Raw genomic sequence first — 230686 nt, forward strand, 5'->3', positions numbered from 1 at the left:
TCTGGCGCGCCTACCTCCACGCCACCACCCTCTTCGACGACCATCTCGACCGCCGGCTCCAGCGGGACGCGGGGATGCCACACATCTATTACGGCCTGCTGGTGCAGCTCTCGCACGCCCCGGGCCGCAGCAAGCGGATGACCGAGCTGGCCATCGACGCCAAGATCACCCGCTCCCGTCTCTCGCACGCCGTCGCCCGGCTGGAGAAGAACGGCTGGGTGCGGCGCGAGGAGTGTCCGTCCGACAAGCGCGGACAGAACGCGATCCTGACGGACGCCGGTTTCGCGGTGCTGGAGAAGGCCGCGCCCGGACATGTGGAGACGGTGCGGCAGGCGATGTTCGACCGGCTCACCCCGGAGCAGGTGGCGCAGCTCGGCGAGATCATGCGCGTGCTCGCGGAGGGGCTCCAGCCGGAGGACTCCGGCGCGGATCTGCCCTGGCTGAGATGAGCCCCGTACCGGCGAGACCGAAGGGCCCGCCCCGACACGCACGCGGTGTCGGGGCGGGGCCCTTCGGGTTCTCCGATCCGGCCGTCAGTGCGCTCAGTGCGCTCAGTGCGCGACGACCGGGATCCTGATCTCGTCCTCGGCGCCGTCGGCGGAGCCCCCGGCCGGGCGGGTGTCCGGCCGGCCGCTGGTGATCAGCGCGAAGGCGATGCCCGCCGAGATCACCAGGATCCCGACCGCCCACCAGATGGCGGAGGTGAAGCCGTGCACCATGCCCTGGAGCTCAAGCAGCTTCGGGTCCGCCGCGCCGGCGGCGCGGGCGGAGATGTACGAGGTGGTCGCCGAGGCGGCGATCGTGTTCAGCAGCGCCGTGCCGATCGCGCCGCCCACCTGCTGGGAGGTGTTGACCATCGCGGAGGCGACACCGGAGTCGGCCGGGTCCACCCCGTAGGTGGCCAGCGACATCGCGGGCATGAACGCCGTGCCCATGCCGAGGCCCAGCAGCAGCTGCGCGGGCATGATCAGACCGGTGTACGAGCTGTTCAGATCCAGCTGGGTCAGCATCAGCATGCCCGCCGCGGCGGCCAGGAAGCCGGGGGCCATCAGCATCCGGGGCGGCACCCGAGTCATCAGCCTGGTGCCGATCTGGGTCGATCCCACGATCATGCCGACGATCATCGGCATAAAGGCGAAACCGGTCTTGACCGGCGAGTATCCCCGGACGATCTGAAGGTAGAAGGTCAGGAAGAGGAAGAGCCCGAACATCGCGATGACGGCGAGGCCCAGCGAGAGATAGACACCGCCGCGATTGCGCTCGGTGAGCACGCGCAGCGGCAGCAGCGGGGCCTTGACCTTCGCCTCGGTGATGACGAAGGCGGCCAGCAGCACGACGGAGGCGACGAACACGCCCACCGTCAGACCGTCCGTCCACCCCGAGTGCTCGGCGCGGGTGAAGCCGTAGACCAGCGCCACCAGACCCAGCGTGGACAGGACGACGCCCGGGATGTCGAGCGAGGAGCGGTTGCGGGCGCTCTCCGGCTCCCGGATGACGAGGTACGCGCCGACGGCCGCGACGATCGCGAAGGGGATGTTGACGTAGAAGGTCCAGCGCCAGTTCAGATACTCGGTGAGGAAACCGCCGAGGATCAGGCCGACCGCGCCGCCGCCTCCGGCGATCGCGCCGTAGATGCCGAACGCCTTGGCGCGCTCCTTGGCGTCGGTGAACATCACCGCGAGCAGGGAGAGCGCGGCGGGCGCGAGCAGCGCGCCGAACGCGCCCTGGAGGCCGCGCGCCCCCAGCATCATGGCCTCGCCGGTGGCCGCACCGCCGAGCGCGGAGGCGGCGGCGAAGCCGATCAGGCCGACGATGAAGGTGCGCCGGCGTCCCCAGAGGTCGGCGATGCGCCCGCCGAAGAGCAGCAGACCGCCGAAGGCCAGGGCGTAGGCGGTGATGACCCACTGCCGGTTTCCGTCGGATATCCCGAGGTCCTGCTGGGCGGTGGGGAGCGCGATGTTCACGATCGTCGCGTCCAGCACCACCATCAGCTGGGCGAGGGCGATGAAGACCAGCGCCTTCCACCGATTCGGATCGGCGGATCCTGAATCAGGGAGGGAGGTTCCGGATGTTTTTGGCATGGGAGTAGCCACCTCTTGGTGCGAATCGATCAAAAAGACGTGAAGGCGCGGCACTGCTCGCCGCGTCGCTCACCGGCCCGGTTCAGGTCCGGCTGAAGTCGTTCAGTTCGGGTTGAAGGCCCGGTTCGGGGTCCGGTTCGAGGTCCGGTTCAGGCCCTGCCCCGGTTCTCTGCCGCTCGGTGTCAGTGGGGCATGGGGGCTCGCAGATCTTCGATGGTGGCCGCCCGGCCGGTCAGCTGTGAGCGGGCGGGGGCCTGGAGACCGTCCAGGAAGATCTCCAGATGGCGGTGGATGAAATCCCCCATGTCCGGGCAGCCGGTGTGCGGCAGCGGCCGGGTGAGCTGGGCGATGGCGACCAGGACGTCCCCGACGGCGACGTCGTCGCGCATCCGGCCCGCCGCCTGGGCCCGCTCGATCAGCTCCCGCACGGTGCGCTCCATGCGGGCGCGCCCGGCGTCCAGCTCGGGGCGGCCCACGTCGAAGGCTCCGGAGAGCACCGGGCAGAGCGCGCCGATGCGCTCGGCGGACGCCGCGTGGACGAAGCGGCGCAGCGCGTCGAAGGGGTCGGCCTCCTCGGCCGCCGCCTCGTCCGCGCGGTCCGCGATGCGCGAGACCACGGAGAGCACGACCTCGTGGATCAGGGTGGGGCGGTCGGCGAAGTGCCGGTAGAGCGTGGCGTTGCCGATGCCGGCGCGCCGGGCGATCTCGTCCAGCGGGACGGCCGATCCGAACTCCACGAACATCTCGCGCGCGGCGGCCACGATCCGCTCCCGGTTCCGCAGGGCGTCCGCCCTGGGCCTCGGCACGGGGCGCGACGCGCCCGAGTCCTCGCATCCGGCGGCGCTCCGGGCGCACTCCCCGCTCTCTGCCCCGGTCTCGACGGGCCTCCTCGCTCCGTCCCCTCCCTCTCCACGGCTCTCCCGATCTTCAAACGGGGAGCAGTTCCCCGGTTCTCCATGACACGGGTGCAAACGGGGAGCACCTCCCCGGTTATTTCCCCTCCGCTCCGTGACCCGCATCACTCTCACTTGGGGCGCGCGCCCGGCCCCCGGTCCCTCGTACGGCCCACCCCGCGCGCGCCGCCCGGCCGCCCGTCACAGGCTGATCCACAGAGCGCAGTCAGGGCCGGCCTGCTGCCGAGGACCCGAGGCGGTTGTATGGCCCGCATACGCCACCGGATACGCCGGGCCCGCCGCGCGGACGGACCGGGCCGGGCGGACGGATCGGACCGGGCCCGCCGAATAGGCTTCGCCGCCGTTCTCACCGCGCTGGCGCTCGCGGCCCTGACCACCGCCGGCGGCGGCCCGCCCGCCCCCGCCCCCTCGGCCGGGCCGGTGGCCCTGGCCGACGCCACCGGACTGGGGCCCTGCCGCATCCCCGCCGCCCGGGACATCCAGATGTCGGAGGGCATACCGACCCCGCCCGGCTACACCCGCTCCACGGGCGAGGTCCGCGCCCTCAATCTGATGATCGACTTCTCGGACGCGGAGGGCGAGGGAAAGGCGCTGGACCGGCTGGCCGAGTTCTTCCCGCAGACCTCGGACTGGTTCAGGACCAGCTCGTACGGCCGTCTCGACTACCGCCCGCACGCACCGGTCACCGAGTGGCTGCGGATGCCGCTGTCGTTCGAGGAGTACGGCATAGAGCGCGGCTCACCCTATGAGCCCGGCTATCGCAAACTCGTCGAGGACCTGGTCACGGTCGCCGACTCGCAGGTGGACTTCAGCGCGTACGACCTGGTCAATGTGCTCGTCACCCCCAACGCCGGGCCCTCGGCCCTGGACACCGTGCTCTCCGTGACCTTCTCGGGCAACGCGGAGGCCCCGCTGGCCGACGGCGTCCCGCTCGCCAACACGTCCTTCGTCTACAGCCGCCAGGACGACGGCTCCGGCTCGTACGCCGAGACCGGGTTCCGGGTGCTGCCGCACGAGAACGGCCATGTCTTCGGACTGCCCGACCTCTACACCTCCGAAGGCGGGGGCGCGGTCGGCCACTGGGACATCATGTCCGAGGACTGGGGGGCCAACAACGATCTGCTGGGCTGGCACAAGTGGAAGCTCGGCTGGCTGGACTCGGCCCAGCTCGGCTGCGCGTCCGCGCCCGGCACCGCCGAGTACACCCTGACCCCGCTCGCCGCCCCGGGCGGCGCGAAGATGACGATCGTCCCGCTGACCCCGGACTCCGGATACGCCGTCGAGGTGCGCACCCGCGCGGGCAACGACGAGGCCATCTGCCGGCCGGGGGTGCTGATCTACCGGGTGCACGGCGACGTGGACACCGGGCAGGGCCCGGTCACGGTCGCCGACAGCGAGCGGGACAGCGGCGGCTGCACCCGCCGGCCCAATGTGCACGCGGAACTCTCGGACGCGCCATACCAGCCCGGTCAGTCCTTCACCGACAAGAAGAACGGAATCAAGATCTCGGTGCTGCGGAAGGAGCGCGGCGGCGGCTACACGGTCCGGGTCACCCGCCGCCCTTAGGCCGTGTCCTCAGAGTCCCGTGCTCCGCGAGGAACGCCTCCCGCAGCTCCCGCTTGAGCGCCTTCCCCGTCGGGCTCCTCGGCACCTCTCCCAGCGCCACCCGGGCGGGCACCTTGAAGGCGGCCAGCCGCAGCCCCGCGTACCGCCTGAGCGCCTCACCGGTGACGCCGGACGCCTCCGCCGCCCCGGGGCGCAGCCGCACCACGGCGACGACCTCCTCCCCCAGCACGGGATCCGGAACCCCGAACACGGCCGCGTCCTCGACCTCCGGGTGCTCGTGGAGGGCGGACTCGACCTCGGCGCAGTACACGTTCTCGCCGCCCCGGATCACCATGTCGGTGATCCGGTCGACGACGGTGATCCGCCCGCCGTCCCGCGCGAAGGCGAGATCGCCGGTCCGGAACCAGCCGTCCCGGAACGCCCCGGCGGTCGCCCGCTCGTCGCGCCAGTAGCCGCGCACGAGCGACTGCCCGCGCAGCCACAGCTCTCCGACCTCGCCCTCGGGCAGCTCCCGCCCGTCGGGCCCGGCGATCCTCGTCTCGACGGCGGGCGCGGGCCGGCCCACGGAGGCGGGCTCCTGGCGGCACTCGTCGCCGAAGCTCGCGAGGACGCCTCCGCCGGTCTCGGTGAGGCCGTAGCCGTTGCGGGGCTCCACCCGCCGCCCGTAACGGGCGGTGAGCCGCGCCACCAGGTCGCGGGGGGCCGGGGCCCCGCCGGTGGCGAGATGGGCGAGGGTGGTCAGCGGGGAGCCGTGGCGCTCGGCGGCGGCCAGCAGCCCGAGCGCGGTGGCGGGCACCCCCGCGTAGTGGGTGACGCCGTGTTCGTCGATGAGCGCGAGGGCGCGTTCGGCGTCCCACTTCCGCATCAGTACGAGGGTGCCGCCGACGGCCGCCGCCGAGCAGAGCGCGGTGAACGCGGCGACATGGAAGAAGGGGTACGTCATCAACGTCACGGGGGCGGGCCCCATGCCCGGGAGCGTGCCGCGCGCGAGGGCGGCGGCGGCGGCGTGGTAGCGCGGGTGGGTGGCGGCCCCGGCCATCGCCAGCTGGGTGGCGACGGCCCCCTTGGGCCGCCCGGTGGTGCCGGAGGTGTAGACGATGGTGGCGTCGTCCTCGGGCCGGATCTCGACGGCGGGCGGCGCGCCGCAGGGGTCGGGGGCCCCGAAGTCCTCGTACCACTCGACCCCGGCGCCCCGGCCGGCCCGGCCGTCCCGCTCGCCGTGGAAGACCACGGCCCGCGCCCCGTTCCCGCGCCGCCAGCCGTCGACCGCCGGGAGCCGTTCCCCGTCCACCAGCAGCACGGCGGGGGCGCAGTCGTCGAGGGCGTACGTCAATTCCGCCTCGGTCCACCAGGCGTTGAGGGGTACGGCGATCAGCCCGGCCAGCTGCGCTCCCCAGAAGGCGATCTGCCACTCGGGGTGATTCCGCATCACGATCGCGGCCCGGTCGCCCGGGCGCAGTCCGTACACCTCGGCGAACCGCCGGGCCAGCGCGCAGGCGGCGGCGAAGAACTCGCGGTAGGTGTAGGAGGCGCTCTCCCCGATCAGGAAGACCCGGTCCCCGAAGGCCCAGACGGGCTCCACGAACTCGACCAGTGTGCGGGGCCCGTCGGCGTACCGCAGACCGCCGTCCTCGCCCCGCACCACGGCGAAGGGCGCCCCGGGCCCCGTGAGCACTCCGTCCGTCCGCACCCCGGCCACCTCTCGTACCCGAACCCGATGCCCGCACCCGGTACCCGGGCCGCCCGGCTCGACCCGGCGACGCTATGCGGGGGCCCCGGACCCGTCAAGACCGGCCCCAGCACATTCACGGCTTCGGCGCATCACGGGATTACGTGATAAACAGCCGAATACATTTCGTGCATTCACGGTCGCACGAAGTCGCAATTCACGGTGCGCGCCATCCGCCGCGTCAACCACCACATCGAATACCGGCCATCAGGGGCTGAATCGAGATACGCAAGTAGAATATTGTTTCGAGATCGCCGCAACGTCGCATGCTCCTCTGAGAGATGACGCCCCACCTGGGCGGCAGACCGGGCGCCGCATTCCCCGGCACGCGCCCCGCCCGCCATCCCCCACCTGCTCGGCCGACTCATGGAGCCTCGTATGCCCCCGTCTCGCACACCGGGAAAAGAGAAACAGAGCACGGCGGACCGGGAGGACATCGGGTCGCTGAACCCGGCCTGGCTCCGCACCTTCATCGAGGTCTACCGGGCGGGTTCGTTCGGCAAGGCGGCCCATCGGCTGCACATCTCCCAGCCCGCCGTCACCCAGCAGATAAGAGGGCTGGAACAGCGGGCCGGGGTAAGGCTCTTCGTCCGTCATGCCACCGGCTCCGAACCCACGCCCGCCGCCGATCTGCTCGCGCGCGACGCCGAAGGACCGGTGAACGCCCTCGACTCCGTGCTGAAACGCCACTTCGGCGTCGGCGACCCGCGCCGCCCGCTGCGGCTGGGCGCGCCCAGCGACCTGATCAGCGACCGGATACTGCCGGCGCTCGCCGACATGCTCATGGACCGGATCCAGCTCCGCACCACCCTCGCCCTCTCCGACACGCTCCTGTCCCAACTGGTCTCCGGGGAACTGGACATCGCCGTCGTACGGACCCGTCCCCGGCTCAAGGGCGTCTCCGCCCGGCCGCTGCACGACGAGGAGTGCAGCCTCGTCGCCGCCCCCGGGATCGCGCGCGCCCTTGCCGAGGACCTCCTCGCCCACGAGGCCCCGCGGGCCCTGGACGGCCACCCGCTCGTCGCCTTCGCCGAGTCCCTCCCGCTCATCGACCACTACTGGTGGTCCGTCTTCCACACCTCTCCCTCCCGAACCCCCGAAGTGGTGCTGCCCGACCACCGGGCGGTGCTCGCGGCCGTCAGGGCCTCGGTCGGCATCACCGTCGTCCCCGCCCATCTGTGCGCCGACGACATCGCCCGGGGCGCCCTGGTGAACCTCCTCGAACCCGCCGTACCGCCGATCGTCACCACCTATCTCGCCGTCCGCGAGGGGGACATCGCCCACCCCGAGGTGTCCGAGGCCCACCGGAAGCTGCTCGACCACGGCCGCACCTGGAGCTGAGGCCACCGCGCCCGGACCGGGGCCGCCCAAGGGCTCACCCCGGCCAGCGCAGCGCCGCCTCCTGCTGCCGTATCAGCTCCTCCTCGCCCGTCAGCCGGAGCCGTTCGTCGCGCAGCGTGCACTCCCCGGGGTCCGACAGCTGCTCCAGCTCGCTGAGGGAGCGGGACGCGGCGACCATCCCCCGGGTGCGCTCGCGCCGTTCGTCCTCGTACGCCCGGAAGGCGGCGGCGGGATCCCCCGGCGCGGCGGCCAGCCCGCGGGCGAGGACCACCGCGTCCTCGACGGCCATCGCGGAGCCCTGTCCCAGGCTGGTCAGCATCGGGTGGGCGGCGTCGCCGAGCAGGGTCACCGGGCCCTCGCCCCAGCGCTCCAGGAAGGCGCGGTCCCGCGAGGGCACGGCGAGCACGGCCTCCGCCGGAGTGGCGCGGATGATCTCCGTGACCTCGTCCGCCCAGCCCGCGTAGACGCCGGCGATCTCGTCCTTGCCGCCGTCCCAGCCGTACGACCGGGCGGCCGGCATATTCTTCGTGCCCCACCAGTAGTAGCGGCCGTGCCCGACGTCGACGAGACCGAAGCGGCGGCCGGCCCCCCAGTAGTGCCCCACATATCCCGGGCGCAGCGCGGGGTGCTCGAACGGGACGACGGCGAGCCAGCAGATGTAGCCGCCGTCCCGGGACTCCTCCGGGCCCGCGAGCTGTCTGCGGACGGCCGAGTTGAAGCCGTCCGCCCCGATCACCGCGTCGGCCCTCGCCTCGCTCCCGTCCTCGAAGCGCAGGGTGACACCCGGCCCGCCCGGCCCGTGCGCCTCGCCTGCCTCGTAACCGGAGAGCGCCGCTCCGAGCGTCAGCGGCACATCGCCGATCCCCTCCAGCAGCGCCTCCTGGAGATCGGCGCGCGTGATGCACACGGAGGGCACGCCCAGCCGCTCGGTGACCGCCCGGATCGGGAGGTCGCGGATGAGTTCGCCCCGGGTGTCGCGGATCGAGAAGGTCTCGATGACCTGTCCGCGCTTCTCCAGGCCGAGATCGATGCCGAGCGACCGCAGCGCGCCGATCGCGTTGCCCATCACCGACAGCGCCGAGCCCGCCGCCCGCAGCTCCGTGGCGCGCTCGTAGATCCGTACGCCGACGCCGAGGCGGCGCAGCGCGACGGCGGCGGTCAGTCCGCCGATGCCCGCTCCCACGACGGCGACCTCTGTCCGCCGAACCGAATTCGCCATGCCGCTCGCTCCGTCACTGCTCGATATCGGGAAGGGGGCCGGGATCCCGCGGGCCGGAACCGCTCCGCAGCAGACCGGCCACGGTCCGCGCGGTGGTCGCGACATGGGGGTGCTCCATGAGCGAGAGATGGTCCCCGGGGACCGGGACGACCCGCACCCGGCCGGCGGTCATGGACCGCCACCCGTTGGCCGGGTCCTCGTGCCTGCTGCCGCCCGCCGTGTGCATCGTCACCAGCACCCGGGGCAGCGGCTCCTCGGCGCGGATCAGGACGAGGTCCTGGCGGGCCTCGTGCGGGCGGTAGTCGAGGGCGGCGTTCCAGTTCGCCTCGTACACGCGGAAGAGCCTGCGGACGACCGCGCCGGAGCTGCCCTCGGGGAGCACCCCGGTCTCGGCGGCGAACCGCGCGATGAAGTCGAACTTCTCGTCGAGTGTGGCCAGTTCCGCAGGGATCGTCTCCAGCGGGGACTCGCCGCCGCGTTTCAGCGACAGCAGCTCCCAGAAGAACCAGCCCAGCAGGGCGTCCTCCTCGTGGCGGAGGCGGTGGCCGGGTTCCAGCGCGGTGGTGTCGAGCAGCAGGAGATCCTCGACGGTCTCGCCCGCGCGGGTGAGCTGGAGGGCCATCTCGAAGGCCACGAACCCGCCGAAGGACCAGCCGGCGATCGAGTAGGGGCCCTTCGGCCGCACCCGGCGCACCGCGGCCAGATAGTAGGCGGCCAGCTCGGACACCGACCGCCGCGGCTCGGTCCCGGGGTCCGCGCCCGCCGCCTGGAGCGCGTACAGCGGCCGGCCGGGCGGCAGCTGCCGGGCGAGCGGTACGTAGCAGAGCACATTGCCGCCCATGGGGTGCACCAGGAAGACGGGTGCTCCCGAGCCCTCGCGGCGCAGCGGTACGAGGGGGTCGAAGGCGAGCGCGGCACCGGTGGAGCGGAGCCGCTCCGCGAGACCGGCGACGGTCGGCCGGGTGATGAACTCCGAGAGCGGGACGGTGATTCCGTACCGCTGCTCGATGATCACCACCAGCCGCATCGCCGTCAGGGAGGTGGCCCCGAGGTCGAAGACGTCGTCGTGGACGCCGACGGCCGAGGGCGGCAGCTCCAGGAGATCGGCGAGGGTCTCCACGAGGGAGGCCTCGTAGCCGTCCCGGAAGGTCCGGTCCTCGGCCTCGGCCCCGCCGGGCGCGGCCCCGGTCCCGGCCTCGGGGCGCAGCGGCAGGCGGCTCAGCTCCGCGTCGTCCCGTTTGCCGCTGGGCAGCAGCGGCAGGCGCGGCAGCCAGGCGAAATGGCCGGGGACCAGATGTGCGGGGAGCACCGAGCGCAGATGTTTGCGGAGGTCTTCCAGGGGGACCAGGTCCGGCGAGCCGACGAGGAAGGCGGCGAGCGCGGTGTCGCCGCCGGGGCCGCGCCGGGGCACCACGGCGACCTCCCTGATGCCCGGCCGCAGCTCGCCGAAGCCGATGACGGCGGCCTCGGCCTCGGCCGGTTCCACCCGGTGGCCGCGCACCTTGACCTGCGAGTCGGCGCGGCCGACGCAGACGATGTCGCCGTCCGGGAGGACGAGGCCGAGGTCGCCGGTGCGGTACAGCACCTCGTACGGACCGCCGTCCCCGTCCCCGCCCCCGAACGGGTGGGGGACGAAGCGCTCGGCGGTGAGGGCGGGCCGGTTCTCGTACCCCTGCGCCAGACAGACCCCGCCGATGTACAGCTCGCCGCGCACCCCGGGCGGCACGGGCCGCAGCCGCGCGTCCAGGACCTGGACCTCGGCCCCGCCGATCGGCCTGCCGATGGGCGGCAGGGACGGGAAGGCGGCCGGCGGGCCGGTCATGGTGAAGACGGCGACCACGTGCGACTCGGTCGGCCCGTACTGGTTCTCCAGGATCACGCCCGGGAGCGCGGCGGCGAAGCGGCGTATCTGCTCGGTGACGCGGAGCTGTTCGCCGGAGGAGATCAGCACCCGCAGCCGGCGCGGGGCGATGCCCAGCGCGTCGGCGGCCTCGGCGAGCTGCTGGAGCGCCACGTACGGCAGGAAGATCCGGACGACGCCCTCCTCGTCGATCAGCCGGAGCAGGGCGGCCATGTCGTGGCGGCGCTCGTCGCCGACGAGGACCAGGGTGCCGCCGCCGCAGAGGGTGGAGAAGATCTCCTGGAAGGAGACGTCGAAGCTGAGCGGCGCGAACTGGAGGGTCGGTTCGCCGACGGCCCCGGTGGACATCCGGTTCTGCCGGCCGACCAGATTGGCCAGCGAGCGGTGCGGCACGGCGACGCCCTTGGGGACGCCGGTGGAGCCGGAGGTGAAGAGGACGTACGCGGTGGAGGCGGGCGAGGGGACCCCGGCGTCCTCCCCGGGGGAGCCCGTGACCGGCTCCGTGAGGGTTTCGGCCGGGAGCAGCAGGGCAGGGTCGGGCACCAGGGCGGCGTGGCGGGCGGAGGCGATGACACGCGGCGGGCGCGCCTGCGCGATCATCGCCGCGAGCCGGGCCGCCGGATAGCCGGGGTCCAGCGGAAGGACCGCGGCCCCCGCGAGAAGGGTGCCGACGACCACGGCGACCGTCTCGGGCGAGCGGTCCATGGCGATGCCGACGCGGTCGCCGGGCCGGATCCCGGCCGCCGGCAGCCGCGCCGCCACCACCCGGGAGGCCTCGGCCAGCCGCCGGTAGCTCCAGCGCTCCCCGTCCATGGTGACGGCGACGGCGTCCGGGGTACGGGCGGCCTGTGCCAGGAAGCGCGCGGTGACCGGAAGATCCGCGTCCGGGGAGGCCCCGGCGCGTGCCGGAGCCGGGGCGAGGAAGCCGAACCCGACCTCCTCGTCCGGCCGTTCGCACATCCGGTCGAGCACCGCGGTCCAGGTGCGGGCCAGCAGATCGGCCTGGCCGGGGCTGAAGACGCGTCCGTCGAAGTCGAGGCGCAGCGCGATCCCGTCGCCGACGGGGTCGCTGACCGCGTTGACCAGCAGCGAGAAGTTCGTCCGCTCCCAGGTGCGGAAGTCCAGCAGCCGCACTCCGGGCAGCTCCAGCACCGGCCCGAGCTGGTGGAAGCGCACATAGTTGAAGGCGTGCTCGAAGACCGGGGCTCCGTGGTCCTCCTGGATCGCGCTGAGCGGGTGGCGCCGGTGGGGGTAGCCCTCGCGCTCCAGCCGGGACACCTCCCGGATCACCGCCGACCAGCTGGCCCCGGCGGTCCGCACCCGCAGCGGAACGGTGTTGAGGAAGAGGCCGACGGCGCGTTCGCCCCCGGCCCGCTCCGGCCTGCCGTGGGTGATCAGCCCGGTGACGAGGTCCTCCGTGCCGGTGAACATCGCCAGGGTGAGGCTGTGCGCGGCGAGCAGCACCGACTTCACCGGCACCGACTGCGCGGCGGCCGTCCGCCGGACCCGGGCCACGAGTTCGGCGGGCAGCTCGACCTCGCGGACGAACTGCTCCTCGTCGCCGGGGGCGGTGTGCCGGCGCATCCCCTCGACGGCGTCCGTCCCCGCTCCGCGCAGCACCTCCCGCCAGTACTCCCGGCTCCGGCCGGATTCGAGCGCGCGCCGTTCGGCGCGGACGTGGTGGGCGGCCGAGGGGGGCGGGGGCTCGGACACCGGCCCGATGTCCAGGCCGATGGCGTGGGCGTACTCCTGGAGCAGCTCGCGCAGCAGATTCGCCACACTGCCGCCGTCGAGCAGGGCGTGGTGGAAACTCAGCACCAGCTCGACGGTGTCCCGGTCCCGGTCCTGCTCCCGGAGATACACCCGCAGATGGTGCAGCGGCCCGCGCTCCATGTCGTACGGGTGGCGGCTCCGCTCCTCGGCGTGGCGCAGGATCTCGGCCTCGGCGTCGGCCCCGGCGAGCGGGCGCAGATCGACGATGTCGAGCGGTACGGCGGCGGCGGTGGCCGGGTGGACGATCTGGAGCGGTTCGGAGTGGCTGCCCAGGTCGAAGGTGGAGCGCAGGGCGGGGTGGCGGGCGGTCAGCCGCTCGGCGGCGACGCGGAAGGCGTCCTCGTCCCAGCGGATGGCGAGGGTGTAGCGGAACACGTCCTTGTACAGGGCGGAGTGGCGCTCCCCCCGGCTGTGGTAGATCAGTCCGAGCTGGAGCCGGGTGAGCGGAATAGCATCCTCCGCGCCTTCGAGCGCGGCCCGGTCGACCCGCGACACCAGCGCGAAGGGCGCGAGTTCGGCCTCCGCCCCGCCGCCGTCCGGGACCGGGACGGTGTGCCGGGCCAGCTCCGCGACGGTGGGGTGGCGCACCAGGTCCGCGAGTTCGAAGCGGAGCCCGCGCCGCTCGGCGCGGGCGCGGACGGTGAGCATGAGGATCGAGTCCCCGCCCAGCGCGTAGTAGTCGTCGTGCACGCCGACCCGGCCGACCCCGCCGGACCCGTCGGTTCCGTCGGTTCCGTCGGTTCCGTCGGTTCCGTCGACCTTGAGCACCTCGGCCCAGATCTCGGCGAGTGCCTTCTCCGTCTCCGTACGGGGTGCTTCCCCGGCGGCGGAGGCGGCGGCGCGCGGCGCGGTCTCCGGGGCGGGCAGCGCGCGGAGGTCGGTCTTGCCGCTGGGCGTCAGGGGGAGCCGGTCGATCCGCAGCAGCAGCGAGGGGACCATGTACTCCGGCAGCGCGTCCCGCAGGGCCGCCCGGATCTCCGCCTCGGGCGGGCCGTCGGCCTCGTCCGCCGCGTAATAGCCGATCAGACGGGTGCCGCCGGACGGCGACGGACCGCCGACGACGACCGCGTCCCGGACGCCGGGCAGGGCGCCGAGCGCGGCGGCGACCTCGCCGGTCTCGACCCGGTTGCCGCGCACCTTGACCTGTCCGTCGAGGCGTCCCAGGTACTCGATGTTCCCGTCGGCGAGCAGTCGGGCGAGATCCCCGGTGCGGTAGAGCCGGCCGCCCCGGGCGAAGGGATCGGGGACGAACCTCTCCTCGGTGAGTTCGGGCCGGCCGAGATAGCCGCGCGCCACCTGCACCCCGCCGATGTACAGCTCGCCGGGGAGGCCGGGCGGCTGCGGCTGTCCGTACTCGTCCAGGATGTACAGCGCCGTGTTGTCCACCGGCCGTCCGATGGGGACCCGGCGGACGGGCCGCCCGTCCGGTTCCGCGCGGCAGGTGTACGAGGTGACGTCGACGGCCGCCTCGGTCGGCCCGTACAGATTGACCAGCCGGGGCGGGGCCGGCACCCGGTGCGCGAAGACCCGGTGGAACTGGTCGACACGGTCGGGCGGGAGCGCCTCGCCGCTGCAGAAGACATACCGCAGGGACGCGGCGTCCCCGAGCCGTGCGGGGTCCCGCTCCAGCAGCTCCAGGAAGGGGCCGAGCATCGAGGGGACGAAGTGGAGGACGCTCACACGGTGGTCGCGGACCGTCCGCAGCAGTGTGCGCGGGTCCTTCTCGCCCCCGGGCTCCAGCAGGACCAGCGCCGCTCCGTCGGCGGCCCACCAGAACAGCTCCCACACCGACACGTCGAACGAGATCGGCGTCTTCTGGAGCAGGGTGTCCGCCGCGCCGATCGGATGGAGGCGCTGGGTCCACTCCAGCCGGTTGACCACCGAGCGGTGCTCGACCATGACGCCCTTGGGGCGGCCGGTGGAGCCGGAGGTGTAGATGACATAGGCGAGATGTCCGGGGGTGGCGACCGGCTCCGGGGGGTCCGTACGGGTCTCGGCGGCGAGCAGCCCGGCGAAGCCGTACGCGCGGGCCTCGCCCGCTTCATCCGTCCCATCCGTTTGATCGGCACCGTCGTGGACGACGACCCGGGCCCCGCTGTCCGCGAGCATGAACCGGATGCGCTCGGCCGGGTAGTCCGGGTCCACCGGAACGTACGCCGCGCCCGCCTTCAACACCCCGAACAGCGCCACCGGAAGATCGATCCCGCGCCGCATCACCACCGCGACCCGGTCCTCCTCCCCCACCCCCCGCGCCCGCAGCGCCCTCGCCAGGCGGTTCGCCCGCCGGTCCAGCTCGCCGTAGGTGAGCGAGCGGCCGGTGGCGGCGTCCGTCACCGCCGTCCGCTCCGCGTGCCGGGCGCAGCTCTCCTCGAAGAGCTCATGCACCGTCCGCCGCCCCTGCCCCGGCACGGTCCGCCCCCGCCCGAGCGCCAGCAGGGCCGCCCGCTCCTCCCCGCCCGTCAGGGGCGTCTCGGCGAGCGGCCGGTCCGGTGTCTCCACCCCCGCCGCCAGCAGCCTCTTGAGCTGCTCGGCGACGGCGGCGACCGGCAGGTCCTCGTCGAACACGTCCGTCGCGTGCACAAGGTCGACCCGCATGCCGGGCACATCACTGAAGTCCTCTATATACACATTGAGAACGCTCTGATCCCGCCCGGGAGCCGTGATGCCCGTCCTCCGCTCGACGCCGTCCAGCGGCCTCGGCCGCTCGTACCGCAGATAGGACACCGTCACATCGAAGAGTTCCCTGGTACGAGAGCCGTCCGCCGCGAGATCACGCAGCACGTCCCCGAACGAGGTCCGCTCGTGCCGCTGCAACTCCCGCACATCGGCGCGCACTTGTCGTACGGCCTCCTCCACCGGCCTTCCGCGGACCTCCCGCACCCGTAACGGCAGCGTATTGGCGAGCTGTCCGGGCGGCGCGCCCTCCCAGGACCGCCGGTTGAGCAGCGGGACGCCCAGCACCACCTCGTCCACCCGGTGCACCCTCGCGAGCCACCCCCCGAGCACCGTGGCCACATACGCGAAGGGCGAGTACCGGGCGGCGATACGGTCCACCAGCTCGGGCTCCACCGTGAAGCCGTACCTCACCATCCGCCGCTCGCCGCTGGCCGCCCGCCGGGCGAACAGCGCCGGGTCCACCCCCGCCAGCGCCTTACGGTGGTACTCCCGGTCCTCGGCCGCCTGCCGCCCCGACCGGTACTCGGCCTCCCGCTCCACCAGGGAGACACTGGACGGACTCCCGGCGGGCGGAAGCTGCGCACCGCCGGCGACAACACTCGCGTAGTCCTCGAAGATCCGCCGGCTGAGCCGGTTCAGCGTCCAGCCGTCCACCGCGATGTGATGCGCCTTGACGACCAGATGCACCACCGTGGCGCTCTCCACCACAAGGGCGGCCTCGGTGACCGGCCCCCGCCCGAGCACCACCGGCCGTGCCATCTCACGCTCCAGCCACCCGGCCACCGCCCCCGCCGGATCGCCCTCCCCCGAGAGATCCACCCTCCGCACCCTCAGCGGCTCCCCGTCGACCCACTGACGCGCCACCCCGTCCCGCTCCTCGAACCGCAGCCGGAACGTGTCGTACTCGCCGAGGGCCCGCTCGACGCGGCGGGCCAGCTCGTCCCGGTCGACCGCGCCCTCGAGCCGCTCGTGCAGCCGGCAGTTGAACTGCGGATCCCCCGGGAGCAGCACGGCCCCCGCCCAGATGTCCCGCTGATAGGCGGTGAGCGGGTGGAGGGCGGGGATTCCGGGCGGGATGGGCGCCGGGGCCTCCGGCTGGCTGCCGCTTCGCATGGTTCCTCCTGGGGGCGTCCGGCGGTCAGTTGGTTTAGATGATGGAATTTTGGACGGCCACATGGTTACGCTGGTGCGATGGTCTTATCGACTTCCCCGGCCCCTCCGGATCCTCCGGCGGCCCCGGGCTCCCCGGCCGGCTCCACCGCCTCCGCCACCTCCACCGGCTCGGATCTCGCCGATCTCATAGGCGTTCTGGCGATGCGTCACCACGAGGAGTACGAGAGCGCCGCCGCCCGCCATCAGCTGACCGGCATCCAGGCCCGGGTGCTCGCCCTGCTCGCGCGGCGGCCACTGCCCATGCGCAGACTCGCCGAGCGGCTCAAGTGCGAACCGTCCAACATCACCGGCCTGGTGGACCGCCTGGAGGCGCGCGGGATGGTCCGCCGCCGGGCCGACCCGGCCGACCGCCGCGTCAAACTCGTCGTCGTCACGGACGAGGGCCGGGACGCGGCCGAACAGGTCCGGAGCGCGGCGGACTTCACCCGCGCCCCGCTGGCCGGGCTGTCCGAGGAGGACCGGGCGGCGCTGCGGGAGCTGCTCCGCCGGGTGCTGGGCTGACCTCCGGCGACCGGTCCGGGGGCCTCAGGGCCGACGGGCGACGATCAGCCCGTACCCGATCTCCGGAAGCTCTCCGAACCGCTCGATGATGTCGGCCGCTTCGGAGAGTTCCGCGCTGAACGCGCCGTCGAACGCCGCCCGCGAACTCCGGATGGCCTCCGCCGCCAGCGTGTGGCTGCGCCGCACGTTCTCGCCGATGTCCAGCGTCTCCACGACCCTGAGACCGGCCTTGTCCATGTGGGCGACGTACTCGTCCACATCGCCGATCGGCGGGATCTGGAGAAGCCTGCGGTTGGCCGCGACGACCTCCGCCGCCCGAGCGCTCAGCTCGCCGCCCCGCTGATAGGGGTTGGCGGTCACCAGGAAGCCGCCGGGGCGCAGCACCCTGGCCGCCTCGGCGACGGCGGTGGCGCGGTCGGACATGTGCAGGAAGGACTCGATGGCGTACACCCGGTCGAACCGGGCGTCGGCGTGCGGCAGATCCATGGCGTCGGCCTCCTGGAAGGACGCCTGCCCGGCGTTCTCGCCGACTTCGGGCCGCGCGCCGGCGACCGCCGCCTGCTGGGCGCTGATGGTGACGCCGGTGACATGCACGTTCCACCGTCCGGCGATACGGACGGCGGGCTTTCCGCTGCCGCAGCCGATGTCGAGCACCCGCAGGCCCGGGGTGAGGGCGAGACGCTCGGCGACCATGTCGGTGAGGGTGTCCGTGGCCTCCTCCACCGAGGCGTCGTCGGCGTCGTTCCGCCAGTAGCCCAGGTGGATGTTCCCTCCCATCACTTCGGAGAGGAGATCGGTCGACCGGTCGTACATGTCCCCCACGTCCGCCGAGGTGGGTATGTGCTGGTCAGCCATTCCTGATACACCCTTCCCCATACCGCCGCCGGCACATCCGCACCGACGACCGGACGCTACAAACCCTTGCTCGAATTTGTCAACGCCGCATTTACAAATTCCGGTGACAACGTTTTCCCATAGGCCAGGTTATTAGCATCATGAATTGAGTTATTGGACACTCCAGCGACGTTCGGGTTCTACTGGCAGGGCATGATCGCATCAGGGCTCCGCAGGTGGCAGCGGACCACCCGGCAGGCCAGAACCGGAACAGCTCCGGGTCCGTTTCGGGTACAGCAATGCACCAAATCTTGAATCGACAAACCTCACTTGGTGTTCGCCAGCCGTCGGCCGTCGGGGAGTTTCATGAGTGCCACCCGGGCGTTCTCAAAAGAACGTGCCAGCTTGAACGACGATCCCATCGCCATAGTCGGAATGGCCTGTCGATTTCCCGGCGCCGCCAGTCCGGACGCCTATTGGGAGCTGTTGCGGAACGGCCGGGACGCGGTGGCGCAGGCATCGCCCGCGCGCCGGAGCGACGCAGCCGGGGAGGCCGGTTTCCTGGATCACGTCGACCGTTTCGACCCCGACTTCTTCGACATATCGCCGCGCGAGGCCGCCGCCATGGATCCGCAGCAGCGCCTGTCGCTCGAACTGGGCTGGGAGGCCTTCGAGGACGCCGGGATCGTCTCGGCCGACCTTCGGGGCCGCAGGACCGGCGTCTTCGTGGGGGCCATGTGGGACGACTACGCGGCGGTGCTGCACCGGCTCGGCGCGGGGGCGGCCACCCAGCACAGCATGACCGGCCTGCACCGCGGCGTGATCGCCAATCGGATCTCGTACGCCTTCGATCTGCGCGGGCCGAGTCTGGTGCTCGACACCGGGCAGTCGTCCTCGCTGGTGGCCGTGCACACGGCCGTCGAGAGCCTGCGGCGGGGCGAGTCGACGCTCGCCCTCGCGGGCGGGGTGAACCTCATGCTCGCTCCGGAGAGCACCCTCTACTCCGAGAAGTTCGGCGGGCTGTCGCCGGGCGGCCGGTGCTACACCTTCGACGCGCGCGCCGGCGGATACGTCCGGGGCGAGGGCGCGGGCTTTGTCGTGCTCAAGCCGCTCTCCCGGGCCCTCGCCGACGGCGATCGCGTCTACTGCCTCATCGAGAGCACCGCGATGAACAACGACGGCGCGAGCGAGGGGCTGACCGTGCCGGCGGCCCGGGCGCAGGAGGAGGTGCTGCGCGAGGCGTACGACCGGGCCGGGGTCGATCCGGCCGATGTGCAGTACGTGGAGCTGCACGGCACCGGGACGAGGGCGGGCGACCCGATCGAGTCCGCCGCGCTCGGCGCGGTGCTCGGCGCGGGCCGGACGGGCCGGACGCCGCTGCTGGTGGGCTCGGTCAAGACCAACATCGGCCATCTGGAGGCCGCCGCCGGGGTCGCGGGGCTCATCAAGACGGCCCTGAGCATCAGTCACCGGGAGATCCCGCCCAGCCTGAACTTCGCCACGCCCAACCCGGAGATCGACTTCGACGCGTGGAATCTCCGGGTGCAGACCGGGCGGAGCGCGTGGCCCGGCGAGAGCGGGCCACGGCTGGCCGGGGTCAGCTCGTTCGGCATGGGCGGCACCAACTGTCATGTGGTGCTCTCCGCCCCGCCGGCAGGGGCCGCGGGGCGCGACGGCGACAGCGGGGGCGACAGCGGGGCCGGAGCCCGCCCGGCGGCTCGGGGGCCGCTGCCCTGGGTGGTCTCGGGGCGGTCCCGCGCCGCGCTCCGCGCCCAGGCAAAGCGGCTGGGCGCGCATCTCGCGGCCCACCCGGGCCAGGACCCGGCGAGCGTGGGAATCTCGCTCGCCGAGCACCGCACCCCCTTCGAGGAACGCGCCGTGATCCTGGGGGACGACCGCGACTCCCTGCTCGCCGGCCTGGACGCGCTGGCGCACGACGCGCCCGCCCCGAACCTGGTGCGCGGCTCCGCCCGGGGCGCGGGCGGAACGGCGTTCCTCTTCACCGGCCAGGGCAGCCAGCGCCCGGGCATGGGCCGCGAGCTGTACGCGGCGGTCCCGGCGTTCGCCGACGCCCTGGACGAGGTGAGCGACCGGCTGGATCCCGTACTGCCCCGCCCGCTCAAGGACGTGCTCTTCGCGGAGCCCGGCACCCCCGGGGCGGCGCTGCTGGACCGGACGGGCTTCACCCAGGTCTCGCTGTTCGCGCTGGAGGTGGCACTCTTCCGGCTGCTGGAGCGGTGCGGGCCGCGCCCGGACTTCCTGCTCGGCCACTCCGTCGGCGAACTCGCCGCCGCGCACGCCGCCGGGGTGCTCTCGCTGGACGACGCCTGCACCCTGGTCGCGGCGCGCGGACGGCTGATGCAGCAGGCCCCCGAAGGCGGTGCCATGGTCGCCGTGCAGGCCGACGAGCGGGAGGCGCGCGCCGCGCTGGAGGGCCGGGCCGGCGCGGTCTCGATCGCCGCCGTCAACGGCCCCCGGGCCACCGTGTTCTCCGGCGACCCGGCGGCCGTCGCGCGGATCGCGGCGGAGTTCGAGGCCCTGGGCCGCAGGACCAAGCGGCTCACGGTCAGCCACGCCTTCCACTCGGCGCACATGGACGGTGTGCTGGACGAGTTCCGCGCCGTCGCGGCGGGGCTGACGTACCGGGCCCCCCGGATCCCGCTGATCTCCAATGTCACGGGACGCCCGGCCACGGCGGACGAACTCGGCTCGCCGGAGTACTGGAGCAGGCATCTGCGCGAGCCGGTGCGCTTCTTCGACGGTGTGCGCGTGCTGCGGTCCGCGGGCGTCACGGGCTTTCTCGAACTGGGCCCCGGCGGGCTGACCGCGATGGTCCGGGACGCGCTGGCCGCCGACGGCCCGCTGCCCGGCGCGGCCGTCGTGCCGCTGCTGCGGAAGGGGCGGCCGGAGGAGCGGACGGTCGCCGCCGCGCTCGCCGAGGCCTTCACGCGCGGCGCGCGGGTGGAGTGGAAGCCGCTCACCGGGTGGTCCGGCGAGCGCGTCGACCTCCCGACGTACGCCTTCCGGCGCCGGTCCTTCTGGCTCGGCGAACCGGCCGGTGGCGAGGCCGGGGCGGCCCGGGAAGGCAGCGCGGACGCCCCCGTCGGGGCGGTCCCGCACGGCACGGACGAGGACGGCTCCGGCCCCGCGACGCCGGAGCCGCCTGCCGGGACGGACGTGCGGGAGCTCGTGCGGGCCGGGGCGGCGGCGGTGCTGGGGCATCTCTCGTCCGACACCGTGGACACCGGCCGCACCTTCAAGGAGCTGGGGTTCGACTCCCTCACCGCGGTCGAGTTCCGCGACCGGCTGGCCGAGACCACCGGGCTGACGGAGCTGCCGCCGACGCTGATCTACAACTACCCGACGCCGGACGGACTGGTGCGGTTTCTGCGGGCCGAGCTGTCGGGCACCGCCCCGGCGGACGTCGAGCCGGCCCCCGGGACGGCGGCCGGCTCGGAGGAGCCGATCGCCCTCGTGGGCATGGGCTGCCGCTTCCCCGGGGGCGTACGGTCGCCGGAGGATCTGTGGCGGCTGGTCGCCGAGGGCGGGGACGCCGTCTCCGCGTTCCCCGCCGACCGGGGCTGGAGCACCGCCGAACTCGTCGATCCGGAGAATCCGGACGTCCACTACGCCCGGGAGGGCGGATTCCTCTACGACGCGGCCTCGTTCGACGCGGGCTTCTTCGGCATCAGCCCGCGCGAGGCGCTGGCGATGGACCCGCAGCAGCGGGTGGTCCTGGAGACCTGCTGGGAGGCGCTGGAGCGGGCGGGCATCGACCCGGGGTCGCTCCGCGGCCGTCAGGTCGGCGTCTTCGCGGGGGCGATCTCGCAGGACTACGGGCCCCGGCTGGGCGAGCCCGGTCAGGAGGCCCAGAGCCATCTGCTGACCGGCAACACGGCGAGCGTCGTCTCGGGCCGGGTGGCGTACACCCTCGGACTCCAGGGGCCCGCGATCACCGTGGACACCGCCTGTTCGTCCTCGCTCGCGGCGCTGCACCTGGCGAGCCGGTCCCTCCAGCGCGGCGAATGCGTGATGGCGCTGGCGGGCGGGGTCACCGTGATGGCGACCCCGGGCATGTTCGTCGATTTCGCCCGGCAGCGCGGTCTCGCGCCCGACGGCCGGTGCAAGCCGTTCGCCAAGTCCGCCGACGGCACCGGCTGGAGCGAGGGCGTGGGGATGGTGGTGCTGGAGCGTCTGTCGGACGCCCGGCGCAACGGCCACCGGGTACTGGCGGTCCTGCGCGGCTCGGCGGTCAACCAGGACGGTGCGAGCAACGGCCTGACCGCGCCGAACGGGCCGTCCCAGGAGCGGGTCGTCCGGCAGGCGCTGAGCGACGCCCGGCTCTCCCCCGAGGACGTCGACGTGGTGGAGGCGCACGGCACGGGCACCCGCCTCGGCGACCCGATCGAGGCGCAGGCGCTGGTGGCGACGTACGGCCGGGCCCGCTCCGGCGGCGCGCCGCTGTGGCTCGGCTCGGTGAAGTCGAACATCGGCCACACCCAGGCCGCGGCCGGGATCGCCGCGGTGATCAAGATGGTGATGGCGCTGCGCCACGGCCGGCTCCCCGCCAGCCTGCACATCGACGAGCCCACCCCCCATGTGGACTGGTCGTCGGGGTCGGTGGCGCTGCTGACCGAACCGGTGCCGTGGCCCCCGGGCGAGCGGGTGCGCAGGGCGGGCGTCTCCTCGTTCGGCATCAGCGGCACCAATGTGCACGCCATCCTCGAAGAGGCCCCCGCCGAACCCTCGCGGGAGGCGGAGCCCGGGGCGGGAACCGGCACCGCCGGGCCGGCCGGGCGGCCGGGCGGCGTCGTACCGTGGTTGTTGTCGGCGAAGACCCCCGAGGCCCTGCGGGCCCAGGCAGCCGCCCTGCGAGCCCATCTCGACGACCGCGCCGACCTCGGCCCGGCCGATGTGGGCCTCTCCCTGGCGACCACCAGAGCCGCCTTCGAGCACCGGGCCGCGCTGATCGGCGCGGACCGGGCACAGCTGCTGGCCGGTCTGGACGCGCTCGCGCGGAACGCGCCGTGGGAGAGCGCGGTCCACGGCGTCGCGGCGAGCGGCGCCGAGACCGTCTTCGTCTTCCCCGGCCAGGGCGCGCAGTGGGCCGGCATGGCGGTGGAACTGCTCGACTCCTCAGCGGTGTTCCGCGAACGGATGGCCGACTGCGACACGGCGCTCGGCGCGGTCGTGGACTGGTCGCTCCTCGACGTCCTGCGCGGCGCGCCCGGAGCACCGACCCTCGAACGGGTGGACGTCGTCCAGCCCGCGCTGTTCGCCGTGATGGTGTCGCTGGCCCGGCTCTGGGAGTCCTGCGGAGTACGGCCCGGCGCCGTCGTCGGGCACAGCCAGGGCGAGATAGCCGCGGCCTGCGTGGCCGGCGCGCTCTCCCTGGAGGACGCCGCCAGGATCGTCGCGCTGCGCAGCCGGGCGCTGACCGCGATCTCCGGCCTCGGCGGCATGGTGTCGGTGGCGCTGTCGGCCGAGCGGGTACGGGAACTGCCCTGCTGGGACGGGCGGCTCGACCTCGCGGTGGTCAACGGCCCCTCGTCGGTGGTGGTCTCCGGGGAGCAGCGGGCGCTGGACGACCTGCTGGCGGCCTGCGCCGCCGAAGGGGCGCGGGCCAAGCAGATACCGGTGAGCTACGCGGCCCACTCCGCGCAGGTCGAGGCCATCCGCGAACGGCTGCTGGCGGAGCTGGCCGGCATCGAGCCCCGCTCCGGCGGCGTTCCCTTCTACTCGACGGTGACCGGCGAACTCCTGGACACGGGCGCGCTCGACGCCGAGTACTGGTACCGCAATCTGCGGGAGCCGGTCCGGTTCGAGCACACCATGGGGACGGTGCTGAAGAGGGGGCACACCCTGCTGATCGAGGTCAGCCCGCATCCGGTGCTGGGCGTCGGGGCCCAGGAGGCGATCGAGAACAGCGGCGGGTCGGGCGCCGTGGTGGGCTCGCTGCGCCGGGACGACGGCGGCCCCGAACGATTCCTCACCTCGCTGGCGCAGGCGCACGCCCTGGGCGTCGCGGTGGAGTGGCCGGCCGTCTTCGCGGGTTCGGGCGCGGTGACCGCCGAGCTGCCGACCTACGCCTTCCAGCGCGGGCGGTACTGGCTGACGCCGCCCGGTCCCGGGGCCGCCCCCGTACGGGAGGACGGACCGGAGCGGTGGTTCTGGTCGGCGGTGGAGCGCGGCGACGCCGAGGAGCTGGCCGCGCGGGTCGGCTTCGAGCAGCCGGACGGAGTGCGGGCGCTGCTGCCGGCGCTCGCCGCGTGGCGGCGGCGGCAGGACGAGCGGGCGGCGGCCGACTCCTGGCGCTACCGGACCGGCTGGCAGCCGCTGCCGAAGGCGGCGGCGGGCGGGCTCTCCGGCCGCTGGCTCGTGGTCGTGCCCGAGGGCGGCGAGGACGAGCCGGCGACGGTCTCGGTGCTGAACGCGCTGAACCGGGCCGGTGCGCGGGCCCTTCCGCTGGCGGTGGGGCCGGAGACCGGGCGGCGGGAGCTGGCGGAGCGGCTGCGGGAGCTCCGCTCCGACGGGCCCGAACCGGCCGGTGTGCTGGCGCTGCCGGCTCCGGGCGGCGGCGCCGCGCTCCCCTCGGCGTACGGGCACTCGGCCCATGGTCTGACGCTGATTCAGGCGCTCGGGGACGCCGGAGTGGCCGCGCGGCTGTGGTGGCTGACCCGGGGAGCGGTGACGGTGGGCGCGGGCGATCCGGTGACCGCGCCCGAGCAGACCCTGCTCCGGGGGCTCGGCCGGGTCGTCGCGGTGGAGACGCCCCAGCGGTGGGGCGGTCTGGTGGACCTGCCCGCGGAACCGGACGCGCGGGCGCTCGGGGAGCTGCCCGGCGTGCTGTCCGGCGCGTACGGGGCGGCCGACGGCGAGAACGAGGTGGCGCTGCGCGCCTCGGGGGTGTTCGGGCGCAGACTGCTGCGCGCGCCGCGACGCGACGCCGCCGCGCGGCCGTGGCGGCCCCGGGGCACCGTGCTCGTCACCGGCGGCACCGGGGCGCTCGGCGGGCACGCCGCGCGCTGGCTGGCCGGGAACGGGGCCGAGCACATCGTGCTGGTCGGCCGTGCCGGACCCGGGGCCGCGCTGGAGGCCGAGCTGACCGGCCTCGGCGCCCGGGTCACCGTCCTCGCCTGCGACGTGTCCGACCGGGACGCGCTCGCCGCCCTGCTGGCCGCGCTCGACGCGGAGGGCGGCCCGATCACGGCGGTCGTCCACGCGGCCGGGACGATCGGGCACACGCCGCTCGACGCGCTGACCCCCCAAGGCTTCGCGGAGGCGGCGCGGGCGAAGGCCGACGCCGCCCGGCATCTGCACGAGCTGACCCTCGACCGGGAGCTGGACGCGTTCGTCCTGTTCTCCTCCGTCTCGGCGCTGTGGGGCAGCGCGGGCCACGCCGGGTACGCGGCGGCCAACGCCTTCCTGGACGGGCTGGCGGAGTACCGCAGGGGGCGGGGGCTGCCCGCCGTCTCGGTGGTCTGGGGCCCGTGGGACGGCGGCGGGATGACTTCGCGCGACGGCATGGACCGGGCGCTGAGCCGCCAGGGGCTGCGGTTGCTGGAGCCCCGGCGGGCGATCGAGGAGCTGGAGTGGTGCGCGGGCGGCGGGCCCGCGCCGGTCGTCGCCGACGTGGCGTGGGAGACGTTCCACGCGGCGTACTCCTCGACCGCGCCGAGCCGGCTCTTCGCCGAGGTGCCCGAGGTGCGGCGGGCCGCCGGGGCGGTGAGCCCGGACGCCGACGCCGGTGCGCCCGCCGACGGCGGTTCGGCGCTGCGGGAGTTGGCCGCGCTGAGTCCGGCCGGGCGCAGGGAGGCCCTCGCCGAGATCGCCCGGGGGCTGGTGGCGGCCGTGCTGGGGTACGCCGACGCCGACGATGTCGGCGACCGGTCCCCGTTCAAGGATCTCGGCGTCGACTCGGTGATCGCGGTGGAACTGCGCAACCGGCTCCAGAACCGCACCGGTCTGCCGCTGCCCGTCACCGTCGTCTTCGACCACCCCTCGATCGAGCGGCTCGCGGACTTCCTGACGGCCACGGCGTTCCCGGAGAACCGGAAGAACGAGAGCGGAAGCGAGAACGAGAGCGAGAGCGAGCATCCGGGCGGGGCAGGTGCGGAGGCCCGGGAACGGGAGGCCGCCGAGCGGGAGACCCGGATCGACGAGATGGACGCCGACGAACTGGTGCGGCTCATGCTCGGCGATTAGCAGCGGCACACCGGTAAGAGCACCGTTTCGCGCAATCTATCTGTGAGGGACCATGGCCACGTCGCCGGAGAAGATCGTCGATGCCCTGCGCGCGTCAATGAAGGAGACGGAGCGGCTGCGGCAGGAGAACCAGGAGCTGCTCCGGGCCGGGCACGAGCCGATCGCCGTCGTCGGCATGGGCTGCCATCTCCCGGGCGACGTGCGCGACCCCGAGGAACTGTGGCAGCTCCTCGCCTCGGGCGGCGACGCCGTGTCGGGCTTCCCGACCGACCGGGGCTGGGATCTGGAGGCGCTCTACGACCCGGACCCGGAGCGCCCGGGCGGCGTCTACACCCGGCACGGCGGATTCCTCGCCGACGCGGCGCGGTTCGACGCGGAGTTCTTCGGGATCAGCCCGCGCGAGGCGGTGGCGATGGACCCGCAGCAGCGGCTGCTGCTCCAGACCTCGTGGGAGACCCTGGAGCGGGCCGGGATCGATCCGACGACACTGCACGGAAGCCGTACCGGCGTCTATGTGGGGACGGCCTTCCAGGACTACGCGACCCGGGTCCCCCCGGCCGATCTGGGGGAGTACGAGGGGTACTTCCTGACCTCGTCGGCGGCGAGCGTGCTCTCCGGGCGGCTCGCCTACACCCTCGGCCTCGAAGGTCCCGCGGTCACCGTGGACACCGCCTGCTCGGCGTCGCTGGTCGCGATCCACGCGGCCTGTCAGGCGCTGCGCCGCGACGAGTGCACGCTCGCCCTGGCCGGGGGCGTCACCGTGATGACCACCCCCGCGCAGTTGCAGGGCTTCAGCAGACAGCGCGGGCTCTCGGCGGACGGGCGCTGCCGCTCCTTCGCCGCGGCGGCGGACGGCACCGGCCTCGCCGAGGGCGTCGGCATGGTGCTCCTGGAGCGGCTCTCCGACGCCCGGCGCAACGGCCACCGGGTGCTCGCCGTCGTCCGCGGGAGCGCGACCAACCAGGACGGTGCGAGCAACGGCCTGGCCGCGCCGAACGGGCCCTCGCAGCAGCGGGTGATCCGCCAGGCGCTCGCGGACGCCCGGCTCTCCCCCGCCGAGGTGGACGCGGTGGAGGCGCACGGCACCGCGACCGTCCTGGGCGACCCGATCGAGGCGCAGGCGCTGCTGGCCGCCTACGGGCAGGACCGCGACGAGCCCCTGTGGCTGGGCTCGGTCAAGTCCAACCTGGGGCACACCCAGGCGGCGGCCGGGGTCGTCGGCGTCATCAAGATGGTGCTGGCGATGGGGCACGGCGTGCTGCCGCGGACCCTGCACGTCGACGAGCCGACACCGCACGTGGACTGGGACGCCGGACGTCTGGAGCTGCTGACCCGCGCGATCGACTGGCCGGACACCGGGCGGCCCCGGCGCGCCGGGGTGTCGTCCTTCGGCATCAGCGGCACCAACGCCCATCTGATCCTGGAGCAGGCTCCCGAGGAGGTCCCCGACGAGGCGGGGGCCGACGACGGCCCGCCGCCCCCGGCGGCGTCCTGGACGCTCTCCGCGCGCGGCGAGGACGCCCTGCGCGACCAGGCCCGCAACCTGCTGGCCTGGCTGGCCGACCGGGGCCCGTTCGCTCCGGCGGAGGTCGGCCGGGCGCTCGCCACCACCCGGGCCGCCCTCCCGCACCGGGCGGCCGTCGTCGCGCACGACCTGCCGGAGCTGACCCGGGGGCTGGCCGCGCTCGCCGACGACCGGCCCGATCCCGGGGTGACCACCGGGATCGCGGTACGGGGCAGGCTCGGACTCCTCTTCACCGGCCAGGGCAGTCAGCGTCCGGGCATGGGCCGCGAGCTGTACGCGCGCTCTCCGGTGTTCGCCGAGGCCCTCGACGCGGTGTGCGCCGTGCTGGACCCGCTGCTGGACCGGCCGCTCCGCGAGGTGATGTTCGGAGCCGGGCACACCGGGCACACCGGGAACGCCGCGAGCGGCGGAGAGGCGGACACCGGCGCCGGTGGGCCGCTGGACCGGACCGAGTACACCCAGCCCGCGCTGTTCGCCCTGGAGGTCGCGCTCTTCCGGCTGTTCGCGCACTGGGGCGTCCGACCGGACTCCGTGGCGGGCCACTCGGTCGGCGAGGTGGCCGCCGCCCATGTCGCGGGCGTCCTGTCGCTGACCGACGCCGCCACGATGGTGGCCGCGCGCGGCCGGCTGATGCAGGCGCTGCCCCCGGGCGGCGCGATGACCTCCCTGCGGGCGAGCGAGGAGGAGGTGCTCCCGCTGGTGGCCGAGCGCGCGGACCGGGTCGGTCTGGCGGCGGTCAACGGGCCGGACTCGGTGGTGGTCGCCGGCGAGTCCGGGGCCGTGCGCGAGATCGGCGCGCACTTCGCCGCCCTGGGCCGCAGGACCAGGGACCTGGTGGTCAGCCACGCCTTCCACTCGCCGCTCGTCGACGCCATGCTGCCGGAGTTCCGCCGGGTCGTCGCCGGTCTGACGTTCCACACGCCCGACCTCCCGATCGTGTCCACCCTGACCGGCGAGGAGATCGACCCCGAGGAGATCCGGACACCGGAGTACTGGGTACGGCACGCCCGGGGCACCGTGCGGTTCGCGGACGCGGTGCGGGCCATGGCCGACGGCGGCGTCCGCACCTTCCTGGAGCTGGGCCCCGACGGAGTGCTGTCCGCCATGGCCCGCGACGTGCTCGGCACGGCGGACGCGGACGCCGGCCCCGCCCTGCGGCGGGACCGCGCCGAGGAGCTGACCGTCACCGCCGCGCTGGCCCGGCTGCACACCCGGGGCGTCGCCGTCGACTGGCGGGCCTTCCACGGGCCGTCCCGCACCCACCCGGTGGAGCTGCCCTGCTACCCCTTCCGCCGCGACCGCCACTGGCTGACCGCCCCGGCGGCCCCGGCCAGGCAGGCCCCCGGCGGTCACCCGATGGTCGGCGCGGTGGTCCCGCTGCCCGACGGCGAACTCCTGCTCACCGGACGGCTCTCGACCGCCTCCCACGGCTGGATCGCCGACCACCGCGTACTCGACCGGGTGCTGGTCCCCGGCACCGCGATGCTCGAACTGGCGCTGTACGCGGGTGAACGCGCGGGCCTGGACCGGGTGGCGGAACTGACCTTCCTCGCCCCGCTCGTCCTGCCCGAGCGGGGCACGGTCGCCGTCCAGGTGCGCGTGGGCGGCCCGGACGAGTCCGGGATGCGGACGCTGAGCCTGCACTCCCGGCCGGACGGCGGCGCGGACGACGAGCCGTGGACCGCGCACGCCACCGGAACGCTGACCCGGGCCGCCGGCGCCGGGGCGGCGGAGCTGTCCGTCTGGCCGCCGGACGGCGCGGAGCCGGTGGACGTGTCCGGTCTCTATCCGCTGCTCGCGGAGACCGGCCTGGAGTACGGGCCCCTGTTCCAGGGGCTGCGCGCCGCGTGGCGGCGCGACGGCGAGCTGTTCGTGGAGGCCTCGGTCGAGGACGAGGCCGGGGCCGGGGCCGGGGAGTTCGGGGTGCACCCCGCGCTGCTGGACTCGGCGCTGCACGGGGTGGCGCTGAACGTGGTGCTGCCCGGGTGGGACCGGGCCCTGCTGCCCTTCGCCTGGCGCGGCGTCACCCGGCACGCCGCCGGCGCGCCGGTGCTGCGCGTACGGCTGGCGGCGACGGGCGAGGACACCGTGTCCGTGCTGGCCGCGGACGAGACGGGCGAACCCGTGCTGTCGGCCGACGCGCTGGTGCTGCGCCCGGCGGCCCCCGGCACGGGCGACGCCGCCCGCGACCGGCTGTACCAGGTGGGCTGGGAGGCACCGGCCCCGGCGGCGGCGGGGGGCGAGGAGCCGTCCTGGGCCGTCGTGGGCCACGGCGCGCGCGAGCTGGCGGACCTCGTCGGCGCGCCCGGCGGCGTGCATCCCGATCTGGACTCGCTCGCCCGGGCGGGCGCGGCGGGCGGGCCGGTCCCCGAGACGGTGCTGGTGCCCTGCTGGTCCGGCCCGGACGCAGACCCGGACACGGACACCGGCCCGGACACGGACGCCGTGCGGGCGGGCGGCGACGGCGACGCCGTGCGGTCCGCCGCCCATCGGGCGCTCGCCCTCGTGCACTCCTGGCAGGCCGACGAACGGTTCGCCGGGCGGCGGCTGGTGCTGGTGACCCGGCGGGCCGTGGCCGTCGGCGCGGAGGACGTCCTCGACCTGGCGCACAGCGCGGTCTGGGGTCTGGTGCGCACCGCCCAGTCGGAGAACCCCGGCCGGTTCGCCCTCGTCGACCTGGACGGCCGGCGGACGTCGTACGAACGGCTCGCCGAGGCCGTCGCGTCGGACGAACCGCAGCTGGCGATCCGCGACGGCGAACCGGCGGTCCCCCGGCTGGCCCGGCCGCGCCCCGGCCGTACGCTGCCGGTCCCGGCGAAAGGCCCGTGGCGGCTGGGCGTGACGGACGGCGGCACCCTGGAGGGGCTCGCCCTGGTCGCCCACCCCGGGGCCGGCGAGCCGCTGGCGGCCGGTCAGGTGCGGCTGGCCGTGCGGGCGGCCGGACTGAACTTCCGGGATGTGCTGAACGCCCTGGGCATGTACCCCGGAGAGGCCGGGCCGCTCGGCGTGGAGGGCGCGGGCGTCGTCACCGAGGTGGGGCCCGGCGTCACCTCGGTGGTCCCCGGCGACCGGGTCCTCGGCATGGTGTTCGGCGGTATCGGCCCGGTGGCCGTGACCGACGAGCGGCTGATCGCCGCGATCCCGGACGGCTGGTCCTTCGCCCAGGCGGCGGCCGTGCCCGCCGTGTTCCTGACCGCCGCCTACGCGCTGACCGGCCTCACCGAGCTGCGGCCCGGTGAAACGGTGCTGGTGCACGCCGGGACCGGCGGCGTCGGCACGGCCGCCGTACAGCTGGCCCGGCATCTGGGGGCCGAGGTCTACGCGACCGCCCACCCGTCGAAGTGGGACGTGCTGCGGGCGATGGGACTGGACGACGCGCACATCGCCTCCTCCCGGACGCTGGAGTTCGAGGAGAAGTTCCGCCGGACCCTCGGCGGACGGGGCATGGACGTGGTCCTGGACTCCCTGGCGGGCGAGTTCGTCGACGCCTCGCTGCGGCTGCTGGCCCCGGGCGGTCGCTTCCTGGAGATGGGCAAGACCGACGTGCGCGATCCGCGCACCGTGGCGGCCGACCACGGCGGCGCGTCCTATCGGGCCTTCGATCTCGTCGACGCCGGAGCGGAGCGCATCGGGGCGATGCTGGCCGAAGTGCTCGGCCTGTTCGCCGAAGGCGTCCTGCGCCTGCCGCGGGTGACCGTCTGGGACGTACGCCACGCGGCCGACGCCTTCCGGTTCATCAGCCGGGCACGCCACATCGGCAAGGTGGTGCTCACCGTGCCGGCCCCGCTCGACCCGGAGGGCACCGTGCTGATCACCGGCGGCACCGGTGCGCTCGGCGGCACGGTCGCCCGCCATCTGGTGCGGCGGCACGGCGTACGGCGTCTGGTCCTGGCGGGCCGCCGGGGGACGGCGGCCCCCGGGGCGGAGGAGCTGGCCGCCGAACTCGCCGGGCACGGGGCCGAGGTGACCGTCGTGGCCTGCGACGTCAGCGACCGGGCCGCGCTGAGCGGGCTGCTCGACGCGGTGCCGGCGAAGCATCCGCTGACCGGTGTCGTGCACACGGCCGGGGTGCTGGACGACGGGGTGCTGTCCTCGCTCACCCCCGGGCGGCTGGACACCGTGCTCCGTCCCAAGGCGGACGCGGCGCTGCTCCTGGACGAGCTGACCCGCGACGCGGACCTCTCCCTGTTCGTCCTGTTCTCCTCCACGGCCGGGGTGCTCGGCGGCGCGGGGCAGGCGAACTACGCCGCGGCCAACACCGTTCTGGACGCGCTGGCGAGCCGCCGAGGAGCGGCCGGGCTCCCCGGGCTGTCCCTGGCCTGGGGACCGTGGGAGAACTCCGGCAGCATGCTCGGCGGACTGGGCGAGGTGGACCTGGCCCGGCTCGGCCGCACCGGTCTGACACCCCTGACCGACGAGGAGGGTCTGGCCCTCCTCGACGCCGCCCTCGCCACCGGGGAGGCGGCCGTCGTCCCCGCCAAGGTGAACGGCTCGGCGCTGCGCCGGACGCCTCCGGACCAGATTCCGTATCCGCTCCGGGGACTCGCCGGCGGGCCGGTGCGCCGGGCGGGCCGCGAGCGGGCCCGCCCGGCGGCGGCCCGGGCGCTGCGGAGCCGGCTGGCGGCAGCCGCCCCCGAGACCCGCGAGCAGACCCTTCTCGACCTGGTGCGCGGCCATGCGGCGGCGGTGCTGGGCCACGCCGACAGCGCGGCGATCGTCGCCGAACTCGCCTTCAAGGAGATGGGCTTCGACTCGCTGACCGCCGTGGAGCTGCGCAATCGGCTGAACGGCGCGGCCGGCGCGCAGCTGCCGTCCACTCTGCTCTTCGACCATCCGACCCCCGCCCTGCTGGCCCGGCGGCTGGGCGAGGAGCTGCTGGGCACGGAGCCGTCCCCGGCCCCCGCCCCGCCCGCCGCGCCGGGGGCCGGGGCCGGTGCCGACGACGACCCGATCGCCATCGTGTCGATGAGCTGCCGCTACCCCGGCTCCGTCGCGACCCCGGAGGACCTGTGGCGGCTCGTCGCCGACGAGCGGGACGTGGTCGACCCGTTCCCGTCCGACCGGGGGTGGGACGTCGAGGGCATGTACGACCCGGACCCGGAGCGGCCCGGGACGACCTATGTGAAGGTGGGCGGATTCCTCGACGACGCGGCCCGGTTCGACGCCGGGCTGTTCGGGATCAGCCCGCGCGAGGCGCTCGCCATGGACCCCCAGCAGCGGCTGCTGCTGGAGACCTCCTGGGAGGTGCTGGAGCGGGCCGGGATCGACCCGACCTCGATGAAGGGCAGCCCGGTCGGGGTGTTCGTCGGGGCCGCGTCCCAGGGATACCCCTCGGACCCCCGGCAGGCCCCCGACGAGCTGGGCGGCTATCTGCTGACCGGCAGCACGGCGAGCGTCATGTCCGGCCGCATCGCCTACGCCCTCGGCGTCGAGGGCCCCGCCGTGACCATCGACACCGCCTGCTCCTCGTCGCTGGTGGCACTGCACATGGCGGTGCAGGCCCTGCGGCGGGACGAGTGCGCGCTCGCCGTGGCAGGGGCCGCCGCCGTCATGGCCACCCCCGACATCTTCATCGAGTTCAGCCGGCAGCGCGGGCTCTCCCCGGACGGCCGCTGCAAGCCGTTCGCGGCCGCCGCCGACGGCACCGGCTGGGGCGAGGGCGTCGGCGTCCTGCTGCTGGAGCGGCTCTCCGACGCGCGCCGCAACGGCCATCCCGTGCTGGCGGTCGTCCGGGGCTCCGCGATCAACTCCGACGGGGCCAGCAACGGGCTGACCGCCCCCAACGGACCCTCGCAGCAACGGGTGATCCGCCAGGCGCTCGCCGACGCCCGGCTGTCGGCCGACGACATCGACGCCGTGGAGGCGCACGGCACCGGCACCCGGCTCGGCGACCCCATCGAGGCGCAGGCCCTGGCGGCGACATACGGCCGCGGGCGGGAGACGGACCGGCCGCTGCGGCTGGGCTCGGTGAAGTCGAACATCGGCCACACCCAGGCCGCGGCGGGGATGGCCGGCGTCATCAAGATGGTGGCGGCGATGCGCCACGGGGTGCTCCCCCGGACGCTCCACGTCGACCGTCCCACCCCGGAGGTCGAGTGGTCCTCCAGCGGCCTCTCGCTGCTGACCGAGACCGTGCCGTGGCCCGAGACCGGCCGGCCGCGCCGGGCCGCGGTCTCCTCCTTCGGCATCAGCGGCACCAACGCCCATGTGATCGTCGAACAGGCCCCGACCGCGCCGGAGAAGACACCGAGGACACCGGCGAAGACACCGGGGACGGAACCGGCGGGGGCACCGGAGTCCGCGCCCCCGGCGGCCGTGCCCTGGTCCCTGTCCGGGAAGACCGCCGAGGCGCTGCGCGCCCAGGCCGGCCGGCTCCTGACCCGCCTCGCCGACGACCCCGGTTTCGACCCGGGGGACGTCGGCCGCTCGCTGGCCACCGGCCGCGCGGCGCTCGACCACCGCGCCGTGGTGGTCGGCGAAGGGCGGCGGAGCCTGCTGGACGGAGTGGCCGCGCTGGCCCGGGGCGAGGAACTGGACTCGGTCGTCCGGGGCGAGGCGCGCGGCCGGGGCAGGACCGTGTTCGTCTTCTCCGGCCAGGGCTCGCAGTGGCCGGGGATGGCCGCCGGCCTGCTGGACGGGTCCGAGGTGTTCGCCGCGCGGATCCGGGAGTGCGAGGCCGCCCTCGCGCCCCATGTGGACTGGTCCCTGACGGAGCTGCTGCGGGGCGCGCCCGGCGCTCCGGCGCTGGAGCGGGTGGACGTCGTCCAGCCCGCGCTGTTCTCCGTCATGGTGTCCCTGGCCGCCCTCTGGCAGTCCTTCGGGGTCCGGCCGAGCGCGGTCATGGGCCACAGCCAGGGCGAGATCGCCGCCGCCTGTGTGGCCGGCGCGCTCACCCTCGACGACGCGGCCCGGGCGGTGGCGCTGCGCAGCAGGGCGCTCGCCGGGCTGAAGGGCGGGGGCGGCATGGTCTCCGTCGCGCTGGGCGAGGAGGCGGCGGCCGGGCTGGTGAGCGGCTGGGCGGGCCGGATCTCCGTCGCCTCGGTGAACGGCGCGTCCTCCACCGTCGTCTCCGGCGACCGGGAGGCGCTGGCGGAGCTGGTGGCGCGGTGCGAGGGCGACGGGGTGCGGACAAGGACGCTCCCGGTGGACTACGCCTCGCACTCACCGCAGGTCGAACAGGTCCGCGAGCGGCTGCTGCGGGAGCTGGCGTCCATCGCCCCCCGGGCGTCGAGGATCCCCTTCTACTCGACGGTCACCGGCACGGAGCTGGACACCACCGCTCTGGACGCCGGCTACTGGTACCGCAATCTGCGGGAGACCGTCCATCTGGAGCGCGTCACCCGGCTCCTCCTGGAGCAGGGCTTCGACGTCTTCGTCGAGGCCAGCCCGCACCCGGTGCTGACCATGGCGATCCAGCAGACCATGGACGCCGCGAACGTCCCCCACGGACTCACGGCGGGCTCGCTGCGCCGCGGGGACGGAGGGCTCGGACGTTTTCTGCTCTCGGCGGCGGAACTCCACACCGGCGGTGTGCCGGTCCGGTGGTCCTCGGCCCTCGGGGACGGCGACGGCGGGCCGGTCGAGCTGCCGACCTATCCCTTCGGGGGCGAGCGGTACTGGCTGGAGCGCTCCGGCGGCTCGGGCGACGCGACCTCCTTCGGCCTGGGCCGGGGGGGCCACCCGCTGCTCGGTGCGGTGGTGACCCTGCCCGGCACGGCCGGTGCCGTCCTCACGGGACGGCTGTCGACCCGCGCCCAGCCCTGGCTGGCCGACCACACCGTGCTGGACACGGTGCTCGTCCCCGGCACGGGGATCGCCGAACTGGCGCTGCGCGCGGCCCGGGAGACCGGCCGCGACACCCTTGAGGAACTCACCCTCCTGGAGCCGCTGGCAGTCGACGAGGACGGCGTCCAGCTGCGGGTGACGGTCGGGGAACCCGACGATGACGGCCGCCGCTCCGTGGAGGTGCACTCCCGCCGGGAGGACGCCCCCGGGGACCTGCCCTGGCTCCGGCACGCCGTCGGCGTGATCGACGCCGAGGCCGCCGCGCCGGGCGGGCCGATGGAGCCCTGGCCCCCGGCGGACGCCGAGCCGGTGGACCTGGAGCACGGGTACGCGGCGCTGGCCGCCGCCGGGCTCGGCTACGGGCCCGCGTTCCAGGGGCTGCGCACGGTCGCACGGCGCGGCCGGGACGTCTTCGCCGAGGTCTCCCTCCCCGACCCGGCGCAGGCCCGGCCGTACGGGGTGCATCCGGCGCTCTTCGACGCCGCGCTGCACGCGATCGTCCTGGGCGGGCTGGTGGCGGACCCCGCCGAACCGCTGCTACCGTACGCCTGGCGGGGCCTTTCCCTGCACACGGCAGGGGTCTCCGCGCTGCGGGTGCGGCTGTCGCCCGCGGGCCCGGACGCCGTGTCGATCCGGGCGACCGACGAGTCCGGCGCTCCGGTGCTCACGGTCGACTCGCTGCTGGTGCGGCCGGTTTCACCGGCCCGGATCGAGAACGCCCGGGGCGGACACGGCCGTTCCCTCTTCCGGGTCTCCGGCGAACGGGTCGCCCTTTCCCGGGCCGTCGTCCCCGGCGCGGCGGAGTGGGCCGTGCTGGGACCGGACCCGCTCGGTCTCGGGGCCGCGCTGACGGCGGCCGGCGCGCGCTTCGAGCGTCACGAGAGCCTTCGGGCGCTCGCCGACGCGGTCGGGGCCGGGGCTCCGCCGCCCGGCGCTGTGCTGGTGCCGTGCCCGGACGGACCGCCCGGGGACGCGGGGGACGCGGACGAGGCCGCTTCCGCGCGGACGGCGACGCACCGGGCGCTGGCGCTGGCCCGGAGCTGGCTCGCCGAGACGCGGTTCGCCGCGTCGAGGCTGGTCTTCGTCACCCGGCACGCCATGGCCCTCGACGAGGACGACGCCCCGCGCGATCTGGCGCACGCCGCGCTCTGGGGTCTGCTGCGGTCGGCGCAGTCGGAGCACCCCGGCCAGTTCGGTCTGCTGGACACCGACGACGACCCGGCATCGCACCGCGCGCTGCCCGCGGCGCTGGCGTCGGACGAGCCTCAACTCGTCCTCCGCCGGGGAGTGGTGACCGCGCCGAGGCTGGCCCGTGTGGCACCGGCCGCCGAAGCCCCCGAAGGACCGCCCCGGTTCGCACCGGACGGCACCGTGCTGATCACCGGCGGTACGAGTGGACTGGGCGCGCTGGTCGCCCGCCATCTGGTGGACCGGCACGGCGTGACCCGGCTGCTGCTCACCAGCCGGAGCGGCCGGGCGGCGGCGGGCGCCGACGAGCTGGCGGCCGAACTCGCCGGGCGGGGAGCGCAGGTCACCGTGGCCGCCTGCGACGTCGCCGACCGGGAGGCCCTGGCGGCGCTGCTCGCCTCCGTACCCCCGGCGCACCCGCTGACGGCGGTGGTGCACGCCGCCGGGGTGCTGGACGACAGCGTCCTCACCTCGCTGACCCCCGAGCGGATCGACGCGGTGCTGCGGCCCAAGGCGGACGGCGCGCTGCATCTGCACGAACTGACCCTCGGCGCACCGCTCTCGGCCTTCGTGCTCTTCTCCTCGGCCGCCGGGGTGCTGGGCACGGCGGGCCAGGGCGGATACGCGGCGGCGAACGCCTTCCTGGACGCGCTCGCCGGGCGCAGGCGGGCGGCGGGCCTGCCCGGCGTCTCCCTGGCCTGGGGCATGTGGGAGCGGCGCAGCGGGCTCACCGCCGGTCTGTCCGAGGCCGATCTGCGGCGGATGGCGCGGTCCGGAGTGGGGCGGCTGCCGACCGACGAGGGCCTGGCGCTCTTCGACACGGCCCTCGGGAGCCCGGACGCGCTGCTGGTGCCGGTGCGGCTGAACCCGGCGGCGCTGACGGCGGGTGACCCGGCCGAGCCGGTGCCTTCGGTGCTGCGGAACCTGGTCCGGGCCGCACGGCGGGGCCCGGACCGGGCGAAGGGCCCGGACCGGCCGTTCGCCGAGCAGGTGGCCGGGCTCTCCGCCGGGGAACGGGACAAGGCGGTCCTGGACCTCGTACGGCGGCAGGCGGCCTCGGTGCTGGGGCTCGCATCGGCGGACGCCGTCCAGGACACCCGGGGCTTCCTTCAGCTGGGGTTCGACTCCCTGACCGCCGTCCAACTGCGCGGCCGGCTGAGCGCGGCCACCGGGCTGCGGCTGCCCGCGACGCTCGTCTTCGACCGGCCCACCCCCGCCGAGGCCGCCCAGTACCTGCGGGAGCGGCTCTTCCCCCAGAGCCGCGAACTCTCCCCGGCCGAGGCCGAGGAGAAGGAGTTCCGCGCGGCCCTGGACGCGATCCCGATGGCCCGGTTCCGGCAGGCCGGACTCCTGGCGGACCTCCTCAGGCTCGCCGAGGGGGACGGCGGGGGCACGGAGCGGCCGGCCGGGGGCGGGGAGCCCGCCGTCGACGACATGAACGTCGACGACCTCGTACGGGCGGCCTTCGGCGCGGACGAGCAGTCCTGATCCCGGATTCGACGAAAGGAGGGGCCATGGCCACATCGTCCGACGCGGTGGTGGAAGCACTACGGGCTTCGTTGAAGGCGAACGAGCGGCTGCGGAGCGCACAGCGCGCCGCCGTCGAGCCGGTGGCGATCGTCGGGATGGGCTGCCGCTACCCGGCGGGCGTGGCCTCTCCCGAGCAGCTGTGGGAGCTGGTCCTGGACGGCCGCGACGCCGTGTCGGGGTTCCCGGACGACCGGGGCTGGGACCTGGCGTCGCTCTTCGACGACGATCCCGACCGGCCGGGGACCTCCTACGCCCGGGAGGGCGGCTTCCTCCACGACGCCGCGGAGTTCGACGCGGCCTTCTTCGGCGTCTCGCCGCGCGAGGCCCTCGCCATGGATCCGCAGCAGCGGCTGCTCCTGGAGACCTCCTGGGAGGCGGCCGAACGGGCCGGGATCGACCCGCTCTCCCTGAAGGGCAGCTCCACCGGTGTCTTCGCCGGGGTGATGTACCACGACTACGGGGCCCGGCCGGGCCTGGACACCGCCGAGGTGGAGGGATATCTCGGCACCGGCAGCGCGGGCAGCGTCGCCTCGGGGCGGATCTCCTACACGCTGGGTCTGGAAGGGCCCGCCGTGACCGTGGACACGGCGTGCTCGTCGTCGCTGGTGGCCCTGCATCTGGCCGTGCAGGCGCTGCGCCGGGGCGAGTGCTCGCTGGCCTTCGCCGCCGGGGTGACGGTGATGTCGACCCCGGCCACCTTCGTGGAGTTCAGCCGGCAGCGCGGGCTGGCCCCGGACGGCCGCTGCAAGTCGTTCGCCGACGGGGCCGACGGGGCCGGCTGGAGCGAGGGCGGCGGGGTGCTGCTGCTGGAGCGGCTCTCCGACGCGCGCCGCAACGGACGCCGGATCCTCGCCGTGGTGCGCGGCAGCGCGGTGAACCAGGACGGCGCGAGCAGCGGGCTCACCGCGCCCAACGGGCCCTCGCAGCAGCGGGTGATCCGCCGGGCGCTGGACGACGCGGCGCTGTCGCCCTCGGACGTCGACGCGGTCGAGGGACACGGCACCGGAACGCCGCTCGGCGACCCGATGGAGGCCCAGGCGCTCCTGGCGGCCTTCGGCGGCGAACGCGAACGCCCGCTCTGGCTCGGCTCGGTGAAGTCGAACATCGGCCACACCCAGGCGGCGGCCGGGATCGCCGGGGTCATCAAGATGGTGATGGCGATGCGCCACGGCGTGCTCCCCCGGACGCTCCACGTGGACAGACCGACCACCCAGGTGGACTGGTCGGCCGGCTCGGTGGAGCTGCTGACCGAGACCCGGCGGTGGCCGGACCCGGGGCGTCCGCGCCGCGCGGGGGTGTCGTCCTTCGGCATCAGCGGCACCAACGCCCATGTGATTCTGGAGGAGGCCCCGGCGGAGGCCGGCCCTTCGGCGGACGCCGCTCCGACGGCGGACGGCCCGCTGCCGTGGCTCCTGTCGGGCCGGGACGGGGGCGCGCTGCGCGACCAGGCGGAGCGGCTGCTGCGGCAGCTGGAGAGCGAGCGGGAACCGCGCCTCCCGGAGCTGGCGCACTCCCTCGCCACCACCCGGTCGGCCTTCGAGCACCGCGCGGTCGTCGTCGCGTCGGACCTCGCCGGGCTGACGGACGGTCTGCGCCGGCTCGCGGCGGGCGGGTCACCGGCCCGGGGCGCGCGCGGCGAGGCCTCCGGCGGCGGGCGGGCGTTCCTCTTCACCGGGCAGGGCGCGCAGCGGGCGGGCATGGGACGGGAGCTGTACGAGCGGTTCCCGGCCTTCGCCGGGGCCCTGGACGCGGTCTGCGCGGAGCTGGACCGCCATCTCGACCGGCCGGTCCGCGACGTGGTCTTCGGCGAGCCGGGCGCCGGCTCGCTCCTGGACCGGACGGCCTGGGCCCAGCCGGCGCTGTTCGCGCTGGAAGTGGCGCTGTACCGGCTGGTGGAGTCGTGGGGTCTGCGGCCGGACCATGTGTGCGGCCACTCCGTCGGCGAGCTGGCGGCGGCCCACGCGGCCGGGGTGCTGTCGCTGGCGGACGCGGCGCTGCTGGCCGTGGCCCGGGGCCGGCTGATGCAGGCGCTGCCGCCGGGCGGGGCGATGACGGCGGTGCGGGCCACGGAGGAGGAGGTCGCCCCGCTGCTGGCCGAGCGGGTCGGCCGCGCGGACCTCGCGGCGGTGAACGGCCCCTCGTCCGTGGTGATCGCCGGGGACGAGGACGCGGTGGCCGAGGTGGCGGCGCACTTCGCCGGGCTGGGGCGGGACACGAAGCGGCTGCGGGTCGGCCACGCCTTCCACTCCCCCCGCATGGACGCGATGGTGGAGGAGTTCGCGGGCGTGGTGCGGGGGGTGTCCCTGGCCGCGCCCCGGATTCCGCTGGTGTCCACGCTGACCGGGGCGCTGGTGACGGCCGATGAGGTGTGCGCGCCCGAGTACTGGGCCCGGCACGCGCGGGAGACGGTCAGATTCCTCGACGCGGTCCGGACGCTGGAGGCCGAGGGCGTCACCGAGTTCCTGGAGCTGGGGCCCGACGCCGTACTCGCGGCGATGGGCCAGGAGTGCGTCACCGGCGGCGAACGGGTCTTCGCCTCGGCCCTGCGCCGCGACGAGTCCGAGCGGCGGACGCTGCTGGAGGCGGTGGGCCGGATGTACGCGCGCGGCGCGGAGGTGCGGTGGGAGAGCGTGCTCACCGCCGGTACGGCCGGTGCCGGGGCCGGGGCGGACCCCGCGCCGCCCCGGTGGGTGCCGCTGCCGACGTACGCCTTCCAGCGCGAGCGGTACTGGCTCCGGTCGAAGGACCGGGCCGACGGCGACCGGGCCCGGGTGGACGACCACCGGTACCGGATCGACTGGGCGGCGCTGCCCGGGGCCCCCGCGCCCCCGCCGGGCGGCCGGTGGCTGATCGTGTCGTCCGCCGGTGCGCGGGGAGCGGCGGAACGGCTGGCGGAGGCGGCCCGGCTCGCCGGGGCCGGCGAAGCCGCCCACCTCGTCGTCGACGCCGCCACGGGGACCGACCGGGCCATGCTGGCCCGTCGTCTCGCCGGGGCGGCCGGGGCCGCCGCCGGGGAGAGGCCGCCGACCGCCGTGGTGTCGGTGCTGGCGGCGGACGAACGTCCCTCGCCCTTCCCCGGGCTCACCCGGGGCCTCGCGATGACGGTGACGCTGGGGCAGGCCCTGGGCGACGCCGGGATCGACGCCCCCCTGTGGTGCCTCACCGAGGGCGCGGTCGCCGTCGGCGACGACGACCCGGTCCGCTCCCCGGCGCAGGCGGCCGTGTGGGGGCTGGGCCGGGTGGCCGCGCTCGAATGGCCCCGGCGCTGGGGCGGCCTGGCCGATCTGCCGGAGTCGGCGGACGGGCCCGCGCTCGCCCGGCTGCTGGGCGTCCTCGCCGGCCCCGGCCGCGAGAGCCAGCTGGCGCTGCGCGCCGGCGGGGTCCTCGGCTGCCGTCTGGTGCGCTCCCCGCTGGCCGGGTCCCCCGTCCGGCGCTCCTGGCGGCCCACCGGCACCGCGCTGGTGACCGGAGGGACCGGCGGGCTCGGCGCGCACGTCGCCCGCTGGCTGGCCGGACAGGGCGTCGGCCGTCTGGTCCTGCTCGGCCGCCGGGGACCGAACGCCCCCGGCGCGGCCGAGCTGGCGGCCGAACTCACCGCTCTCGGCGGCGAGACGACCGTCGTCGCCTGCGACATCACCGACCGGGACGCCCTGCGCCGGGTCGTGGACTCGCTCCCCGCCGAACAGCCGGTCACCACCGTCGTCCACGCGGCGGGCGCGATCCACGGCGAGAAGCCGCTGGCGGAGTGCGATCTCGCCGAGATCGCCGGGGTGCTCGCCGCCAAGGCCGAGGGCGCCGCGAACCTGGACGCCGTCTTCGACGGCTCGTCCCCCGGCAGGTCCCCCGACGCGTTCGTGCTCTTCTCCTCCGGGGCCGGGCTGTGGGGCAACACCGGGCAGGCGGCGTACGCGGCGGGGAACGCGTATCTGGACGCTCTGGCGAGCGAGCGCCGGGCCCGCGGGCACGCCGCCACCTCGGTGGCGTGGGGCGCGTGGGACGGCGGCGGGATGGCCGGCGCGGACGGGGCGGGCGAGCTGCTGCGCGCGCGGGGCATCCCGCTGATGGCCCCGGAGACGGCCCTCGAAGGCCTGCGGGCGGCGCTGGAGAGGGAGGAGACCGCCACGGCCTTCGCCGCCGTCGACTGGGACCGGTTCGCCCCCGCGTTCAGCGTGTCCCGGTCGGGCGCGCTGCTGGACGACCTGCCCGACGCGCGGCGCGCGGCGCGCACCGGGGCCGGGCCCGCGCGGGCGGACGCGCTGCGGGAGCGGCTGGCGGGGCTGCCCGCCGACGAACAGTCGCGGATCCTGCTGGAGCTGGTGCGGACCCACGCGGCCGACGCCCTGGGACACCGCACCCCGGACGGCGTCCGCGCCACGACGGCGTTCAAGGATCTCGGCTTCGACTCGATGGCCTCGCTGACCCTGCGGAACCGGCTCAACGAGGCCACCGGTCTGACCCTGGCGACCACGGTGGTCTTCGACCACGCCACGGCGGCAGCGCTCGCCGGGCAGCTGCGCGCGGAACTCCTCCCCGACGGCGGGACGGCCGGCACGGCACTGGCCGACCTGGACCGGCTGGAGGCGGCGGTCGACTCGACGGCCCCCGGCGATCAGACCCGTACCCGGGTCGTGGCTCGGCTGCGGACCCTGCTGTGGAAGTGGGACCAGCCGGACGAGGCCCCGGGCGGGGACGCGCTGACGTCGGCGAGCGACGACGAGATATTCGACATCCTCAACAAGGAGCTTGGCATCTCGTGACCACGGCAGAGGACAAACTTCGCCAGTATCTGAAGCTCACCGCCACCGAGCTGCGCCAGACGCGGGCCCGTCTCGACCAGGCGGAGCGGCGGGAGCACGAACCGGTCGCGATCGTCGCCATGGGATGCCGCTTCCCCGGGGGCGTCGACTCCCCGGAAGAGCTGTGGCGGCTGGTCGCCGACGGGAGGGACGCCGTCTCCGGCTTCCCCGAGGACCGCCGGTGGGAGCTGGAGAGCCTGTACGACCCGGAGCCCGGCCGGCCGGGGAAGAGCTATGTGCGCACCGGGGCCTTCCTGGACGACGCGGCGGGTTTTGACGCGGAGTTCTTCGGGATCAACCCGCGCGAGGCCCTCGCCATGGACCCCCAGCAGCGGCTGTGGCTGGAGGTCTCCTGGGAGGCGCTGGAGCGCGCCGGCATCGACCCGAAGTCCCTGCGGGGCAGCCGGTCCGGGGTCTTCGTCGGGCTGACGCACCAGGGGTACGCGTTCCCCGCGCGGCCGAGCGCGGACGACGAGGCGGCCGGCTACCGGCTGACCGGCAGCACCGCGGCCGTGGCGGCGGGGCGCACCTCCTACGTACTGGGGCTGACCGGTCCCGCCGTGACCGTCGACACGGCCTGTTCGTCCTCGCTGGTGGCGCTGCACCAGGCGAGCAACGCGCTGCGCTCCGGCGAGTGCTCGCTGGCGCTGGCGGGCGGGGTGACGGTGATGTCGACGCCCGGCGCCTTCGTGGAGTTCAGCCGTCAGCGCGGCCTCGCGGCCGACGGCCGCTGCAAGCCTTTCGCGGCCGGGGCCGACGGCACCGGCTGGGGCGAGGGCGCGGGGGTCCTCGTGCTGGAGCGCCTCAGCGACGCCGAGCGCAACGGGCACCCGGTCCTCGCCCTCGTCCGGGGCTCCGCCGTCAACCACGGCGGCGCGGGCAACGGGCTGACCGCGCCCAACGGGCCCTCGCAGCGGCGGCTCATCGAAGAGGCGCTGGAGCGGTCGCGGCTGTCGCCGTCGGACATCGACGCGGTCGAGGCCCACGGCACCGGGACCACCCTGGGCGACCCGATCGAGGCGCGGGCCGTCCTGGCGGCCTACGGGCAGGGCCGCCCGGAGGACCGGCCGCTGTGGCTGGGCTCGGTGAAGTCGAACATCGGCCACACCCAGGCGGCTTCCGGGGTCGCGGGCGTCATCAAGATGGTGATGGCGATGCGCCACGGCGTACTCCCCCGGACGCTCCACGTGGACGAACCGACACCCCATGTGGACTGGACCGCCGGGCATGTACGCCTGCTCACCGAGGAACACCCCTGGCCCACCGCCGAGAACCGGCCACGCCGCGCGGGCGTCTCCTCCTTCGGCGTCAGCGGCACCAACGCCCACGTCATCGTCGAACAGGCCCCCGACACCGGGGACGACCCGGCCCCGGTCCCGGCCGTCCCGTCGGCGCTGCCGTGGGCGGTGTCCGGGGCGAGCCCCCGGGCGCTGCGCGCGCAGGCGGCGCGGCTGGCCGCGTACGCGAACGCCCACCCGGAGATCGGCGACGCGGACATCGGCCTCTCCCTCGCGACGACCCGGTCCGCCCTGGCGCACCGGGCGGTCGTGATCGGCTCCGGCAGGGACGAACTGGCCGGTGCGCTCACGGCCCTGGCCACCGGGGCGGAGTCCCCCGCGGTGGTCACCGGGCGGCCCGGCGGCGGGGCGGGCGGCGACGGCGCGGGCGAACGGGCGAAGACCGTGTTCGTCTTCCCCGGCCAGGGCTCGCAGTTCGCCGGGATGGCCGCCGGTCTGCTGGACTCCTCGCCGGTCTTCCGGAACGCCGTGGAGGAGTGCGCCAAGGCGCTCGAACCGCATGTGAACTGGTCGCTGACGGATGTGCTCCGGGGCGGGGACGACGGCTGGCTGGACCGGGTGGACATCGTCCAGCCCGCGCTGTTCGCGGTCATGGTGTCGCTGACCGCCCTGTGGCGGTCGGTGGGCGTGACGCCGGACGCGGTGGTCGGCCACTCCCAGGGCGAGATCGCCGCCGCGTGCGCGGCGGGCGTCCTGTCGCTGGAGGACGCGGCCCGGGTGGTGGCCGTGCGCGGCAAGGCGCTGCGGGCGCTGGCCGGTCGCGGCGGCATGGCGACCGTGGCGCTGAACGAGGTCCGGGCCGAGTCGCTCCTCTCCGCCTGGGACGGCCGGCTGTCGGTGGCGGCGGTCAACAGCCCTTCGTCGGTGGTGGTCTCCGGCGACGGGGAAGCCCTGGAGGCCCTGCTGACCCGGTGCGCCGAGGACGGCGTACGGGCCCGCCGCGTCCCGGTCGACTACGCCTCGCACTCCCCGCAGGTCGAGGAGGTCCGCGAGAGCCTGATCGACGGGCTGGCCGGCGTCTCGCCCGAACCGGCGCGGGTGGCGTTCCACTCCACGGTCACCGGCGGCCCGCTGGACGCCGGCGAGCTGCGGGCCGACTACTGGTACCGCAATCTCCGGCAGCCCGTGCGGCTGGAGGAGGTCGTCCGAGGGCTGGCGAAGGACGGGTACGGCGTCTTCCTGGAGATCAGCCCGCACCCGGTGCTGACGGTCCCGCTCCAGGAGACGATGGAGCACGCCGGGGCGGAGAGCGTACTTGTCACCGGCTCGCTGCGCCGGGACGACGGCGGCCCCGAGGGCTTTCTCCGCGCGGCGGGCACGCTGTACGCCGAGGGCGTCCCGGTCGACTGGGCCGGGGTGTTCGCGGACAGCGGGGCCCGGCGGACGGAGCTGCCGACGTACGCCTTCCAGCGGCAGGGGTACTGGCTGGACGACCGCGACACGGGCGCGGACCTCACGGCCGCCGGCCTCGCGCCGGGCGGCCACCCGCTGGCCGGCGCGGCGGCCCTGGCGGCGACCGGGGAGAGCCTGGTGCTCAGCGGGCGGATATCGGCCCGTACCCATCCCTGGCTCCTCGACCACGCCGTGCACGACACGGTCCTGCTGCCCGGGACGGCCTTCCTCGACCTGGCGCTGCACGCGGGCCGGGAGCTGGGGGCCGGCCGGGTGCGGGAGCTGGCTCTCCAGGCCCCGCTGATCCTGCCCGGGGACGGTGAGGTGACGCTTCAGACGGTGGCGGAGCGCCGGGCCGACGGATCGGGCTGGAACCTGAGCGTGCACTCCAGGACCGGGGACGACGAGCCCTGGACGCGGCACGCGACCGGCGTGCTCACCGAGGACGCGCCCGCGGAGGGCCCGGAGAGCACCCCGTGGCCGCCGCGGGACGCGGTCGCGGTCGATGTGGGCGACCACTACGCCCGGCTCGCCGACCGGGGGTACGCGTACGGCCCGGCGTTCCAGGGGCTGCGCGCCGCCTGGCGGCTGGGGGACAGCGTCTTCGCTGAGGTGCGGCTCGACGGGGAACAGCTCGCCGGGGCCGAGTCGTTCGGCGTGCATCCGGCGCTGCTGGACGCGGCCCTCCAGTCGGTCGCGCTGCTCGGCCGGGAGGGCGCGGCGGGGACGGCGGCGGAGGCCGGGGACGGGGACGGGGAGTCCACCACACGGCTGCCCTTCGCGTGGAGCGATGTCTCGCTCCACGCGGTCGGGGCGTCGGCGCTGCGGGTACGGCTGACGCGGACCGCGCCGGACACCGTCTCCCTCACGCTCTCCGATCCGTCCGGCGGCCCGGTCGCGTCCGTCGGCTCGCTGGCCCTGCGGCCGGTCGAGCTGCCCCGGCAGGGGCTCGCACCCCGGCAGGACGGTCTCTTCCGGCTCCGCTGGCCGGCGGCGGAGCCCGCCCGGAAGACCCCGCCGGTCGACTGGGCCCTGGTGGGCCCCGCCGCCGGGCGGTTCACGGACGCGGACGAGGGGGTGCGCCGCCATCCCGGTCTCGCCGCGCTGAGCGAGGAGATCCGGGCGGGCCGTCCCGCACCGGACGCGGTGGTGACGTTCCTCGCCCCCGGCTCCGAGGCCGGGGCGGGGACGGGCTCGGTGCACACGACGGCGGCACGGGCGCTCCGTCTGCTCCAGGAGTTCCTCGCCGACGAACGGTTCTCCCCGTCCCGGCTGGTCCTGGTGACCGCCGGCGCGGTGGCCGCGCGCCCGCGCGACGTCCCGGACCCCGGCCAGGCGGCGGTCTGGGGACTGGTGCGGACCGCCCAGACCGAGCACCCCGACCGCTTCGTCCTGGTCGACACCGAAACGGACCCCGGCACCGGTACCGGCGGGCTGTCGGCGGAGCTGCTGGGCACGGCCCTGGCCTGCGGCGAACCCCAGGTCGCCCTGCGCGACGGCGAAACGCTGACGCCCCGGCTGGCCAAGGCCGACGGACCGGACCGCCGCCCCGCCGACTCCCCTGCCGCGCGGTCCCCCTTCACCGGGGGAACCGTCCTGATCACCGGCGGCACCGGAATGCTCGGCGGTCTGATCGCGCGGCATCTGGCGGCCGGGCACGGAGCCACCCGGCTGCTGCTGCTGAGCCGTCGGGGCCCGGCGGCCCCGGGCGCGGCGGAGCTGCTGTCGGAACTGGCCGGGCTGGGCGCGGAGGCGGAGGCCGTCGCGTGCGACGCGGCCGACCGGGACGCGCTGGCGGCGGTGTTGGCCAAGGTCCCGGCGAGCGCTCCGCTGACCGCCGTGGTGCACACCTCCGGGGTGCTGGAAGACGGGGTGGTGACCGGCGTGACACCGGAACGGCTGGCGTCCGTCCTCCGGCCGAAGACGGACGCCGCCGAGCACCTGGACGCACTGACCCGGGAAGCGGGCCTCTCCGCGTTCGTGCTGTTCTCGTCGGCGTCCGGAGTCCTCGGCACGGCGGGGCAGGGGGCGTACGCCGCCGCGAACGCGGCCCTGGACGCGCTGGCCCAGCGCCGCCGGGCCGAGGGCCTGCCCGGCACCTCACTGGCCTGGGGCTTCTGGGAGCAGGCCGGCGGAATGACCGGCCATCTCGCCGGGACGGACCTGGCCAGGATCGCGCGTTCCGGGATGCGGCCCCTGACCTCGCGGGAGGGGGTGCTGCTCTTCGACCGGGCGCTGGACGCGGGAGACGCGGTGCTCGTCCCCATGCGGATCGACGCCTCGGCCCTGCGGGCACGGGCCGCCGCCGGAGCGGTCGCGCCGGTGCTCCGGGCGCTGGCGGCCCCCGGACCGCGCCGGGCGGCGGCCCCGCCCGGCGGCGGAAGTCCCGCCGGACCGGCCCTGATCGAAGGGCTCGACGCGCTGTCCGGGGAAGAGCGCTCCAGCGCCCTGCTGGAGCTGGTGCGCACGGCCGCCGCTGCCGTGCTCGGACACCGCTCCCCGGACGACGTGCCGGAGACCAGGGGCTTTCTGGAGCTGGGGTTCGACTCGCTGACGGCGGTCGAGCTGCGCAACCGGCTCGCGGCCGGCTGCGGGCTGCGGCTGCCGACCACCCTCGTCTTCGACCACCCCACCCCCCGGGCCGTCGCCGCGCACCTCGGCACGCTGCTGGCCCGGGACGGGGACGGGACCCCGGAAGCCGTCGAGACGGGTCTCGACCGGCTGGCGGACGGGCTGCGCGCCCTGCCGCCGGACGACCGGGCGCGGGAGAGAGCGGTGGCCCGGCTGTCGGAGCTGCTGGCCGAACTGGCCGGGCCCGGCCGGGCCGGCGGACCCGGCGGACCCGGCGGGCTCGACTCGGCCAGTGACGAAGAGCTGTTCGACCTGGTGGACAAGCACTTTCTGTGAGTGGGACGAGAGGCCGTCGGGCCGGCCGAGAGGGGTGGAGCGCAATGGCGGACGAGATCAGACTCCGTGAATATCTCAAACGGGCGATCTCGGAGGGGCAGCAGACACGGCTGCGCCTCGACGAGACGGAGGCGAAGGCGCGGGAGCCCATCGCCGTGATCGGCATGGCCTGCCGGTTCCCCGGCGGGGCCCACAGCCCCGAGGAGCTGTGGCGGCTGGTCTCCGACGGACACGACGCGCTCTCCCCGCTGCCGGCCGACCGGGGGTGGGACCTCGAACGGCTGCTGAACTCCGGCACGGACCGGCCGGGCAGCTCCCACTCCGGAGTGGGCGGCTTCCTGAAGGACTCGGCGGATTTCGACCCCGAGTTCTTCGGGATCAGCCCGCGCGAGGCCCTCGCCATGGACCCCCAGCAGCGGCTCCTCCTGGAACTCGCCTGGGAGGGCTTCGAGCGCGCCCGGCTCGGCCCCGACGCCCTGCGCTCCAGCCCGACCGGCGTCTTCATGGGCGTGATGTACAGCGATTACGGCAGCCGTCTCCAGCACGCGCCGGAGGCGCTGGAGGGCTACCTCGGCAACGGCAGCGCGGGCAGCGTCGCGTCCGGCCGGCTCTCGTACACCTTCGGCCTGACCGGCCCGGCGGTGACGGTGGACACCGCGTGCTCCTCCTCGCTGGTGGCACTGCATCTGGCGAGCAACGCGCTGCGCTCCGGCGAATGCTCGCTGGCGCTGGCGGGCGGGGTGACGGTGATGTCGACCCCCGGCGTGTTCGTCGAGTTCAGCCGTCAGCGCGGCCTCGCGGCCGACGGCCGCTGCAAGTCCTTCGCGGCCGGGGCCGACGGCACCGGCTGGGGCGAGGGCGCGGGGGTCCTCGTACTGGAGCGCCTCAGCGACGCCGAGCGCAACGGGCACCCGGTCCTCGCCCTCGTCCGGGGCTCCGCCGTCAACCAGGACGGTGCCAGCAGCGGACTGACCGCGCCCAACGGGCCCTCGCAGCAGAAGGTGATCCGCCAGGCGCTGGAGCGGTCCCGGCTGTCGCCGTCGGACATCGACGCGGTCGAGGCCCACGGCACCGGCACCAGGCTCGGCGACCCGATCGAGGCGCAGGCCGTCCTGGCGGCCTACGGGCAGGGCCGCCCGGAGGACCGGCCGCTGTGGCTGGGCTCGGTGAAGTCCAACATCGGCCACACCCAGGCCGCCGCCGGGGTCGCGGGCGTCATCAAGATGGTGATGGCGATGCGCCACGGCGTACTCCCCCGGACGCTCCACGTGGACGAACCGACACCCCACGTGGACTGGACCGCCGGACACGTGCGCCTGCTCACCGAGGAACACCCCTGGCCCACCGCCGAGAACCGGCCGCGCCGCGCGGGCGTCTCCTCCTTCGGCGTCAGCGGCACCAACGCCCACGTCATCGTCGAACAGGCCCCCGACACCGGCTCCCCCACCGGTTCCCCCACCGCGCGGGAACCCGGCGAGGACGGCCTCGTCCTGCCGTGGGTGCTCTCCGCCAAGAGCGACGAGGCGCTCCGGGCCCGGGCCCGCGATCTGCTGGCCCATCTCGACGAACGGCCCCGGGAACGGCTCGTCGACACCTCCTGGTCGCTCACCCGGCGCGCGGCGCTCGACCGGCGCGCGGTGGTGGTGGCCCGGGGCCGGGACGGCGCGCGGGCGGCGCTGAGCGCCCTGGCCGGCGGGCGGCCCGCGCCCGGCCTGGTCCACGGCACGGCCGGCCCCGCCGGCCCGGCGGGACTGGCGTTCCTCTTCACCGGCCAGGGCAGCCAGCGCCGGGAGATGGGCCAGGCCCTGTACGCCGCCTTCCCCGCGTTCGCCGACGCGCTGGACACCGTCGCCGGGCAGCTGGACGCCCATCTGGACCACCCGCTCAAGGAAGTGGTGTCCGGCGCGCCGGGAGAGAGCGGCCTGCTCGACCGCACCGCCTACGCCCAGCCGGCGCTGTTCGCCTTCGAGGTGGCGCTGTTCCGGCTGCTGGAAAGCTGGTCCGTACGGCCGGACTTCGTCGCGGGCCACTCCGTCGGCGAGCTGGCCGCGGCCCACGTGTCCGGCGTGCTGTCCCTGCCCGATGCCGCGCTGCTGGTCGCGGAGCGGGGACGGCTGATGCAGAGCATGCCGCCCGGCGGGGCGATGACCGCCCTCCGAGCGAGCGAGGACGAGGTGCTGCCGCTGCTGGCACGGGTGAACGGCGAGGCCGCCGTGGCGGCGGTCAACGGCCCCTCGTCGGTGGTCGTCAGCGGCGACGAGGACGCGGTCGAGGAGATCGCGCGCCACTTCGCCGCGCTCGGGCGCGAGAACCGACGGCTCCGGGTGAGCCACGCGTTCCACTCCCCCCGCATGGAAGGCATGCTCGACGCGTTCCACGCGGTGGCGCGGACGGTGGAGTTCCGGCCGCCGCGCATCCCCCTGGTGTCGACGCTGACCGGGAACCCGGCCACCGCCGAGGAACTGCGCGACCCCGGCTACTGGGTGCGGCACGCGCGCGGCACGGTGCGGTTCCTGGACGCCGTGCGCACCCTCGAGGCCCGGGGCGTCGGCAGGTTCCTGGAGCTGGGGCCGGACGCCGCGCTCACCCCGATGGCCGAGAGCTGTCTGCCGGACGGCGCGGTGGTGGCCGCCGCGGCGCGAGCCGGCCGCCCGGAGGAGGAGACGCTGCTCACGGCGGTGTCCCGGCTGCACGCCCACGGCGTGCCGATGGAGTGGGACGCCTTCTTCGAGGGCAGCGGGGCCCGCGAGGTCGACCTCCCCGTCTACCCGTTCCAGCGGCGGCGCTTCTGGCTCGACGCGGGCCCCGCCGCGACGGGCGGCCGGCCGGCCCCCGCCGGGCAGCGCGAGGTGCGGCACCCGGTGCTCACCGCCGCCGTCGACCTCCCCGAGGACCGGGGGATCCTCTTCACCGGCCTGCTGTCCCCCGCGGACCTGCCCTGGCTCGCCGACCACACCGTCCTCGGCGCGCCGGTGCTGCCGGGGGCCGCGCTGGTGGACCTGGCGCTGACGGCGGGCCGGGAGGCAGGGCTGCCGGACGCCGAGGAGTTGACCCTCCGGGCCCCGCTGGTCCTCTCCGGGGACGGAGCCGTACGGGTGCAGGTCCTCGCCGGCGCCCCGGACGCCGACGGCCGCCGCCCGGTGAGCATCCGCTCCCAGCCCGTGGGCGCGCCGGCCGGGGACCCGTGGACACAGCACGCCACCGGCCTCCTCGGTCCCGTGGGAGCCGGGGAACCGGCCTCCCTCGCGGTGTGGCCGCCCGAGGGCGCGGCCGAGGCCGACGTCACGGGTCTCTACGACGAGCTGACGGCCGCCGGTCTGGGGTACGGGCCGGCGTTCCGGGGGGTACGGGCCGCCTGGCGGCGCGGTGCGGAGGTCTTCGCCGAGGTGGCGCTGCCCGGGGAACTCGCCGCCGAGGCGGGCGGATACGGTCTGCATCCCGCGCTCCTCGACGCCGCGCTGCACGGGGTCGGCCTGGGCGGCCTCGTCGACGGCGGGGGCGGGGCCACGGTGCCGTTCTCCTGGAGCGGGGTGACGCTGCGGGCCGCCGGGGCCGCCGCCCTGCGCGTCGCACTGGCCCCGGCGGGGCCCGGCGCCGTCACGGTGACGGCGGCGGACCCGGCCGGCGCGCCCGTGGCCTCGATCCGGGCCCTCGCTCTGCGGCCCATGTCCCAGGAGCAGATCAGCGCCGCCCGGGACGTACGACGCGAGGCGCTCTTCCGCGTCGACTGGACGGAGCCGGCGGCGCGCGGGACCGCGCCGGTGCGGCACTGCGCGGTCCTGGGGCCGCACTTCGCCGACGTCTTCGACGCGCTGGAGTCCTCGGGCGTCCGCGTCGGCCGTTTCGCCGGTCTGGCGGGGCTGAGCGACGCCGTGGCCGCCGGGGAGCCCGTGCCGGACGCCGTCGTCCTGCCGATGTCCCGGCCCGTGCCCCCGGCCCCGGCCGGCGGGGGCGTCGCGGCGGCCGGACGGGCCGCCGTCCACGAGGCGCTGGCGGCGGCGCGGGCCTGGCAGGCCGACGCCCGGTTCGCCGGAGCCCGTCTCGTCTTCGTGACCGGGGGCGCGCTGGCCGCGATCCCCGGGGAGGACGTCCCCGCGCCGGAGCAGTCGCCGGTGTGGGGCCTGATCCGATCGGCGCAGACGGAGAGCCCGGACCGCTTCGCGCTGATCGACCTGGACGGTTCACGGGCGTCGTCGCGCGCCCTGGCCGCCGCCCTGAGCCTCGGCGAGCCCCAGGTGGCGATCCGCGCGGGCCGTCTCTCGGTCCCCCGGCTCGTCCGGGCACGGCTCTCCCAGGACCCGCCGCCCGCCGAGGCCGCGCCCGGCACCGGCACCGGCACCGGCACCGGCACCGGCACCGGCACCGGCGGCACGGTGCTGGTGACCGGTGGCACCGGCGGTCTGGGCCGGCAGGTCGCCCGGTGGCTGGCCGAACGGCACGGGGCCCGCCGTCTGCTGCTGGTGAGCCGCCGGGGTCCGGCGGCCGAGGGCACGGCGGAGCTGACCGCCGAACTGGCGGCGCTCGGCGCGCGGGCCGACGTCGTCGCCTGCGACGTGGGCGACCGGGCCGCGCTGGCCCGGCTCCTCGACGGCGTCCCCGCCGCCCATCCGCTGACCATGGTGGTCCACGCCGCGGGAGTGATCGACGACGGCGTGCTCGGCTCGCTGACCCCCGAGCGGATGGACACGGTGCTCCGGGCCAAGCTCGACGCCGCCGCCCATCTGCACGAGCTGACCCTGGACGCCCCCCTCACGGACTTCGTCCTGTTCTCCTCGGCGTCCGGTGTCCTGGGCGCGGCGGGCCAGGCCAACTACGCCGCCGCGAACGCCTTCCTCGACGCGCTGGCGCAGCACCGGACGGCCCGGGGGCTGCCCGGCGTCTCCCTGGCCTGGGGGCCGTGGGAGGAGAGCGGCGGCGGCATGACCCGGGCACTGGACGGCTCCCGGCTGACCCGTCTCGCGCGCACCGGGGTGGCCGCCCTCTCCGTCGGCGACGGCCTCGCCCTGTTCGACGCGGCCCGGTCCGCCGGTGAGCCCGCGCTCGTCCCGATGCGTCTCGACACCGCCGTACTGCGCGGCGCGGCGGGCCGCGCGCAGCCGCCCGTCGTACTGCGGGGGCTGCTGCCCCCGGCGGGCCCGGCCGGGGGCCCGGCCCCGCACGGGCGGCGGCCGGCCGAACCGGGTGCGCTGGGCGCACTCGGTGAACTCGGTGCACTCGGCGAACTCGGTGCGAAGGAGCGCGGCGAGGCGCTGCGGGAGCTGGTGCGGGAGCGTGCGGCGAGCGTGCTGGGCCACACCGGCTCCGAGGCGCTGGACGACTCCCGGCCGTTCCTGGAGTCGGGGTTCGACTCGCTGACCGCGGTGGAGCTGCGGAACGCCCTGAGCGAGGCGACCGGTCTGCGGCTGCCCGCCACGGTGGTCTTCGACAGCGCCACCCCCGCCGGGCTCGCCGAGCGGCTCGGCGCGCTGCTGAACGCCGCCCCGCCCGGGCCGGGCTCCGGTGCGCCGCAGCCGGCGGACACCATCGACGTCCTGTACCGGGAGGCCTGCGCGCGGAACCGGATCGGCGAGGCGAACGAGTTCCTGATGGCGGCCTCCAGGCTCCGGCCCGCGTTCGCCGCCGGGGACGAGTCCGGCGTACGGGAGCCGGTCCGGCTGTCGAACGGCCCCGCGCTCCCCGCCCTGATCTGCCTCCCCAGCGTGGGGGCTTCGTCCAGCCCGCTCCAGTACGCGCGGTTCGCCACGGGCCTCGACGGCGTGCGCGAGGTGTCGACGCTGCCGGTTCCGGGCTTCATCGAGGGCGAGCTGCCGCCCGCCGACTTCGACGCCATGGTGGAGGCGCAGGCCCTGGCGGTGTCCCGGTGCGCCGGGGACGCCCCGTACGCCCTGGTCGGCTACTCCTCCGGCGGCTGGCTGGCCAACGCGGTCGCGGGGCGTCTGGAGCGGCTCGGCGGCGGCCCGTCGGCGGTGGTGCTCCTGGACACGTACTTCCTCGACAGCACGCTGCCGCTGATCCAGCCGGCCCTGACCCGGGGCATGTTCGACCGGGAGGAGACCTTCGGCCGGATCGGCCATGTCCGGTGGACGGCGATGGGCACGTATCTGCGGCTGTTCGCCGATTTCGCGCCGACCGCCACCCGCGCGCCCACCCTTCTGATCAAGGCCGCCGATCCGCTGCCCGCCGTGGAGGGCTCGCCGGCGGTGCCGGCCGGGGCCTGGGAGCACGCGCTGCCGTTCCCGATGGCGGTCGAGGAGGTGCCCGGGGACCACTTCAGCATCGTGGAGGGCGACGCGGGGACGGCCGCGCGGGCGGTGCACGACTGGCTCGTCGCCCGGTCCCGGGAGGCCCTGTGACGGGGCGTACGGGACCGATGTCCGGCAACTCACCATCGAGAGGACCAGAATGAGCGACACATCCACGACACCGACAGCTGCATCGGCATCGGCACCGGCCGCCAGTGAGGATCTGCACTCCTACCCGATGCGGCGGGGCTGCCCGTACGATCCGCCGGCCGAGTACACCGGGATGAGCGAGAAGGCCCCGCTCTCCCGGGTCCGGCTCTACGACGGCCGGATCGCGTGGCTGGTGACCCAGCACAAGGAGACACGGGCGATGTTCGCCGACGCCAAGCTCTTCTCGTCGGACCACGACAACCCCGCCTTCCCGATCCTGGCCGAACGGGAGAAGAACTTCCCCGAGTTCACCCAGGAGCTCTTCGGCCTCGACGGCGAGCCCCACCGGTCGCGCCGGCGCATGCTGCTGCCGCGCTTCACCAACAAGCAGGTGGAACGTCTGCGGCCGATGATCCAGGCGGTGGCCGACGAACTCATCGACGAGCTGCTGAGCCACGAGACCCCCGTCGACATGGTCGCGGTGCTGGGAAGGCCGCTGCCGTCACGGGTGATCTGCCAGATGCTCGGCATCTCCTACGAGGAGCACGAGCTGTTCGAGGTGCACGCCCAGGGCATCATGCAGGCCCCGGACCTGGAACAGGCCGTCAGGGCCGGGCAGGAGCTGCTGGACTACCTGGTGCAGGTGGTGGACGCGAAGCAGCACGATCTCGGCGACGATCTGCTGAGCACCCTCATCACCGAGCAGCTGAACACCGGCGCACTCACCTCGATCGAGGTGTCGAAGCTCATGGTCGCCCTGCTGATCGGCGGCCAGGAGACCACCACGAGCATGATCGGCCTGGGCACCCTGACACTGCTGGAGCACCCGGACCAGCTGGCGCTGATACGCGAGGACCCGAGCCTGCTGCCCGGAGCGGTGGAGGAGTTGATGCGCTTCCTGTCCATCGCCGACCTGACGACCCTGCGGGTCGCCACCGCCGATGTGGAGGTGGCCGGGCAGACCATCAAGAAGGGGGACGGCGTCATCCTCTCCACCGCCGCGGCCAACCGCGACGCCAGGGCCTTCGAGGCCCCCGACTCCTTCGACATCCGCCGCTCCTCCCAGGGCCATCTGGCCTTCGGCCACGGCCCGCACCGCTGCCTCGGGGAGAACCTGGCCAGGGCCGAGCTGGAGATCCTCTTCGGCACCCTCTTCGAGCGGATCCCCACCCTGCGGCTGGCGGTCCCGATGGACGAGGTCTCCATGAAGGTGGACATGACACTGGAGGGCCTCCACGACCTTCCCGTCACCTGGTGAATCCCCGCCCCCTCCCCTCCTCGATCCGGTGAAGGAACCACGTATGAACGACCGTCAGGCGATCATCGAGACCTGCGATCGCACGGGCTGGCACAGCGACCGCCGCGAATGGGACCGGGCCACCGCCCTGTTCACCCCCAAGGTCCTCCTGGACTACACCAGCCTCCTCGGCGGGACGCCGACCACGGTGACCCCGAAGGAGATCGTCGACTCCTGGGCCTCGGTGCTGGGCGGCTACGACAGCTCCCACCATCTGATGACCAACCACCTGGTCACCACCGACGAGGGGGGCGACGGGGCGGAGTGCACCGCCTCCTTCCAGGCGACCCACCGGCTGGACAACCCCATGGGGTCCCCGCTGTGGCGCATCGGCGGAACCTACCGATTCCACCTCGTGCGCCACGGCGGCGGATGGAAGATCGACCGGATGGCGATGACCATCCTCTGGACCGAGGGGAACAGGAACATCCTGGACCTCGCGGCCGAGCGGCAGGCGGCGACGGGAGAAGAGCACCATGGTTCATGACAACAGCGCACCGGCGGTCGCGGGCAAGCGCGCGCTCGTGACGGGCGGCACCCGGGGCATCGGCCTGGCCGTCGTGCGGCGGCTGGTCGCCGAGGGGGCGACCGTGGTGACCTCGGCACGCAAGGAGGCGCCGGGACTCCCCGACTCCGTACGGCTCGTGACCGCCGACGTGAGCACCACCGAGGGCGTCCGGCAGCTGGCCGACACCGCCCTGGAGATACTCGGCGGAGTCGACATCCTCGTCAACAACGCGGGCGGGGCCAGCAGCGGCGGCATGCCGCGCCTCGGCGGATACGCGACGATCTCCGACGAGGACTACGTCGAGGCACTCCAGACCAACTATCTCGCCGCGGTCCGGCTGGACCGGGCCATACTGCCGTCGATGATCGAGCAGGGCGGCGGGGTGATCATCGAGATGGCCTCGACCACCGCGTACCGGCCCGTCGGCGCCCTGCTGCACTACGGCGCGGCGAAGGCGGCCCTGGTCCATTACGCGAAGGGACTGGCGACCGAGGTCGCCCCGCACGGGATCCGGGTCAACAGCGTGATTCCCGGTCTGGTCAGGACGCCCGCCCTGGACCTGGTCGCGGACGACATCAGGGGATCCACCGGGCAGGACGGCGACGCCGTCGTCAACATGATCATCCAGATGGAGGGCGCTCCACTGAAGGGCGTCAGCGAGCCCGAGGACATCGCCGACCTGGTGTCCTTCCTCGTCTCGGACCGCGCCTCCCGCATCACCGGCGCCGGCTACGTGATCGACGGCGGCGCCCTCCCCCAACTCTGAAACCGGCCGGCCCCCACCCCCCGCACCCCCCTCCGAACCGGGCCCGGCCACCCACCGCCACCCACCTCCCGACCGATCACCGCGACCCTGGTCTCACCGGCTACACTGACGGCGGTACGCCAGTCCGCTGGCGAGCGCCTTCGTAGCTCAGGGGATAGAGCACCGCTCTCCTAAAGCGGGTGTCGCAGGTTCGAATCCTGCCGGGGGCACGCTAAAGCAGCAGGTCAGAGGCCCTGCCGTCCGTAAGGGCGGCAGGGCTTCCGGCTACCGGCACGGATTCAGCACACATGACGTGTGTGCGCCGAGGGTGGGGAGCTGTACCGCGATGCCCGCGAAGGACGAACTGGCCAAGCGCCGCCACGACAATCTGGTCGATCGCCTGGAGAGCCTGATGGCGGCCTCTCTGAAGCCCCGCTACCAGGGCTACCACGGTCAGCTGACCCTGAGCATCGGTGATCTCGAAGAGATGGGCGATCTCAAGGACGTGCGGCGTGCCGCCCGCGAGGCGGGCCGCCGCCTCGGCTGGCATCCGAAGACCCACCTCGTGGACGGCCGACTGTTCGTCTACGACGACCGTGAGGTCCCCCAGGAGATCAGCCGGTTGGCGATGCGCGACTCCGCCGAGGCGATGGAAGCCTTCATGCGCCCGTACCGGAACCAGAGCCCGCGAAGCAGCTGAGCGATGCGCTGACGCCGGGTGCCAGTCCGCCGGTCCGGTGGGCAGCACCCGGCACTCGTCCGCACGGATCAAGCACACATCACGCGACGACGCCCTCCAGAGAGGCCACCGTCTCGGCCGCCTCACGCGCCCTCGCCTCCGCCTTCTCCAGCCTGGCCTTCGCCTTGGCCAACTGCTTGGCCCGGCGCTTGTGCATCTTCTTCGACACCTCGTCCAGTCGGTCCGGGAAGAGGTGGCCGTAGGTGTCCAGGGTCAGCGTCGCCGACTTGTGGCCGAGCATGGTCTGGACGACATTGACGTCCGCGCCGCTGGCGATGGCGAGGGAAGCCGCCGTGTGGCGGAGCTTGTGCGGCGTGAGCTTGAGGTGGCCGAGGCCCGCCTTGGCGACGGCCGGGGCGAAGAATCGCTGCCGGAAGTTCCGGGCCCGTAGCGGTCCACGCTGCGGGGCGGTGAACAGCAACTCGGCATCGCCCCGCTTCTCGACGTAGGGCTTCAGCTCCTCGGCGAGGAATCGGGGGATCGGTACGGAACGGCGCTCGTGGTTCTTGGGCGTGTCGAGGTACAGCTTGCCGTTGTCCTCGACGTACGCCTCGACGATGTGCGCCCGGCAGGCGTCGAGGTCGACCCGCCCCACCTTCAGCGCCGACGCCTCGCCCCACCGCAGACCGGTATAGGCCAGCAGCAGGATGAACACCCGGTACTCGCCGGCCGCGTCCGCCAACGACTCGGTCTGCATGTCGTCGAGATAGACGTGATCAGCTGGCGCGGGCTTGGGCAGGGGCACCCCGACCGCCGGGTTGAACGCCAGACGGCGGGACTTCACCGCGAAGCCGAGGACCTGGCTGAGGATGACGTACGCCTTGCGCACCGAGCGAGCGCTGAGCTTCCTGCCGCCGGTCGCCTCGCCCGACAGCATGGCCGACAGCCATTCGGCCACGTCCTCGAAGCGGACGCGGTCGAGCGGTGTGGTCCCCCACCGAGGGATCACATGCACATCCAGAACGCCTCTGTATCGGTTCCGGGTTGACCGCTTGAGATGGATCTGGGCCGCCAGCCAGGAGTCCGCCACCTCAGCGAACTTCACCCGCGCGGCGGCGGGGTCGCGATACGAGCCGTCCGAGAGGCGGGCTTCCACCTTCGTCCGCTCGTTCTCGGCGTCGACCTTCCGGGCCAGCGTCTTCATCTTCGGTTTGCCGTCGGGGTCGTACCAGCGCACGCGGTAGCGGCCAGGAGGGGTCCGGCCGGCCTGCTTGGCCCGCGCGACCGCATGGGTGTACGCGGCGTGCCCGATGCGGTCCTCGATCCAGACGCGGGCCATCAGCCCTCGCTCCGGCAGATGGAGGACACACCCACCGCGCGACCTGTCGTCGTGGGCGGAGTTCGAATCCGGGCCCCTTCAGGAAGAACAGAATGGATCGCTTTCAATGGATCCTCAGATGAGTTGGTAGCCATGACAGATAGCTGTAACTCGAACTGGCCACCCAGCGCAAGGTTTAGCTCTAGAAACTGTTAATGGCTTCTGCCACTGCCCTTGCGCTCCGCATAGCCGCAGACATTCGGATCGCCAGGGGTCTTCGCTTCTCAGCCGCGATCAACCAGGGCCCTCGGGAGGAACCCTAGAGCACACCCGGACCAGCCCCAACCGCTCGGATGACCACGTGTCTCGGCCTGCTCAAACAGCCTGTAGCCCACGGGCGGGGCGTCCACTGCGGCCGTCCACGGGGTGGCCCCTCCCTCTCGACCGGGCCAACTATTTCGCCAACCGGGGATCCGCACTTACTGTTATTGAACTCCACCCGCCCAGCCTCACCGGGAGGGTGCGAGAACTCCGCACAACGGCATGCCCATGGCGCCATTGCGTCGAATATCCCTGCCTCGAAACCGAAAAGGAAACCCCTCTGTCCAAGAACTCGTCCCACCGGCATTTTCCCGTCAAACGTGACCGCCTCGCGACACCCGCGGATATCGCGGCCTATCTGGGGGTTCCGGTCAAGACGCTGTACCAGTGGAAGTACCGGGGCATGGGCCCGAAGGTCCACAAGGTGGGCCGTCACCTGCGATACCGCTGGGCAGAGGTGGACGAGTGGCTCGCCGCCCAGTCCGCCTTCGGCCTGACGGCCTGACGCTCGGAAGCGTTGCCGACCTCGTGCCCTGAAACCAGGGCCATGAGCACCCTTCGGCTGACCGTCTCCACCTGAATGAACGAGTCGGTGAAGGAACAGAGCCCTCTGCCCCGCTCTACCCCTTCACCTGAGAGGAACGCCTATGGCCGACCCGTCCCCCGACACTACAAGCACACCACCCAAGGTTGTCTGGCCCGTAGCTGCGATCCCCGGACAGGGCCTCCCCAGCCACCGCGCGGACCGGACCAGCGCACGGCCCACCGACGCGCGGACCGCGGACCAAGCGCACGACTCCCTTGGTCCGCACAAGAGCAGGCGTGCGGACCAACCCGACGGCGAGGAGCGGACCGCACGACCGACTGCAGACCAGACATCCGAAAGACCAGAGAACCCACAGGTCAACGGCGTGCGGACCGGACCACAGCCAGCGGACCAGACGGGGACCGGCGGACCGTCTCCTGCGGACCAGAACGCCAGCCCTGGTCCGCAGGTCCGCAACGTGCGGACCAATCCCGGGGACCGTGGTCCCCGCCCCTCCTCCGAGATAGGCGGTCCCTTGGCCGGGACCACTCAGTCCGGGACCGTGGTCCCGGACCAGTCGGGAAGCGCGGACCACGGCAGTGGTCCCCTCGAAGCCGCTGGCGACGGGGCCGCTCTACTCGACGAGCTGCGGGCGGCGATAGGCCAGTACGTGGTGCTGCCGAGCCAAGAAGCATTGACGGCAGTCACCCTCTGGGTGGCGGCCTCGCATATCCAGCCCGCCCTTCAGCACGCGCCCCGGCTGGCCGTGGTCGGGCCGACCAAGGGGTGCGGCAAGTCGCGCCTCCTGGACGTGCTTCACGAGACGGTGCACCAGCCGATGATGACCGTGAACACCTCGCCGGCGGTGGTGTTCCGTGTGATCGGCAAGAACCCTCCCACGCTGCTGGTGGACGAGGCCGACACCATCTTCGGCCCGAAGGCAGGTGAGAAGGAGGATCTGCGCGGCCTGCTGAACGCCGGCCACCAGCGCAACCGTCCCGCCTGGCGGATCTCCGGGCCGGAGCACAAGCCGACGGCCTTTCCCACGTTCGCCATGGCAGCCCTGGCCGGGATCGGCGACCTGCCGGACACGATCATGGACCGGGCGGTCGTGATCCGTATGCAGAAGCGGAAGCCGGGTGAGCGCATCGTCCCGTTCCGGTCGCGGTACTCGGTACCCGAGCTGAACGCGCTGCGTGACCGACTGGCCGCGTGGCTGATTCCCCTGCGAGGCACCGCTGCGGGCTTGGTGCCCATGATGCCAGTGGAGGACCGTGCCGCGGACACCTGGGAGCCGCTGGTCATCGTGGCGGATCTGGCCGGCGGCCACTGGCCCGCCAGTGCCCGTGCGGCGTGTTCGGCGATGGCCCGCAACGAGGTGGCCCAGGACGAGCAGACGACCTTGAAGACGCGTCTTCTGCGTGACATCCGAAGCGTGTTCGCCCAGGCGGGCGATCCGGAGACCTTGCGGACCCACGACCTGCTCGCCGCGCTCCTCCAGGACGCCGAGGCCCCGTGGGCCGAGTACGGAACCAAGGGGCTGAACGCCTACCATCTGGCCAACTTGCTGAGGGACTTCGCCATCAGCCCCGCCAACCACCGTTTCGAGGAAGCCAAGCAGGCCAAGGCGTACGTCCGTAACCAGTTCCTCGACGCCTGGGCCCGCTACTGCCCCGACTCCACCCCGGCGACTCACCCTCCTCGGTACGAGGACGCACCGGCGCGCGTGGTCCGGGGCAGGCCGCCCGCTCCTCCGTCCGGAACGCTGCCGGTAGCCCCGCCCGGCGGTGCCACCGGTCTCCCACGGGCACGCTGACCGACCCACCCTGAGTCCGTCGCAGTCCGTCGCATCCGTCCCGGCGCAGGTCAGCGCCGGGACGGATGCCCACGCCGATACGGATCCGTCCGTACCCGCACCCGCGTCCGTACCTGCTCCGACCAGCCATGGGACGGATGCGACGGACGTGACGAACCCTCCACCCAAGAACCCCATGGAGCACCACCATGCCCGACCGACCCGCCGACCACGCCTCGTCCCGCCGCCGCACGAATCCGCTCGGGCCGGGCCCACGAACAGCAGCAAGCTGGAGCGAACGAGCCTCTGACGAGGCTTCGTCCGCGCTTGCCCCCGCCCCAGGGGTGGCGGAGGAAGGGGCCGTGCGCCAGCGGGCGCCCGAGCTGGGGGAGGTCGGAGATGACGTCGGTTCCGCTTCCGTCGAAGATCCGTCGCGCCCTGAGCAGCCTTCCTGGCGTGAGTCCGGCACCCCCGTGCTGCCCGCTCTGATGAACCGGAGACGCACCGTCGAGACCCGCGACCAGGTCAGGAACATCCGTTTCACACCGACCGCAGTACGGATCATCAGTGCTGAGGCCGAACGGCGCGGTCAGCGCTTCGCCGGCTTCGTCGGTGATGCCGCACTGGCAACAGCCCTCGGACGGAAGCACATGCTCGGCAGTCCTGAGGACGATCCCGTACGCCCGTTGGTGGCGGCCGTCGAGAAGCAGATCACGGCACTGAACAAGATCGGCAACAACCTCAACCAGATCACCGGAGCCATCCACCGGGGAACCGTCCCCGAGCGCACTCATGCCGTACTGGACGGAGTGGACCGGGCAGTCCAGCGGAGCTACCGGCTGCTGGACGAATTCGTGGCCAAGGGCGTCGCCGATGGTGCCTGATGTCTCCACCGGCTCCAGCACCCTCGGCCTGATCAGGTACCTCTTCGGCAGAGGGCGCCGCGACGAGCACACCGACCCGCACATCGTCGCCGCCTGGGACATGGCCGGCGCCCCCGACCCGGGCCGTGACCCCGAGGCCACCTATGCCCAGCTCGCCACACGGCTCGACCACCATGTCGATCTGCGCACCCGCGAGCTGGGCGGAGCGACACCGCCACAACACGTATGGCACTGCCCGGTCCGCACCGCGCCCGGTGATCGCTACCTCACCGACGACGAGTGGGCCGAAGTCGCCCGCCGGGTCGTCGCCGCCACGGGTATCGCCCCTCAGGAAGACGCGAGGGCATGCCGATGGATTGCGGTGCGCCACGCGGACGACCACATCCACATCATGGCCACCACGGTCCGTGCGGATGGCCGCCGCCCCCGCACCCATCGGGACGGCTGGCGGGCCCAGCAGGAGTGTCGCAAGATCGAAGCCGAGTTCGGGCTACGCCGCCTGAAGCCGGGCGACCTCACCGCACCGCGGACACCGACCGGTGCTGAGCGGGCGAAGGCCGAGCGCCAGGGCCGGACGGTCACCTCGCGGGAGTGGCTGCGCGCGCGGGCGTATCTGGTCGCGGCCGGCGTCCGGAGCGTGGACGAGTACTTCACCGTCCTACGATCGATCGGCATTCAGGTCAGGCCCCGTATCGGCCCGGAGACCGGCGAAGTGACCGGCTACAGCCTGGCCGCCCCCGGCGATACGAACAGCCAGAGCGAGCCCGTCTGGTACGGAGGCTCCAAGCTTGCGCCCGATCTTTCCCTCAGCCGCCTACGCGAACGGCTCGCCGACCAGAAGATCGATGATCGGCCGCACCACCTCGCGGACCCGACCGAACCGTGGCGTCGCGTCGAAAGCGCACTCCGCCACGCCCGTACAAGCGTCGAATCCGGTGACGACGCCGTGGCCCAAGCCCACCTCGACGCGTTCGGCGACACCTTGCACAACCTGGCCCTCGTGAGCCACGGTCCGCACCGAGCCGAGCTGTACGAGGCAGCGAAGGCGTTCAATCGCGCCCGACGCTCCGCTGTCCGTGCCGACCATCAGGCCGCCGCCTCACTGCGCGAGGCGGCCAGAGAGTTGGCCTATGCCTCACACGCGCCGGGCGGGATCGCCGTAGCCCTCCTCTTCGCCGCCCTGCATCTGGCTCTCGCCGCCGTCAAATGGCACAAGCATCGGGGCCACCAGCAACAGGCTGCCGCAGCCCAGCAAGCCCTCAGTCATCTGCGGGCGGGTTACCGGCAAGCAAGCGAGCCGGTACTGGCAGACCTCTCTCGCCGAGCCCCACGTTCGCGGACCATCACCCGGTTCGAGGCCATCGTGCGTCGTGTCCTTCCCAACGAGGCGGAAAGGGTTCTGGCGGATCCGGCCTGGTCCGCTCTCACCACCGCGCTCGCCCGTGCCGAGACCGCTGGCCACAAGGCCGGTCACCTCCTGAGCGAAGCCGCCGCCGAGCGCGAACTCTGCAGTGCGGATTCACCGGCTCAAGTGCTGGTGTGGCGTATCGCTTCCCTGCCGAACAAGCGGGCGACCGCAGCTCGCCTCCGAAGCACCCATGGCAGCGAGCCCAGCCTCTCCGTGCCCCAGCCTCTGGTGACGCCACACCATGTGACGCGTGGGGCGAGCAGAGGCACTCAGCGCTGAGTGTGCCGAGCTGCGGCCAGCACTGCCAGGAGTGCGTTCTGGTCTCCGGTGTGGACGATGACTTCCTCGTCCTCGGCCGGGGTGTCGAAGCGGGCGAAGAAGTCGTCAAGGGCTTCGGGGGTGACGGTGAGGGCGTTGGCGTCCTCTCGCTGGTTGCGTTCGGCCAAGCGCCGCAGCAGTTCGTCGCGGCCGACGGGGAGGTAGACGACCACAGGATGGCCGCCTCCTTCACGGGCGGCCTTCCGCCAGGTGTCCCGGTCCGTGCGGCGCCACAGTCCGTGGTCGAGGACGACGTCGTTCCCGGCCTGGAGTTCCTTGGTGAACCGTTCCCGGATGGTCTCGACAGCGGGTCGCTCGCGCTCGAAGTAGGTGTGCTCGGGGTAGTCCACGCCGTAGCGGCCGTGGAGGCGGTGGACCTCCTCGTCCACGGACAGCCGGACGTAGCCGTGGCGGGTGAGGGTCTGGGCGACGGTGGTCTTGCCGGAGCCGGTGAGGCCGACCAGGAGAACGGCGAGGGGCACGGGGTCATCCCTTCCGCGACGGGCGTGCGCGAGCGCGGTCATTCTCCCCGATCCCGGGCGGAGCTGGCGGACGGCCGCCAGGCGGTGACGATGTCGCGGGCCTCGGCGGCCCAGCCGTCCGGCATCCGGTCCAGGCTCACCCGCCGGAACGCGAACTGCGGATCGCCGATGTCGATCGAGCCGCTGTGCTGGCGAACGTGTGACAGGAGACGAGCGGCTTCGTCGCGTACGGCCGGGGTCTGTTCCTGCCAGGTGCCCGTCGAGAAGTGCTGGACCCTGCGGCGGAGGTCGTCCAGGACGCCGGAGCGCCACTTGAAGTGGTGAACGGCGCAGAGGCGGTCCGGGTCCGGTCTGTGTCCGGGGGATCGGTGGTTGCCGGAGGAGATAGGGATGTCGTGGCGGGCCAGTGCGATCTTGCGGGGGTCCCCGTGCAGGAGCCGGTGGGTGAGATGGCCGCCGAGGGGATACGCGTGATCCAGCCCGTCTTCGGGGTGCCAGCCGGTCAGATGCCCGGTCGCGGTGACGCGGTCGAGCATCAGGCCGCCCACGACCCGGTGTCCGGAGCGTTCGGCCTGGTCGATCACTTCGGGGAGCGGCGTGTCGTACTGCTGGAATTCGTCGGCGTCGGCGAGCAGGTGCCAGCCGCGTCCGGCGTGGGTCCGCAGGGTGTCGCGGAGCTGTGTGTTCGTGTGCTCGTGCCAAGGGCCGGTCGAGGTACCGGTGGGAACGATGCCCAGCGCCCGGCAGGCCGCCTGGAGCTGGTGCTGCTGGGCGTGGGGAACATGCTCGGGGAAATGGAAAGCGATCAAGAATCGCTCGATGCCGAGCTTCCGGTAGTGGTGGACCCATGCTTCGAACAGAGAGGGCTCGACGGGCCCGACGACGGCGATCAGAGCCGGGGGTGTGCTCAGCATCGGGACTCCGTGGTCATGAGGGAGGCGAACATCCGAGTGAGGAAGTCGGCCTGGTCTGTAGCGGTCGGCATTCCCAGAAGGCCGGGAGCCTCAGGGCCGGGTCGCTCAGGCGGTTGGCGGATGACGCTGTGCAGAGCGTGGACGAGGCCATCCGGGTCGCCTGGGGCGAACATCAGGGCCCACGGCCGGCCCTGGAGATGGCTGGTGAGCGTGGGATCGTGATCGGAGACGATCAGTGGGACGCCGAGCCGGGCGGTGTCCATCACCAGGCCGGACTCCTTGCCGACCCCGGGGAGCCGGGCGACGAGGGCGGCGTCGGCCGCGCCGTAGGCCAGTCGTAGCACGCACTCCGCGACAGGTCCGGGAATCACGTGCAGGTGGAGGAAGGGCAGGTTCCGCCAGCGTGCGAGTACCGACTCGTCCAGCGGATCGCCCGTGACCACGAGGTGCAGCGGTTCCTCCAGCCGGGCCAGGCCGGCGTCGATGACATCGAGGTCCTTGTACGGCCACCAGCCGCCGACGAGACAGACCACAGCGTCGGTGACCGGGATCCCAAAGGCCGACCGGCCACTTTCACGTTCGGAGTCGGTCAGACGGAGACCATCGTCGACCGCGAAGGCTCGGACCACGGCCGACAGGTCGGGGAAGTCCTCGGCGAACTGGGCGCCGACCGACTCGGTCGGGTACACGGCGATCACTCGGCGCTCGCCCCGGCGGGCCAGCCGGCCGATGAGCCGTACGAAGGAGTCTTCGGTCGTGACGGCCTCGTGGACGAACCGGAGATGCGGTTGACCGCCCAGAAGGGCTGCTGCCCCGTGCAGCGCATCGCTGGCGGTGAGGATCACGACCGCGTTGGCGATGGGCTGAAGCCGACGGGCGGTCCGCAGCGCTGAGGCTTCGGCCAGGCAGCGGGCGATGAGGGTGATCTGGTGTGGCAGCCGCCGCAGCCGGTCCGGCCAGCGACGAGAGCGAAAGACCCGCCGGACGACCGTCGAAACACCAGCGAGGAGGCGTGATGCGGCGAAGAATCCGGCGGAGACACGCCCCACGGGCGCGGTCGCCGTTCGCGCTTCCGTCTCCCGGAGCGCGGCCACCGCATCGGGTGCAATTCCGTTCAGGGCGACGACTAGGCTGCCGGGTCGTGCCTGGGCGAGCGCCACCAGAGTGCGCTGATGGTGCCCACCCAACCGGTCGGCGTACAGCTCGATCAGGACGAGGGGCCTGGTCACCCGGAGACCGCCTGATCCCCGTGGACCTCAGTGAACCTTTGCCGCAGCCACGCCGGATCGTTCAGCCGCTCGTACTGGTCCGGTTGACAGGCGGCCTCGTTCGCAAAGGCGACACCCTCCCGGGCCCCTGCTGCGGCGAAGGCGGCGAACTCCCCGTCGCTGCTGCGCTGCCAGGCGTCCATCCGCCAGCGGGCGTCGCCGTCGGCCATGCCGTACTCGCTGCCGCGGGTGAGCATCGCGCACTCCCGAAAGCCCGCCTTCCAGGAGTGGAAGGGGCTCTGGTTGAAGCGGGTAACGCCGGCGGCCTGTTCGGCGAACTCGACGCGTCCGGGCAGTGCGGCGAGGACATCCACCGCCTCGCCCATCTCCCGCAGAGCACTGCGGCGGATGAGCTTGAGCCCCCCGTAGCCGTAGGTCAGGCCGTTGACGGGGTTGACCGCGCGCCACACGCGCATGGAGACATCCTCGTCCAGGGGCTCCACAGCGGCCGGGGCGAAGTCGGTGTCGATGGCGAAGTCGCCGTCCGCGAGGAAGAACTGCTCACGGTCGACGGCCTCAGCGCACAGCCGGTAGGCCCGGCGCATCCCGTGCACGCCGTGCAGGCGCTTCACAGCGCCCCCGAGGGTCCGCTGAAGGCGGGAGTGGAGGGAGTCGGCCATCGGTTCGTCGTACGAGAGGAAGACGGCGTCGAACCCGGTCACGAGATCGCCTCCAGGTAGCGGGCGGCGACCAGCTCGGGGGTGAAGTCGGCCGTGGAGGCATGGGCGCGCTTGGCATGCAGGGCGTGGAACGTGTCGTCGGAGGCCAGCCGCTCGGCCAAGGCGACCGCCTCGGACGTGGTGGTGAAGCACAGTTCGGGGTCAATGTGCTCGGCGAGCCAGCCCAGTCGCGGCGAGATCACAGGCAGGCCCATGCCCTGGCAGTCGATCACGCTCATCGACCACGGGCAGCCGGGCCGGAACGGGGCGATACCGAAGCGCGCCCCGGCCAGCAGATCCCGATAGCGGACGCGGTCACCCCGGTCCGAGACGATCTGCACATGAGGCAGCTCGGCAAGTTTCTCCCGCATCCGCTCGGGACTGTCGTTCAGCCCAGTCCGAGCGGCACTGCGCTGCCCGAACAGGTCCATCACCCGAAGCCGCACGGATCCGGAAGACACGAGGTCACGGGCCAGGTCCACGAACTGTTGGGTGCCGTAGTGCGCGTACAGCCTGTGGTTGTAGACCCCGATCGGCTCGGCTCCGTCACCGCTCGGGGTGGTGACGGGCGCGCGGACCAAACGTTCGTCGCGTGGGGCCGGAACCACCCGCAGCCTGTCGCCCAGATCCACGGTCATCCGTTCAGCCGCGGCCGAGACCCAGGAGGCGGCCGTGGAAGAGTGCACCATCACCCGGTCGCAGACAGCCAGGCCGGCGGCGAACGCCAGCAGCACCGGCTGCCCGAGCCCGCCATCGTCGAGGGATGGGTCGACCAGAAGCCGCCCGCCGTCGTCGAAGGAGTACGGCAGATAGTGGCAGTACCCGGCCAGGAGCGCGCCGGAGCCCGCTTCCAGCAAGGCCGTACGGATCGCGGGGGCCTCCTCGACCTGGTTGGCCACCACCACGTCCGGCTTCTCAGTCTGGATGAGTGCCACCAACTCGTCGATGTCCGCCGAGAAGCGGGCTCGGTACTTCGTTCCGGGCAGCTTCGTCTGCCGGAAGCCGCACCGGTCGTCCCCGGCCGGTGCCGGCGCGGCGACGGTCACCTCGGCTCCGGCGTCCGCCAGCGCCGGGGCAAGGAGGTCGGCGAAGATCCAGCCGGAGTCCGAGGACAGCCGGTCGGGGTTGGAGATGTTCAGCAGGTACAGCACGCGCATGATGTGTCGCCTCCGTCATCCGCCCGGGGATCGATCCGGGCCGTTGAGGGAAGGAAAGCCGCGACGCGGGCGGTGACGGGATGATGAACTGAGATCACTCACGGTTCATTCATGCTCACCAAAAATGACACGGGGCGAGGATTCGATGGACACCCAGGGCGAGGAGATCACCGCCGAACAGGCAGCCGAGGACTTCGCAGCCGAGGTGGCCCGCTGGCGTGAGGTACGGGGTCTGTCCAAGCGCGCTTTAGCGCAGGCCATGGGCTTCGACCCCTCGTACGTCAGCCACGTGGAGTCGGGCCGCCACAAGCCCAGTGCGGAGTTCGCCCGGCTCGCAGACGAGGTCATGAACTCAGGGAAGGCGATCTGGCGCCGCTGGCTCGACTACGAACAGGCGAAGTCCAGAGGGACCCGGGCACGGCGCCTGCCAGCAGTCCCGCCGGCCCAGCGCAGGCCCGAGCAACCGTACGCCGCCGGCTCTGCCCTCGTCGTCGAACACGACGCCGCGCACCTTCGCTACGACGGCCGCTCGTACCGACTCACGATGCGGCGGCGTCTCCGGAACACCGGCACCGAACCGATCACCCGCTATCTGATCCGCATCTCGGTCGACCGCTACCCCGGCGACCCGGAGCAGTCCAACGCCCACTACCGGACCCACCCGCTGACGTGGGACGAACTCGACCTCACCGCCACCTGCCGGGGCGAAGCAATGCGCTGGCAGGCCAAGCACGACCGTGACGCCTTCAAGGAAGTCTGGCTGCTGTTCGACAACGAACACGGCCGCTTCCCGCTCTACCCCGGCGAATCCGTCTGGATCGAGTACGCCTACACCGTGGGCGACGACAAGTGGGGCAACTGGTTCCAGCGTGCTGTCCGCCTGCCCACCGAACAGCTCGAAGTCCAGCTCGCTTTCCCCGCCGCTCTCGACCCGGTGGTCTGGGGCACCGAGACCTCCATGACCGCCGAAGCCTCCCCGCTCCGTACCCCACCCGTCCGCTGGGACGACGGCGAACAGCGGGCTTTCACGTGGATCACGACCACACCCACATTGCACGCTCGGTACCGTTTGGAGTGGCGGTTCCGGGCACGACCCGAACACAATACGGAACAGGGAGAGTTCAGTTGACGAGCGTTCGGCCCAGCCAGCAGATGCGAGACCTCGGCGTCGTCCAGGAGGGCGCCGCCATCCTCACCACCGCGGCCCGCCCCTTCGACCTGCCCACCGAGCAGTACGAGGCCGAGCGCATCGTGGACGAACTGTTCGCCGCCCTCAACCGCATCAGCCAGGTCCACCCCTTCGCCAAGGGCATGGGCATCGCGGCCCCCCAGATCGGCATCGGCCGCTCCGTCGCCGTCGTCCAGCCACCCGGCGACGCTCCCGCGATCATCCTGCTCAACCCACGGATCACAGCCCGCGCGGAGGCGAGCGACGAGCAGTACGAGGGCTGCCTGAGCTTCTTCGACGTCCGTGGCCTTGTTCCCCGGCCTCTGAAGATCACGGTGGAGACCACGGCCCTGAGCGGCGAGACAGCAGCCACCGTCTACGAACATGGTCTCGCCCGCCTCATCCACCACGAGATCGACCACCTCGACGGCCTGCTGTACACCGCCCAGATGAAGGCTGGAGTCGGACCAATCCCTGTCGAGGAATACCGTCAAACTGGACGGTCCTGGGTATACGACAGCGCTTGATCGCAAGGTCCACATCTGCTGTGGCCGCCTCATCAGGTCCAGTTGCTTGAGCGGCGTCGTGGGAAGGCGTCTCCGGTCGGCCAGTGCTCGGGCAGACCTAAGACCCGTCGAGTTCGTTTCGGCTCAAGGACTCGGCCAGGAACTCCCACGGGACGCAGAGCCGAGCGGGCAGCCAGACCTCACTCCCATCGGCGGGACGGAGTCCGGAGCACCGACCCCGCGATAGTCTCTCGACGTGGGCATGCCCGACGGAGGGGGACCGTGTCAGTGAGTATCAGCAGCAACGAAGCGGATGTCTGTACCACCAGCGGCACTCCACTGAGCGCCGACCGGATCAAGCACCTGGAGTTCATCCAGGCCGTCGTCACCAGGCTGGGCAACAACTCGTTCCTGCTGAAGGGTTGGGCCATAGCGCTCACCGCCGCCATCTTGGCACTCTCAGCCGGGCGGCTCAGCTGGCAGATCGCACTGAGCGGAATCATCCCTCTGCTGGGCTTCTGGTTCCTCGACTCGTACTTCCTGCGCCAAGAACGACTCTTCCGGACCCTGTACGAAGACGCCCGGACGCCCAACAGCGGCGTGGAAATGCTGTCGATGAACATCGGACCGTACCTGCCAAGGGTGACCCTGGCAAAGGTCGCCTTCTCCCAGACACTGGTGCTGTTCTACGGTGCCCTGCTGATCGCCCATTTCGTAGTCCTCCTCCTGACCCGCTGAATCACGCCCTCGGAAGCGCGGGCGGGCACAGCAGGGCGGCCATCTCATCGGCCAATAAATCGAGCACGGCTGCATCCCGAACGCCCGCCCCATCTCCCGGCCACAGCGGGCCCATGGCATCATCTCGCCACCGCGGAACGAGATGGACATGGGCGTGGAACACCGTCTGGGAAGCCGCAGAGCCAGCGGAATGGATGACATTCATGCCCTCAGGGGCGAGGTGGTCGCGTAAGACGTCTCCAATGCGGAGCGTGGTCGCAAGCAGATGCGCTGCCTCCGTCGGCGACATAGCCCAGAGGTCCGGCGCATGGATCCGGGGCACCACAAGCGTGTGGCCGAGGGTCGCTGGCACCAGCGGGAAGAACACCACAGTGTGGTCGTCCTCGAAGATCATCCGAGCCGGGCCGCAGCCGACAGCGATGGAACAGAACGGGCACGGGGGCATGGATATCCTCGCCTTCGTGATTCGGAGTTCTTCGACGCAATCCTCGGCCACCACCCTGGCAGAAGGAACGAACAAGGAGGGGTAACACCTCCATGGGAGGCGTCTTCATCAACTACCGCAGGAGTCCGCGTGCCACGGATGCGGTGCACCGGCTGCGTGAGCGACTCAGCCGTCACTTCGGCGACACGCAGGTCTTCCTCGACACGTCGTCAATGCTGCCGGGTAACCGCTACCCAGATGACCTCAGAGACCGAGTACATGACTGCGAGGTTCTGCTCGTCACCATTCCGGAGGGCTGGCTGGAAGCGCGGAACCAGTCGGGCGAGAGATGCCTCGACCGAGCGGGCGACTGGGTGCGGCACGAGATCGAGCTGGCGCTCGCCGCCGGGAAGACAGTAATCCCCCTGCTCCTTGACGCCGCGGAGCCGCCGTCGCCCGAGCTGCTTCCCGCGTCGATCCGTGACCTCTCCCTGCGGCAGGCGCATCGCGTTACCGCAGATGGCTGGGACGCGGCTGTCGAGGAGCTGATCGCTACGCTGGAGACCCTGGTGGCACCGGAGTGGGAGCCGATCCCCTCCGAAGACCAGCCACCACGACGGCCCGGCCAGCTGCTCGGCTGGGCCACCGGCCTCCTCGCCACAGCGCTCTGCGTCCTCGTGCCATGGGTTGCGACGGCCGGAGGGCCGCCCCCGGAACCGGGCGGCGCTTCGGTCGCCCTGCTGCTGGCCCTGGCCTCCCTTGGGCTGATGGGCATCGTCCTGGTCGCCGTGCTGGTGTCTGGCGGCCTGATGCGCCGCCCCATTCAAGCGTGGGAACGTGACCTACAGGACGCGACGCAGCAGAACTACTTGCGGGCGACCTTCCCTGTGCCAGTCTTCCTCCTACTGTTCGCGACGCTCCTGGTGATCCAGGCGTGGGGGCGGAGCCCCGGCTTCGCCGTCGTGCTGATGCTGGGCATGTGTCTCGCCGTCGGCCCGATGGCAGCCCACTTCGTGCGCTCCTTCAAGAAAGATCGGGAACGGTGGGTGCAGTGGCCAGAGGTTATACCCACGACAGCTCTGATGGCGGTGGTACGGCGAGAGATCGCTCGCCTCGACATGCGTACGCAAGAGTGGAGCGGACCGATCCGGCGAGAGCAGCGGGACCGGGCACGCTTCGCACTCGGAGAGCTGACGGGGGCGGTGGCGGCTCACGGGCGGGCAGCGGAACGCGGGCGGTTGCCATGGCTGCGTGAGGCGCAGCCATGGGCTTTCAGCGGGTACGTCCTGTGGTTGGCACTCACCGTCGCCCTCACGCTCGCCTGGACTTTACCCCTCGGCGTCCAAGGCGAGGGCGGGACGAGGCTTCACGCGGCGCCCGCGGTCGCTGGGGTTGTGGGCTTCTGGCTAGCCTGGACGACCATGGAGTGCGCCTACCGCTACCAGCGGTGGCAGCGCCGGATGTTTCATACAGAGGCGGTGCGACGGCTCACTCTGATAGAGGTGCGGATCGACACGCTGAGTTTGCCGTCCCGCACGCGGCTGGCGACCACGTGAACGTCCAGGCCAGGGCGCTCGCCGTGCAGTCGGCTCACCAGCGTGGCGGTCAGCAAGCCGACCCCAGCCCTGGGTCCAGGAAGCACACGGTATCGCTCAGTGCCTCTGGGCCAGCTTCTCTAGGCGATCAAGGCCAGCGGCTGGCCCAACTACCTCGGGCGGCCTGGCCCGATAGGCGAGCACGCGGAGCGCCCCCACCCACCGCGCCTCGGTGTTCTCGATCTCCCTCAGCCGCTAACGTCGCCTTAACCAGGGCGGATGGCCTCGGCGACTTCCCTCCCCTTAGTTCGCCACGCGCTGGTCGTCCTGAACGGCCACCAGCTCTGCGATCTTGATGGCAACTACTGCCATCGAATCCTCAGCCGTGTCCAACCCGTTTCGGGATGCAAGTAGGGGGCTGACGTTCCGGAGTTCGCCGTAGGTCGTCTCGTGTATGACAGGGAGCAGCAGGTCACGTGCAAGGAGCTCCGAGAGCTCCTTGTCAGAGACGCCACCGCGCTTGAGGCGTGTCAGTAGCGCAGGGGTGACTAGAACGAGACCTGTACGGGACCTCGCCAACCCCTTGTCGATTTCCCGCATGAACGGTAGGCCGAGCGCGATGTTCTTCTCGCTGAACCAGACCGACACGCCCTCTGCTTCCAGCAGGTCATACAACTCAGTGGCAGCACCGCGCCGGTCATCCCACGCGTGGCAGAGGAAGACATCGCAAAGGTCGGGTTGTTGGCTCGCGCGCAACACGGCGGCGTCGCGAACAGGAGCCAGCCCCTTCACCTCACCGGGCGTGTAGATCACGGAGGATGTGCTCGGCGACCAAGGCGCCCGCATTTTGCCGCTACTGGTCGCACTTCCCCCGCCACTGCTCTGCGGCGTATAGACCGGCGGCGGGTAGTAGGGCCGGGGCGATGAGTACCCGTAGCCTCTGCTGCTGCACGCGGGGCACGCCGCACGTCCGCTGGCGGTCCGATGACCCTGAACTGGAGCTGTACAACGACTCATAACTACATGGTATTCGTGTGGCTGCTGTTAGGTCGCATTTATCACAAGAAAAGACAGCCGAGTACAGTTCAGCCCGTTGGGGTCGCCAACGTCACTGATCCCTGTAGCTAATGCTGGAGGGCTTCGGGCCTTCAGCCGGGCCGTCCGAGAACGGCCAACGGCTGCAGTTGCCAACAGCTCGCTCCCTGTTCAGAGCCCGTGCATCAGGTTCCACCGAAGGCGAATCCGAAGCAATGCGTGAGCGGACTGCCCGTTACAGGGTGACAAGAACCGGATCAAGTGACTCGCTGCACCGTGCTGACCAGCTGGAAGAAGCAGCCCACCTCGTGGCCAGCCCAGAACGGATTCGGCACACATGAAGCCGGGAAACCCTGAGAACAGGCAGGAACCTCCGAGACGCGTTTCGCCGGGCCAAGCACAGGCATGGTGGCGTTTTCGCAGGTCAGGACCCTGCCCCGAGAAATCTCCTAAAGCGGGTGTCGCAGGTTCGAATCCTGCCGGGGGCACCACCTGCGCCGCAGGTAAGGGAGTTCCAGGCCCCTCGTTCGATTCGGACGGGGGGCCTTCCTCATGTCTGGAGTCCACGAAGAGTCCACATCCCCGTGCACGCGCCGGAAGAGCTGGTGGAATCGATCAAGGCGCGCGTCGACACGCGCGGAGTATCCGGCTACATCGCAGCCGCCGCCGCTCTTCAGGACGCCATGAACCGACTGCGCGAGTTGGCCGAACGTCTCGTGGAAGAGCACGGCGACGTGACGGACGAGGAGCAGCAAGCGGCGCTGGACCGTATCGCCGCCATCGACGGCCGGCATGACGAGCAGCGAGCGAGTCCGGACGTGGGCGCGTGAGTTCCACCGCCCGAGCGAAGCTGCACCGGCCGCGACAGCGCGTCTTCGCATTCGGCTCCGAGGCTCTCTCCCAGGCAGTTCAAGGCGACCGGGAGATGACCGCGCTGATCAAGGCGGCTCCCCGGCTGGACATCCCGATCGTCACCTCGGCGCTCACGATTCTGGAAGCATGGGACCCTCGCGAAAAGTCGAGGCAGGCACTGTGGAACTGGACCCTGTCCCGGATCCGCGTCGTGCACACCGACGACCAAGTGATCGCCATGGCGCGCGAACGGCCGGCCCGCAGGGGCACAAGTACGCCATCGACGCCATTCTGGCGGCTGTGGCCGGACGGGAAGCGGCGCAGGGAGCTCAGGCAACCGTCTTCACCTCCGATACGGACGACATGAATCAGCTCCTTGAGGGACACTCCGTGCGAATTGAGAAGGTCTGACGAGACGCCGCCCACGCCTCACGCCGATCGTCCACCCGAGCAACGCCTTGGCGTCGCCGGACAGCATCCGCCGACACGCATTCCGCACACACGGGAACGGGAAGAACCGTGAAGACGTGAGGACTACAGAGGGGTGCCTTCCCGGGCCTGACACGCCGCGGCCAACGTTTCCGCAGTTCACAGCCTCATCCTGAGGAATCTCCTCAAGCGGGTGTCGCAGGTTCGGATCCTGTCGGGACACATGCGAGAAGGCCCCCAGCCGATCATGGCTGGGGGCCTTCGACATCCGCAGCTGACATCAATGGCCATGATCAACAGCACCCATCCGACAGGCCGCACACGGGCAGCCGGGGGAAGTCAGCCCTGACCACGCCCGACTGCGGCGAGCGCTGCCAGGAGTGCGTCATGGTCTCCGGTGTGGACGATGACCTCCTCGTCCTCGGCCGGGACATCGAAGCGGGCGAAGAAGTCGTCGAGGGCTTCGGGGGTGACGGTGAGGGCGTTGGCGTCCTCGCGCCGGTTGCGTTCGGCCAGGCGCCGTAGCAGTTCGTCGCGGCCTGCGGGGAGGTGGACGACGACGGGATGGCCGCCCGCTTCACGGGCGGCCTGTCGCCAGGCGTCCCGATCGGTGCGCCGCCACAGTCCGTGATCGAGGACGACGTCAACGCCGGCCCGGAGTTCCTTCACGAAGCGCTCCCGGATCGCCTCGACGGCGGGTCGCTCACGCTCGAAGTAGGTGTGCTCGGGGTAGTCCACGCCGTACCGGCCGTGGCGGCGGTGCACCTCCTCGTCCACGGACAACCGGACGAAACCGTGGCCGGCGAGGAACTGGGCGACGGTGGTCTTGCCGGAGCCGGTGAGGCCGACCAGGAGAACGGCGAGAGGCATGGAGGCATCCCTTCCGCGACGGGAGTGTGCGCGGGCGCGGTCATCTACTCCGATCCTGGCCGGTGGGCGCGTGCGGCTGCCAGGCGGTGTGCGGTGGAGTGCGCATTCGCTGCCACCGGCAGTGGCCGGACTCCGAGTGTTGACGCAGGCGCGACCGACCGGCTCGGTGCGTCGAGGCCGATGACCGCCTCCCGGCAGGGCTCCGAGCCCTGCCGACGGAGCGACCCGGAAGCGGGGTAGCCGCCTCCCGAGCCCCGAAACCCCCGAAGCCCCGCCCGAGGCGGCTATACACACCATGTATACGCGGTGTGTATAGTCCTCGGCATGTCCATGGGTCACACACTGCTCGGGCTCCTGGAGTCCGGGCCGCGCCACGGCTATGACCTCAAGCGCGCCTTCGACGAGAAGTTCGGCCATGACCGGCCGGTCCACTACGGGCAGATCTACGCGACGATGTCGCGGCTGCTCAAGAGTGGGCTGGTGGCGATCGATGGTGTGGAGTCGGGTGGTGGCGGGCCGGAGCGGAAGCGGTACGCGATCACTGAGGCTGGGATCAGTGATGTCGGGCAGTGGCTGGGGCGGCCGGAGAAGCCGCAGCCGTATCTGCAGTCGACGCTTTATACGAAGGTCGTGCTCGCCCTGGTCACGGGGCGGAGTGCGGCAGGCCTGCTGGATACGCAGCGGGCCGAACATCTGCGGATGATGCGCATACTGACCGACCGCAAACGCGGCGGCGATTTCGCTGATCAGCTCATCTGCGACCACGCCCTGTTTCATATGGAAGCCGATCTGCGCTGGCTGGAGCTGACAGCCGCGCGTCTCGACCGGCTCGCTAAGGAGGTCGGCGCGTGAGCGCGTACCCCGGTTCTCTTCTCTGGGCCCAGGATCTGCGGAAGGTCTACGGCCCCACACCCGCCCTCGACGGGGCGTCCTTCTCCGTTCGCGCGGGTGAGGTCGTCGCCGTGATGGGGCCGTCGGGGTCGGGGAAGTCGACGCTGTTGCACTGCCTGGCCGGGATCATCTCCCCGGACTCGGGGTCGATCGGCTACGGCGGTCAGGATTTGGCAACGATGTCGGACGCGCGTCGCAGTGCGCTGCGGCGGTCGGAGTTCGGTTTTGTGTTCCAGTTCGGGCAGCTGGTGCCGGAGCTGACGTGTACGGAGAATGTGGCGCTGCCGCTGCGGCTGGCGGGGATCGGGCGGAAGGAGGCGCAGCGGGCCGCGCTGGAGTGGATGGAGCGGCTGGAGGTGGCCGAGGTGGGGGACAAGCGGCCGGGGGAGGTCTCGGGCGGGCAGGGGCAGCGGGTCGCGGTGGCGCGGGCGCTGGTGACGTCGCCGAGGGTGATTTTCGCGGATGAGCCGACGGGGGCGCTGGACTCGCTCAATGGGGAACGGGTGATGCAGCTGCTGACGGACGCGTCGCGGGAGACCGACGCGGCGGTCGTCCTGGTGACGCACGAGGCCAGGGTGGCCGCATACTCGGACAGGGAAATCGTTGTGCGTGACGGCAAGGTTCGAGACATGGCAGGCACGGTATGAGTCAGCTCACGAAACCCCCTGTCGTCATGGTCACCGAGACCGATACCGACGGCGCGGGCGGGATCCGGGGCTGGGCCAGGGAGCTGGCGCTGGGTCTGCGGTTCGCCGTCACCGGCGGCCGGCGTGGCTGGATACGCACGGCTCTGACCGCCTTCGGCGTGGGGCTGGGCGTGGCGATGCTGTTGGTCGCCTCGTCGATCCCGCAGATGCTGGAGAACCGTGACGGGCGCGGGGACGCCCGTCAGATCGCGAAGTACGACTCCGAGAAGGCGTCGGACCGCTCGTTCCTCTACTTCCCCAACAACACGGTCTACCGCGACACGACGGTGACCGGCATGCTCCTTCAGGCGGAGGGCAAGGGCGACATCGCGGCCCCGCCCGGTCTGACGGAGCTGCCGAAGCCGGGCGAGATGGCGGTCTCCCCCGCTCTCGCCGAGCTGCTGTCCGCTCCCGAGGGGGCGCTGCTGAAGGACCGGCTGCCGTACAAGGTCACGGCCACGATCGGGGACACCGGTCTGACCGGGCCGAACGAGCTGGCCTATTACGCGGGCACTTCCTCTCTCACGGAGGCCGGCGCGGGCGGGCGCTCCGAGGGCTTCGGCGGCGGGCCCCGCTTCAGCGAGCCGCTCAACGGGATACTGCTGCTGATCGTCCTGATCGCCTTCATCGCCCTGCTGCTGCCGGTCGCGGTCTTCATCTCCACCGCCGTGCGCTTCGGCGGCGAGCAGCGCGACCGCCGGCTGGCGGCGCTGCGGCTGGTCGGCGCGGACCGGTCGATGGCGAACAGGATCGCCGCGGGCGAGTCGCTGTGCGGGGCGCTGCTCGGTCTGCTGGTGGGCGGTGGGCTGTTCGCGCTCGCCCGCCACTGGGCGAGCGCGGTGACGGTCTGGGACATCGCGGCGTTCCCCTCCGATCTCTCTCCGGCCCCGGCGCTGATCACGCTGATCGCCGTCGCCGTGCCGGCCGCCGCGATCCTGGTCACGCTCTTCACCCTGCGTTCGGTGTCGATCGAGCCGCTCGGTGTCGTACGGAACAGCACGCCGCGCACCCGCAAGGTGTGGTGGCGGGTGCTGATGCCGGTGCTCGGCCTGGTGCTGCTGCTGACGCAGACGGGCTCGATCTCGATGGGCGGCACCTCGATCAACTCGCTGCTGATCGGCGCGGGCGCGCTGATGGTGCTGGTGGGGATCACCGCGCTGCTGCCCTGGCTGGTCGAGGCCGTGGTGAAACGGCTGGACGGCGGGCCGGTCGCCTGGCAGCTGGCGACGCGCCGGCTCCAGCTCAGCAGCGGTACGGCGGCCCGCGCGATCAGCGGCATCGTGGTCGCGGCGGCCGGGGCCATCGCGCTTCAGACGCTCTTCAGCTCGGTGGAGGGCAACTTCATCACGCCGACCGGGGCGGACACCGAGCAGGCCCATCTCCATGTGTCCTCGCAGGTCCGGGACGGGGCCGAGGCACGCGCCAAGCTCGGGCAGTACGCGGACTCCAGGGGCGTCGCCGGGCTGGTCGGGATCGTGGAGTCGACGGCCAACCAGACGGGGCCGAAGCCGGCGGGCGAGGAGGAGTTCCTCTTCACGGCTCTCACGGTCGGCGACTGCGCGTCGCTGCGGCAGCTGGCGAAGCTGCCGTCCTGCGAGGACGGCGATGTCTTCACCGTCGACAAGGTCGACAAATACGACCAGTACACGTACTACCCGCGTGCCGGGCAGAAGCTCTCGCTGGGCGGCAACCGGAACCACGGCGATGCCGGTGAGCAGCTGGCGTGGCAGATCCCCGCCGACGCCAAGAGGGTGAAGGCTCTCATCGACCCGTCCGGCGAGCGGACGGGCGGAGTGCTGGCCACCCCCTCCGCCGTGGAGCTGGCAAAGCTGTCGAAGCCCTGGGCCACGGCCATGCTCCGGCTCGACTTCACGACGCCGAACGCCATGGAGCACGCGAGGAACGCGGTGGCCGAGCTGGCCCCGCCGCCCCAGCGGACCATCGTGCGGGAGATCGAGCTGAACGAGGTGAACGCCAAGTTCGCCGGCATCAAGACCGGTCTCCTCGTCGGTGCGACGGCGACGATGGCGCTGATCGCGGTCTCCCTGCTGGTCACCACATTGGAACAGCTCCGGGACCGCAAGCGGCTGCTGGCGGTGCTGATGGCCTTCGGCGCCCGGCGCTCCACGCTCTGCTGGTCGGTGCTGTGGCAGACGGCCGTGCCGATCGGTCTCGGGCTGGTGCTCGCGACGGTCGGAGGGATGCTTCTCGGCCAGGTGCTGCTGCTGATGGTGGGAACGATCGCGACGGACTGGCTGGTGTTCCTGCCGATCATCGGGGTCGGGGCCGGGCTGATCCTGCTGATCACGCTGCTGAGCCTGCCGCCGCTGTGGCGGATGATGCGCCCGGACGGTCTCCGCTCGGAGTAGCGGAGTAGCGGAGCAGCGGAGTGGCGGTACGGAGGGGTACGGGGAAAGCTCCCCGTACCCCCTCCGTGCTGCTACGGGACCTCGGACCGCGCCGCGTCCTGGATGACCCGCGTCACCAGATCGGGGTGGGACATCATCGACACGTGCGAGGACTCGATCTCGACGGTGCGCGAGCCGGCCCGTTCGGCCTCGAAGCGCTCCAGGTCGGGGGCGATGGCCTTGTCGTTCTTCGACACGACGAACCAGGACGGGATGGTCTTCCAGGCCGCCGCCGTCGCCTCCTCGGCGAATCCGGCCGCCGCGACCGGCCGCTGTTCGGCCGCCATCACCCGGGTCTGCTCCTCGGGGAGGTCGGCGGCGAAGACGGCGTGGAACTTGTCCGTCTTGATGTAGAGGTCGGTGCCGCTGCCGTTGGCATCGGTGTACGGGACGGGGTTCAGGGCCGGTGCCAGCTCGCTGCCCGGGAACTTGGACGACAGCCCCTCGGGGGACTCGCCCACGTCCGGCATGAAGGCCGAGACGTACACCAGCGCCTTGACGTTGGGGTTCCCGGCCGCCGCCTGGCTGATGACCGCGCCGCCGTAGGAGTGCCCGGCGAGCACGATCGGGCCCTCGATCGACTTCAGGACCGAGGCCACGTACGTCGAGTCGTTGCTGACGCCGCGCAGCGGGTTCGGCGGGGCCACCACCTTGTAGCCGCGGTGCTGGAGCCGCTCCACCACGTCGTTCCAGCCGGAGGCGTCGGCGAACGCGCCGTGCACCAGGACCACCGTCGGCCGGACCCGCTCGCCGGTGCCTTCGGGGGTTTCCTGGTCCTCGGGGCCGGCGACGGCGGGGCCGGCCGCGAACAGGGCGGCGGTCGCGACGAGGGCGAGCGCGCCCGTACGGGAGAGTCCGCGGCGGCGCGGCCCCGGGGAGCCGGAACCTGGGCCGGGGCCGGGGCCGGAGGCGGAGGAGGAGGGCAGGGAGGACACAGCCATGGCTGGCTCGTTTCTGCTGGGGGAAGGCTGTCGGTCCTCAGCGTTGGCGAGTGCCGGCGGCCCCGCGCGCCCCACGGAGCGGGAGAGTGAAACGGGCCCCGCGTCCGGGTGACACCACCGCCCCCGGGGAGCACGGCGGCCTCAGGGGCCGCGCAGCTCCTCGGGGCAGGGGGTCCCGCGCGAGATGCCGTACGGGGCCGCCAGCCGGTACTCCCCGGCCCTGGGCGCGACCAGTTCGGTCCACTCGTCGCCCTGCGCGTCCTCCTCGGCCTTGAGGAGGCAGCCGTCCAGGTTCACGAAGGATCTCGGCTCGCTCTCCTCGCGGAGCCTGGACTCCTCCGTCTCCTCCGGTACGCGCACCTTCTCGCCGTCCGCGTCCACCAGGCCCAGCCAGGGCGAGTACGGCACACGGATCATGACCTTGCCCGGCTTGTCCACCTTGATCCGCACCTGATCGGCGGCGGCCCGCTGGACGACGGCGGGCGGATCGGCCATCGGCTGGGGGTCGCGGACCGCGAAGAGCTGCCAGTTCTCGTCGGACCAGATCCGTTCCAGATACGGCAGCCCCTGGCTCACCAGCGCCGCCTCCTCGCGCCCGCCCGTGTCCGGCGGACCCTCCGGCAGGACGACGTAGTGCACCGCCCACCGGTCCAGCCAGACCCGGTAGTCGGCGGAGTTCAGCGGGGTCTCCTTGTCGTAGAAGATCGGGTTCCGCTCCATGTCGGCCTGGCGGTTCCAGCCACGGGCCAGATGGAAGTACGGCGAAAGCGCGGACGCCTCCCGATGGCTGCTCGCGGGGACCACCTCGACCCGGCCGCGCTCGGCCTTGACGTCCTGGAGCTTGTCGACCAGCGGGGCCAGCTCGAACGTCCAGGACGCCGTGGGGGCCGTCCGCACGATGTCGTCCACGGCCTTGAAGCCGATCCAGAAGTTGAGCCCCGCGAAGGCGAGGACGAGCGCGTACCACTTCCGGGAGCGGCGCACGGTGTACGGCAGGGCGGCCAGCAGCGCCACCCCGGCGAAGAGCATCGGCATCCGCGAGATGTTCGAGCCGATCTGGGAGTCGATGACCCAGGTCAGCAGGGTCGCGACGGAGTAGAAGGCGGCCCCGACCCGGACCGTGCGCCACTCCTTCGGCACCAGCAGGAGGACCGCGATGCCGAAGACGAGGGGCAGCGAGGTCGACCCGAAGGACATCGGCTGGGTCCCGGAGAAGGGGAACAGCCAGGAGGAGAGCGCCACGACCGCGACCGGGGGCAGGCCCAGGACGTACGCCCCCGGCCTGCGCCCGGTGAGGAAGAGCGCGGCGGCCACCACGCCGACGAAGAGTCCGGCGACCGGGCTGGAGGCCGTGGCGAGCGCCGCGAGGACGGCGGCCACCGCGGCCTTGGCCCAGCGCTTGTGGAGCCAGAGAGCGGGCCAGCAGAAGAAGGCCGCGACCGCGCCCACCGCGAACATCATGCCGAGGCCGAAGGTGACCCGGCCGGAGAGCGCGTTGCAGAGGAAGGCGAAGACCCCGGCGAGCGAGCAGGCGAGCGGATTCCGCACGGCCCGTATCCGGACCAGGATCAGCGCGGTCAGGGCGGCCGAGGCCGTGCCCGCGAGCATCATGGTCGGCCGGACGCCGATCACGGACATCAGATACGGCGAGACGACGCTGTACGAGACGGGGTGCATCCCGCCGTACCAGGCGAGGTTGTACGCCGAGTCGGGATGGCGGCCGACGAACTCGGTCCAGGCGTCCTGGGCCGCGAGATCGCCCCCGCTGTTGGCGACGAAGAGGAACCAGAGCACATGGGTGAGCGCCGCTGCCACCGTCGTGACCAGCACGGGACGGCGGGTGGCCCGGTCCCGGAGGTCGGCGGCGACCTCGCGCGCACGGCCGCGTCCCCCGTCCCCGGGGTCCGAGCCGGCGGAGGACGGGCCGGGGCGCGGGCCCGTACGGGTGCTGTGGCCGTCCGTCCGGACCGGCTCAGCGGTGCTCACTGCGACTCTCTCCCCGTCTTCCCGTCCAGGTGCTGGTCATGCCGCCGGGCGGGTGTCGGTGATGGGTGTGGGTGTGGGTTCGATCGGTGCCGTGCGCCGCCGCCCTCTAGGACGTGTTGGGGCACTCTTCAGTTGCCCGGACGCTAACACGAGGGCGTCCCGGGGATCCGGGACGCCCTCGTGCCCGGCCGGAACCGGGCCGGTGTCACCGCTCGGAGGAGCGGGCCGGGTCAGCCTCGTCAGCCGACCCGGGTCAGCTTCTCGGTGAAGCCGGGCTCCGCCATGTCCCGCTGGAGCGCGACCGGCGCGGAGACCAGACCGGGGCCGGTGCCGACGGAGACACGGCCGACCTCGTCCCCGGCCGCTCCGCTGCCCGGGACCGTCTCGCCGCCGCCGTCGATGGTCAGCCTGACCTCGTGACCGGCCCAGCCGACGGCCTTCAGATCCTTGGTGGCGACGACCGGGGTGACCCCGCCGAGACCGTTGTCGATCCGGCCGACGACATCGCCCTTCCTGACCACGGTGGTGGAGGTCAGACCGTCCTGGGCCTTCTCGATGACCCGAATGCTGTGGGTGACCGCCAGCTCCACCTTGGCCGTCAGGTTCGGGGCGTCCTGGATGCCCAGGGTGACCCCCAGGATGCGGCGGTCCTTGCCATCGACCGGCACCTGGGCCGCCCAGAGGAGATTGCCGCCGGCCGGGGTGGAGGAGCCGGTCTTGATGCCGCCGATGCCGGCCTTCAGCAGCGCCCGGCCATTGCCGTTGTAGATCGTCTTGCCGAGGGTGGGGATCTCGACGTGCGGGGTGTCGACTATCGAGCGGAAGACGTCGTTCTTCATCGCGGCCTTGGCCAGTTTGAGCTGGTCCTGCGGGGTGGAGACGGTGGTCTTCGACAGACCGCTCGGGTCGGTGTAGACCGTGTCCTTCATTCCGAGCTCCTTGGCGGCGGCGTTCATCTTCGCCACGAACGCCTTCTCGGACCCCGCGTCCCAGCGGGCGAGCAGCCGCGCCACATTGTTCGCGGAGGAGATCATCAGCATCTCCAGCATCTCCCGCTGGGTGTACTCCTGACCCTCCTCGACGGGCTCGACGGACTCTATGTCCTCGCCCTTCTCGTACTCCTCGTCCGCGCGCCGGTCGATGGTGATCTTCTCCCCGACCTGCTTGCCGGTGAGGGGATGGTTCTTGAGGATCAGATACGCCGTCATCGTCTTGGTGACGCTCGCGATCGGCGCGGGCTTCTGCGCGCCGTACGTGGCGACCATGCCGACGCCCTCGACCTCCACCGCGCCCTGGCCCTCGCCCGGGAACGGCAGACCGAGCTTGCCGCCCTCGAAGGTGAAGGACGGGTCCACGGAGAGCGTCATCCGGGGCTCGGGCAGCGGGCGCATCACCTGCACGACCGCGAAGGCGACCAGCACGAGCAGCACCAGCGGCGTCCAGATCTTGACCCGGCGCAGCGCCGAGCGGACCGGGGTGTCCGGAGTGTTCGTCAGCTGGGCGAGCAGATCCAGCGGGGGCTGCGGCGGCAGCGGCTGCTGGCTGGTCCGCTCGGCCTCCGCGAGGCCGGTGAGTCCCGCGGGACCGGCGGGGCTCGCAGGGCTCGCGGGGCCCTGGGTCCGGTCCTCGGAGGGGGCGGCGGCCGGGGTCTCCTTGCGGCCCCAGGACGCCGTCCGCACCTCGTCGTCACCGCGCAGCGGTACGAAGGTGCTGGGCCGCCCCGCCGGGGTCTTCCGGGCCGGGGCGGACTCGGTGCGCGGGGCCGGCGGGATCTTCAGCGCCCGGGTGGGGCTGTCGTCGGCGGGCTCGGACTTGGGCCTGGGCTTGGTGATCGCTTTGAAGGCCGTGGTGGGGTGGTCGACCTCGTCGTCGGCCTTGTCGTCAGCCTTGTCGTCGGCCTTGTCGTCGGCCTTGTCGGCGTCGGCGTCTTTGTCCGCCTTGTCCGCGTCCTTGGCCGGGGTTTCGACCGCGGCCTTGACGGGAGCCTTGGCCGGCTCCTTGACCGGCTCCTTCTTCGGGGCCGGGGCCGGGGCCTCGCCGGACGCCTTGTCCGCGTCGGGGGCATCGTCGGCGTCCGCGTCCGCATCGGCGTCGGCCTTCACGGCGGCGACAGCGACGGTCTCACCGTCCTCGGCGTCGGCGTCGGCGTCCTCGGCGTCCTCTTCGGCATCCGCGTCGGCGGGCTTCGCCTGAGCCCCCACCTTCACCTCGGGCAGCAGCGCCGTCTCCTCGGCCGCCGTCTCGGGCAGTGCGGCGGTCTCGTCGGCGGGGTCCGAGCCCTCACCGTCGCCGCCCGGCTCCTCGTCGGCCGAGGCGACCCACGCCGCGACCGCGGACCGGAGCTGCTTGTCCTTCTCCACCGACCCGGTCTCGGTGCCCGGTTCGGGCCGCCCTCCCCCGGAGGACGCCGCCGGCTGATCCACACCCGATGACCCCGCCCGGCCCAGCACGGCGACACGCGGTTCGTGTTCGCCTGAAGCCGTCTCCCCCGACGACTTCCGCTGCTCCGACCTGTCGGGGGACTCGCCCGCCACCGTGCCTCCTCCATGAGTCATGCGCCGTTGCCATACGACGCACTGCGGGACGCCGGATATCGGCGGCCCGTGTTGTCCGAACCATCTATCAGTGTCCTGTGTGAGAGCACGGCCCCTGTGTGTAGACGAGAACGACATACCCATCGGTTCCCACACAAAGCCCACAGGCGCTCTCGACAGACCAATGTGAGAGGGGTCACCCTGTCATTCATCCACGCGGGGAGGCATGGATGGGCAGGAGCCGCAGAACAATTCCGGAGGAGCTTCTGCTGCTCGCTCTGGACCCGGCCACGGGTACCACAGCGCAGCCGCAGTCGCTCGACCTCGGCCTGGCCGGAGCCCAGCTAGTAGAGCTGGCTCTGGCAGGACGGATAGCCCCAGACGGGGATCGTATCGCCGTGGTGATGCCACGGCCGACAGGAGATCCGACACTGGACTCCGCACTGGAGCTGTTGCGCAGACGCGGCAGCCCGGTCCGGGCCGTCCACTGGATCGGCGGGCCCCGGCTGGGGCTGCGTCAGATCTATCTCGCGCACCTGGAGCGGTGCGGCATGGTTCATGCCGTGGCGGGCCAGATGTGCGGGGTGCTGCCTACGACGCGCTATCAGGCGACGGAGACGGCGATCAGCAGGGACATCAGAGCCCGGCTGGACAACGCGATCCGCACCGGCGTACCGCCGGACCCGCGGACCGCGGCGCTCGCCGCGCTGGCCCACGCGGTCGGACTCGGCAAGCACCTGTACCCGGGCAACGAGGGTCGTTCCTCGCGGTCCAGGCTGCGGGATCTGATCAGGCACGACCCCATGGGCGGACTCGTGGCGCACGCCGTGATGGATGTCCAGAACGGGGTGGCGGCGCAGCCGCGCCGCAGCCCCTCCGCGTCCGCCGGCGGCCGTCAGGCAGCCGTGTCGATGCAGCCGCGCCGCGGAAGCATGGCCCGCGTCGCCGCGCACTGAGCACAGCCGTACCACCCAGAACAACAGAGCAATATCGAGCAGTACCGAGCAACACCGCGCGGAAACCGGCATCCCAAAACCCTCTGCCGGAACACCGCACCCCCCGGCCGTGCCAACGGCCTTTTCACTCGCCGTACATGACGCGCGGGACGGCCATAGGCTGTCCCGCGCGTTCCCATGTAACGCGCGAACGTGCGACCTCACCCACAGCGACGGCGGACGCGTCCGCCGCGAATGCGACTCGTGTTGTGATTTTGCAGCGCGCATGTGCCGTTTGGTGGCAGTCTGCTGAGCAGTAGATACGCTCAGCTACGCAGTCGGAGGTGCAGTTTCCGTGGCGTCCAACGTCAATCCCACCGTCAGGCGACGCCGATTGGGCCTGGAGCTGCGCCGGCTCCGGGAACTCAAAGGCATGACGGCCGAAGAGGTGGCGGAGCGTCTCCTGGTCTCCCAGTCGAAGATCAGCCGCCTGGAGAACGGCCGCCGTTCCATCAGCCAGCGCGATGTACGCGATCTCTGCGGAGTGTACGAGGTCGAGGACCACCGCATCGTGGACTCGCTGATGCAGATGGCGAAGGACTCCCGCCAGCAGGGCTGGTGGCACGCGTTCGGCGACATCCCGTACAGCGTCTACATCGGTCTGGAGACCGACGCGGCGAGCCTTCGGGTGTACGAACCCCAGGTGGTGCCGGGTCTGTTGCAGACGCGTTCCTACGCGGAGGCGCTGATCGCGGGCGCGCTGCCGGAGAGCGGCGTCCCCGACATCGACAAGCGGGTCAGCGTGCGGATCCGCCGCCAGGACCGGGTCAAGGCGGGCGAGCAGCCGCTGCGGCTGTGGGCGGTGATCGACGAGGCGGCGCTGCACCGGGTGGTCGGCGGCAAGGAGCTGATGCGCGAGCAGCTGGAGTATCTGATCGAGCTGTCCCAGCTGCCGCATGTCACCGTGCAGGTGCTGCCGTTCGAGATGGGAGCGCATCCAGGGATCAACGGTCAGTACGCGATCCTGGAGTTCCCGGACGCGACGGATTCCAGCGTCGTCTATATCGAGGGCGTCACCAGTGATCTGTATCTGGAGAAGGCCAATGATGTGCACAAGTACAGCGTGATGTACGAACATCTGCGCGCCCAGGCGCTGAATGTCGAGCAGACGCGGGCGTTCATCGAGAACATCGCCAAGCGGTACACCAAGCCGTGAGAATCGCCCGGCGGCCGTGGCGGAGGGGGGAGGTGCAAGGTACACCTCCGCCATGGCACGGCGGGGTGTCCATTGGAATATGCCATCCGACCGAGTGAACGCGGGCCTCATGGGTCGGTTGTGGCGAGTAGCGTCCTTCGAGTCAACAAAAACGTTGGCGCAGTTCAGAACCACTCGCCCGAAGCGGAGCAAAAATGGCCATCATTCAGGGAGCCACGGAGACCTGGACCAAGTCCTCGTACTCCGGAGGCAACGGTGCGTGCGTCGAGGTGAAGTCGCCGGTCCGCCAGGCGATTTCGGTCCGTGACTCCAAGGTCCCGGCAGGCCCGAGCATCACCTTCGTCCCCGGCTCGTGGAATGTGTTTGTGAGCCAGATGGACGCGTTCGACCTCGGCTGAGTGCCGCGCCGAACCACCCGGATCCTGTGCGCGGCAGAGCCGGCGCGTCAGCGGATCCGGCGCACCACCTGACAGAGCCCTCTCGACCGGTCCGCCGTCCTGGCCGAGGGGGCTCGGCCATGCCCAGGGTCAGTCCCCTTCCGGGCCCCGCCTCGGTTTCGTGTATCGCTCCGGAACGATCTCGACATTGATCCCCGGTGGGATCCCCATCTCGAACATCTGCGTTCTGGGGAGGGTGAGGGTCCGCAGCCGGGGGAAGGCACGGAGCCACTCAGCGGGGCCGACGATGGTGACCCCACGGATCCAGAGATGGGTCAGCCGGTCGGTGTCGATGCTGTGGATCAGGTGCTGGAGGGTATCCGCCCCGACGGTCTGAATCCGCTCCCGTCCGCCCATGGCCTGCAAGGCGTCCAGATGGTCGGGGTTGTGGGCGGCGAAGTAGAGGTCCGTCTCGTCGAGGTGAGCGATGATCTCGTCCGCGTACTCCTGGGTGTCGAAGCGGTTCCAGGCCCAGGAGAGCTGTCGGCGCACATCGAGCGACGGATGGTCGCGGAAGCGGACAAGGAAGGGGAGCGCCCCCTCGGCGCTGACGCGGGAGGCGGTGATGACGACGTTCTTGGCCTGCTCGTCCGTCACTTCCCCGGGGCCGGGGAGCAGCCCGAGGACCAAGGGCCCGCCCATCTCGGCGAGGGCTCGGGCCCATGATCCCTGTGGCGGCGGGATCATCTGCGAGGTGAGGTTCACGACCCGGCGGCGGGTGTCCGGGGAGACCTCGGTGGCGTGCTCCAGGCAGCTCGCGGCCAGCAGGATCCCCCGGATGGACAGCACCGAGTGCCCGTCGGCCTCGGCGTCGAAGTCCTTTTCGGCCTGCCCGATCAGCCCCTGAAGGATCCGCTCCCGTTCCATCGGCCGCCCCAGCGCGACCGCCATCCGCACCACGTCCTCCCACTGATCCCGCTCCGCGTTCTTCAGCAGCAGCGGGAAGTCCCCCTCCTCGATCAGGGCCTTCGCGCCCAGATAGTCCTGGAAGGTGCGGTGGACGAAGTCGATGCGCCCGGCGGCCGGTTCGCGCAGCAGCCCCGAGCGTTCGAGGAGATGGCGCAGGACGCGCTCGGGCGGGGACTGGATGTGGGACATGTGGAGGAGGGCGCGTTCCAGCTGGGCGAGGGCGTCGGAGCGGTCCATCTCGGCGCTGTCGTTGCGGATCATCCAGTGGGCGAGTTTCTGGAGAAGCAGGATCTGGGTCTCGGAGGAGAGCCTCAGATCGTCGTCGGCGAGGACTCCGCGCTCGGTGTCGCGGCGCTCCAGCAGCATGCGGAGCGCCGCGTCGTAGAGGTCCTTGCGGCTGTGCGGGAGGAAGCCGTGGCGTTCGCGGTGGAGGGCGCAGAGCAGCCCGCACATCAGGGGGTTGACCGCGAGGCGGCCGAGGTCGGGGTTGGTGCGTACGGAGGTGAGGAGCCGGTCGGCGAGTTCGGCGTCCGCTGCGGCGGCGGTGTGCCAGCGGCGGACGAAGCGGGTGACGTGGTCGCGGGTCATGGGGGAGAGCGTCAGCTCGGTGAAGCCGAGGTCGGCGAGCCACTCCTCGCCGACGGCGGAGGGGCGGGCGGTGACGACCCAGAGGTTTCCGGGGAAGTCGCCCATGAGGTCGCGCAGCCAGCGGCGGGCCTCCTCGCGTTCGCGCTGCGGGATCTCGTCGATGCCGTCGACGAGGACGAGGGCGCGGCCCGCGCTCAGTACCCGGTCGGCCCAGCCGTCGGGCTCCGCGCCCGCGACGGTGCTGCGGACGGCGCGCAGGAAGTCGCCGGGGGTGGGCGGCAGTCCGTCGCGTACGACGCGGCGCAGCGGCAGGACGAACGGGACACGGCCGACGAGTTGGGTGAGGTGTTCGCCGAACTCCTCGTACCGCTGGCGGGCGGTGGTGACGGCGAGCCACTGCACGAGGGTGGTCTTGCCGGAGCCCGCGCCGCCGCGCAGCAGTACGCGGTCCCGGCCGGCGAGGACGGCTTCGGCGGGCAGCGGGAGGGGTTCGGCGTCGTGGGTGCCGACGGCTTCGAGGGAGACGTAGGCGGTGTCGAGCCGCCATTCGCGGGCCTGGTTGAGGTCGAGGCCGTAGATGGTCAGCTCGCCGTGTTTGCGTGCGATGTGCTCGGCGTACCGCTGCTCGAAGCGGGTGTCCTCGGCGAGCCGGGAGGGGAGGCGTTCGAGGAGTACGTCGAGGTGGGTGACGAGCCGGTCGAGGGTGCGGGTCTGCTCGGCCAGGGTGCGGGCGACGAAGGTGGAGCGCCGGGTGAAGAAGGTGAGGATGTGGAGCGAGGCGGTGTGGAGGAGGGGGCCGTAGTAGGGCTCGGCGGCGGCAGACAGGCCGGTGGGGCGGGCGAGCCGGGCGGCGAATTCCTCCGGGCCGAGGCGGACGGCCTGGACGTCGTCCATGTCGACGTCGCCGAGGCTGTGCAGGGCGAGGGCGAGGGCGTCGGTGAGTTCCTCGCGGACCTCGGCGGGCGGGGCCTCGTGGGGTCCGTACGCCTGTGCGGCGCGGGTGACCAGTTCGGCGGCGAGGGTGCGGAGGTCCTTCTCGCCGAGGGTGCGCAGCTCGCCCCGGAAGGAGACCAGGGCGGATATCCGTACCGGTCTGTCGACCAGTCCCGCGCCGGCGGGCTCCTGCCGGAAGAGCTTCTTGACCAGCGGGCCCATGACGCTGGACGCGAGCCGGGCGGCGAGGGCGGCGGTGGGGTCCATGGCCGTTGATGCTAAACGAACGGGGCGGTTCTTTCGGGTGGTTGCCCGGCGGAGAAGGACGGTCAGCCCCGGGGGTAGCGGGCGAGCCAGCCGGGGGCGGCGGCGGTGGGGCTGTGCAGCGCCGGGCCCTGGGTCATCTCCATCGCGAAGTCGTCGGCCAGCTCCAGCAGGGTGGAGCGGCCCTCCAGTTCGGCGAGCCAGGCGGGCGGCAGGGCCGTCTCGCCGTGGAGCGCGCCGAGGAGGGTGCCGGTGGCGGCGCCGGTGAGCTGCGAGGGCCCGTCGTGGTTGACGGCGAGGCGCAGGCCGTGCCGGATGTCCTCGCTGACGAGGGCGGAGTAGACGGCGACGGCGAGCGCGTTCTCGGAGTGCCCCTCGCCGCCGAGCCGGGCGACGCGGTCGGCGTCGGGGACTCCCTGCCGTACGGCGTCGAGCGCGTCGGTCAGCGCGTCGGTGACCGGCTGGTGGCCGGGGCGCGCGCCGATGAGGGCGAGGGCGCGGCGGGCGGAGTCCTCCAGGGTTCCGCCCCGGGCGAGGCCGTGGACGATGACGGCGAACGCGCCGGCCGAGAGGAAGGCGGTGGGGTGGCCGTGGGTCTGGGCGGCGCACTCCAGGGCGAGCTGGCAGACCAGCTGTGGTTCCCAGCCGACGAGGAGTCCGAACGGCGCGGAGCGCGCGAGCGCCCCGGCGTCGCGCGCTTCGGGGTTCTTGGGGCTCTCCAGGGTGCCCATGCGTTCGTCGCCGAGGCCGAGCAGGCTGGCGCGCGGCGGGTCGCGGCGGGTGTAGAGCCACTCCTCGCGGGCGAGCCAGCCGTTGTCGGCGCGGCGCTCGTCGGGGCCCCAGTGGTGCTGGGTGGCGGCCCAGCGCAGATAGGCGCGGTGGATGTCGGTGGGCGGGTGCCAGGCCCCGGTGTCCCGGCGCACCTGGGCGCGGATCAGTCCGTCGACGGTGAACAGGGTCAGCTGGGTGGCGGCGGTGACGGCTCCCCGGCGGCCGTGGGCGGGGACCAGGTCCACGACGCCCTCGGGGCCGTGCGCATCGCGTATCCGCTCCAGGCTGAGGGCCGCGACGCCCGCCCCGAAGGCGTCGCCGACGGCTCCGCCGAGCAGTGCGCCGCGCACCCGGGACCGGAAGTCCTGCTGCTCGACCCGTCCCCAGACGACGGTGGCCGCTGTGCTCACGCTCGCCCTCCCTGGACGTGGAACCTGGTCCGTGACTCTGTTCCGTACCTCTGGTCCGTACCTCTGCCGGGGCAGCACTGTAATCGAACGGGGGACGCCCGGCCCGGCCGGTGTTCCACGGCCGGGCGAGCGGTGTGGAGCGGGTGGAGAGAGAGTGCGGGGGCGGTGGATTCGGTGGATGCGCGGTGGATCAGCGGACGACGACGATGTCGCTGCCCTTCACGGTGAAGTCCCAGATCTTCTGGCCGTCCTCGGTGCCCACCCGTATCGCGCCGGTCTGCTTTCCGGGGATCGGCTTGGGGGACGAGCCGTCGATCGCCGCCGAGAAGGCGATGTTGACGTTGCCCAGGGCGGAGAAGAAGACGACGTTCTCCACCGACACCCCGTCGGTGCCGGTGGCGGTGGCCGTCCGGGTGGTGACCTTGTGGATGCCGAGGGCGGGTTCCACATTGCCGGGCCAGACGGTGAAGGTGCGGAGTGCCTTCTCGGTGTGGTCGACCAGCCAGACGCGGTCCTGGCCCAGCGAGTACACGACCCGCTTCCCCTGCCCCGACTCGGCGGGCACGGCCGGCGGCTTCGGCGCGGTCTTGGGCTTCTGCGGCGACAGGGTCGGCCCGGGGCTCCCCACCGGCTTACCGGCGGCGGCGGGGTTCAGCGGGGCCGACTCGCCCGCCTGCACCGCGAGCAGCAGTACGCCCATGAGCGCCGCCGAGGTGAGCCCTGTCACCAACGCCCCGGAAGATATCTGACGGGCCATCGGGCAATTGTCTCCTCAGCGCGCTCCCAGCCCCCCTCGGAGGGCGATGACGCCGAGCAGCTTATCGGCTGATACCCGGGGAGCGGGGGCGCGGGAGCCCCGGCGGGTGCGCGGGCGAGGCCCTCCCGCGCGTACGGCGGCCGGACCGGCGGGACGGCACACCGGGTGCGACGCCCCGGCATACCCCCGTTGATCTCGTGCCCCACCGGTCCGGAGCCGTTGCTTCCATCATGCGGGGCGACGGGGGCCGGGCGCGTCATACGAGGGTCGCGTCCGGGAGCGACTTTCGTCTTGTGTTCGCCCTCGCTCCCGGACCGGCCGCTCGGCCGAGCAGGAGTTACTCGGTGACGATCGGGAGCAGCTGGGGAAGGTGGCCGTCGGAGCCGTGCGCGGCGCGCATGCGTTCCTCGGAGACTTCCCCGTAGAGGGTGGTGCGGGCCTTGGCGGGGCGGCCCGCGAGGTCGGCGATGGCGATGAGGTCCTTGATGGAGCGGTAGGAGCCGTAGCGCGAGCCGGCCATCCGGGAGATGGTCTCCTCCATCAGCGTGCCGCCGACGTCATTGGCCCCGGAGCGGAGCATCTCGGCCGCGCCCTCCGCGCCCAGCTTCACCCAGCTGGTCTGGATATTGGTGATGTGCGGGTGGAGCAGGATCCGGGCCATCGCGGTGACCGCGCGATTGTCCCGGACGGTCGGGCCGGGGCGCGCGATGCCCGCGAGATAGACGGGGGCGTTGGTATGGATGAAGGGGAGGGTGACGAACTCGGTGAAGCCGCCCGTCTCCTGCTGGATGCGGGCCAGGGTGCGGAGATGGCCGAGCCAGTGCCGGGGCTGGTCGACATGCCCGTACATCATCGTGGAGGAGGAGCGGATGCCCAGCCGGTGCGCGGTGGTGATGACCTCGATCCAGGTGGCGGTGGGGAGCTTGCCCTTGGTGAGGATCCAGCGGACCTCGTCGTCGAGGATCTCGGCGGCGGTGCCGGGCATCGAGTCGAGACCGGCCTCCTTCGCCGCCGTCAGCCACTCCTCGATGGACAGACCGGTGCGCGAGGCCCCGTTGACCACCTCCATCGGCGAGAAGGCGTGCACATGCATGCCTGGTACGCGCGCCTTCACGGCCCGCGCGATGTCGAAGTACGCCGTGCCCGGAAGGTCGGGGTGGATGCCGCCCTGCATGCACACCTCCACCGCGCCGACGTCCCACGCCTGCTCGGCCCGGTCGGCGACCTGGTCGAGGGAGAGGGTGTAGGCATCGGCATCGGTGCGCCGCTGGGCGAAGGCGCAGAAGCGGCAGCCGGTGTAGCAGACATTGGTGAAGTTGATGTTCCGGGTGACGACATAGGTGACGTCGTCGCCGACGACCGACCGGCGCAGCTCGTCCGCGATCCGCGTCAGCGCGTCGAGGGCGGGGCCGTCCGCGTGGAGCAGCGCGAGGGCCTCGTCGTCACTGAGCCGGGTCGGGTCGTCGGCGGCCTGGCTCAGCGCCTGCCGGACATCGGTGTCGATGCGCTGCGGCACCATCCCCGGCACGGCGGCCTCCCGCAGCGCCTCCCAGTCCCCGTACACCGCGTCGAAGTCGTCCCTGCGGTCGTGCGTGCGGCCCTCGGTGTCGATGGTGCGGTGCAGATCGGTGCGCCCGCTCGCGGTGAAGCTCTCGTCAGGCTCCTGCCAGGGCAGCCCCACCGGCATCGCGCCCGCGCGGGCAAGACCCGTCTCCGGGTCCGCGAGCGCCCGCACATGCGGGAGCAGCCTCGGGTCAAGCCACGGCTCGCCCCGCTGGACGAACTCCGGATAGACGCACAGCCGCTCCTCCAGCCGGAACCCGGCGGCGGCCGAGTGCTCCGCCAGCTCGTCGATCCGGGGCCAGGGGCGCTCGGGGTTCACATGGTCCGGGGTGAGCGGCGAGACCCCGCCCCAGTCGTCGATCCCCGCGCCGATCAGCCGCGCGTACTCCGCGTCCACCAGATTCGGCGGGGCCTGGAGACAGGCCGACGGCCCCATGATGTGCCGCGCCACGGCCACGGTCGCCACCAGCTCGTCCAGCTCCGCGTCCGGCATACCGCGCATCGCCGTGTCCGGCTTCGCCCGGAAGTTCTGAAGGATCAGCTCCTGCACACCGTGGTACGAACGCGAGACCCGCCGCAGCGCGAACAGCGAGTCCGCCCGCTCCTCATACGTCTCCCCGATCCCGATCAACAGCCCACTGGTGAACGGCACCGAGCTGCGCCCCGCGTCCTCCAGCACCCTCAGCCGCACGGCCGGCTCCTTGTCGGGCGAGCCGTAGTGCGGGCCGCCGGGCTCGCTCCACAGCCGGGTCGCCGTGGTCTCCAGCATCATCCCCATCGACGGCGCGACCGGCTTCAGCCGCTGGAAGTCCGTCCAGCTCATGACCCCCGGGTTCAGATGCGGCAGCAGCCCCGTCTCCTCCAGGATCCGGATCGACATCGCCCGCACATACGCGATCGTGTCGTCGTACCCCTCCGCCTCCAGCCACTCCCTGGCCTCGGGCCATCTGTCCTCCGGCTTGTCCCCCAGCGTGATGAGCGCCTCCTTGCACCCCATCTCCGCCCCGCGCCGCGCGACCTCGATCACCTCGTCCGGCGACATGAACATCCCGTGCCCGGCCCGGCGCAGCTTCCCCGGCACCGTCGCGAACGTGCAGTAGTGGCACTTGTCCCGGCACAGCTTCGTCAGCGGAATGAACACACTCTTCGAGTACGTGATCACCCCCGCCCGCCCGGCCGCCTCCAGCCCCGCGTCCCGCACCCGCCCCGCCGACCGACACAGATCCTCCAGATCACTCCCCCGCGCCTGCAACAGCACAGCGGCCTCGGTGACATCGAGCGCCACCCCGTCCCTCGCTCGCTTGAGGGCACGGCGCATCGCGTTCTCGGTGGGGCGCACGGGCATCTGATCCGTCATGAATCGAGCATACGAGCTGCCTCCGACACCCGACGGTCCCCCACCCGGCGAGACGGGGCACGGACGGCGGGAACCGGCCGGTGGGCCGTGCGCCGCTCCACACCATCCACACAATGGGGAGATGACCGCCCCCTCACCGGCAGAGCCCGGCCACGCGCTCCCCGACGGACCCGGCACACTCCAGATCCATGAGGTGGAGCGGCAGACCCCCTCCGGTGCGATCTGCGTCGTCCGCTGTGTCGGCGGCCTCGTCCTGCTCGGCCAGCTCTTCACCACCGACACCCCTTCCCGGCCCGCCGACACCCCTCTCCGGCTCGAACTCGCCCGGATCGAGCGCTACCCCGGCGTACTCGCCGAATCCCTCGACCCGCCCCACGCCGCCCGGGTCCACCTCACCGGCGAGCACGCCGAGCGGCTGCTTCTGGGCCGTGGGGACCTGCTGAGATCGGCTCCCATGATCTGAGAGCAGCGCCTCCCTCCACGCACGTTCGGACTCCGTCCCTACGCCCCGGCGGGCGGCGGAGTGGCGAGGCGCTCGGTGGGGCCCGCGAAGGTCAGGAAGGTGGAGCGGGTGTGGAGGAGCCAGAGGCCGTCGGTCTTGTGGAAGGTGTCTTCGTAGTGGCCGACCTGGACGGGGATCCGGGGTGGCTGGATGCCGTCGGTGTGGCCGTCGATGCGGTAGGTCGTGAAGTAGGAGGTCGAGGTGGCGGTGGCGGGGGAGGTGAGGGTGACGAGGATGTTGGTGAGGACGCGGCGGGAGAGGCGGTCGGCGGGGCGGGAGCCGAAGTAGGCGCGGAGGGCGTCGCGGCCCTGGATGCGGCGGTCGCCGGCGGTCCATTCCCAGACGCCGTCGGGGGTGAACAGGTCGGCGACGGAGCCCGGTTCGCCGAGGTCGAGTTCGCGGCCGAACTCGATGATCAGGCGCTCGCAGGCGCGCTCGGCGAGGAGTCGGTCCAGAGGGTCGAGCGGTTCGGTCACCATCCCCATGTCCTATCAGCGGGCTGACGGTGCCGCGACTGGTTATCGCACTGCCGTCCCTCGCGACTCAGGCGACGCTCGCCCGCCGCTGCCTGCTCTCCGCCACCACCTTGACCACGGAGGAGACGGCGACCGTCGCGGCGATGCTCCCCGCAAGGATCATCGCCACGCCGATCGCGAAGAGCCCGCTGCTGTCGTCCGCCCGCCAGTCGTAGTAGGACGCGACGGTCAGACCGATCGGGATGCCGACCACCGCGCCGATGTTGTAACGCCGGGTCGCCGCCCAGCAGGCCGGCAGGAGCAGGGTCAGTACGAGGCCGATCACCTGCCATGCCTCGTACGGGCCGGTCGACGAGCCGTCGAGGGCTTCGTCGCGGACCTGGTCCCAGCCGAGCCAGGCGGCCCAGGCGGCTGCCGTGGTCGCGATGACCGCCAGGGTGATCAGCAGGTGGAAACCGGAAGTCGTCAGTCGCTGTCGCATGGCTCAAGCGTCACGGTTCGCCGGACGGTCGAACAGAGTGCGCATACTCAGTTCTGCCCGAGTACCTGGGCCAGGCCGATGTCCGCCCAGACCGTCTTCCCCACGACTCTCTCCTTGGTGCCCCAGGAGGACGCCAGCGCCTCGATCAGAAACAGCCCCCGCCCCGACTCGGCGTCGGCGCTCGGATCCCGGGGCACCGGGGCACACTCGGCGCGCGCGTCCGAGACCTCGATGCGCAGGGTGTCGGCGGTACGGGACAGCCGCAGTTCGAACTCCCGCCCCGGGACCTTCGCGTGCGTCACCGCGTTCGCGGCGAGTTCCGCGACGATCTGCGCCGCCGCGTCGGACGGCCCGGTGCCGACGGCGATGCCCCAGCCGTCGAGGGCGTGCACGGCGAGCAGTCGCGCCAGCTGGGCGCATTTGCGGGTGGCGGGGAAGCGCTGGGTGAATTCAACCGTGTGAGTGGGGGTTTGGGGATTCATGTCACAGAGCGTGGCCCCATCCGCATACTGCTGAACAGCAGTGACGCACGACGCTGGGTAGCGGTACGGGTGCGTGCGGTGCGCTGTACGGGATCCCGGCCGTGCCCATCGGGCACGCACACGAAGGCGGTACGGACATGGCAGACGCAGAGCACGAGCGGCGGCCCGAACTCCCGATCGAGCTGGACGGTACGGCTCTCCTCTTCAACACTCTGCGCCTACAGGTGCGGATCCTCCGCACCCTCGCCGGCATGAGCCAGAAGGACCTGGGCAAGGCGCTCAACTACAGCGAGGACCTCGTCTCCTCCGTCGAGCGGGGTGTACGGCCCACCCAGGCGGAGTTCCTCAACCGGGCCGATGTGGTCCTCAACGCGGGCGGGCTGCTCAAGGCGGCGGTGGACGACGTGGAGAAGGCGCTGGCGCAGGCCAGGAAGAGGCATCCCGACTGGTTCCGGGACTTCGCCGACGCGGAGGCGCAGGCGGTTGCGCTGCATGACTACAGCGTGCAGGCGATTCCAGGACTGCTCCAGACAGAGGAGTATGCGCGGTCCGTCTTCAAGCACTGGCGCCCCTTGCTGAGCGAGCAGGCCATGGAAAAGCGAGTCGCCGACCGAATGGCCCGACAGGTGATCCTGGAGAAGTGGCCCGCCCCCACCTTCACCTTCCTGATGGAAGAGGCCCTGCTGCGACGGCCCATCGGCGGGAGCGCTGTTCACAAGAATCAGCTGCGGAAACTCCTGGACGTCGGCCAGAAGCGCAATGTCGAGATTCAGGTGATGCCCAACGACTGCGGAGAGCATCCCTCCTTGGGAGGCACTTTCACACTGCTGACTCCCAAAGGGCGAAAGCAGGTGGCCTACATCGAAGCCCAGGGGTACCCCAAGCTGATCACCGACCAGGAAGAGGTGCGCGTCATCAGTGAGCGCTATGGGATTATGCGATCGCGGGCCCTCCGCACCGATGAATCCCTGTCCCTCATCGAGAAGTTGCTGGGAGCACAATGAACAGCGAGCACCTCCACTGGGTCAAGAGCAGTTACAGCGACGGCTCCGGCGGTAACTGCCTCGAAGTCGCTCTCACCTGGGAGAAGTCCAGTTACAGCGGCGGCGAAGGCGGCAACTGCGTCGAGGTCGCCACCTGCCCCACCCTCATCCACGTACGCGACTCCAAGCAGCCCACCGAGGGCCACCTCACCCTCCCCTCCCCCACCTGGTCCGCCTTCCTCACGTACGCGCGCACCCACTCCGTCTGACCCGTCCCACCCACCGCCACCCCACCACCGAGCCCCGGGGTGGCGGATCAAATCCCTTTGCCTGCCGGGACGGCCGCGCGCGATCCTCTGACATGGATCTTCCTCAGCAGGTCATCGAGCTGGATGACCTGACACTGCGCCCCTTCCGCCCCGAGACGGACCTCCCGGAGCTCTTCCAGGTCATCGAAGAGTCTCTGGAACACCTGCGCCCCTGGATGCCCTGGGTCGCCGAACACAGCCTGGCCAAGACCACCGACTTCCTGGCGGGCCGCGCGGCGCTCTGGGCGAGCGGCGAAGAGTTCACCTACGCGATCGTGCTGGACGGGGCCATCGTCGGCGTCTGCGCACTGCTCCGGCGCGAGGACACCCCGGCCGAGGTCCGGGAGATCGGCTACTGGCTCCACCCCGCCGCCACCGGGCGCGGCCTTGCCACCCGTGCCGCCCGCGCCCTGGCCGAGCAGGCCTTCCGTCTCCCCGGTGTCGACTGCGTGGAGATCGTCCACGACCCGGCCAACCTCCCCAGCGGGGCCGTCCCCGCCCGCCTCGGCTTCACCGAGCACCTCCGCCGCCCCTCCGAGCGCCTCGCCCCGGCGGAGACCGGCGAGGAGCAGGTCTGGCGGCTGTCGCGCAGGGCGGCGGAGTCCCTGGGGGGCGTGGCCCATGTCTGACACCACCGGTCGCAGGCCCGTCGCGGTTGTTCTCGGAGCCTCGGCCGCAGGCCTCTTAGCGGCGACCGCCCTCACGGAGTTCGCCGACGTCACCATTGTCGAGCGGGACGTCCTGCCGGCGGGGGCGGGGCCCCGGCGCGGTGTCCCCCAGGCCCGGCACGCGCATATCGTCTGGTCAGGCGGTGTGAACGCCTTCACCGAGCTGCTCCCCGGGGTCGTGGACGACATCGTTGCCCAGGGCGGGAACCTCTTCCGCATCATGGGCGACATGGTGAGCCGCGCCCCCAACGAGGTGTGGTTCCGCCGGTTCACACGAACCCACCACCGCAACCTCGTGTGCTCCCGGGACCTCCTCGACGCCTCCCTGAGGAAGCACGTACTCGGCGACGGGCGGATCACGCTCCTGGACGACACCGCCGCCCGAGGGCTGGCGGGGACCGCCGCCCGCGTCACCGGTGTCCGAATATCCACCGGCGGCCAGGAGCGCGTCCTCGCCGCCGACCTCGTCATCGACGCCACCGGCCGTGGATCCCGCGCCCCGCAATGGCTCGCCGAACTCGGCCTGCCGCCCGTCGCCGAACGGGAGGTCGACGCCGGTTTCGCCTACTCCACCCGCCTCTACCGGGCACCGGGCACCACCGCCACGACCGGCTTCCCCATCGTCAACGTCCAGGCGAACCCCGCCAAGGCACCGGGTCAGGGCGGCATCATCCTGCCCATCGAGGGCGACCGCTGGATCGTCACCCTCTCCGGCACCCGGGGCGGCGAGCCCCCGGGCGACGGCGAGGGCTTCCTCAACTTCGCCCGCGGGCTCGGCGACCCCGTCATCGGCGACCTCCTCGAACACGCCGAACCGCTCGGCGACGTCACCACCACCCGCAGCACCTCCAACCAGCGCCACTACTACGAGAAGGCGAAGTCCTGGCCCGACGGCTTCACCGTCCTCGGCGACGCCATCGCCCGCTACAACCCCGTCTACGGACACGGCCTCACCGCCGCCGCCCAGTGCGCCCTCGCCGTCCGCGACACCCTGCGCTCCCACGCCCTCACCGCGCCCGGTACCGCCCGCCGCCTCCAGAAGGCCGCGGCCCGGCCCGTATCAGCCGCCTGGAACCTCGCCGTCGGCCAAGACGCCCTCTACCCCGGGGCCACAGCCACCCCGCCCCAACCGGCCGAGCTGCTCCTCGCCCGCTACGTCGACCGCTGTGTCGTCACCGGCGCCGGAAACCCCCGGGCACTCGGTGCCCTGCTGGACGTCATGAGCCTGGAGAAACCTCCGTCCCGGCTCTTCTCCCCGGCCGACATGCTGCTGCCGATGCTCCTCGGCCCGAGGAAGCCGCCTCTCACCGGCCCGCCCCTCAGCAACTCCGAGCGGAAGGCCGCCGCGCCCTGAGCGAGATCGTTCTTGCCCCGTGGGGCAAGAACTCCACCTGCGTACACTGCCGGGCATGGCATGCCGCATCAGTGAACTGGTCATCGACTGTGCCGATCCCGACCTGCTCGCCGCGTTCTGGAGCGAGGTTCTCGGCTACGCCGAGCTGGGCCGGGACGAGGACGGAAGCATCGAGATCGGGCCGCCCGGGGTGGGGTTCGGCGGTCCGCTGCCCACGCTTGTGCTGAGTCCCAGCAGCGACCCCAGGCCCGGGAAGCTCCGGCTGCACATCGATGTCAGCGCGACCGACCGGGATCAGGACGCGGAGCTGGAGCGGCTGCTCGCGCTCGGTGCCAGGGCCGCCGACATCGGGCAGACGGGGGCGGAGAGCTGGCATGTTCTGCTGGACCCCGAGGGAAATGAATTCTGTCTTCTGCGCAACCGGATCGAGGCGGTCTGACCCATGGACATCGTGATACCGCTCTTCAACCGGTTCGAGCCGCTCGACGCGATCGGACCGTACGAGATTCTCGGGTATGTGCCCGGTGCCACCGTGCGGTTCGTGACGGCCGAACCCGGTTTGGTGCAGGACGTGTTGGGATCCCTGCCGGTGCATGTGGCGACGCGGTACTCCGAGGTGGAGCGCTGTGACGTGCTGCTGATCCCGGGCGGGGGCAGCTTCCTGACCATGATGGACGATCCCGATTTCCTCGACTGGGTGCGCCGGATGCACGCGGGGAGCCGGTTCACCACCTCGGTCTGCACCGGTTCGCTGGTGCTCGGGGCGGCCGGGCTGCTGGAGGGGCTGACCGCCACGACTCACTGGGACGCGGCCAAGGATCTGGAGTCGTACGGGGCGGTCTACACGTCCGAGCGGGTGGTCCGGCAGGACCGGGTGATCACCTCGGCCGGGGTCTCCTCCGGGATCGACATGGCGATTCAGCTGACGGCCCTGCTCACGGACGAGGCGACGGCCCAGGCGATCCAGCTCTACACGGAGTACGACCCGGAGCCGCCCTTCGACACCGGATCGGTGGCGAAGGCCCCGGCCGAGGTTGTCGAACTGGCCCTGGCTCTGGGCCGGGCCGCCACCGCCTGATCTCGCGGACGGTCCGCGCGACGGCGTGTTCCCTTACCGGGCCGTGGTCGTCACCAGGCACAATGTCCGTCATACGTACGAGCGCGGGTTCCGGCACAAGCACAGTGCGGTGCATGCCACTTGCGCCGGACCGGCGCACCCTCTGCGGGGGCGGACAGCAGGGAGAGCCCGGACATGACCCGTCCGATACCTGGGGAGTTCGGACAGCGCCTGCGTGCCCTGCGCGCCGGTGCCGGGCTGAGCCAGGAGCGGCTCGCCCATAGCGCGGGACTGAGCGTACGGGCGCTGGCGAACCTGGAGCGCGGACGCACCACAGGGCCGCAGCGCCACACCGTCCAGGCCCTGTCCCGGGCGCTGGGGCTGAGCGCCGACGAGACCAGGTCGCTGGAGGCGGCGGCCGTCCCCGGGCGGGCACGGCACCGACAGGCGAAGGCCGCCGGACCGACCCCGCCGGGGATCCTCGCGCTGCCCCGGGACGCGGGTGACTTCACCGCCCGAGGTGCCGCGCTCACCGCCCTGGAGCACCTGGCCGACGGCGCGGAGCCCGACTGCCCGTCCGTGGCCGTGGTCGCGGGCGCGCCCGGCCTCGGGAAGACGGCGTTCGCCGTGCACGCGGCCCACCGGCTCGCCGCCCGCTTCCCCGACGGACAGCTCTGTCTCGACCTGCGCGCCATGGACCCCGAGCCCGTCCGGCCGGGCGACGCGCTGGCCCGGCTGCTGGCCGCCCTCGGCGTCGCGGCCCAGACCGTGCCCCGGGCGACGGAGGACCGGGCCGGACTCCTCCGCTCCCTCACCGCGACCCGCCGTCTGCTGCTGATCCTCGACAACGCGGCCGACGAGGAGCAGATACGCCCCCTCCTCCCCGGCTCCGGCACCTGCCTCACCATCGTCACCAGCCGGAACTGCCTCAGCGGGCTCGACGCCGTCCACCGCGTCGAACTGCCGCTGCTGCGCCGCGAGGAGGCCGTCGAACTGCTCACGCGGATCGTCGGCACGGAGCGGATCGCCCGGGAGACCCAGGCCGCCCGCGATCTGGCGGACTCGTGCGGCCGGCTGCCGCTGGCCCTGCGGATCGCCGGACAGCGCCTCGCCGCCCGGCCGGGGGAATCCCTCGCCAAACTCGCGGCCCTCCTCGACCGCGAGCATCGCCGGCTCGACCTGCTCCAGACCGGCGACCGCCAGGTACGGTCCGCCTTCGCGCTCTCCTACCGGCAGCTCGACGACGTCTCCCGACTCCTCTGGCGGCGCTGCGCGCTCGCCGCGGGCCAGGACCTGAGCCCCGAGACCGCCGCCCTCCTCGCCGGAATCCCGCTCCGCGACGCCCAACTCCGCCTGGACCGGCTCTGCGACCGCGGGCTGCTCCACACCGACCCCGCTGCCGAGCGCTACCGCTTCCACGACCTGCTGAGACTCTTCGCCGCCGAACAAGCGGCCACCGAGGACGACCCGCCGAGCCGGGACGCGGCCCTGGACCGCACCGCCCGCTGGATGCTCGCCCGCGCCACCGCGGCGGCCCTCCACTTCGACGCCGAACCCCACAACGGCCCCTCCGGCGACCCCGACCCCGCCACCGCCCCCACCGGCCGCGACCCGGCCCGCGCCTGGCTCGAAGCCGAACGCGCGCAGTGGCTCGCCGCCCTCCACCATGCCCGTACCACCGGCCGGCACCGACAGGCCGTCGACGCCGCCCGGGCCATGTACTGGTTCTCCGACCTCACCCAGCACTGGCCCCAGTGGGTCGACGTCTTCCGGTGCGCCGCCGACGCCGCCCGCGCCCTCGGCAGCCCGCGCGAAGAGGCGGCCCACCTCAACAACCTCGCCTGGGCCCACAACCGGTGCGCCCACGATCCCCGCGCCGCCCTCGAATCCGCCGACGCCGCCCTCGCCGTCGCCCGCGCCTGCGAGGACCCGCTCCAGACCGGCTGGGCCCTGGGGCACGGCGCCGGCGCGCTGCGCCGTCTCGGGCGGATGGACGAGGCGATCGCCCGGCTCCGCGCATCAGCCGCCTGTCACCACGACAACCCCACCCCCCAAGGCAGGCTCGCCGAACTGACCGCCCTCAACACCCTCGGCGAAGCCCTCCTCCAGCACGGCCACCCCGATCGGGCTCTTGAAGCCCATCTCCACAGCCTGGAGATCTATGACCGGGGAATCCCCGGCCAGACGCCTCATCTCCTCGCCATCTACCACGGCGTCATCCTGCAACACCTCGGCAACGACTACGCGGCCCTCGAACGATGGCAGGAAGCCGAAGCCGCCCTGCGTACGTCCTGGGACATCCTCGAAGAGCTGGACATACCGGCGTGGCTCGGCCCCACCCAGCTCGAACTCGGACGCGTCCTGCGCCATCTCGACCGCACCGACGAGGCCCGTACGGCGCTGACCGCCGCCCTGCACACCCTCACCGCCCACCACCACCCCCGCCAGGCCGAGGCCGCCGCCGAACTCCGTACGCTCGACAGCGCCCGCCACTGAGCCGGCGGGGGTGGCCCGCGGGCCTGAGCCTCCGGGGCTCAGGCCCTGTCGCCTCAGGTCAGTCCCAGGGAACTGGCCTGGTCGTTCATGGCATGGCCGACGTAGGGAGTACTGGAGGTGTAGAGCTGGCTCGCACCCTGGAAGTAGGGGTCCGAGAACAGGTCGATGTAGCAGTCGTTCGCGGGGATCAGAGAGCTGATGGTGTTGCCCCAACCGCCGAGTGTCTCCAGCCAGCCGTCCCACTGCCCGTCGTTCTTGCACCATCTGGGGCCGTAGAGCGTCCAGGAGTTCCCTTCGTAGTGGGCGTGCTCGTACAGCACGCCGCGCACGACACTCTTCGCCGCACGGGAGTTGACGCCGGCGGCGCCCGCGCGGGCCCGCTCCCGGGAAGGCGCGTTCAGCTTCGCCAGGAACCGCTTGTCCTTGGCGGCCTTCTCCGGCGCGGGCGCGTCCGTGATCCGGCCGCCGGTGGCAGCGGCGACACTCTCGCGGAAAGTGTCGTAGCAGGTGACGCCGCCGGTTTCGACATTCATGGCGCAGTGGGAATCCGGCTTGGTCTCCGGCGCCTGGGCCGCAACGGCGGGGGACGGCATCAGCAGGACGCTCGCGCACGCGGCGGCCACCAGCCCGGTCACACCTTTTCCGACTCTCACGTTCTTCCTCATCTCCAGCAGAGGGCGGGCGCTCAACCAGCCGCACCGGTAACCCCGTTCATCCCCCATCGGGGGGCTTCACCGCCCATCCCAACAGCCGGGTCACAGTCGTCACCAGGCACAATGACCGGCACAAATACGGTGTGCGGTACTTGTGCCGGACCAGCGCGCCCCGCCTCCTCCGCGTGCGGCCGGCGGCGGCTCCCAGCACTCCTCATGGCTGATAAGTGGCCCCTTAGTTGCCCCTGCTGCCCCCTGAGTCACTTCTTGCACATAGTCACCTTCCGGAACACGTCGTTACGTTTGCTCCGGCAATCGCCCCTCACGAAATGGAGCCGACTGATGCGACGTCGTCTGCTTTCCCTCGCGGTGCTCGGATCCGCTCTCACCATGGGCTTCGCCGGAACCGCCTCGGCCGCCGCCCCCGCCACCGCAGCTGTTCCCGCCATTCGCTACGTCAGCCCCCAGGGCTGCATCGACGGAGGCGGCAAGATCACCTTCCACTACATCTTCCTGGGGTGCAGTGGCGGCACGTACGACGGCTACCGCATCGGTGGCTGATCGACAGCGGTGAGCCGCACGGCCGGGGAGCGCTCTTATTGGGGTAGGTCGCTCCCCGGCCAGGCGGTCCGCAGCCCCATCACGCGAATCACGCCGATCACGCCGGTCAACTCGCTTGATCCGTACAACCGTTGATCAGCTTCGCGGGTCTCCTCCTCAGCTTCCATCCTCATCAGGAGATCTGCATGATCATGCGCAAGAACCTGGGCCTCGCCGTCGCGACGGCCACCGCCGCCGCCCTGACCGGCGGGCTGCTCGGCCTCTCGGCGGGGACGGCCGCCGCAGCGCCCGCCAAGCACGTGGACGACTTCAACGGGGACGGGTTCCGGGACTATGTGACCGCGGAGAGGTATGCCTCGGTCACGGTGACCTACGGGACCGCGACCGGGCTCGGCAAGAAGAACACCTTCGACCAGAACAGCCCCGGCATACCCGGCGCGACGGCCGGTGATGACCTCTTCGGAGAGGTGACGGCGACCGCCGACTTCAACAGTGACGGATACGCGGACCTCGCCGTGAGCGACCCGATCGAGAAGGTCGGGAAGCACAAGGCCCGGGGCCTCGTCGTGATCGTGTGGGGGTCGAAGGCCGGACTCGGCTCCAAGGCCACCACCCTCGCCGTGAAGTCGCCCTCCGAACAGCAGGCGTTCGGCCGGTCGCTCGCGGCCGGGGACTTCGACGGGAACGGCAAGCCCGATCTGGCCGTGGCCGACGGCAGGTCCGTCCACATCTACCGGGGCGGGTTCTCCTCCAAGAACGGCGGCACCGGCAAGGTCACCCACCACAAGCCGAACAGTGACGCGCTGCTGGAGGCCCACGAGCTGGTCGCCGGGAAGGTCACCAAGGACAGGGCCACTGATCTGTACGTCCTCGGCTCGGGGTATCTGGACAGCGAGGTCGCGAGTACGTGGTTCCTGCGCGGCGGGTCGACGATCAAGGCCGGCAAGCCCACGACGTACAACACCGCGAACCCGAACTACCACGCCACCGGTGTCGTCGCCGACTTCGACAAGGACGGTCACGGCGATCTGGCCGTCGGCGAGCCCTCGTACAAGAACTACGCGGGCGCCGTGCTCATGGTGCGCGGCTCGGCGAGCGGGCCCGGCTCCTCGTACCGGCTCACCCAGGACACCGCCGGGGTCGCCACCAAGATGACCAAGGATGACGCCTTCGGCTACACGGTCTCGGCGGGCGACACCAACCGCGACGGCTACCCGGATCTGGCGGTCGGCACCATGGAGAAGATCGGCTCCGCCGAGGGGGCGGGCGGCGCGCACATCCTGCGCGGCGGCAAGAAGGGCCTCACCGGGACCGGATCGCAGTGGTTCACCCGCGCGACCCCGGGCGTCCCCGGCGACCCGCGCGCCATCGAGACGTTCGGGGCCGAGCTCCGGCTCCGCGACCTCGACCGGGACGGCGACGCCGACCTGCTGCTGTCCACCGGCTACCACGAGAAGAGCCTGCTGCTGAAGGGCGGCCCGACCGGCATCGTCACCAAGGGGTTCACCGAGCCGAACCTGCGGCCGAACTTCCCGCAGTAGGCGACCTCGCGCCGTGGCCCGCGCCTCCCACGGGCCACGGCCGCACGGCCGTATGGAGCGGATCGCCCGGATCTCCCGTACAACCGTTGATCATCTTCGGGAGTCTCTTCTGTGGACCAGTGCGTCCCGGCAACCGGCCGTGCGCGCACCCAAGCAGAAGAACGGCACGCTCATGCGCAAGAACCTCCGTCTCGGCCTCGCGACGGCCACCGCCGCCGCCCTGACCGGCGGACTGCTCGGCCTCTCCACGGGAACGGCCACCGCCGCCGCGCCCGCCAAGCCCGCGCAGACCAAGCCCGCCAAGCCCGCCAAGTACACCGACGACTTCAACGGCGACGGCTACCGCGACTACGCGACCACCGAGGACGACGACACGGTCAGGGTCACCTATGGGGCCAAGAGCGGGATCGGGACCAGGACGAAGACGTTCCACCAGAACAGCCCCGGCATCCCCGGCACACGGGATGGCGAGGAGGACATGTTCGGCGAGGCGATGGCGACGGCCGACTTCAACGGGGACGGGTACGCCGACCTCGCCGTCAGCGACCCGACCGAGACGGTGGCCAGCCGGGGCCTGGCGGGACTGGTGACGATCGTGTGGGGGTCGAAGTCCGGTCTCGGCTCCAAGGCCACCGCGCTCCCCCTCGCGAAGCCCTACCACGACCAGTGGTTCGGCAGCCACCTCGCCGCCGGGGACTTCAACGGTGACGGCAAGCCCGACCTGGCCGTCGCCGATTCCACCTCCGTCCACATCTACCGGGGCGGCTTCTCCTCCAAGAACGGCGGCACCGGCAAGGTCACCCACCACAAGCCGAAGGGCCATGTGGTGAACGAGCCCACCGCGCTGATCGCCGGGAAGGTCACCAAGGACAAGGCCACCGACCTGTACGTCCTGGGCGCGGGTGAGCCGAGCAGGGACCGCAGCACCTCGGGGAGCTGGTTCCTGCGCGGCGGCTCCACGATCAAGGCCGGCAAGCCCACGACCTACAACTCGCGCGAGGCGAACTTCGCGGCCTCCGGAGTGGTGGCGGACTTCGACAAGGACGGCTACGGCGACCTGGCCGTCGGCGATGTCCCGTACAAGGCCGGAGCCGGGTCCGTGATCGTGACGCGCGGCACGGCGAACGGCCCCGGCAGCTCCTACCGGCTCACCCAGGACACCCCCGGGATCGCCACCAAGATGAGCAAGCGGGACCTCTTCGGGATCTCCCTCTCGGCCGGCGACACCAACCGGGACGGCTACCCGGACCTCGCGGTCGGCACCCTGGAGAACATCGGCTCCACCGAGTGGGCGGGCGGCGTCCACATCCTGCGCGGCGGCAAGAAGGGCCTCACCGGCACCGGATCCCAGTGGATCACCCGCGACACCAAGGGCATCCCCGGCAAGCCCTTCGAGGTCGAGATGTTCGCCTCCGACGTACGGCTCCGCGACGACGACCGGGACGGTGACGCCGACCTGTTCGTCTCCACCGACTACCACGCGAAGAAGAGCCTGCTGCTGAAGGCCGGCCCGGCCGGCATCACCACGGGATCGCCGCGCGGGCTGAGGATTCGTACGGACTTCCCACAGTAACGATTCTTCCGCTGTGGCCCACGGGCCTCCCCGTACGCACACCAAAGCAGGAGAACTCCATGCCCATGCGCAAGAACCTCCGTCTCGGCCTCGCGACGGCCACCGCCGCCGCCCTGACCGGCGGACTGCTCGGCCTCTCGACAGGGACGGCCACCGCCGCGCCCGCCAAGCCCGCGTCGCAGACCAAGCCCGCCAAGCCCGCCAAGCCCGCGGACGACTTCAACGGCGACGGCTACCGCGACTACGCGGTCCCCGAGCCCGACGGGACGGTCCACATCACCTACGGGACCGCTCGCGGGATCGGGGTCAGGATGAAGATGTTCCACCAGAACAGCCCCGGCATCCCCGGCACACGGGATGGCGAGGAGGACATGTTCGGCGAGGCGATGGCGACGGCCGACTTCAACGGGGACGGGTACGGCGACCTCGCGGTGAGCGACCCGACCGAGCGGGTGGGGAAGCGGAACCAGGTCGGCATGGTCATGATCGTGTGGGGGTCGAAGTCCGGCATCGGCTCCAAGGCCACCGCACTCACCCTCGCGAAGCCCTACACCCGTCAGTGGTTCGGCAGCCACCTCGCCACCGGGGACTTCGACGGCGACGGCAAGCCCGACCTCGCGGTCGCCGATTCCACCTCCGTCCACATCCACCGGGGCGGCTTCTCCGCCAAGAGCGGCGGCACCGGCAAGGTCACCCACCACAAGCCGAGCCGCGACACGTTGACCGAGCCCACCGCGCTGGTCGCCGGGCAGGTCACCCAGGACAAGGCCACCGATCTGTACGTCCTGGGCGTGAACGACGCGTTCGGGAACGCCTCGGTGAGCTGGTTCCTGCGCGGCGGCTCCACGGTCAAGGCCGGCAAGCCCCAGCCGTTCAACACCTCCGATTCGTACTACCAGCCCGCCGGCGTCATCGCGGACTTCGACAAGGACGGCTACGGCGACCTCGCCATCGGCGATTCCGGGTACAAGGACTTCGCCGGATCCGTGCTCGTCCGGCGCGGCACGGCGAACGGCCCCGGCTCCTCGTACCGGCTCACCCAGGACACCCCGGGGATCGCCACCGGGATGACCACGGAGGACAACTTCGGGAACTCGCTCTCGGCCGGCGACACCAACCGCGACGGCTACCCCGACCTCGCCGTCGGCACCATGGAGGACATCGGCTCCACCGAGTGGGCGGGCGGCGTCCACATCCTGCGCGGCGGCAAGAAGGGCCTCACCGGCACCGGATCCCAGTGGATCACCCGCGACACCAAGGGCATCCCCGGCAAGCCCTCCGAGATGGAGTCGTTCGGCTCCGACGTACGTCTCCGCGACGCCGACCGGGACGGTGACCTCGACCTGTTCGTCTCCACCGACCCCTTCGGGATCGAGACCGGGAACAGGAGCCTGCTGCTCAAGGGCGGCCCGACCGGCATCACCACGGGATCGCCGCGCAAGCTGAGCCTGCGCACGGCGTTCCCGCAGTAACGATTCCGCCTTCTGTGGCCCGCGCCACCGGGTGGGCCACAGAAGGCGCGTTCGACATCGCGCGTATCACCCGGATATTTCGTACAACTGTTGATCAGGTTCCGGGGTCTCCCTTGTACTCACACCGGCGCGGCCGTGGAAACGTCCGCACTCAGCAGGGGAACGGCATGCTCACGCGCACACACCTCCGTCTCGGCCTCGCGACGGCCACCGCCGCCGCCCTCACCGGCGGACTGCTCGGCCTCTCGACAGGGACGGCCACCGCCGCCACGCCCGCAAAGCCCGCGCCCGCCAAGTACGCCGACGACTTCAACGGCGACGGGTTCCGGGACTTCGCGTCCGTAGAGTCCTCGGACACGGTGACCGTCACCTACGGGACCGTCACCGGTCCGGGCAGCAGGACGACGTCGTTCACCCAGGACAGCCCCGGCATCCCCGGCGACCGGACGGGCTCCGACGGCTTCACCCGTGCCATGGCCACCGCCGACTTCAACAGCGACGGATACGCGGACCTCGCCGTCAGCGACGCGCACGAGAAGGTCGGGAAGCACAAGGCCCGGGGCCTCGTCGTGATCGTCTGGGGCTCGAAGTCGGGACTCGGCCCCAAGGCCACCACCCTCGCGGTCACGTCGCCCTATGCCGATCAGAACTTCGGCATGTCGCTCGCCGCCGGGGACTTCGACGGCAACGGCAAGCCGGACCTGGCCGTCATGGACAGCGAATCCGTCCACATCTACCGGGGCGGCTTCTCCTCCAAGGACGGCGGCACCCGCCAGGTCACCCGGCACAAGCCGGGCAGCGACATCTGGCTCAACCCCATGGGGCTGGTCGCCGGGCAGATCACCAAGGACAGGGCCACCGATCTGTACGTCCTCGGCCAGGGCTCCAAGGAGGACAGCGACCAGGCGTGGGCCTGGTTCCTGCGCGGCGGCTCCACCATGAAGTCCGGCAAGCGCACGACGTACAACTCCGCCATCCAGGGCCACTCGGGTCCCAGCAGCGTCATCGCGGACTTCGACAAGGACGGCTACGGCGACCTCGCCCTCGGCGACTACCAGCACAAGGACTTCGCCGGATCCGTGTTCGTGCTGCGCGGCGCGGCGAACGGCCCCGGCTCCTCGTACCGGCTCACCCAGGGCACCCCCGGAATCGCCACCGGCACGCGCACCATGGACGTCTTCGGGATCTCGCTCTCCGCCGGCGACACCAACCGCGACGGCTACCCCGACCTCGCCGTCGGCACCGCCGAGACGATCGGCTCCGCCGAGGGGGCGGGCGGCGTCCACGTCCTGCACGGCTCCAAGAAGGGCCTCACCGGAGCCGGATCCCAGTGGATCACCCGCGCCACCCCGGGCATCCCCGGCGACCCGGAGACCGCCGAGGGCTTCGGCAGCGACATCCGGCTCCGCGACGTCAACCGGGACGACACCGCCGATCTGCTGATCTCCAGCAGCGGCAGCTACAAGAGCCTTCTGATCGAGGGTGGCTCGACCGTCCTCGCCACGGGCCGGTACACCGAGCCTTTCCTGCGCGCGAACTTCCCGCAGTAGGACTCCTCGCGACGGGCTACAGCTCCGCCAGGAACTCCGCGAGCAGCGGGCCGATCGCCGCGCCCAGGTCCTCCGCCGTGCGCAGTTCGGCCGAGATCGCGACCGGGGCGAGTCTGCCGTACGGAAGGGTCCTCGCCACCTCCTCGGCCAGCGCCGTGGGGTGGCGGGCGTCCGTGCCGGGGACGATCAGGGCGGGGGCGGTGATCGCGCGCACCTCGGCGACCTCGCGGAAGGCACGGTCCTCGCCGAGGGCGCAGAAGGCGGCGACGCTCGCCGGGTCGGCGCGGGGGATCGCCTCGCGGACCAGTTCGCCGATGAGCGGGGCGAGGGTGGGCAGGACCGGGGCCCAGGCGGCGGCCAGGCCCTCCGTGCGGACGCGGGCGGCGAAGTGCTCGAAGAAGAGGCGCTCGGCCTCCTTCGCCTCGTCGTCCTCGATGTCCTCGACGCTGATCACGGCGATCGCGCGGACGCGTCCGGGGTGTTCCAGCGCCGTGCGGAGCGCGATCGTGCCGCCGAGTCCGGTGCCGGCGAGGACGGCCCGCTCATGGCCGAGGGCGTCGAGGAGCGCGGTGACGTCGTCGGCGTACCGGGACCAGGTGTGGCGGGCCGGGTCGGCGCAGACGGAGCGGCCCCAGCCCCGGATGTCGGGCAGGATCGCGGTGTGGCCGGGCGGCAGCCGGGCGGCCAGCGGCAGCAGACTCCGGTGGTCCGGCCCGCCGCCGTGGAGCAGGATCACGGGGGCCGGGCCGGTGCCCGTCACCTCCGCGTACAGAGGGCATCCGTCACTGCCCCGATAGGTCAACTCACGCACTGGCACTCCTCGTTCGGGTGATTCATCCAGTGTCCGCGACGCGCCGTCCCACCGGCCGGGGGCGGGGAGGCGGGAACCCCGACTTGACTTGGTGCACCCCTACTGGGGGTCCATTTCCCGTACCAATCATTTAGTGTGGACTGAATGGTGCGAGTGGGGCGTGCTCAAGGCGGCGCTGTCGAGATCGAATTCACGGCCGAGGACATGGCGCGTACGCGATTCGCCGTCTCCCCCCTGTGGGAGGTGGTCGCGAGTGTACGGGTCCTCATGGGGACCGACGATCAGGGAATGCACCGTCAGTGGTGCGAACAGGTAAGGCCCTTGCTCGCGGCGGCGAAGCTCGACCTCACCCCGCTGGCCCGGCTGATCACCACTCCGGCGGAGAGCATCCCGTCCTTCCTGGTGCCCCCGCCGACCACCCCGCAGCCCTCCCTCGAAGTGGAGCTGGCGACGCTGCGCGCGACCCCGCCGGAGCTGCTGCGCACCTCGTGCCCGGGGGCGCAGGAGTACGCCGCCGAGCTGCGGTCCGACCCGGTGCGGGAGCTGGGGCGGCTGACGGAGCTGATCGCCGCGTACTGGGAGATCGCGATCGCGCCGTACTGGCCCCGGATGCTCGCCCTCTTCGAGGGGGACATCCTGCATCGCGCCATCCACTTCGCCGAGGGCGGGGCGCGCCGTCTCTTCGACGACTTCGGACCCCAGCTGAGCTGGGACTCCGGCACCCTCCGACGGGTGCGCCGCGCCGGCCGCGCGACCCAGCGGCTCGGCGGGCGGGGGCTGCTGCTGGTGCCGTCCGCCTTCGCCTGGCCGCAGATCTTCTCCAACCTCGGCCGCGAGGACTGGCAGCCGACGCTGCGCTATCCCCCGCGCGGCATCGGCGCGCTCTGGAAGCTGAGCCCCCAGCCCTGCTCCGACGCCCTGGCCGGAGTGCTCGGCCGCACCCGCGCCCGCCTTCTCGCGGAGCTGACCGCACCCGCCTCGACGACCGACCTCGCCCGGCGGATCAGCCTCTCGGCCGGGGGCGTCTCCCAGCATCTGACCGCCCTGCGCGCGGCCGGTCTGGTGAGCGCGCACCGCACCGGGCGGGTGGTGCTCTACGCCCGGACGAGCGTGGGCGAGGCGCTGGTGCGGTGAGGCCCGAAGGCCTACAGGTACTGGGCGTACTCGTCCAGACCGCGCAGGATCTCCGGCTCGGGCGCGGACGGGAGCCGGAGGACGACCTCCTCGATGCCGAGGTCCGTGAAGCGGGCGAGCTTCTCGGCGTCGGGGGTGACGGCGAACGGGACGATGCGGAGGGCTTTCGGGTCGCGGCCCGCCGCCTCCCAGGCCGTGCGCAGCGGGGGGAGGGTCTCGGTGAGGTCGGTGTCGCCGAGGGGGAACCAGCCGTCGGCGTGGGCGGCGATCGCGGCGAAGAGCTTGGGGCCCGCGCCGCCGCCGAGGAGGACGGGCGGGGCGCCGCCGGCGGGCTTGGGGTGGGCCTGGGAGGCCCGGACGGAGCCGTACTCCCCCTCGTACGCGGTGGGTTCGGCGGCCCACAGGGCGCGCATCAGCGCGAGGTGGTCGTGGACGCGGGCGCGGCGGGTGGTCCACTCGACGCCGTGGTCGGCGGCCTCCTCGCGGTTCCAGCCGTAGCCCGCGCCGAAGGTGAAACGGCCGCCGGAGAGATGGTCCAGGGTCGCGACCTGCTTGGCGAGGTCGATCGGGTCGTGCTGGGCGACGAGCGTGACGCCGGTGCCGAGGGTGATGCGGGTGGTGACGGCGGCGGCCTGGGCGAGGGCGACGAAGGGGTCGAGGGTGCGGCCGAACTCCTCGGCGAGATCGCCGTCGGGCGGGAACGGGGAGACCGGCTCCACCGGGATGTGGGTGTGCTCCGGGATGTAGAGCCCGGCGAAGCCGCGCTCCTCCAGCGCACGGGCGAGGCGTACCGGTGTGATGGTCCGGTCGGTCAGGAAAATCGTGGTGGCCAGGCGCACAGGGGCCCTCTCGTCGACGGTGGGTGTCCTTCTCCCGGTTTACCCTCCCCGGGGCGGTTCGCTCCCGGTCTTGCGCACCTGTTCATCGGTCGGTAACAGAGTCTCAGTGCACGCACCGCTTCCGCTGAGTGGAGACCCTTCATGTGCGATTCCCCGGGAAGACGCGGACTGCTGATGACGGGCGCGGTCTCGGCCCTTACGTTGGGACATGTGAGCTTCGCCCGTGCCGCGCCCCGCGAGGGCGAGGAGACCAGAGTCGTACGCGGTGTGCTGCCGCCCGGCGCGCCCGACCATGTCCACCTCCCGGTGGAGGTCCCCCCGGGGGTGCGCGAGCTGGCCGTCTCGTACGCCTACGAACGGCCCGCCGTGCCGGCCGGGACGGCGGGCAACGCGCTCGACATCGGCGTCTTCGACGAGCGCGGGACCGGCCTCGGCGGGGAGGGCTTCCGGGGGTGGTCGGGCGGGGCGCGCTCCTCCTTCTTCCTCCGCGCCGACGAGGCCACGCCCGGCTATGTGGCCGGGCCGGTACGGGCGGGGACCTGGCACATCGTCCTCGGGCCGTACACGGTCGCGCCCGGCGGACTGCCGTACGAGGTGACGATCACCCTCCGGTACGGCGAGCCCGGCCGCACGCCCGAACGGGTCTATCCGCCCGAGCGGGCCAGGGGGCGGGGGCGGGCCTGGTACCGGGGCGACTGCCATCTCCACTCGTGGCACTCGGACGGGCGGCGCACCCCGGCGGAGATCGCGGCGCTGGCGCGGGCCGCCGGGCTCGACTTCATCCAGGCCTCCGAGCACAACACGCACGCCGGGCAGCCCTTCTGGGCCGACCACGCGGGGGACGACCTCCTGATCCTCACCGGCGAGGAGGTCACCACGCGCAACGGGCACGTCCTCGCCCTGGGGACGGACCCCGGGACCTTCGTCGACTGGCGGTACCGGGCGCGGGAGAACCGCTTCGGACGGTTCGCCCGGGAGATCCGGCGGGCCGGGGGCCTGGTGGTGCCCGCGCACCCGCACGCGAACTGCGTCGGGTGCGCCTGGAAGTTCGGGATGGGCGAGGCGGACGCGGTGGAGGTGTGGAACGGCGCGTACACCGCCGACGACGAGGTGTCCCTCCAGGCCTGGGACGCGGCCCTGGCCCGGGGCCGCTGGGTGCCCGCGATGGGCAACAGCGACGCCCACCGCGACCCGGATCCGGTCGGCAGCCCGCAGACAGTGGTGCTCGCCGACGATCTCACGCGTACGGCGGTGCTGGAGGGGCTGCGGCGGGGGCACAGCTATGTCGTCCAGTCCTCGGCGGTGACGCTCTCACTGTCGGCGGCGGCAGCGGCGGACGGGAGGGGCCGACTGCGTGCGGGCATCGGCGAACGGCTGCGGGTGGGGGCCGAGGAGCCGGTGGTGGTGCGGTTCTCGGCGGCGGGGATGGGGGCGGGGTGCTCGCTGCGACTGGTGACGGACCAGGGAGTGCTGAGGACGGAGCAGGTGCCGGGGGAGGGGCCGGGGAGCGGGGAGATCGAGTGGGGGACGACGGCGGGGTACGCGGGGTATGTGCGGGGGGAGGTGAGAGGGGCGGCCGGGGGGCTGGTGGGGTTCACGAACCCGGTGTTCCTGGGGTCGGGGTGACCCCCGGCCCAGCCCCCTTCAGCACCTCGGTCAGCGCCGCGATGCTGTGTTCGCCGTGACCCGCGTGCGCGGCGCGTTTCAGCAGGTCGTTGAGGGGGGCGAGCCAGTCGGTGTCGACTCCGGTCTCCTTCCGGAGCTCGTCGTCGTGAGCCGCGCCCGCGAGGAACAGGTTCACGGAGGAGGCGGCGTCGGTGTAGTCGCCGCTGTCGATCTCCCTGGCGTAGAGAGGCAGCAGGGACTTGATCATGTCCAGCCACTTCTCGGCGAACCGGACCATGGTGCCCGCCTCCAGCCCGCGCGAGCGGAGGGCGGCGGCCCCCTGGAAGAAGCCGGTGAGGGCGGGGAGCAGCATCGCGCCGACCGACATCTCGTAGAGGGCGGCGAGGTCGGCCTCGTCCCCGAGGTGGACGGTGTCGCCGCCCAGTACCCGCAGAGCTGTCCCGTACTCGTCGAAGACGGTCCGGTCGCCGCTGTAATACAGGAGAGTGTCCCGCCGTCCCACCGCCGAGGGCACATTCTTCACCGCCCCCGCGAGGAACCGCGCGCCGTGCGCGGCGGCCCAGGCCGCCGTCTCGCGGGCACCGGCCGGTGAGCCGCTGTTCAAGGTCACCAGCGCCCGCCCCGGCAGCGCCCCGGCGGCGGGCTCCAGGGCCCGCACGGTGTCCTCGAAGGTCGTCAGGCAGGTGACGACCAGCCGGCTCGCCGCGACCGCGTCCGCCATCTCTCCCGCGTGCACCGCTCCCTTGGCCGCCAGGGGGGCGGCCCTGCCGGGGGTGCGGTTCCACACCGTGGTGGGGTGCCCGGCGTCGAGGAAGGCCCCGGCCAGGGCCCGGCCCATCGAGCCCAGCCCTGTGACGGTCACGGGGGTGCGGTCTTCCTTGGTCATGGGCATGCCTCGCTCCAGTACTCGCGCGTCTGCTCGCGCATCACGAATGAGCACGTCAGCGCCGGTCCTGATGGTCTCGGCGGGACGCTCACCCCATGCTGGGCGGTCACCTGCGTTCCCTCAAGTACCCACCTTTTGGTAAGGGGGAGGAGGGTGCTGCCCTACTCGGGGACGATCAGCGACGGGGTGTCGCGGGTGAGGGTCTCGCCCCGGAAGAAGGCGGGGCTGCGGCGGGAGAGGACGGTCATGAGGGCGAGGCCGAGGAGTAGCAGGCCGACGCCGATGACGAAGACGGAGCCGAGGCCGAGGACGGCGGAGCCGCTGCCGTAGGCGGGGTCGCGCATGTCGTAGAGGGTTTTGGCGAAGACGGCGGCGAGGAGGGCGCCGCCGGTGAGGGGAAAGAGGCCCTTGAAGAGGAGGTCGCGCGGGGAGCGGGTGAGGTCGTGGCGGAAGTACCAGGCGCAGGCGAAGGCGGTGAGGGAGTAGTAGAAGCAGATCATCAGGCCGAGGGCGTAGATGGTGTCGATCAGTACGTTCTCGCTGACGAGGGTCATCACGGTGTAGAACGCGCCGGTGGCGACGCCGGCCACCACGGTGGCGCGGCCCGGGGTCTTGAAGCGGGTGTTGACCTTGGCGTAGGAGGGGGGCAGCGCCGCGTAGGTGGACATGGCGAGGACGGTGCGGGCGACGGGGATGAAGGTGGTCTGAAGGCTGGCGGCGGCCGAGGCGAGGACGGCGACGAAGAGCAGGATGCCGAGGCCGGGGCCCATCAGCGGGCCGGCGAGGGCGGCGAAGACGTTGTCGGAGGTGTCGGGGTTGGCGAGGCCGAGGCCGCTCTCGCCGGAGCCGACGGCCATCTGGGCGGCGATGCCGGTGGCGAGGTAGGCGCCGACCAGGACGACCATGGCGATGAGGGCGGCGCGGCCGGGGGTGCGGTCGCTGGCGGCCGTCTCCTCGTTGGCGGCGAGGGAGGCGTCCCAGCCCCAGTACATGAAGATCGACAGGGAGAGGCCCGCGGTGAAGGCCGCGAAGGACTCCACGGCGAACGGGTTCAGCCACTCCATGGAGAAGGAGACCGAGGTCTCGAAGGAGTCCGCCTTGCCGAACGCCATCGCGGTGAAGAGGGCGAGTACGAGGAGTTGCAGGCCCACCAGGGCGTACTGGAGGCCCTTGGTCGCGGTCATGCCCCGGTAGCTGATCGCCGTGGCGATCGCGATGAGCACCAGCACGGTGAGGATGTGCACGGCCTTGTTGTCGTCCAGCGCCGCGACCGAGTCGCTGCCGGTGATCTCACCCGCGAGCAGCCAGAAGAAGGAGGTGGCGACGCCCGCGAGATTGGAGAGCACGATGATCGAGGCGATCACCAGACCCCAGCCGCACATCCAGCCGACGCGCGGGCCGAACGCCTTCACCGTCCAGGTGAAGGAGGTCCCGCAGTCCGGCATGACCCGGTTCAGCTCGCGGTAGGCGAAGGCCACCAGCAGCATCGGCAGAAAGCCGGCCAGGAACACGGCCGGCATCTGGAGTCCGACCTCGCCGGCCGTGGAGCCGAGGGTGGAGGTCAGACAGTAGACCGGGGCGACGGTGGAGATGCCGATGACCGCGCTGCCGGTCAGACCCACGGAGTTTCCGCCGAGACCCTTGGCGCGCACGCCTCCTCCGCGTACGCGCGGGGCTCCCCCGGCGCTGTCTCCGGCCGACGGCCGCGCATCCAACTGAGTCATGAACAGGACGTTAAATGCTGCGGTTTCCACATATGGAGGGGAGACATCTCGACGGTGAACCTTTGATTCAGCGGGAGGGATTCACCTGGTGCCTACACTTGAAAGACCGAAGGGTGGTGCCATGCACCCCTTACAAGGAAAATCCCGCACTTCCCTGAGTGCGATAACCGCATCAGGGCCCGTTATGCACCGATTTGAATTTTCCCGCCCCGCCCCCGCCCCACCCCCACCCCGCCCCCGCTCACCCCGGCCAGGTCAGCGACTGGAGTTCCGCGTAGGCGTGCAGGGCGAAGGAGCCGCAGTCGCGGCCGAGGCCGCTGCGCTTGAAGCCGCCGAAGGGGGCTTCGAGGTTGCGGGCGACGGTGTTGACGCCGACGCCGCCGGTGCGGAGTCGGGAGGCGAGACGGAAGGCGCGGGGGACGTCGGCGGAGAAGATGTAGTCGATCAGGCCGTAGTCGGTGTCGTTGGCGAGGGCGACGGCCTCGTCCTCGGTGTCGAAGGGGAGGACGGCGATCACCGGTCCGAAGATCTCCTCGCGGACGATCCGCATCCCGCCGTCGCAGTCGGCGAAGAGGGCGGGCGCGACATAAAAACCCCGGGGCGCGTCGGGGCGGACCCCGCCCGTGACGAGGCGGGCTCCCTCCTTGAGGCCGAGGGCGATGAAGGATTCGACGCGGTCGCGGTGGGCGGCGGAGATCAGCGGGCCGACGACCGTGCCGGGGTCGGCGGGGTGGCCGACCTTCAGCCGGGAGGCGTGGGCGGCGAGCCGGGCGATCAGCTCCGCGTACACCCCGCGCTGCGCGATCACCCGGGTGGGCGCGGTGCAGATCTGGCCGCTGGCGAAGGAGAAGGTCGTCCCGATGCCCAGGGTGGCCGCGCCGAGGTCGGCGTCGTCGAAGACGAGCGCCGCGCCCTTGCCGCCCAGCTCCATCAGCGGGCGCTTCATGTCCCGGCCGCAGACCTCGGCGATGCGCCGGCCGACGGCCGTGGAGCCGGTGAAACTGACCATGTCGACGTCCGGGGAGCCGACGACGGCCTCCCCCACGGCGGGCGGGGAACCGCTCACCACATTGACCACCCCGGGCGGAACGCCCGCCTCCGCCAGCGCCTCGGCCATCCGGTAGACGGAGAGCGGATCCTGCGGCGCGGGCTTCACGACGACCGTGTTGCCCATGGCGAGCGCCGGGGCCACCTTGCCCGCCGCGTTGGCCCAGGGGTTGTTGTACGAGGTGACACAGGCGACCACCCCCACCGGCCGGCGCACGGCGAGCGCCCCGACCACGCCCGCCCGGCCCAGCGGGCCCGCCGGGGTGAGCTGCGGCGGCAGCGGCTGTTCCACGGGCTCCAGCGCGCCCTTGGCGTACCGCCGGAAACGGGCGGCGGCCACCCCGACGTGCAGGGCGCGGGCGGTGGCGGCGGTCGCGCCGCTCTCGGCGCGGGCGAGGTCCGCGTACGGGCCCGCGTTCTCCGCGATGACCCCGGCGGCGGCGCGCAGGATCCGGGCGCGCTCCTCCGGCTCGGTCCGCGACCAGCCGTCGAAGGCGGTACGGGCGGCCCGGGCCGCCTCCAGGGCCTGGGCGCGGCTCGCCTCGGGCGCGAGGCCGACCGGCTCCTCGGTGGCCGGGTCGACCACCTCGTAATGACCTCCGTCGGGCTCGACCCACTCGCCGCCGATGAAGAGCCGCTGGGGCAGCCGGGCGGCGCTCACCGGGTCGACACCGTCCTCGTGTCGCGGCCGGAGCGCAGCACCGTGCCGGGGAGCGCGCCGGTGGTTCGGCCCTCGCGGACGGTCTCCACCCCGTTGACGCGCACGGAGACGATTCCGACGGCCTTCGCGTCCAGCCGGGGGCCGCCGCCGGGGAGGTCCCGTACGAGGGTGGCGGGGCCCGCGTCGATCCGGGCGGGGTCGAGGAGGACGAGGTCGGCGTGGCAGCCTGGCTCGATCCGGCCCCGGTCGCGCAGCCCGAAGAGCCGGGCGGGGTCGTCGGTGAGCATCCTGACCGCCGTCTCCAGGGGGACGAGTTCCCGGCCGCGCAGACAGTCGCCGAGGAAGCGGGTGGTGTACGGGGCTCCGCACATCCGGTCGAGATGGGCCCCGGCGTCGGAGCCGCCGAGGAGTACGTCGGGGTGCTCCCAGGTGCGGCGGCGCAGCTCCCAGGAGGCGGGGTCGTTGTCGGTGGGCATGGGCCACAGGACCGTGCGCAGTTCGTCGTTGGCGCAGATCTCGGTCAGGCAGTGGAAGGGGTCCTGGCCGCGCTCGGCGGCGATGTCCCGCACGACGCGGCCGGTGAGGCCCGCGTTCTCCTTCGTATAGGTGTCGCCGACGACGTAGCGGCCGAAGTCGGCGAGCCTGCGGAAGACTCCGGCCTCCTTGGAGCGGGCCCGGCGCAGCAGCTCGGCGCGGACGGCGGGGTCGCGGAGCCGGTCGATCCGCTCGGGGACGGGGAGGGCGAGGGTCTCGCCCCAGCCGGGGATGAGGTTGAGGGCACAGAAGGTGCCGAGGGACATGTTCATCGGGGTGAGGATCGGCATGGTGAGGGCGACGATCCGGCCGCCCGCCGCGCGGGCGCGCTCGCCGGCGAGCAGCTGGCGGGGGACGCGTTCGGGGACGGCGGCGTCGATGGTGAGGACGTTCCAGTTGAGCGGCCGTCCGGCGGCGGAGGTCATCGCCACGAGGAGGTCGATCTCGTCGTCGGCGAACTGGTCGAGGCAGCCCTCGACGATCGCCTCCAGCTGGGTTCCCTCGTGCTCGCCGACCGCCGAGGAGAGGGCGATCAGTTCGTCCGGGGCGGCGTGCCGGGAGGCGACGGGCGCGCCGTCGCCGTCGGAGTGGGTGGCGGACCGGGTGGTGGAGAGGCCCCAGGCCCCGGCGTCCATCGCGTCGTGGAGGAGGCCGAGCATGCCGCGGAGCTGTTCGGGGGTGGGCCGGCCGCCGATGGCGTCGGGGCCCATGGCGTGGCGGCGGAGCGCGCAGTGGCCGACCATGAAGCCCGCGTTGACGGCGGTGCGGCCCTCCAGGGCGTCGAGGTACTCGCCGAAGGTGTGCCAGTTCCAGGGCGCGCCCCGCTCCAGGGCGGTCAGGGACATGCCCTCGACCCGGGACATCATCCGGCGGGTGTAGTCGGCGTCCTCGGGGCGTTCGGGGTGGAGCGGGGCGAGGGTGAAGCCGCAGTTGCCGCCGACGACGGTGGTGACGCCGTGGTTCATGGAGGGGGTGGCGCAGGGGTCCCAGAAGAGCTGGGCGTCGTAGTGGGTGTGCGGGTCGACGAATCCGGGGGTGAGGACGAGTCCGGCGGCGTCCTCGACGGTGGCGGCGGGCTCGTGGTGGGGGGCTCCCGGTTCGGTGACGGCGGCTATCCGGCCGTCGCGGATGCCGACGTCGGCGACGCGGGCGGGGGCTCCCGTGCCGTCCACGACGGTCGCGGAGCGAATGAGGTGGTCGAGCATGGGGGTCCTTTCCCCTGGCACGGGCTTCCGGGCCGGGCCCGGCTTCAGGCCTGGCTTCAGGCCCGGCTTCAGGCCTGGCGGAAGCGGGTGGTCCGGTGGATCGGGTCGGTGTCGATCTGGGGGATCACGTGCTCGCCGATGAGCCTGATCGTGTTCAGGGTGTCCTCGTACGGGATCCCGGCCGGCAGTCCGAACGACAGCTGGTCCGCCCCCGCCTGCTCCCACCTCTTGCACTGCTGGAGCACTTCGTCCGGGTCGCCGCAGATCAGCAGCTCCTCGGCGATCAGCAGCTCGACGACCTCCGCCGTGTACGCGGGCACCAGCTCGGGCCACTCGGGGATGCCGTCGGGGCGGGGGAAGGTGTCGTGGTAGCGGAAGAGCAGCGACTGGAGGTGGTTCAGCTCCCCGGCGGCGGCGATCGCGACGGCCCGCTCGTGGGTCTCGGCGCAGACGGCGGTGGTGGTGACCATGACGTTGTCGTTGACGAAGCCGCCGATCGGGCGGGCCCGCCCGATCGCCGACTTGTACGAGTCGAGGACCCACTCCATGTCGGAGACGCGCTGGACGCTGAAGCCGAGGACGCCGAGGCCCTTGCTCCCGGCCATCGCGTACGAGGAGGGGGACCCGGCGGCGTACCACATGGCCGGGTGGGACTTCCCGTACGGCTTGGGGAGGATCTTGCGCGGGGGCAGGGACCAGTGCTTGCCCCGGAAGCCGGGGTACTCGTCCTGGAGCCACATCCTGGGGAACTCCGCGATGGTCTCCTCCCAGATCTCCTTGGTGCGGTCCATGTCGGTGACGCCCGGCAGGAACCCGAGGATCTCGTGGCTGCCCGCGCCCCGGCCGGAGCCGAATTCGAAGCGGCCCTCGGAGAGGTGGTCGAGCATGGCGACCTTCTCGGCGACCTTGACCGGGTGGTTCACCGGGGCGAGCGGGTTGAAGATGCCCGAGCCCAGATGGATGCGGTCGGTGGCGTGGGCGAGGTAGCCGAGGAAGACGTCGTTGGCGGAGAGGTGCGAGTACTGCTCCAGGAAGTGGTGCTCGGAGGCCCAGGCGTACTTGAACCCGGAGCGGTCGGCCAGGATGACGTACTCGGCCTCCTCCATCAGCACCCGGTGCTCGGCGAGCGGGTCGGTCTCGGCGCGCCTGCCGACGTATCCCTGCACGAAGATCCCGAATTCCAAGGGGGTTCACCGTCCCTATTTTTCTGACACATCGTCAGATCGCGATGCGGCCGACTGTTCCACCGGGGGGTTGGACCGTCAAGAGCTGACGCACAGTCAGCCATGGAGTGGCGCGGGCGCCGGCGGATGCCGGGTCCCGGCGGTCAGAGCACGCTGATGCCCGCCAGCCAGCCGCCGTCGATGACGAACGGCTGCCCGGTGATGTACGAGGAGTCCTCGCAGCTCAGGAAGAGCGCGAGTTTCGCGACCTCCTCGGGCCGGCCGATCCTGCCGAGCGGGACGACCTTCTCGTACATCCGGTCCATCTCCTCACGCACCGCCCGGGGGTCGGTGCCCGGGCGGAGGACCTCGGGGGCGACCATCGGGGTGTCCACCGCGCCCGGGCAGACCGCGTTGACCCGGATGCCCTGGGCGGCCAGCTCCAGGGCGGCGACCTTGGTGAGGCCGAGGACCGCGTGCTTGGACGCGGTGTACGCGCCGAGCAGGGCCATGGCGGAGACGCCCGCGTACGAGGCGGTGTTGACGATCGTGCCGCCGCCGGCCGCCGCCAGCTCGGGCGCGAGGGTGCGGATGCCGAGGAAGACACCGGTCTGGTTGACCTCGGTGATCCGCCGGAACTCCGCGAGCGCGGTGGTGGCCAGGGCGTTGAAGCGCAGGATGCCCGCGTTGTTGACGAGCCCGTCGACCTTGCCGAAGCGCTCCTTGGCGGCGGTGACGGCGGCGGCCCAGTCGTCCTCCCGGGTGACATCGAGACGGACATAGAGGGCGTCGGGGCCCAGATCGGCGGCGACGGCCTCGCCGGGCCCGTCCAGGACGTCGGCCAGGACGACCTTCGCGCCCTCGGCGGCGAAGAGGCGCGCCTCCTGCTCGCCCTGGCCCCGGGCGGCGCCGGTGATCAGGACGACCCTGCCGTCGAGCTTTCCCATGGATGTCTCCTTCGGTCGGGTTCGGTCTTCGGCCTTCGGCATTCGGCGGGGTTCAGCGGGCGGGGTTCAGATGCGGGGCGACCCCGGCGGCGAAGGCCGCCATCTGGTCGGTGAGTTCGGTCCGGCTCCGGCTGCGGAACCGGACCTGAATCTGGTGCACCCCCAGGGCGGCGTACTCCCGCAGCGACTCGGCGATCTCCTCGGGGCCGCCCGAGAGGGTCCCCCGGCCGACGTACCGGCGGGGCTCGCCGATGTGGACGGGCTCCGCGACGGCCCCGATCACCAGCGGCTCGGCGATTCCGGCGGCCTCGCGCAGCGCGGTCAGCCGGCCGATCAGGGCGGGGAGGCGCTCGCGCGGGTCGCCCTGGGGCAGCCAGCCGTCCCCCCGGACGGCGGCCCGGCGCAGGGCGGCGGGCGAGGAGCCCCCGACCCACAGGGGGACACGCGGCTGGGCGGGCCTCGGGCGCTGCCCGAGATCCGCGAAGGAGAACCGCTCCCCGGCGAACTCGGGGTACTCCTCCGGCCCGAGCGCCGCCCGCAGCGCGTCGACACTCTCGTCGAGCAGCGCACCGCGCCGGGCGAAGTCCGCCCCGACGGCGGCGAACTCCTCGGGGACATGCCCCGCGCCGACCCCGAGGATCAGCCGCCCGCCGGAGAGATGGTCGAGGGTCGCGTACTGCTTGGCGGTCACCAGCGGGTGGCGCAGCCCGACGACGGCGACATGGCTGAGCAGCCGCACCCGCCGGGTGATCGCCGCGAGGTAGGCGAGGGTGGCGACGGGGTCGTACCAGACCGTCGACATCGTCGCGGCGAGCCTTCGCGGGATCGCGACATGGTCGCAGACCGCGACATAGGCGAAGCCGCCCCGATCGGCGGCCCTGGCGACCTCGGCCAGATCCTCGGCCCCGGCCCCGGCCTCCCAGTCCTCCGCGAAGAGGGCGGACTGCGACTGAACGGGCAGCTGCATCCCGTACGACAGCCGCCCCTCGGGCAGGATTCGCGCGGATGGTGGCATACGAGCGGCCTCCTCGCCTCGATCCGGCCGAACGCCGGACGCCGGAGTGAGACCGCGCCCGGCGAACGCCACCGGACGCGGCCGGGCCCATCGTCACTCCTGACGCACCATCAGACAAGGCCGTGCGCCGCCCGGGCGCACCAGCCCCCGGCCGGCCGGCCCGCCTCGGTGCCGGGCGCGCCGCCGATCGGCGCGCCGGACCCCGTGACCGGCTGACCCGGATTCGACCGGGCCGCCCTCGCGCCCCCGGACCCTGACGCACGCCCGGTCGGAGCGGGTGCGGACCGCCGGAGCGCCCGCGGGTGGACAGTGGGTAGCATCGCGGCTTCGGGACGGAAAAATGGTGGAGTGGAGTCGAGTCGTGACGCGACCGCGTGTGGGTGTGGCCGTACTGACCATGGGGAATCGGCCGGTAGAGCTGCGGGCCCTGCTCGACTCCGTCGCGATGCAGGAGGAGCCGCCGGCGCGGGTGGTGGTGGTGGGGAACGGGGCGCCGCTGCCGGAGCTGCCGGAGGGGGTGACGGCGGTGGAGGTGCCGGAGAACCTGGGGGTGTCCGGGGGCCGGAATGTCGCGATGGAGCGGCTGCGGGAATTCGGCGATGTGGATGTGCTGGTCGATCTGGACGACGACGGGCTGCTCGTGGAGCGGGATGTCTTCACCCGGATCGCGGATCTGTACGCGGCGGACCCGAAGCTGGGGATCGTGTCGTTCCGGATCGCGGACGAGCACGGGGAGACCCAGCGGCGGCATGTGCCGAGGCTGCGGGCGAAGGACCCGATGCGCGGGGGGCTGGTGACGACGTTCCTCGGCGGCGGGCACGCGCTGTCCATGCCGATGCTGGAGCGGATCGGGGGATGGCCCGAGGAGTTCTTCTTCACCCATGAGGAGACGGATCTCGCGTGGCGGGCGCTGGACGACGGGTGGAAGGTGCTCTACGAGCCCCGGCTGCTGCTCCAGCACCCGAAGACCTCGCCCGCGCGGCACGCCGTGTACTACCGGATGACCGCGCGCAACCGCGTCTGGCTGGCGAAGCGGAACCTTCCCGCCCCGCTGGTGCCGCTCTATCTGGGGAGCTGGACCGCGCTGACGCTGCTGCGGACGCGGTCCGGGGAGGGGCTGAAGGCGTGGGCCGGCGGGTTCGCGGAGGGTGTGCGGGAGCCCTGCGGGGAGCGGAAGCCGATGAAGTGGTCGACGGTGTGGTGGATGGCGAAGCTGGGACGGCCGCCGGTCATCTGAGAGACAGGCGCTAGCCGGCCCAGAGCCCTTCCGGGGTGAGGCCGAGGAGGTCGATGGCGTTGCCCCGGACGATGCGGTGGACGGTCTCCGGGGGCAGATGCGCCATCTGCGCTTCGCCGACCCGGCGGGAGTCCGGCCAGGTGGAGTCGGAGTGGGGGTAGTCGGTCTCGTAGAGGACGTTCCCCGCGCCGATGGCGTCGAGGTTGCGCAGGCCGAAGGCGTCGTCGAAGAAGCAGCCGTACACATGGCCGGCGAACAGCTCCGACGGCGGGCGCAGCACCTTCTCGGCGACGCCGCCCCAGGCGCGGTTCTCCTTCCATACGGTGTCGGCGCGCTCCAGGATGTAGGGGATCCAGCCGATCTGGCCCTCGGCGTACATGATCCGGAGCTTGGGGAAGCGCTCGAAGACGCCGCTCATCAGCCAGTCGACCATCGAGAAGCAGCAGTTCGCGAAGGTGATGGTGGAGCCGACGGCGGGGGGCGCGTCGGCGGAGGTGGAGGGCATCTTCGAGGATGAGCCGATGTGCATGGCGATGACGGTGCCGGTCTCGTCGCAGGCGCGCAGGAACGGGTCCCAGGCGTCGCCGTGGATGGAGGGCAGCCCGAGGAAGGGCGGTATCTCGGAGAAGGCGACCGCCCGCACCCCGCGCGCCGCGTTCCGGCGGACCTCCGCCGCCGCGAGGGAGGCGTCCCACAGGGGTACGAGGGTGAGCGGGATGAGCCGGCCGCCGGCCTCGGGGCCGCACCACTCCTCGACCATCCAGTCGTTGTAGGCGCGGACGCCGAGCAGGGCCAGCTCACGGTCGGCGGCCTCGGTGAAGGTCTGGCCGCAGAAGCGCGGGAAGGTCGGGAAGCAGAGCGCGGACTGCACATGGTTGACGTCCATGTCCGCGAGCCGGTCGGGCACCCGGTAGGAGCCCGGCCGCATCCGCTCATAGGTGATGATCTCCAGCTTGATCTCGTCGCGGTCGTAGCCGACGGCGGTGTCGAGCCGGGTGAGCGGGCGGCGCAGCCCCTCGTACACCCACCAGTCGCCGACCGGGCCGTCGTCGCCGCGCTCGCCCATGACGGGCGCGAAGCGTCCGCCGAGGAAGGTCATCTCCTTGAGGGGGGCGCGGACCACGCGCGGGGCGACGTCCCGGTACTTCGACGGGAGCCGGTCCCGCCAGACATGAGGGGGCTCCACCGTGTGGTCGTCCACCGAGATGATCTTCGGGAAGGTCTCCGGGAAGGTCTCCATGGGTTTCACGGTAGCGTCGACCTGACGGTACGTCAGCTATGCGGGTACGGCCCCCCCGGCCGCCCGGACCGTGAGAAACCCCCCGGGAGTGAACCCGAAGACCCCTTTTCCCCTCTTGATGACCGGCGAGTCGAGTAGCTATACACCATGTGTATAGTCGGCAGAGCCCGCCGGTGGCCACGGTGAGAGCACACTCCAGCCCATCGCGAACCACCCAGGGGGAACCCTTCATGCCCGCTCGCCCCAGGAGGCTCAGGGTCGCCGCCGCCGTCGCGGCGACCGCGGCACTGACCCTCGCCCTCGGCGCCTGCGCCGGCTCGACCGCGCCGGCCGACGCCCGCGCCGACGCGCTGGAGGACGGGAAGTCGCTCGCCGACACCGCCGTCCCCGCCACCGACGTGAGCCCCGCCGACCCCGTCGACTGCGAGCGGGAGAAGTGCATCGCCCTCACCTTCGACGCGGGACCGGGCAAGGACACCCCCGAGCTGCTCGACACCCTCAAGAAGGAGAAGGTCCCCGCCACCTTCTTCCTCCTCGGCAAGAAACACATCACCAAGTACCCGGCCGTGGTGAAACGTCTCTCCGACGAGGGTCACGAGGTCGCCAACCACACCTGGACCCACAAGCGCCTCGACCGGCTCAAGCCGGACAAGATCCGCGAGGAGCTGGAGCTGGCACAGAACGCGATAGCAAAGATCACCGGCAAGAAGCCCACCCTGATGCGCCCGCCGCAGGGCCGGATCAACGACGACGTCACCGCCGTCACCAAGGAACTGGGGCTCGCGCAGGTGCTGTGGAGCGCCACCGCCAAGGACTACTCCACCAATGACTCCGCCCTGATCACCAAGCGAATACTGAAGCAGGCGTCACGCGACGGAGTCATCCTTCTGCATGACATCTACGACGGAACCGTCCCGGCCGTCCCGGGAATCATCGAGGAACTCAAGAAGCGCGGCTACACCTTCGTCACCGTTTCCCAGCTCCTCGCACCGGCAAAGGCCAACCCGGGCGAGATCTATCGCCCCTGATCCCGCAGGGCCCCGGAACAGCCGATACACCGCTGTCCGGCCCTGCCCGCCCCCGGGGGAGACACCCCCCGGGGAAGCCCGCGCACAGAGCCGTGCCGGGCCCCGGACGGGCGAGGCGGCCCCCGTCCCACAGCGACAAAACGCGATCTGCAAGCATCCCGTTACTGACGGGGCCGCCATGCACAAGGCAGACTGTCGGGTGCGAATCGGCAGTTCGGGGCAGGGGGCAGCAATGGACCGTGACAACGGGCCACGCGTACCGGAGCAGCGAGTTCCGGCGCCCAGTGAGGTTGTTGAGCTCTACTTCAGCGTGCTCGGCCCGGTCCGGGCCCGGCGAAGAGGCGAAGTGTTGCCGTCCGGTTCACCTCAGCAACGCGCCCTGCTGGCCGCGCTGCTGATGCGCGACGGCCGCACCGCGACCGCCTCCGAGCTGATCGACGCGATCTGGGGCGAGGACCCGCCGTCCCAGGCCCTCGCCGCCGTCCGCACATACGCCTCCAGACTCCGCAAGATCCTCACCGCGAACGCGCTGGTCAGCGAGTCCGGCGGCTATGCCATAAGGATCCGGCGGGACAGCGTCGACCTCTTCGTCGCCCAGGAACTGGCGCTGGAGGCGGAGAAGGCCCGCGCGGCCGGGGACCGCAACCAGGCCCGGACCCTGATCGACAAATCGCTCGGACTGTGGGACGGCGAGGCGCTGGCCAACGTCCCCGGGCCGTACGCCGAGAACCAGCGCACCCGGCTCGACGAATGGCGGCTCCAGCTGCTGGAGACCCGTCTCGAACTCGACCTGGAGACCGGCTGCCACGCCGAGGCCGTCTCCGAGCTGACCGCGCTCACCGCCGCCCACCCGCTGCGCGAACGGCTGCGCGAGCTGCTCATGCTGGCGCTCTACCGCAGCGGACGGCAGGCCGAGGCCCTCGCGGTGTACGCCGACACCCGCCGGCTGCTCGCCGAGGAGCTGGGCGTCGACCCGCGCGCCGAACTCTCCCAGCTGCAACAGCGCATCCTGCGCGCCGACGAGGAACTGGACCGCCCCAGCGAGGACCAGGCCCCCGGCCCCCAGATCGCCCGCCCCGCGCAGCTCCCGGCGACCGTCCCCGACTTCACCGGCCGGGCCTCCTTCGTACGGGAGCTGGGCGCGCGCCTCGCCGGCTCCGACGGCTCGGTCATGGCCGTCTCCGCGCTCGCGGGCATCGGCGGCGTCGGCAAGACCACGCTCGCCGTCCACGTCGCCCACGAGGCCCGCCCGCACTTCCCCGACGGCCAGCTCTACATCGACCTCCAGGGCGCGGGCAGCCGGGCCGCCGAACCGGCCGCCGTGCTCGGCTCCTTCCTGCGCGCCCTCGGCGTCCAGGACACCTCCATCCCCGACTCGCCCGAGGAGCGGGCCGCGCTCTACCGCTCCACCATCGCCGGCCGGCGGATCCTGATCCTGCTCGACAACGCCCGCGACGCCGCCCAGATCCGCCCGCTGCTGCCCGGGGCCTCCGGCTGCGCCGCCCTGATCACCAGCCGGGTCCGGATGGTCGACCTCGCGGGCGCGCATCTGGTCGACCTCGATGTGATGTCCCCGGACGAGGCGCTCCAGCTCTTCACCCGGATAGTGGGCGAGGAACGGGTCACCTCCGAGCGGAAGGCCGCCCTCGACGTCGTCGCCGCCTGCGGCTTCCTCCCGCTGGCGATCCGCATCGCCGCCTCCCGGCTCGCCGCCCGCCGCACCTGGACCGTCTCCGTGCTCGCCGCCAAGCTCGCCGACGAGCGCCGCAGGCTCGACGAGCTCCAGGCCGGGGACCTCGCCGTCAAGGCGACCTTCGAACTCGGCTACGGCCAGCTGGAGCCCGACCAGGCCCGCGCCTTCCGGCTGCTCGGCCTCGCCGACGGCCCCGACGTCTCCCTCACGGCCGCCGCCGCCGCGCTCGCGCTGCCCGTCCAGGAGACCGAGGACCTGCTGGAGGCGCTGGTCGACACCTCCCTCCTGGAGTCCGCCGCACCCGGCCGGTACCGCTACCACGACCTCGTACGCCTCTACGCGCGCTCCTGCGCCGAGCGCGACGAGAGCCCCGGGACCAACGAGACAGCCCTCTCCCGGCTGCTGGACTTCTACCTCGCCACCGTGACCCGGGTGTACACCATCGAACGCCCCGGCGACCGGCTGCCGGACCATCTGGAGGCCACCGAGCACGAGGGGCTGCCCTTCGACGGCCGCCAAGAAGCGCTCGACTGGCTCTACACCGAGGCCCACTGCCTGCTGGCCTGCGCCCAGCAGGCAGCCGCCGGCGGCCGGCTCAGGCGCGCCGTCGACCTGCTGTGGGCCGCCAAGGACCTGGCCGAGTCCGGGGCCAACTCCAAGCAGTACGAGTCCGCCGCGCTCGTCACCCGCGACGCCGCCCGGACGGCGGGCGACGCCCGCGCCCAGGGCCGCGCCCACACCACGCTCACCCATGTCTGCCTGATCGCCGGGCGGTACGAGGAGGCCGACGAGCACGCCAGGCAGGCGGATCTGCTGGCCACCCGGGCCCAGGACCCCACACCGGTCTTCTGGTCCCACAACGACCGGGGGATCATCGCCCTGAGCATGGGCCGGCACGCCGAGGCCGACAACTTCCTCCAGCAGGCGATCGAGGAGGCACGGGCCGACGACAACGGACCGGGCGAGGCGAGCGCCCTGTGCAACCTCTCCCGCCTCTACCTCCTCATGGGCCGCACCGAGCAGTCGATAGACCTCGTCCAGCGCGGGATGGACATCTACGACCGCAACGGGCTCACCATGCGGCTCGCCAACGCCCGCTACGCGCTGGGCATCGCGCTGACCCAGGCGGGACGCCTCACCGAGGCGCTGGACCAGCTCGTGGGGGCGCTGGAGGGCTTCGAGACCAACCGTCAGCGGCTCTGGGAGGGAACCACCCTCTACCGGATCGCCCAGGCCCATCTGGCCGCCCGCCGCCCGGCCCGCGCCGCCCAGCACGCCGAACAGGCCCTCGCGATCGGCTGCATCGGCGGCGACCACACCCGCGCCAACGTCCTCATCACCCTGGGCCGCGCGCTGGCCGCCCTGGGCCAGGCGGACCGCGCCCGCGCCTGCTGGCACGAGGCGCTCGCCGTGCACGAGGCCTCGGGGGCGGCGGAGGCCGCGGAGGTACGAGGGCTGCTCGCCCCGCTCAACGCCGTCTGAGGGGCCTCTGAGCGGCCCCTGGGGCCCTCCGGGAGCACATCCGGGGGCAGGGCCTCCGGAAAGCCGCGGGGAAGCCGGTGAACCGGTCGGCGCTCCGGCCCGTTCTGATGGCCGACGGCGTCGTACGCCCGGCCCCGGAGGCTCCCGGGGCCCCCGCCGGGAGCCCCGCGCCGGAGCGGAGCCGCAGGGCCCGAACCGGGCCCCGGCCCACCGCCGAATCCGGCCACCCGTAGGCTGATACAGCCCGCTGCCAGGACGTTCATCGAATGTTTATGCCTGTCGGAGATGCTCAGGCACACAACGATCCGTCGCGTCGGGGGGCAGGCGGATCACCTGGGACTCTCACCTCTCCGGGGGGAAGGTCGAGATCCCACGGCCTTTCGTCCGGCGACCCTCGGGGGAGTCTCCGGGCGGAAGGCCGTATCCAGTTCACGTACGACATGTACGACACGCACGATCCATGGGGGAACCATGAACAGCACCGACCAGAAGACCGACTTCATCACGCAGGACGACAACCACGCGCCTCCGCCGCCGTTGAGCGGCCTCCTCACCGGGTCGCCCGTCCGGACTCAGGACAACCACGCGCCCGCGCCGAAGTTCCTCGGCGAGGCCGTCCTGAAGCCCCTGGACAACCACGCGCCCCCGCCGCCCGCCGGTGGCGGCGGCAGCGGCCCGAAGAAGCTCACGGACTCCGTGGCCAAGCCCCAGGACAACCACGCGCCCGCGCCGCCGCGGCCCTGAGAAATCCCGCGCGGAAGCCCGCGGACGGATTCCCCGAACCGATCTTCGTACGGTATCCCCGAACCGGATCCGCGGGCAGATCCCCGGGCGGAAAAAGACCTGAAATGACAAGGTCCTGAGCTGAATATCCACTCTCCAGGTCCGGTCCAGATGCCAAATCAAAGGCCGGGAAATAACCCTGAGTGAGGAACTCGCATACGAAGGACTGAGCGGGGCTTCACCCGTAGGGGTAAGGCCGCGGCGGCGCGGAAGACCGGCCGCCGCGGCCCTTTTTCGTCCCCGCCCGACCTCGTCCGCCCTCCCCCACCATGCCACCTCTGCCCAAACGGGCCACCGGCGCACCGTCGGCCACTCGAAGCGCAAGTGATCGGTCGGCGGCACAACTTCACAATTACTTCGGCCAAAACCCCCCGCGATCAGTCGATGACGGTGTGTACTTGGGCGGGTCGTTTCCAAAACGACTCTCACCACCGCCCTCCCCGAGGTCTATTCGATGATCGAGATACCGGATCTGGCCATCGTCGCCGCCGGGACCCTGACCGCCTTCTATATCGGAAACGAACTATTGCGCTCCCGCCGCCAACGGGCGCGACAGCGCGAAGAGATCGATTCCCTCCAGACCCAACTCGACGCCGCCCGGCGGAGAACCGACCACACCTCACGAGCCTGTGTCGCCGAAGTGGTCCATCTGGCACAGGACCGCATCCCCGCCGCGGCCACCCGCGCCGCCCACCCGCATGTGCAGGTGCCCGGGCCGCTGGACCCCACCCTCACGGACAGCGAACTCGGCACCGCCCTGCACACGGCCCTCGACGGCGTCGCCACCGCGATGCTCCAGGAACGCAAACGCGTCGACGCCGCCGCCCGGGCCGGAATGCGCGGCGCGACCAGGGAGATCCAGGCCGGCCTCTACCGGCTCCAGGACGTGCTGCGCGGCCTCCAGCAGCGCTACGACGACCCGGAGCTGTCCCAGACCCTCTACTCACTCGACCACGAGAACGAACAGTCGCTGCGCCGCGCCCAGGTGGCCGCCGTCGTCTGCGGAGCCTGGGTGGGCCTCGCCCGCGAGGAGTCACACCTCGTGGACGCGGTGACCGGCGGGCAGTCCCGCATCATCGGCTATCAGCGCGTCCACATGAGCAACCATCTGGAGCCCGGCACCGCACTCGTCTCCCACGCCGTCGAACCGGTCGCGATCATCGTCGCCGAGCTGCTCGACAACGCACTGCGCCACTCCTCACCGGACACGACCGTCACGGTGAACCTGGAACGCGCCCACCACGGCGTCACCGTCACCGTGGACGACGCGGGCGTGGGCATGGCCGCCGACGAACGGGCCTACGCGCAGCGCATGGTGGCGGGCCACGAACTCATCCTCCTCTCCGAACTGGGCGACCCGCCCAGGATGGGACTGGCCGCGATCGGCCAGCTCACCCGGCAGTTCGATCTCTCGGTCGATCTGTCCTCGCCCTCTCCCTACGGCGGGGTCCGGGCGGTGCTGCTGGTCAAGAACCACCTGCTGAGCCACATCGACCCGGCCGAACGGCCGCAGGCCGCGAGCGCGCCCCACTCCACCCGGGGCGGCAACGCCCCGGACCCCTTCTTCCCGGCGGCCCCCGGGCTCCCCGGACAGCCCGGGTTCCCCGCCGTCCCCGCGCCCCACCCCGGCGAGCGGGACACCCCCGTCGCCGAGCACCACGGCGCGTACCAGCCGTCTGCCCCGGCCGACCCCGGGCCCTCCTGGCCCGCACCCCCCGTCCGGTCCGAGACCCACGCCCCGGCCGCACCGGCCGTCCCCCTCCCCCCCGCCCGTACCCCCCCGTCCCCCGCCCTCCCCGTCCGTACGGCCCCCGACCCCACCCGTACCGTCTCCGAGGCCATCACCCACGACCCCGTCCCCGGCCCGGACGACGAGTCGCTGCCCCGCCGGCGCCGCCGGATCCATGCCGCCGGTCACCCCGGCGAGGCCCCGTCCCGCCCCCGGCCGCCCGCGCGCTCCCCGGAAGAGGCCGCCGCGGCCCTCGGGGCGCTCCAGGCCGGGACCGCAGCCGCACGCAACGCCGCCGACCCCGAAGGGAACGACCCCCGATGACCAGCCGCACCTCCCGCGACACCGGCGATACCGCGTGGGTGCTCGATCCGATCCTGGAAATCCCCCATGTCCGTGCCGCCGTCCTGCTGACCAGGGACGGCCTTGTGTCCGGCTACTCCGACCGGCTCTCCCAGGCGTCCGCCGAACGCGTCGCCGCGATCACCAGCACCGTGCAGGGGGCCTGCCGCACCGCGGCGGCAGCCTTCGCGGACCAGGACGGCGCGGAGGTGCGCCAGGTGGTCGTCGAGTCCGACCACGGATACATCCTGGTCGCGCCCACCACCCACGGCACCTGTGTGGCCGCCTATGGCGATCCCGAGGTGCGGCTCGACCTGCTCGCCCACCGGGTCCACTCCCAAGTGGCCCGGCTCGGCGAGAAGGCGATGGCGGCCGCTCCCCGGGGAGCCAGCGGCCACACTCCGCTGTGAGCGGGCGGAGGGCCGGCCGGCCGCTCGTCCCCGCCTATGTCTCCACCGGCGGCAAGACCCGGCCGAGCCGCAACAGCCTGGAACGCCTCTCGGTACTCACCGGTCTGACGGTCTGCCCCGCCGAGCAGTCGAGCGGCGCGGGGCCGCCCATACCGCTCCACGGCACGGGACACGACGTACGCCGGGCACGTCATCACGCGCCGCCCGCCGTCCCCTCGCACACCCCGGCCGCACCGCCCGTATCAACCGCATCACCCATGCCTTCCACACCGTCCGCACCGTCCGTCCCACCCGGTCTTCCCGCCGCCCAGCGCACACTGCTGGGCACCCTGGACGGCGGGTCGCTCACCGTGGTGGAGACGGCCGCCGTCCTCGAACTGCCCGTCTCCGCCGTCCGCGTACTCGCGGCGCACCTCATCGACCTGGGACTGGTGAGCGCCCGCCCGCCGATCCCGTTCGCCGCCCAGCCCGACCTTGATCTGTTGGAGAGAGTCGCCGATGGCCTCCGCGCCCTCAAGCTCTAACGGCCTGCACCTGCCGGACAGCGCTCGCGAACTGGTGAAAATCCTGGTCGCCGGCCCCTTCGGAGTCGGCAAGACCACCTTGATCGACTCCGTGTCCGAGATCCGCCCGCTGCACACCGAGGAGCAGCTGTCCGAGGCCTCCGTAGCGGTGGACGACCTCGCGGGGGTACGGGACAAGACCACCACGACCGTCGCCATCGACTTCGGGCGGATCTCCCTGAACGGGGGGATCGTGCTCTATCTCTTCGGCACCCCCGGCCAGGAGCGGTTCCGCTCGCTCTGGAAGGACATCGCCTACGGGGCGCTCGGCGCGCTCGTCCTGGTCGACACCCGGCGCATCGACGACTCCTTCGAGGTGCTGGGGCTGGTGGAGGACGCGGGACTGCCGTACGCGGTCGCGCTCAACACCTTCCCGGACGCCCGCCAGTACACCGAGGAGCAGTTGCGCACCTCGCTGGACCTGGAGCCCGGCACCCCCATGATCGCCTGTGACGCCCGGGACACCCGTGCCTCCATCGACGCGCTGATCTCGCTGGTGCAGCATCTGCTGACCCGGATGGGCCACCGGCCCCAGGCGCCCGCGGCCGACTCCGTGCCGGACGGTGCCCAGGCCCTGCCCTACGACGCCGTGCCCAGTCCGGAGGTCCGGTGAACGCCCCGGTCAACGCCACGCCCGCGCCCTCGATCGCCTCCCCGGTCCGGCTCTGGGAGGACGGCTTCGCCGCCGACCCGCGCGCCTACTACGAGATACTGAGGGCCCAGGGCCCGGTCGGCTGGGCCGAACTGGCCCCCGGGATCTTCGCGTACGTCGTGGTCGACCGGCGGGCCGCCCTCGATCTGCTGCACGACTCCGAGATCTGGTCGCACGACCCCCGCCCCTGGGAGGCCACCGTCGCCGAGGACTCACCGGTCCTCGGGATGATGCGCTGGCGGCCCAACACCCTCTTCGCCGACGGCCAGGCGCACATCCGCTACCGCCAGACCCTCGTCGACGCCTTCAGCCTGGTCGAACCGCACGATCTGCGGGAGCGGGTGCACCGCGCGGCGGACATCCTCGTCGGCCGCTTCGGCCCCCGGGGCCGCGCCGATCTGGTCTCCGACTTCTGCCGCCCGCTGATGGGGCTGATCTTCAACAATCTCTTCGGGCTGCCCGACAGCGAGAGCGACCGGCTCACCGACTCCATGGCCCAGATGATCGAGGGCTCCGAGCGCTCGGCCCAGGCCGAGGTGGAGTACGGGCGGTACGTCCTCGAACTCATCGCCGCCAAGATGGCCCGCCGGGGCGACGACCTCACCAGCTGGCTCCTCGACCACCCGCTGAACCTGTCCCCCGAGGAAGTGACCTGGCAGGTCTTCCTCACCCTCGGCGCGGGCCACGAGCCCACGGCCAATCTGGTCTCCAACGCGCTCTCGCGCATCCTGGGGAACCCGGCCTACTACACCACCCTCACCAGCGGCTCCCGGCCCGTGATGGACGCCGTGGTGGAGGTGCTGCGCTTCGAGACCCCGCTGGCCAACTACGGCATCCACTACGCCCGAAGACCACTGAGCTTCCACGGCGTGTGGATACAGGCCGCCGTGCCGGTCGTCGTCTCCTACGGCGCGCTGGCCCACTTCGCCGAGAAGGAGTCCCGGGCCACCCACCGTACGAACGACGCCTCGCATCTGTCGTGGTCGGCGGGGCCGCACGCCTGCCCGGTGAAACAGCACACCCTCCTGATCGCGACCGAGGCGATCGAGCGGCTCACCCAATGGCTGCCCGACCTCAGCCCGGTGCTCCCCCGGGAGCGGCTGACCTGGCGTCCGGGCCCCTTCCACCGGTCGCTGACGGCGTTCCCCGTGCAGTTCACCGCCCGTACGCCCGACCAGGCCCGTATCCCCGACCAGTCAGGAGAGCTTGGATGACCGTGTCCACTCCGGTGGCCATCGACCCCTTCGGCACCGACATCCCGGGAGAGACCGCCCGGCTGCGCGCGCTCGGTCCGCTGGTGCCGATCGTGCTGCCCGGCGGGATACCGGCATGGGCTCCGACCGGCTACGCCACGCTGAAGACCCTGATCCTCGACCCCCGGGTCAGCAGGGATCCGCGCCGGCACTGGTCGCTCTTCGCGGAGATCCCCCGGCGGCCGGAGTGGAGCTGGATCCTGAACTGGGTGGGCGTCGTCAACATGCTCTCCGCCTACGGCCCCGACCACACCCGGCTGCGCAAACTGATCGCGCCGAGCTTCACCGCCCGGCGCACGGAGGCCATGCGGGCCAGGGTCGAGGCGATCACCGAGGAGCTTCTCACCGAGCTGGCCGCCGCCGGCGCGGGCGGAAGGCCGGTCGACCTGCGGTCCGGGTACGCGCACCCCCTGCCGCTGCGGATGATCTGCGAGCTGTTCGGCGTCCCGGACGAGCTGCGCGAGGCCACCGCCCGCATGGCCTCGACCATCATGGACACCTCGGACCCCAGCCCCGAGCACACCGCCTCCGCGCAGGAGCAGGTCGCCACGGTGCTGCCCGCCCTCATCGCCCACAAGAGCGAGCACCCCGGCGACGACCTCACCACCGAACTGGTCCGCGTCCGCGACCAGGACCAGGACGGCGACCGGCTGAGCGACGAGGAACTGCTGTCGACCCTGCTGCTCGTGATCGGCGCGGGCTTCGAGACCACCGTCAATCTGATCGGCAACGCGGTGGTCGCCCTGCTGCGGCACCCCGCCCAGCTGTCGGCGGTACGGGTCGGGGACCTCTCCTGGGAGGCGGTCATCGACGAGGTGCTGAGAGTGCAGCCGTCGATCGCCAACCTTCCGCTGCGGTTCGCCGTCTCCGACATCACCGTCGCCGGAGTGACCATCCCCGCCGGGGACGCCATTCTGACGACCTACGCCGCCGCCGGTCTCGACCCCGAGCACTACGGCCCCGACGCGAGCGACTTCGACCCGGGGCGCAGCGCCGACGACCATCTCTCCTTCGGCATCGGCGTCCACCGCTGCATCGGCGCTCCGCTCGCCCGGATGGAGGCCCGTACCGCGCTCCCCGCCCTCTTCGAGCGCCATCCCGCCCTGCGTCTCGCCGTGCCGCCCCGCGAGCTGCGCCAGCTGCCCTCCTTCATCGGTCTCGGCTGGCAGGAGATCCCCGTACTCCTGGATCCCAGCCCGACCGAGCCGGCCCCCCGGGGCTATCCCCAGCCGGGCTGAGGGGCCCGGGGCTCTTCCGGTACGGGCCCGGCCAGGCCGTTCTCCCAGGCCCAGGCGGCGATACCGACCCGGTTACGGGCCTTCACCTTCGCCTGGACGTTGGCGATGTGGGTCTTGGCGGTGCCCGCCGAGATGAAGAGCTTCGCGCCGATCTCGGCATTGGTGAGGCCCTCGGCGACCAGGCGGGCGATCTCGCTCTCCCGGGCGGTGAGCGGCGAGGCGTCCATGGGTGCCGCAGGGGCGGGGGTGGCGGCAGGGGCCAGGGTCCGGAGCAGCCGGACCGTGATCTGGGGGCTGATGAGGATGTCCCCGGCCATCGCCGCCCTGACCCCCTCGATCAGCAGCCCGGGGCCCGAGCGCTTGAGCAGAAACCCGCACGCGCCGTCGTGCAGTGCCGTGCGTACGTAGTCGTCGTGGTCGAAGGTGGTGACGACCAGGACACGCGTCGGATCGGGTACGCCGGGACCCGCGAGCCGCCGGGTGAGTTCCAGGCCGTCCAGGCCCGGCATCCGGATGTCGGCGAGCACCAGATCGGGGCGGAGGTCGCGGGCCAGATCGAGGGCGGTGAGGCCGTCCGCCGCCTCGCCGACCACGGTCATGTCGGGCTGCGAGCCGAGGATCAGCCGGAAGCCGCTGCGTATGTCCTCCTGGTCGTCGGCGATCAGGATGCGGGTCGGGCCGGGGGCCGTCGTCATGAAGCCTCTCTCGGGAATGTGGCGGGCAGGACGGCGGTGAGCCGCCAGCCGCCCTCGCCGTGCGGCCCCGCCGAGAGCGTCCCGCCGAGCGCCCGCGCGTGCTCGGTGAGCGCGGGGATGCCGAGGCCGCCCCGGGAGCCCTTGCGGCGGGCCGGGGCCCTCGGGCGGTCCCCCCGGTCGTTGGTGACCCGGATCTCCACGGCGGCGGCCGTGGGAGTGAACACGACCGTGGCGCGAGAGGCCTCGGGGGCGTGCCGGCGGATGTTCGTCAGCGCCTCGACGACGATGCGGTACGCGGCGCAGCCCGCCTCCCGCTCCCGGGAGAGCGCCTCCGCGACCGGGGGCGGCAGCTCCAACCGCGCCTCGGTGCCTCCCGCCGAGGTGAAGTCCTCGATCAGCGACGGCAGCTGCGCCACATCGGGAAGCGGCTCGGTGGCGGCCCCCTCCGGGCCGTGCAGCATCCGCACGGTCCGGTCCATCGCGGCCAGCGCGCTCAGCCCCGCCTTCTCGATGCGCTCCAGCGCGAGCAGCGCCTGCGCGGGGTCGGCCTCGGCGACAAAGCGGGCCGCCTGCGCCTGGACCACGATCCCGCTGATGTCGTGCGCGACGAAGTCGTGCAGATCGCGCGAGAGCTGAAGCCGCTGAGCACCGCGGGCCTCCGCCACCGCGCTCCGGCGGCGCAGCGCCTGACGGCGGGGGTAGGCCCCGGCCGCCACCGCCGCGACGGCCGGAAGCAGCCAGAAGGCCGCCACCCCGACTCCTTCCAGGAAGGATTCCCCCTCGACCAGCGGCAGCGGCCAGAGCGCCACCGCGAGGACGGCCGGCGGGAGGGCCGTCCTGAGTTCGCGCCGGGGTGACCAGCGGGTGACCACTGCCAGGAGCAGCAGCAGTACGGCCGCCTCCGCCAGCTTCCAGCCCGCGCCGAAGCCCGCCCCCGGCAGGGCGAAGCTCATGATCAGCGAGAGGCACGCGCAGACCGCGACCGGCCGGGCGAGGCGGCCCAGCCTCTGCCGGATCCCGGCGCGGGGGCGGGCGACGGCCCACACCAGCACGCCCGTGGCCGCGAGCACCGGCAGCGCGCCGAGTGCCGTGACGGCCGGGTCGGTTGATTCCCCCATGGCGATCAGCGTACGGGTGTGCGATACGGCGGGGCTCTCTGCCGATCGGCAGAGAGGGGCGGGGCGGCGGGGCGATCTTTGTGCCGATCGGCGGATGGGATCGCGGGGGTGCCGGGAGTGAAGCTTGAGTCGTTCCGCCGACCGCGGCGGCGCACCCACTCATCCTCCAGAAAACGGGAGTTCACCATGCGCACCACGACGGCAGCCGTCTCTCTCCTGACCGTCCTCGCCGGGCTGACCACCGGGTCCGCCGCGGCCACTGAGGGCTCTGCGTCCTCCGAGAAGAAGCCGGCGAAGGCAGCCGCGAGCGTCCACGGGAAGGCCCGGATCTCCTACATCGAGTCCGCCGACCACGACATCCGCTTCACCATCGACGCCGAACAGGTGCCCTTCAGCCGCCCGGTCCTCCCCGTCGCCCCCAACGGACTGGCCACCGACGCCCGGGGCACCCTGAAGTTCTCCCACACCGCCCCGGGCGGAGCCGCCGGGTGGGCCGAGGCCCGAATCGACTGCCTGGTCACCAGCGGCCGGACCGCGACCCTGACCGCCATCGTGACCAAGTCCAACGTCGAGAAGCCCGGCGCACGTCTGGGCATCAGCGTCCAGCAGGGCGGCAAGGGCGAGCCCGACCGGCTCGGCTTCTCCTGGGGCGTGGTCAACATCGTCCCCGACCACGTCGACGACAACGGCATCCCCATCCGGCCCCAGGCCGGCACCTGCATGGCCCCCGCCCCCTTCACCACCGTCGTCAAGGGCGGCTTCAAGGTCGTCCACGCCGAGATCAGGAAGACCCCCACCCGGCTCTGAGGATTCGTTTCTGAGTTCTCGCCCGAATCAAGAGTTCGGAAACAACCCAATTCATCCAATTCTGACGCAAAAGCGCCTATCGTTCGCCACCGATACGGGCCACTCTGCGCTGGTACCCACAAACGCGGGAAGGACTGGTGAGCCCCATGGGCGGACACGGCGACGGCAAGGGCGGTCAGGACGGGGACAAGAAGCAGTCGCCACGGGAGTCGGACGGGCAGTGGAAGAAGCCCGTCCCTCCTCCGGTCCCGCCGACGAGTTGATGTTCCGGTGAGTTCACCCGACCACCTGGTGGAAATCCTGGCCAAGGAGAACGCCCTCGTCCCCGGCTGGGAGAGCGCCGTCGCGGCGGTACGACGCGAGCTGTTCGTCCCCGACACGATCGAGGCCGATGGCCGCCTCGTCTCCCGCAGCGCACAGCCCGAGCTGTGGCTCAGCCTGGTCTACGCCGACCTCCCGCTGACCACCCAGGTCAACGACGGACAGCGAACGGGCACCGACGACTACCGGTTGCCCACCTCGTCCAGCTCGATGCCCTCCGTCATGCTCCAGATGCTCGACCTCCTCCAGGTACGGGAGAGCCACCGCGTACTGGAGACCGGCGCGGGCACCGGCTACAACGCGGCTTGGCTGGCCCACCGCCTGGGGTCGGAGCGAGTGACCTCGGTGGACATCGACCCCGCCCTGGCCGAGCGGGCGGCGGAGAACACCGCCGCTGCCGGATACGCACCCCGTATCGTCTGCGCGGACGCGGACCGGGGCTGGCCGCCGGGTGCGCCGTACGACCGGCTGCTCGCCACCTATCGGGTGCCCGCGATCCCGTACCCATGGATCGAGCAGACCCCCCGCGGGCGGATCGTCGCACCCTGGGGCGGGAGCTTCTTCCCCCACAATTTCATCGCCCTGGACGTCCAGGACGGCGTCGGGACCGGCCGGTTCACCGGCTTCCCCTCCTTCATGCGAAGTCGCACCGGACGCCCCCACCGCGGCTACCTCGCCGACTTCGTCCACCACCACGACCAAGCCGCGCCCCGCCGCACCGCTCTGAGCCCATGGGACCTCGCAGGCGACAGCGACGCACTCTTCTACACCGGCCTCTCCCTGCCCACCGCCTGGTACCTGTTCACCGAAGCCGACGACGGCACAGGCGCGGCAACCCTGTGGATCCTCGCCGACGACCGCGCCTCCTGGGCCTCTGTGGAGTACGACGGGACCCCACGGGACACCTATCCCGTCCGGCAGTACGGCCCCCGGCGGCTGTGGGACGAGGCGGAGGCCGCCTACCGGAAGTGGGAACGGCTGGACCGCCCGGCTCGGGACCGGGCCGGGCTGACCGTCACCCGCGAAGGTGAGCAGGTGTGGCTGGACACCGACGAACATGTCATCGGTGTCTTCGCCGTCAGCCCGTAAGCGGGGGGTGTCAGCTCACATCGGTGTTGCGGGCGAGCGTCACCAGGCCCGTGAACGCGGCGGGGGTGAGCATGAGGACGGGGCCGTCAGTCTGCTTGCTGTCCCGGACGGGGACGACGCCGGAGGGGGCGTACGCGGGGGCCACCTCGACGCACTGGCCGCCGCTCGGTCCGCTGTAGGAGGACTTGATCCAGACGGTTACTGAGGCGTTGGTCATTGACGTACTCCTTGGCGATTTCCTGGATACGGGCAACCGACTCCGAGGGCGACAGCGCTGACGCCCGAAGATGATCGTAGTTATCAATGGCGGCACTCACCGTATGGGCATTGTCGTACGGGCGTCCTCCCTGCGGCCCTTCGGCGTGAAGCAGGGTGGGAGCGTCGGCGAACCCCAGCAGCGTGAACGGCAAGTCATAGGCCGGGGCCCCTTCGCTGTAGGGCAGCACCTGGAACGTGACGCTCGGCGACTCCGCCTCGCGAACGAGGTGTTCGAGCTGCCGCGACATCACCTCTCGGCTGCCAACCACCGTACGCAGGCAGGCTTCGTGAAGCACCACCCACAGCCGTGGGGGGACTTCTCTCTCCATGACCTCGTGACGCCTTATGCGGGCGATGACCCTGTTCTCGATCACGTCCGCCGGCTCGCGCGGAACTCCGGCGCGGAGCGTGGCCCGTGCGTACTCCGGTGTCTGCACCATGCCCATGATGAAGGTGGTCGAGTAGTCGTAGATCCGCGTGGCCTCCCGTTCCAGCTCGACGTACGGAACGAACCAGTTCGGATGGTTGCCGGACAGGTCGTCCAGGATGCGCTGGAGCTGACGGGCGAAGAGTTCACCCGTCCCCAGGACTCGATCGGCCCCGATCGCGAACCTCTCGCTCGGAGTCACCTTGCCCGCTTCGACTTTGGAGACGTGGCCCTCCGAGTAGCCCGTGGCATGACCCAGGCCCTTCTGGGTCATGCGCCGCGCCTTACGCACTTGTCTGACGTCAAGCCCGAATGACTGAAGCGGATGCAAGTTCACTGAAGATGGTTCGCCACCCATGGGCGTGACCTCACTCTTCCCTCATTTGATCATGCGTCAATCGATGGGAGTGCTTGCATAAGAATCGGCAAGTGCGTTGATTCTAGGGCAAGTTGTGGTCACCTGGTCTCGCAACGGAACCGCTGGGGGCGAGCGAGAAGGCAGCTGAAATGACTAACAGCGCAGGGCCTGACAACGACACGGATCACCACACTCTGCCTCCGGGCACGCTGGCGTACGACGTCAGAGTGAGGCGGGTGGGTGTGGTGATGGAGGAGTGCGGTACGCGCTACGCGCTGCGGCCTCCGCAGGGTGGTCGGGAGTGGGACGCGCCGGTGGAGGACGTCCGTCCGGCCACGGCCGCCGACTGGCTCTCGGCGGCGCTGGCCGAGCGGAACGAGATCAGCAGGAAGGGGCGCCCCTGATGCGCGGACGGCCCGAGGTTCCGGCGGACCCGGCGCAGGGCGATCCCGCGCACACCCGGACCCCGCCCATGAGCGGCGGCGGCCCTCGTACCCGCCGTACGGCTGCGGAGAAGGCGGCGGCACGCGACCGCGTCCTCGCCGACCGGACCACCGTCATCACCCGTTACACCCGGGGCGATTCCCTGAAAGCCATCGCCCGGACGTACGACGTCCACGCCCCCTGGCTCGCCGCCCGCCTCACCCGCTGGGGCGTCCCCGTCCGCACCCACGCGCACGCGACCTCCCACACCCACGTACACCGGGACGGCGCCACCGGAGCCGTCACCGCCATCCGCTGCCCCGACCCCCACTGCGGACGCAAGAAACCGTGCTCCAGCCGCGACCCGGGCGTCAGCGGAGTGGCTTGAAGGCGGGGTCGGCCGCCTTCACCTTGGTGCCGCAGAAGGCGGAGTCGCGGATCTTGTCGGACCAGTCCCAGTCGCCGTTGATGTTGAGGGCGAAGACCTTCTTGCCGTCCTCCGTGCCGACCACCTCGGACCCGGCACCGGACGCGCCTCCGCTGTGGCCCCAGACCTTGATGCCGCAGCTGGTCTTGAGGCTGTAGAGGCCGAGGCCGTACTCGTCGTAGGAGGCGATGGGCCCCTTGTTGGGGAGCATGGCCTTCATCGCGGTGAGTTGCTTCGCGGGGAGCAGCTCGCCGCCCAGGAGCGCCTGGAGGAAGCGGGTCACATCGCTGGTGGTGGAGATGATGTCGCCGTCGGCGAAGGCCTGGGAGCCGTTCTGCTCGGTGACGTCGTACACGTCGAGCTTGCCGGGGTCCTCGGAGAGGTTCCCGTACGCCTTGCTGTGCGGGTTGGGCATGCTCACGCTGTTCCCGGGGAGCGTGGTGTCGCGCAGGCCCAGCGGTTTGAGGATGCGCTTGCGGACCTCGTGGGCGTAGGAGTTGCCGGAGGCCTTCTCGATGACCAGGCCGGCCAGGACATAGCCGGTGTTGGAGTACGCGTGCTTGGCCCCCGGGGCGAAGTCGGGTTGGTGGGCGAGGCCGACGCGGATCGTCTGGAGCGGGGTCCAGGTGTCGTAGCGGTGCTTGAGGTAGGCCTTGGTGTAGTGCTTGCGGAAGTACTCGGGGTCGGCGGAGTACTCGAAGAGTCCGGTGCTGTGGTTGAGGAGTTGGCGTACGGTCATCTTCCGGCCGTCGTTGCCGTTGCCCCGGACGACCCCGGGCAGCCACTTGTCGACCGTGTCGTCCAGGCTGAGCAGCCCGTCCGCCTCCTGGTCGAGGAGGACGGCGGCGACGAAGGTCTTCGTGATGCTGGCGATGCGGTATCGCTCCTTGGCGGAGCGGGGCTTGCCGGTCGTGACGTCCGAGACGCCCGAGGTCGCGTTCCAGACACCGGACTCGGTCCGCAGCTGGGCGATCACTCCGGGGGTGCCCGCCCGCACCAGGTCGTCCATCGCGCGCTGGGTCGCCGCGTGGCGCTCGGTCTTCTTCGGGGCATGCGCGTCGGCCTGGGCGGGGGCCGTGAACGCGGTGGCGGCGACCGCCGCCGCGGCGAGGGCCACGATGCCCGTGCGCGCTGTTCTCCTGGTCGTCATGTGCCTCTGCTCCTGGGGTGGTTGCCCGCGTTCGGCGGGCTGGTTTGCGGTCACGGGGAATGACCGCAAACCAGGAGATAAGGGTTGACCCTTAGGGGAAGGCTGGCCGGATATCGCACTCGCCCCTCTGTCACTGGGAGTGACTCGATCGAGAGGGCCGGGGTTGCCCCGGAGGGCGGGTTGGCCGGAAGGCCATCACGGGGGCGGCGGGATATCACGTGGTGGTGATGCAACCCTTCCGGATTCTCAGGGGTCAAGGAGGGACGTGAGTCGCCTTGTGGCGGTCACATCCTTTCTCTTCACATCCGTCACGATGACTGTCCTATGAGGGTATTTATGAACTCACGCTGCGTCACCCGGAGCCTGGGGCTGCTCACCGCCCTCGCCGCCATCAGCACCCTGACCGCACCGGTCGCCCTCGCCGCGCCCGCCGCGCCCGCCGCGCCCGCCGCGTCCATGACGTCGAAGGACGACTTCAACGGGGACGGATACGAGGACCTCGTCGTCGCCACGCCCAACGGCCGCTTCGAGCCGGGGAAGGACCGCCCCGGATACGTCAGCGTGCTGTACGGCTCGAAGTCGGGCCTGAAGGTCTCCGGCAAGCAGATCCTGCGCCAGGGAGCCGGGGGCGTGCCGGGCACTCCCCAGGACGACGACCGGTTCGGCTCCTCGATCGCCTCCGCCGACCTCGACCGCGACGGATACACGGATCTGATCATCGGGGTGTCCGGCGAGGGCCCGACCCCCGAATCACCCCGGTACGGAGAGACGCTCGTGATGTGGGGCGGCGAGAAAGGGCTGACTCGCGGGACGAGGGTGACAGACCAGTTCAAGGGCGCTCAGTGGGTGCTGCCGGGGGACTTCGACGGCGACGGGCACCTCGATCTCCTGGCCCATGCCCAGTCCGCTCTCCGGGTGATGCACGGGCCGTTCGACGCCGACGGCAAGCCCGCCCGCGAATCGGTCACCGCCGTGGAGACACCGGAGGATTACCTGTACCGGGGGGTCCACGAGCTCAAGACCGGCGATGTGAACGGGGACGGAATCACCGACGTCGTCGGCGTCTACCGGACGAAGGACGATGGCGAAGGCTGGTACTCCCGGCCTGTCTTCTGGAAAGGCACGTCCGACGGTCTCGCCGCTCACCGCCCGGTCGCGAACCGCCAGCACGGCTTCTCGGCCGGCAGCGTCGCCGTCGGAGATGTGAACGGCGACGGCCACGACGACATCGCCCTCGGCCTCACCCGTGACCATGTGTACGGCCCCCAGGTGCGCCGGGGCGGACAGGTCACCTACATCAAGGGCAGCGCCAAGGGCCCCCTGCCCAGCCGCCACCGGACCTTCCACCTCGACAGCCCCCGCGTGCCCGGCACCTTCAAGGACAACGCCGGATTCGGCGCGGAGCTGGCCATCGGAGACCTCAATGGCGACAAGTACGGCGAGATCGTGGTCGGCTCCGACTGGATGACCGTCGACGGCGTGGCCGGAGCGGGCTCCGTCATCACCCTGCCCGGCACGGCGAGCGGGCCGACGTCCGACAAGTCCCGCGAGTTCACCCAGAACACCCAGGGTGTCCCCGGTGCCGCCGAGTACGGCGATGCCCTCGGCACGGACATCAAGCTGATCGACGGCAATGGCGACGGGCGCGAGGAAGTCGCCGCCAGTGCGCTGCGCGAGGACGAGAAGACCGGGGCGGTCTGGGTCTTCCCCTCCGGCAAGTCCGGGCTGACCGGCAGCGGCTCCTTCGTCTACGGGCCCAGGGCCCTCGGCCTCCCGGCGGACAAGGGACTGCGGTTCGGCTCGGCGTACACCCCCTGACCCCGTACACCACGCTCCTCCCCCGAAAGAGGCTCCAGATGAACACCCGCAGCACGACCCGAGGTCTGGGGCTGCTCACCGCTCTCGCCGCCATCGGCACCCTGACCGCACCGGTCGCCTTCGCCGTGCCCGTGTCCGCTCCCCCCGCCGCGAAGAAACTCCCCGCACAGCCCAAGGACGACTTCAACGGGGACGGATACGCCGACCTCGCCGTCGGTGTCCCCGGGGGCAGCGTCGGCCAGGAAACCGCCGCCGGATACGTGAGCGTGGTGTACGGCTCGAAGTCCGGGCTGAACACCGCGAGCAAGCAGCTCCTGCACCAGGGGGCGGAGGGGATACCGGGGACACCCCGGAGGTACGAGTACTTCGGGGGCTCTCTGACCTCCGCCGACCTCAACCGCGACGGATACGCGGACCTGGTCGTCGGGGTGTCGGGCGAGCTTCCGCTCCCCGGGGAGGACCGCCGCGGGGAGACCGCCGTGGTGTGGGGCAGCGCGAAGGGTCTGGCGCGCGGGACGGATCCGGCGGCCCGGTTCAAGGACAGGAGCGCCCTGCTGCTGGCGGGTGACTTCGACGGCGACGGCAACCCCGACCTGGCATCCCTCGATCAAAGAAAGGCAGAAATCCTTTTCCTGCACGGCCCCTTCGACGCCGCCGCCAAGCCCGCCCGCGAATCATCCCTCCCTTTGCCCTACCCCTACGAGGGTGACTACGCGGATTCCTGGGATCTCAAGGCGGGTGACGTGAACGGGGACAGCATCACGGACATCGTCAGCCTGTACCAGTGGAGGGGCGACGATGCGACCTCGGGATCCTCAGTCCACCTCTGGAAGGGCACACCCAGCGGTCCCGCCCCCTACCAGCCCGTGGCCGATCACCGAGGTCAGCTCTTCGGGGGCCACAGTCTCGACGTCGGCGATGTGAACAACGACGGCCGCGACGACATCGCCCTCGGCCTCATGTACCGGACCAGAAGCGGCGGCGAAATACCCACGGGCGGCAAGGTCACCTACATCAAGGGCACCGCCGAGGGCCGCATCGGCAGCCGGAACAAAGTCTTCCACCTGGACAGCCCCCGCGTCGCGGGAACCCCCGAGCGCGGCTCCGGATTCGGTGCGTCAGTCGCCATCGGGGACCTCGACGGAGACGGTTACGGCGACATCGTGGCCGGCGCGAACGGGACGACCGTCGACGGCAAGAAGTACGCCGGCTCCGTGATCACCCTGCGCGGCACCAAGAACGGACCGACCTCCACCGGCTCCAAGCAGTTCCACCAGAACACGAAGGGCGTCCCCGGCACCGCCGAACAGGACGACCGCTTCGGCGCCCGGACCAAGGCCCTCGACACCGACGGCGACGGACGGAACGAACTCGCCGTCAGCTCCTTGCACGAGGACTACGCGACCGGTGCGGTCTGGGTCTTCCAGACCGACAAGAAAGGCGTCACCCCCAAGGGCTCCTTCGTCTACGGACCCAAGGAACTCGGCCTCCCCGCCGAGAAGGGGCTGATGTTCGGCTCGACGTACACCTCCTGACCGGCCGACCCCGAAAGAGGCTCACAGATGAACACCCGCAGCACGACCCGAGGCCTGGGACTGCTCACCGCCCTCGCCGCCATCAGCACCCTGACCGCACCGGTCGCCCTCGCCGCACCCACTCCCGTACCCGCCGCGCCCTCCGCGCCCTCCGCGCCCACCGCCGCCAAGGACGACTTCAACGGGGACGGGTACGCGGACCTCGTCGTCGGTGTCCCCGAGGGCCGGGTCGCCTTCGCGGACCGCGCCGGTTTCGTCACCGTGTCGTACGGCTCGAAGTCCGGGCTGAAGCCCTCGGGCACCAAGCTCCTCACCCAGGGGGGCCAGTACGACACAGCCCGTTTTGGAGCCGCTCTGACCTCGGCCGACCTCAATCGTGACGGATACACGGACCTGGTCATCGGGGCACCGGGCCTGAGTTGGTACGAGGATGAGGGAGGTCTCGGGGAAACCATGGTGGCGTGGGGCAGCGCGCAGGGGCTGCCGGACAGGGGGCATTTGCTGGCCACGATCGACGACAGCGGCAGCCGGCTGCTGACGGCGGACTTCGACGGCGACGGCAACCCCGACCTCGTCTCCGTCGACCGCTCGAAGAAGAACCTCCGGGTGCTGCACGGCCCGTTCGACACCGCGGCCAAGCCCGCCCGCGAATCGTCCGTCCCGATGCCCCACGGCACCAAGGAAGGCGAGTGGGATCACTTCGATCTCCAGGCCGGCGATGTGAACGGGGACGGTATCGCCGACCTCGTCAGCCGGTATCGATCAGTGAACGAGAAGCGCCGCTTGAATGTCGAACTCATCCTCTGGAAGGGCGCGGCCGGCGGTCTCTCCCCCTATCAGAAGGTCACGGACCACCGCCGTCAGCCCATCTGGGGCGACACCCTCGCCATCGGCGATGTGAACAACGACGGCCGCGACGACATCGCCGTCGGCCGCACGTACGACAGCACCAGCGGGGGCAAGGTCACGTACATCGAGGGCACCGCCGAGGGCCGCATCGGCAGCCGGAACAAGGTCTTCCGCCTGGACAGCCCCCGCGTCGCGGGAACCCCCGAACGGTTTGCCCGATTCGGCGTGTCGGTCTCCATCGGGGACCTCGACGGAGACACGTACGGCGAGATCGTGGTCGGCGCCGACGGGATGACCCTCGGCGGAAAGAAGGAGGCCGGCTCCGTGATCACCCTGCCCGGCACCAAGAACGGACCGACCTCCACCGGTTCCGAGGAACTCCACCAGAACACCAAGGGCGTCCCCGGCACCGCCGAGGCCGGGGACCGCTTCGGCACCCGGACCAAGATCCTCGACGCCGACGGCGACGGGCGCGGGGAACTCGTCGTCGGCACACCCGGCGAGGACGGAAACCGCGGGGCGATCTGGGTCTTCAAGACCGACAAGAACGGAGTCACCGCCAAGGGCTCCTTCGCCCTCCGGTCCGATTCCTTCGACGAGGAGTCCGGCTCGATCCAGTACGGCCAGGTGTACACCCCCTGACCCGCCCGCCCGGACCCCGTACACCACGCTCCTCTCCCGAAAGAGGCTCCAGATGAACACCCGCAGCGCGACCCGAGGCCTGGGGCTGCTCACCGCCATCGCGGCCATCGGCACCCTGACGGCTCCGGTCGCCTTCGGCGCACCCACTCCCGTGCCCGCCGGGACCTCGAAGAAGCTCCCCGCACAGCCCAAGGACGACTTCAACGGGGACGGATACGCCGACCTCGCCGTCGGCTCTCCCAACGGCCGCATCGAACGGAAGAACGGCGCCGGATACGTCAGCGTGGTGTACGGCTCGAAGTCCGGGCTGAACCTCTCCAGCAAGCAGCTCCTCCACCAGGGCGTGGAAGGGGTGCCGGGCACGACCAAAGTGGACGACCGCTTCGGCTCCTCCCTCGCCTCCGCCGACCTCGACCGCGACGGATACGCGGATCTGGTCGTCGGGGTGGCAGGCGAGGACCCGACCCCCGAATTCCCCTTCTACGGGGTGATGACGGTGGTGTGGGGCGGCCCGAAGGGGCTGGGGCGCGGCACCGCCCCCGGGAAGGTCATCAAGGGTGCCGGCAGGCATCTGGTGACGGGGGACTTCAACGGCGACGGAAACCCCGACCTCGTGACGGGCGAATACGGCAGCGGCCTGCGGATGCTGCACGGCCCGTTCGACACCGCCGGCGGGCCCGCCCGCGAATCGTCCACCCCGCCCACCGGTGATGACGACGACCGGATACTCGACGGGATCAGGGCCGGCGATGTGAACGGGGACGGGATCACCGACATCGTCGGTCTGCACGGCTGGCGGGACGACAGCTACTGGCGTCCCGAACTCGTCTTCTGGGAGGGCACGCCCACCGGACCCATCGCCTACCGGCACATCAAGGACCAGAAACGCCGGCTCGTACTGGGCGACACCCTGGATGTGGGCGATGTGAACAAGGACGGCTACGCCGACATCGCCGTCGGCCTGCTGTACGGCGGCGAGACAAGTGCCGAAGTCCCGTCGGGTGGCCAGGTCACCTACATCAAGGGCAGCGCCAAGGGCCCCCTGGGCAGCCGGAACAAGGTCTTCCACCTGGACAGCCCCCGTGTCCCCGGCAGCTCCAAGACCAGCGGCGGATTCGGTTCGGCGGTCTCTGTCGGCGACCTCGACGGAGACAAGTACGAGGACATCACCGTCGGCGTCGCCGGGATGAACGTCGACGGCCGGAGGGCCGCGGGCTCCGTGATCACCTTGCGCGGCACCGCGAGCGGACCGACCTCCAAGGTCTCCAAGGAGTTCCACCAGAACACCAAGGGCGTCCCCGGCAGCGCCGAGGCCGGGGACCTCTTCGGCAACCACCTCAAGACGCTCGACGCCAACGGCGACGGCCGCGAGGAACTCGCCGTCAGCGCACCCGGCGAGAACGAGAACGCCGGAGCCATGTGGGTCTTCAAGACCGACAAGAACGGAGTCACCCCCAACGGCTCCTTCGTCTACGGACCCGAGACCCTCGGCCTCGACCCCGACCCGGTCCGATTCGGCGAGGTACTCACCTACTGACCAGGCCGTCCGCACTTTCGTACGCCACTTCCAGCAAAGGACCGCGCATGAACACTCGCAGTACGACCCGAGGTCTCGGGCTGCTCACCGCCATCGCCGCCGTCGCCGCCCTGACCGCACCGGTCGCCTTCGCCGCCCCCGCCACGGCTGCCGCTCCCGCCGCCGCGAAGAAGGCCAAGGGCAAGTCCCGGGACGACTTCAACGGCGACGGCTACCAGGACCTCGCCGTGGCCGCGCCCAGGGCGACGGTCGACGGACAGGAGCGGGCGGGCTATGTCGCCGTGCTGTACGGCTCGAAGTCGGGCCTGAAGACCTCGGGCAAGCAGGTGCTCCGCCAGGGCAGGGGCGGGATACCCGGGGTCCCCCAGGAATCGGACGAGTTCGGCGGGACGCTCGCCTCCGCCGATCTCGACCGGGACGGGTACGCGGACCTGGTGATCGGGGCCGTGGGGGACGGCTACCAGCCGGATCCGGGGGCCGCGGGTGAGCTGACAGTGGTCTGGGGCAGCGCCAAGGGCCTCGGCCGGGGGAAGACCCCGGCGGGGACCACGAGGGGCAGCGCCGAGAAGGGCAGCACGACCAGGCTGGTCGCCGGTGACTTCAACGGCGACGGCAAGCCCGACCTGGCGGCTGCGAACTGGAACAGCGGCCTCACCGTGTTGCACGGGCCGTTCGACGCCGCCGCCAAGCCCGCCCGTAAAACGTATGTCCCGGCGGCCGACCAAGAGATCAACAGGAGTTCCTTCGCGCTGGCTGCCGGCGATGTGAACAAGGACGGCAGGACCGACATCCTCGGAATCGCCGAGACCTCGGACGTGGAGCGCCCCGGGGTGCTCTTCTGGAAGGGCACGACGAAGGGGCCCGCCGCCTCTGAGATCGTCAAGGACAGCAAGGGCAAGCCGTTGGTGGGGATGAGCGTCGCCGTCGGGGATGTGAACAAGGACGGTTTCCAGGACGTCCTCGTCGGCAACAGTGCCTCCGGTGATCTGGACCCGAAGAGGAGGGGCGGCACGGTCACCTATCTCCCGGGCAGCGCCAAGGGCGTCTCGGGGGCGAAGAGCAGCGTCTTCCACCTGGACACCCCCGGGATCCCGGGCGGCCCCAAGGACGACGGCGGATTCGGTGCGTCGGTCGCCGTCGGGGACCTCGACGGCGACAAGTACGGCGACACCGTGATCGGTGTGCCGCGGCGGTACGCCGACGGCCGGGTCGAGTCCGGCTCGGTGGTCGTCCTGCGCGGCACCAGGAGCGGACCGACCGCCGCCAAGGCCAAGGAGTTCACCCAGAACACCCCGGGCGTGCCGGGCTCGTCCGAGACCAGGGACTACTTCGGTTCCCACACCAAGCCGTTCGACGCCGACGGCGACGGCCGGAACGAACTCGCCGTCAGCGCGACCGGTGAGAACAAGGGCGCCGGTGAGGTGTGGGTACTGCCCGCCACGGCCTCCGGGCCGACCGGCAAGGGCTCTCTGACCGTCAACCCCACGATGCTGGGCGTGAACCCCGACGTCTGGGGGAAGTTCGGCTCGTCGTACACCCGCTGACCCGCTCACCGCGCCCGTGCGGTCAGGATCCCCGGCGGGCGCGCAGCTCGGTCTTGAGGACCTTTCCCGAGGCGTTGCGCGGCAGTTCGGGGAGGAATTCCACCTCGCGGGGGACCTTGTAGTTGGCCATCTCCCGGCGGGCCCAGGCGATCAGCCCGGCCGCCGTGAGCGCGGCCCCCGGCCGCCGTACCGCGTACGCCTTGCCGACCTCGCCGAGGCGGGCGTCCGGCACTCCGATCACGGCGATGTCGCTGAGGTCGGGGTGGCGGCCGAGGAGGCGTTCGATCTCGGCGGGGTAGGCGTTGAAGCCGCCGACGACGAACATGTCGGTGAGCCGGTCGGTGAGGGTGAGATTGCCGTGCGCGTCGAGGACGCCGACGTCGCCGGTCCGGAGCCAGCCGTCGGGGTCGACGGCGGCGGCCGTGGCGGCCGGGTCCTCGTAGTAGCCCCGCATCACCTGGGGGCCGCGCACCAGTACCTCACCGGGGTGGCCGGGGGCGGCGAGGACCCGGATCTCGGTGCCGGGGACGGCGCGGCCGGAGGTGGCGGCGACGGTGGCGGGCGGGTCGTCCCGGCGGCACATGGTGACGAGACCGGAGGCCTCGGAGAGGCCGTACGCGGTGAGTACGGTGGCCACGCCCAGCTCGTCCCGGAGCCGCTGGACCAGGCGCGGCGGGATCACGGCGGCGCCGGTGACCGTCAGCCGGAGCGAGGAGAGGTCCGCGCGGTGGCGGGCGGGGTGGTCGAGGAGGGAGTGGAGGAGGGCGGGCGGCCCCGGGAGTACGGATATCCGCAGCGCGGTGATGTGGGCGACGAGGGTGTCGAGGTCGGGGACGGGCTGGGGCACCATGGTCGCGCCGCGGGTCAGGGCGGCGATGATGCCGGCCTTGTAGCCGAAGGTGTGGAAGAAGGGGTTGACGATCAGATAGCGGTCGTCCTGGCGCAGTCCGGCCAGCTCGGCCCAGAGGCGGTAGCAGCGCAGGGTCTGGGCGTGGGTGATGACCGCGCCCTTGGGGTGGCCGGTGGTGCCCGAGGTGAAGACGATGTCGGAGGGGTCGCCGGGTTCGACGGTGTCGGCGCGGGCGCGGACCTCCTCGGGGGTGATGGGGTCCCCGGCCGCGAGGAACTCCTTCCAGCCGCGGCAGGAGGCGGGGGCGTCGTCGGCGAGGACCACGACCTGTTCCAGCTCGGGCAGGCGCGCCCGCTCGGGGCGCAGGGCGGCGGCGTACGAGACTCCCAGGAAGGGGCCGGTGACGAAGAGCAGCCGTACCCGGCCGCGCCGGAGCGCGTCGGCGGCCTCGGCGGCCTTGAAGCGGGTGTTGACCGGTACGAGGATCGCGCCGGCGGTGACCGCGCCGAGCGCGGAGACGATCCAGTCGAGGGTGTTGGGGGCCCAGATCGCGACCCGGTCGCCGCGCTCCACGCCCGCCGCCATGCAGGCGGCGGCGGCGCGCTCGACCCGTTCGCCGAGGGCGGCGTAGCTCAGCCGGGTGCGGCCCTCGATCACGGCCGTGTGCTCCCCGTACCGGGCTGCGGCGTCCCGCACCAGCCGGCCGACGGTGCCCCGCTCCAGGTCGTCGCGCATGGAAACCCCTCCCACTGGCTGACCCATCGTCAGATTAGCGGTAATCTGACGCACTGTCAGCAACCTGGGGTGAGCCTCGGAGGTGTCCGTGACCGGTCTCAAGGACGCGACGGCGATAGCCGGGATAGGGCAGACGGCGTTCGCCAAAAAGCTCCCCGAGCCGGAGAAGACGCTGGCCTGCCGGGCGATCACGGCCGCGCTCGACGACGCGGGGATCGCCGCCTCGGAGGTCGACGCGTTCGCCTCGTACACGATGGAGGAGACCGACGAGGTCGAGATCGCCAAGTCGATCGGCGCGGGCGACGTCACCTTCTTCTCCCGGGTCGGCTACGGCGGCGGCGGCTCCTGCGCCACCCTCGCCCATCTGGCCGCCGCCGTCGCCACCGGCCAGGCGAGCGTCGGGGTGGCCTGGCGCTCCCGCAAGCGCGGCAGCGGACCGCGCCCCTGGACGGACACGGCGGCGCGGCTGCCGACGCCGGCCCAGTGGACCCGCCCCTTCGGGGTGCTGCGGCCCGCCGACGAGATCGGCATGCTGGCCCGGCGCTACATGCACGAGTACGGGGCGACCCGCGAGCACTTCTTCCAGGTGGCGCTCGCCTGCCGCAACCGGGCCAACCAGAACCCGGCGGCGATGATGCACGAGCGGCCCCTCACCCGCGAGATGTACATGACCTCGCGCTGGATCAGCGAGCCGCTCTGTCTCTTCGACAACTGCCTGGAGACGGACGGCGCACTGGCGTGTGTGATCGTCTCCGCCGAACGCGCCCGTGACTGCCGGCAGCCGCCCGTGTACCTCCACTCGGTCGCGCAGGGACTGCCCGCACAGCACCACGGCATGGTGAACTACTGGAACGACGACCCGCTCACCGGCCCCGCCTGGACGGCGGCCCGGCAGCTCTGGAAGACCGCCGACTTCGGCCCCGACGACGTGGACGTGGCGCAGATCTACGACGCGTTCACCCCGCTGATCCCGCTCTCCCTGGAGGGGTACGGCTTCTGCGGGCGCGGGGAGGGCGCGGCCTTCACCGAGGGCGGCGCGCTGGAGATCGGCGGCAGGCTGCCGCTGAACACCGCGGGCGGCGGGCTGAGCGAGGCGTACGTCCATGGCTTCAACCTGATCAACGAGGGCGTCCGACAGCTGCGCGGCACCTCCACCGCGCAGGTGCCGGGGGCCACCACCTGTCTGGTCACGGCGGGCGAGGGCGTGCCCACGTCGGCCGTGCTGCTGAGGAGTTGAGATGGCCCTGCTGGAACCCGTGCCCGACGGAGATGGAGCGCCGTTCTGGGAGTACGCGGCCCGGGGCGAGCTCCGCGTCCAGTGCTGCGTCCCCTGCGGGGAGCCGCGCTTCCCGCCCCGGCCGTGCTGTCCGCACTGCCAGTCCTTCGCCGCGGAGTGGCGGCTGACCAGCGGACGCGGCCGGATCTGGTCGTTCGTGGTGCCGCACCCGCCGCTGCTGCCGGGGTACGAGGAACTCGCCCCGTACAACGCGGTGGTGGTGGAGCTGCTCGACGCCCCGCGCATCCGGCTGGTGGGCAATGTGGTGACCGGCCCGGACGCGCCGCTGAACTCGGTCGAACCGGGGCGGCTGCGGATCGGCGCGGCGGTGCGGGTGGTGTTCTCGTCGGTGGTCCCGTCGGGCGGCGGGCTGCGGCTGCCGCGCTGGCAGCTGGAGCGGGCATGAGCGTGCGGGTGGAGAGGGAACGGGTCGAGGAGCGGGGGGTGGCCCTCGTCGTCCTGGACCGGCCCGAGAAGCACAACGCGATCGATCTGGAGACGGCCGGGCAGCTGTCGGCGGCCTGGCGGGAGTTCCGCTACGACGACTCGGTGCGGGCGGTGGTGGTGACCGGCGCGGGGACGAAAGCTTTCTGCACCGGGATCGACCGCTCGGTCGACGTACCGCAGCCCCCGTCCCCGTACTCGGTGGACGACCCGCTGATCGCGATCGGCCCCAAGGCGAACGACCTCTGGAAGCCGGTGGTGGCCGCCGTCGAGGGGATGGCGTGCGGCGGGGCGTTCTATCTGCTGGGCGAGTGCGAGTTCGTGGTCGCCTCGCGGGACGCCACCTTCTTCGACCCGCACACCACCTACGGGATGGTCAGCGCGTACGAGTCGATCTACCTCGCCCAGCGGATGCCGTACGGGGAGGTCGCGCGGCTCGCCCTCATGGGCACCGCCGAGCGGATGTCCGCCGCCCGGGCCCATCAGACCGGGCTGGTCTCCGAACTCACCCCACCGGGCCAGGCCGTGACCGCCGCCCTCCGCGCCGCCTCCGTGGTCGCCTCCCACCCCACCGGCGCGGTCCAGGGCACCGTACGCGCCGTCTGGGCCGCCGCCCAGGCGGCCCGCGCCCAGGCCTTCGGCCTCGCCCCCCATCTGATCGCCCTCGGCAATCTGGCCCCCGCGGAGCAGGGCGAGCTGTTCGGGGGGCGGGGCGGGGGTCACCGGGTGCGATAACCCGGGGCGCCCCGGGCCCCGGGGTGAGAGGCTCTCCCCCATGTCCGCCCGCACCGAACTCCTCCTCCGCCCCGGCCTCCCCTCCCCCGCCGCCGCCCACGCGCACCGCGCCGCCCTCCTCGTCCTCCGCGACAGCCTCCGCACCGCCCACCTCGACGCCTACAGCGACGAACCCTGGCCCGCGGACGTCCTTCCCTCCTACGAACACGCCCTCTCCCTCGCCGAGACCGCCGCTCCCCCGGGGCCCCGCCCCGCCAAGCGGCGCGACCTCGGCATGGGCATCGACCTGGACCCCCGCGACGACGCCCACTTCACCGTCCTCCTGGACCTCGCCCCCCACACGATCAGCGCCGAGGCCCACGGGGACGAAGGCCCCCTCTTCAGCGCGAGCGACACGGGAACCGCCCTGTGGATCGCCGTCACCCCGGCGCAGGAGGCCCTCCTCGGGGAGCGGCTGGACGCCCTGGGGATCCCCCGTACGGTATTCACGCCCCACGAGGGCCGGGGCGGCCGGTTCTGGGACCGGCTGCTTCCCTGGGCGGGCCGCTGAGCCGGATTCTCGCGCGCCGAAGTGCCGGCCCGCCCGTTGGGGGCCGCCGGGGGGACGGCCGTCGCACCGGTCTCACGGAAGGGTCCGGACGGCGGCCGCCGGGATCGACGCTACGCCGGGGGCGGGGGGCTCGCTACCGGGGTCGGCCGGTGGCGGTGCCCTTGACGGCGTCGAGGGCGTAGACGCAGCGGTCTTTGCTACAGGCGTAGACGACGCCGCCCTTGACGACGGGGGAGCCGGTGATCTCGCCGCCGGTGGCGAGTTTCCAGCGGAGTTGGCCGCCGGCGGCGTCGAGGGTGTAGAGGACGTGGTCGGCGGAGCCGAAGTGGACGCGTCCGTCGGCGACGACGGGGGTGCCGATGACTTCGCCGCCGGCGGCGAAGCGCCACATGGGGGTGCCGGTGACGGCGTCGAGGGTGTAGAGGGCGCTGCCGCTGCCGACGTGGATGTTGCCGCCGGTGACGAGGACGGGCTCGGCGGAGGGGCGGGACTCGGTGGCGATGCGCCAGCGGTCCTTGCCGGTGGCGGCGTCGAGGGCGTAGACGGTGCCGAGGTAGTCGGCGAGGTAGACGCCGCCACCGGTGACGGCGGGGCCGGGGGCGAAGGCGGGCGGGGAGAGGAAGACGGCGGGGGCCTCGAAGTGCCAGCGGACGAGGCCGGTGGCGGTGTCGACGGCGAGGACGCGGGTGCCGGCGGAGATGTAGACGTTGCCGTCGGGGGCGGGGTGGACCCGGACGGGGACATTGCCGCAGGAGGCGGCGTCGCCGACAGGGTACGACCAGCGTTCCACGCCGGTGCGGGCCTCCAGGGCGCAGAGCCGGGCGTCGCGCCAGACGTAGACGGTGTCCTCGTGTATGACGGGTCCGGCCTCGGGGGTCTCGAAGTCGGTCTGAACCCCGGTGACCTCCCACAGCTTCTCGCCGTTGGAGGCCTCCCAGGCCTGTACGCCGCCGCCGCGCGAGCCGGTCACCACGGTGCCCCGGGAGGCGCGCAGGGAGTAGACCCAGGCCTCGGTCTGGAACCGCCAGCGCTCCTGGCCGCCGGTGGCGTCGAGGGCGTAGAGGGTGGGGCCGTCGGAGCCGTGGATGAGGCCGCCGTCGACGGCCATGGTCCAGGCGACGTCCTTGGTCTTGAACTGGCGGCGGCCGGTGGCCACGTCCAGCGCGTGGACCTCGAAGGAGGTGACGTAGAGCAGATCACCGGCGACCACGGGTGTGCCCCAGACGTCGTTCGACATCCGGAAGCGCCAGGGCCGCCAGTGGGCGGGGGTCCCCGGGGGCGCGGCGGGCGGCGGCACCGGGGGCCGGGCAGGGGCGGCCGGGGCCGCCGCGGGGAGGGCGTGGAGTCCGGCGGGCGGCCGGATCCAGCCGGTCGCGGGGCCTGCCTGGGCCACGGCGGCACGGGCCGGGTCGGCCACCCGGGGGCCGGGGCCGATCGGGACGCCGACGCCGGGCAGCCGTACCGGACCGGCGGCGGCGGGCGCGCCGGTGCGCGGGTCGGGGGCCCAGTCGGGGGCCCGGCGCGGCGGGGCCGGGGGCATCGGGGGCGGCTCGGGCGGGCGCTGCGGAAGGGCGGCCGGTACGGCGGGGACGGTTCTGCCGCCGCCCCTGCGCAGCTCGATCATCGCCGTCGCCGGGCCGGGGAGCCAGGCCGAGGCCGTGCCGCTGTCGTCGCCGCCGGAGGCGAAGAGATGCGGTGCGAGCTGCGACTGAAGGTCCTCGGGGGTGGGGCGCAGGGTCTTCTCGGTCTGCATGCAGGACTCGATCAGCGGGCGCAGCTCGGCCGGGAGCCCCTCCAGGTCGGGGCCTTCGCGCAGCAGCATGAAGACCGTCTCGACCGGGTTGGCCCCGTGGAAGGGGGCGTGTCCGGTCGCGGCGAAGACGAGGGTGGAGCCGAGGGAGAAGACATCGCTCGCGCCGGTGACGCTGCGGGAGTCGCGGGCCTGCTCGGGGGACATGTACGCGGGGGTGCCGACGGCGACGTTGGTCATGGTCAGCCGGGTGTTGGAGACCCCGGACGCGATACCGAAGTCGATCACTCGGGGGCCGTCCTCGACCACCAGGACGTTGGACGGCTTGAGGTCGCGGTGGACCAGTCCCGCGCCGTGGATCGACTGGAGTGCCTCGGCGATGCCCGCCGCGAGCCAGCGGACGGCCTGGGCCGGGAGGGGCCCGCACTCGTTCACTATCTCCTCGAGGGAGGGGGCGGGCACATAGGCGGTCGCCAGCCAGGGCACGGGGGCCCGGGGGTCGGCGTCGACCACGGCCGCGGTGTAGAACCCGCTGACGGCGCGGGCGGCCTCCACCTCGCGGGTGAAGCGGACGCGGAAGAGCTGATCCTCGGCCAGTTCGGTCCGTACGGTCTTGATCGCCACCCGTCGGCCGGACGCCGACCGGGCGAGATAGACCAGCCCCATGCCTCCGGCTCCGAGCCGGCCCAGCACTTCGAACGGGCCGATCCGTCTCGGATCGTGCTGCGTCAGCTGCTGCATACCTGCCTGCCACCTCCCCGTACGGGTCCCTGTCGCACCACCGAGACCCTCAGCGGCGGTACCCACCCTGATTCTTCCTGTCCGAGGCAACGGTGGCGAACCCGGGGGCGGATCGGGGTGTCTCACCCGGATTCGGACACAGTGACGGACCAGAAGCCAGTAGGTTCCGCGTCGGAGCGGGGTCAGGTCTCGGCCAGGACGGCGAAGAGAGCACCCTGGTTGTCCATGAGTACGGCGATTCGCCCGTAGGGGATGTCGAAGGGCGGGGCCTGGACCCGGCCGCCCAGGCGTACGACGGTGGCGGCTGCCGCATCGCAATCCTTGACGCAGAAATAGACAAGGAAGTGGCCCGGCAGCTCCGGCGGGAAGGCCTCGGTGAGAACGCACCGGCCCGCCACGGCCGTTCGGTCGCCCGGTGCGCCGGGGTCGGCGGTACGCGGGGACCAGAGCCGGATGTCCATGGCGGGGCCGCAGCCCGGGCCCAGTTCGGCGGGTCTGGGCAGATCGGTGCCGGTGTAGCCGAAGACCTCCGCGTAGAAGGGGTCCACCCGGTCCTTGCGCCAGGTGTAGACCTCGGTCCAGCAGTACGCGCCCGGCACCCCCCGGGTCTCGAAGCCGGCCCGGCCGCCGGGCCGGTCGCCCGCCTGCCAGAGCCCGAAGACCGCGCCGCCGGGGTCGGCCGCCATCGCGACCGCGCCGAGCCGGCCGACCGGGCGGGGGGAGCTGATGAGGTGTCCGCCGGCCTCCGCGATACGGCCGGTGAGGGCGGTGACGTCGTCGGCGGCGAGGTAGACGTTCCAGATGGTGGGCATCCGGCCGTCCCCCTTGGGGGCTATCGCGGCGGCGAGCAGTCCGTCGCTGTAGGCGTCGGTCCAGGGTCCGTCGCCGGGACGGAAGGTCCAGCCGAACAGCTCCCCGTAGAAGCGCTTCCCCGCCTCGGTGTCGGGGAGCGCCGCGTCCACCCAGCACGGCGTACCCTCGGGAAATACGGCCATGGGCCCGGCTCCTTCGCTGCACCGAGTGGTGCTCGTCACACTCAAGTTAACGGGGCATCGCGGGCATCGCAGCGGATGAAATCGAACATTTGACCAGACCCGGGCGGACGACGCCCCGCCCCGGCCGCACCCCATTTGCAGTCGGCCGAATCGCGCGCCGATCACCCCTCGGTAAGCTGACGGCATGACAGGACAAGTACGCACTGTCGACGGCCGGGTGGCCGGACGACGGGGGCAGGCGACGCGGCAGAAGCTGCTCGACTGCCTCAGCGAGATGCTCAGCTCGTCGCCGTACCGGGACGTCAAGGTCATCGACGTGGCCCGGAAGGCGGGCACGTCGCCCGCGACCTTCTATCAGTATTTCCCCGACGTCGAGGGCGCCGTCCTCGAAATCGCCGAGGAGATGGCGAAGGAGGGAGCGGGTCTCACCGCGCTGGTCTCCGGCCGGAGCTGGGCCGGGAAGGCCGCCTGGCAGAGCTCCGAGGATCTGGTCGAGGGCTTCCTGGACTTCTGGCGTCGCCATGACGCGATCCTGCGGGTCGTGGACCTCGGCGCGGCCGAGGGCGACAAGCGGTTCTACAAGATCCGGATGAAGATCCTGAACTCCGTCACCAACTCGCTCACCGAGTCGGTGAAGGAACTCCAGGCCAAGGGCCGGGTCGACAAGGACGTCAGCCCCGCGGCGATGGCGGGTTCGCTGGTCGCGATGCTGGCCGCGGTCGCCTCGCACCAGAAGGGGTTCACCACCTGGGGCGTGAAGCAGGCCGAGCTGCGGCCGAACCTCGCGCTGCTGGTGCACCTCGGCATCACGGGCCGCAAGCCCACGAAGTAGGGACCCGCGCCCGCGCGGGTCCCCGTACCCCGGCCGTCCCGGCCGTCTCAGCCGTCGGTTCCCGGCTTGACGCCCCAGATGTAGAGCTGGTCGTCGATGTCCAGCAGATTCCACAGCGCCTCCGCGTCCGCCAGACGCAGATTCACGCATCCCGCCGAGCCCCCGCCGTCGTAGAGATCGTCCAGACGGCCGTGCAGGGCCTGACCGCCGTCGAAGAACTGGGCGTACGGCATCGGCGCGTCGTCGTAGATCGTGGAGACATGGTCACGGCTGCGCCAGTAGATGCTGTGCCAGCCGAGCCGGGTCTCCTCGGTGTCGCGGCCGGTGCGGATCGGCACCGGCTCGAAGACCACCCCCGACCCGCGCTGCACCCACAGCAGCTGCCGGTCCAGGTCGACGCAGGTCACGCGGTACGAGCGGACGGGGCAGTCGCCCGCCGCGTTGGGGTTGGCGCGGGCCGCCAGGGCGACGGTCCAGCGGTAGGTGGCGAGGTTCGCGTAGCCGTCGGCCGGGTCGATGGCGTGCTCGGTCTGGAACGTCTGGATCGCCTCGCAGTCGGCCTTCGACTGGACGCCGTCCACCGGTTGTCCCAGATACCCCTCCAGCTGCCGCTGGTAGGGGCCGGTCCCCGCGATGCAGGGCTCGGGGGCCGCCACCGCCGGAGGGGCGGTCAGCGCGGTGGCGGCCACCGCCGCGGCCACCGCCGCCAGCAGCGCGGTGCGCGCCGGCCGGCCGCGGACACCGCCGTCCCGCCGGCCCTGGACGCCGCGTATACGGCTGGTCCTTCCTCGCATTGCGTACTCCGTTCTCGTACGACACACGACACACACGACACACACGGCCCCCGCTCCACAGGTAACCAGCCGGGACACCGGCCCGCCCCGGGCGATGGGCCAAACCGGTGAGGGCGTGCACGGGCCGGTCGGCCCGTGCACGCCCTCACCGAACTTCAGGAGGATCGGGGATCAGCCCTTGTGGGGCTTGCTCGGACCTCCCTTGTCGCCCTTGCCGGGCTCACTGCGCTTGTTGGCGATGTCGACCGTCACACCCTCGGAGGCGTTCTCCGGGGTGATGACGTACGGGCCGAAGACCGGGTTCGCGGGAAGGACATAGCCCTCCGGAACGTCGGTCTCCAGCAGGTAGTACGTCCCGGTGTCCAGGTCCTCGAAGAGGCAGACGCCCTGGGCGTCCGTGGAGCAGCCGTTGCCGACGGGGGTGTCGGACGGGGTGCCGCCCGAGGCCGAGGTCTGGAGACCGGTGACGCCGTTGGTCTCCTCCCACAGCTGGAACACCGCGCCGGCCAGTTCACGGCCGTTCTTGGCGTCGGTCTTGTGGAGCGTGATCTTGCCCTTGACCACCGGGGTCTTGGTGTCCTCGGCGGTGACCGTCACGCCCTGGGGGGCGTTCTCGGCGGTCAGGACGAGCGGTCCGAAGACCGGGTTCGCCGGCAGGTCGTACCCGGGGGGCGCGGCCGTCTCCTGCCAGTAGTACGTACCCACCTCGACCGTGCGGGAGCAGACTCCGTTGGCACCCGTGGTGCAGGGGGTGCCGACGGTGGTGTCCGGGTTGATGCCGATGGTCTGGAGACCGGGGATGTTGTTGGTCTCCTCCCACAGCTGGAACACCGCACCGGCCAGGGTGTCACCGGTGTCCGCGTCCTCCTTGACGACGGTCACATCACCCGTGACCACGGGGGTCTGGGTGTTCTCCGCCGTCACCGAGACGCCGTCGGCGGCGTTCTCCTCGGTGAGGAAGAGCGGTCCGAAGACCGGGTTGGCGGGAAGGTCGTACCCGGGGGGCGCGGCCGTCTCCTGCCAGTAGTACGTACCGACCTCGACGGTGCGGGTGCACTCGCCGTTCGCCCCGGTGGTGCAGGGGCCGCCGACCGTGAGGTCGGGGTTGGCTCCCGTGGTCTGGAGACCGGGGATGTTGTTGGTCTCCTCCCACAGCTGGAACACCGCACCGGCCAGGGGGTCGCCGCTGGCGGCGTCCTCCTTGACGACCGTGACATCACCGGTGACCACGGGGGTCTGGGTGTTGTCGGCCGTCACCGAGACGCCGTCGGCGGCGTTCTCGGCGGTCAGCACCAGCGGACCGAAGACCGGGTTCGCCGGCAGGTCGTAGCCGGGGGGCGCGGTGATCTCCCGCCAGTAGTAGGTGCCCACCTCGACGGTGCTGGAGCAGATGCCGTCGGCGCCGGTGGTGCAGACGCCGCCGATCTGGGTGTCGGGGTCCGCGCCCGTGGTCTGGAGACCGGGAATCCCGTTGGTCTCCTCCCACAGCTCGAACACCGCGCCCGCGAGCGGGTTGCCGCTGGCGGCGTCCTCCTTGACGACGGTGACCTCGCCGGTGACCACGGGGGTCTGCGAGTTCTCCGCCGTGACCGTCACGCCCTGGGAGGCGTTCTCGGCGGTGAGGAAGAGCGGTCCGAAGACCGGGGTGGCCGGGAGGACGTACCCGGGGGGTGCCGCCGTCTCCTGCCAGTAGTAGGTACCGGTCTCGACGGTGCGGGTGCACTCGCCGTTCGCCCCGGTGGTGCAGGGGCCGCCGACCGTGGTGTCCGGGTCGGCTCCCGTTGTCTGGAGACCGGGGATGTTGTTGGTCTCCTCCCACAGCTGGAACACCGCACCGGCGAGCGGGGCTCCGGTGGTCGCGTCCTCCTTGACGACCGTGACATCACCGGTGACCACGGGGGTCTGGGTGTTGTCGGCCGTCACCGAGACGCCGTCGGCGGCGTTCTCGGCGGTGAGGACGAGCGGGCCGAAGACCGGGTTGGCGGGCAGGTCGTACCCGGGGGGCGCGGCCGTCTCCAGCCAGTAGTAGGTGCCGATGCCGACGGTGCGGGTGCACTCGCCGTTCGCCCCGGTGGTGCAGGGGCCGTTGAGCTGGGTGTCGGGGTTGGCTCCGGTGGTCTGGAGACCGGCGATGCCGTTGGTCTCCTCCCACAGCTGGAACACCGCACCGGCGAGCGGGTTGCCGCTGGCCGCGTCCTCCTTGACGACCGTGACCTCGCCGGTGACGGCGGGGGTCGCGGTGTTGGAGGCGTTGACGATCACGCCCGACGAGGCGTTCTCGGCGGTGAGGTTCAGCGGGCCGAAGACCGGGTTCGCCGGCAGGTCGTAACCCGCCGGAGCGGCCGTCTCCAGCCAGTAGTAGCTGCCGATGCCGACGGTGCGGGTGCACTCGCCGTCGGCTCCCGTGGTGCAGGGGCCGTTCAGCTGGGTGTCCGGGTTCGCGCCCGTGGTCTGGAGACCGGCGACGCCGTTGGTCTCCTGCCACAGTTCGAACACCGCGCCCGCGAGGGCCTCGTCGGTCTCGGAGTCCGTCTTCACGACCGTCACATCGCCCGTGATGACGGGCGTCTGGTCGTTCTGCGCGGTCTCCGAGACGCCGTCGGCGGCGTTCTCGGCGTTCAGCACGAGCGGTCCGAAGACCGGGTCGGCCGGGAGGTCGTACCCGGGGGGTGCGGTGATCTCGCGCCAGTAGTACGTACCGACCTGGACGTTACGGGTGCACTCGCCGTTCGCCCCGGTGGTGCAGGGACCGTTGATCTGGGTGTCCGGGTTGGCCCCGGAGACCTGGAGTCCGGTGACCCCGTTGGTGTCCTCCCACAGCTCGAACACCGCGCCCGCCAGCAGTGCGCCGGTGGCCGCGTCCGTCTTGACGACGGTGACATCGCCCATGATGGGCGGGGTCTGCTCGTTCTCCGCGTGGGCGATGACGCCCTGGGAGGCGTTCTCGGCGGTGAGGATCAGCGGGCCGAAGACCGTGTTCCCCGGGAGGACGTACCCGGGAGGGGCCGCCGTCTCGCGCCAGTAGTAGGTGCCGACCTCGACGGTCCGGGTGCACCGGCCGTTCGCGCCGGTGGTGCAGGGGCCGTTGTTCTGGGTGTCGGGGTTCGCGCCGGCGGTCTGGAGACCGGGTACGCCGTTGGTCTCCTCCCACAGCTCGAACACCGCGCCCGCCAGCAGTGCCCCGGTCCCGGCGTCCGTCTTCTCGACGATGACATCACCGGTGACGGCCGGGGTCTGGGTGTTCTGCGCCGTCACGGTGACGCCGGTGCCGGCGTTCGCGTCGGTCAGGACGAGCGGTCCGAAGACCGGGTTGGCGGGCAGGTCGTAGCCGGGAGGCGCGGTGATCTCACGCCAGTAGTAGCTGCCGACCACGACGGTGCGGGTGCACTCGCCGGTCGCCCCGGTGGTGCAGGGGCCGTTGTTCTGGGTGTCGGGGTCCGCGCCCGTGGTCTGGAGACCGGGAATCCCGTTGGTCTCCTCCCACAGCTCGAACACCGCGCCCGCGAGCGGGTCGCCCGTGGCGGAGTCCGTCTTGACGACGGTGACATCGCCCTCGACCACGGGGGTCTGGGCGTTCTGCGCCGTCACCGAGACGCCGTCGGCGGCGTTCTCCTCGGTCAGCACCAGCGGACCGAAGACCGGGTCCACCGGCAGGTCGTAGTTCGGCGGGGCCGAGGTCTCCTGCCAGTAGTAGGTGCCCACCTCGACGGTGCTGGAGCAGATGCCGTCGGCACCGGTGGTGCAGACGCCGCCGATCTGGGTGTCCGGGTCCGCGCCGCTGGTCTGGAGACCGGCGATGCCGTTGGTCTCCTCCCACAGCTGGAAGCCCGCGCCCGCCAGCGGCACGCCGGTGATCGCGTCGGTCTTGACGACCGTCACATCGCCGGTCACGGCCGGGGTCGGGGTGTTCTCCACATTGACGTTGACTCCGCCGGCCGCGTTCTCCGGGGTGAGGATCAGCGGGCCGAAGACCGGGTCGCCGGGAAGGTCGTAGCCCGGCGGGGCCTGGATCTCGCGCCAGTAGTAGGTGCCCGTCTGGACCAGGGCGGCGCACTCGCCGCCGACGTTCGTGGTGCAGGGGCCGTTGATCTGGGTGTCCGGATTGGCCCCGGACGTCTGGAGGCCCGCGACCCCGTTGGTGTCCTGCCACAGCTCGAAGACCGCGCCCGCCAGCGGCGCGCCGGTCACCGAGTCCGTCTTCTCGACGGAGATCTCACCGGTCACCGGTGTACGGCTGTTGTCCGCGTTGACGGTGACCCCGTCGGGCACATTGCCCGGCCCGAGGACCAGCGGACCGAAGACCGGATTGAGCGGGAGGTCGTACCCCGGGGGTGCGGTGATCTCGCGCCAGTAGTAGGTGCCGAGGATGACCGTACGGGTGCAGACGCCGTCCGCGCCCGTGGTGCAGTTCGCCCCGACCTGGGTGTCGGGGGTGGCCCCGGTGGTCTGGAGACCGGCGACGCCGTTGGTCTCCTCCCACAGCTGGAACACCGCGCCCGCCAGCGGGTCGAGGGTGTCCGCGTCCCGCTTCACGACGGTCACCGGAGCGGTGACCGGGGCCACCGTGCAGTCCGGCAGATCGCCGTTGAAGGGGTACGCGTGGAACTCCTGGCCACCGCCGCCGCCCACCACGCTGGTGTGGGTCAGGGAGCCGGTGGAGAAGAAGCGCCCGTTGACGCCCGGCAGGGTGACGGTGGTCATCGACCCCTGGTTGCCGACGAGGACACTGCCCTGGAACTGGCCGGTGCCGCGCAGACCCACGGCGGTCGCGTCGGGGAAGTTCCACAGCAGCCGGTCGCGCAGCGCGTTGAGCGGGTCGTCGTCGGTGATGCCGCCGCTGTAGGTGTTGATCTGGCGGTTGGCCCCGACCACATTGACCAGGACGGTCGCCGTGGCGGGGATGTTCTCGAAGCGGAGACCCTGCTGACCGCCGCTCGCGGTGGTCATGTTGAAGTCGACGTTGAAGACCTGGAGAGCGGAGGTGCCGTCACCGGTGAAGACGGTCTCACCGCCGGTGTTGACGGCGGTGCCGGTGGCGGGCCGGGGCCCGTTCTCGTCCCGCGCGTAGCACTGGCTGGAGTCCGTCAGCTGGTCGCGCAGCGCCAGATAGGGGGCGGCCGCGTTCGGGTCCTGGACGACGGAGTCGGCGACGATCGTCCCGGAGGCGGTGCCCGCGTGGCGGACCACACCGCCTTCGGCGAGCAGCCGCTGACCGGCGGCGATGGTGACATTGCCGCCGGTGGTCAGGAAGTCCGAACCGTCCGGCGGGGGCACGCGCGATCCGACCCCGACGATGCCGAGGTTGTAGATGACACTGCCGCCCACCGACTTGTTCTGATCAAAGTTGTTGAGGACGACAACCTTTCCCTCGGCCTCCGCCGCCCGTTCCCGGACGAGGAAGTCATTGCCGACGAAGACGTTGATGTTCGCGTCCCGGCCCATGATGGGACCGTTGCTGATCGGCGGGAACGGGTCCGGGCAGTCGCCCGGAATACATGGCCCCAGACCACCCGGCAGCGGTGCCGCTGCCGCGGCCTTCACCACGGTGGTCTTCCCGGCCGGGGCCAGTGCGGCACCGGAGGGCAGCATGCCCGGCCCGAGGGCCAGGGCGGGAGCCGTGACGGCCAGGACGGCGCAGGCCATGCCCGCGGTCCAGGACCGTTGTCGCAATCGCGCGAGGATTGCTCTCATACGTCGAGTTCTCCTGTTGGGTATCTGTCCGGTAATTCTTTGGACAGGCTGATCAGGAGAAACTCAACGGCGACGGCGACACTCCCGTATAAACGGAACAAGGGTCAATCAATCACCCGGCCGCCCGATCGATGGGGTAATCCCTCAATTCTTTTCCGTGTTTTCCGGTCCCGGCCGCCCACGCGGGGCCCCGCGCGACCTGGTCCCGGGACCTCGCCCGGTGCTCGCCCGGGCGTACGCCCATGGTGCGCTTGAAGGCCACGCTGAGGGCGTACGCGTTGGAGTAGCCCACCTGGCGGGAGACGGCCTCGACGGTGGCATCGGTCCGGGCGAGCAGATCGGCGGCCTGGCAGATGCGCCACTCGGTGAGGTACGCCATGGGCGACTGGCCCATCAGATCGCTGAACCGCTGGGCGAACCGGGCCCGGGACGCCCCGGCCTCGGTGGCGAGCCCGGCCACCGTCCAGGCACGGGCCGGATCGCCGTGGATCAGCCGCAGCGCCCGGCCGATCATCGGATCGCCATGGGCCCGGTACCAGGCGGGGGCCTGGGCCTCCGGCTGTTCGAACCACTCGCGCAGGCTCATCACCAGCAGCAGGTCCAGCAGCCGGTCCAGCACCACCTGCTGGCCCGGGGCCTCCCGGTCCAGCTCGTACGCGATCATGTCCAGCGCCGGGCAGCCGCCCGCTCCCACGGGGATCCTGGCGATCCTCGGCAGCGCGTCGAGCACCCGTCCCGAGACGCTGCCGCTCACCTGGTACGTGCCCTTGATCAGGACCGTCTCCGCCGCTTCCGCCGTCCCCTCCGTCCCCTCCGGACAGGGCGCGTATCCGCAGATCGGCTGCTCGCCGACGACGACCCGGCCGTCCGGCGTCGTACACCGGTCGGGTCCGTGAACCACCAGACGCGGCGGGGTGCCGGGGTTGTCCGAGACGGTGTACGGCTCGGGCCCGAGGACGATCATCACGTCCCAGGGGCGCAGCGGCACGGCCTCGCCGCCGTCGGGAGTCACCCAGGCCTCGCCTCTCAGCATGGTCAGGAGAGTGAGCGGGGTCGGTTCGACGAACCTCAGGGACCAGGGCGGGGCGAAGGCGGACTGGTCGAAGAGGGCTCCCCGGGGGCGGACGTCGTGCAGCAGGGTCGACAGCGCGTCTTCCATGGCAGGAGTCTAGATCCGGCCGTGGGTGGCGGGATCGAAAAATGAGACGCTCAAACATCTGATTGAGAGGGACAGCCATCCTCCGTTCCGTCCGGCGCGGGTTGACTGTTCCTCATGACTTCCTCCTCAGTTACCCCTGTTCTGGTACTCGGCGGCACCGGCAAGACCGGCCGCCGGGTGGCCGCGGCCCTGACCCGGGCCGGGTTCACTCCCAAGATCGCCTCGCGCTCCGGCGAGGTCCGCTTCGACTGGCACTCCGACACCACCTGGGGCCCGGCCCTGGAGGGCGTCCGCGCGGTGTACGTCGTGGACTCCCAGGGCCCGGACGCGCCGGCCGAGGTCGCCGCCTTCGCCGAGGCCGCCAGGGCGAGCGGGGTGGAACGGCTGGTGCTGCTCTCCGCGCGGACCTGGGGCGAGCTGGGCGGCGAGACGCTCGCCACCGAGCGCGCCGTCAAGGACTCCGGCCTCGACTGGACCATCCTCCGTCCCGCCTGGTTCAACCAGAACTTCGCCGAAGAGGCCTGGTACACCGTGCCCTTCTCGGAGGGCGAGCTGCGCATTCCCGCCGGCAAGGGCCGTGAGCCCTTCATCGACCTGGAGGACCTCGCCGACGTCGCCGTCGCCGCCCTCACCGAGGACGGTCACACGGGCGAGACCTATGTGCTCTCCGGCCCCGAGGCGCTCACCTTCGACGACGTCGTCGCCGCCGTCTCCGCCTCCACCGGCCGCCCCCTCGCCTACACCCCCATCAGCCGTGAGCAGTACATCGAGGAGCAGGAGGCCCGCGGCTACCCGCCCGCCTTCGGCGAAGTCCTCGGCGACCTCTTCCAGCACATCAGCGCCGACGGCAGCGCCGAACTCTCCGACGGCGTCCGCCGCGCCATCGGCCGTGAGCCGAAGCCCTTCTCCGACTATGTGAGCCGCACGGACTTCGGCGCGGTCCTCGACGGCAAGTCCGTCTGAGCGGGCCGTCAGGGGCACAGCCGGGGCGGGTCCGGCCGGTCCCGGCGGGTGAGGCGGAAGAGGCGGATCTGACGGGTGATCCGGGCCTGGTAGGTGGCGTAGGGGGGCCAGAAGCGGAGGACCCTGGACCAGACGCGGCGGCGTTGTTCGCCTTCGAAGAGCCGGGCTTCGACGGGGATGTTCTCGCCCTTCCAGCTGACGTCGGCTTCGGGGTGCGCGAGGAGGTTGGCGGTCCAGGCGGGGTGGCCGGGGCGGCCGAAGTTGGAGCCGATGAGGATCCAGGAGCCGTCGGCCTCGGGCATGCAGGCCAGGGGGACGGCTCTCGGGAGTCCGGTCTTCGCGCCCCGGGCGGTGAGGACCAGACCGGGGAGCATCAGGGTGCTGAGCATGGCCCTGCCGCCCGTCAGCCGGTGCACGGCGCGGTCCAGGGACGGGATGACGCGGGGGGCGAGGCGGGCGAAGAGGCGGGTCGAGGAGACGGTCCGGACCAGCCGGACGCCCGCCGGGGCGCGGGTCACCGGGCCGCGCCCAGCGCCGGGGCCGCCGCAGCCGCCGGGGTCTCCGGGGCTTGCGGGGCTTCCGCCGCGAACAGTCCGGCCTCCCGCGCCGCCCGCTCCCGGAGCCCGTGGACCGGGCCGAAGAGCAGCTCGTCCCCGGCCGCCCGTTTGAAGTACAGATGCGTCTCGTGCTCCCAGGTGAACCCGATCCCGCCGTGCAACTGCACCGCCTCCGCCGTCGTCGTCCGCACCGTCTCCAGGCACTGCGCCAGCGCCGGACCGCCCGCCCCGGCCGGGTCCCACGCCGCGTACCGGGCCGCCGAACGGGCCGCCCGGACCTGGACGTAGAGATCGGCGAGCCGGTGTTTCACCGCCTGGAAGGAGCCGATCGGGCGGCCGAACTGCTCGCGCTCGCGCACATGTGCCACGGTCCGCTCCAGGGCGTACGCCGCCGCCCCCGAGGACTCCGCCGCGAGCAGCGCCGCCGCCCGGACGCCGGTCGAGGAGAGCGCCCGGGCCACGGCCGGGCCGTCGTCGTCGCCGAGCAGCTCGGCGGGGCAGTCGCGCAGCTGTACGCGGCCCTGCGGCCGGGTCTGGTCGAGTGCGGTGAGCCGGGCGCGGGTCAGCCCCGGGGCCTGTGCGCGTACCAGGAAGAGCAGGGTGCGCCCGCGCGCGAAGCCGCCAGCACGGGCGGCGACCAGCAGGAGTCCGGCGCTGTGCCCGTCGAGGACCTGGCCGGCCTCCCCGTACAGCAGCCAGCCCCCGCCGGGCGCGGGCCGCGCCTGGACGCCGCCGGCCCGGCCGCCGCCCGCCGCCCACGCGCCGCCGCTCCCGCTCCCGCTCCCGCTCTCTCCGATCAGCCCGATGGCGGTGGCGAGGGAGCCGCCGGGGATGACGAGGGCGCAGGTCAGCGAGGCGTCCGCGAGGCGGGGCAGGAGCCGTGCGCGCTGGGCGGGCGAGCCGAGGGCGGTGATCAGCGGGGCGGCGAGGCCGACGGTGGCCAGCAGCGGGGAGGGGAGCAGCGCGCGGCCGGTCTCCTCGCAGGCGAGGGCGAGTTCGGGAAGGCCGCAGCCGACTCCCCCGTACTCCCCGGGCAGGGCGAGCCCCGGCAGTCCGAGCCGTTCGCCGAGGCAGGTCCACAGCTCGGGGTCGTGTCCGGCGGGGGTCAGCGCCACGGTGGCGAGCCGGTCCGGGCCGCAGCGGGCGGCCAGCACCTCGCGGAGGGTGCGGCGGATCTCGCGCTGCTCTTCGGTGAGCGCGGCGAAGGCGGTGTCCATGGGACCTCCCGAGCTGATGGGCCGTCATATTAGAGAGAGCGAAGGCCGTTGGACAGAGAGCGTGCACCGCGTGTCTCCATTCGGCACCCATATCTGATGTACCGTCAGCTTTATGGCAGCCACCTCCCGCAAGGTCGCCGTCGTCGGCGTCGCCCTCTCCGACTGCGGCCGGATCGACGGCCGCACCCCCTACTCCCTGCTCGCCCAGGCGGCCCGCCGCGCCCTCGCCGACTCCGGGCTCGACCGCTCCGCCGTCGACGGCTTCGGCTCCGCCGGACTCGGTCTCCTCGCGCCCGCCGAGGCCGCCGAGTACCTCGGGATCCGGCCGCGCTGGGTGGACTCCACCTCCGTCGGCGGCGCGAGCTGGGAGGTGATGGCCGCGCACGCCGCCGACGCGATCGCCGCCGGGCACGCCCGCGCCGTGCTGCTCGCCTACGGATCCACCGCGCGCGCCGACATCAGGGCGGGGCGGCGCACCGCCGGCCTCTCCTTCGGCGGCGGGGGCCCGCTCCAGTTCGAGGCTCCGTACGGGCACACCCTGATCGCGAAGTACGCGATGGCCGCCCGCCGCCACATGCACGAGTACGGGACCACCCTGGAGCAGCTCGCCTCGGTCGCGGTCCAGGCCCGCGCCCACGCCGCCGCCAACCCGGAGGCGATGTACCGCGCCCCGATCACCGTGGACGAGGTGCTGTCCGGGCCGATGGTCGCGGACCCGTTCACCAAGCTGCACTGCTGCGTCCGCAGCGACGGGGGGTGCGCGGTGCTGCTGGCCGGCGAGGAGTTCCTGCCCGACACCGCGAAGCCCCCGGCGTGGATCCTGGGCACCGGGGAGTATGTCTCGCACACCGCGATGTCCTCCTGGGAGGACTTCACCGTCTCCCCGGCGGCCGTCTCGGGGCGGCTGGCCTTCGAGCGCGCCGGGCTCGCCCCGGCGGAGATGGACATCGCCGAGGTGTACGACGCCTTCACCCATATGACCCTGGTGACCCTGGAGGACCTGGGCTTCTGCGCCAAGGGGGAGGGCGGGGCCTTCGTCGCCGAGGGCCGGATCGGGCCGGGCGGCGAGCTGCCGGTGAACACCGACGGCGGCGGGCTCTCCGCCTGCCACCCGGGGATGCGCGGGCTGTTCCTGCTGGTCGAGGCGGTACGCCAGTTGCGCGGCGAGGCGGGCGGACATCAGGTCCGGCTGCCGGGCGGGGGCCCGCCCCGGCTCGCGGTCGCCTGCGGGACCGGGGGGTGGTTCTGCTCCTCGGGCACGGTGGTGCTGGGCCGGGACTGAGACCTCCGCCGCGCTACTCCCAGGTCGCGGTGGAGGGGTCGATGCCGTGGGCGCGCGCGCTGGCGTCGACGATCCGCCGGAACCAGGAGGCGAGGCCGGTGCGGATGCCGTCGTAGTGGGCGGCGAACGCCGGGTCCGCCTCGTATCTGCGCCCCAGACAGACCTGCATCCGCCGGGTGAGCGGAAAGTACGAGGCGAAGACCTCGCGGTGCCGCTCGACGAGCCGGTCCGCCTCCGGGCTGCCGGGCCGGACGCCCGCGTCCATCGCGTCCCCGAGGGCCCGGTCGAGCCCGGCGACGGCGTCGGCGACCTCCTGCCACTCCTCCGGGCCGCGAGCGGCCGAGCGTTCGGCGTACTGGAGCCACTGCGCCGTGTCCCCGTAGCTCCGGCGGGCCTGGGCCGGCCACTCCGGATTCCACCCGGGGCCGAAGATCCCCGTCTGCTGCTCGGCGGTGAGCAGCGGGCCGCGCTCATGGGCCTCGATCATCCGGTCCAGCCCGTCGCCGAGCCGCTGGAGGCGCTCGATCCGTTCGGCGATCCGGTCGCGCTGCGCGCGCAGCGCGCCGGGCACGTCCGCGTCCGGGTCGTCCAGGACGGTACGGATCCGGTCCAGGCCGAGGCCGATCTCGCGGTAGACGACGACGCGGTGCAGACGTTCCAGATCACCGGCGGTGTAGAGGCGGTATCCGGCGGATGTGCGCAGCGAGGGGCGCGCCAGACCGATCTCGTCCCAGTGGTGCAGCGCGCGGACGGTGACACCCAGCCGGGACGAGACCTGGCCGACGGTCAGGCCGTCGGCGTCAGGCAGGCCCTCCGCCGTCCGGGCGGCCGGTGTCGGGTGGGGTGATCCCGATGGCTTCAAGGTTCCGTGCCTCCTGACTGTCCGGGACGAAGGGCTTCGCGGCGGTGAGGACGATCCGCGCGTTCTCGGGGGTGATCACTTCCACGTCGCGGGTGTTCCAGGGGGTGTCCCGGGGGCCGTCGACCGAGTCCGGGCGCAGCGCGCGGCAGTCCTCGACGAGGGAGTCGAGCTGGCCGAGTACGCAGGAGAAGCTGAGGCTCATCGCCGGCGGCTGCTCCGGAACGGTCTCCGCCGGGACGAGAAGGACGTCCTGGAAGGCCCATCGGCGCAGATGCACGAGGCTGCCGGGGATGGCGAACAGTTCGAAGAATCCGAGTCCTCGGGTCCAGAACTCCACCGAAGCCGCCAGGTCGCTCGTAGGGATCGTGACGAAGGCGGGCATCCCGTAGATGCCCCGGAACAGCTCCGGGGGGACCGCGTCGGGGCCGGGGGCGGGCACGGGGCTGGTCTCGAACGCGTTGTAGTAGTCGCTCATGCGCCTCACCCTCCGGCCTCACGCGGCGTGAGGGTCAAGCCGGTTCCGGGGATCCGTTCGGCGGGAGGGGCCCGTCCGGCGGGAGGAGGCGCTCGACCAGGGCGGTGATCAGCTCGGTGGCCGAGTCCTCGGGGAAGACCTCGGGGAGCGTCAGCCGCTCCACCACCAGCCAGTTGGCGGCGAGGTAGATCATTCTGACCGCATCGGCGTCCCCGGGGAGCCCGGCGGCCAGATGGCCTTCGACATTCGCCTCCAGATCGGCCCTGACCCGCTCGGTGAGCAGGGTGCGCAGGGCGGGCCGGCGGGTGGCCTCCAGGCGCAGTTCGAGCAGGGCGAGATAGCCGGTGCGGAAGGTGGAGACCCGCTCCACCACCTCGCGTACCAGCCGTGCGGTCCGCTCCCGGTCCGCCGGGCCCTCGTTCATCGCCGCGATGGTGTCGGGGTCGGGGCGCATCCGCTCGTAGATCCGGGCCCCGGCCTGGTTGAGCAGATCGTCGCGGTTGGCGAAGTAGTTGGACGCGGTGCCCTTGGGGACGGCGGACTCCGTGTCGACGGCCCGGAAGGTCAGCCCGCGCGCGCCGTCGCGGGCGAGCACCTCGATGGCCGCGTCGACCAGCGCGGCGCGCCTGGCCAGGTTCTGCCGCATGGGGGTGTCACCGTTCCTTCGAGCTTCAAGGGTTCAGCCGTTCGACCACTATAGGCGGACCACTACGGCCCGAGTGGTGTTCACTGGGGCCATGGAGAGTGCGGAGAGCATGGACAACGACGCCCGGGACCGAGACCCCTTCCACGCCCAGGACGCCTTCCGGGTGCTGCTGAACGCCCAGCGCGTCTGGGACATCGATCTCCCCTCCTTCGACCCGGCGACCGCCCCCGGCACCCCGCTGGCCCTTTTCCACCAGTGGTTCGCGGACGCGGTCGCCGCCGGGCAGCCCGAGCCGCACACCATGACGCTGGCGACCGCCGACGAGGCGGGCCGTCCGGACGTACGCACCCTGATGCTGCACGACGCCGACCGGCGCGGCTGGCACTTCGCCTCCCACTCCACCAGCGCGAAGGGCCGGCAGCTGAGCGCCCGTCCGGAGGCGGCCATCGGCTTCTACTGGGCCGCGCGGGGCCGCCAGGTCCGGGTCCGGGGGCCGGTCGCCACCATCGACGCGGCGGAGAGCGCCGCCGATCTGCACGCCCGCTCGACGGGCGCGCTCGCCGCCGCGCTCACCGGGCACCAGAGCGAGGTGCTCGGCGACCGGGAGGAGCTGGCGCACGCCTCGGCGGCGGCCTGGGAGCGGGCGAGGACGGAGCCGGAGGCGCGGGTGCCGAGCTGGACCCGTTATGTGCTGGAGCCCCGGGAGGTGGAGTTCTTCCAGGGGGACGTCTGGCGGCAGCACGTCCGGCTGCGCTACCGGCGCGAGGAGCAGGGGGGCGACTGGTCCCGGGAGCTGCTCTGGCCCTGAGGGTCACCCGGGGCCGGCGGCCGGCCGGAAGACCGGGACCGCGAACCCGCCCTCCTCCGCGCGGAAGGCGACCGTCAACGCCATCCCGACGTGTAACTCCCCCGCCCCGCACCCGACCACCTCGGTCATCACGCGCGGACCCTCCGCGAGATCCACGACGGCCGCGACATACGGCGTCCGCGCGTCGAACGGCGGCACATCGTTGCGATGGACGACGGACCAGGTGTAGAGCGCGGCCCGGCCGCTCGCGGTCTCCCAGCGGACGTCCTGGCTCCAGCAGTACGGGCAGAACTCGCGCGGGTAGTGGTGCGCGGCGGAGCACCCCCGGCAGCGGCGCAGCAGCAGCCGGCCCTCCCGGGCGGCGTCCCAGAACGGGCGGGTGAAGTCGTCGGCCTCGGGGATCGCGGGGGAAGGGGAAGGGGAAGCGGGCATCGGCGGACTCCGATCGGCGCGTGGCGGCGGGACCCCGGCCCCGGGCGAGGCCGAAAGCCGTTTCGGCCCGGCAGGCGGGCCGTTTCGCGCGGCCGGGCCACGCTCTGCCGTTCGGGTCCCCCATGTTCGGTGCCGTACAGCATTTCTGACGCCACGTCAGTTCAGCCGAAGTCGCCCCCTCCCCGCAAGGGTCGGCCGCCACCTGGCCAGAACCGATCGAAGTCCCATCATCAGACGATCGGTCGTGATCAATTCGGTATGGATTTCCGACTTGACCGAGACCCATCAAGGGGGGCGCGCAGTACGCTCACGCTTCATGGACAGAACGGACGACAGGCCCGTCTATGTGATCGGCGGCGGCCCTGGCGGCCTGGCCGCGGCGGCCGCGCTGCGCAAGCGGGGCGTACGGACCGTGGTGCTGGAGAAGTCCGACGCGGTGGGCGCGTCCTGGCGACGCCACTACGACCGGCTCCATCTGCACACCACCCGGGGGCTCTCCGGACTGCCGGGGCTCCCCATGCCCCGGTCCTTCGGCCGGTGGGTCTCCCGCGACAATGTGATCCGCTATCTGGAGAAGTACGCGGAATTCCACGAGCTGGAGATCGTGACCGGCGTGGAGGTCACCCGCGTCGAGGCGACGGAGAACGGCTGGCTGCTCCACGCCACCGGCGGACGGCGGCTGACCGGGCGCGCGGTCGTGGTCGCGACCGGGTACAACCACACCCCCGCGCTGCCCGACTGGCCCGGCCGCGAGAGCTACACCGGCCAACTGCTGCACGCGGGCGAGTACCGCGACCCCACCCCGTACCAGGGCAAGGACGTCCTGGTCGTCGGCGCGGGCAACACCGGCACCGAGATCGCCGTCGACCTGGCGGCGGGCGGCGCCGCCCGGGTCCGCCTCGCGGTCCGCACACCCCCGCACATCGTCCGCCGCAGCACCGTCGGCTGGCCCGCCCAGCGCACCGGCATCCTCGTCCGCCGCCTGCCCACCCGCCTGGTCGACGGACTCGGCTCCGCCCTCGCCAGAATCTCCGTACCCGATCTCACCGCCCACGGACTGCCCCGCCCCGCCGAGGGGCTCTACTCCCGCGTCCGGGCCGGCGCCATCCCCGTCCAGGACGTCGGTCTCGTCAAGGCGGTACGCACCGGACGGGTCGAGCCGGTCGCCGCACTCGCCTCCTTCGAGGGCGACGAGGCCGTCCTCGCCGACGGCAGCCGCGCCACCCCGGACGCCGTGATCGCCGCCACCGGCTACCGGCGGGCCCTGGAAGACCTCCTCGGCCATCTGGAGGTCCTCGACTCCCGGGGGCGGCCCCTCACCCACGGCGGCCGGTCGCCCGCACGGGCCCCGGGGCTCTACTTCACCGGGTTCACCAACCCCATCAGCGGGATGTTCCGCGAGATGGCGATGGACGCCCAGCGCATCGCGAAAGCCCTGTCCCGCACCTGACCAGCGTTCCCGCTACCCTCCCTGCCGACGTCCAAACCTCGGCACGTATCCTCTCGCCACCTGCTTTCATCCAGCCGTCCGGCCGACACGAGTCACCATGCCGACGGCCATCTCAACCAGTGGGGTTCCATGCGCATTTCGTCCACAGCCGCCGCCCTCGGCACTGTGCTCGCCCTCTCCGCCTCCGTCCTCGCGGTCGCGCCCGCCGCGTCCGCCGCCCAGGCCGCGCCCGCCGCGAACACCGGCGTGAAGATCGAGAAGCTCGTCGTCAACGGCGGCAAGCCCATCGTCATCGGCACCGGCCAGAACGAGAAGTTCTCGATATCGGTGACCGTCTCCGACAACTCGGGGATCGACCACAAGGGTCTCCCGTACCTCGGCATCAAGCGGGAGGTCGGAGACAACTACTGGGGCTACTTCCTCGAACCCTCCTGCAAGGCGAAGAACCGCACCACCTCGGTCTGCACCTCGAATTTCACCAGCGAGCCCAAGGGATACGACCTCCCCCGCAACTACTTCGCCGGCAACTGGCAGGTCTACCTCCAGTTCACCGCCAAAGACGGCGACTACTACGGCGCCTACCACGGCACCCACCCCTTCCAGCGCCGCGCCGCCCTCACCGTCGACGCCGGCCCCGAGCCCGTCCGCAAGAACAAGAACCTCACCGTCACCGGCAAGCTCTCCCGCGCCAACTGGGACACCCTCCGCTACGCGGGCTACACCAACCAGCCCGTGAAGCTCCAGTTCCGCAAGAAGGGCACCAACTCCTACTCCACCGTCAAGCTCGTCAAAACCAACTCCACCGGCAACCTCAAAACCACCGTCAAAGCCACCACCGACGGCTACTGGCGCTGGAACTTCCCCGGCACCACCTCCACCTCCACCACCCTCACCAGCGGCGACTTCGTCGACGTCCGCTGACCCCCCGGCGTCCGCCGGGATGCGCTGTGGTCCCGTACCCCCATGCCCCACCGGGTGAGCCGGGCCACCAGCCACGGCGCGTGGACGCCTTACGCCCGGGCGCTGGCTTTCAGCGAGTCGCCCCGGGCGTAGCGGGCGACGACGGTGGCCCGGCCGGCGACGACGCGCTGTGCATCCTCGCTCTGCGGCTGTCACCGGCCGTCGCCACTCAGTCTGATCGGGGTACCGATCTCAGCCCGGACGACCTTCCCCCAACGGTTCTGTCACTGCCCCAGCGCGAGGCCAACACCTCCACGATCAGCAGGCCCCGGCCGCCGCCGCCGGCACTCTCCGGCCGCCCTGGATTGGGCTGCCTGCCGGACTTGTCGGAGACGGAGATTCGCACCCGGTCAATGGCCGACCTCCTGACGGAGACCCGGATTCGCCGGGACGCCGTGTGGACCACGGCATTGCCGACCGGCTCGGAGAGATCAGCGTGGCGGTGTGCTCCAACTCGCCCAGCTCCCAGGCTTCCAACGCTTCGCGAATCAAAGTACGGGCACTGCGTGCGGACAGCGCTGATCGCCGTTGTCGGCACGAGGTCTTCCCTCCGGGTGATTCAGCACAGCCCCTTGGGGAAAGGGCCGAATGCTCGATCTCGTCCGCGCTTTGCCGGAAAGCAGGGCGGCACGAGGCCCTACGAGAAGACATTCGCGCCCTAGTGGGGCACCGCACATGAAACCCGGGGCCGCCGAACACAGAACGGCATCGAGCAGTCGCCGGGGCACCGTGGGGTTCCTGCTGAAGGCGGGGATTCGTACGCGGCACGCACGTCCTCCAAGGCCTCCCGCCACTGACCCTCGGTGATGGCACCGGACCACCGGCCACTACTTCTATCTGGTGAACGGCATCAGCGCCGTCAACTTGCTCCACGGCACGAGCGTTGGACCATTCATCCCGCGAAGCCGTCGCGGCGACCCGGCTCTCCTACTTCAACAGGTGATCACCGTGACCATCACGCAAGAACACATCCGTACGACCATCGCCGCCTATCTCGACCGGTACCCCGAGGACGAGCACGCGCTCGAAGCGGTACTCGGCCTGATCGACGGCGTCGGCGACCTCACCAGCCGGAAGACGCTGCCCGGCCACATCACCGCAGGCGCGGTCCTCGTCGGCGCCGACGGACGCGTACTGCACATCCTCCACAACGCGACCGGGAAATGGCTTCTGCCCGGCGGCCATCTGGAGCCCTCCGACGAGACGCTTCTGCGGGCCGCGGGCCGGGAGCTGGCCGAGGAGACCGGGATCCCGCCTCACTTGGTCACCCCGGAGGGAGAGACCCCGCTGCACATCGACATCCACCCCATCGACGCCAACCCCGCCAAGGACGAGCCGGCCCATCAGCACTTCGACTTCCGCTTCCTGTTCCGCACCACGGCCGGCATCGGTGAACTCCAGACCGAAGAAGTCTCCGACGCCGTCTGGCGAGCAGCGGGCTCCCTCCGTGACGAGAAGTGGGGTCGGCGTCTCGCCCAAGCGATGAGCTGACCCCGGACCGGCCCCGCTCTCGCGGCCCTGAACCAGCGTCCCGACGGCGTCGCGATCCACGCGGCGCTGGAGGTCGGTGAGGCCACGCGGGAGGACTGGAACCGTGTCATCGACCCCACCGCGGCCGTACTCGAATCGCTTCTCCTGGACCCCGCGCCGCGTGCTCAGAGGTGTGGTTTGACCAGTTCGGCCACGTTGCTCTTGGAGGCGGGACCGATGCGGGTGGCGACGATCTTCCCGCCCTTGAAGACGTACAGGGTGGGGACGGCGGTGACGTTGTGCTTGGGGGGCGTGTTGGGGCTGCGGTCGATGTCGAGGCGGGCGACGGTCAGCCGGTTGGCGTACTCCTTGGCGATGTCCACCAGGACCGGGTCCAGGATCTTGCACGGGCCGCTCCACTCGGCGCGGAAGACCGCGAGGACCGGACCGGTGGCCTTGACGACCTTTGTCTCGAAGTCGGCGTCGGTGACATCGACGACGGTGCTGCCCATGGGACTCACTCCTTCACGAAGGGACGGGCCGCGGCGGAACCGCCGCGGCCCGGGAACTGACGGTCAGGGCGTGGCGAGGCCGAACCAGTACTCGAAGGTCACCAGCAGGCCGTTGAGGGTGTTGAGGGGGTCCAGGGTGCCGGTGTCGACGGTGAGTTCGCCGTCGGTCGCGAGCTGGTCGGGGGTGGTCTGTGCGATGGCGAGAGCGTTGAGGCCGGCGCGGGTGATCGTGTAGGTGGCGTCGGCCCGCGCCGGGACGACGGGGCCGGGGGTGTAGACGAGGACGCCGTTGCGGAGCTGGAGGGCGCAGTGGGTGGGATCGTCGGCGAGGCCGCCGGTGATCTTGAGGCCCAGGGTGAGGGGGTGGCCGGCGGCGTCGGGGCCGTTGAGGCGGATGCCGAGGTAGTCGGCGAGCATCTCCAGCGGCATCGCCTCCAGCACGGGCTGGGTGATGATCTGCGGCGCGGGCGTGCCGGGCGGGGGGCCGTCGACGGGTCGGGTGCGCAGTTCATGGGCGGCGGCGAGGTAGAAGTTGCGCCAGGGGCCGCTCTCGGCCTGGTAGCCGAGCTGTTCGAGGACGTCGGCCTCCAGCGCGCGGGCCTCCTGGTGTGCCGGGTCGGCGAAGACGGCGTGGGCGAGGAGTTCGGCGGCCCACCGGTAGTCGTCCGCGCTCTTGGCGTTCTCGAACGACTGCCGGGCCAGCTCCACCACCTTGGCCACGCCGCCCAGCGCCTCGACGTAGCGGGGGCCGGACTCCTCGGGCGGCAGCGGGTGCAGATGGGCCGCGTTGCCGTCGTACCAGCCCAGATAGCGCTGGTAGACGGCCTTCAGGTCATGGTTGACCGTGCCGTAGTAGCCGCGGTTGAACCACTGCCCCGCCAGAGACTCCGGGACCTGGGAGTCCAGGTCCTCGGCGATCTCGGTCATGGTCCGGCCCTGGTTCGCCAGCCGGAGCGCCTGGTCGTGGAGGAAGCGGTAGAGATCGGCCTGGCTGGTCAGGAAGGACACGATCGCGTCCGGCGACTCCTCGGTGTTCCACCGGGGCCAGAAGTGCGAGGCGAACAGGGTCTTCGACCGGTTTCCGTACCACTCCACCGACTGGTTCAGATACTGCGACCACTCCTTCGCGTCCCGCACCTGGGCGCCGCGCAGGCTGTAGAGGTTGTGCAGGGTCGGTGTGGCGTTCTCCGCCATGCACAGCGCCTCGACGTCCGGCAGATAGAAGTTCAGCTCCGCCGGGGCCTCCGTACCGGGGGTGAGCTGGAACTCCAGATTCACCGGCCCGAAGGCGACGACATGACGGGGCCGCGCCACCTCGGGGGTCACGGTGTAGGTCGGCGGCAGCAGACCCGGGGACCCCGAGGACATGGTCTTGCCCAGACCTGCGTCCACCTGTCCCTTCTCGGACCGCTCCAGGAGCGAGCCGTACATGAACTGCGCCCGGCGCAGCATCGCGTTGCCCGCGTAGACGTTCTCACTGACCGAGTGCTCCAGGAATCCCTCCGGGGCGATGACGTCCACCCCGCGGGGCAGCCGGCCGCCCTCGAACAGGCCCAGCACACCGCCGTAGTGGTCGAGGTGGGAGTGGGTGAAGATCACCGCTCGGATCACGCGGTCCGCGCCCCGGTGCTCCCGGTAGAGCTTCCAGGCGGCTGCCGCGCACTCCTCGCTGATCAGCGGGTCGACGACCACGACCTCCGGGGACACCCCGGTGGGGTCCTCCAGGAAGGAGATGTTCGACAGGTCCATCCCGCGCACCTGGTACACGGCGTCCGGGACGACCTCGTAGAGGCCGGTGTTCATGTTCAGCAGCGCGTTGCGCCACAGGCTCGGGTTGACGGTGTCCGGAGCCGGTCCGGTCAGGAAGGTGTACGGGGTCAGGCTCCAGGCGGGCACCGGGCTGCCCTGCTTGTCCACCACGAAGTCCGGCGGCAGCGCCGCGATCAGTCCCTTCGCCGCGAGCCCCGCCTCCGGATCCTGGCCGTCCGGCGGAACCGTCACCGCCGCGTTCAGATCCCTCGTCAACGGCGTCGCGGGCTGGGGCTCATCTGACGGCAGACCAGTCAATGGACTCTCCTTCCACCAGGCGGAGCACACCCCTGAGGAAACGGGGCAAACCCCGCGAACAATCCTGGAGATTTCCAGGAATGTCGAACAATATTACCGAATGTAACGATCCGGTCGCGGAATCATCCCAGCCCCCGCCCGCCCCGGAAAGGGGGCGAAATCGGCCAGTCCCGCACGGCGAGCCATGGGATCACCCGACTCGTCCTCGATGCTCCTTTCCGGCGGTGGCTCGCTCCGTGGCTCGCCTTCGCCGGAACGGCCCCATCGGCCGCCGGGGGCGGATGTCAGGCGCAGTTGATGATCAGAGGGGTGAGGGCGGTGCAGGTGCGGGAGGCGGTGTCATTGCCAGGGTTGGGGTCGGTGGGGCTGCCGGCGGTGCGGGTCGCGGTGAGGGTGTAGGGGGTTCCGAGGCTGAGGAGGGCGACGGAGGTGGCGAAGTGGCGGGTGGCCGAGCCGCCGGGGGCGAGGTCGGGGACCGCGCAGGTGGCGGTGGTGCCGGTGACCGTGCAGTCGGGGCTGGTCGTTCCGGACGCGGGCAGGTCGGCGGTGACGGTCGCGTTCGTGAGGCGGCCGGGGCCGTGGTTGGTGGCGGTGAGGGTGTAGTCGACGCGCCCGGTCAGCCCGGGGCGGGGGGTGGCGGTGAGGGTGAGGCCGAGGTCGGCGGCGGGGGGTGTGGCGAGGGCGATGTCACCGGGCCCGTTGCCGACACGGACGGTGGCGGTCACGGTGTCGGTGGTGGTGTCGATGACCGAGACGGAGTTGCCGGCGGCGTTGGCGACATAGGCGCGGGCGCCGTCGGGGGAGAGCGCGAGTGCGGCGGGGCGGGTTCCGACGGGGACGGACGCGGTCACGCTCGCGGTGGCGAGGCTGACGTCGGCGACCGTGTTGTTGCCGTTGCGGGCGACCAGGGCGCGGGTGCCGTCGGGGGTGACGGCCACGTCGAAGGGGCGTTGCTGGACGGGGATGGCGCCGGTGACGGTCTCGGTGGCGGTGTCGAGGACATGGAGGACATGGGTGGCCATGTCGGAGACATAGGCGCGGGCGCCGTCGGGGGCGAAGCCGATGCGGTTCGGGGTGGAGGCGGGGACCGCGATCCGCTTGACGACCGTGTCGGTGGCGGTGTCCAGGATGGTGATCCGCTCGCGTTCGGTGAGGTAGAGGCGGGATCCGTCCGGGGAGAGCGCGATGTCGTTGGCGGCGACGTCGACCGGGAGGGTCGCGGTGACGGTGCGGGTGGCGGTGTCGACGACGGCGAGGTTCTTGTCGAGATGGTTCGCGACGTAGAGCCGTGAGCCGTCGGGGGTCACGGCCAGGTCCTGGGCGCCCCGCCCGGTCGGGAGCGGGGCGGTGGCCGTGTTGTTCGCCGTGTCGACGACCCTCAGCGTGCCGGCGCTGTAGGAGGTGACGTAGACGGAGGTTCCGTCCGGCGAGGCCGCGGCCCGGGTGGGGCCGCCGGGGACGTCGATCGTCGCCGTCACCGTGTTGCTCGCGGTGTCGATGACCTTCACATCGTTGCTGGCCCGGTTCGGTACGTAGGCGAACGTGCCGGCCGAGGCCTGCACGGCAGTCGTCCTGCTCACAGCGCTTATGGGATCGGCTTGGACGGGTGGTGCGGAGGCGAGTGCGAGCCCGGCCAGGGCCAGCGCGGTCAGGGCGGTGCGGTACGGGCCCGACGGCCTGGTCGCGGTGCGGAGCATGGCGGAAACGGTTCTCCCATTCGATGGGGGCGCAGAAGAATCTGTGCCGATGTCACGGGGCGGGCCGGGCACGACGACACCCCTGCCGGGCCGGCCTCCGGAACACTTTCAATGGAATGACGGTTTGTCAGGACCGCCACCGACCGGCCCGACCGGCCCGGCCGACCTCAGAAGAATCGTTCCGGCCATCCCGTCATACGACCGGTCCGGGCCGCCTCTCCCCGAAGTGCCGCTCCGCCGCCGCCGCGAGCCTTGCGGAGCCAGCCGTGGCCACCCTGCAAGGAGCCGCCTCACAGGCGTCCCGGCCTGGGACCGGGTTCATCCGGGACGCGGCGTGGTGCGCCAGTGGCCCTTGATGGCTTCCGGCCAGCCTGAAGCAGAAGCGACTGAGGCCAGGCGTTGGAGACGGTTCACGCGAAAGGGTGAACGCGCGCCCGTACCGGAATAATCTCGATGCTCAGCGGGCTGTCGGCGACGCGGACGCGGTCGACCGTCTTGCCCGCGCCCGTCCGGGCCGAGCGCCCGACAGACCGGAAAGACAGCGACATGCCCAGTGACCGTCTCCTGCGCATCCACAGTGCCGAGTTCCAGGCCATGGCCGAGAGGGTCCTGCGGGTCACCCGGCTCACCTCCCGGCTGAACGTCCTGCCTTTCGAGGACGAAGCGGGCAAGGCGGAACTGCTGGAACAGATCCTCGGCAGACCGCTGCCGCCGAGCGTCACGATCTACCCGCCCTTCTACACGGACCACGGCCTCAACCTCGATCTCGCCGAGCGCGTCTTCATCAACCAGAACTGCACGTTCCTGGACTATGCGGGCATCCGGCTGGGCGAGCGCGTGATGGTCGGGCCGAAGGTCACGTTCATCACCGGCGGCCACCCGGTGGATCCCGAGGAGCGGCGGCTGTACCTCACCGGCGCGCCCATCGATGTGGCGGAGAACGTGTGGATCGGTGCGGGTGCCACCATCCTGCCCGGCGTCAGTATCGGCCGGGACGCTGTGATCGCAGCCGGCGCGGTGGTGGCCGATGACGTTCCGCCGGCGAGTCTGGTGACCGGCGGCAAGGCCACCGTGAAACGGGAGTGGTGACGTTCTCCCCACCGCGGGCGAGGCAGGGGCCCAGGCCGTGTCTTCCCCTGCCTTCCCCCAGCTCATCAACAGGTGATCCATCGCCATCGGCGCGAAGGCCGCCAACAATCATGAAACCGAACAGCCCGCGCGCCCGGGGAACATCCCGGAACCTCACCCCTTCCTGACTCCGCTCCCGGCCAGTAACCTGACTGAGCGTCAGCTATTTGCACCGAGCAGGAGCGGGGCTCAGCGATGCTTGGATCCACTCACGGCACCCTCACCTCCGACCTCCGCGCACGTGTCGTCGCCTGCGGAGTCGATCCCCGTGACGCGGTCCACGACGCCGCGTCGGCGACCGCGGGCGCAGGGGATCTGGATGTCAGCGGACGGCCGCTGTACGCGCCGGTGCCCGATCTGGACCGGCTCTTCCGGCCCCGGGCGGTGGCGGTGGTCGGGGCGTCGGATCAGGAGGGGAGGCCGGGTGCGGGGATCACTCGGCGGCTGATCGGGTGGGCGGAGAGGGTCGGGGCGCGGGTGTATCCCGTGCATCCGGGGCGGGAGAGGGTGTACGGGCTGCGGTGTGTGGGCTCGGTGGGGGAGCTGGGGGAGCTGCCGGAGCGGGTGGATGTGGCGGTGCTGCTGGTCCGGGATCCGCTGCCGGTGATGGGGGAGTTGGCGGAGGCGGGGATCGGGTTCGCGGTGGCGTTCGCGTCGGGGTACGCGGAGACGGGGGCGGAGGGGGCGCGGGCGCAGGAGCGGCTGGCGGAGGAGGCGCGGCGGGTCGGGGTGCGGCTGTTGGGGCCGAATACGAATCTGAACGCGTTCGAGGCGTTCCGGGAGGATCTGCCGGGGCCGGCGATCGCGCTGATCACGCAGTCGGGGCATCAGGGCAGGCCGGTCTTCACTCTTCAGGAGCTGGGGGTGCGGCTGTCCCACTGGGCGCCCACGGGCAATGAGGCGGATCTGGAGACCGCCGATTTCATCTCGTACTTCTGTGAGCGGCCCGAGGTGGGGGCCATCGCCTGTTACGTGGAGGGGCTCAAGGACGGCCGCGCGTTTCTGCTCGCCGCCGACCGCGCGGCACGGCGCGGGGTGCCGGTGGTCGCCGTGAAGGTGGGGCGGACGGCGGTGGGGGCGCGGACGGCGGCCTCGCACACCGGGAAGCTGACCGGGGCGGACCGGGTGGTGGACGCGGCGATGCGGCAGTACGGGGTGATCCGGGTCGATGGTCTGGATGAGCTCCAGGACACCTCGGCGCTGCTGGCGCGGGCCCGGGAGCCGGTGGCCGACGGGGTGGTCGTGTACTCGATCTCGGGCGGCACGGGGGCGCACTTCGCCGATCTGGCCAGCGCCGCCGGGCTGCGGCTGCCGGCGCTCTCCCCGGCCCGGCAGCGCGAACTCCACCAGTGGATCCCGGAGTACCTCAGTGTCGCCAATCCGGTGGACAACGGCGGCCATCCGGTCGGCGACTGGCGGGGACGGAAGATCATCGACTCGATCCTGGCGGACCCGGGGGTGGGGGTGCTGATCTGTCCGATCACGGGGCCCTTCCCGCCGCTGAGCGACCGGCTCGCGCAGGATCTGGTGGCCGCCGCCGAGGCGACCGAGAAGCTGGTGTGCGTGGTGTGGGGATCGCCGGTGGGCACGGAGGACGCGTACCGCCGGACGCTGCTGGGCTCCTCGCGGGTCGCCACCTTCCGTACCTTCGGCAACTGCATCACCGCCGTACGCGCCCATCTCGACCACCACCGCTTCACCAGCGGCTACCGCTCGCCCTTCGACGAGGCCCCGCGCATCCCCTCGCCCTCGGCGCGCAAGGCTCGGGAGCTGCTGAGCCCCGGCCGGCGGCTGAGCGAGCACGCGGCGAAGCAGCTGCTGCGGGCGTACGGGATCCGGGTGCCGCGCGAGCAGTTGGTGACCAGCGCGGCGGCGGCGGTGCGGGCGGCAGCGCTGATCGGGTACCCGGTGGTGATGAAGGCGTCCGGGGACCGGCTCGCGCACAAGTCGGAGCTGGGGCTGGTGGCGGTCGGGCTGACCTCGGCGAGTCAGGTGCGGGAGGTCTACCGGGAGCTGACCGAGATCGCGCGCCAGGAGGACATCGAGCTGGACGGGGTGCTGGTCTGCCAGCTGGTGGACCGGGGGGTCGAGATGGTCGTGGGCGTGTCCCAGGACGCGCTGTTCGGGCCGACCGTGACGGTGGGGCTCGGCGGGGTGCTGGTGGAGGTGCTCCAGGACACGGCGGTACGAGTCCCTCCGTTCGGCGAGGACCAGGCGCGGGCGATGCTCGGGGAGCTGCGGGGGCGGGCGCTGCTGGAGGGGGTGCGGGGCGGTCCGCCGATGGATGTGGACGCGCTGGTGGAGGTCGTGCTGCGGGTGCAGCGGATGGCGCTGGAGCTGGGGGACGGCCTGGCGGAGCTGGAGATCAATCCGCTGGTGGTGCTGGAGCGCGGCCAGGGGGCGGTGGCGCTGGACGCGCTCGCGGTGTGCCGATGAGCGGGGACGAGGACAGGGGCGGGGACGGGGACGGGGACGAGGTGCTGGACCGGGTCGGCGGCGGCGTTCTGTGGATCACCCTCAACCGGCCGGAGGTCATGAACGCGGTGACGTGGGAGCAGCGCGAGCGGATCGTCGCGCTGCTCGACGGGGCCAATGCCGATCCGGCGGTGCGGGCCGTGGTGATCACCGCCTCCGGGCGGGGTTTCTGCGCGGGCGCGGATCTGCGCGGCTCCGCCGCCGGGCCACCGGCACAGCGGGGGACGGGCGAGGTGGCCCGTACGGTCCGGCGCGGGGCGCAGCGGCTGATCGCCGCCGTGCTGGAGTGCGAGAAGCCGGTGATCGCGGCGGTCAACGGCACGGCGGCGGGCATCGGCGCGCATCTCGCCCTCGCCTGCGATCTGGTGGTGGCGGCGGAAGGGGCCCGGTTCATCGAGGTGTTCGTCCGGCGCGGACTGGTCCCGGACGGCGGCGGGGCGTATCTGCTGCCCCGGCTGATCGGGCCGGCGCGGGCCAAGGAGCTGATGTTCTTCGGGGACGCGCTCACGGCCGCCGAGGCCGAACGGATCGGGCTGGTCAACCGGGTGGTGGCGGACGGCGAGCTGGAGCGGACGGCCCGGGAGTGGGCCGAGCGCCTTGCCCGGGGGCCGACGCGGGCGCTGGCGCTGACCAAGCAGCTGGTGAACGCCTCGCTGGAGTCGGACCGTGCGACGGCCTTCGCGGCGGAGGCGGCGGCGCAGGAGATCAATATGTCGACCCGGGACGCGCGGGAGGGCGTGGCGAGCTTCGTGGAGCGCCGGAGCCCCTCGTTCGAGGGCCGCTGATCCGAAGCCGTGGTTCAGGGCGTCCGGGGAAGGAAGATCCGTACATCGCCGACGTCGGGGTCTCCGACGAGCACGGAGAGTTCGGGCCGGGGGTCGGTGCCCGCGATCAGCCAGAACTGCTCGTCGCCGCAGCCGGTCACCCGGACGGCGTCGCGGTGCCCGTACTCCTCTTCGTCGATCGACCACTCCCCCACGCCCTGGCAGCCCTCGCCCTCGGGTCCCATCGGCGCGTCGATCAGGGCTGCGGAGCCGTCCGCGTCGAGCCGGATCAGGGCCTCGTCCGGGCCCTCCCACTCCCCGGCCAGCCGGCCGGCGGTGAGCCGGGGCGGCTCGTACTCCTCGATCACTCCGCCCATCGTGGCGAGGGCCAGCGCTCCGACCGTCGCGGGCACCAGCAGGACGGTCGCGCCGAAGGCGTGGAACCAGATGCCCAGCCGGGTGTACGGGGTCTCCCGCGCGGCTTCGGCGCGGCGGTAGCGGGCCATGGCGAGCAGCGGCGGGACGGTTCCGGCGGTGAGCCAGGCCCAGGCCGTGAGGTATCCGGCGCCGAGCAGGGCGAGCGGTACGGCCCAGAGCGCGGCGAAGGCGGCGGCGAAGGCGGCGGGGAGGAGGAGCGCCCGGCGCGGTGACGGCCCGCCGGCGCGGCGTACGGCCCAGGCGGCGACCGCGCGCACGGGCACCGGGAGGGCGATGGCGAAGAGCAGCCCGGCGACGGGCACGATCAGCGGGGCGACCACCAGCAGACAGAGGAAACCGAACGCGGACGGCGGCACTCCGTAGTCGTCCTCGGTGACCGTCTCCACGATGAAGCACGCGGTGAGGGCGACGGCGAGCTGCACGGCGCTCGCGCCCGCCCCCACGGCGACATCTCTCGGTTCCCAGCGCCAGGGCCGGGAACATCCTGTTCGTCCCATGTGGCCGACCGTATGTCCGGGGCTTTTCCGCGCTGTCGCCAGGGTTCTCATCTGACGATCCGTCAGTTTCAATGGAGTGGTGATGGGACACGCGGCCATGGCCGCCACCGCCGTCCGGTGCCTCAAAGCGCCCGGGGCGCCCGGGGCACCCGGAACGCCCTTACCGCCCAGGCCGGACCGGCGGCCTCCGGTCGCCCCGGCGGAGGTGCGGCGGGTGCTGGGGAACTTCCCCAGCGGGGTCACCGTCATCGCCGCCCGCGACGGGGAGGGCCCGGCCGGGTTCGCCTGCCAGTCGTTCTCGTCGCTGTCGCTCGATCCGCCGCTGGTGCTCTTCCTGGTCGGCCGCGCCTCGGCCAGCTGGCCCCGGATCGCCCGCGCCGGGGTGTTCTGCGCCACCGTGCTGGGCGAGGAACAGGGCGGGCTGTGCCGGGCGTTCGCGGTCAGCGGGGCGGACAAGTTCGCCGGGGTGGCGCACACCCCCGCGCCGGTCACCGGCTCGCCGCTGCTCGCGGGCGGCACCGCCTGGGCGGACTGCGCGATCCGGGCGGTGCACACCGGCGGCGACCATCTGATCGTGGTGGGCCGGATCGAGGCGCTCGGCACCACGGGCGACGGCGAGCCGCTCGTCTTCCACCGGGGGCGGTTCCGCGGACTCAGAGCGCCGGGAGGTCCGGGCTCCGCGCCGGCCGGGTGATCACCAGGGCCATCAGCGCGGCCATCGCGCAGAGGCCCCCGGAGGCGTACCAGACCACGTCGTACGAGCCGAAGACATCGCGCGCCACCCCGCCCGCGAAGGCCACCACCGCCGCGCCGACCTGGTGCGAGGCGAGCACCCAGCCGAAGACGATCGCGCTGTCCTCGCCGTAGTGCTCACGGCACAGGGCGATGGTCGGCGGGACGGTCGCCACCCAGTCGAGGCCGTAGAAGACGATGAAGAAGACCATGGGCAGTTCGACGGAGGGGGCCAGCAGCATCGGCAGGAAGAGCAGGCTCACCCCGCGCAGCGCGTAGTAGACCGCCAGCAGTCGGCGGGCGTCGAAGCGGTCGGTGAACCAGCCGGAGGCGATGGTGCCGATGACGTCGAAGACGCCGACGACGGCGAGCAGCGAGGCGGCGGCCGTGATCGGCATGCCGTGGTCGTGGGCGGCGGGCACGAAGTGGGTCTTCACCAGGCCGTTGGTGGTCGCTCCGCAGATCGCGAAGGTGCCCGCCAGCAGCCAGAACGGGCCGGTGCGCACGGCCTTGAGGAGCACCGCGACGGTGCGGCGGGCCGCGCCGGGGACCGGCGGGGGCTTGGGGGTGAAGACCTCGGCCCCGTACGCCGTGGTGCCGGTGTCGGCCGGGTGGTCGCGCAGCAGCAGCCAGACGAAGGGGACGACGGCGAGCGCGGAGAGGGCGACGGTGATGGCGGCGGGCCGCCAGCCGTGGTTCTCCACCAGCCAGGAGAGCAGCGGCAGAAAGACCAGCTGGCCGGAGGCCCCGGCGGCGGTGAGGATGCCGGTGACCAGGCCGCGCCGCTTGACGAACCAGCGGTTGGTGACGGTCGCGGCGAAGGCGAGCGCCATCGAGCCGCTGCCGAGGCCGACCAGAACACCCCAGTACAGCACCATCTGCCAGGGCTCGGTCATGACCACGGTGAGCGCCGAGCCGCCCGCGATGACGGTGAGGGCGGCGGCGACGACCCGGCGGATGCCGTAGCGGTCCATCAGGGCGGCGGCGAAGGGCGCGGTCAGCCCGTACAGCGCGAGATTGACCGAGACGGCGAAGCCGATGCTGCCGCGCGACCAGTCGAACTCCTCGTGCAGGGGCTCGATCAGCAGGCCCGGCAGGGAGGCGAATCCGGCGGCTCCGATGATCGTCACAAAGGCGACGGCGGCGACGGACCAGGCGCGGTGCACGGTGAAGCGGCGCGCGGGCGGATCGGGGACGAGGGGTACGGGTTCGGCTTGGCGTGTCTCGGTCACGGATCCAGCTTCCGGCGCACGGTCCACCGTCATCGAGTGGCCCGAAGGACACCTTCCGTTAGGATCGGGCCATGGCTTCTTCCCCGCCGCACCGCGTCGTCGTCCTGGCGCTCCCCGGGGTGATCCCCTTCGAGCTGTCGATTCCGCACCGCATCTTCGGCCGGTCCGTCTCCCCCGCCGGTGATCCGCTCTACACGGTCACCACCTGCACCGGCGTCCCCGGACCGGTCGCCACCGAGGCCGACTTCGCGGTGTGCGTGACGCACGGCCCCGAGGCGCTGGCCGAGGCGGACACGGTGATCGTCCCGGCCGCGCACCGGACGCCCGCCCTCACCGAGGACGGCAGGCTCCCGGAGGAGCTGGCCGAGATCTTCGCCCACATCCGGCCGGGGACCCGGATGGCGTCCATCTGCACGGGCGGCTTCTTCCTCGCGGCGGCCGGCTTCCTCGACGGCCGTCCCGCGACGACCCACTGGAGCGCGGTGGACCGCTTCCAGCGGCTCTTCCCCTCGGTCAGGGTCGATCCGGACGTGCTGTACGTGGACGACGGCGATGTGCTGACCTCGGCGGGCGTCGCGGCCGGGATCGACCTCTGCGTCCACATGGTCCGCCGCGACCACGGCTCGGCCGTCGCCAACGACGTGGCCCGGCGCAGCGTCGTACCGCCGCACCGCGACGGCGGCCAGGCGCAGTACATCCGGCGGCCGGTCCCCGAGCCGCAGTTCGCCACCACCTCCACCGCGCGCGGCTGGGCGATGGACCGGCTGCACGAGCCGATCCAGCTGCGGGATCTGGCGGAGCGGGAGTCGATGAGCGTACGGACGTTCACCCGCCGCTTCCGCGAGGAGGTGGGGGTGAGCCCCGGGCAGTGGCTCACCCATCAGCGGGTGGAGCGCGCCCGTCAGCTGCTGGAGTCGACCGAGCTGTCGGTCGACCAGGTGGCGCGGGACGCCGGGTTCCGCACGGCCCAGTCGATGCGGCAGCACCTCCAGTCGGCGCTGGGGGTGGCCCCCACGGTCTACCGGCGCACCTTCCGGGCCGGCTCCCCGGGGCTCTGAGCACTAGAAGGTGAGCACCGCGCGCGTCACCCGCCCGGCGCGGGCGTCGTCCGCCGCGCGGGAGAACTCCTCGACGGGGTAGGTACGGGTGGCCAGTTCGTCCAGGAGGAGCAGACCGCGCCGGTAGAGGTCCGCGTACAGCGCGATGTCGTGCTGGGGGCGGGAGGACCCGTAGCGGCAGCCCAGGATCGACTTGTCGAGGAACATCGCGGCCGGCGGGAAGGACGCCCGGGCCGAGGGCGCGGTCATGCCGAGGAGGACGGCCTGGCCGCCCCGGTCCAGGAGGTCGATCGCCTGCCCGACGAGGGCGGTGTCGCCGACGCACTCGAAGACATGGTCGGCCCCGGTCGGCAGGGTCCGGCGCACGGCCCCGGGCGAGAGGTGGAAGCCGGTCGCGCCGAAGAGCCGGGCGGGCTTCTCCTTCGCCGGGTCCACGTCGACGGCGACGATCGCGGACGCGCCCGCGAGCCGCGCGCCCTGGACCGCGTTGAGGCCGACGCCGCCCGCGCCGATGACGACGACGCTCTCGCCCCGGCCGACGCGGGCCCGGTTCAGCACCGCCCCGACGCCGGTGAGCACGGCGCACCCGAGCAGCGCGGCCGAGGTCAGGGGGATGTCCGCCGGGATGCGTACCGCCTGCACGGCCCGGACCACCGTGCGCTCGGCGAAGGCGGAGCTGGCGGCGAACTGGTGCAGCGGCGCGCCGAGACGGCCGAAGGGCCTGCCGGGGCGGCCGATCGCGCGCCGGCACATCGTGGGGCGGCCCCGGTCGCAGTCCGCGCAGGTGCCGCAGTTGGCGAGGGTGGAGAGCGCGACATGGTCGCCGGGCGCGACATGCGTGACCCCCGGGCCGACGGCCGCGACCACCCCCGCGCCCTCGTGCCCCAGCACGAGGGGCACCGGGAAGGGGATGGTCCCGTCGATCACCGCGAGGTCGCTGTGGCAGAGCCCGGCGGCGGCGATGTCGACGAGGACCTCGCCGGGGCCCGGCCCCCGCACCCCCAGATCGCCGACGACCTCGGCCGTGACGCCGTCGAAGACGACACCTCTCATCGTGGCTCCCTCGGCAGGCCGAGCACCCGCTCGGCGATGATGTCGCGCTGGATCTCGTCCGCGCCGCCGTAGACGGTGTCCGCCCGGGTGAACAGGAACATCCGCTGCGCGGCGTCGAGCGCGTACGGCCGTTCCCCGCTCCAGTCGTACGGCCCGGCCGTGGCCGCCGCTCCCCGTACGGCCATCGCCAGCTCCCCCAGCCGCTGGTGCCAGCCGCCCCACAGCAGCTTCGCGACGCTGGGCGCGCCCGCGTCGCTCTCGTCCCCGGCTCCCAGGGTGCGCAGCGCGTTCCACCGCATGACGCGCAGCTCGGCCCACTGGGTGACCAGCCGCGCTCTCAGCAGGGGGTCGTCGATCGCGCCGGTGGCGTGCGCGGTGCGGACGACGTCGGCCAGTTCCCGTTCGAAGCCGATCTGCTGTACGAGGGTGGCAACGCCGCGTTCCCTGGCGAGCAGGCCGAGGGCGACGCGCCAGCCGTCGCCCTCGCCGCCGACGAGGTGGTCGGCGCGGGCGAGCGCCCCGTCGAAGAAGACCTCGTTGAACTCGCTGGTGCCGGTCAGCTGGCGGATGGGACGGACGTCGACGCGCCCCGGCTGGTCCATTGGGACGAGGAGGAGGGACAGGCCCCGGTGGCGGGCGGCGGCGGGGTCGGTGCGGGCGAGTACGAAGCACCAGTCGGCGTGCTGGGCGAGCGAGGTCCAGATCTTCTGGCCGGTGAGCCGGTAGGCGCGGCCGTCCCGGACGGCGGCGGTCCTGATCGCGGCGAGGTCGGAGCCCGCGCCGGGTTCGCTGTAGCCCTGGCACCAGAGTTCCTCGCCCCGGGCGACGGGGGGCAGGAAGCGGTCCTTCTGGGCCCGGGTGCCATGGCGGAGGAGGGTGGGGGCGAGGAGGTTCTCGCCGATGTGGCCGACGCGGGCGGGGGCGCGGGCGCGGGCGTACTCCTCGGCCCAGACGACCTGCTGCGCGAGGGTGGCGGTCCGGTTGCCGTACCCCTCCTCGCCCCAGCCGATGCCGATCCACCCCGCCCGGCCCAGCTCCCGCTCCCAGCGCCGCCGCGCGGGCAGCCCCTCGTGCTCGCTCCCCGGCCCGCCCCCGACCCCCCGGTACTCCTCCCCGGCCTTCTCCGCCAGCCACTCCCGCGCCCGCGCCCGGAACCCGTCGTCGTCAGCCATGCCCGTCGCCCCGTTCGGGCGGCGACAGCAGCGGCATCGGATCCACCCCCACCGTCCCGGGGAGGAACTCCGCGATCCGCTCCGGTGTCCAGACCCCCTCCGCGTACCCGGCGCGCACCTCGCGCGGCTGCGCCCAGAGCGCGATCTTCGGGCCGGCGATCGTGTAGACCTGCCCGGTGACCTCCCGGGCCCGGTCGGAGAGCAGATAGACGACGAGCGCGGCGACGTCCTCGGGTTCGCCGATCTCCTTCAGCTCGGTGGGGACGTTCGCCGACATCCGGGTGCGCGCCACGGGCGCGACCGCGTTGGCGGTGACACCGTACTTGTGGAGGCCGAGGGCGGCGCTGCGGACGAGGGAGACGACGCCGCCCTTGGCGGCCGAGTAGTTCGCCTGGGCCACGGACCCCTGGTGGCTGCCGCTGGTGACCCCGATGAGGGTGCCGGAGCGCTGCCGCCGCAGCACCGCCGAGGCGGCGCGGAAGACGGTGAAGGTGCCTTTGAGGTGGGTCGCGAGGACCGGATCCCACTCCTCCTCGGTCATGTTGAAGAGCATCCGCTCGCGGAGGATCCCGGCCGCGCAGACGACCCCGTCGAGCCGCCCGTACTCCGCGAGCGCGACATCCACCACCCGTTGCCCGCCCGCCATGGTGGAGATGTCGTCGGCGACGGCGACCGCTCTCCCCCCGGCGTCCGCGATCTCCCGGGCGACGGACTCGCCGACCTCGGAGGCGGGCTCGCGGCCGTCGAGGGCGACGCCGTGGTCGTTGACGACGACCGCCGCCCCCTGGGCCGCCGCGACCAGTGCCACCGCGCGGCCGATGCCCCGGCCCGCGCCGGTGACGGCGATGACCTTGCCTGCCAAGAAGTTCCCCATGTCCGGCCCCTTCCGACGGTTTCTGACGGACCGTTAGATTTCTGTGGGCGAGGCACAGCATCTCCGCCCGGAGTCACGAGCACAAGCCCCGGGCCGCATCTTCAGGAGGCACGATCGGCGATGTCACTTCCCCCGGAGTTCCACGAGATCGCCCGGCGCGTCAACAACTGGGGCCGCTGGGGCGGGAGCGACGAGATCGGGACGCTCAACCTGATCACCGGCGAGGCGGTGCGCGCAGGCGTCGCCACCGTCCGGAGCGGGGAGCGGATCCCGCTGGCGCTCCCGCTGCGGCAGGGCGGGGTCCAGAGCGGACTGGTCCCCGGCAGGGTCGACCCGCTGCACACCATGACCCAGATCAACGCGGAGCTGTTCGGGCCGGGGGCGGTGGCCGTCAGCGACGACACCGTGACCATGGGGCTCCAGGCGGCCACCCACTGGGACGCCCTGACCCACGCCTCCCACTCGGGCCGGATCTACAACGGCCGCCCGGCGGACACCATCACCGCCCACACCCGGGCGCGGTTCAGCGGAATCGACTCCTTCCCCCCGCTCCTGACGCGCGGCGTCCTGCTGGACGTGGCCCGCACCAAGGGCGTCGACCGGCTGCCCGCCGCGCACGCGGTGACGCCCGAGGACCTGGACGAGGCGGCCGAGTTCGGCCGGGTGACCGTCGCCGCCGGGGACGTCGTGCTCGTACGGACCGGTCAGCTCGCGCTCTGTCTGGCCGGGGACCGGCGGGGCTACGGCTTCCCCTCCCCGGGTCTCTCGGTGCGCACCCCCGAGTGGTTCCACGCGCGGGATGTCGCCGCCGTCGCCAACGACACCCTGACCTTCGAGATCACGCCGCCCGAGATCGAGGGGCTGTGGCTGCCGGTGCACGCGCTGGACCTGGTCGAGATGGGGATGCCGCAGGGCCAGAACTGGAATCTCGAAATCTTGTCCACAGCCTGTGCACAGGCGCGCCGGTACGCCTTCCTGCTCTCGGCCGCGCCCGAGCCCTTCGTCGGCGGCACGGGATCGCCCGTGGCCCCCGTCGCCGTGCTGTGAAAAGCCTCAACGGCGGGCGGTGAGCAGCAGGCGGGCCGCCTCGCGCTCGTACGCGGGCTCCGGCGCGCCCCGGTCGACCTCGCACCAGATGGACTTGCCGCAGCCCTCCCGCCGCCAGCCCCAGCGGTCGGCGAGCCCGTCGACCAGCTCCAGGCCGCGCCCGCTGGTGTCGCCCCCGGCGGCGTGCCTCGGGCGCGGCGGCCGGGGGCAGGTGTCGGCGACCTCGACGCGCACGGTCCCCGCCTCCACGGCGCCCGCGCCGAAGAGGACCCGCAGCACGGCCGGGCAGCCGGTGTGCACCACGGCGTTGGTGACCAGCTCGGAGATCAGCAGGATCAGGGTGTCGGTCAGCGGCTCGTCACCCCGCATCCCGGACTTGACCAGCCGGGAGCGGGCCCATCTTCGCGCCCGACCCACCTCCGCGGGGTCGGGCCCGACCTCCAACTGAACCTGGAGCACCTGCACCGCTCACACCATCCGAACCGGCGGACACATCGCCTTGTGCCGCGACTGGGCCATGGATCTCGACCAGGTCACTGAAAGTGACACTCTTACGGAACAGCATGGTTGACGTACAGTCACCGAAACAAGCTCTTCGGGCATATTCCAGCGCGAAGGAGTACCCGTGGCGCATACTGTGCGACGCGCGCCGCGGAGAGTCGAACAGAGGCTCGTAGACCGCCTGGCCAGGGGAGTCGACACGGCTCGCATCCCATGGACGGTACCCGGTCCGGAGCCCGCCGCCGGGGTTCTCCGCCGGGGCGAAGGACACGAGCCGGTCACGACGCTCAGTGATGATGAGCGGGCCGGTCAGCCGCCGCCGACACCCAGCGTCTCCGCCTCGATCTCCTCGGCCGCCGCCGCCACGGGCCATGTCCGGGCGCGTGTCCAGGCCCTCTTGAGATGCAGATGGACCTCCGCCTCCCAGGTGAAGCCCATTCCGCCGTACACCTGGACGCAGTCGCGCGCGCCCAGCACGGCGGCCTCGTCGGCGAGGAGTTTGGCCCCGGCGATCTCGACGGGGTCCCCGGTGACGGCCGCCGCGTACACCGCGACCCGCGCGAGTTCCACCCGTACGAGCATCTCCGCGCACAGGTGTTTGACGGCCTGGAACGAACCCACCGGCCGGCCGAACTGCTCGCGCTCCCCCGCGTACCGCACGGCGGACTCGGTGGTGCGGGCGGCGCTGCCGAGCTGTTCGGCGGCGGTCAGCAGCGCGGCGGCCGGGTCGTGGCCCCCGGCCGCCGGGCGCGGGAGCCGGTGCAGGGGGGTGAGGGGGTCGACCGAGCGCAGCGGCACGGCTCCGGTGAGGTCGGGGGCGGGGTCCCCGGCGACCCGGTCGGCCGCCTCCAGCCAGGCCACCAGCTCCCCGTCGACGCGGGTGACCACGCTCTCGCCGGTCGCGGCCCCCGCCACCGTCCCGGCGGCGAGATGGGTGGCCACCAGCGGCCCCGGCAGCAGCACCCGGCCGGCCTCCTCGAAGACGAGGACCGCCTCGGCCGCCCCGAGCCCCACCCCGCCCGCCGCCTCCGGGAGCCGCAGCGCGAACACCCCCGCGTCCCCCAGCGCGCGCCAGAGCCCGCGCAGCCGGGCCCGGTCCACCGGCTCCCGGAGCGCCTGCGGCGGCCAGAGCCGCGCCAGCAGTTCGCGGGTCCCGGCGCGCAGCGCCCGCTGGTCCTCGGTGAGCCGGAAGTCCACGCCGTCAGCCGCCCTTCGGAAGGCCGAGGATCCGCTCGGCGATGATGTTCCGCTGGATCTGGGAGGTGCCGGCCGCGATGGTGTACGAGAGGGAGCCCAGCCGCTCCGCCGTCCAGCGGCCGTCCAGATCCAGGCCGTCGTCCCCGGCGACCAGGGCCGCCGCCTCGTACAGCTCCTGACGGGCGCGCGAGTAGCGCAGCTTGAGGACCGAGCCGCCCGTGCCGGGGGGTCCGCCGGTCGCCCGGGACTCGCTCGCGTTCCACTGGATCAGCCGCCACAGCGCGCGGAACTCGGCGTTCAGCCGGCCCAGGGTGCGCCGGAGCACCGGGTCGTCCCACTGTCCGCCCGCCCGCGCGGCGGCGGCGATCCCGTCCAGGGCGCGGCGGCAGGCCACCACTTCGCCCGCGAAGGCGGTGCCGCGCTCGAAGGCGAGGGTGACCATGGTGACCCGCCAGCCGTCGTTCTCCGCGCCGATCCGGTTGGCGAGGGGGACCCGTACCCCGTCGAGGAAGACCTCGGCGAACTCGGCGGTCCCGGTGAGGGTGCGCAGCGGCCGTACGGTCACTCCCGGCGCGTCCATGGGCATCGCGAGCCAGGAGATCCCCCGGTGTCTGGGGGCGGCGGGGTCGGTGCGGACGAGGAGTTCGCACCAGTCGGCGATCTCCGCGTGGGAGGTCCAGACCTTGGAACCGGTGACGAGGTAGTCGTCGCCCTCGCGCACCGCCCTGGTGCGCAGGGAGGCGAGGTCGGAGCCCGCGCCGGGCTCGCTGAAGCCCTGGCACCAGACCTCGTCGCCGCGCAGCACGGGTTCGAGCCAGCGCGCGCGCTGTTCGGCGGTGCCCTCGGCGGCGATGGTGGGCCCGGCGTGCAGCAGGCCGACGAAGTTGGCCCCGACGTAGGGCGCGCCCGCGCGTTCGGTCTCCTCCAGGAAGATCAGCCGCTGGGCGGGGGGCGCGTCCCAGTGGAGCCTGCCGTATCCGGCCTCGTACAGCGTGCGCTGCCAGCCGGTGTCGTACGCGCGCCGGGCGGGCCAGTCGCCGGGGTCCGGGCGGCCGGGGAGCGCGGGCAGGGCGCGGGCGAGCCACTGGCGCAGCCGGGCCCGGAACTCCTCTTCCTCCTCGGTGTGGGCCAGCTCCACTACTGGTCCAGGTCCAGGCCGAGCATGCGGATGGCGTTGCCGCGCATCAGCTTGTAGACGGTCTCCTCGTCGAGTCCGCGCACATGGTCGAGCGCGACCTCCTTGGTGTGGGGGAAGGTCGAGTCGACATGGGGATAGTCGGTCTCGAAGGTGGCGTTGTCGCGGCCGACGGCGTCGAGCGAGGCGATGCCGTGCTTGTCGCGGAAGAAGCAGCAGAAGATCTGCCGGTAGTAGTACGTGGAGGGCGGCTCGGGAACGGTGTCCTTGACCCCGCCCCAGGCCCGGTGCTCGCGCCAGACGTCGTCGGCGCGCTCCAGGGCGTACGGGATCCAGCCCATCTGGCCCTCGCTGTAGGCGAGCTTGAGCCGGGGGAAGGCGACCAGGACCCCGCTGAAGAGGAAGTCCGTCATCGAGGCCATCGCGTTGTTGAAGCTGAGCGCGGCCTGGACGGCGGGCGGGGCGTCGGGGGAGGCGGCCGGCATCTGGGACGAGGAGCCGATGTGCATGTTGACGACGGTCCCGGTCTCCTCGCAGACGGCGAAGAGCGGGTCCCAGTGGCCGGAGTGGATCGACGGCAGCCCCAGATGGGTGGGGATCTCGGAGAAGGTGATCGCCCGCACCCCGCGCGCCGCGTTCCGCTTCACCTCGGCGACGGCGAGGGAGACGTCCCAGAGGGGGATGATGCAGAGCGGGATCAGCCGGCCGCCGCTGTCCCCGCACCACTCCTCGACCATCCAGTCGTTGTAGGCGCGGACACAGGCGAGGGCGACCTCCTTGTCCTTGGCCTCGGCGAAGGTCTGGCCGCAGAAGCGGGGGAAGGTGGGGAAGCAGAGCGAGGCCTCCACATGGTTGAGGTCCATGTCCTTGAGGCGCTCCGCCGGGTCCCAGCAGCCGGGCCGCATCTCCGCCCGGGTGATTCCCTCCAGGGTCATCTCGTCGCGGTCAAAGCCGACGGCCGCGATATTCCGTTTGTACGGGAACCGCAGATCCTCGTAGATCCACCAGTCGGCGGGCGGGCCCTCGGGGTCCATGGTGATGCGGTACTTCCCGCCGATGTAGGCCAGCTCGCCGATGCCCGCGGTGAGCGGCCGGGGTCCGCGCTCGCGGTACTTCGCCGGGAGCCAGGTCTCGAAGAGGTGCGCGGGCTCGATGACATGGTCGTCGACGCTGACGATCCGGGGAAGCTCGGCCATGGTGTTCCCTCCGCGGGGCCTGTTCACCGGCCCTCAACTGATGACCCGTCAGATATCAGGCTAGCCCCGGCCCCCTGGACCGACAAGGCGGGCGGCCCTACGCTCTCGCCAGCACCTGACGGCCCATCACCTGTGGAGGGGTACGGGATGAACGAGACCGCGCACGCCCTCGGCCGCTCGCCCACCCTCTGGGAGCTGACCCGCCGCCGCGCCGAGCTCACCCCCGACCGGCCCGTCCTCCTCCAGGACGACCGCGTCCTGACCTTCGGCGAACTGCGCGACGGCGCGGAGACGGCCGCCGCCGGGCTCTTCGAGCGCGGGGTCCGCCCCGGCACCGTGGTCGCCTGGCAGCTCCCCACCCGTGTCGAGACCGTCCTGCTCTCCCTCGCGCTCGCCCGGCTCGGCGCGGTCCAGTCCCCCGTCATCCCCTTCCACCGCGACCGCGAAGTCGCCTATGTACTGCGCGAGTCCAAGGCCGAGTTCTTCGCCGTCCCCGGCGTCCGGCGCGGCTTCGATCACACCGCGATGGCCCGCCGCCTCGGCGCGCGCGGCGTCTTCGAGGCGTACGGGGACCTCCCGCGCGGCGACCCCTCGATCCTGCCCCCGCCGCCCGCCGACGGCACCGCCGTACGCTGGATCCACTGGACCTCCGGCACCACCGCCGACCCCAAGGGCGTCCTGCACACCGACCGCTCCCTGATCGCGGGCGGCTCCTGCCTCGCCCACGCGCTGCGGCTCACCGCCGACGACATCGGCTCGATCGCCTTCCCGTACGCGCACATAGGCGGCGTGGACTATCTGGTGATGCTGCTGATGTACGGCTTCCCCGCGGTCCTCTTCGAGCGGTTCGCCCTCCCCGGGGCGCTCGCCGAGTACCGGAGGCACGGCGTCACCACGGCCGGCGGCTCGACCGCCTTCTACTCGATGCTCCTCGCCGAGCAGCGCGAGCACCCCGGCCGCCCGCTGATCCCCACCCTCCGTCTGCTGGCGGGCGGCGGCGCGCCCCGACCGCCGGAGCTGTACCACGCGGTCGTCCGCGAGCTGGGCTGCGAACTCGCCCACGGCTACGGCATGACCGAGGCCCCGATGATCACCATGGGATCCCCCGGCGACACCCCCGGAAACCTGGCGGCCACCGAGGGCCGCCCGCCGCCCGGGATGGAGATCCGGATCGTGGACGGGGAGGTGCGGCTGCGCGGCGAGGCGGTGTGCCGGGGGTATCTGGACCCGGCGCTGACGGCGGAGGCCTTCGACGAGGACGGCTTTCTGCGCACCGGCGATCTGGGGCGGCTCACCGCGGACGGGCATCTGGTGCTCACCGGCAGACTCAAGGACATCATCATCCGCAAGGGCGAGAACATCTCCGCGCGCGAGATCGAGGATCTCCTCCACGCCCACCCCGCCGTCGCCGAGGCCTCCGTCGTCGGCCTGCCCGACCCCGTACGCGGCGAACGCGTCTGCGCGGTGGTGGTGCTCCGCCCCGCCGCCGAGCCGCTCACCCTGCCGGCCGCCACCGCCTTCCTCCGGGAGCGCGGCCTGGCGGTGCACAAACTCCCCGAGCGGCTGGAGACGGTGCCGGAGCTGCCGCGCGGGGGCTCGCTCCGGAAGGTGCTCAAGCAGCGGCTGCGGGAGCGCTTCTCCTGATGGGCCCGGCCCACGGACGCGGGGCTCACGGACGCGGGGCTCACGGGCGCGGGGCTCACGGGCGCGGGAGTCATGCCCCCTGGGGCAGATCGAGGATCATCACATCCATGACGAATCCATCGGCCCCACCGCGTGCCTCCCCCACCTTTCGGTACCCCCACCGCCGGTAGGCCGCCAGCGCGGCCGTCGCCTCCGGCCACATGTTCAGCATCACCCGCTCCTCGCCCGCCCCCTCGATCAGCGCGCCGTGCAGCCGCCGCCCCACGTCCAGCCGCCGCCAGCGGGCCCGTACCGCCAGCTCCATCAGCCCGAACGTGCGCCGCCCGTCCTCCCGGTCCATCCCCTCGGCCACCGGCGTGATCATGCGGTCCCACCATTCGGTCGCCGCCCCCAGCGCGTGCCCGTACGCCATCCCCACCGGCTCCCCGTCCGCGTCCCGCGCGATCGCCGCCCTGAACCCCGGCTCCCGCACCTTCGAGTCGAACCGCAGAAAACCGGCCTCCACTCCTTCCGCCGTCTCGAAGTACGGCGGCTCCGCGAACACCTCCGCGTACACCTTCCGCAACTCCCCCTCCGCCCGCGCGGCCCCCGCCCCGTCCAGCCGCTCCACAGTGACCGTCTCCCGCACTGTCATCGCCGTCCCCTCCCGCTCTGTGTCCGGATCCAGTAACCATGCCCTCTACACCCACGTCGGGACACCCCTGATCGTGGCAAGGTGGTGCCGCCACAAGTCCGGAGTCATCACCGTCTACCTCAGAGGTGTGGCCACGTGCCCCGACCGGTGAAATCGACAACAGCCGCCACCATCACCGCCGACGAAGACGTCGCGCGACAACAGGCGGAGATCACCCGGCTGCTGCTCCACCACATCCACGCGCCCCTCGCCGCCGATCTCTACCTCCGCGGCATCCTCCCCGCGCCCGCACCCGCCGAGGCCGTCCGCTTCGTCATCGGCAGCAGAAAGACCCGTACCCCCGAAGGGCTCCTCGGCTACGAGATCCCCCTCCGCGCGAACGGGGAGCACGGGGAACTCCGCACCGGCCACGACATCACCGGGATCCTGCGAACCCTCCTCACCGGCACCCACATCTGGTCCACCAGCCGTGTGAGCGACGTCATGGGCATGACCCTCATCCGCGTGGATCCCGCCACTCTGGCCCCCTGCACCGCCAACCGCGACGACCGGGCCCTGACCGTCCTGCACGGCATCACCGCCCCCGCCGCCGAGGAGCGGCCCGACCCCCGGCTGCGCGGATTCCTCTATCTCACCAAGGACCGGCTCCGCCTCTACCTCGACAGCGAGAGCGCCCCCAGCGTCATCGCCGCCGACGTCCGACCCTCCAGCGGCGTCACCACCCTCCTCGCCTCCCTCCCCGCCCTGCTCGCCGAGGAGGGGCTCCGCACGGTCGACGAGGCCGATCCGCACTGCCGCTGTCTGGTGGACCTCACCGGAAGCTAGCCCGCCCGCCTCGGCAAGTGGCCTGATCAGCACCGTTCTTGGAGAGGCCCGCCCAGGCCGCCGACCAGCCCCTGATAGCGTCCGCCAAGGGTTCCCCGACGCGCGATGGAGATCGTCCATGAAGCTGCTCCCGCTGTTCCTCCGGCGGCCGATCGAGGCGGTCTACGAGCGCCGCCTGGCCTCCACCCTGGCGGGGCTCCCGCGCCCGAAACACGTCGGCATCATGCTCGACGGCAACCGCCGCTGGGCCCGGCAGGCCGGCCTCTCCGACGTCCGCGACGGCTACCGCGCCGGCGGCGCCAAAGCCACCGAGTTCCTCGGCTGGTGCACCGCCGCCGGCATCGAGCACGTCACCCTCTTCATGCTCTCCGACGACAACCTCGGCCGCCCCGCCGAACAGCTCGTCCCCCTCATCGAAGTCATCGAAGAGACCGTCCAGGACATCACCGCCCCCGGCCGCCCCTGGGAGGTCCAGGTCATCGGCTCCCTCGACATGCTCCCCGGCGCCAGCGCCCGCGTCCTCAAGGAAGCCACCTCCACCACCACCGGCCGCGGCGGCCTCAAAGTCGACATCGCCATCGGCTACGGCGGCCGTCGCGAAATCGTCGACGCCGTCAAAAGCGCCTTCGAAGACCACATCTCCTCCGGCGGCGACCCCCTCGAACTCGTCGAACGCTTCGAGATCGAGGACATCTCCCGCCACCTCTACTCCCCCACCGCCGCCCACACCGACTTCATCATCCGCACCTCCGGCGAACAGCGCCTCTCCGGCTTCCTCCTCTGGCAGTCCGCCTACGCCGAAATGCACTGGGTCGACTGCTACTGGCCCGCCTTCCGCCACGTCGACTTCCTCCGCGCCCTCCGCTCGTACGCGAACCGCGAGCGACGCTTCGGCAAGTGAAGTGCCCCGGACAGCCTCCGCCCACACGGGTTTATGCCACAACGCGCATAGTCGCGTCCCTGCATGGACGCCCGGTCGGCACCCCCGTACGGTCATGGCCATCAGGGGCCGACCGGCCCCGGACCCAAGGGGGTTCGATCATGGCTCGTGAGGAACTGACCCGGCTCACCGGCAACGGAAACGGCACGTGCGGAGGGGAGGACTGCCCGAACGTCTACCGCACGGCGAAGGGGTCGTTCGTGGTTCAGGGCGACATGTCCCGCGTGTTCGACGCACCGGAGAGGGAGGGGCTCGTGGAGATCCCGGAGGAGACATTGCGGGAGGCTTTTCGTGCTCTTGGCCGGTGAGAACTGGAGCCGACGATTCACGGGAATCGCACACGAAGCATGGCGGCTCGAAACCCTCCCGCAGTATCTCGTACCGCAGGAAGCTGAAGAGTTCTCGGCCTTCCGCGAGGGGCGGCCACTGCCTCCCTACACGGCTTCCGCGTACACCGAACGCGTCTCGCGCCAGCGAACCGAGGGCAAGCACAACGGCCGCGTACACATCGTGACGCAACCACTCTCCGACTATCTGCGGTTCGAGTTCAGCCGCTACTACGAGGTGCACGCCCAGGCCGGCGACAACATTCGCATCCTCGATGCGACCAACCGGCCGAACCCTCTTGAGGGGGTTCAAGACTTCTGGATGTTCGACCGGTCAGAGGTGGTCCTCATGAACTATGAGGAGGACGGCACACAGATCAACCGCGAGGTATTCGAGGGCGATGTCTCCCCCTTCATCGAGTACCAGCGCATCGCGATCGCGGAGTCGGTGCCCTTTCAGGAGTACGTGAACGGTGGCCATCCAGCCTGATCAGCTCGACCGGTCCGGGCCGGAGCTGGCAGCTGTACTCAGCTTTCGCCGCCGCCAGTCGTGCACGGCTTCGGTTTCTTGCGTCCGCAGTGGGGGTCGGGGCAGTGGATGCCCGTGACGGCTCCGGTGTCGCTGTCCCGGTGTACGTGGGTGTGGGAGGTCGCGTGCGCGTGGGTGCGGACGGGGACGCCCCAGCGGGTGAGGCGGGCGGCGAGCCAGGGGGCGTGGACGTCGTACGTCCGGGCGATGGCTTTCAGGGAATCGCCCCGGGTGTAATGGTGATGACGGTGGTCCGGTCGGCGAGGACGCGGTCGCGGGCCGCCGCCTTCTCCGCAGCCGTACGGCGCGTACGGGGGCCGCTGCCGCTCGCGGGCGGGGGATCGCCTTGCACCGGGTCCGCTGGAACCTCGGGCCGCCCGCGCATCAGGGCCGCCCCTTCCTGCTGATCTCGTTCCGCTCGGCCACGGCCGCCGAGAGCCAGTCGGCGGCCGTGGCCGAGCGGACGTCCTCCACCGGCGCGTCCCACTCCCGACCACCCTGCGGAGGCCGCAGCGCGTAGTGGGTACCGCACTCCTCCATCACCACACCCACCCGCCTCACTCTGACGTCGTACGCGAGTGCACCGACCGCGAGAGCGTCACTCATGCCGACCCTCAGTGCCACCAGGAGGCGAGGTGTGGAGATCCGTACCGCCGTCGGCCCGTGCACCGTCGGTCCTCGCTGCTTGTCTCATTGCGTCTGGCCTCACTTCGATGCTCTTGTCCGTTGAACGTGCCGAGGCAGGGCACACCCCAAGGGCAGCCCGCGGCGTAGCCATTTGCTCACCTTGAGTGAGCGAGCTAGCTCGAAGATATGGGCAACTAGTTCTGCTAGCAAGCTCCTTGAGTGAACTAGCTCAAAGGTGGGATGGTGGCTCGCATGGCGCATCCTTACGAGCAGATCGCGGAGCACTACCGGACGAAGATCCGAGACGGTGACCTTTCTCCTGGTGATCGGCTGCCGTCCATCAAGAACTTGTCCACCGAGCACGGCGTGGCAACGGCGACGATCCGGAACGCCCTGTCCTGGCTACAGGTCGAGGGCTACGTGGTCACGACACATCGCGGCACCTTCGTCGCCGAGCGGCCCAAAGGTGCCGCGTCCGCGCGAGACCGGCTGGCACGGACGATAAGGACGGGCTCGCTCTTCGCTCGTGGCGAGACCGCGCGGGTGACGTTCGCCGGCCTCTTCATTCCGCCGCTGTATCTGGCGGAACTGTTCGACCTTGACCCCGGGGACCAGCTCATCCGCCGTGAGTACGTGACCGGCAAAGGTCAGCATCGGCTCATGCTCGCCGTGGACTGGTACCCGGCGACCTTCGGCAACGTGCCCGACATCTTCTCCACCTCACCGGCGAAGGCAGACAGCGTGCTGCAACGGATCGAGGAGACCACCGGGCGCCGCGTCACATCGGGCCGTGACGCCATGCACGGCAGAAACGCGGACGAGCGGGAAGCACATCTGCTGACTGTCGCGGTCGACAGCCCGATCCTGGCGGGCGCTCATGAATGGGCGGATGACCAAGGGCTGATCTGCTACGGCGAATGGTGTCTTCCGACTGATCTCACGATCGGCTACGAGTACACCCTTTAGTCGGAGCGCCGACGCGTTGTCGTCCGCAGAGCCAGTGTCCTGTCTTCAGCAACTCGCCAAGGAGTACGCCAATGAGCGACCTGACCGGTTGGATCAAGTCCAGCTACAGCGAGAACGGCGGCGCATGCGTCGAGTGGGCCCCGACGAGCGTGCCCACCACCGGCGTCGTCCCCGTCCGGGACAGCAAGCGGACCGACGGCCCCGTCCTCATGCTCACCCCCTCCGCGTTCACCGGCCTGGTGACCCTCGCCCGGAACACCGATGTGAGCTGAGCCCCCCGCTCTGGCGAACCCCGTTCGGCGGCCGACCGCCCGGACGGGGTTTCCCATACCCGGCCTGGATATTCGCGGACACGATCAGCCACGAGACGCCGCGGTCCTGATCGTCTTCGGCGTCAAGACGCTGGTGAACGCCCGCCAGAGGCAGGGGAGGAAGCCGCGCCCGGGGCCGTGGAAGCCCGTTCGGGGTGGAGTTCGTACCGCTCGGGTCTGCTGCTCGTTCTCGGCGTCCGGATGGCCGTCGAAGGCTGACGGCCGCCGGTCGCGGTCGAAGTCCCGGCATGTCAGGGCACGGTGATGACGATCTTGCCTCGCGCGTGGCCGGTGGCGCTGACGTCATGAGCCGCGGCGGCCTCCTGGAGCGGGAACACGGCGTGCAGCGGAACGGTGAGGAGGCCGCGGTCGGCGAGGTCGGCCGCCAGGGGAAGCCCTGCCCGGCCCGGTGACTCTCCGGCCTCGGAGCGGGAGAACCGTACTCCGTGCCGGTCGGCGTCGAAGTCCGCGATGGTCACCACGCGGTGGGGGTCGCCGACGATGGCCACCAGTTCGGCGAGGGAGCCCTTGCCGGCCGCGTCCAGAGCCACATCGACACCGGGCGGAGCCAGGGGGGCGAGGCGCTGGGCCAGCCCCGGCCCGTAGGTGACCGGTACGACACCGAGCCGGTCGAGGAAGCCGTGGTTGCGCTCGCTCGCGGTGCCGATCACGGTGAGGCCGCGGGCCCGGGCGAGTTGCGCGGTGATGGTGCCGACGCCTCCGGCGGCACCATCGATCAGCAGGGTCATGCCTTCGGCGGCTCCCAGCGCTTCCAGCACACGGGTGGCCGAGTCGATATTGCCCGCGGCACCGCCCGCTTCCTCGAAGGACCACGACCGGGGCTTGGCCGCCCACGCCTCCAGCACGGCGTACTGGGCCGCGGCACCTCCCTGGTCCAGGAAGGGGACGAGGCCGAAGACCGCGTCCCCCACGGCGGTGCCGGTCACCCCCGCTCCCACCTCGTCGACGATTCCCGCGGCGTCCATGCCGGGGACATGGGGGAATTCCACGGTGACGACGGACCGCAGCCTTCCCGAGCGCAGGTACCAGTCAGCAGGGGTCACTCCGGTGGCCCGCACCGCGATGCGGACCTGACCGGGCCCGGCGTGCGGCTCTTCGATCTCCTCCACGCCAAGGACCTCGGAACCGCCATAGCGGTGGTACTGCACAGCCAACATGGGGAACCAGCTCTCCGCGACAGAGGTGACCGCGGGGCACCGCGGCACCAGGTCACGCTAATGCGCTAAACGGTCGACCCCTTCCGTTTGCGGTTAAGTGGGAGACATGCCCGCCCAACTGCCTCGGAACCCGCCCCCCTCCGCCTCCGGCCCTCCCACCCCGGGCCAGAGAGCCGACGCCCGTCACAACCGCGCCCGGCTCCTCCGGGCCGCCCGCGAGGCGTACGCCCTCAACGGTCCCGACGTACCCTCCAGCGCGATCGCCCGCAGAGCGGGCGTGGGTGCCGCCACCCTCTACCGCCATTTCCCGACACGCGGCTCACTGATCGCCGCCGCCTTCTCCGAACAACTCGGCCAGTGCGTCGCCGCCCTCGACGAGGCCCTCCAGGACGACGACCCCTGGCGCGGACTCCGCAGCGTCCTCACCAAGGTGTGCACGATGCAGGCCCAGGACCGCGGTTTCAGCGCCGCGTTCCTCTCCCAATTCCCCGACACGCCCGGCGTCCACCACGAGCGCACCCGCGCCGAGGCGGGCCTCGCCCGGCTGGTGCGGCGCGCGAAAGACACCGGACAGCTGCGCGAGGACTTCGACCCCAGCGACGTCACCCTGTTCCTCCTGGCCAACAACGGCGTCGTACGAGACTCCCCGGCGGCGGCCTCCATGGCCGCGTCCCGCCGGCTGCTCGCCTACTTCCTCCAGTCCTGCCCTCCGACGGACGGCACTCCTCTGCCCCGGCCCGCGCCGCTCCGCCTTGGCGACCTCTACAAGCCACCGCACCGAACGGGGTGACCGGTTGTCCGGCGCGGCCGTCAACCTCGTTGTCAGTGGCGGACCATACTCTTCGGCGGAGCCGGCTCGCGCGGTCTCGCGCGCCTGTGCACAAGGGGAGAAGAGTGGCGACACTTGAGGAAATCAAGGCACTGCTGGGGGAGCCCCGCTTCCATTGGTCGGATCCCGCTCCGTGGATCCAGCTGGAACAGGAGCTCGGGGTCTCCTTTCCCGCCGACTTCCGGGAGATAACCGATGCCTACGGCCCAGTCCTGATCAGCGAAAAGTTATACCTGGACCACCCTGGCCATCGGTTCCGGAACCTGGGTGAAAGCATCAAGGAGTCGCTCGAGTCCTGGCTCGACATGGAAGAAGAAGTGCTGGCGGAGTTCCTTCCCAGTAAGGCTGGATCTCACCCCGGAGAGCTTTTGCCGATCGCAAGGGGAACAACAGCGGAGGAAATCCTCCTACGAGTACCCCACGAGCCGTCAGCACCATGGGCCGTCGTCGTACAGGAAATGGACAGCGGGGAGTACGAGCTCTACGAAATGACGTTCAGCGACTGGCTGCTGGCCTACCTCAAGGGCGAGGACGTCATGGCGGGTTGCGCCCCTCCGGCCCGCCTGTTCTACGAGTCCTTGACCTAGGCCGTGTTTGAGAACGCGGCCGGTGCCCAGCGGAATGGCCAAGCCCAGAAGGAGCCGCCGGGCGGCAAACGGGCCGAACCCGACGACCACGGCCTGGGCCGGCCCCGCGGGGGTTGGACCACCAGGGTTCCCCGTGTCGGGCTGGGTTCGATGTTCACATGACGGGCAGCACCTCGCTCGGTGACTGATAGTCCGGGCGAGGTGAGCCTGTTGGTGCGACGGACCGACTGCCTTCCGGGCCGGCCCCTGGGACCGGCCCGGTCCCCAGTCAGCTGAGCCGGGTGGTGGCGTACACCTCGATGGCGTCGCGCTGGTACGGGGCCAGGCCAGGTGCGATCGCCTCGTACGCGGCGCGCCAGGCACTGTTGTCCACACAGGAGCGCCCGATGGCGCGGTACTCCTCGGCCGACACGGGCCGCAGTTCGGTCATGGCCTGGTACTGGGCATCGATCTGGGCCTGCACTGGCGCGGCGTCGGCCGGGTGGCCGGCGGCCATCAGGTCAGCCAGCAGAACCATCTGCGTCGTGCGCTCGCGCTGTCCGGCCTCGATGTCCTGCGGGGTCATCACGGCGACCGTGCGGGCGACTTCCTCGGCGTGCTCGGGAAAGTCGCGCAGGCTCTCCTGGTACTGGGAGGGCTGAATGCCCTCGAACAGGTTCTCCGGTCGGTTGATGGTCACGGAATTGCCGTCCTTCCTGGACTGCTCCAGTTCGGCGATCGTGCGGGAGACGGTGCCTGCCAGGGCGTCGAGCCGGTCTCGCTCGGCGAGCAGCCGCCGATGGTGGCCACGCAGGGCGTCCACCTTGTCGACCTGCTCAGCCAGGATCCGGCCGACCTCGGGAAGCCCTACACCCAGCGTCCGTAGTACGAGAATTTGCTGCAACAGCAGAAGCTGATGGTCCTCGTAATAGCGGTGACCGTTGGCCCCGATTCGGGCCGGCGGCAGCAGACCAACCTCGTCATAGTGCCGCAGGGTCCGGGCGGTCACGCCCGACAGCCGAGCGACCTCCGCGATAGGCCGGTCCATCGCTGTCTCCCTCACGATCGCGTCACCGGGCCGGTTTCTCCGGCCCTGCTCAGGACGGTAGAAGCTGCCGCAGCGGCAATCGCAAGCCCGCGCCCTCACCATCCGGATGGTCGCCCGCGACTCTTCCGGACGGCCCGCCCAGCACACCAGCCACTTCTCAAACACGGCTCAGCGGTCCCTCGGCACCCACCGGTTCCGCACGGCGGATCCCCGGCCGCGCCTGCCACCACCCGTCCACCGGCAGGTGCGGCCTCAGACATCCCTGCCCCAGTGAACGGCACGCAGGTCCCGGACGTACCCGTCGAACCGCGTGCCGTCCCTGCTGTACGGCTGCCCGCCAGGAGTGAACCCCGCCCGCCGGGCGACCGCGGCGGACGCGGGATTCCCCGGCTCCACCTGCATCACCGCCTCCTCCCCGCCCTCACCGGCCGCGTACCGGGACACCAAGAGGACCGCGCGGGTAGGCCAGGCCACGCCCCCTCCACGCCGGACAGAGGCCGTGGGCGACATTCACCTGGCCGGGAGCCGGCCCCTCTCCCGCCGCGTCGCACCATCGGATTCCGCAGGGCGTCGCCCAGAGCCGCGTGCTCAGCCCCGGCGCACCGCTGGCGACCAGTCCGGCGTGGGTATTTTCCAGCTGGTGCCGCTGGCCTTTCTCGGCTGTCTCGGAGTGGACAGCTCAAAGGGGTGAAGTCTTGCTCAATCGCTTCTGATGGCCGAACTCCAGGAGTAGGACGTAACCTCCATGGGACTGGGAGACCGGCATCAGAAGAAGGACGTCGAAGCGGCGCTCCAAAGGGCGGAGGCGCGCGGTCTTGAGGTGACGCACGACAAAGAACCGTCATCACTGGGGCTATGTCATTTGCTGCCCATGCAAATGACAGCGTGACCGTGCACTGCACCCCCAGAGACTCAGGACCCGCTCACCCCGGAGCAGGAGGACACTCTCGCCGGGCTCGACAGCTTCGCCGACGGCGATGTGGGGCTTGAGCAGCGGCCCGGGGTCTTCTCGCTCTTCACGTGTTACGTGGACGCTCCGAGCCTCACCGAAGCCATCGCGGATGCCCTCGCCCGCTTCGAGGACTTCCCGGGGGTCCTTGTCCGCAGCGTCGAGCTGAGTGAGTACTCGCTCGCCTACAACGGCATGGCGACCGGAGCCGTCGTGCCGTGCCCGGTGGACTGAGACGGGCCAGGCCCCCGGGCCGACGACGTGAAAACACCGTTTCCGCGGAGGCCCCCGGCCCGTAGGGTCCTCGGGCATGACTGTGCTGCACGGCGATTTCGTCGCACTCCGCCCCGCCGACACTTCTGACATCCCCGCGCTGGCCGCGATCCGGGCCACGCCCGAAGTGCGGGCGAGATGGCGGGGTGGGGAGGATCTGGCGGCGGAGACGGCGGAGGATTTGAGGGATCCGGAGACGCGGTGTCTGGCGATCGAGTATGAGGGGCGGGTCGTGGGGCTGATTCAGTGGACCGCGGAGGAGGAGCCGGATTACCGGCATGCGGGGATCGATCTGTATCTGGATCCGGCGGTGCACGGGAAGGGGCTGGGGACGGACGCGGTGCGGGTGATGGCGCGGCATTTGATCGATGATCAGGGGCATCATCGGCTGACGATTGATCCGGCGGCGGACAACGCGGCGGCGATCCGGTGTTACGCGAAGGTGGGGTTTCGGCCGGTCGGGGTGATGCGGCAGTACGAGAGGGATGCGGACGGCGGCTGGCACGACGGGCTGTTGATGGATCTGCTCGCGGCGGAGCTGGTGCGCTGACCGTACGGAAGGAGGGGCCCGCCGTCCGGCGACGGCGGGCCCCGGGGCGCGGGCTGTTACGGGTGCTCGGGGGTCACGTAGTAGGAGGCGAGCGCGGTCAGCACTTCCTCCTCGGTGACGCGGCCGTCGCCGTCGGCGTCGAGGGCGCGCGCGGCGGCGCTCGCCAGGGCGGGATCGACGCCGAGGACCTTCAGTACGCGCTCGACGGCGGCGAGGGTGAGGCCGGAGCCGTCCTCGTCCGCGATGGCGATGACCGCGTGGAGGAAGGGGCGGGCGATCTCGGCGAAGCGGTGGGGGTTGTCCCGGAGGCGCTTCACCGCGCCGGTGACGAACTCCTGCCGCGAGACCCGCTGATCACCGTCCACGTCGGCGATCCCGGCCATGCCCTGCCAGAACGCCTCCGCGCCGCTGTAGAGGGCCTGCCCCCGCGCGCAGCGGGCGGTGGTGGCGAACTCCGTGAGCAGGGCGGCAGCCGCCCCGCTGAAGTCCTGCCGGTCGATATAGCCGTTGCCGTCCTGGTCAAAGGCGGCGAAGCGAGACGCGATCTTGCGCTCGTACTCTGCGCTGTCCATGCGGGGAGCGTACGGCCCCGGATGGCTGACGCGTGCAAGTACCCGCCAATTCACCGGATCCGGCGGACGGCGCGCCCCCGGAAACGCGCCGGGGGGCGCTCACGCCGGGAGTGCCTCCGGCTCGTCACCGGTGGCTGATGCGGCGTCGGCGTACACATCGAAGAGACGGCGTACGCCCAGCGCGCCGAGCACCCGGTTCACATGGGACCCCTCCGCCGGGCCCCGGTCGGGGAGTACGAGGCGGAGCCGGCCGCCGCAGGAGTGGAGCAGCCGGCGGGCGGCGATGAGGACGCCGACCCCGCTGGAATCGCAGAACAGCACGTCCGACAGGTCGAGGACGACCTCCCGGTGGCCCGCCGCGACGGCGGCGTGCACCTCGCGGCGGACCTCCGGCGAGGACACGAGGTCCAGTTCGCCGCGGACGCGCAGCACGGTCCACCCGCCCTGTCTGGCCTCGCCCACAGTGAGCGTCACCGCAAAACCTCCCTTAGCAGGCATAGAGCATCATGTCACCGCACATTCCTCCAGGGGCGCCGCCCCCTATCACCTCGGCCTTCCCCGGGGGGCGCACTTGAAGCAAAGGGGCGTACGCGAGTATCCGCGCGCATTACATTCGCGGGGAGGGGGACAGGTACGGAAAGACTCGGAGCACGAAGCAGGGCACGGGCTGGGGCTTGGGGGCCGTATGGCAAAGGACACACCGCCGCGCTGGGACCACAGGATGCAGCAGCGGCTGGCACGGGGAGAGGCGGCGGCGCTCGGCGAGCTGTACGACAGGTTCGCCTCGCTGGTGCACATGCTGGCGCACCGGGTGCTCGACGACGACGCGGCGGCGGACCAGGTGACCCGTGAGGTGTTCGGCTATGTCTGGGAGAACCCCGACGCGTACGACCCCAAGCAGGGCTCGATGCGCTCCTGGATGGCCAAGCTGACCAACAGCCAGGCCGTGCACCGGCTCCGCCAGAGCGAGGCGGCGGCGCTCGCGGACGGCCGGGGCGGCTCGCCGGAGGAACTGGAGCTGAAGGTGCGCCGGGCGGCGGTGGCGGCCCGCGCCGACTACATCGTCACCTCGATGCCCGCCCCGCTGCGGGCCGCGCTGGAACGGGCGTACCACCAGCACATGGACTACCGGCAGACCGCCGAGGACCTCGGGGTGAGCGAGGACGAGGCCCGGCGCAGGCTGCGGCTCGGTCTCCAGCTGCTGTCGACCGCGCACAGCCGCCCGCTGGAGGGCTCCTCGCCACCCGGATACGGGCGCTCCTCGTGAACGGGCCGCTGGACGAGGGCCGCGAGGAGAGCGGCGGCGACGACGGCCAGGAGTGGTACGGGAGCCCCGCCGGGCCCGAGAGCCGTCTCGCCGGGGACCGGCGGGAGGCGCCGCGCATACCCGGGCCCCGCACCGCCGCCGACGACCACGACGACGACCCGGACACCGGGCCCGGCGCGCCGGTCGGTGAGGAAGCGCCCCCGTCCCACAGCGTGCTGAAGTCCCTCCTCGGGGCCTGGGCGCTCGCCGCCTGCTCCGCCGGGGAGACCGAGGCGGTCGAGGCGCACCTCGGCGAGTGCGCGCCCTGCGCCGAGGAGGCGCTGAGACTGCGCGACGCGGTCTCCCTGCTGCACACCGAGCGCGATCTGGACCTCGATCCGCTGCTGCGGTTCCGGGTCCTGGAGAACTGTCTGGGCCGCCGGCCCGCCCGTGTCCCGGTGCCGGAGTGAGCCTCGCCCTATGACGCGGAGACCGCCCGGCTGGACGCGCTGCTGCGGGACATCGGCAAGGCGGAGTGGAACCACCCGGTGCGGCTGAAGTGGTTCGACGGCCGGGAGGAGGCGCACCGGGAGACGACGGTGGCCGGGGTCATCGGGCATCTGATGACCGTGGACGGACTGGTCTCCGCCGCCCTCGGGCTGGACGATCCGCTGGGCCGCGACGCACCGCACTCCCCGGCGCGGCGCAGCGAGCGCTTCTGGCGGTCCGAGCACCCGCCGACCGCCGAGGAGGTGCACGAGCTGTGGCGGGACCAGAGCCACACCCTGATCCGCACGGTGTCGTTCGCGAGCCGGGGCGTGGCCGAGCTGTCCGTCTCGTACGGCGATTTCTCGCTGCCGCTGCGGGACTCCCTGCTGGACCGCGCCTTCGAGTGCTGGACGCACGCCGACGACATCGCGGAGGCGGTGGACTATCCGTACGAGCCGCCCCGGGGCTCCCATCTGCACCGGATGGTGGACCTGGCGGCCCGGCTACTGCCCTCGGCCCTGGCCGGACGCCGCCGGGCGGGGCTCGCGGGCCCGGCCAGGGAGCTGGTCCCGGCGGGTGCCCCGGGCCGCTCACTGCGGCTGGAGATCGAGGGCGCGGGCGGCGGCGACTGGTACATCCCGCTCGACTCGCCCGCGGCGCTGGGCTCGGCCGACCGGACGGTGGCGCAGGTGGCACTGGACCGGGTGGAGTTCTGCCGGCTGGTGGCGGGGCACGTCCCGCCGGAGGAAGCGGCGGCGGGGCAGGACGGCGACCGCGAGGCGATCAGGGACGTGCTCTTCGCCGCCGCGTCCCTGAGCCGGGTGTGACACCCGGCGCACACGGACGGAGGGAGCCGTGTGGCGGGGGCCCGCACGCCCCCGCCACACGGCGGTCATATGGTCCGGCGGCCCCACCCTACGGGTACGGGCCCCATGGTCATGGGTATCAGTCGAAGATGACGGTACGTCGGCCGTTCAGCAGAATCCGGTGCTCCGCGTGCCACTTCACCGCGCGCGCCAGCGCCTGGCACTCCACATCGCGGCCGACCGCCACCAGCTGCTCCGGGGTCACCCCGTGCCCCACCCGCTCGACCTCCTGCTCGATGATCGGGCCCTCGTCCAGGTCGGCGGTCACATAGTGCGCCGTGGCCCCGATCAGCTTCACCCCGCGCGCGTGCGCCTGGTGGTAGGGCTTCGCGCCCTTGAAGCTCGGCAGGAAGGAGTGGTGAATGTTGATGATCCGGCCGCTGAGCCGCTTGCACAGATCGTCGGAGAGCACCTGCATGTAGCGGGCGAGCACCACCAGCTCCACCCTCTCCTCGCGCACCAGCTCCAGCAGCCGCGCCTCCGCCTCCGGCTTGTTCTCCCGGTTCACCGGAATGTGGTGGAAGGGGATGTGGTACGAGGCGACCAGCTCGGCGAAGTCGGTGTGGTTGGAGACCACGGCCGCGATCTCCACCGGCAGCGCGCCGATGCTGGAGCGGAAGAGCAGGTCGTTGAGGCAGTGACCGAACTTGCTGACCATGAGGACGATCCGCATGGGCTCCTCGGCGAGATGGATCTGCCAGTCCATCTGGAAGGAGTCGCCCACGGCGGCGAAGCTGGCGCGCAGCTTCTCCACGGTCACCGGGGCCTCGGCCGAGAAGTGGACCCGCATGAAGAACAGACCCGTGTCCTGGTCGCCGAACTGCTGGCTGTCCTCGATGTTGCAGCCGGTGATGAAGAGATAACTCGACACGGCGTGGACGATGCCCTGCTTGTCCGGGCAGGAGAGGGTCAGGACGTACTGGTCGGTCATCCTCGTAGAGTGCCACAGACTCGGCCCCCGGCCGGAAGCCGTCCACGGAACGGTCAACCCGTGCGCGTTATGATCCGCAGCACATCGAGCGATCGGGGCGGGGTGTCCGGGTCCTCGCCGTCATTGGCCGACAGCAGCACATGGGCCTCACGGCAGGCCCGGACCGCGTCCGGCCAGCCGGGGTGCGCCATGTACGCCGAGACATGGGCGTCCGCGCCGACGTGGTGCATGATCCGCAGCGTCCGCAGCACGGCGGCGTCGACCAGCGTGGCCTCGCCGGAGTCGCGGAAGATCGTGCCGACGTATTTCTCGGCGGACCAGTTGTCCAGCCAGGTGTCCTCGACCAGCCGGTAGACGGCGTCGGTGACATCGCCGTATCCCTCCAGGCCGGCCAGCCAGGCCTCCTGCTGGAACGCGGGGTCGGAGAGCATGTGCAGGGCCGAGCGCACCTGGGTGCGCCAGCGCCACCAGGGCATGTCGTTGAGCGGCATACCGCCCATGGTGGATGAGCGACGGCCGCGGCGGGAAGAGGGGACCGGTCCTTGCTGGTGCACGCCTTCGATCGTACGGTCTCCGCCCGCGCGCGCCGCAGGCCCCCCGCAATTCACCTTTCCGACACCCCGCGTTGACGGGCGCACACACCTGCGTTACCCGGGCGGCGGAAGGGTGACGGGCCATGACCCGTAGGCGACGCTCGACCTCCCCCGGGCCCTCGGGGCCCCGATCCACCCCGGCCCGGACGGCTGCCGCCGCCGCTGCCGCAGCGGCGACCGCCGGAGTGCTGCTGATCACCGGCTGCGGGGTGGTGCCGGGCGGCTCCGACGGCTCCGGGGAGCCCGTGACGGTGGTGACCTTCGCGCCCGAGAAGACCGGGGCGACCAATATGCCGGGGATGAACGCCATGGCCGACACGTACGCCCGCTGGGTGAACGCGCGGGGCGGCGTCGACGGGCACCGGCTGCGGGTCGTCACCTGCAACGAGCGGAACACCGCCCAGGGGGCCTCGGCCTGCGCCCGGCGCGCGGTGGAGGAGAGGGCGGTCGCGGTCGTCGGCTCGTACAGCCAGCACGGGGACGCCTTCCTGCCGACGCTGGAGGCGGCCGGGATCCCCTTCATCGGCGGGTTCGGCATCTCGGACGAGGAGTTCAGCAGCTATCTGTCCTTCCCCGTCAACGGCGGTCAGCCGGCTCTCCTCGCCGGGCACGGGCTCCAGCTCGCCGACGTCTGCGACCGGGTCGCGCTGGTCCGGCCGGACTCCGCCGCCGGGGACCAGCTGCCGCAGCTGCTGAACGCGGGGCTCGCGGCGGCCGGGAGCCGCACCGCCGACGTGCTCGCCCGCGAGGACGCCACCGACTACACCGGGGTCGCCGCCCGGGCCCGTACCGAGGCGGGCGCGGGCTCCGGCTCCCCGGCGGACTCCGGGTCCGGCTCCGGCTCCGGCTCCGGCTCCGGCTCCGGCTCCGGCTCCGGGGAGGAGTCCCGGCCGGGATGCGTCACCGCCGCGCTCGGCGAGCGCACCGAGACCTTCTTCGACTCCTTCCGGCGGCTGCCCGAGGACGGATCCCGGGTACGGGTCTCCTCGGTCATCGGCAGCGTCGGCCAGTCCCTGATCGACCGCACCGGCGGTCGCGGCGGTCCCCTCGAAGGCGCGTTCATCACCGGCTGGTACCCCGCCGCGGGCGACAGCCGCTGGGCGGAGATGAGACGGGTGATCGCCGAGCACGCCTTCGCCGACAACCGCGTCGACCCGGCCGACGCGGGCGTGCAGACCACCTGGATCGCGTACACCGTCCTCGCCGCGGTCATCGAGTCCCTCGACACCGACGAGATCACCTCGGGAAAGATCACCCAGGCCCTCGACGAGGGCGTACGCGTGACGACCGGCGGGCTCACCCCCGAACTGCGCTGGGAGCACGAGGACATGCTCGGCATCCCCGACTTCCCCCGGATCGTGAACCCCAGGGTGACCTTCCAGGTGGTGCGGGAGGGGCGGCTGGTGGAGCAGCGCGAGGACTCCGTGGACGTCACCGAGACGCTCTCGGGCTCCGTCGCGGACTGACGACCCACGCCCCGGCCCGGGGGTGCGCCCGGGGAGAGCCCGTACGCCCCCGGGAAGGCCCGTGGACGGCCGGGAACCCGGCTCGCCGCTCCTCCGGGGCCTCAGAGGACGGCGACGGCCCCGGGAGGGCTACCCGGGGAGCGCGGCGTCCGGTGCTGCCCCCCGCTTCGCCGGGGCACCCCCCCTCGCGTCCGAAGGGCGGCGGGGAAAGCCACGGTGGGCCGGGCGGGCCTGCGCCCGCCCGGGGCCCGCCGCGTCACAGGCCGGCGCTGTGGCCGGAAAGGTGTGCCGTGCCGGAGGTCCCGGCGCGGCGGGACCGGGACACGGTCACGGACCGGCCGTACGGCGGCGAGCGCGGGCGTCAGAGCTGGTGGCTGCCGCGCCTGGGGAGGCCGTGGGCGGTGGCGATCGGGTTCCAGAGGGCGGCGGCCTCCTGTTTGGCCTCGGTGGCCTCGCCGCTCGCGCTGTTGCCCTCGGCGGCCCGGGAGGTGTTGCGGGCCTTGCCGTTCTTGCAGCCCTTCTTCCGGCCGGTCTGGTCGGCCCAGGCGGCGTAGTGGTCGTCCGCCGAGGCGGAGGCCTGCCAGGCCTCGGTGAGCGACTCGGCGAGGTCCTCGTGCTCGGGGAGCTTGCCGATGTCCAGGCCGCCCAGCCGGGTCACCAGGCTCCGGCGCTGCTCGGCGGCGGCGCGCAGATCGGCGGCGGCCTGTCCGAGGTTCTTGCACTGACGGATGTTGGCCACCGAGCGGATCACCGCCGACCGGCTGTCGTTGCTGTCAGCGAGGAGCAGATCGAGCGCCTTGGCCTGCGTCTTCACCGGGTCCTCGGCGGGCGGCTCCGAGGAGGGCGCGGCGGAGGGGGCGGTGCTGGGCGGGGCGGAGGCCGTCGCCGGGTCGGCCGCCGAGGCGGGGTCCTTCTCGCCGTCGTCCCCGCCGAACATCAGCGCGCCGACGCCCAGGCCGAGCACCGCGCAGCCGACCACGACGGCCGCGACGACCGGGGCCCCCATGCGCCGGCGCGGGGCGGCGCGGCGCTGCGCCCTGCGGTGCGAGCCGTCGCCCGCGCCCCGGGGCTGCGGAGTCTGCGGCGGAGGCGTCCCCAAGGGCGGCGGGGGCGGGAACTGCTGCTGCGGGACCGGCTGCGGGCCCCCGTCCCCCGTACGGAAGAGATTGTCGAACTCGGCGGGCGGCGGCCGGTCGCCGGGGGCTCCGGGCCTGATCCCGTACGGCGCGCCCGTGGGCGGCGGCGGGACCGGCGGCGCGTCCCGGCGGCGGTGCGCGCCGAGGTACGCGGTGGACTCGGCCGGGCTCTCGGGAGGCAGCGCCCCCGGCCCGACGGGCGGGATCACCTGGGTCGCGTCCACCGGCTCGGCCCCGACGGGCGGAATGACCTGGGTCGCGTCCACGGGGCCGACCCCGACCGGCGGGATGACCTGCGTCGCGTCGGACGGCCCCTGGCCGAACGGCGGCAGGTGGCCGGGCAGTTCCCCGGGCAGTTCCCCGGGCAGCGGGCCCGCCCCGACGGGCGGGATCACCTGGGTGGCGTCCATCGGGGCCCCGCCGACGGGCGGGATGAGCTGTGTGGCGTCGGACGGTCCCGGCCCCACGGGCGGGATCACCTGCGTGGCGTCCGACGGCCCCTGGCCGAAGGGCTCGGCCGGGGGCAGCGGCTGGGACCGTACGCCGTACCAGTCGTCCGGCGCCTGAGGCGGCTGAGGCGGCTGCGACGGCTGCGGAGCGGGCGGGTACGGGGGCTCGCCCTGCCAGGACTGCCCGGGTGGGCCCCACTGCTGCGGGGGCGCGGGAGGCCGCTGCCCCCACTGCTGTCCGTCCGCCGGGGCGGGCCGCTCGCCCGCGCCCCGGGGCGCCCAGGGGCCGGCCGTCTCGGGGGGCAGCTCGCCGCCCCGATCGTCACCCTGTCCGCTGTGCGTCACGAGGACTCCTCCGTATGGGCGTGCGGGACCGTCGGTTCACGCTACCGGCTGCCCGGAGTCCCGCCGCACACGCGCCGTGGAGCCTGTCGGACATGCCTCCTCAAGTCGCTTCCCGGGAACGGCGTGTGACCGTCCTCACTCAAGACCCGGGCTCATGCCGCCTGGAGCTCCACCCGCGCCCCGAACTCCCGGACCGCCGGTTCGTCCGCGTACGGCTCCAGGCGCTGCTGGAAGTCCTCCAGATACTCCGCGCCCCGGCTGGAGCGCAGCCGGGAGAGCAGATCCAGCGCCCGGCCGCCCGTGTGGCACGCCTGTTCCACCTCGCGCTGCTGCACCTGGGCGGTGGCCAGTACGACGAGACCGATCGCCCGCCGGCGCGCCCTGGTCTCCGGGTGGCCGTCCAGCGCCTCGGCCGCGTGGTGCGCGGCGGCCTCGGGGCGGGCCAGGTCCCGGTAGCAGTGGGCGAGTTCGTCGGCGAGATAGGCGCGGTCGAAGTGGGAGATCCAGGACGGGTCGTCGCCCGACTCGGGCTCCGCCCGCTCCAGCGAGGCGATCGCCTTCCCCGCCACGGTGTGGCAGGTGCGGGAGTCCCCCAGCAGGGCGTGTCCGCGCGCCTCGGCGGCGAGGAACATCGCCTCGGCGCGCGGGGTGGCGTGTCCGCGCGCGCCCTCCTGCGCGGCGCGGGCCAGTTGGGCGATCTCCCGGGGGTTGCCCAGCTGGGCGGCGAGATGGCTCATGGAGGCGGCCAGCACATAGCCGCCGTAGCCGCGGTCGCCCGCCGCCTGGGCGAGGCGCAGGGCCTGGATGTAGTAGCGCTGGGCGAGTCCGGGCTGTCCGGTGTCGACGGCCATGTACCCCGCCAGCTCGGTCAGCCGGGCGACCGCCGCGAAGAGTTCGCGGCCGACGGACTCCCGGTAGGACCCGGAGAGCAGCCCGGAGACCACGGAGTTGAGGTAGTGGACGACGACCGGGCGGACATGCCCGCTGCCGAAGCGGTGGTCCAGCTCGGTCAGCGCGGCCGTCATCGCCCGCACCGCCTCCACGTCGCAGGTGCCGACCCGGGAGCCGGCCGAGCGCGCCACCTGGCTGTCCGCGCCGGTGATCAGCCAGTCGCGGCTGGGTTCGACCAGCGCGGAGGCCGCGACCGAGGTGCCGGAGAGGAAGTCGCGGCGGCCGACGTCGCTGCGCCACAACTCGCAGACCTGCTCGATCGCGCCGAGCACGGTCGGGGAGAACTGGAGCCCCACGCCGGACGCGAGGTTCTTGCCGTTGGCCATGCCGGTCTCGTCGATCGTGACCGTACGGCCGAGCTTGCGGCCCAGCGCCTCGGCGATGATGCCGGGCGCGCGCCCGCGCGGCTGCTGTCCGCGCAGCCACCGCGCCACCGATGTCTTGTCGTACCGCAGGTCCAACCCGCGTTCCGCGCCGACCATGTTGACGCGGCGGGCGAGCCCGGCGTTGGAACACCCGGCTTCCTGAATGAGCGCCTGCAACCGTTCGTTCGGCTGTCGGGCGACGAGAGGCCTGGCTGCCATGAAAACCTCCTGAGGCCGCGGTGATCCGCTCAGGGATCGATGCCCGGCTGATATACGGAGAATGCAGAATTGACGGACTTGGTCTGGTTTTTCCACTAGGGCTGCCCACGCTGCTTCCGGACGCTTCCGGAATCCGTCCGTGAACGGGCGCGAACGGACCGTCAGAACCTGCCCACAGGGCCGCGCCCCACGGAAAGACCCCGTCCGGACAACGGCCGGAAGGCCCTCTTCGGCCCTCCGGGTCCGGACGGACGGCCGACCCGCGCCACCGCCCGGAACAGACGACATCCCGCCCCCCTTGTACACGTAGCTACCCGCCCCCGAGGTCCGTCTCCACGCGCGCCCCCGTCCGTGCATCCATGCGCCCCATATGCGGGATCATGAGCGCGGGGCGGGCCGTAGGGTGCCCGTAACTCAAGGTGATGGTGGGAGTTGACTGGTCGTGGAAGAGACCATTGGAGTGAGAGAAACCGCGGAGATCCCCCAGCAGAGGGGCGAACAGCTGCTGGATCACGCGGTGCGGTACGCGGAGGAGCGGCACTGGGACGTATTTCCGGGGACCTGGCTGGAGGCGGCCGACGGCAGGGAGCACTGCTCGTGCGGCGACACCTCCTGCGGGACGCCGGGCGCGCACGCGGTGAATTCCGACTGGGCGAGCCAGGCGACGGGCAGCGCGACCGCCGTCCGCCGGATGTGGGGGAAGGACCCCAGGGCCTCGATCCTGCTGCCGACGGGGCGCGCCTTCGACGTTCTCGACCTGCCCGAGTCCTCGGGCTTCCTGGCGCTGGCCAGGCTGGAGCGGATGGAGCTGCCGCTGGGGCCGGTGGCCTGCACCCCGGACCGGCGGATGCTGTTCTTCGTGCTGCCGGGTGCGGTGGCCAAGGCGCCGGATCTGATCCGGGGTCTCGGCTGGGCCCCCAGCTCGCTGGATCTGATCGCGCGGGGCGAGGGGCACTACGTACCGGCCCCGCCGACCCGGGTCGGCGGCCGGGGCGCGGTGCAGTGGGCGCGCAGGCCCACCAACGCCAACCGGTGGCTGCCGGACGCCGAGGAGCTGATCAGCCCGCTGGCGTACGCGTGCGGGCGGGACGCCGTCGCGGCACGCGCCCGGAACGCTTAGGAGACGCCTACATAAGGTGGACCTGGTACTGACGCGTACATATCCAATACGTGCGTGACATAGGGGACACCGAAAGGCGGGCACCATGCCGGATATCCGGGCGACAGGGACCGGGGGCACAGACGCGGGCGGGGCGCCGGTCGCACCGCCCGCTGTTCGGGTGGAGGGGCTGTGGAAGCGGTTCGGCGAGCAGATCGCCGTGTCCGGCGTCGACCTCACCCTCCCCGCCGGCAGGTTCATCGGCCTGGTGGGCCCCAACGGCGCGGGCAAGACGACCACCCTCTCGATGGTGACCGGCCTGCTCCGCCCCGACCAGGGACGGGTGGAGGTCGCCGGGCACGATGTGTGGCGGGACCCGGTGGCGGTCAAGTCCCGGATCGGCGTACTGCCGGAAGGGCTGCGCCTCTTCGAGCGCCTCTCCGGCCGTGAGCTGCTCGCCTACACCGGGCGGCTGCGCGGACTGCCGGGCGCGGAGGTCGACAAGCGGGCCGACCAGCTCCTGGGCGTACTGGATCTGACGGGATCTCAGAACAAGCTGGTCGTGGACTACTCCACGGGCATGCGCAAGAAGATCGGGCTGGCGGCGGCGCTGCTGCACAACCCCGAGGTCCTCTTCCTGGACGAGCCGTTCGAGGGCGTCGACCCGGTCTCGGCGCAGACGATCCGGGGGGTGCTGGAGCGCTACACCTCCTCCGGCGCGACGGTGGTCTTCTCCAGCCATGTGATGGAGCTGGTGGAGTCGCTGTGCGACTGGGTCGCGGTGATGGCCGCCGGCCGGATCCGGGCGCAGGGTCCGCTCGCGGAGGTACGCGGCGACGCGCCGTCGCTCCAGAGCGCCTTCCTGGAGCTGGTCGGGGCGACCGGCCGGGACACCGCCCACGAGGCGCTGGACTGGCTCGGCGGCAACGCCGCGGCCGGTGACGGCGGTACGGGCGCCGCGGGCGGTGCGCGTTGAGCGCCCCGGCCGCGGCGGGCACCGGTGCCGGGCCCGGCACCGGGGAGCTGGCGAGGATCTTCGTACGGCTGAAGCTGTCGCTGCTCCGCAACGGGCTGCGCCAGTCCTCCGCGCGCACCGCCGTCTTCGTCCTCTCGCTCGTCTTCACCGTCCTCTTCGCGGCGGGCCTGCTGATCGGGCTGATCGTGCTGCGCGGCGGCAACGGCGCGGCGACCCTCACCGTCCTGCTGACGGCGGTGCTGGCGCTCGCCTGGGCCGTGATGCCGCTCTTCGCCCCCGGCGGCGACGAGACGCTCGACTCGACCCGGCTGGTGATGCTGCCGCTGCGCCCGCGCCCGCTGGTCGCCGCGCTGCTGGTCTCGTCGCTGGTGGGCATAGGACCGCTCTTCGCGCTCTGTCTGGTGGTCGGATCGGCGCTCGCGCTCGCGCACGGCCTCGCGGCCGTGGCCGTCTCGCTGCTCGCCGTGCCGCTGGCGCTGCTGATCTGTGTGGCGCTGGCGCGGGCCGTCGCCGCGGCCAACGTCCGGCTGCTGACCTCGCGCAAGGGCCGTGATCTGGCGCTGCTGAGCGGGCTGCTGGTCGCCCTCGGCTTCCAGCTGGTGAACTTCGGCGTGCAGCGGATCGGCGAGGCGGGCGGGCTCTCCGTGCTGGAGCCCGCCGCGCGGATCGTGACCTGGCTGCCGCCGGCCTCCGCGATCGGCTCGATCGACTCCGCGAGCGAGGGCCGCTACGGCTTCGCACTGGCGCAGCTGGCGCTGTCGGCCGCCGCGCTGGCCGCGCTGCTGTGGTCCTGGCAGCGGAATCTGACGAAGCTGATGACCTCCCCCGACGGCTCGACGCTGGGCGCGGCCCAGGACTCGGCCACCGGCGGGGAGTCGTCCGGCACGCTGTCGCGGCTGCTGCCCGAGGGCCGCACCGGCGCGGTGATGCTGCGCGGTCTGCGGTACGCCTGGCGGGACCCGAAGACCAAGGCGTCCTGGGTCACCGGGCTGGCGATCGGTCTGCTCGTGCCGCTGTTCAGCGCCGCGCAGGGGACCGGCTCGGTCTATCTCGCCTGCTTCGCGACGGGCATGCTCGGCATGCTGATGTACAACCAGTTCGGGCAGGACACCTCGGCGTTCTGGATGGTCGCGCAGACGATCTCGACGACGCGCGAGGCGTACGAGGAGCTGCGGGCGCGGGCGCTGGCGCTGCTGGTGATCACCCTCCCGTACACCGTGGTGACGACGGCGGTGACGGCGGCCGTGCTGGGCGACTGGGGGGCGCTGCCCTCGGCGCTCGGGGTGTCGTTCGCGGCGCTGGGCGTGTTCCTGGGCACGGGGGCGGTGGCCTCGGCCCGGCTGGCGTACTCGATCCCGCAGGACAGCGGGTACAAGAGCGTCGCCCCCGGACAGGCGGCGCTGGCCTGGATGTCGCTCTTCGGCGGGATGGTCGCCGCCCTGCTGCTCTCCCTGCCGGTGATCGTCCCGACGGTCTGGCTGCATCTGTCGGGCGACGAGGGCATGCTGTGGCTGATCCTGCCCGCCGGGGCGCTGTACGGGCTGCTGATCGGCTGGGCCGGGCTGCGGATCGCCGCGCCGCAGACGGCGAAGCGGCTGCCGGAGATCCTGGCGGCGGTCAGCAAGGGGTGACGAGGGAGGACGAGGGGTGATCCGCCGCCTTCGGCGAGGGTGTTTTCCCGTCGAAGCGGGGTGGCGAAGAAACGTACCGCCTGAGCGTTTTCCCAGCTCAGGCGGTTCTTTCTGAGCGGACCACTCAAGATTGTCCATATGCCGGACGCCTTGCGGGAGCGTTCGGCACCCGTCGCGAGCTGCCCAAACGAACATTCGGTCACCCCTGCCGGGACCCCTGCGGCCGGAAAGACGCGATCGAGGTGCGCTCACTGTCCGCGTACGCGAGACTCCCGAGCGCAATCACCCTCAGAGCGAAGGAGCTTCACCGATGCGTTCTGTTCGCAGCACGATCGCCGTCACCGCCGCGCTGGTGCTCAGCGCGACCGCCGCGGTCTCGGCGCAGGCCGCTCAGACCCGGTCCGAGCCGGTGCGGCCGGTCGTGACGCACACCCTGGCGGCCCCTGCCGCCGCCGGGTCCTTCGAGGGCGCGGCGGCCGGGCGGACGGCCCGGCTGTACGCGCCCTCCGCGCTCGTCCTCAGCGTCGGCAAGGGCACCGACCCGATGAGCGCGGCCGTGGAGCGCGCGGTCACCCTCGGCTGTACGCCGCGCGCCCACGGCACCCACCCCTCGCCCGCCGCCGCCTGCGGCGAACTGCGCTCGGTGGACGGCGAGTTCGCGGCGCTGCCGACGGCGCTGCCGCAGACGTTGTGCACGCGCGAGTACGACCCGGTCACGGTGACGGCGGACGGGGTGTGGCAGGGCGAGCGGGTCGCGTGGACGGCGACGTACAACAACGGCTGCGAGATGGGCGCGTACCTGCCCGGGGCGCTGTTCTCCTTCTGATCCCCGCCCGGTCCCCGCCGGGCCTTCCCGACGGCGTGTCGGGGCCGCTCCGGCCGTCCTCCGCACGGGACGGCCGGTGTCCGGGCCGGGCGCTCAGCCCGGCCCGGACGCGCGCACTCCGTCGCCCTCGGGGGCGCGGTCGCGGTCCCGGCAGTGCGCGTCGAGGAAGGGTTCTATCGCCGCGTACCAGGCCGCCGGCCGCTCGTAGTGGACCAGATGACCGCCCTCGGCCACCTCCGCGTACCGCCCTCGGGGGAGCACCCGGACCATCTCCTGGGCCTCGGCGCGGCCCAGCTGGCCGTCCGGCCCCCGGACGACCAGGGCGGGGCAGGTGACCTGGGCCAGCTGGTCCCAGTGGGCGTCGTGGGCCCAGGCGGCGCGGGCGGCGAGCAGCTGCTCGCGGGAGAAGACCGGACGCCAGCCCTCCGCCCCTTCGGCCATCATCTCCGCGAAGAACTCGCCGCGCGCGGGGCTGGGGCGCTCCAGCCAGGGGTCCGCCTCGCCGAACCAGTGGCGGGCCTCGGCGAGCGAGGCGAACGGCAGCGGCCAGGAGCGGAACCAGTCCGCCCATTCCCGCTGGGAGGCCGCGCCGTGGGCAGCCGCCCGCATGTCGCAGACGATCAGCGCCCGGACCAGGTCGGGGCGGGCGGCGGCGAGCTGCCAGGCGGTGAGCGCGCCCGCCGCGTGCCCCACCAGGGTCACCGGGGCGAGGCCCAGCCGCTCGATCACCGCCACCGCGTCGGCGAGGTGCGCCTCGCGGGTGAAGGGGCCCTCGGCGGGCTTGCCGCTGTCGCCGTGGCCCCGCTGGTCGAGCGCGACCACCCGGTGGCTCCCGGTCAGCAGCCGGGCCGCCGGGGCCCAGTGCGAGGCCCGGCCCATCAGGCCGTGCAGCAGTAAGACGCCGGGGGCGGAGTCGGGCTCCGCGCTCTCCTCGGAGCCCTCCCCAGGGGCCCCGGCACACTCCCCGCCGGACTCCTGGCCCCCCTCCGGCGATCTGGTGAACTCCCAGGCGGCCAGGTGTACGCCGCCGGCTCCGGTCACGTCGATGCGGCGCACCATGTGCCCGGCACCCCCTTCTCTTCCCCGGTCGTCCGTCCGGCCGGACCCCTCCCCGCCGGACTCCTTCAGTTTATCGAACCAGCGTTCGAAGATGCGGCTTCGGGAGGCAACACCCCTCGTTCGAGTGACCCCTCACCAGGCATGACTCCCGTCGGCGAGGGGAGACCTTCTGCGGGAGGCGGGCCGCTCGGGGAAGACGGTCCGTGGGGGCTGACCCTGGGAGCTCGGGGCTCCGGGTCAGCGCGGGGGAGGGCAGGCCCCGGCGTCCTCGGGCGCCGGGGCACTCCCGTGCCGGAGTGCCGTCCGGCCCGGGGCGCG

General features: G+C 72.2%; 171 protein-coding genes, 1 tRNA gene and 7 pseudogenes (1 of these 179 cut by a window edge). 101 read left to right on the top strand and 78 right to left on the bottom strand.

Going from position 1 to position 230686, the window contains the following annotated elements; genetic code table 11:
• Positions 1-449: the 3' portion of a MarR family winged helix-turn-helix transcriptional regulator gene (locus ABD371_RS00985; protein ID WP_344471544.1), read on the top strand. Its footprint begins 67 nt before the window's first position; the window shows 449 of its 516 coding nt (coding positions 68-516); its start codon lies off the left edge, out of view; it ends in the stop codon at positions 447-449.
• 102 nt (positions 450-551) lie between these two features.
• Here ABD371_RS00985 and ABD371_RS00990 read toward each other — a convergent pair whose 3' ends face one another.
• Positions 552-2081 (bottom strand): MFS transporter, encoded by a 1530-nt coding sequence (locus ABD371_RS00990; protein WP_344471545.1) that lies wholly within the window; start codon positions 2079-2081, stop codon positions 552-554.
• A 182-nt stretch (positions 2082-2263) separates the two neighbouring features.
• Positions 2264-2887, bottom strand: a complete 624-nt coding sequence (locus tag ABD371_RS00995; protein ID WP_344471546.1) for a TetR/AcrR family transcriptional regulator — start codon at positions 2885-2887, stop codon at positions 2264-2266.
• A gap of 351 nt (positions 2888-3238) precedes the next feature.
• Between ABD371_RS00995 and ABD371_RS01000 the strand changes: the two genes are divergently transcribed.
• Complete coding sequence (locus tag ABD371_RS01000; RefSeq protein WP_344471549.1) at positions 3239-4561, top strand: M6 family metalloprotease domain-containing protein; 1323 nt, start codon at positions 3239-3241, stop codon at positions 4559-4561.
• On the opposite strand, the gene ABD371_RS01005 is transcribed toward ABD371_RS01000, so the two are convergent.
• Entirely contained in the window at positions 4545-6260 is a 1716-nt protein-coding gene (locus tag ABD371_RS01005; RefSeq protein WP_344471550.1) for a class I adenylate-forming enzyme family protein, read from the bottom strand. The genes ABD371_RS01000 and ABD371_RS01005 overlap by 17 nt on opposite strands.
• Before the next feature lie 408 nt (positions 6261-6668).
• Between ABD371_RS01005 and ABD371_RS01010 the strand changes: the two genes are divergently transcribed.
• On the top strand, positions 6669-7631 hold the full coding sequence (locus ABD371_RS01010; RefSeq protein ID WP_344471552.1) for a LysR family transcriptional regulator: 963 nt from the start codon (positions 6669-6671) through the stop codon (positions 7629-7631).
• 34 nt (positions 7632-7665) lie between these two features.
• Here ABD371_RS01010 and ABD371_RS01015 read toward each other — a convergent pair whose 3' ends face one another.
• Complete coding sequence (locus tag ABD371_RS01015) at positions 7666-8850, bottom strand: FAD-dependent monooxygenase (protein WP_344471554.1); 1185 nt, start codon at positions 8848-8850, stop codon at positions 7666-7668.
• 13 nt (positions 8851-8863) lie between these two features.
• Positions 8864-16273 (bottom strand): amino acid adenylation domain-containing protein, encoded by a 7410-nt coding sequence (locus ABD371_RS01020; RefSeq protein ID WP_344471556.1) that lies wholly within the window; start codon positions 16271-16273, stop codon positions 8864-8866.
• Positions 16274-16351: 78 nt separating this feature from the next.
• Between ABD371_RS01020 and ABD371_RS01025 the strand changes: the two genes are divergently transcribed.
• Positions 16352-16834, top strand: a complete 483-nt coding sequence (locus ABD371_RS01025; protein ID WP_381734855.1) for a MarR family winged helix-turn-helix transcriptional regulator — start codon at positions 16352-16354, stop codon at positions 16832-16834.
• Between the two features lie 24 nt (positions 16835-16858).
• Here ABD371_RS01025 and ABD371_RS01030 read toward each other — a convergent pair whose 3' ends face one another.
• Positions 16859-17689 (bottom strand): class I SAM-dependent methyltransferase, encoded by an 831-nt coding sequence (locus tag ABD371_RS01030; RefSeq protein WP_344471558.1) that lies wholly within the window; start codon positions 17687-17689, stop codon positions 16859-16861.
• 345 nt (positions 17690-18034) lie between these two features.
• Between ABD371_RS01030 and ABD371_RS01035 the strand changes: the two genes are divergently transcribed.
• The 11 genes and pseudogenes from ABD371_RS01035 to ABD371_RS01080 all read left to right on the top strand — a co-directional run bounded on the left by ABD371_RS01035 (position 18035) and on the right by ABD371_RS01080 (position 57936).
• Positions 18035-25873, top strand: coding sequence for a type I polyketide synthase (locus tag ABD371_RS01035; RefSeq protein ID WP_417801417.1), 7839 nt, complete (start codon positions 18035-18037; stop codon positions 25871-25873).
• A gap of 85 nt (positions 25874-25958) precedes the next feature.
• A complete protein-coding gene (locus ABD371_RS01040) occupies positions 25959-37859 on the top strand; it encodes an SDR family NAD(P)-dependent oxidoreductase (protein ID WP_425575799.1) in 11901 nt (3966 codons plus the stop codon).
• Positions 37860-37975: 116 nt separating this feature from the next.
• Positions 37976-42658 (top strand): annotated as a pseudogene (locus ABD371_RS01045) (type I polyketide synthase); the annotation flags it as partial.
• Positions 42655-48294 carry a type I polyketide synthase gene (locus ABD371_RS01050; RefSeq protein WP_344471566.1) on the top strand — a complete coding sequence of 1880 codons (5640 nt, stop codon included), beginning with the start codon at positions 42655-42657 and terminating at the stop codon, positions 48292-48294. The pseudogene ABD371_RS01045 and the gene ABD371_RS01050, both read left to right, overlap by 4 nt.
• Positions 48291-53285: pseudogene (locus ABD371_RS01055) on the top strand (type I polyketide synthase); the annotation flags it as partial. The gene ABD371_RS01050 and the pseudogene ABD371_RS01055, both read left to right, overlap by 4 nt.
• A 279-nt stretch (positions 53286-53564) precedes the next feature.
• Positions 53565-54647, top strand: a pseudogene (locus ABD371_RS35940) (thioesterase domain-containing protein); the annotation flags it as partial.
• 49 nt (positions 54648-54696) lie between these two features.
• Positions 54697-55944, top strand: a complete 1248-nt coding sequence (locus tag ABD371_RS01060; RefSeq protein WP_344471570.1) for a cytochrome P450 — start codon at positions 54697-54699, stop codon at positions 55942-55944.
• Positions 55945-55987: 43 nt separating this feature from the next.
• Positions 55988-56470 carry a nuclear transport factor 2 family protein gene (locus tag ABD371_RS01065; RefSeq protein WP_344471572.1) on the top strand — a complete coding sequence of 161 codons (483 nt, stop codon included), beginning with the start codon at positions 55988-55990 and terminating at the stop codon, positions 56468-56470.
• Positions 56460-57257, top strand: coding sequence for an oxidoreductase (locus ABD371_RS01070; RefSeq protein ID WP_344471574.1), 798 nt, complete (start codon positions 56460-56462; stop codon positions 57255-57257). Before ABD371_RS01065 ends, ABD371_RS01070 begins: the two co-directional genes overlap by 11 nt.
• A gap of 136 nt (positions 57258-57393) precedes the next feature.
• A tRNA-Arg gene (locus tag ABD371_RS01075) sits at positions 57394-57466 on the top strand.
• A 116-nt stretch (positions 57467-57582) separates the two neighbouring features.
• Positions 57583-57936, top strand: a complete 354-nt coding sequence (locus tag ABD371_RS01080; RefSeq protein ID WP_344471576.1) for a hypothetical protein — start codon at positions 57583-57585, stop codon at positions 57934-57936.
• Positions 57937-58015: 79 nt separating this feature from the next.
• Here the strand turns inward: ABD371_RS01080 and ABD371_RS01085 are convergent, their stop codons facing one another.
• On the bottom strand, positions 58016-59254 hold the full coding sequence (locus tag ABD371_RS01085; protein WP_344471578.1) for a tyrosine-type recombinase/integrase: 1239 nt from the start codon (positions 59252-59254) through the stop codon (positions 58016-58018).
• A 580-nt stretch (positions 59255-59834) separates the two neighbouring features.
• Between ABD371_RS01085 and ABD371_RS01090 the strand changes: the two genes are divergently transcribed.
• From ABD371_RS01090 to ABD371_RS01105, 4 genes are all read left to right on the top strand, one after another.
• The gene (locus ABD371_RS01090) at positions 59835-60059 is read left to right on the top strand and encodes a helix-turn-helix transcriptional regulator (RefSeq protein WP_344472157.1); all 225 of its coding nucleotides are present in this window, start codon (positions 59835-59837) and stop codon (positions 60057-60059) included.
• A gap of 583 nt (positions 60060-60642) precedes the next feature.
• Positions 60643-61896, top strand: coding sequence for a DUF3631 domain-containing protein (locus ABD371_RS01095; protein WP_344472159.1), 1254 nt, complete (start codon positions 60643-60645; stop codon positions 61894-61896).
• 341 nt (positions 61897-62237) lie between these two features.
• Positions 62238-62759 carry a MobC domain-containing protein gene (locus ABD371_RS01100; RefSeq protein WP_344471580.1) on the top strand — a complete coding sequence of 174 codons (522 nt, stop codon included), beginning with the start codon at positions 62238-62240 and terminating at the stop codon, positions 62757-62759.
• Positions 62749-64446, top strand: coding sequence for a relaxase/mobilization nuclease domain-containing protein (locus ABD371_RS01105; protein WP_344471582.1), 1698 nt, complete (start codon positions 62749-62751; stop codon positions 64444-64446). The genes ABD371_RS01100 and ABD371_RS01105 overlap by 11 nt, the downstream gene beginning before the upstream one ends.
• On the opposite strand, the gene ABD371_RS01110 is transcribed toward ABD371_RS01105, so the two are convergent.
• Genes ABD371_RS01110 through ABD371_RS01130 form a run of 5 tightly spaced genes read right to left on the bottom strand, consistent with a single transcriptional unit; the run spans position 64437 to position 68965 of the window.
• Positions 64437-64967 carry a P-loop nucleotide/nucleoside kinase family protein gene (locus ABD371_RS01110; RefSeq protein WP_344471584.1) on the bottom strand — a complete coding sequence of 177 codons (531 nt, stop codon included), beginning with the start codon at positions 64965-64967 and terminating at the stop codon, positions 64437-64439. The genes ABD371_RS01105 and ABD371_RS01110 overlap by 10 nt on opposite strands.
• 38 nt (positions 64968-65005) lie before the next feature.
• Positions 65006-65881 carry a glycosyltransferase family 2 protein gene (locus ABD371_RS01115; protein WP_344471586.1) on the bottom strand — a complete coding sequence of 292 codons (876 nt, stop codon included), beginning with the start codon at positions 65879-65881 and terminating at the stop codon, positions 65006-65008.
• Positions 65875-67110, bottom strand: a complete 1236-nt coding sequence (locus ABD371_RS01120; RefSeq protein WP_344471588.1) for a glycosyltransferase family protein — start codon at positions 67108-67110, stop codon at positions 65875-65877. Before ABD371_RS01120 ends, ABD371_RS01115 begins: the two co-directional genes overlap by 7 nt.
• Entirely contained in the window at positions 67107-67811 is a 705-nt protein-coding gene (locus ABD371_RS01125; RefSeq protein WP_344471590.1) for a hypothetical protein, read from the bottom strand. The genes ABD371_RS01120 and ABD371_RS01125 overlap by 4 nt, the downstream gene beginning before the upstream one ends.
• Complete coding sequence (locus tag ABD371_RS01130) at positions 67808-68965, bottom strand: glycosyltransferase family protein (RefSeq protein ID WP_344471592.1); 1158 nt, start codon at positions 68963-68965, stop codon at positions 67808-67810. The genes ABD371_RS01125 and ABD371_RS01130 overlap by 4 nt, the downstream gene beginning before the upstream one ends.
• A 124-nt stretch (positions 68966-69089) precedes the next feature.
• On the opposite strand from ABD371_RS01130, the gene ABD371_RS01135 reads away from it, so the two are divergent.
• The 3 genes from ABD371_RS01135 (at position 69090) to ABD371_RS01145 (ending at position 71377) form a co-directional block, all read left to right on the top strand.
• Positions 69090-70094, top strand: coding sequence for a helix-turn-helix domain-containing protein (locus ABD371_RS01135; RefSeq protein ID WP_344471594.1), 1005 nt, complete (start codon positions 69090-69092; stop codon positions 70092-70094).
• The gene (locus ABD371_RS01140) at positions 70091-70660 is read left to right on the top strand and encodes a peptide deformylase (RefSeq protein ID WP_344471596.1); all 570 of its coding nucleotides are present in this window, start codon (positions 70091-70093) and stop codon (positions 70658-70660) included. Before ABD371_RS01135 ends, ABD371_RS01140 begins: the two co-directional genes overlap by 4 nt.
• A 267-nt stretch (positions 70661-70927) precedes the next feature.
• Positions 70928-71377: a hypothetical protein gene (locus tag ABD371_RS01145; protein WP_344471598.1), complete on the top strand. Its 450-nt coding sequence runs from the start codon at positions 70928-70930 to the stop codon at positions 71375-71377.
• Between the two features lies 1 nt (position 71378).
• On the opposite strand, the gene ABD371_RS01150 is transcribed toward ABD371_RS01145, so the two are convergent.
• Positions 71379-71897 (bottom strand): HIT family protein, encoded by a 519-nt coding sequence (locus ABD371_RS01150; protein ID WP_344471601.1) that lies wholly within the window; start codon positions 71895-71897, stop codon positions 71379-71381.
• Positions 71898-71914: 17 nt separating this feature from the next.
• Here ABD371_RS01150 and ABD371_RS01155 point away from each other — a divergent pair, with 17 nt between their 5' ends.
• Positions 71915-73357, top strand: a complete 1443-nt coding sequence (locus tag ABD371_RS01155; protein ID WP_344471603.1) for a toll/interleukin-1 receptor domain-containing protein — start codon at positions 71915-71917, stop codon at positions 73355-73357.
• Between the two features lie 282 nt (positions 73358-73639).
• Here the strand turns inward: ABD371_RS01155 and ABD371_RS01160 are convergent, their stop codons facing one another.
• Complete coding sequence (locus tag ABD371_RS01160) at positions 73640-74149, bottom strand: toll/interleukin-1 receptor domain-containing protein (RefSeq protein ID WP_344471605.1); 510 nt, start codon at positions 74147-74149, stop codon at positions 73640-73642.
• An 806-nt stretch (positions 74150-74955) separates the two neighbouring features.
• On the opposite strand from ABD371_RS01160, the gene ABD371_RS01165 reads away from it, so the two are divergent.
• Positions 74956-75201 (top strand): hypothetical protein, encoded by a 246-nt coding sequence (locus ABD371_RS01165; protein ID WP_344471607.1) that lies wholly within the window; start codon positions 74956-74958, stop codon positions 75199-75201.
• A 95-nt stretch (positions 75202-75296) separates the two neighbouring features.
• Positions 75297-75590, top strand: a complete 294-nt coding sequence (locus tag ABD371_RS01170) for a hypothetical protein (protein ID WP_344471609.1) — start codon at positions 75297-75299, stop codon at positions 75588-75590.
• 401 nt (positions 75591-75991) lie between these two features.
• On the opposite strand, the gene ABD371_RS01175 is transcribed toward ABD371_RS01170, so the two are convergent.
• Complete coding sequence (locus ABD371_RS01175) at positions 75992-76522, bottom strand: P-loop nucleotide/nucleoside kinase family protein (RefSeq protein ID WP_344471611.1); 531 nt, start codon at positions 76520-76522, stop codon at positions 75992-75994.
• A 324-nt stretch (positions 76523-76846) separates the two neighbouring features.
• Between ABD371_RS01175 and ABD371_RS01180 the strand changes: the two genes are divergently transcribed.
• The 3 genes from ABD371_RS01180 to ABD371_RS01190 are packed head-to-tail and all read left to right on the top strand — an operon-like array spanning position 76847 to position 80468.
• Complete coding sequence (locus tag ABD371_RS01180) at positions 76847-77374, top strand: PadR family transcriptional regulator (protein ID WP_190122393.1); 528 nt, start codon at positions 76847-76849, stop codon at positions 77372-77374.
• The gene (locus ABD371_RS01185) at positions 77371-78060 is read left to right on the top strand and encodes an ABC transporter ATP-binding protein (RefSeq protein ID WP_344471621.1); all 690 of its coding nucleotides are present in this window, start codon (positions 77371-77373) and stop codon (positions 78058-78060) included. Before ABD371_RS01180 ends, ABD371_RS01185 begins: the two co-directional genes overlap by 4 nt.
• Positions 78057-80468, top strand: a complete 2412-nt coding sequence (locus tag ABD371_RS01190; protein WP_344471623.1) for an ABC transporter permease — start codon at positions 78057-78059, stop codon at positions 80466-80468. Before ABD371_RS01185 ends, ABD371_RS01190 begins: the two co-directional genes overlap by 4 nt.
• A gap of 71 nt (positions 80469-80539) precedes the next feature.
• Here ABD371_RS01190 and ABD371_RS01195 read toward each other — a convergent pair whose 3' ends face one another.
• From ABD371_RS01195 to ABD371_RS01205, 3 genes are all read right to left on the bottom strand, one after another.
• The gene (locus ABD371_RS01195; RefSeq protein ID WP_344471625.1) at positions 80540-81448 is read right to left on the bottom strand and encodes an alpha/beta fold hydrolase; all 909 of its coding nucleotides are present in this window, start codon (positions 81446-81448) and stop codon (positions 80540-80542) included.
• A 141-nt stretch (positions 81449-81589) separates the two neighbouring features.
• A complete protein-coding gene (locus ABD371_RS01200; protein WP_344471627.1) occupies positions 81590-83434 on the bottom strand; it encodes an MFS transporter in 1845 nt (614 codons plus the stop codon).
• Between the two features lie 239 nt (positions 83435-83673).
• Complete coding sequence (locus tag ABD371_RS01205; protein WP_344471629.1) at positions 83674-85989, bottom strand: D-alanyl-D-alanine carboxypeptidase family protein; 2316 nt, start codon at positions 85987-85989, stop codon at positions 83674-83676.
• Between the two features lie 209 nt (positions 85990-86198).
• Between ABD371_RS01205 and ABD371_RS01210 the strand changes: the two genes are divergently transcribed.
• The 3 genes from ABD371_RS01210 to ABD371_RS01220 all read left to right on the top strand — a co-directional run bounded on the left by ABD371_RS01210 (position 86199) and on the right by ABD371_RS01220 (position 88517).
• Positions 86199-86924 carry a GOLPH3/VPS74 family protein gene (locus ABD371_RS01210; protein WP_190122397.1) on the top strand — a complete coding sequence of 242 codons (726 nt, stop codon included), beginning with the start codon at positions 86199-86201 and terminating at the stop codon, positions 86922-86924.
• A 334-nt stretch (positions 86925-87258) separates the two neighbouring features.
• Positions 87259-88119 carry a helix-turn-helix domain-containing protein gene (locus tag ABD371_RS01215; protein WP_190122398.1) on the top strand — a complete coding sequence of 287 codons (861 nt, stop codon included), beginning with the start codon at positions 87259-87261 and terminating at the stop codon, positions 88117-88119.
• Between the two features lie 194 nt (positions 88120-88313).
• Positions 88314-88517, top strand: a complete 204-nt coding sequence (locus tag ABD371_RS01220; RefSeq protein ID WP_190122399.1) for a DUF397 domain-containing protein — start codon at positions 88314-88316, stop codon at positions 88515-88517.
• 129 nt (positions 88518-88646) lie between these two features.
• Here ABD371_RS01220 and ABD371_RS01225 read toward each other — a convergent pair whose 3' ends face one another.
• The 4 genes from ABD371_RS01225 to ABD371_RS01240 all read right to left on the bottom strand — a co-directional run bounded on the left by ABD371_RS01225 (position 88647) and on the right by ABD371_RS01240 (position 96108).
• Positions 88647-91253: an NACHT domain-containing protein gene (locus tag ABD371_RS01225; RefSeq protein ID WP_344471635.1), complete on the bottom strand. Its 2607-nt coding sequence runs from the start codon at positions 91251-91253 to the stop codon at positions 88647-88649.
• A 62-nt stretch (positions 91254-91315) separates the two neighbouring features.
• Positions 91316-92431 (bottom strand): ADP-ribosylglycohydrolase family protein, encoded by a 1116-nt coding sequence (locus ABD371_RS01230; RefSeq protein ID WP_344471637.1) that lies wholly within the window; start codon positions 92429-92431, stop codon positions 91316-91318.
• Positions 92432-92621: 190 nt separating this feature from the next.
• Positions 92622-93188 carry a hypothetical protein gene (locus tag ABD371_RS01235; RefSeq protein WP_344471639.1) on the bottom strand — a complete coding sequence of 189 codons (567 nt, stop codon included), beginning with the start codon at positions 93186-93188 and terminating at the stop codon, positions 92622-92624.
• A gap of 337 nt (positions 93189-93525) precedes the next feature.
• Positions 93526-96108: a bifunctional FO biosynthesis protein CofGH gene (locus ABD371_RS01240; protein ID WP_344471641.1), complete on the bottom strand. Its 2583-nt coding sequence runs from the start codon at positions 96106-96108 to the stop codon at positions 93526-93528.
• Positions 96109-96229: 121 nt separating this feature from the next.
• Between ABD371_RS01240 and ABD371_RS01245 the strand changes: the two genes are divergently transcribed.
• Positions 96230-96571 carry a hypothetical protein gene (locus ABD371_RS01245; RefSeq protein ID WP_344471643.1) on the top strand — a complete coding sequence of 114 codons (342 nt, stop codon included), beginning with the start codon at positions 96230-96232 and terminating at the stop codon, positions 96569-96571.
• 38 nt (positions 96572-96609) lie between these two features.
• On the opposite strand, the gene ABD371_RS01250 is transcribed toward ABD371_RS01245, so the two are convergent.
• From ABD371_RS01250 to ABD371_RS01260, 3 genes are all read right to left on the bottom strand, one after another.
• Positions 96610-97089: a nuclear transport factor 2 family protein gene (locus tag ABD371_RS01250; protein WP_344471645.1), complete on the bottom strand. Its 480-nt coding sequence runs from the start codon at positions 97087-97089 to the stop codon at positions 96610-96612.
• 64 nt (positions 97090-97153) lie between these two features.
• Positions 97154-97567 carry a hypothetical protein gene (locus tag ABD371_RS01255; RefSeq protein WP_344471647.1) on the bottom strand — a complete coding sequence of 138 codons (414 nt, stop codon included), beginning with the start codon at positions 97565-97567 and terminating at the stop codon, positions 97154-97156.
• A gap of 47 nt (positions 97568-97614) precedes the next feature.
• Positions 97615-98049, bottom strand: a complete 435-nt coding sequence (locus ABD371_RS01260) for an ATP-binding protein (RefSeq protein ID WP_344471648.1) — start codon at positions 98047-98049, stop codon at positions 97615-97617.
• Between the two features lie 137 nt (positions 98050-98186).
• Here ABD371_RS01260 and ABD371_RS01265 point away from each other — a divergent pair, with 137 nt between their 5' ends.
• The 7 genes from ABD371_RS01265 (at position 98187) to ABD371_RS01295 (ending at position 104915) form a co-directional block, all read left to right on the top strand.
• Entirely contained in the window at positions 98187-99053 is an 867-nt protein-coding gene (locus tag ABD371_RS01265; protein ID WP_344471649.1) for a helix-turn-helix domain-containing protein, read from the top strand.
• The gene (locus ABD371_RS01270; protein ID WP_344471651.1) at positions 99050-99301 is read left to right on the top strand and encodes a DUF397 domain-containing protein; all 252 of its coding nucleotides are present in this window, start codon (positions 99050-99052) and stop codon (positions 99299-99301) included. The genes ABD371_RS01265 and ABD371_RS01270 overlap by 4 nt, the downstream gene beginning before the upstream one ends.
• Before the next feature lie 92 nt (positions 99302-99393).
• Positions 99394-99969, top strand: coding sequence for a GNAT family N-acetyltransferase (locus tag ABD371_RS01275; RefSeq protein ID WP_344471653.1), 576 nt, complete (start codon positions 99394-99396; stop codon positions 99967-99969).
• On the top strand, positions 99962-101362 hold the full coding sequence (locus ABD371_RS01280; protein WP_344471655.1) for a pyridine nucleotide-disulfide oxidoreductase: 1401 nt from the start codon (positions 99962-99964) through the stop codon (positions 101360-101362). The genes ABD371_RS01275 and ABD371_RS01280 overlap by 8 nt, the downstream gene beginning before the upstream one ends.
• 55 nt (positions 101363-101417) lie before the next feature.
• Positions 101418-101801, top strand: a complete 384-nt coding sequence (locus tag ABD371_RS01285; RefSeq protein ID WP_344471657.1) for a VOC family protein — start codon at positions 101418-101420, stop codon at positions 101799-101801.
• Between the two features lie 3 nt (positions 101802-101804).
• On the top strand, positions 101805-102440 hold the full coding sequence (locus ABD371_RS01290) for a DJ-1/PfpI family protein (RefSeq protein ID WP_344471659.1): 636 nt from the start codon (positions 101805-101807) through the stop codon (positions 102438-102440).
• Positions 102441-102614: 174 nt separating this feature from the next.
• Positions 102615-104915 (top strand): ATP-binding protein, encoded by a 2301-nt coding sequence (locus ABD371_RS01295; protein ID WP_344471661.1) that lies wholly within the window; start codon positions 102615-102617, stop codon positions 104913-104915.
• Positions 104916-104968: 53 nt separating this feature from the next.
• Here the strand turns inward: ABD371_RS01295 and ABD371_RS01300 are convergent, their stop codons facing one another.
• Complete coding sequence (locus tag ABD371_RS01300) at positions 104969-105568, bottom strand: hypothetical protein (RefSeq protein ID WP_344471663.1); 600 nt, start codon at positions 105566-105568, stop codon at positions 104969-104971.
• A 342-nt stretch (positions 105569-105910) separates the two neighbouring features.
• On the opposite strand from ABD371_RS01300, the gene ABD371_RS01305 reads away from it, so the two are divergent.
• From ABD371_RS01305 to ABD371_RS01325, 5 genes are all read left to right on the top strand, one after another.
• A complete protein-coding gene (locus ABD371_RS01305; RefSeq protein ID WP_344471665.1) occupies positions 105911-106129 on the top strand; it encodes a hypothetical protein in 219 nt (72 codons plus the stop codon).
• Positions 106130-106314: 185 nt separating this feature from the next.
• A complete protein-coding gene (locus ABD371_RS01310) occupies positions 106315-107670 on the top strand; it encodes an FG-GAP and VCBS repeat-containing protein (RefSeq protein WP_344471668.1) in 1356 nt (451 codons plus the stop codon).
• 172 nt (positions 107671-107842) lie between these two features.
• Positions 107843-109243, top strand: coding sequence for an FG-GAP and VCBS repeat-containing protein (locus ABD371_RS01315; RefSeq protein WP_344471670.1), 1401 nt, complete (start codon positions 107843-107845; stop codon positions 109241-109243).
• A gap of 59 nt (positions 109244-109302) precedes the next feature.
• Positions 109303-110715 carry an FG-GAP and VCBS repeat-containing protein gene (locus ABD371_RS01320; protein ID WP_344471672.1) on the top strand — a complete coding sequence of 471 codons (1413 nt, stop codon included), beginning with the start codon at positions 109303-109305 and terminating at the stop codon, positions 110713-110715.
• Positions 110716-110882: 167 nt separating this feature from the next.
• Complete coding sequence (locus ABD371_RS01325; protein WP_344471674.1) at positions 110883-112265, top strand: FG-GAP and VCBS repeat-containing protein; 1383 nt, start codon at positions 110883-110885, stop codon at positions 112263-112265.
• Positions 112266-112281: 16 nt separating this feature from the next.
• Here the strand turns inward: ABD371_RS01325 and ABD371_RS01330 are convergent, their stop codons facing one another.
• Positions 112282-113076 carry an alpha/beta fold hydrolase gene (locus tag ABD371_RS01330; RefSeq protein WP_344471676.1) on the bottom strand — a complete coding sequence of 265 codons (795 nt, stop codon included), beginning with the start codon at positions 113074-113076 and terminating at the stop codon, positions 112282-112284.
• Between the two features lie 144 nt (positions 113077-113220).
• Between ABD371_RS01330 and ABD371_RS01335 the strand changes: the two genes are divergently transcribed.
• The gene (locus ABD371_RS01335; RefSeq protein WP_344471678.1) at positions 113221-114210 is read left to right on the top strand and encodes an ArsR/SmtB family transcription factor; all 990 of its coding nucleotides are present in this window, start codon (positions 113221-113223) and stop codon (positions 114208-114210) included.
• Between the two features lie 11 nt (positions 114211-114221).
• On the opposite strand, the gene ABD371_RS01340 is transcribed toward ABD371_RS01335, so the two are convergent.
• Positions 114222-115049 (bottom strand): LLM class F420-dependent oxidoreductase, encoded by an 828-nt coding sequence (locus ABD371_RS01340; protein WP_344471681.1) that lies wholly within the window; start codon positions 115047-115049, stop codon positions 114222-114224.
• Positions 115050-115190: 141 nt separating this feature from the next.
• Here ABD371_RS01340 and ABD371_RS01345 point away from each other — a divergent pair, with 141 nt between their 5' ends.
• Positions 115191-116675 (top strand): CehA/McbA family metallohydrolase, encoded by a 1485-nt coding sequence (locus tag ABD371_RS01345; protein WP_344471684.1) that lies wholly within the window; start codon positions 115191-115193, stop codon positions 116673-116675.
• Here ABD371_RS01345 and ABD371_RS01350 read toward each other — a convergent pair.
• The 7 genes from ABD371_RS01350 to ABD371_RS01380 form a co-directional block, all read right to left on the bottom strand.
• Complete coding sequence (locus tag ABD371_RS01350) at positions 116644-117561, bottom strand: NAD(P)-dependent oxidoreductase (protein ID WP_344472161.1); 918 nt, start codon at positions 117559-117561, stop codon at positions 116644-116646. The genes ABD371_RS01345 and ABD371_RS01350 overlap by 32 nt on opposite strands.
• A gap of 161 nt (positions 117562-117722) precedes the next feature.
• On the bottom strand, positions 117723-119285 hold the full coding sequence (locus ABD371_RS01355) for an APC family permease (RefSeq protein ID WP_344471687.1): 1563 nt from the start codon (positions 119283-119285) through the stop codon (positions 117723-117725).
• A 241-nt stretch (positions 119286-119526) separates the two neighbouring features.
• On the bottom strand, positions 119527-120993 hold the full coding sequence (locus ABD371_RS01360) for an aldehyde dehydrogenase family protein (protein ID WP_344471689.1): 1467 nt from the start codon (positions 120991-120993) through the stop codon (positions 119527-119529).
• Complete coding sequence (locus tag ABD371_RS01365) at positions 120990-122732, bottom strand: N-acyl-D-amino-acid deacylase family protein (RefSeq protein WP_344471692.1); 1743 nt, start codon at positions 122730-122732, stop codon at positions 120990-120992. Before ABD371_RS01365 ends, ABD371_RS01360 begins: the two co-directional genes overlap by 4 nt.
• A 68-nt stretch (positions 122733-122800) precedes the next feature.
• A complete protein-coding gene (locus tag ABD371_RS01370) occupies positions 122801-123916 on the bottom strand; it encodes an LLM class flavin-dependent oxidoreductase (RefSeq protein WP_344471695.1) in 1116 nt (371 codons plus the stop codon).
• A gap of 143 nt (positions 123917-124059) precedes the next feature.
• Entirely contained in the window at positions 124060-124842 is a 783-nt protein-coding gene (locus ABD371_RS01375) for an SDR family NAD(P)-dependent oxidoreductase (protein WP_344471698.1), read from the bottom strand.
• Positions 124843-124894: 52 nt separating this feature from the next.
• Positions 124895-125857: an LLM class F420-dependent oxidoreductase gene (locus ABD371_RS01380; RefSeq protein WP_344471701.1), complete on the bottom strand. Its 963-nt coding sequence runs from the start codon at positions 125855-125857 to the stop codon at positions 124895-124897.
• A 340-nt stretch (positions 125858-126197) separates the two neighbouring features.
• On the opposite strand from ABD371_RS01380, the gene ABD371_RS01385 reads away from it, so the two are divergent.
• Complete coding sequence (locus ABD371_RS01385) at positions 126198-127094, top strand: glycosyltransferase family 2 protein (protein ID WP_344471704.1); 897 nt, start codon at positions 126198-126200, stop codon at positions 127092-127094.
• Between the two features lie 10 nt (positions 127095-127104).
• Here the strand turns inward: ABD371_RS01385 and ABD371_RS01390 are convergent, their stop codons facing one another.
• Positions 127105-128334, bottom strand: coding sequence for an amidohydrolase family protein (locus ABD371_RS01390; RefSeq protein ID WP_344471707.1), 1230 nt, complete (start codon positions 128332-128334; stop codon positions 127105-127107).
• Between the two features lie 230 nt (positions 128335-128564).
• Here ABD371_RS01390 and ABD371_RS01395 point away from each other — a divergent pair, with 230 nt between their 5' ends.
• The 9 genes from ABD371_RS01395 to ABD371_RS01435 all read left to right on the top strand — a co-directional run bounded on the left by ABD371_RS01395 (position 128565) and on the right by ABD371_RS01435 (position 139507).
• Complete coding sequence (locus ABD371_RS01395; RefSeq protein ID WP_344471710.1) at positions 128565-129362, top strand: polysaccharide deacetylase family protein; 798 nt, start codon at positions 128565-128567, stop codon at positions 129360-129362.
• A gap of 232 nt (positions 129363-129594) precedes the next feature.
• Entirely contained in the window at positions 129595-132537 is a 2943-nt protein-coding gene (gene afsR, locus ABD371_RS01400) for an SARP-family global regulator AfsR (protein WP_344471713.1), read from the top strand.
• A gap of 471 nt (positions 132538-133008) precedes the next feature.
• Positions 133009-133281, top strand: a complete 273-nt coding sequence (locus tag ABD371_RS01405) for a hypothetical protein (RefSeq protein WP_344471716.1) — start codon at positions 133009-133011, stop codon at positions 133279-133281.
• Positions 133282-133774: 493 nt separating this feature from the next.
• Positions 133775-135373, top strand: a complete 1599-nt coding sequence (locus ABD371_RS01410) for an ATP-binding protein (protein ID WP_344471719.1) — start codon at positions 133775-133777, stop codon at positions 135371-135373.
• Complete coding sequence (locus ABD371_RS01415; RefSeq protein WP_190122437.1) at positions 135370-135801, top strand: roadblock/LC7 domain-containing protein; 432 nt, start codon at positions 135370-135372, stop codon at positions 135799-135801. Before ABD371_RS01410 ends, ABD371_RS01415 begins: the two co-directional genes overlap by 4 nt.
• On the top strand, positions 135798-136325 hold the full coding sequence (locus ABD371_RS35810) for a DUF742 domain-containing protein (protein WP_381734355.1): 528 nt from the start codon (positions 135798-135800) through the stop codon (positions 136323-136325). Before ABD371_RS01415 ends, ABD371_RS35810 begins: the two co-directional genes overlap by 4 nt.
• Positions 136300-136977 carry a GTP-binding protein gene (locus tag ABD371_RS01425; protein ID WP_344471723.1) on the top strand — a complete coding sequence of 226 codons (678 nt, stop codon included), beginning with the start codon at positions 136300-136302 and terminating at the stop codon, positions 136975-136977. Before ABD371_RS35810 ends, ABD371_RS01425 begins: the two co-directional genes overlap by 26 nt.
• Positions 136974-138230 (top strand): cytochrome P450 family protein, encoded by a 1257-nt coding sequence (locus tag ABD371_RS01430; RefSeq protein WP_344471726.1) that lies wholly within the window; start codon positions 136974-136976, stop codon positions 138228-138230. The genes ABD371_RS01425 and ABD371_RS01430 overlap by 4 nt, the downstream gene beginning before the upstream one ends.
• Complete coding sequence (locus ABD371_RS01435; protein WP_344471728.1) at positions 138227-139507, top strand: cytochrome P450 family protein; 1281 nt, start codon at positions 138227-138229, stop codon at positions 139505-139507. The genes ABD371_RS01430 and ABD371_RS01435 overlap by 4 nt, the downstream gene beginning before the upstream one ends.
• Here the strand turns inward: ABD371_RS01435 and ABD371_RS01440 are convergent.
• Both ABD371_RS01440 and ABD371_RS01445 read right to left on the bottom strand, forming a co-directional pair.
• Positions 139489-140202 carry a response regulator gene (locus ABD371_RS01440; RefSeq protein ID WP_344471730.1) on the bottom strand — a complete coding sequence of 238 codons (714 nt, stop codon included), beginning with the start codon at positions 140200-140202 and terminating at the stop codon, positions 139489-139491. The genes ABD371_RS01435 and ABD371_RS01440 overlap by 19 nt on opposite strands.
• On the bottom strand, positions 140199-141320 hold the full coding sequence (locus ABD371_RS01445; RefSeq protein ID WP_344471732.1) for a sensor histidine kinase: 1122 nt from the start codon (positions 141318-141320) through the stop codon (positions 140199-140201). The genes ABD371_RS01440 and ABD371_RS01445 overlap by 4 nt, the downstream gene beginning before the upstream one ends.
• A gap of 186 nt (positions 141321-141506) precedes the next feature.
• On the opposite strand from ABD371_RS01445, the gene ABD371_RS01450 reads away from it, so the two are divergent.
• Positions 141507-142127: a hypothetical protein gene (locus tag ABD371_RS01450; RefSeq protein ID WP_344471734.1), complete on the top strand. Its 621-nt coding sequence runs from the start codon at positions 141507-141509 to the stop codon at positions 142125-142127.
• A 270-nt stretch (positions 142128-142397) separates the two neighbouring features.
• Entirely contained in the window at positions 142398-143537 is a 1140-nt protein-coding gene (locus ABD371_RS01455; RefSeq protein ID WP_344471736.1) for a methyltransferase domain-containing protein, read from the top strand.
• Between the two features lie 10 nt (positions 143538-143547).
• Here the strand turns inward: ABD371_RS01455 and ABD371_RS01460 are convergent, their stop codons facing one another.
• On the bottom strand, positions 143548-143754 hold the full coding sequence (locus tag ABD371_RS01460; RefSeq protein WP_344471738.1) for a DUF397 domain-containing protein: 207 nt from the start codon (positions 143752-143754) through the stop codon (positions 143548-143550).
• A 31-nt stretch (positions 143755-143785) separates the two neighbouring features.
• A pseudogene (locus ABD371_RS01465) lies at positions 143786-144580 on the bottom strand (helix-turn-helix domain-containing protein); the annotation flags it as partial.
• A gap of 149 nt (positions 144581-144729) precedes the next feature.
• Between ABD371_RS01465 and ABD371_RS01470 the strand changes: the two are divergent.
• Both ABD371_RS01470 and ABD371_RS01475 read left to right on the top strand, forming a co-directional pair.
• Positions 144730-144984: a hypothetical protein gene (locus ABD371_RS01470; protein WP_344471741.1), complete on the top strand. Its 255-nt coding sequence runs from the start codon at positions 144730-144732 to the stop codon at positions 144982-144984.
• Positions 144984-145391 (top strand): hypothetical protein, encoded by a 408-nt coding sequence (locus ABD371_RS01475; RefSeq protein WP_344471743.1) that lies wholly within the window; start codon positions 144984-144986, stop codon positions 145389-145391. Before ABD371_RS01470 ends, ABD371_RS01475 begins: the two co-directional genes overlap by 1 nt.
• Here the strand turns inward: ABD371_RS01475 and ABD371_RS01480 are convergent.
• Entirely contained in the window at positions 145375-146580 is a 1206-nt protein-coding gene (locus tag ABD371_RS01480; protein ID WP_344471745.1) for a serine hydrolase domain-containing protein, read from the bottom strand. The two genes, ABD371_RS01475 and ABD371_RS01480, sit on opposite strands and share 17 nt — an antisense overlap.
• Before the next feature lie 336 nt (positions 146581-146916).
• Between ABD371_RS01480 and ABD371_RS01485 the strand changes: the two genes are divergently transcribed.
• From ABD371_RS01485 to ABD371_RS01505, 5 genes are read left to right on the top strand one after another with little or no spacing between them, the layout of a single operon-like run.
• Complete coding sequence (locus ABD371_RS01485; RefSeq protein ID WP_344471747.1) at positions 146917-148398, top strand: FG-GAP repeat domain-containing protein; 1482 nt, start codon at positions 146917-146919, stop codon at positions 148396-148398.
• Between the two features lie 38 nt (positions 148399-148436).
• Positions 148437-149933 carry an FG-GAP-like repeat-containing protein gene (locus ABD371_RS01490; RefSeq protein ID WP_344471749.1) on the top strand — a complete coding sequence of 499 codons (1497 nt, stop codon included), beginning with the start codon at positions 148437-148439 and terminating at the stop codon, positions 149931-149933.
• Positions 149934-149960: 27 nt separating this feature from the next.
• Positions 149961-151424 carry an FG-GAP-like repeat-containing protein gene (locus ABD371_RS01495; protein ID WP_344471751.1) on the top strand — a complete coding sequence of 488 codons (1464 nt, stop codon included), beginning with the start codon at positions 149961-149963 and terminating at the stop codon, positions 151422-151424.
• Positions 151425-151476: 52 nt separating this feature from the next.
• The gene (locus ABD371_RS01500) at positions 151477-152961 is read left to right on the top strand and encodes an FG-GAP-like repeat-containing protein (protein WP_344471753.1); all 1485 of its coding nucleotides are present in this window, start codon (positions 151477-151479) and stop codon (positions 152959-152961) included.
• 47 nt (positions 152962-153008) lie between these two features.
• Complete coding sequence (locus tag ABD371_RS01505; RefSeq protein ID WP_344471755.1) at positions 153009-154505, top strand: FG-GAP-like repeat-containing protein; 1497 nt, start codon at positions 153009-153011, stop codon at positions 154503-154505.
• Between the two features lie 22 nt (positions 154506-154527).
• On the opposite strand, the gene ABD371_RS01510 is transcribed toward ABD371_RS01505, so the two are convergent.
• Positions 154528-156090 carry a FadD3 family acyl-CoA ligase gene (locus tag ABD371_RS01510; RefSeq protein WP_344471757.1) on the bottom strand — a complete coding sequence of 521 codons (1563 nt, stop codon included), beginning with the start codon at positions 156088-156090 and terminating at the stop codon, positions 154528-154530.
• Positions 156091-156178: 88 nt separating this feature from the next.
• On the opposite strand from ABD371_RS01510, the gene ABD371_RS01515 reads away from it, so the two are divergent.
• Genes ABD371_RS01515 through ABD371_RS01530 form a run of 4 tightly spaced genes read left to right on the top strand, consistent with a single transcriptional unit; the run spans position 156179 to position 159095 of the window.
• Complete coding sequence (locus ABD371_RS01515; protein WP_344471759.1) at positions 156179-157327, top strand: lipid-transfer protein; 1149 nt, start codon at positions 156179-156181, stop codon at positions 157325-157327.
• A 1-nt stretch (position 157328) separates the two neighbouring features.
• Positions 157329-157772, top strand: a complete 444-nt coding sequence (locus ABD371_RS01520; protein ID WP_344471761.1) for a Zn-ribbon domain-containing OB-fold protein — start codon at positions 157329-157331, stop codon at positions 157770-157772.
• Positions 157769-158545: an enoyl-CoA hydratase/isomerase family protein gene (locus ABD371_RS01525; RefSeq protein WP_344471763.1), complete on the top strand. Its 777-nt coding sequence runs from the start codon at positions 157769-157771 to the stop codon at positions 158543-158545. The genes ABD371_RS01520 and ABD371_RS01525 overlap by 4 nt, the downstream gene beginning before the upstream one ends.
• Positions 158546-158585: 40 nt before the next feature.
• A complete protein-coding gene (locus ABD371_RS01530; protein ID WP_344471765.1) occupies positions 158586-159095 on the top strand; it encodes a hypothetical protein in 510 nt (169 codons plus the stop codon).
• 133 nt (positions 159096-159228) lie between these two features.
• Here ABD371_RS01530 and ABD371_RS01535 read toward each other — a convergent pair whose 3' ends face one another.
• Positions 159229-161586: an outer membrane protein assembly factor BamB family protein gene (locus tag ABD371_RS01535; RefSeq protein WP_344471767.1), complete on the bottom strand. Its 2358-nt coding sequence runs from the start codon at positions 161584-161586 to the stop codon at positions 159229-159231.
• Between the two features lie 182 nt (positions 161587-161768).
• On the bottom strand, positions 161769-162581 hold the full coding sequence (locus ABD371_RS01540; protein ID WP_344471769.1) for a VOC family protein: 813 nt from the start codon (positions 162579-162581) through the stop codon (positions 161769-161771).
• A gap of 184 nt (positions 162582-162765) precedes the next feature.
• Between ABD371_RS01540 and ABD371_RS01545 the strand changes: the two genes are divergently transcribed.
• A complete protein-coding gene (locus tag ABD371_RS01545) occupies positions 162766-163413 on the top strand; it encodes a TetR family transcriptional regulator (RefSeq protein WP_190122465.1) in 648 nt (215 codons plus the stop codon).
• A gap of 47 nt (positions 163414-163460) precedes the next feature.
• Here the strand turns inward: ABD371_RS01545 and ABD371_RS01550 are convergent, their stop codons facing one another.
• The 3 genes from ABD371_RS01550 to ABD371_RS01560 all read right to left on the bottom strand — a co-directional run bounded on the left by ABD371_RS01550 (position 163461) and on the right by ABD371_RS01560 (position 171057).
• Complete coding sequence (locus ABD371_RS01550) at positions 163461-164207, bottom strand: L,D-transpeptidase (protein ID WP_344471772.1); 747 nt, start codon at positions 164205-164207, stop codon at positions 163461-163463.
• A gap of 171 nt (positions 164208-164378) precedes the next feature.
• A complete protein-coding gene (locus ABD371_RS01555) occupies positions 164379-169898 on the bottom strand; it encodes a SpaA isopeptide-forming pilin-related protein (protein WP_344471773.1) in 5520 nt (1839 codons plus the stop codon).
• Between the two features lie 112 nt (positions 169899-170010).
• On the bottom strand, positions 170011-171057 hold the full coding sequence (locus tag ABD371_RS01560) for an AraC family transcriptional regulator (protein ID WP_344471775.1): 1047 nt from the start codon (positions 171055-171057) through the stop codon (positions 170011-170013).
• Between the two features lie 114 nt (positions 171058-171171).
• Between ABD371_RS01560 and ABD371_RS01565 the strand changes: the two genes are divergently transcribed.
• The gene (locus ABD371_RS01565; protein ID WP_344471777.1) at positions 171172-172020 is read left to right on the top strand and encodes an NAD(P)H-binding protein; all 849 of its coding nucleotides are present in this window, start codon (positions 171172-171174) and stop codon (positions 172018-172020) included.
• An 8-nt stretch (positions 172021-172028) separates the two neighbouring features.
• Here ABD371_RS01565 and ABD371_RS01570 read toward each other — a convergent pair whose 3' ends face one another.
• Both ABD371_RS01570 and ABD371_RS01575 read right to left on the bottom strand, forming a co-directional pair.
• Positions 172029-172538: a nitroreductase family deazaflavin-dependent oxidoreductase gene (locus tag ABD371_RS01570; RefSeq protein ID WP_344471779.1), complete on the bottom strand. Its 510-nt coding sequence runs from the start codon at positions 172536-172538 to the stop codon at positions 172029-172031.
• The gene (locus ABD371_RS01575; protein WP_344471781.1) at positions 172535-173794 is read right to left on the bottom strand and encodes an acyl-CoA dehydrogenase family protein; all 1260 of its coding nucleotides are present in this window, start codon (positions 173792-173794) and stop codon (positions 172535-172537) included. The genes ABD371_RS01570 and ABD371_RS01575 overlap by 4 nt, the downstream gene beginning before the upstream one ends.
• Before the next feature lie 112 nt (positions 173795-173906).
• On the opposite strand from ABD371_RS01575, the gene ABD371_RS01580 reads away from it, so the two are divergent.
• The gene (locus tag ABD371_RS01580; protein WP_344471783.1) at positions 173907-175076 is read left to right on the top strand and encodes a thiolase C-terminal domain-containing protein; all 1170 of its coding nucleotides are present in this window, start codon (positions 173907-173909) and stop codon (positions 175074-175076) included.
• Positions 175077-175089: 13 nt separating this feature from the next.
• Here the strand turns inward: ABD371_RS01580 and ABD371_RS01585 are convergent, their stop codons facing one another.
• Genes ABD371_RS01585 through ABD371_RS01595 form a run of 3 tightly spaced genes read right to left on the bottom strand, consistent with a single transcriptional unit; the run spans position 175090 to position 177059 of the window.
• Positions 175090-175884: a MerR family transcriptional regulator gene (locus ABD371_RS01585; RefSeq protein ID WP_344472164.1), complete on the bottom strand. Its 795-nt coding sequence runs from the start codon at positions 175882-175884 to the stop codon at positions 175090-175092.
• Complete coding sequence (locus ABD371_RS01590; RefSeq protein WP_344471785.1) at positions 175877-176413, bottom strand: VOC family protein; 537 nt, start codon at positions 176411-176413, stop codon at positions 175877-175879. Before ABD371_RS01590 ends, ABD371_RS01585 begins: the two co-directional genes overlap by 8 nt.
• 34 nt (positions 176414-176447) lie before the next feature.
• Entirely contained in the window at positions 176448-177059 is a 612-nt protein-coding gene (locus ABD371_RS01595) for a TetR/AcrR family transcriptional regulator (protein ID WP_344471788.1), read from the bottom strand.
• Positions 177060-177150: 91 nt separating this feature from the next.
• On the opposite strand from ABD371_RS01595, the gene ABD371_RS01600 reads away from it, so the two are divergent.
• Positions 177151-177867, top strand: a complete 717-nt coding sequence (locus tag ABD371_RS01600; RefSeq protein ID WP_381734339.1) for a pyridoxine/pyridoxamine 5'-phosphate oxidase — start codon at positions 177151-177153, stop codon at positions 177865-177867.
• Positions 177868-177870: 3 nt separating this feature from the next.
• On the opposite strand, the gene ABD371_RS01605 is transcribed toward ABD371_RS01600, so the two are convergent.
• Positions 177871-178299 (bottom strand): Zn-ribbon domain-containing OB-fold protein, encoded by a 429-nt coding sequence (locus ABD371_RS01605; protein WP_344471790.1) that lies wholly within the window; start codon positions 178297-178299, stop codon positions 177871-177873.
• Positions 178300-178615: 316 nt separating this feature from the next.
• On the opposite strand from ABD371_RS01605, the gene ABD371_RS01610 reads away from it, so the two are divergent.
• The 3 genes from ABD371_RS01610 to ABD371_RS01620 all read left to right on the top strand — a co-directional run bounded on the left by ABD371_RS01610 (position 178616) and on the right by ABD371_RS01620 (position 182200).
• Positions 178616-179749, top strand: a complete 1134-nt coding sequence (locus ABD371_RS01610) for a flavin-containing monooxygenase (RefSeq protein WP_344471792.1) — start codon at positions 178616-178618, stop codon at positions 179747-179749.
• Positions 179750-179878: 129 nt separating this feature from the next.
• Entirely contained in the window at positions 179879-180670 is a 792-nt protein-coding gene (locus ABD371_RS01615; protein ID WP_344471794.1) for a hypothetical protein, read from the top strand.
• Between the two features lie 987 nt (positions 180671-181657).
• A complete protein-coding gene (locus tag ABD371_RS01620; protein WP_344471796.1) occupies positions 181658-182200 on the top strand; it encodes an NUDIX hydrolase in 543 nt (180 codons plus the stop codon).
• Positions 182201-182364: 164 nt separating this feature from the next.
• On the opposite strand, the gene ABD371_RS01625 is transcribed toward ABD371_RS01620, so the two are convergent.
• The 3 genes from ABD371_RS01625 to ABD371_RS01635 all read right to left on the bottom strand — a co-directional run bounded on the left by ABD371_RS01625 (position 182365) and on the right by ABD371_RS01635 (position 186455).
• Positions 182365-182691 carry a thioredoxin family protein gene (locus tag ABD371_RS01625; protein ID WP_344471798.1) on the bottom strand — a complete coding sequence of 109 codons (327 nt, stop codon included), beginning with the start codon at positions 182689-182691 and terminating at the stop codon, positions 182365-182367.
• A 63-nt stretch (positions 182692-182754) separates the two neighbouring features.
• Positions 182755-184758 carry an alkyl/aryl-sulfatase gene (locus ABD371_RS01630; protein WP_344471800.1) on the bottom strand — a complete coding sequence of 668 codons (2004 nt, stop codon included), beginning with the start codon at positions 184756-184758 and terminating at the stop codon, positions 182755-182757.
• Positions 184759-185042: 284 nt separating this feature from the next.
• Complete coding sequence (locus tag ABD371_RS01635) at positions 185043-186455, bottom strand: beta-propeller fold lactonase family protein (RefSeq protein ID WP_344471802.1); 1413 nt, start codon at positions 186453-186455, stop codon at positions 185043-185045.
• A gap of 546 nt (positions 186456-187001) precedes the next feature.
• On the opposite strand from ABD371_RS01635, the gene ABD371_RS01640 reads away from it, so the two are divergent.
• From ABD371_RS01640 to ABD371_RS01650, 3 genes are all read left to right on the top strand, one after another.
• On the top strand, positions 187002-187544 hold the full coding sequence (locus ABD371_RS01640) for a DapH/DapD/GlmU-related protein (RefSeq protein WP_344472168.1): 543 nt from the start codon (positions 187002-187004) through the stop codon (positions 187542-187544).
• Between the two features lie 234 nt (positions 187545-187778).
• Positions 187779-190019 (top strand): acetate--CoA ligase family protein, encoded by a 2241-nt coding sequence (locus ABD371_RS01645; RefSeq protein ID WP_344471804.1) that lies wholly within the window; start codon positions 187779-187781, stop codon positions 190017-190019.
• Entirely contained in the window at positions 190016-190843 is an 828-nt protein-coding gene (locus ABD371_RS01650) for an enoyl-CoA hydratase/isomerase family protein (protein WP_344471806.1), read from the top strand. The genes ABD371_RS01645 and ABD371_RS01650 overlap by 4 nt, the downstream gene beginning before the upstream one ends.
• A 14-nt stretch (positions 190844-190857) precedes the next feature.
• On the opposite strand, the gene ABD371_RS01655 is transcribed toward ABD371_RS01650, so the two are convergent.
• Entirely contained in the window at positions 190858-191757 is a 900-nt protein-coding gene (locus tag ABD371_RS01655; protein WP_344471808.1) for a hypothetical protein, read from the bottom strand.
• 97 nt (positions 191758-191854) lie between these two features.
• On the opposite strand from ABD371_RS01655, the gene ABD371_RS01660 reads away from it, so the two are divergent.
• The gene (locus tag ABD371_RS01660; protein ID WP_344472170.1) at positions 191855-192451 is read left to right on the top strand and encodes a flavin reductase family protein; all 597 of its coding nucleotides are present in this window, start codon (positions 191855-191857) and stop codon (positions 192449-192451) included.
• Here the strand turns inward: ABD371_RS01660 and ABD371_RS01665 are convergent.
• Positions 192411-193754 carry an MFS transporter gene (locus ABD371_RS01665; protein WP_381734335.1) on the bottom strand — a complete coding sequence of 448 codons (1344 nt, stop codon included), beginning with the start codon at positions 193752-193754 and terminating at the stop codon, positions 192411-192413. The two genes, ABD371_RS01660 and ABD371_RS01665, sit on opposite strands and share 41 nt — an antisense overlap.
• Positions 193755-193792: 38 nt before the next feature.
• Here ABD371_RS01665 and ABD371_RS01670 point away from each other — a divergent pair, with 38 nt between their 5' ends.
• Positions 193793-194779, top strand: a complete 987-nt coding sequence (locus ABD371_RS01670) for a GlxA family transcriptional regulator (protein WP_344471810.1) — start codon at positions 193793-193795, stop codon at positions 194777-194779.
• A gap of 3 nt (positions 194780-194782) precedes the next feature.
• Here ABD371_RS01670 and ABD371_RS01675 read toward each other — a convergent pair whose 3' ends face one another.
• Genes ABD371_RS01675 through ABD371_RS01685 form a run of 3 tightly spaced genes read right to left on the bottom strand, consistent with a single transcriptional unit; the run spans position 194783 to position 197878 of the window.
• Entirely contained in the window at positions 194783-195832 is a 1050-nt protein-coding gene (locus tag ABD371_RS01675) for an alcohol dehydrogenase catalytic domain-containing protein (RefSeq protein ID WP_344471812.1), read from the bottom strand.
• Complete coding sequence (locus ABD371_RS01680; RefSeq protein ID WP_344471814.1) at positions 195829-197004, bottom strand: acyl-CoA dehydrogenase family protein; 1176 nt, start codon at positions 197002-197004, stop codon at positions 195829-195831. Before ABD371_RS01680 ends, ABD371_RS01675 begins: the two co-directional genes overlap by 4 nt.
• Positions 196997-197878: an SDR family oxidoreductase gene (locus ABD371_RS01685; protein ID WP_344471816.1), complete on the bottom strand. Its 882-nt coding sequence runs from the start codon at positions 197876-197878 to the stop codon at positions 196997-196999. The genes ABD371_RS01680 and ABD371_RS01685 overlap by 8 nt, the downstream gene beginning before the upstream one ends.
• 120 nt (positions 197879-197998) lie before the next feature.
• On the opposite strand from ABD371_RS01685, the gene ABD371_RS01690 reads away from it, so the two are divergent.
• On the top strand, positions 197999-198925 hold the full coding sequence (locus tag ABD371_RS01690; RefSeq protein ID WP_344471819.1) for a cyclase family protein: 927 nt from the start codon (positions 197999-198001) through the stop codon (positions 198923-198925).
• A gap of 6 nt (positions 198926-198931) precedes the next feature.
• Here ABD371_RS01690 and ABD371_RS01695 read toward each other — a convergent pair whose 3' ends face one another.
• The 4 genes from ABD371_RS01695 to ABD371_RS01710 all read right to left on the bottom strand — a co-directional run bounded on the left by ABD371_RS01695 (position 198932) and on the right by ABD371_RS01710 (position 202954).
• Positions 198932-199390: an ATP-binding protein gene (locus tag ABD371_RS01695; protein ID WP_344471821.1), complete on the bottom strand. Its 459-nt coding sequence runs from the start codon at positions 199388-199390 to the stop codon at positions 198932-198934.
• Between the two features lie 345 nt (positions 199391-199735).
• Complete coding sequence (locus ABD371_RS01700; protein WP_344471823.1) at positions 199736-200623, bottom strand: acyl-CoA dehydrogenase family protein; 888 nt, start codon at positions 200621-200623, stop codon at positions 199736-199738.
• A 4-nt stretch (positions 200624-200627) separates the two neighbouring features.
• Complete coding sequence (locus tag ABD371_RS01705) at positions 200628-201761, bottom strand: acyl-CoA dehydrogenase family protein (protein WP_344471825.1); 1134 nt, start codon at positions 201759-201761, stop codon at positions 200628-200630.
• On the bottom strand, positions 201761-202954 hold the full coding sequence (locus tag ABD371_RS01710) for an amidohydrolase family protein (RefSeq protein ID WP_344471827.1): 1194 nt from the start codon (positions 202952-202954) through the stop codon (positions 201761-201763). The genes ABD371_RS01705 and ABD371_RS01710 overlap by 1 nt, the downstream gene beginning before the upstream one ends.
• A gap of 147 nt (positions 202955-203101) precedes the next feature.
• Between ABD371_RS01710 and ABD371_RS01715 the strand changes: the two genes are divergently transcribed.
• The gene (locus tag ABD371_RS01715) at positions 203102-204598 is read left to right on the top strand and encodes a class I adenylate-forming enzyme family protein (protein ID WP_344471829.1); all 1497 of its coding nucleotides are present in this window, start codon (positions 203102-203104) and stop codon (positions 204596-204598) included.
• A gap of 70 nt (positions 204599-204668) precedes the next feature.
• On the opposite strand, the gene ABD371_RS01720 is transcribed toward ABD371_RS01715, so the two are convergent.
• Positions 204669-205232 carry a GNAT family N-acetyltransferase gene (locus tag ABD371_RS01720; RefSeq protein WP_344471831.1) on the bottom strand — a complete coding sequence of 188 codons (564 nt, stop codon included), beginning with the start codon at positions 205230-205232 and terminating at the stop codon, positions 204669-204671.
• 135 nt (positions 205233-205367) lie between these two features.
• Here ABD371_RS01720 and ABD371_RS01725 point away from each other — a divergent pair, with 135 nt between their 5' ends.
• From ABD371_RS01725 to ABD371_RS01740, 4 genes are all read left to right on the top strand, one after another.
• Positions 205368-206057 carry a hypothetical protein gene (locus tag ABD371_RS01725; RefSeq protein WP_344471833.1) on the top strand — a complete coding sequence of 230 codons (690 nt, stop codon included), beginning with the start codon at positions 205368-205370 and terminating at the stop codon, positions 206055-206057.
• Positions 206058-206175: 118 nt separating this feature from the next.
• Complete coding sequence (locus tag ABD371_RS01730; RefSeq protein WP_344471835.1) at positions 206176-206958, top strand: isoprenyl transferase; 783 nt, start codon at positions 206176-206178, stop codon at positions 206956-206958.
• Positions 206959-207098: 140 nt separating this feature from the next.
• Positions 207099-207305 (top strand): hypothetical protein, encoded by a 207-nt coding sequence (locus ABD371_RS01735; protein ID WP_344471837.1) that lies wholly within the window; start codon positions 207099-207101, stop codon positions 207303-207305.
• Positions 207289-207813 (top strand): DUF6879 family protein, encoded by a 525-nt coding sequence (locus tag ABD371_RS01740; protein ID WP_344471839.1) that lies wholly within the window; start codon positions 207289-207291, stop codon positions 207811-207813. The genes ABD371_RS01735 and ABD371_RS01740 overlap by 17 nt, the downstream gene beginning before the upstream one ends.
• 253 nt (positions 207814-208066) lie before the next feature.
• Here the strand turns inward: ABD371_RS01740 and ABD371_RS01745 are convergent, their stop codons facing one another.
• Both ABD371_RS01745 and ABD371_RS01750 read right to left on the bottom strand, forming a co-directional pair.
• Entirely contained in the window at positions 208067-208204 is a 138-nt protein-coding gene (locus tag ABD371_RS01745) for a hypothetical protein (RefSeq protein WP_344471841.1), read from the bottom strand.
• A gap of 32 nt (positions 208205-208236) precedes the next feature.
• Positions 208237-208458: a hypothetical protein gene (locus tag ABD371_RS01750; protein ID WP_344471843.1), complete on the bottom strand. Its 222-nt coding sequence runs from the start codon at positions 208456-208458 to the stop codon at positions 208237-208239.
• A 273-nt stretch (positions 208459-208731) separates the two neighbouring features.
• Here ABD371_RS01750 and ABD371_RS01755 point away from each other — a divergent pair, with 273 nt between their 5' ends.
• Both ABD371_RS01755 and ABD371_RS01760 read left to right on the top strand, forming a co-directional pair.
• Positions 208732-209445 carry a GntR family transcriptional regulator gene (locus ABD371_RS01755; protein WP_344471845.1) on the top strand — a complete coding sequence of 238 codons (714 nt, stop codon included), beginning with the start codon at positions 208732-208734 and terminating at the stop codon, positions 209443-209445.
• Between the two features lie 71 nt (positions 209446-209516).
• Positions 209517-209717 carry a DUF397 domain-containing protein gene (locus ABD371_RS01760; RefSeq protein WP_344471847.1) on the top strand — a complete coding sequence of 67 codons (201 nt, stop codon included), beginning with the start codon at positions 209517-209519 and terminating at the stop codon, positions 209715-209717.
• Between the two features lie 290 nt (positions 209718-210007).
• Here the strand turns inward: ABD371_RS01760 and ABD371_RS01765 are convergent, their stop codons facing one another.
• Complete coding sequence (locus ABD371_RS01765) at positions 210008-210934, bottom strand: NADP-dependent oxidoreductase (protein ID WP_344471849.1); 927 nt, start codon at positions 210932-210934, stop codon at positions 210008-210010.
• Positions 210935-211040: 106 nt separating this feature from the next.
• Here ABD371_RS01765 and ABD371_RS01770 point away from each other — a divergent pair, with 106 nt between their 5' ends.
• The gene (locus ABD371_RS01770; protein WP_344471851.1) at positions 211041-211724 is read left to right on the top strand and encodes a TetR/AcrR family transcriptional regulator; all 684 of its coding nucleotides are present in this window, start codon (positions 211041-211043) and stop codon (positions 211722-211724) included.
• 104 nt (positions 211725-211828) lie between these two features.
• Positions 211829-212350, top strand: coding sequence for an SMI1/KNR4 family protein (locus tag ABD371_RS01775; protein WP_344471853.1), 522 nt, complete (start codon positions 211829-211831; stop codon positions 212348-212350).
• A 268-nt stretch (positions 212351-212618) separates the two neighbouring features.
• On the opposite strand, the gene ABD371_RS01780 is transcribed toward ABD371_RS01775, so the two are convergent.
• Positions 212619-213377 carry a MerR family transcriptional regulator gene (locus tag ABD371_RS01780; protein ID WP_344471855.1) on the bottom strand — a complete coding sequence of 253 codons (759 nt, stop codon included), beginning with the start codon at positions 213375-213377 and terminating at the stop codon, positions 212619-212621.
• A gap of 252 nt (positions 213378-213629) precedes the next feature.
• Complete coding sequence (locus tag ABD371_RS01785) at positions 213630-213851, bottom strand: GNAT family N-acetyltransferase (RefSeq protein ID WP_344471857.1); 222 nt, start codon at positions 213849-213851, stop codon at positions 213630-213632.
• Positions 213852-214122: 271 nt separating this feature from the next.
• Between ABD371_RS01785 and ABD371_RS01790 the strand changes: the two are divergent.
• From ABD371_RS01790 to ABD371_RS01800, 3 genes and pseudogenes are all read left to right on the top strand, one after another.
• Positions 214123-214367: pseudogene (locus ABD371_RS01790) on the top strand (hypothetical protein).
• Positions 214291-214560: pseudogene (locus ABD371_RS01795) on the top strand (hypothetical protein); the annotation flags it as partial. The pseudogenes ABD371_RS01790 and ABD371_RS01795, both read left to right, overlap by 77 nt.
• A 76-nt stretch (positions 214561-214636) precedes the next feature.
• Positions 214637-215149 carry a GNAT family N-acetyltransferase gene (locus tag ABD371_RS01800; RefSeq protein WP_344471859.1) on the top strand — a complete coding sequence of 171 codons (513 nt, stop codon included), beginning with the start codon at positions 214637-214639 and terminating at the stop codon, positions 215147-215149.
• A gap of 56 nt (positions 215150-215205) precedes the next feature.
• Here ABD371_RS01800 and ABD371_RS01805 read toward each other — a convergent pair whose 3' ends face one another.
• Together ABD371_RS01805 and ABD371_RS01810 are read right to left on the bottom strand one after the other, a co-directional pair.
• The gene (locus ABD371_RS01805) at positions 215206-215721 is read right to left on the bottom strand and encodes an EF-hand domain-containing protein (protein ID WP_344471861.1); all 516 of its coding nucleotides are present in this window, start codon (positions 215719-215721) and stop codon (positions 215206-215208) included.
• Positions 215722-215820: 99 nt separating this feature from the next.
• Positions 215821-216195 carry an STAS domain-containing protein gene (locus ABD371_RS01810; RefSeq protein WP_344471863.1) on the bottom strand — a complete coding sequence of 125 codons (375 nt, stop codon included), beginning with the start codon at positions 216193-216195 and terminating at the stop codon, positions 215821-215823.
• A gap of 211 nt (positions 216196-216406) precedes the next feature.
• Here ABD371_RS01810 and ABD371_RS01815 point away from each other — a divergent pair, with 211 nt between their 5' ends.
• Positions 216407-216988: a sigma-70 family RNA polymerase sigma factor gene (locus ABD371_RS01815; protein WP_344471865.1), complete on the top strand. Its 582-nt coding sequence runs from the start codon at positions 216407-216409 to the stop codon at positions 216986-216988.
• Positions 216985-218283, top strand: a pseudogene (locus ABD371_RS01820) (maleylpyruvate isomerase N-terminal domain-containing protein). Before ABD371_RS01815 ends, ABD371_RS01820 begins: the two are co-directional and overlap by 4 nt.
• A gap of 118 nt (positions 218284-218401) precedes the next feature.
• On the opposite strand, the gene purU reads toward ABD371_RS01820, so the two are convergent.
• Together purU and ABD371_RS01830 are read right to left on the bottom strand one after the other, a co-directional pair.
• Complete coding sequence (gene purU / locus ABD371_RS01825; RefSeq protein ID WP_344471867.1) at positions 218402-219253, bottom strand: formyltetrahydrofolate deformylase; 852 nt, start codon at positions 219251-219253, stop codon at positions 218402-218404.
• Positions 219254-219306: 53 nt separating this feature from the next.
• Positions 219307-219753, bottom strand: a complete 447-nt coding sequence (locus ABD371_RS01830) for an SCO4402 family protein (protein WP_417801413.1) — start codon at positions 219751-219753, stop codon at positions 219307-219309.
• A gap of 176 nt (positions 219754-219929) precedes the next feature.
• Here ABD371_RS01830 and ABD371_RS01835 point away from each other — a divergent pair, with 176 nt between their 5' ends.
• Entirely contained in the window at positions 219930-221312 is a 1383-nt protein-coding gene (locus ABD371_RS01835; protein ID WP_344471872.1) for an ABC transporter substrate-binding protein, read from the top strand.
• Between the two features lie 361 nt (positions 221313-221673).
• On the opposite strand, the gene ABD371_RS01840 is transcribed toward ABD371_RS01835, so the two are convergent.
• Both ABD371_RS01840 and ABD371_RS01845 read right to left on the bottom strand, forming a co-directional pair.
• Positions 221674-223242: a hypothetical protein gene (locus tag ABD371_RS01840; protein WP_344471874.1), complete on the bottom strand. Its 1569-nt coding sequence runs from the start codon at positions 223240-223242 to the stop codon at positions 221674-221676.
• Between the two features lie 152 nt (positions 223243-223394).
• Positions 223395-224777 carry an NsdA family TPR-like regulatory protein gene (locus ABD371_RS01845; protein ID WP_344471876.1) on the bottom strand — a complete coding sequence of 461 codons (1383 nt, stop codon included), beginning with the start codon at positions 224775-224777 and terminating at the stop codon, positions 223395-223397.
• Positions 224778-225231: 454 nt separating this feature from the next.
• Between ABD371_RS01845 and ABD371_RS01850 the strand changes: the two genes are divergently transcribed.
• The 4 genes from ABD371_RS01850 (at position 225232) to ABD371_RS01865 (ending at position 229309) form a co-directional block, all read left to right on the top strand.
• On the top strand, positions 225232-225897 hold the full coding sequence (locus ABD371_RS01850; RefSeq protein WP_381734363.1) for a bifunctional DNA primase/polymerase: 666 nt from the start codon (positions 225232-225234) through the stop codon (positions 225895-225897).
• A gap of 85 nt (positions 225898-225982) precedes the next feature.
• Positions 225983-226852, top strand: coding sequence for an ABC transporter ATP-binding protein (locus tag ABD371_RS01855; RefSeq protein WP_344471880.1), 870 nt, complete (start codon positions 225983-225985; stop codon positions 226850-226852).
• Positions 226849-228483, top strand: a complete 1635-nt coding sequence (locus ABD371_RS01860; RefSeq protein WP_344471882.1) for a transporter — start codon at positions 226849-226851, stop codon at positions 228481-228483. The genes ABD371_RS01855 and ABD371_RS01860 overlap by 4 nt, the downstream gene beginning before the upstream one ends.
• 310 nt (positions 228484-228793) lie before the next feature.
• Positions 228794-229309, top strand: a complete 516-nt coding sequence (locus ABD371_RS01865) for a subtilase-type protease inhibitor (RefSeq protein ID WP_344471884.1) — start codon at positions 228794-228796, stop codon at positions 229307-229309.
• 93 nt (positions 229310-229402) lie between these two features.
• On the opposite strand, the gene ABD371_RS01870 is transcribed toward ABD371_RS01865, so the two are convergent.
• Entirely contained in the window at positions 229403-230368 is a 966-nt protein-coding gene (locus tag ABD371_RS01870) for an alpha/beta fold hydrolase (protein ID WP_344471886.1), read from the bottom strand.
• Between the last annotated feature and the right edge of the window lie 318 nt (positions 230369-230686).

The organism is Streptomyces amakusaensis (genome assembly GCF_039532665.1).
Lineage (GTDB): Bacteria > Actinomycetota > Actinomycetes > Streptomycetales > Streptomycetaceae > Streptomyces > Streptomyces amakusaensis.

Coding starts and splice junctions, on each gene's coding strand:
- ABD371_RS00990 (WP_344471545.1), bottom strand. CDS start 2,081: ATGCCAAAAACATCCGGAACCTCCCTCCCTGATTCAGGATCCGCCGAT.
- ABD371_RS01000 (WP_344471549.1), top strand. CDS start 3,239: ATGGCCCGCATACGCCACCGGATACGCCGGGCCCGCCGCGCGGACGGA.
- ABD371_RS01010 (WP_344471552.1), top strand. CDS start 6,669: ATGCCCCCGTCTCGCACACCGGGAAAAGAGAAACAGAGCACGGCGGAC.
- ABD371_RS01015 (WP_344471554.1), bottom strand. CDS start 8,850: ATGGCGAATTCGGTTCGGCGGACAGAGGTCGCCGTCGTGGGAGCGGGC.
- ABD371_RS01020 (WP_344471556.1), bottom strand. CDS start 16,273: ATGCGAAGCGGCAGCCAGCCGGAGGCCCCGGCGCCCATCCCGCCCGGA.
- ABD371_RS01025 (WP_381734855.1), top strand. CDS start 16,352: ATGGTCTTATCGACTTCCCCGGCCCCTCCGGATCCTCCGGCGGCCCCG.
- ABD371_RS01030 (WP_344471558.1), bottom strand. CDS start 17,689: ATGGCTGACCAGCACATACCCACCTCGGCGGACGTGGGGGACATGTAC.
- ABD371_RS01035 (WP_417801417.1), top strand. CDS start 18,035: ATGAGTGCCACCCGGGCGTTCTCAAAAGAACGTGCCAGCTTGAACGAC.
- ABD371_RS01060 (WP_344471570.1), top strand. CDS start 54,697: ATGAGCGACACATCCACGACACCGACAGCTGCATCGGCATCGGCACCG.
- ABD371_RS01065 (WP_344471572.1), top strand. CDS start 55,988: ATGAACGACCGTCAGGCGATCATCGAGACCTGCGATCGCACGGGCTGG.
- ABD371_RS01070 (WP_344471574.1), top strand. CDS start 56,460: ATGGTTCATGACAACAGCGCACCGGCGGTCGCGGGCAAGCGCGCGCTC.
- ABD371_RS01080 (WP_344471576.1), top strand. CDS start 57,583: ATGCCCGCGAAGGACGAACTGGCCAAGCGCCGCCACGACAATCTGGTC.
- ABD371_RS01085 (WP_344471578.1), bottom strand. CDS start 59,254: ATGGCCCGCGTCTGGATCGAGGACCGCATCGGGCACGCCGCGTACACC.
- ABD371_RS01105 (WP_344471582.1), top strand. CDS start 62,749: ATGGTGCCTGATGTCTCCACCGGCTCCAGCACCCTCGGCCTGATCAGG.
- ABD371_RS01115 (WP_344471586.1), bottom strand. CDS start 65,881: ATGCTGAGCACACCCCCGGCTCTGATCGCCGTCGTCGGGCCCGTCGAG.
- ABD371_RS01130 (WP_344471592.1), bottom strand. CDS start 68,965: ATGCGCGTGCTGTACCTGCTGAACATCTCCAACCCCGACCGGCTGTCC.
- ABD371_RS01135 (WP_344471594.1), top strand. CDS start 69,090: ATGACACGGGGCGAGGATTCGATGGACACCCAGGGCGAGGAGATCACC.
- ABD371_RS01155 (WP_344471603.1), top strand. CDS start 71,915: ATGGGAGGCGTCTTCATCAACTACCGCAGGAGTCCGCGTGCCACGGAT.
- ABD371_RS01170 (WP_344471609.1), top strand. CDS start 75,297: ATGACCGCGCTGATCAAGGCGGCTCCCCGGCTGGACATCCCGATCGTC.
- ABD371_RS01175 (WP_344471611.1), bottom strand. CDS start 76,522: ATGCCTCTCGCCGTTCTCCTGGTCGGCCTCACCGGCTCCGGCAAGACC.
- ABD371_RS01180 (WP_190122393.1), top strand. CDS start 76,847: ATGTCCATGGGTCACACACTGCTCGGGCTCCTGGAGTCCGGGCCGCGC.
- ABD371_RS01190 (WP_344471623.1), top strand. CDS start 78,057: ATGAGTCAGCTCACGAAACCCCCTGTCGTCATGGTCACCGAGACCGAT.
- ABD371_RS01195 (WP_344471625.1), bottom strand. CDS start 81,448: ATGGCTGTGTCCTCCCTGCCCTCCTCCTCCGCCTCCGGCCCCGGCCCC.
- ABD371_RS01205 (WP_344471629.1), bottom strand. CDS start 85,989: ATGACTCATGGAGGAGGCACGGTGGCGGGCGAGTCCCCCGACAGGTCG.
- ABD371_RS01210 (WP_190122397.1), top strand. CDS start 86,199: ATGGGCAGGAGCCGCAGAACAATTCCGGAGGAGCTTCTGCTGCTCGCT.
- ABD371_RS01220 (WP_190122399.1), top strand. CDS start 88,314: ATGGCCATCATTCAGGGAGCCACGGAGACCTGGACCAAGTCCTCGTAC.
- ABD371_RS01225 (WP_344471635.1), bottom strand. CDS start 91,253: ATGGACCCCACCGCCGCCCTCGCCGCCCGGCTCGCGTCCAGCGTCATG.
- ABD371_RS01235 (WP_344471639.1), bottom strand. CDS start 93,188: ATGGCCCGTCAGATATCTTCCGGGGCGTTGGTGACAGGGCTCACCTCG.
- ABD371_RS01240 (WP_344471641.1), bottom strand. CDS start 96,108: ATGACGGATCAGATGCCCGTGCGCCCCACCGAGAACGCGATGCGCCGT.
- ABD371_RS01245 (WP_344471643.1), top strand. CDS start 96,230: ATGACCGCCCCCTCACCGGCAGAGCCCGGCCACGCGCTCCCCGACGGA.
- ABD371_RS01250 (WP_344471645.1), bottom strand. CDS start 97,089: ATGGTGACCGAACCGCTCGACCCTCTGGACCGACTCCTCGCCGAGCGC.
- ABD371_RS01255 (WP_344471647.1), bottom strand. CDS start 97,567: ATGCGACAGCGACTGACGACTTCCGGTTTCCACCTGCTGATCACCCTG.
- ABD371_RS01260 (WP_344471648.1), bottom strand. CDS start 98,049: ATGAATCCCCAAACCCCCACTCACACGGTTGAATTCACCCAGCGCTTC.
- ABD371_RS01265 (WP_344471649.1), top strand. CDS start 98,187: ATGGCAGACGCAGAGCACGAGCGGCGGCCCGAACTCCCGATCGAGCTG.
- ABD371_RS01270 (WP_344471651.1), top strand. CDS start 99,050: ATGAACAGCGAGCACCTCCACTGGGTCAAGAGCAGTTACAGCGACGGC.
- ABD371_RS01275 (WP_344471653.1), top strand. CDS start 99,394: ATGGATCTTCCTCAGCAGGTCATCGAGCTGGATGACCTGACACTGCGC.
- ABD371_RS01280 (WP_344471655.1), top strand. CDS start 99,962: ATGTCTGACACCACCGGTCGCAGGCCCGTCGCGGTTGTTCTCGGAGCC.
- ABD371_RS01285 (WP_344471657.1), top strand. CDS start 101,418: ATGGCATGCCGCATCAGTGAACTGGTCATCGACTGTGCCGATCCCGAC.
- ABD371_RS01290 (WP_344471659.1), top strand. CDS start 101,805: ATGGACATCGTGATACCGCTCTTCAACCGGTTCGAGCCGCTCGACGCG.
- ABD371_RS01295 (WP_344471661.1), top strand. CDS start 102,615: ATGACCCGTCCGATACCTGGGGAGTTCGGACAGCGCCTGCGTGCCCTG.
- ABD371_RS01305 (WP_344471665.1), top strand. CDS start 105,911: ATGCGACGTCGTCTGCTTTCCCTCGCGGTGCTCGGATCCGCTCTCACC.
- ABD371_RS01310 (WP_344471668.1), top strand. CDS start 106,315: ATGATCATGCGCAAGAACCTGGGCCTCGCCGTCGCGACGGCCACCGCC.
- ABD371_RS01315 (WP_344471670.1), top strand. CDS start 107,843: ATGCGCAAGAACCTCCGTCTCGGCCTCGCGACGGCCACCGCCGCCGCC.
- ABD371_RS01320 (WP_344471672.1), top strand. CDS start 109,303: ATGCCCATGCGCAAGAACCTCCGTCTCGGCCTCGCGACGGCCACCGCC.
- ABD371_RS01325 (WP_344471674.1), top strand. CDS start 110,883: ATGCTCACGCGCACACACCTCCGTCTCGGCCTCGCGACGGCCACCGCC.
- ABD371_RS01335 (WP_344471678.1), top strand. CDS start 113,221: ATGGTGCGAGTGGGGCGTGCTCAAGGCGGCGCTGTCGAGATCGAATTC.
- ABD371_RS01345 (WP_344471684.1), top strand. CDS start 115,191: ATGTGCGATTCCCCGGGAAGACGCGGACTGCTGATGACGGGCGCGGTC.
- ABD371_RS01350 (WP_344472161.1), bottom strand. CDS start 117,561: ATGACCAAGGAAGACCGCACCCCCGTGACCGTCACAGGGCTGGGCTCG.
- ABD371_RS01355 (WP_344471687.1), bottom strand. CDS start 119,285: ATGACTCAGTTGGATGCGCGGCCGTCGGCCGGAGACAGCGCCGGGGGA.
- ABD371_RS01365 (WP_344471692.1), bottom strand. CDS start 122,732: ATGCTCGACCACCTCATTCGCTCCGCGACCGTCGTGGACGGCACGGGA.
- ABD371_RS01375 (WP_344471698.1), bottom strand. CDS start 124,842: ATGGGAAAGCTCGACGGCAGGGTCGTCCTGATCACCGGCGCCGCCCGG.
- ABD371_RS01380 (WP_344471701.1), bottom strand. CDS start 125,857: ATGCCACCATCCGCGCGAATCCTGCCCGAGGGGCGGCTGTCGTACGGG.
- ABD371_RS01385 (WP_344471704.1), top strand. CDS start 126,198: ATGGTGGAGTGGAGTCGAGTCGTGACGCGACCGCGTGTGGGTGTGGCC.
- ABD371_RS01390 (WP_344471707.1), bottom strand. CDS start 128,334: ATGGAGACCTTCCCGGAGACCTTCCCGAAGATCATCTCGGTGGACGAC.
- ABD371_RS01395 (WP_344471710.1), top strand. CDS start 128,565: ATGCCCGCTCGCCCCAGGAGGCTCAGGGTCGCCGCCGCCGTCGCGGCG.
- afsR (WP_344471713.1), top strand. CDS start 129,595: ATGGACCGTGACAACGGGCCACGCGTACCGGAGCAGCGAGTTCCGGCG.
- ABD371_RS01405 (WP_344471716.1), top strand. CDS start 133,009: ATGAACAGCACCGACCAGAAGACCGACTTCATCACGCAGGACGACAAC.
- ABD371_RS01410 (WP_344471719.1), top strand. CDS start 133,775: ATGATCGAGATACCGGATCTGGCCATCGTCGCCGCCGGGACCCTGACC.
- ABD371_RS01415 (WP_190122437.1), top strand. CDS start 135,370: ATGACCAGCCGCACCTCCCGCGACACCGGCGATACCGCGTGGGTGCTC.
- ABD371_RS01425 (WP_344471723.1), top strand. CDS start 136,300: ATGGCCTCCGCGCCCTCAAGCTCTAACGGCCTGCACCTGCCGGACAGC.
- ABD371_RS01435 (WP_344471728.1), top strand. CDS start 138,227: ATGACCGTGTCCACTCCGGTGGCCATCGACCCCTTCGGCACCGACATC.
- ABD371_RS01440 (WP_344471730.1), bottom strand. CDS start 140,202: ATGACGACGGCCCCCGGCCCGACCCGCATCCTGATCGCCGACGACCAG.
- ABD371_RS01445 (WP_344471732.1), bottom strand. CDS start 141,320: ATGGGGGAATCAACCGACCCGGCCGTCACGGCACTCGGCGCGCTGCCG.
- ABD371_RS01450 (WP_344471734.1), top strand. CDS start 141,507: ATGCGCACCACGACGGCAGCCGTCTCTCTCCTGACCGTCCTCGCCGGG.
- ABD371_RS01460 (WP_344471738.1), bottom strand. CDS start 143,754: ATGACCAACGCCTCAGTAACCGTCTGGATCAAGTCCTCCTACAGCGGA.
- ABD371_RS01470 (WP_344471741.1), top strand. CDS start 144,730: ATGACTAACAGCGCAGGGCCTGACAACGACACGGATCACCACACTCTG.
- ABD371_RS01475 (WP_344471743.1), top strand. CDS start 144,984: ATGCGCGGACGGCCCGAGGTTCCGGCGGACCCGGCGCAGGGCGATCCC.
- ABD371_RS01480 (WP_344471745.1), bottom strand. CDS start 146,580: ATGACGACCAGGAGAACAGCGCGCACGGGCATCGTGGCCCTCGCCGCG.
- ABD371_RS01485 (WP_344471747.1), top strand. CDS start 146,917: ATGAACTCACGCTGCGTCACCCGGAGCCTGGGGCTGCTCACCGCCCTC.
- ABD371_RS01490 (WP_344471749.1), top strand. CDS start 148,437: ATGAACACCCGCAGCACGACCCGAGGTCTGGGGCTGCTCACCGCTCTC.
- ABD371_RS01495 (WP_344471751.1), top strand. CDS start 149,961: ATGAACACCCGCAGCACGACCCGAGGCCTGGGACTGCTCACCGCCCTC.
- ABD371_RS01500 (WP_344471753.1), top strand. CDS start 151,477: ATGAACACCCGCAGCGCGACCCGAGGCCTGGGGCTGCTCACCGCCATC.
- ABD371_RS01505 (WP_344471755.1), top strand. CDS start 153,009: ATGAACACTCGCAGTACGACCCGAGGTCTCGGGCTGCTCACCGCCATC.
- ABD371_RS01510 (WP_344471757.1), bottom strand. CDS start 156,090: ATGCGCGACGACCTGGAGCGGGGCACCGTCGGCCGGCTGGTGCGGGAC.
- ABD371_RS01520 (WP_344471761.1), top strand. CDS start 157,329: ATGGCCCTGCTGGAACCCGTGCCCGACGGAGATGGAGCGCCGTTCTGG.
- ABD371_RS01525 (WP_344471763.1), top strand. CDS start 157,769: ATGAGCGTGCGGGTGGAGAGGGAACGGGTCGAGGAGCGGGGGGTGGCC.
- ABD371_RS01530 (WP_344471765.1), top strand. CDS start 158,586: ATGTCCGCCCGCACCGAACTCCTCCTCCGCCCCGGCCTCCCCTCCCCC.
- ABD371_RS01535 (WP_344471767.1), bottom strand. CDS start 161,586: ATGCAGCAGCTGACGCAGCACGATCCGAGACGGATCGGCCCGTTCGAA.
- ABD371_RS01540 (WP_344471769.1), bottom strand. CDS start 162,581: ATGGCCGTATTTCCCGAGGGTACGCCGTGCTGGGTGGACGCGGCGCTC.
- ABD371_RS01545 (WP_190122465.1), top strand. CDS start 162,766: ATGACAGGACAAGTACGCACTGTCGACGGCCGGGTGGCCGGACGACGG.
- ABD371_RS01550 (WP_344471772.1), bottom strand. CDS start 164,207: ATGCGAGGAAGGACCAGCCGTATACGCGGCGTCCAGGGCCGGCGGGAC.
- ABD371_RS01555 (WP_344471773.1), bottom strand. CDS start 169,898: ATGAGAGCAATCCTCGCGCGATTGCGACAACGGTCCTGGACCGCGGGC.
- ABD371_RS01560 (WP_344471775.1), bottom strand. CDS start 171,057: ATGGAAGACGCGCTGTCGACCCTGCTGCACGACGTCCGCCCCCGGGGA.
- ABD371_RS01565 (WP_344471777.1), top strand. CDS start 171,172: ATGACTTCCTCCTCAGTTACCCCTGTTCTGGTACTCGGCGGCACCGGC.
- ABD371_RS01575 (WP_344471781.1), bottom strand. CDS start 173,794: ATGGACACCGCCTTCGCCGCGCTCACCGAAGAGCAGCGCGAGATCCGC.
- ABD371_RS01580 (WP_344471783.1), top strand. CDS start 173,907: ATGGCAGCCACCTCCCGCAAGGTCGCCGTCGTCGGCGTCGCCCTCTCC.
- ABD371_RS01590 (WP_344471785.1), bottom strand. CDS start 176,413: ATGAGCGACTACTACAACGCGTTCGAGACCAGCCCCGTGCCCGCCCCC.
- ABD371_RS01595 (WP_344471788.1), bottom strand. CDS start 177,059: ATGCGGCAGAACCTGGCCAGGCGCGCCGCGCTGGTCGACGCGGCCATC.
- ABD371_RS01600 (WP_381734339.1), top strand. CDS start 177,151: ATGGAGAGTGCGGAGAGCATGGACAACGACGCCCGGGACCGAGACCCC.
- ABD371_RS01605 (WP_344471790.1), bottom strand. CDS start 178,299: ATGCCCGCTTCCCCTTCCCCTTCCCCCGCGATCCCCGAGGCCGACGAC.
- ABD371_RS01610 (WP_344471792.1), top strand. CDS start 178,616: ATGGACAGAACGGACGACAGGCCCGTCTATGTGATCGGCGGCGGCCCT.
- ABD371_RS01615 (WP_344471794.1), top strand. CDS start 179,879: ATGCGCATTTCGTCCACAGCCGCCGCCCTCGGCACTGTGCTCGCCCTC.
- ABD371_RS01625 (WP_344471798.1), bottom strand. CDS start 182,691: ATGGGCAGCACCGTCGTCGATGTCACCGACGCCGACTTCGAGACAAAG.
- ABD371_RS01635 (WP_344471802.1), bottom strand. CDS start 186,455: ATGCTCCGCACCGCGACCAGGCCGTCGGGCCCGTACCGCACCGCCCTG.
- ABD371_RS01640 (WP_344472168.1), top strand. CDS start 187,002: ATGCCCAGTGACCGTCTCCTGCGCATCCACAGTGCCGAGTTCCAGGCC.
- ABD371_RS01645 (WP_344471804.1), top strand. CDS start 187,779: ATGCTTGGATCCACTCACGGCACCCTCACCTCCGACCTCCGCGCACGT.
- ABD371_RS01650 (WP_344471806.1), top strand. CDS start 190,016: ATGAGCGGGGACGAGGACAGGGGCGGGGACGGGGACGGGGACGAGGTG.
- ABD371_RS01655 (WP_344471808.1), bottom strand. CDS start 191,757: ATGGGACGAACAGGATGTTCCCGGCCCTGGCGCTGGGAACCGAGAGAT.
- ABD371_RS01660 (WP_344472170.1), top strand. CDS start 191,855: ATGGCCGCCACCGCCGTCCGGTGCCTCAAAGCGCCCGGGGCGCCCGGG.
- ABD371_RS01665 (WP_381734335.1), bottom strand. CDS start 193,754: ATGACGGTGGACCGTGCGCCGGAAGCTGGATCCGTGACCGAGACACGC.
- ABD371_RS01670 (WP_344471810.1), top strand. CDS start 193,793: ATGGCTTCTTCCCCGCCGCACCGCGTCGTCGTCCTGGCGCTCCCCGGG.
- ABD371_RS01675 (WP_344471812.1), bottom strand. CDS start 195,832: ATGAGAGGTGTCGTCTTCGACGGCGTCACGGCCGAGGTCGTCGGCGAT.
- ABD371_RS01680 (WP_344471814.1), bottom strand. CDS start 197,004: ATGGCTGACGACGACGGGTTCCGGGCGCGGGCGCGGGAGTGGCTGGCG.
- ABD371_RS01685 (WP_344471816.1), bottom strand. CDS start 197,878: ATGGGGAACTTCTTGGCAGGCAAGGTCATCGCCGTCACCGGCGCGGGC.
- ABD371_RS01690 (WP_344471819.1), top strand. CDS start 197,999: ATGTCACTTCCCCCGGAGTTCCACGAGATCGCCCGGCGCGTCAACAAC.
- ABD371_RS01710 (WP_344471827.1), bottom strand. CDS start 202,954: ATGGCCGAGCTTCCCCGGATCGTCAGCGTCGACGACCATGTCATCGAG.
- ABD371_RS01715 (WP_344471829.1), top strand. CDS start 203,102: ATGAACGAGACCGCGCACGCCCTCGGCCGCTCGCCCACCCTCTGGGAG.
- ABD371_RS01720 (WP_344471831.1), bottom strand. CDS start 205,232: ATGACAGTGCGGGAGACGGTCACTGTGGAGCGGCTGGACGGGGCGGGG.
- ABD371_RS01730 (WP_344471835.1), top strand. CDS start 206,176: ATGAAGCTGCTCCCGCTGTTCCTCCGGCGGCCGATCGAGGCGGTCTAC.
- ABD371_RS01735 (WP_344471837.1), top strand. CDS start 207,099: ATGGCTCGTGAGGAACTGACCCGGCTCACCGGCAACGGAAACGGCACG.
- ABD371_RS01750 (WP_344471843.1), bottom strand. CDS start 208,458: ATGAGTGACGCTCTCGCGGTCGGTGCACTCGCGTACGACGTCAGAGTG.
- ABD371_RS01755 (WP_344471845.1), top strand. CDS start 208,732: ATGGCGCATCCTTACGAGCAGATCGCGGAGCACTACCGGACGAAGATC.
- ABD371_RS01760 (WP_344471847.1), top strand. CDS start 209,517: ATGAGCGACCTGACCGGTTGGATCAAGTCCAGCTACAGCGAGAACGGC.
- ABD371_RS01765 (WP_344471849.1), bottom strand. CDS start 210,934: ATGTTGGCTGTGCAGTACCACCGCTATGGCGGTTCCGAGGTCCTTGGC.
- ABD371_RS01770 (WP_344471851.1), top strand. CDS start 211,041: ATGCCCGCCCAACTGCCTCGGAACCCGCCCCCCTCCGCCTCCGGCCCT.
- ABD371_RS01780 (WP_344471855.1), bottom strand. CDS start 213,377: ATGGACCGGCCTATCGCGGAGGTCGCTCGGCTGTCGGGCGTGACCGCC.
- ABD371_RS01800 (WP_344471859.1), top strand. CDS start 214,637: ATGACTGTGCTGCACGGCGATTTCGTCGCACTCCGCCCCGCCGACACT.
- ABD371_RS01805 (WP_344471861.1), bottom strand. CDS start 215,721: ATGGACAGCGCAGAGTACGAGCGCAAGATCGCGTCTCGCTTCGCCGCC.
- ABD371_RS01815 (WP_344471865.1), top strand. CDS start 216,407: ATGGCAAAGGACACACCGCCGCGCTGGGACCACAGGATGCAGCAGCGG.
- purU (WP_344471867.1), bottom strand. CDS start 219,253: ATGACCGACCAGTACGTCCTGACCCTCTCCTGCCCGGACAAGCAGGGC.
- ABD371_RS01830 (WP_417801413.1), bottom strand. CDS start 219,753: ATGGGCGGTATGCCGCTCAACGACATGCCCTGGTGGCGCTGGCGCACC.
- ABD371_RS01835 (WP_344471872.1), top strand. CDS start 219,930: ATGACCCGTAGGCGACGCTCGACCTCCCCCGGGCCCTCGGGGCCCCGA.
- ABD371_RS01845 (WP_344471876.1), bottom strand. CDS start 224,777: ATGGCAGCCAGGCCTCTCGTCGCCCGACAGCCGAACGAACGGTTGCAG.
- ABD371_RS01855 (WP_344471880.1), top strand. CDS start 225,983: ATGCCGGATATCCGGGCGACAGGGACCGGGGGCACAGACGCGGGCGGG.
- ABD371_RS01865 (WP_344471884.1), top strand. CDS start 228,794: ATGCGTTCTGTTCGCAGCACGATCGCCGTCACCGCCGCGCTGGTGCTC.
- ABD371_RS01870 (WP_344471886.1), bottom strand. CDS start 230,368: ATGGTGCGCCGCATCGACGTGACCGGAGCCGGCGGCGTACACCTGGCC.